239 protein-coding genes, 8 tRNA genes, 1 other RNA gene, 3 pseudogenes, 2 riboswitches and 7 other annotated features are annotated in these 227969 nt (G+C 44.8%); of the genes and pseudogenes, 46 read left to right on the top strand and 205 right to left on the bottom strand.

Annotated elements, in window-relative coordinates; all coding sequences use genetic code 11:
• Positions 1-137: 137 nt before the first annotated feature.
• Positions 138-287, bottom strand: a complete 150-nt coding sequence (gene rpmG / locus BLQ53_RS13590) for a 50S ribosomal protein L33 (RefSeq protein ID WP_038561326.1) — start codon at positions 285-287, stop codon at positions 138-140.
• A 206-nt stretch (positions 288-493) separates the two neighbouring features.
• Here rpmG and BLQ53_RS13585 point away from each other — a divergent pair, with 206 nt between their 5' ends.
• Both BLQ53_RS13585 and BLQ53_RS13580 read left to right on the top strand, forming a co-directional pair.
• Positions 494-844 (top strand): helix-turn-helix domain-containing protein, encoded by a 351-nt coding sequence (locus BLQ53_RS13585; protein WP_093727846.1) that lies wholly within the window; start codon positions 494-496, stop codon positions 842-844.
• Entirely contained in the window at positions 841-1305 is a 465-nt protein-coding gene (locus BLQ53_RS13580; protein ID WP_093727845.1) for an endolytic transglycosylase MltG, read from the top strand. Before BLQ53_RS13585 ends, BLQ53_RS13580 begins: the two co-directional genes overlap by 4 nt.
• Positions 1306-1331: 26 nt before the next feature.
• Here the strand turns inward: BLQ53_RS13580 and phoU are convergent, their stop codons facing one another.
• The 17 genes from phoU to BLQ53_RS13495 all read right to left on the bottom strand — a co-directional run bounded on the left by phoU (position 1332) and on the right by BLQ53_RS13495 (position 14074).
• Positions 1332-1991, bottom strand: a complete 660-nt coding sequence (gene phoU, locus BLQ53_RS13575; RefSeq protein ID WP_093727844.1) for a phosphate signaling complex protein PhoU — start codon at positions 1989-1991, stop codon at positions 1332-1334.
• A 21-nt stretch (positions 1992-2012) separates the two neighbouring features.
• Positions 2013-2786, bottom strand: coding sequence for a phosphate ABC transporter ATP-binding protein PstB (gene pstB, locus BLQ53_RS13570; RefSeq protein WP_093727843.1), 774 nt, complete (start codon positions 2784-2786; stop codon positions 2013-2015).
• Between the two features lie 14 nt (positions 2787-2800).
• Complete coding sequence (gene pstB / locus BLQ53_RS13565; RefSeq protein ID WP_093727857.1) at positions 2801-3610, bottom strand: phosphate ABC transporter ATP-binding protein PstB; 810 nt, start codon at positions 3608-3610, stop codon at positions 2801-2803.
• A gap of 44 nt (positions 3611-3654) precedes the next feature.
• Positions 3655-4542 carry a phosphate ABC transporter permease PstA gene (gene pstA, locus BLQ53_RS13560; protein WP_093727842.1) on the bottom strand — a complete coding sequence of 296 codons (888 nt, stop codon included), beginning with the start codon at positions 4540-4542 and terminating at the stop codon, positions 3655-3657.
• Entirely contained in the window at positions 4542-5468 is a 927-nt protein-coding gene (gene pstC / locus BLQ53_RS13555; protein ID WP_093727841.1) for a phosphate ABC transporter permease subunit PstC, read from the bottom strand. The genes pstA and pstC overlap by 1 nt, the downstream gene beginning before the upstream one ends.
• 138 nt (positions 5469-5606) lie before the next feature.
• Positions 5607-6533: a phosphate ABC transporter substrate-binding protein PstS family protein gene (locus BLQ53_RS13550; RefSeq protein WP_093727840.1), complete on the bottom strand. Its 927-nt coding sequence runs from the start codon at positions 6531-6533 to the stop codon at positions 5607-5609.
• Positions 6534-6708: 175 nt separating this feature from the next.
• Positions 6709-8775 (bottom strand): peptidoglycan D,D-transpeptidase FtsI family protein, encoded by a 2067-nt coding sequence (locus tag BLQ53_RS13545; protein ID WP_093727839.1) that lies wholly within the window; start codon positions 8773-8775, stop codon positions 6709-6711.
• A 70-nt stretch (positions 8776-8845) separates the two neighbouring features.
• On the bottom strand, positions 8846-10108 hold the full coding sequence (locus BLQ53_RS13540; RefSeq protein ID WP_093727838.1) for an MFS transporter: 1263 nt from the start codon (positions 10106-10108) through the stop codon (positions 8846-8848).
• 103 nt (positions 10109-10211) lie between these two features.
• Positions 10212-10823, bottom strand: a complete 612-nt coding sequence (locus BLQ53_RS13535; RefSeq protein WP_093727837.1) for a superoxide dismutase — start codon at positions 10821-10823, stop codon at positions 10212-10214.
• A gap of 174 nt (positions 10824-10997) precedes the next feature.
• Positions 10998-11070, bottom strand: a tRNA-Phe gene (locus BLQ53_RS13530).
• Positions 11071-11076: 6 nt separating this feature from the next.
• Positions 11077-11169 (bottom strand) — tRNA-Ser (locus BLQ53_RS13525).
• A 25-nt stretch (positions 11170-11194) separates the two neighbouring features.
• Positions 11195-11271: transfer RNA gene (locus BLQ53_RS13520), tRNA-Ile, on the bottom strand.
• A gap of 14 nt (positions 11272-11285) precedes the next feature.
• Positions 11286-11358 (bottom strand) — tRNA-His (locus tag BLQ53_RS13515).
• A gap of 18 nt (positions 11359-11376) precedes the next feature.
• Positions 11377-11453: transfer RNA gene (locus BLQ53_RS13510), tRNA-Met, on the bottom strand.
• A 1-nt stretch (position 11454) separates the two neighbouring features.
• Positions 11455-11529 (bottom strand) — tRNA-Asn (locus BLQ53_RS13505).
• 186 nt (positions 11530-11715) lie between these two features.
• A complete protein-coding gene (locus BLQ53_RS13500; protein ID WP_093727836.1) occupies positions 11716-13338 on the bottom strand; it encodes a Na/Pi cotransporter family protein in 1623 nt (540 codons plus the stop codon).
• A 97-nt stretch (positions 13339-13435) separates the two neighbouring features.
• Positions 13436-14074 carry an NfeD family protein gene (locus BLQ53_RS13495; protein ID WP_244499350.1) on the bottom strand — a complete coding sequence of 213 codons (639 nt, stop codon included), beginning with the start codon at positions 14072-14074 and terminating at the stop codon, positions 13436-13438.
• A gap of 122 nt (positions 14075-14196) precedes the next feature.
• Between BLQ53_RS13495 and BLQ53_RS13490 the strand changes: the two genes are divergently transcribed.
• Together BLQ53_RS13490 and ispG are read left to right on the top strand one after the other, a co-directional pair.
• The gene (locus BLQ53_RS13490; RefSeq protein ID WP_093727834.1) at positions 14197-14541 is read left to right on the top strand and encodes a type IV pilus assembly protein FimV; all 345 of its coding nucleotides are present in this window, start codon (positions 14197-14199) and stop codon (positions 14539-14541) included.
• A 116-nt stretch (positions 14542-14657) separates the two neighbouring features.
• Entirely contained in the window at positions 14658-15767 is a 1110-nt protein-coding gene (gene ispG, locus BLQ53_RS13485) for a flavodoxin-dependent (E)-4-hydroxy-3-methylbut-2-enyl-diphosphate synthase (protein WP_093727833.1), read from the top strand.
• A gap of 30 nt (positions 15768-15797) precedes the next feature.
• Here the strand turns inward: ispG and BLQ53_RS13480 are convergent, their stop codons facing one another.
• Positions 15798-16121 carry an MFS transporter gene (locus BLQ53_RS13480; RefSeq protein ID WP_093727832.1) on the bottom strand — a complete coding sequence of 108 codons (324 nt, stop codon included), beginning with the start codon at positions 16119-16121 and terminating at the stop codon, positions 15798-15800.
• A 119-nt stretch (positions 16122-16240) separates the two neighbouring features.
• Here BLQ53_RS13480 and BLQ53_RS13475 point away from each other — a divergent pair, with 119 nt between their 5' ends.
• A complete protein-coding gene (locus tag BLQ53_RS13475; protein ID WP_093727831.1) occupies positions 16241-16516 on the top strand; it encodes a DUF2624 domain-containing protein in 276 nt (91 codons plus the stop codon).
• Positions 16517-16552: 36 nt separating this feature from the next.
• Here BLQ53_RS13475 and BLQ53_RS13470 read toward each other — a convergent pair whose 3' ends face one another.
• Both BLQ53_RS13470 and BLQ53_RS13465 read right to left on the bottom strand, forming a co-directional pair.
• Positions 16553-17440 (bottom strand): deoxyribonuclease IV, encoded by an 888-nt coding sequence (locus BLQ53_RS13470; protein ID WP_093727830.1) that lies wholly within the window; start codon positions 17438-17440, stop codon positions 16553-16555.
• Positions 17441-17455: 15 nt separating this feature from the next.
• Positions 17456-18772, bottom strand: a complete 1317-nt coding sequence (locus tag BLQ53_RS13465) for a DEAD/DEAH box helicase (protein WP_093727829.1) — start codon at positions 18770-18772, stop codon at positions 17456-17458.
• Positions 18773-18946: 174 nt separating this feature from the next.
• Here BLQ53_RS13465 and BLQ53_RS13460 point away from each other — a divergent pair, with 174 nt between their 5' ends.
• Positions 18947-19894 carry a 4-hydroxy-3-methylbut-2-enyl diphosphate reductase gene (locus BLQ53_RS13460; RefSeq protein ID WP_093727828.1) on the top strand — a complete coding sequence of 316 codons (948 nt, stop codon included), beginning with the start codon at positions 18947-18949 and terminating at the stop codon, positions 19892-19894.
• 31 nt (positions 19895-19925) lie between these two features.
• On the opposite strand, the gene BLQ53_RS13455 is transcribed toward BLQ53_RS13460, so the two are convergent.
• From BLQ53_RS13455 to gpr, 37 genes are all read right to left on the bottom strand, one after another.
• Positions 19926-21035, bottom strand: coding sequence for a Nif3-like dinuclear metal center hexameric protein (locus tag BLQ53_RS13455; RefSeq protein ID WP_093727827.1), 1110 nt, complete (start codon positions 21033-21035; stop codon positions 19926-19928).
• Positions 21025-21738: a tRNA (adenine(22)-N(1))-methyltransferase gene (locus BLQ53_RS13450; RefSeq protein ID WP_093727826.1), complete on the bottom strand. Its 714-nt coding sequence runs from the start codon at positions 21736-21738 to the stop codon at positions 21025-21027. The genes BLQ53_RS13455 and BLQ53_RS13450 overlap by 11 nt, the downstream gene beginning before the upstream one ends.
• Before the next feature lie 173 nt (positions 21739-21911).
• Entirely contained in the window at positions 21912-23033 is a 1122-nt protein-coding gene (gene rpoD, locus BLQ53_RS13445) for an RNA polymerase sigma factor RpoD (protein WP_093727825.1), read from the bottom strand.
• A 37-nt stretch (positions 23034-23070) separates the two neighbouring features.
• Complete coding sequence (gene dnaG / locus BLQ53_RS13440) at positions 23071-24894, bottom strand: DNA primase (RefSeq protein ID WP_093727824.1); 1824 nt, start codon at positions 24892-24894, stop codon at positions 23071-23073.
• A 23-nt stretch (positions 24895-24917) separates the two neighbouring features.
• Entirely contained in the window at positions 24918-25388 is a 471-nt protein-coding gene (locus BLQ53_RS13435) for a YaiI/YqxD family protein (RefSeq protein ID WP_093727823.1), read from the bottom strand.
• A 170-nt stretch (positions 25389-25558) separates the two neighbouring features.
• Positions 25559-26662 (bottom strand): acyltransferase, encoded by a 1104-nt coding sequence (locus BLQ53_RS13430; protein WP_244499349.1) that lies wholly within the window; start codon positions 26660-26662, stop codon positions 25559-25561.
• Between the two features lie 151 nt (positions 26663-26813).
• Positions 26814-27623 carry a pyruvate, water dikinase regulatory protein gene (locus tag BLQ53_RS13425; RefSeq protein WP_093727822.1) on the bottom strand — a complete coding sequence of 270 codons (810 nt, stop codon included), beginning with the start codon at positions 27621-27623 and terminating at the stop codon, positions 26814-26816.
• A 21-nt stretch (positions 27624-27644) separates the two neighbouring features.
• Entirely contained in the window at positions 27645-28277 is a 633-nt protein-coding gene (ccpN, locus tag BLQ53_RS13420) for a transcriptional regulator CcpN (RefSeq protein ID WP_093727821.1), read from the bottom strand.
• A 28-nt stretch (positions 28278-28305) separates the two neighbouring features.
• The gene (glyS, locus tag BLQ53_RS13415; RefSeq protein ID WP_093727820.1) at positions 28306-30393 is read right to left on the bottom strand and encodes a glycine--tRNA ligase subunit beta; all 2088 of its coding nucleotides are present in this window, start codon (positions 30391-30393) and stop codon (positions 28306-28308) included.
• Positions 30383-31273: a glycine--tRNA ligase subunit alpha gene (gene glyQ, locus BLQ53_RS13410; protein WP_093727819.1), complete on the bottom strand. Its 891-nt coding sequence runs from the start codon at positions 31271-31273 to the stop codon at positions 30383-30385. Before glyQ ends, glyS begins: the two co-directional genes overlap by 11 nt.
• A 294-nt stretch (positions 31274-31567) precedes the next feature.
• On the bottom strand, positions 31568-32311 hold the full coding sequence (gene recO / locus BLQ53_RS13405) for a DNA repair protein RecO (protein WP_093727818.1): 744 nt from the start codon (positions 32309-32311) through the stop codon (positions 31568-31570).
• Positions 32312-32332: 21 nt separating this feature from the next.
• Positions 32333-32491 carry a YqzL family protein gene (locus BLQ53_RS19380; protein ID WP_093727817.1) on the bottom strand — a complete coding sequence of 53 codons (159 nt, stop codon included), beginning with the start codon at positions 32489-32491 and terminating at the stop codon, positions 32333-32335.
• Between the two features lie 108 nt (positions 32492-32599).
• A complete protein-coding gene (gene era / locus BLQ53_RS13395) occupies positions 32600-33508 on the bottom strand; it encodes a GTPase Era (protein WP_093727816.1) in 909 nt (302 codons plus the stop codon).
• A 715-nt stretch (positions 33509-34223) separates the two neighbouring features.
• Positions 34224-34604 carry a diacylglycerol kinase family protein gene (locus BLQ53_RS13390; protein WP_093727815.1) on the bottom strand — a complete coding sequence of 127 codons (381 nt, stop codon included), beginning with the start codon at positions 34602-34604 and terminating at the stop codon, positions 34224-34226.
• Positions 34573-35046, bottom strand: coding sequence for an rRNA maturation RNase YbeY (ybeY, locus tag BLQ53_RS13385; RefSeq protein WP_093727814.1), 474 nt, complete (start codon positions 35044-35046; stop codon positions 34573-34575). The genes BLQ53_RS13390 and ybeY overlap by 32 nt, the downstream gene beginning before the upstream one ends.
• On the bottom strand, positions 35046-37160 hold the full coding sequence (locus BLQ53_RS13380) for an HD family phosphohydrolase (RefSeq protein ID WP_093727813.1): 2115 nt from the start codon (positions 37158-37160) through the stop codon (positions 35046-35048). Before BLQ53_RS13380 ends, ybeY begins: the two co-directional genes overlap by 1 nt.
• A 55-nt stretch (positions 37161-37215) precedes the next feature.
• Positions 37216-38172 (bottom strand): PhoH family protein, encoded by a 957-nt coding sequence (locus BLQ53_RS13375; RefSeq protein ID WP_093727812.1) that lies wholly within the window; start codon positions 38170-38172, stop codon positions 37216-37218.
• A 2-nt stretch (positions 38173-38174) separates the two neighbouring features.
• Positions 38175-39410, bottom strand: coding sequence for a sporulation protein YqfD (gene yqfD, locus BLQ53_RS13370; protein ID WP_093727811.1), 1236 nt, complete (start codon positions 39408-39410; stop codon positions 38175-38177).
• 24 nt (positions 39411-39434) lie between these two features.
• Positions 39435-39716, bottom strand: a complete 282-nt coding sequence (gene yqfC / locus BLQ53_RS13365; protein ID WP_170829697.1) for a sporulation protein YqfC — start codon at positions 39714-39716, stop codon at positions 39435-39437.
• Positions 39717-39795: 79 nt separating this feature from the next.
• Positions 39796-40236, bottom strand: coding sequence for a hypothetical protein (locus tag BLQ53_RS13360; RefSeq protein ID WP_093727809.1), 441 nt, complete (start codon positions 40234-40236; stop codon positions 39796-39798).
• A gap of 22 nt (positions 40237-40258) precedes the next feature.
• On the bottom strand, positions 40259-41251 hold the full coding sequence (floA, locus tag BLQ53_RS13355; protein ID WP_093727808.1) for a flotillin-like protein FloA: 993 nt from the start codon (positions 41249-41251) through the stop codon (positions 40259-40261).
• Entirely contained in the window at positions 41248-41949 is a 702-nt protein-coding gene (locus BLQ53_RS13350) for an NfeD family protein (RefSeq protein ID WP_093727807.1), read from the bottom strand. Before BLQ53_RS13350 ends, floA begins: the two co-directional genes overlap by 4 nt.
• A gap of 164 nt (positions 41950-42113) precedes the next feature.
• The gene (locus BLQ53_RS13345) at positions 42114-42560 is read right to left on the bottom strand and encodes a GatB/YqeY domain-containing protein (RefSeq protein ID WP_093727806.1); all 447 of its coding nucleotides are present in this window, start codon (positions 42558-42560) and stop codon (positions 42114-42116) included.
• A gap of 21 nt (positions 42561-42581) precedes the next feature.
• Positions 42582-42755, bottom strand: a complete 174-nt coding sequence (gene rpsU / locus BLQ53_RS13340) for a 30S ribosomal protein S21 (protein ID WP_077308578.1) — start codon at positions 42753-42755, stop codon at positions 42582-42584.
• A gap of 139 nt (positions 42756-42894) precedes the next feature.
• Positions 42895-43560 (bottom strand): deoxyribose-phosphate aldolase, encoded by a 666-nt coding sequence (gene deoC / locus BLQ53_RS13335; protein WP_093727805.1) that lies wholly within the window; start codon positions 43558-43560, stop codon positions 42895-42897.
• A gap of 26 nt (positions 43561-43586) precedes the next feature.
• Positions 43587-44933 carry a tRNA (N(6)-L-threonylcarbamoyladenosine(37)-C(2))-methylthiotransferase MtaB gene (gene mtaB / locus BLQ53_RS13330; RefSeq protein ID WP_093727804.1) on the bottom strand — a complete coding sequence of 449 codons (1347 nt, stop codon included), beginning with the start codon at positions 44931-44933 and terminating at the stop codon, positions 43587-43589.
• Between the two features lie 12 nt (positions 44934-44945).
• The gene (locus tag BLQ53_RS13325; RefSeq protein ID WP_093727803.1) at positions 44946-45692 is read right to left on the bottom strand and encodes a 16S rRNA (uracil(1498)-N(3))-methyltransferase; all 747 of its coding nucleotides are present in this window, start codon (positions 45690-45692) and stop codon (positions 44946-44948) included.
• A gap of 15 nt (positions 45693-45707) precedes the next feature.
• The gene (gene prmA, locus BLQ53_RS13320; RefSeq protein WP_093727802.1) at positions 45708-46646 is read right to left on the bottom strand and encodes a 50S ribosomal protein L11 methyltransferase; all 939 of its coding nucleotides are present in this window, start codon (positions 46644-46646) and stop codon (positions 45708-45710) included.
• A gap of 19 nt (positions 46647-46665) precedes the next feature.
• Entirely contained in the window at positions 46666-47790 is a 1125-nt protein-coding gene (dnaJ, locus tag BLQ53_RS13315) for a molecular chaperone DnaJ (protein WP_093727801.1), read from the bottom strand.
• A gap of 150 nt (positions 47791-47940) precedes the next feature.
• A complete protein-coding gene (dnaK, locus tag BLQ53_RS13310; RefSeq protein WP_093727800.1) occupies positions 47941-49758 on the bottom strand; it encodes a molecular chaperone DnaK in 1818 nt (605 codons plus the stop codon).
• Positions 49759-49794: 36 nt separating this feature from the next.
• Complete coding sequence (gene grpE / locus BLQ53_RS13305) at positions 49795-50355, bottom strand: nucleotide exchange factor GrpE (protein WP_093727799.1); 561 nt, start codon at positions 50353-50355, stop codon at positions 49795-49797.
• 67 nt (positions 50356-50422) lie between these two features.
• A complete protein-coding gene (gene hrcA / locus BLQ53_RS13300; protein ID WP_093727798.1) occupies positions 50423-51451 on the bottom strand; it encodes a heat-inducible transcriptional repressor HrcA in 1029 nt (342 codons plus the stop codon).
• 76 nt (positions 51452-51527) lie between these two features.
• Positions 51528-52688, bottom strand: coding sequence for a radical SAM family heme chaperone HemW (hemW, locus tag BLQ53_RS13295; RefSeq protein ID WP_093727797.1), 1161 nt, complete (start codon positions 52686-52688; stop codon positions 51528-51530).
• Positions 52689-52750: 62 nt separating this feature from the next.
• Positions 52751-54571, bottom strand: a complete 1821-nt coding sequence (lepA, locus tag BLQ53_RS13290; protein ID WP_093727796.1) for a translation elongation factor 4 — start codon at positions 54569-54571, stop codon at positions 52751-52753.
• A 114-nt stretch (positions 54572-54685) separates the two neighbouring features.
• Positions 54686-55000, bottom strand: a complete 315-nt coding sequence (locus BLQ53_RS13285; RefSeq protein ID WP_093727795.1) for a hypothetical protein — start codon at positions 54998-55000, stop codon at positions 54686-54688.
• Positions 54997-56193, bottom strand: a complete 1197-nt coding sequence (spoIIP, locus tag BLQ53_RS13280) for a stage II sporulation protein P (RefSeq protein ID WP_244499348.1) — start codon at positions 56191-56193, stop codon at positions 54997-54999. The genes BLQ53_RS13285 and spoIIP overlap by 4 nt, the downstream gene beginning before the upstream one ends.
• Positions 56194-56278: 85 nt before the next feature.
• Positions 56279-57370 carry a GPR endopeptidase gene (gene gpr, locus BLQ53_RS13275; protein WP_093727854.1) on the bottom strand — a complete coding sequence of 364 codons (1092 nt, stop codon included), beginning with the start codon at positions 57368-57370 and terminating at the stop codon, positions 56279-56281.
• A 158-nt stretch (positions 57371-57528) separates the two neighbouring features.
• On the opposite strand from gpr, the gene rpsT reads away from it, so the two are divergent.
• Complete coding sequence (gene rpsT / locus BLQ53_RS13270) at positions 57529-57795, top strand: 30S ribosomal protein S20 (RefSeq protein ID WP_093727794.1); 267 nt, start codon at positions 57529-57531, stop codon at positions 57793-57795.
• Between the two features lie 62 nt (positions 57796-57857).
• Here rpsT and holA read toward each other — a convergent pair whose 3' ends face one another.
• The 4 genes from holA to BLQ53_RS13250 all read right to left on the bottom strand — a co-directional run bounded on the left by holA (position 57858) and on the right by BLQ53_RS13250 (position 62675).
• Positions 57858-58895, bottom strand: coding sequence for a DNA polymerase III subunit delta (holA, locus tag BLQ53_RS13265; RefSeq protein WP_093727793.1), 1038 nt, complete (start codon positions 58893-58895; stop codon positions 57858-57860).
• A gap of 271 nt (positions 58896-59166) precedes the next feature.
• Complete coding sequence (locus BLQ53_RS13260) at positions 59167-61419, bottom strand: DNA internalization-related competence protein ComEC/Rec2 (RefSeq protein ID WP_093727792.1); 2253 nt, start codon at positions 61417-61419, stop codon at positions 59167-59169.
• Complete coding sequence (locus BLQ53_RS13255) at positions 61416-61991, bottom strand: ComE operon protein 2 (protein ID WP_093727791.1); 576 nt, start codon at positions 61989-61991, stop codon at positions 61416-61418. The genes BLQ53_RS13260 and BLQ53_RS13255 overlap by 4 nt, the downstream gene beginning before the upstream one ends.
• A gap of 66 nt (positions 61992-62057) precedes the next feature.
• Positions 62058-62675, bottom strand: a complete 618-nt coding sequence (locus BLQ53_RS13250) for a ComEA family DNA-binding protein (protein WP_093727790.1) — start codon at positions 62673-62675, stop codon at positions 62058-62060.
• A 95-nt stretch (positions 62676-62770) separates the two neighbouring features.
• Between BLQ53_RS13250 and comER the strand changes: the two genes are divergently transcribed.
• Entirely contained in the window at positions 62771-63595 is an 825-nt protein-coding gene (gene comER, locus BLQ53_RS13245) for a late competence protein ComER (protein WP_093727789.1), read from the top strand.
• Between the two features lie 48 nt (positions 63596-63643).
• Here comER and BLQ53_RS13240 read toward each other — a convergent pair whose 3' ends face one another.
• The 8 genes from BLQ53_RS13240 to BLQ53_RS13205 are packed head-to-tail and all read right to left on the bottom strand — an operon-like array spanning position 63644 to position 68662.
• Entirely contained in the window at positions 63644-64402 is a 759-nt protein-coding gene (locus BLQ53_RS13240) for a class I SAM-dependent DNA methyltransferase (protein WP_170829696.1), read from the bottom strand.
• On the bottom strand, positions 64402-64758 hold the full coding sequence (rsfS, locus tag BLQ53_RS13235; protein WP_093727787.1) for a ribosome silencing factor: 357 nt from the start codon (positions 64756-64758) through the stop codon (positions 64402-64404). The genes BLQ53_RS13240 and rsfS overlap by 1 nt, the downstream gene beginning before the upstream one ends.
• Positions 64758-65330 (bottom strand): bis(5'-nucleosyl)-tetraphosphatase (symmetrical) YqeK, encoded by a 573-nt coding sequence (yqeK, locus tag BLQ53_RS13230; protein ID WP_093727786.1) that lies wholly within the window; start codon positions 65328-65330, stop codon positions 64758-64760. Before yqeK ends, rsfS begins: the two co-directional genes overlap by 1 nt.
• A complete protein-coding gene (locus tag BLQ53_RS13225; protein WP_093727785.1) occupies positions 65317-65886 on the bottom strand; it encodes a nicotinate-nucleotide adenylyltransferase in 570 nt (189 codons plus the stop codon). Before BLQ53_RS13225 ends, yqeK begins: the two co-directional genes overlap by 14 nt.
• Before the next feature lie 11 nt (positions 65887-65897).
• Entirely contained in the window at positions 65898-66188 is a 291-nt protein-coding gene (gene yhbY, locus BLQ53_RS13220; RefSeq protein WP_093727784.1) for a ribosome assembly RNA-binding protein YhbY, read from the bottom strand.
• A 1-nt stretch (position 66189) separates the two neighbouring features.
• Positions 66190-67026, bottom strand: coding sequence for a shikimate dehydrogenase (aroE, locus tag BLQ53_RS13215; protein ID WP_093727783.1), 837 nt, complete (start codon positions 67024-67026; stop codon positions 66190-66192).
• 14 nt (positions 67027-67040) lie between these two features.
• The gene (gene yqeH / locus BLQ53_RS13210) at positions 67041-68144 is read right to left on the bottom strand and encodes a ribosome biogenesis GTPase YqeH (RefSeq protein ID WP_093727853.1); all 1104 of its coding nucleotides are present in this window, start codon (positions 68142-68144) and stop codon (positions 67041-67043) included.
• A 2-nt stretch (positions 68145-68146) separates the two neighbouring features.
• Complete coding sequence (locus BLQ53_RS13205; RefSeq protein WP_093727782.1) at positions 68147-68662, bottom strand: YqeG family HAD IIIA-type phosphatase; 516 nt, start codon at positions 68660-68662, stop codon at positions 68147-68149.
• 389 nt (positions 68663-69051) lie between these two features.
• Here BLQ53_RS13205 and sda point away from each other — a divergent pair, with 389 nt between their 5' ends.
• From sda to sigK, 8 genes are all read left to right on the top strand, one after another.
• Positions 69052-69192, top strand: a complete 141-nt coding sequence (gene sda, locus BLQ53_RS13200) for a sporulation histidine kinase inhibitor Sda (RefSeq protein WP_038561505.1) — start codon at positions 69052-69054, stop codon at positions 69190-69192.
• Positions 69193-69361: 169 nt separating this feature from the next.
• Entirely contained in the window at positions 69362-71719 is a 2358-nt protein-coding gene (gene mbhE / locus BLQ53_RS13195) for a hydrogen gas-evolving membrane-bound hydrogenase subunit E (protein WP_093727781.1), read from the top strand.
• Positions 71719-72057 (top strand): Na(+)/H(+) antiporter subunit C, encoded by a 339-nt coding sequence (locus BLQ53_RS13190; RefSeq protein ID WP_093727780.1) that lies wholly within the window; start codon positions 71719-71721, stop codon positions 72055-72057. The genes mbhE and BLQ53_RS13190 overlap by 1 nt, the downstream gene beginning before the upstream one ends.
• Entirely contained in the window at positions 72050-73534 is a 1485-nt protein-coding gene (locus tag BLQ53_RS13185) for a Na+/H+ antiporter subunit D (protein WP_093727779.1), read from the top strand. The genes BLQ53_RS13190 and BLQ53_RS13185 overlap by 8 nt, the downstream gene beginning before the upstream one ends.
• Entirely contained in the window at positions 73535-74011 is a 477-nt protein-coding gene (locus BLQ53_RS13180) for a Na+/H+ antiporter subunit E (RefSeq protein ID WP_093727778.1), read from the top strand. It begins immediately after the preceding gene.
• Complete coding sequence (locus BLQ53_RS13175) at positions 74008-74319, top strand: monovalent cation/H+ antiporter complex subunit F (protein WP_093727777.1); 312 nt, start codon at positions 74008-74010, stop codon at positions 74317-74319. Before BLQ53_RS13180 ends, BLQ53_RS13175 begins: the two co-directional genes overlap by 4 nt.
• Complete coding sequence (mnhG, locus tag BLQ53_RS13170; protein WP_093727776.1) at positions 74300-74692, top strand: monovalent cation/H(+) antiporter subunit G; 393 nt, start codon at positions 74300-74302, stop codon at positions 74690-74692. The genes BLQ53_RS13175 and mnhG overlap by 20 nt, the downstream gene beginning before the upstream one ends.
• A 113-nt stretch (positions 74693-74805) precedes the next feature.
• Positions 74806-75504, top strand: coding sequence for an RNA polymerase sporulation sigma factor SigK (sigK, locus tag BLQ53_RS13165; protein ID WP_093727775.1), 699 nt, complete (start codon positions 74806-74808; stop codon positions 75502-75504).
• Between the two features lie 155 nt (positions 75505-75659).
• Here the strand turns inward: sigK and BLQ53_RS13160 are convergent, their stop codons facing one another.
• The 3 genes from BLQ53_RS13160 to BLQ53_RS13150 form a co-directional block, all read right to left on the bottom strand.
• Positions 75660-75887 carry a YrhC family protein gene (locus BLQ53_RS13160; RefSeq protein WP_093727774.1) on the bottom strand — a complete coding sequence of 76 codons (228 nt, stop codon included), beginning with the start codon at positions 75885-75887 and terminating at the stop codon, positions 75660-75662.
• A gap of 81 nt (positions 75888-75968) precedes the next feature.
• Complete coding sequence (gene mtnN / locus BLQ53_RS13155) at positions 75969-76661, bottom strand: 5'-methylthioadenosine/S-adenosylhomocysteine nucleosidase (protein WP_093727773.1); 693 nt, start codon at positions 76659-76661, stop codon at positions 75969-75971.
• Positions 76662-76674: 13 nt separating this feature from the next.
• Positions 76675-77310, bottom strand: a complete 636-nt coding sequence (locus BLQ53_RS13150; protein WP_170829695.1) for a YrrS family protein — start codon at positions 77308-77310, stop codon at positions 76675-76677.
• 218 nt (positions 77311-77528) lie between these two features.
• Here BLQ53_RS13150 and BLQ53_RS13145 point away from each other — a divergent pair, with 218 nt between their 5' ends.
• Positions 77529-77783 (top strand): hypothetical protein, encoded by a 255-nt coding sequence (locus BLQ53_RS13145; RefSeq protein WP_093727771.1) that lies wholly within the window; start codon positions 77529-77531, stop codon positions 77781-77783.
• A gap of 45 nt (positions 77784-77828) precedes the next feature.
• Here BLQ53_RS13145 and greA read toward each other — a convergent pair whose 3' ends face one another.
• The 15 genes from greA to cymR form a co-directional block, all read right to left on the bottom strand.
• The gene (gene greA / locus BLQ53_RS13140; protein ID WP_093727770.1) at positions 77829-78305 is read right to left on the bottom strand and encodes a transcription elongation factor GreA; all 477 of its coding nucleotides are present in this window, start codon (positions 78303-78305) and stop codon (positions 77829-77831) included.
• 119 nt (positions 78306-78424) lie between these two features.
• Positions 78425-79057: a uridine kinase gene (gene udk, locus BLQ53_RS13135; RefSeq protein ID WP_093727769.1), complete on the bottom strand. Its 633-nt coding sequence runs from the start codon at positions 79055-79057 to the stop codon at positions 78425-78427.
• A 29-nt stretch (positions 79058-79086) separates the two neighbouring features.
• Entirely contained in the window at positions 79087-79722 is a 636-nt protein-coding gene (locus BLQ53_RS13130) for an O-methyltransferase (RefSeq protein WP_093727768.1), read from the bottom strand.
• Between the two features lie 22 nt (positions 79723-79744).
• Entirely contained in the window at positions 79745-80872 is a 1128-nt protein-coding gene (gene mltG / locus BLQ53_RS13125; protein WP_244499347.1) for an endolytic transglycosylase MltG, read from the bottom strand.
• 139 nt (positions 80873-81011) lie between these two features.
• Entirely contained in the window at positions 81012-81299 is a 288-nt protein-coding gene (locus BLQ53_RS13120; RefSeq protein ID WP_093727767.1) for a DUF1292 domain-containing protein, read from the bottom strand.
• Positions 81300-81313: 14 nt separating this feature from the next.
• Positions 81314-81742, bottom strand: coding sequence for a Holliday junction resolvase RuvX (gene ruvX, locus BLQ53_RS13115; RefSeq protein ID WP_093727766.1), 429 nt, complete (start codon positions 81740-81742; stop codon positions 81314-81316).
• Positions 81739-82002, bottom strand: a complete 264-nt coding sequence (locus BLQ53_RS13110; RefSeq protein ID WP_139180880.1) for an IreB family regulatory phosphoprotein — start codon at positions 82000-82002, stop codon at positions 81739-81741. The genes ruvX and BLQ53_RS13110 overlap by 4 nt, the downstream gene beginning before the upstream one ends.
• Positions 82003-82070: 68 nt before the next feature.
• Positions 82071-84707: an alanine--tRNA ligase gene (gene alaS, locus BLQ53_RS13105; RefSeq protein WP_093727765.1), complete on the bottom strand. Its 2637-nt coding sequence runs from the start codon at positions 84705-84707 to the stop codon at positions 82071-82073.
• 54 nt (positions 84708-84761) lie between these two features.
• Positions 84762-84973 (bottom strand) — a binding site (T-box leader).
• A 42-nt stretch (positions 84974-85015) separates the two neighbouring features.
• The gene (locus tag BLQ53_RS13100) at positions 85016-86116 is read right to left on the bottom strand and encodes an AI-2E family transporter (protein ID WP_170829694.1); all 1101 of its coding nucleotides are present in this window, start codon (positions 86114-86116) and stop codon (positions 85016-85018) included.
• Positions 86082-86282, bottom strand: a complete 201-nt coding sequence (locus BLQ53_RS13095) for a hypothetical protein (RefSeq protein WP_093727763.1) — start codon at positions 86280-86282, stop codon at positions 86082-86084. The genes BLQ53_RS13100 and BLQ53_RS13095 overlap by 35 nt, the downstream gene beginning before the upstream one ends.
• Before the next feature lie 59 nt (positions 86283-86341).
• Entirely contained in the window at positions 86342-88681 is a 2340-nt protein-coding gene (gene recD2 / locus BLQ53_RS13090; protein WP_093727762.1) for an SF1B family DNA helicase RecD2, read from the bottom strand.
• A 13-nt stretch (positions 88682-88694) separates the two neighbouring features.
• A complete protein-coding gene (locus tag BLQ53_RS13085; RefSeq protein ID WP_093727761.1) occupies positions 88695-89369 on the bottom strand; it encodes a tetratricopeptide repeat protein in 675 nt (224 codons plus the stop codon).
• A gap of 54 nt (positions 89370-89423) precedes the next feature.
• Positions 89424-90536, bottom strand: coding sequence for a tRNA 2-thiouridine(34) synthase MnmA (gene mnmA / locus BLQ53_RS13080; protein ID WP_093727760.1), 1113 nt, complete (start codon positions 90534-90536; stop codon positions 89424-89426).
• A 5-nt stretch (positions 90537-90541) separates the two neighbouring features.
• Entirely contained in the window at positions 90542-91690 is a 1149-nt protein-coding gene (locus BLQ53_RS13075) for a cysteine desulfurase family protein (protein ID WP_093727759.1), read from the bottom strand.
• 14 nt (positions 91691-91704) lie between these two features.
• The gene (cymR, locus tag BLQ53_RS13070; protein ID WP_093727758.1) at positions 91705-92124 is read right to left on the bottom strand and encodes a cysteine metabolism transcriptional regulator CymR; all 420 of its coding nucleotides are present in this window, start codon (positions 92122-92124) and stop codon (positions 91705-91707) included.
• A gap of 158 nt (positions 92125-92282) precedes the next feature.
• Between cymR and BLQ53_RS13065 the strand changes: the two genes are divergently transcribed.
• Positions 92283-93551, top strand: coding sequence for a replication-associated recombination protein A (locus BLQ53_RS13065; RefSeq protein WP_093727757.1), 1269 nt, complete (start codon positions 92283-92285; stop codon positions 93549-93551).
• 105 nt (positions 93552-93656) lie between these two features.
• The gene (locus BLQ53_RS13060; RefSeq protein ID WP_093727756.1) at positions 93657-94397 is read left to right on the top strand and encodes an RsfA family transcriptional regulator; all 741 of its coding nucleotides are present in this window, start codon (positions 93657-93659) and stop codon (positions 94395-94397) included.
• Positions 94398-94454: 57 nt separating this feature from the next.
• Here BLQ53_RS13060 and ssrS read toward each other — a convergent pair.
• The 11 genes from ssrS to BLQ53_RS13010 all read right to left on the bottom strand — a co-directional run bounded on the left by ssrS (position 94455) and on the right by BLQ53_RS13010 (position 107300).
• A non-coding RNA gene (ssrS, locus tag BLQ53_RS13055) (6S RNA) lies at positions 94455-94633 on the bottom strand.
• Positions 94634-94695: 62 nt separating this feature from the next.
• Positions 94696-96480, bottom strand: coding sequence for an aspartate--tRNA ligase (gene aspS / locus BLQ53_RS13050; RefSeq protein WP_093727755.1), 1785 nt, complete (start codon positions 96478-96480; stop codon positions 94696-94698).
• The gene (hisS, locus tag BLQ53_RS13045) at positions 96473-97765 is read right to left on the bottom strand and encodes a histidine--tRNA ligase (protein ID WP_093727754.1); all 1293 of its coding nucleotides are present in this window, start codon (positions 97763-97765) and stop codon (positions 96473-96475) included. The genes aspS and hisS overlap by 8 nt, the downstream gene beginning before the upstream one ends.
• Positions 97766-97841: 76 nt before the next feature.
• Positions 97842-98060: a binding site (T-box leader), on the bottom strand.
• 46 nt (positions 98061-98106) lie between these two features.
• Positions 98107-98310 carry a hypothetical protein gene (locus BLQ53_RS18770; RefSeq protein WP_139180879.1) on the bottom strand — a complete coding sequence of 68 codons (204 nt, stop codon included), beginning with the start codon at positions 98308-98310 and terminating at the stop codon, positions 98107-98109.
• 48 nt (positions 98311-98358) lie between these two features.
• Positions 98359-98820: a D-aminoacyl-tRNA deacylase gene (dtd, locus tag BLQ53_RS13040; RefSeq protein WP_093727753.1), complete on the bottom strand. Its 462-nt coding sequence runs from the start codon at positions 98818-98820 to the stop codon at positions 98359-98361.
• 15 nt (positions 98821-98835) lie between these two features.
• The gene (locus BLQ53_RS13035) at positions 98836-101052 is read right to left on the bottom strand and encodes a RelA/SpoT family protein (RefSeq protein ID WP_093727752.1); all 2217 of its coding nucleotides are present in this window, start codon (positions 101050-101052) and stop codon (positions 98836-98838) included.
• Between the two features lie 165 nt (positions 101053-101217).
• Positions 101218-101733, bottom strand: a complete 516-nt coding sequence (locus BLQ53_RS13030; protein WP_093727751.1) for an adenine phosphoribosyltransferase — start codon at positions 101731-101733, stop codon at positions 101218-101220.
• Positions 101723-104068 carry a single-stranded-DNA-specific exonuclease RecJ gene (gene recJ / locus BLQ53_RS13025; RefSeq protein ID WP_093727750.1) on the bottom strand — a complete coding sequence of 782 codons (2346 nt, stop codon included), beginning with the start codon at positions 104066-104068 and terminating at the stop codon, positions 101723-101725. The genes BLQ53_RS13030 and recJ overlap by 11 nt, the downstream gene beginning before the upstream one ends.
• 56 nt (positions 104069-104124) lie before the next feature.
• Positions 104125-104508 carry a LapA family protein gene (locus tag BLQ53_RS13020; RefSeq protein ID WP_093727749.1) on the bottom strand — a complete coding sequence of 128 codons (384 nt, stop codon included), beginning with the start codon at positions 104506-104508 and terminating at the stop codon, positions 104125-104127.
• A gap of 86 nt (positions 104509-104594) precedes the next feature.
• The gene (gene secDF, locus BLQ53_RS13015; RefSeq protein ID WP_093727748.1) at positions 104595-106853 is read right to left on the bottom strand and encodes a protein translocase subunit SecDF; all 2259 of its coding nucleotides are present in this window, start codon (positions 106851-106853) and stop codon (positions 104595-104597) included.
• A gap of 150 nt (positions 106854-107003) precedes the next feature.
• Complete coding sequence (locus tag BLQ53_RS13010; RefSeq protein ID WP_093727747.1) at positions 107004-107300, bottom strand: post-transcriptional regulator; 297 nt, start codon at positions 107298-107300, stop codon at positions 107004-107006.
• Positions 107301-107422: 122 nt separating this feature from the next.
• On the opposite strand from BLQ53_RS13010, the gene spoVB reads away from it, so the two are divergent.
• Positions 107423-108970 carry a stage V sporulation protein B gene (gene spoVB, locus BLQ53_RS13005; protein WP_093727746.1) on the top strand — a complete coding sequence of 516 codons (1548 nt, stop codon included), beginning with the start codon at positions 107423-107425 and terminating at the stop codon, positions 108968-108970.
• Here the strand turns inward: spoVB and BLQ53_RS13000 are convergent, their stop codons facing one another.
• Positions 108971-109630, bottom strand: a complete 660-nt coding sequence (locus tag BLQ53_RS13000; RefSeq protein ID WP_093727850.1) for a DUF421 domain-containing protein — start codon at positions 109628-109630, stop codon at positions 108971-108973.
• A 112-nt stretch (positions 109631-109742) separates the two neighbouring features.
• Here BLQ53_RS13000 and BLQ53_RS12995 point away from each other — a divergent pair, with 112 nt between their 5' ends.
• Positions 109743-110114, top strand: a complete 372-nt coding sequence (locus BLQ53_RS12995) for a TIGR04086 family membrane protein (RefSeq protein ID WP_093727745.1) — start codon at positions 109743-109745, stop codon at positions 110112-110114.
• Positions 110115-110146: 32 nt separating this feature from the next.
• Here the strand turns inward: BLQ53_RS12995 and yajC are convergent, their stop codons facing one another.
• The 7 genes from yajC to BLQ53_RS12960 all read right to left on the bottom strand — a co-directional run bounded on the left by yajC (position 110147) and on the right by BLQ53_RS12960 (position 115074).
• Entirely contained in the window at positions 110147-110410 is a 264-nt protein-coding gene (gene yajC / locus BLQ53_RS12990) for a preprotein translocase subunit YajC (protein WP_093727744.1), read from the bottom strand.
• 16 nt (positions 110411-110426) lie between these two features.
• A complete protein-coding gene (gene tgt / locus BLQ53_RS12985; protein WP_093727743.1) occupies positions 110427-111563 on the bottom strand; it encodes a tRNA guanosine(34) transglycosylase Tgt in 1137 nt (378 codons plus the stop codon).
• A 29-nt stretch (positions 111564-111592) separates the two neighbouring features.
• Positions 111593-112621, bottom strand: coding sequence for a tRNA preQ1(34) S-adenosylmethionine ribosyltransferase-isomerase QueA (queA, locus tag BLQ53_RS12980; RefSeq protein WP_093727742.1), 1029 nt, complete (start codon positions 112619-112621; stop codon positions 111593-111595).
• Between the two features lie 22 nt (positions 112622-112643).
• Entirely contained in the window at positions 112644-112844 is a 201-nt protein-coding gene (locus BLQ53_RS12975; RefSeq protein WP_093727741.1) for a DUF2905 domain-containing protein, read from the bottom strand.
• Positions 112841-113842 (bottom strand): Holliday junction branch migration DNA helicase RuvB, encoded by a 1002-nt coding sequence (gene ruvB, locus BLQ53_RS12970; RefSeq protein ID WP_093727740.1) that lies wholly within the window; start codon positions 113840-113842, stop codon positions 112841-112843. The genes BLQ53_RS12975 and ruvB overlap by 4 nt, the downstream gene beginning before the upstream one ends.
• Positions 113843-113854: 12 nt before the next feature.
• The gene (gene ruvA, locus BLQ53_RS12965) at positions 113855-114469 is read right to left on the bottom strand and encodes a Holliday junction branch migration protein RuvA (protein ID WP_093727739.1); all 615 of its coding nucleotides are present in this window, start codon (positions 114467-114469) and stop codon (positions 113855-113857) included.
• Between the two features lie 119 nt (positions 114470-114588).
• Positions 114589-115074 (bottom strand): BofC C-terminal domain-containing protein, encoded by a 486-nt coding sequence (locus tag BLQ53_RS12960; RefSeq protein ID WP_093727738.1) that lies wholly within the window; start codon positions 115072-115074, stop codon positions 114589-114591.
• Between the two features lie 162 nt (positions 115075-115236).
• Here BLQ53_RS12960 and BLQ53_RS12955 point away from each other — a divergent pair, with 162 nt between their 5' ends.
• On the top strand, positions 115237-115446 hold the full coding sequence (locus tag BLQ53_RS12955) for a hypothetical protein (RefSeq protein WP_093727737.1): 210 nt from the start codon (positions 115237-115239) through the stop codon (positions 115444-115446).
• 39 nt (positions 115447-115485) lie between these two features.
• Here the strand turns inward: BLQ53_RS12955 and safA are convergent, their stop codons facing one another.
• From safA to BLQ53_RS12805, 30 genes are all read right to left on the bottom strand, one after another.
• The gene (gene safA, locus BLQ53_RS19070) at positions 115486-116691 is read right to left on the bottom strand and encodes a SafA/ExsA family spore coat assembly protein (protein WP_212733368.1); all 1206 of its coding nucleotides are present in this window, start codon (positions 116689-116691) and stop codon (positions 115486-115488) included.
• Positions 116692-116780: 89 nt separating this feature from the next.
• Positions 116781-117644, bottom strand: a complete 864-nt coding sequence (gene pheA / locus BLQ53_RS12945) for a prephenate dehydratase (protein ID WP_093727736.1) — start codon at positions 117642-117644, stop codon at positions 116781-116783.
• A gap of 18 nt (positions 117645-117662) precedes the next feature.
• Positions 117663-118112: an ACT domain-containing protein gene (locus BLQ53_RS12940; RefSeq protein WP_093727735.1), complete on the bottom strand. Its 450-nt coding sequence runs from the start codon at positions 118110-118112 to the stop codon at positions 117663-117665.
• Positions 118113-118139: 27 nt separating this feature from the next.
• A complete protein-coding gene (gene obgE, locus BLQ53_RS12935) occupies positions 118140-119420 on the bottom strand; it encodes a GTPase ObgE (RefSeq protein ID WP_093727734.1) in 1281 nt (426 codons plus the stop codon).
• Between the two features lie 12 nt (positions 119421-119432).
• Positions 119433-119963 carry a Spo0B domain-containing protein gene (locus BLQ53_RS12930; protein WP_093727733.1) on the bottom strand — a complete coding sequence of 177 codons (531 nt, stop codon included), beginning with the start codon at positions 119961-119963 and terminating at the stop codon, positions 119433-119435.
• A gap of 127 nt (positions 119964-120090) precedes the next feature.
• A complete protein-coding gene (gene rpmA / locus BLQ53_RS12925; RefSeq protein ID WP_038561650.1) occupies positions 120091-120381 on the bottom strand; it encodes a 50S ribosomal protein L27 in 291 nt (96 codons plus the stop codon).
• A gap of 14 nt (positions 120382-120395) precedes the next feature.
• A complete protein-coding gene (locus tag BLQ53_RS12920; protein WP_093727732.1) occupies positions 120396-120725 on the bottom strand; it encodes a ribosomal-processing cysteine protease Prp in 330 nt (109 codons plus the stop codon).
• Positions 120726-120733: 8 nt separating this feature from the next.
• The gene (gene rplU / locus BLQ53_RS12915; protein ID WP_038561656.1) at positions 120734-121042 is read right to left on the bottom strand and encodes a 50S ribosomal protein L21; all 309 of its coding nucleotides are present in this window, start codon (positions 121040-121042) and stop codon (positions 120734-120736) included.
• Between the two features lie 11 nt (positions 121043-121053).
• Positions 121054-121123, bottom strand: a sequence feature (ribosomal protein L21 leader region).
• 36 nt (positions 121124-121159) lie between these two features.
• A complete protein-coding gene (locus tag BLQ53_RS12910) occupies positions 121160-122572 on the bottom strand; it encodes a ribonuclease E/G (protein WP_093727731.1) in 1413 nt (470 codons plus the stop codon).
• Between the two features lie 8 nt (positions 122573-122580).
• A complete protein-coding gene (locus tag BLQ53_RS12905) occupies positions 122581-123435 on the bottom strand; it encodes a site-2 protease family protein (RefSeq protein WP_093727730.1) in 855 nt (284 codons plus the stop codon).
• Positions 123422-124186, bottom strand: a complete 765-nt coding sequence (locus BLQ53_RS12900) for a M23 family metallopeptidase (protein WP_093727729.1) — start codon at positions 124184-124186, stop codon at positions 123422-123424. Before BLQ53_RS12900 ends, BLQ53_RS12905 begins: the two co-directional genes overlap by 14 nt.
• Before the next feature lie 96 nt (positions 124187-124282).
• Positions 124283-125032 carry a class I SAM-dependent methyltransferase gene (locus BLQ53_RS12895; protein ID WP_093727728.1) on the bottom strand — a complete coding sequence of 250 codons (750 nt, stop codon included), beginning with the start codon at positions 125030-125032 and terminating at the stop codon, positions 124283-124285.
• Between the two features lie 154 nt (positions 125033-125186).
• Entirely contained in the window at positions 125187-125792 is a 606-nt protein-coding gene (locus BLQ53_RS12890; protein WP_093727727.1) for a trimeric intracellular cation channel family protein, read from the bottom strand.
• Positions 125793-125864: 72 nt separating this feature from the next.
• Positions 125865-126662 (bottom strand): septum site-determining protein MinD, encoded by a 798-nt coding sequence (gene minD / locus BLQ53_RS12885; protein ID WP_093727726.1) that lies wholly within the window; start codon positions 126660-126662, stop codon positions 125865-125867.
• Positions 126655-127341: a septum site-determining protein MinC gene (minC, locus tag BLQ53_RS12880; protein WP_093727725.1), complete on the bottom strand. Its 687-nt coding sequence runs from the start codon at positions 127339-127341 to the stop codon at positions 126655-126657. The genes minD and minC overlap by 8 nt, the downstream gene beginning before the upstream one ends.
• Before the next feature lie 35 nt (positions 127342-127376).
• The gene (gene mreD, locus BLQ53_RS12875) at positions 127377-127916 is read right to left on the bottom strand and encodes a rod shape-determining protein MreD (RefSeq protein WP_093727724.1); all 540 of its coding nucleotides are present in this window, start codon (positions 127914-127916) and stop codon (positions 127377-127379) included.
• Positions 127916-128812 (bottom strand): rod shape-determining protein MreC, encoded by an 897-nt coding sequence (gene mreC / locus BLQ53_RS12870; RefSeq protein ID WP_093727723.1) that lies wholly within the window; start codon positions 128810-128812, stop codon positions 127916-127918. Before mreC ends, mreD begins: the two co-directional genes overlap by 1 nt.
• A 12-nt stretch (positions 128813-128824) precedes the next feature.
• The gene (locus BLQ53_RS12865) at positions 128825-129865 is read right to left on the bottom strand and encodes a rod shape-determining protein (RefSeq protein ID WP_093727722.1); all 1041 of its coding nucleotides are present in this window, start codon (positions 129863-129865) and stop codon (positions 128825-128827) included.
• Between the two features lie 246 nt (positions 129866-130111).
• Entirely contained in the window at positions 130112-130786 is a 675-nt protein-coding gene (gene radC / locus BLQ53_RS12860; protein ID WP_093727849.1) for a RadC family protein, read from the bottom strand.
• Between the two features lie 192 nt (positions 130787-130978).
• On the bottom strand, positions 130979-131806 hold the full coding sequence (locus BLQ53_RS12855; protein ID WP_093727721.1) for an SPOR domain-containing protein: 828 nt from the start codon (positions 131804-131806) through the stop codon (positions 130979-130981).
• Between the two features lie 128 nt (positions 131807-131934).
• Complete coding sequence (locus BLQ53_RS12850; RefSeq protein WP_093727720.1) at positions 131935-132423, bottom strand: hypothetical protein; 489 nt, start codon at positions 132421-132423, stop codon at positions 131935-131937.
• The gene (locus BLQ53_RS12845) at positions 132420-132923 is read right to left on the bottom strand and encodes a PLP-dependent aminotransferase family protein (RefSeq protein WP_093727719.1); all 504 of its coding nucleotides are present in this window, start codon (positions 132921-132923) and stop codon (positions 132420-132422) included. Before BLQ53_RS12845 ends, BLQ53_RS12850 begins: the two co-directional genes overlap by 4 nt.
• A 14-nt stretch (positions 132924-132937) precedes the next feature.
• Entirely contained in the window at positions 132938-133885 is a 948-nt protein-coding gene (gene pilM / locus BLQ53_RS12840) for a type IV pilus biogenesis protein PilM (protein ID WP_093727718.1), read from the bottom strand.
• 13 nt (positions 133886-133898) lie between these two features.
• On the bottom strand, positions 133899-134654 hold the full coding sequence (locus BLQ53_RS12835; RefSeq protein WP_093727717.1) for a prepilin peptidase: 756 nt from the start codon (positions 134652-134654) through the stop codon (positions 133899-133901).
• Positions 134655-134737: 83 nt separating this feature from the next.
• Positions 134738-135145 (bottom strand): prepilin-type N-terminal cleavage/methylation domain-containing protein, encoded by a 408-nt coding sequence (locus BLQ53_RS19320; RefSeq protein WP_093727716.1) that lies wholly within the window; start codon positions 135143-135145, stop codon positions 134738-134740.
• 53 nt (positions 135146-135198) lie between these two features.
• Positions 135199-135281, bottom strand: a riboswitch (cyclic di-GMP riboswitch).
• A gap of 85 nt (positions 135282-135366) precedes the next feature.
• Entirely contained in the window at positions 135367-136542 is a 1176-nt protein-coding gene (locus tag BLQ53_RS12825; RefSeq protein WP_170829692.1) for a type II secretion system F family protein, read from the bottom strand.
• Between the two features lie 30 nt (positions 136543-136572).
• Positions 136573-137613: a type IV pilus twitching motility protein PilT gene (locus tag BLQ53_RS12820; RefSeq protein WP_093727714.1), complete on the bottom strand. Its 1041-nt coding sequence runs from the start codon at positions 137611-137613 to the stop codon at positions 136573-136575.
• 11 nt (positions 137614-137624) lie between these two features.
• Complete coding sequence (locus BLQ53_RS12815) at positions 137625-139247, bottom strand: GspE/PulE family protein (protein WP_093727713.1); 1623 nt, start codon at positions 139245-139247, stop codon at positions 137625-137627.
• A gap of 137 nt (positions 139248-139384) precedes the next feature.
• Complete coding sequence (locus tag BLQ53_RS12810) at positions 139385-139786, bottom strand: hypothetical protein (protein ID WP_093727712.1); 402 nt, start codon at positions 139784-139786, stop codon at positions 139385-139387.
• On the bottom strand, positions 139767-140210 hold the full coding sequence (locus BLQ53_RS12805; RefSeq protein WP_170829691.1) for a prepilin-type N-terminal cleavage/methylation domain-containing protein: 444 nt from the start codon (positions 140208-140210) through the stop codon (positions 139767-139769). Before BLQ53_RS12805 ends, BLQ53_RS12810 begins: the two co-directional genes overlap by 20 nt.
• Positions 140211-140248: 38 nt before the next feature.
• Between BLQ53_RS12805 and BLQ53_RS12800 the strand changes: the two genes are divergently transcribed.
• The gene (locus BLQ53_RS12800) at positions 140249-141634 is read left to right on the top strand and encodes a prepilin-type N-terminal cleavage/methylation domain-containing protein (RefSeq protein WP_093727710.1); all 1386 of its coding nucleotides are present in this window, start codon (positions 140249-140251) and stop codon (positions 141632-141634) included.
• Between the two features lie 40 nt (positions 141635-141674).
• On the opposite strand, the gene BLQ53_RS12795 is transcribed toward BLQ53_RS12800, so the two are convergent.
• From BLQ53_RS12795 to BLQ53_RS12785, 3 genes are all read right to left on the bottom strand, one after another.
• The gene (locus BLQ53_RS12795) at positions 141675-142202 is read right to left on the bottom strand and encodes a YceI family protein (RefSeq protein WP_093727709.1); all 528 of its coding nucleotides are present in this window, start codon (positions 142200-142202) and stop codon (positions 141675-141677) included.
• Positions 142203-142309: 107 nt separating this feature from the next.
• The gene (locus tag BLQ53_RS12790) at positions 142310-144046 is read right to left on the bottom strand and encodes a sensor domain-containing diguanylate cyclase (protein ID WP_093727708.1); all 1737 of its coding nucleotides are present in this window, start codon (positions 144044-144046) and stop codon (positions 142310-142312) included.
• 50 nt (positions 144047-144096) lie between these two features.
• Positions 144097-145329: a bifunctional folylpolyglutamate synthase/dihydrofolate synthase gene (locus tag BLQ53_RS12785; RefSeq protein ID WP_093727707.1), complete on the bottom strand. Its 1233-nt coding sequence runs from the start codon at positions 145327-145329 to the stop codon at positions 144097-144099.
• A 112-nt stretch (positions 145330-145441) separates the two neighbouring features.
• Between BLQ53_RS12785 and BLQ53_RS12780 the strand changes: the two genes are divergently transcribed.
• From BLQ53_RS12780 to BLQ53_RS12760, 5 genes are all read left to right on the top strand, one after another.
• Positions 145442-146335 (top strand): ATP-grasp domain-containing protein, encoded by an 894-nt coding sequence (locus BLQ53_RS12780; protein ID WP_093727706.1) that lies wholly within the window; start codon positions 145442-145444, stop codon positions 146333-146335.
• Positions 146332-147192 carry an ATP-grasp domain-containing protein gene (locus tag BLQ53_RS12775; protein WP_093727705.1) on the top strand — a complete coding sequence of 287 codons (861 nt, stop codon included), beginning with the start codon at positions 146332-146334 and terminating at the stop codon, positions 147190-147192. Before BLQ53_RS12780 ends, BLQ53_RS12775 begins: the two co-directional genes overlap by 4 nt.
• A 29-nt stretch (positions 147193-147221) precedes the next feature.
• Positions 147222-147692 carry a 2'-5' RNA ligase family protein gene (locus BLQ53_RS12770; RefSeq protein WP_093727704.1) on the top strand — a complete coding sequence of 157 codons (471 nt, stop codon included), beginning with the start codon at positions 147222-147224 and terminating at the stop codon, positions 147690-147692.
• A 109-nt stretch (positions 147693-147801) separates the two neighbouring features.
• Complete coding sequence (locus tag BLQ53_RS12765) at positions 147802-148593, top strand: ABC transporter ATP-binding protein (RefSeq protein ID WP_093727703.1); 792 nt, start codon at positions 147802-147804, stop codon at positions 148591-148593.
• A gap of 339 nt (positions 148594-148932) precedes the next feature.
• A complete protein-coding gene (locus tag BLQ53_RS12760) occupies positions 148933-149202 on the top strand; it encodes a phospholipase (protein ID WP_093727702.1) in 270 nt (89 codons plus the stop codon).
• A gap of 8 nt (positions 149203-149210) precedes the next feature.
• Here BLQ53_RS12760 and BLQ53_RS12755 read toward each other — a convergent pair whose 3' ends face one another.
• From BLQ53_RS12755 to BLQ53_RS12735, 5 genes are all read right to left on the bottom strand, one after another.
• Positions 149211-149501: a DUF3784 domain-containing protein gene (locus BLQ53_RS12755; RefSeq protein ID WP_093727701.1), complete on the bottom strand. Its 291-nt coding sequence runs from the start codon at positions 149499-149501 to the stop codon at positions 149211-149213.
• A 374-nt stretch (positions 149502-149875) separates the two neighbouring features.
• Positions 149876-150508: a response regulator gene (locus tag BLQ53_RS12750; RefSeq protein WP_093727700.1), complete on the bottom strand. Its 633-nt coding sequence runs from the start codon at positions 150506-150508 to the stop codon at positions 149876-149878.
• A 13-nt stretch (positions 150509-150521) separates the two neighbouring features.
• On the bottom strand, positions 150522-151562 hold the full coding sequence (locus BLQ53_RS12745; RefSeq protein WP_093727699.1) for a sensor histidine kinase: 1041 nt from the start codon (positions 151560-151562) through the stop codon (positions 150522-150524).
• A gap of 10 nt (positions 151563-151572) precedes the next feature.
• Entirely contained in the window at positions 151573-152337 is a 765-nt protein-coding gene (gene liaF / locus BLQ53_RS12740; protein WP_093727698.1) for a cell wall-active antibiotics response protein LiaF, read from the bottom strand.
• A gap of 14 nt (positions 152338-152351) precedes the next feature.
• A complete protein-coding gene (locus BLQ53_RS12735; protein WP_093727697.1) occupies positions 152352-153617 on the bottom strand; it encodes an MFS transporter in 1266 nt (421 codons plus the stop codon).
• A 264-nt stretch (positions 153618-153881) separates the two neighbouring features.
• Here BLQ53_RS12735 and BLQ53_RS12730 point away from each other — a divergent pair, with 264 nt between their 5' ends.
• From BLQ53_RS12730 to BLQ53_RS12715, 4 genes are all read left to right on the top strand, one after another.
• Entirely contained in the window at positions 153882-154520 is a 639-nt protein-coding gene (locus BLQ53_RS12730) for an RNA polymerase sigma factor (protein WP_093727696.1), read from the top strand.
• A gap of 81 nt (positions 154521-154601) precedes the next feature.
• Entirely contained in the window at positions 154602-155183 is a 582-nt protein-coding gene (gene clpP, locus BLQ53_RS12725) for an ATP-dependent Clp endopeptidase proteolytic subunit ClpP (protein ID WP_093727695.1), read from the top strand.
• Between the two features lie 315 nt (positions 155184-155498).
• Complete coding sequence (locus BLQ53_RS12720) at positions 155499-156137, top strand: DUF1349 domain-containing protein (RefSeq protein ID WP_093727694.1); 639 nt, start codon at positions 155499-155501, stop codon at positions 156135-156137.
• Positions 156138-156415: 278 nt separating this feature from the next.
• Positions 156416-156979 (top strand): class I SAM-dependent methyltransferase, encoded by a 564-nt coding sequence (locus BLQ53_RS12715; RefSeq protein ID WP_093727693.1) that lies wholly within the window; start codon positions 156416-156418, stop codon positions 156977-156979.
• 187 nt (positions 156980-157166) lie between these two features.
• Here the strand turns inward: BLQ53_RS12715 and BLQ53_RS12710 are convergent, their stop codons facing one another.
• The 6 genes and pseudogenes from BLQ53_RS12710 to BLQ53_RS12685 all read right to left on the bottom strand — a co-directional run.
• The gene (locus BLQ53_RS12710) at positions 157167-157418 is read right to left on the bottom strand and encodes a hypothetical protein (RefSeq protein WP_093727692.1); all 252 of its coding nucleotides are present in this window, start codon (positions 157416-157418) and stop codon (positions 157167-157169) included.
• A gap of 20 nt (positions 157419-157438) precedes the next feature.
• Positions 157439-158782, bottom strand: a complete 1344-nt coding sequence (locus BLQ53_RS12705) for a TRAP transporter large permease subunit (RefSeq protein WP_093727691.1) — start codon at positions 158780-158782, stop codon at positions 157439-157441.
• A 48-nt stretch (positions 158783-158830) separates the two neighbouring features.
• The gene (locus BLQ53_RS12700) at positions 158831-159724 is read right to left on the bottom strand and encodes a DUF1932 domain-containing protein (RefSeq protein WP_093727690.1); all 894 of its coding nucleotides are present in this window, start codon (positions 159722-159724) and stop codon (positions 158831-158833) included.
• Between the two features lie 18 nt (positions 159725-159742).
• Positions 159743-160408 (bottom strand): RraA family protein, encoded by a 666-nt coding sequence (locus BLQ53_RS12695; protein ID WP_093727689.1) that lies wholly within the window; start codon positions 160406-160408, stop codon positions 159743-159745.
• Between the two features lie 146 nt (positions 160409-160554).
• A complete protein-coding gene (locus BLQ53_RS12690) occupies positions 160555-161403 on the bottom strand; it encodes a MurR/RpiR family transcriptional regulator (RefSeq protein WP_093727688.1) in 849 nt (282 codons plus the stop codon).
• A 202-nt stretch (positions 161404-161605) separates the two neighbouring features.
• Positions 161606-162112, bottom strand: a pseudogene (locus BLQ53_RS12685) (histidine phosphatase family protein); the annotation flags it as partial.
• A 228-nt stretch (positions 162113-162340) separates the two neighbouring features.
• On the opposite strand from BLQ53_RS12685, the gene BLQ53_RS12680 reads away from it, so the two are divergent.
• Positions 162341-163321, top strand: coding sequence for an aldo/keto reductase (locus BLQ53_RS12680; protein ID WP_093727687.1), 981 nt, complete (start codon positions 162341-162343; stop codon positions 163319-163321).
• A gap of 268 nt (positions 163322-163589) precedes the next feature.
• On the top strand, positions 163590-164804 hold the full coding sequence (locus BLQ53_RS12675; protein WP_093727686.1) for an MFS transporter: 1215 nt from the start codon (positions 163590-163592) through the stop codon (positions 164802-164804).
• Between the two features lie 125 nt (positions 164805-164929).
• On the opposite strand, the gene BLQ53_RS12670 is transcribed toward BLQ53_RS12675, so the two are convergent.
• Positions 164930-165838: a DMT family transporter gene (locus BLQ53_RS12670; protein ID WP_093727685.1), complete on the bottom strand. Its 909-nt coding sequence runs from the start codon at positions 165836-165838 to the stop codon at positions 164930-164932.
• A 103-nt stretch (positions 165839-165941) separates the two neighbouring features.
• Here BLQ53_RS12670 and BLQ53_RS12665 point away from each other — a divergent pair, with 103 nt between their 5' ends.
• Complete coding sequence (locus BLQ53_RS12665; RefSeq protein WP_093727684.1) at positions 165942-166835, top strand: AraC family transcriptional regulator; 894 nt, start codon at positions 165942-165944, stop codon at positions 166833-166835.
• Positions 166836-167069: 234 nt separating this feature from the next.
• Here BLQ53_RS12665 and BLQ53_RS12660 read toward each other — a convergent pair whose 3' ends face one another.
• The 5 genes from BLQ53_RS12660 to BLQ53_RS12640 form a co-directional block, all read right to left on the bottom strand.
• The gene (locus BLQ53_RS12660; protein WP_093727683.1) at positions 167070-167873 is read right to left on the bottom strand and encodes an ABC transporter ATP-binding protein; all 804 of its coding nucleotides are present in this window, start codon (positions 167871-167873) and stop codon (positions 167070-167072) included.
• Complete coding sequence (locus tag BLQ53_RS12655) at positions 167873-168907, bottom strand: FecCD family ABC transporter permease (RefSeq protein WP_093727682.1); 1035 nt, start codon at positions 168905-168907, stop codon at positions 167873-167875. Before BLQ53_RS12655 ends, BLQ53_RS12660 begins: the two co-directional genes overlap by 1 nt.
• On the bottom strand, positions 168904-169875 hold the full coding sequence (locus BLQ53_RS12650) for a FecCD family ABC transporter permease (protein ID WP_425288306.1): 972 nt from the start codon (positions 169873-169875) through the stop codon (positions 168904-168906). Before BLQ53_RS12650 ends, BLQ53_RS12655 begins: the two co-directional genes overlap by 4 nt.
• A gap of 52 nt (positions 169876-169927) precedes the next feature.
• Complete coding sequence (locus BLQ53_RS12645; RefSeq protein ID WP_093727680.1) at positions 169928-170986, bottom strand: iron-siderophore ABC transporter substrate-binding protein; 1059 nt, start codon at positions 170984-170986, stop codon at positions 169928-169930.
• A gap of 269 nt (positions 170987-171255) precedes the next feature.
• Positions 171256-172620, bottom strand: a complete 1365-nt coding sequence (locus BLQ53_RS12640; protein ID WP_093727679.1) for an amino acid permease — start codon at positions 172618-172620, stop codon at positions 171256-171258.
• Positions 172621-172745: 125 nt separating this feature from the next.
• Positions 172746-172968 (bottom strand) — a binding site (T-box leader).
• 45 nt (positions 172969-173013) lie between these two features.
• Positions 173014-173237 (bottom strand) — a binding site (T-box leader).
• Between the two features lie 43 nt (positions 173238-173280).
• Positions 173281-173504, bottom strand: a binding site (T-box leader).
• Positions 173505-173685: 181 nt separating this feature from the next.
• On the opposite strand from BLQ53_RS12640, the gene BLQ53_RS12635 reads away from it, so the two are divergent.
• Positions 173686-174186 (top strand): CarD family transcriptional regulator, encoded by a 501-nt coding sequence (locus BLQ53_RS12635; RefSeq protein WP_170829690.1) that lies wholly within the window; start codon positions 173686-173688, stop codon positions 174184-174186.
• 171 nt (positions 174187-174357) lie between these two features.
• Here BLQ53_RS12635 and BLQ53_RS12630 read toward each other — a convergent pair whose 3' ends face one another.
• The gene (locus BLQ53_RS12630; protein WP_093727677.1) at positions 174358-174774 is read right to left on the bottom strand and encodes an Lrp/AsnC family transcriptional regulator; all 417 of its coding nucleotides are present in this window, start codon (positions 174772-174774) and stop codon (positions 174358-174360) included.
• Positions 174775-174902: 128 nt separating this feature from the next.
• On the opposite strand from BLQ53_RS12630, the gene BLQ53_RS12625 reads away from it, so the two are divergent.
• Positions 174903-175664 carry an MBL fold metallo-hydrolase gene (locus tag BLQ53_RS12625; protein ID WP_093727676.1) on the top strand — a complete coding sequence of 254 codons (762 nt, stop codon included), beginning with the start codon at positions 174903-174905 and terminating at the stop codon, positions 175662-175664.
• A gap of 161 nt (positions 175665-175825) precedes the next feature.
• Here BLQ53_RS12625 and BLQ53_RS12620 read toward each other — a convergent pair whose 3' ends face one another.
• Positions 175826-176290, bottom strand: coding sequence for a GNAT family N-acetyltransferase (locus BLQ53_RS12620; protein WP_093727675.1), 465 nt, complete (start codon positions 176288-176290; stop codon positions 175826-175828).
• A gap of 221 nt (positions 176291-176511) precedes the next feature.
• Between BLQ53_RS12620 and BLQ53_RS12615 the strand changes: the two genes are divergently transcribed.
• Positions 176512-176721 carry a hypothetical protein gene (locus BLQ53_RS12615; RefSeq protein ID WP_093727674.1) on the top strand — a complete coding sequence of 70 codons (210 nt, stop codon included), beginning with the start codon at positions 176512-176514 and terminating at the stop codon, positions 176719-176721.
• Complete coding sequence (locus tag BLQ53_RS19470) at positions 176718-176861, top strand: GNAT family N-acetyltransferase (protein ID WP_170829689.1); 144 nt, start codon at positions 176718-176720, stop codon at positions 176859-176861. The genes BLQ53_RS12615 and BLQ53_RS19470 overlap by 4 nt, the downstream gene beginning before the upstream one ends.
• A 126-nt stretch (positions 176862-176987) precedes the next feature.
• Here BLQ53_RS19470 and BLQ53_RS19065 read toward each other — a convergent pair.
• The 4 genes and pseudogenes from BLQ53_RS19065 to BLQ53_RS12590 form a co-directional block, all read right to left on the bottom strand.
• Positions 176988-177122: pseudogene (locus BLQ53_RS19065) on the bottom strand (ATP-binding cassette domain-containing protein); the annotation flags it as partial.
• Between the two features lie 128 nt (positions 177123-177250).
• On the bottom strand, positions 177251-177502 hold the full coding sequence (locus BLQ53_RS12600) for a hypothetical protein (RefSeq protein ID WP_093727671.1): 252 nt from the start codon (positions 177500-177502) through the stop codon (positions 177251-177253).
• A gap of 173 nt (positions 177503-177675) precedes the next feature.
• Positions 177676-178236, bottom strand: a complete 561-nt coding sequence (locus BLQ53_RS12595) for a GNAT family N-acetyltransferase (RefSeq protein ID WP_093727670.1) — start codon at positions 178234-178236, stop codon at positions 177676-177678.
• 61 nt (positions 178237-178297) lie between these two features.
• Positions 178298-180952 carry a valine--tRNA ligase gene (locus BLQ53_RS12590; protein WP_093727848.1) on the bottom strand — a complete coding sequence of 885 codons (2655 nt, stop codon included), beginning with the start codon at positions 180950-180952 and terminating at the stop codon, positions 178298-178300.
• 51 nt (positions 180953-181003) lie between these two features.
• Positions 181004-181246: a binding site (T-box leader), on the bottom strand.
• A gap of 122 nt (positions 181247-181368) precedes the next feature.
• On the opposite strand from BLQ53_RS12590, the gene BLQ53_RS12585 reads away from it, so the two are divergent.
• Positions 181369-181557: a hypothetical protein gene (locus tag BLQ53_RS12585; RefSeq protein ID WP_093727669.1), complete on the top strand. Its 189-nt coding sequence runs from the start codon at positions 181369-181371 to the stop codon at positions 181555-181557.
• Here the strand turns inward: BLQ53_RS12585 and BLQ53_RS12580 are convergent.
• From BLQ53_RS12580 to hemA, 8 genes are all read right to left on the bottom strand, one after another.
• Positions 181549-182571 carry a protein kinase family protein gene (locus tag BLQ53_RS12580; RefSeq protein ID WP_093727668.1) on the bottom strand — a complete coding sequence of 341 codons (1023 nt, stop codon included), beginning with the start codon at positions 182569-182571 and terminating at the stop codon, positions 181549-181551. The two genes, BLQ53_RS12585 and BLQ53_RS12580, sit on opposite strands and share 9 nt — an antisense overlap.
• A 23-nt stretch (positions 182572-182594) precedes the next feature.
• Positions 182595-184442, bottom strand: coding sequence for a LysM peptidoglycan-binding domain-containing protein (locus tag BLQ53_RS12575; protein ID WP_093727667.1), 1848 nt, complete (start codon positions 184440-184442; stop codon positions 182595-182597).
• 129 nt (positions 184443-184571) lie between these two features.
• Entirely contained in the window at positions 184572-185864 is a 1293-nt protein-coding gene (gene hemL / locus BLQ53_RS12570) for a glutamate-1-semialdehyde 2,1-aminomutase (protein WP_093727666.1), read from the bottom strand.
• Between the two features lie 15 nt (positions 185865-185879).
• Entirely contained in the window at positions 185880-186863 is a 984-nt protein-coding gene (gene hemB, locus BLQ53_RS12565; RefSeq protein WP_093727665.1) for a porphobilinogen synthase, read from the bottom strand.
• Entirely contained in the window at positions 186860-187645 is a 786-nt protein-coding gene (locus tag BLQ53_RS12560) for a uroporphyrinogen-III synthase (RefSeq protein WP_093727664.1), read from the bottom strand. Before BLQ53_RS12560 ends, hemB begins: the two co-directional genes overlap by 4 nt.
• Positions 187642-188574 carry a hydroxymethylbilane synthase gene (hemC, locus tag BLQ53_RS12555; RefSeq protein WP_093727663.1) on the bottom strand — a complete coding sequence of 311 codons (933 nt, stop codon included), beginning with the start codon at positions 188572-188574 and terminating at the stop codon, positions 187642-187644. Before hemC ends, BLQ53_RS12560 begins: the two co-directional genes overlap by 4 nt.
• Before the next feature lie 27 nt (positions 188575-188601).
• Entirely contained in the window at positions 188602-189426 is an 825-nt protein-coding gene (locus tag BLQ53_RS12550; RefSeq protein ID WP_093727662.1) for a cytochrome C assembly family protein, read from the bottom strand.
• 15 nt (positions 189427-189441) lie between these two features.
• Positions 189442-190797, bottom strand: a complete 1356-nt coding sequence (gene hemA, locus BLQ53_RS12545; protein WP_093727661.1) for a glutamyl-tRNA reductase — start codon at positions 190795-190797, stop codon at positions 189442-189444.
• Positions 190798-191015: 218 nt separating this feature from the next.
• Between hemA and BLQ53_RS12540 the strand changes: the two genes are divergently transcribed.
• The gene (locus BLQ53_RS12540; RefSeq protein ID WP_093727660.1) at positions 191016-191498 is read left to right on the top strand and encodes a LiaI-LiaF-like domain-containing protein; all 483 of its coding nucleotides are present in this window, start codon (positions 191016-191018) and stop codon (positions 191496-191498) included.
• Positions 191499-191529: 31 nt separating this feature from the next.
• Here the strand turns inward: BLQ53_RS12540 and yihA are convergent, their stop codons facing one another.
• The 19 genes and pseudogenes from yihA to BLQ53_RS12445 form a co-directional block, all read right to left on the bottom strand.
• Entirely contained in the window at positions 191530-192111 is a 582-nt protein-coding gene (yihA, locus tag BLQ53_RS12535; protein WP_093727659.1) for a ribosome biogenesis GTP-binding protein YihA/YsxC, read from the bottom strand.
• Complete coding sequence (gene lon / locus BLQ53_RS12530) at positions 192098-194431, bottom strand: endopeptidase La (RefSeq protein WP_093727658.1); 2334 nt, start codon at positions 194429-194431, stop codon at positions 192098-192100. The genes yihA and lon overlap by 14 nt, the downstream gene beginning before the upstream one ends.
• Before the next feature lie 159 nt (positions 194432-194590).
• Positions 194591-195868 (bottom strand): ATP-dependent protease ATP-binding subunit ClpX, encoded by a 1278-nt coding sequence (gene clpX, locus BLQ53_RS12525; RefSeq protein WP_093727657.1) that lies wholly within the window; start codon positions 195866-195868, stop codon positions 194591-194593.
• 402 nt (positions 195869-196270) lie between these two features.
• Positions 196271-197560 carry a trigger factor gene (gene tig, locus BLQ53_RS12520; protein ID WP_093727656.1) on the bottom strand — a complete coding sequence of 430 codons (1290 nt, stop codon included), beginning with the start codon at positions 197558-197560 and terminating at the stop codon, positions 196271-196273.
• Between the two features lie 144 nt (positions 197561-197704).
• Positions 197705-198688, bottom strand: a complete 984-nt coding sequence (locus BLQ53_RS12515; RefSeq protein ID WP_170829688.1) for a tetratricopeptide repeat protein — start codon at positions 198686-198688, stop codon at positions 197705-197707.
• A gap of 140 nt (positions 198689-198828) precedes the next feature.
• Positions 198829-199176 carry a hypothetical protein gene (locus BLQ53_RS12510; protein WP_093727654.1) on the bottom strand — a complete coding sequence of 116 codons (348 nt, stop codon included), beginning with the start codon at positions 199174-199176 and terminating at the stop codon, positions 198829-198831.
• Positions 199177-199524: 348 nt separating this feature from the next.
• A pseudogene (locus BLQ53_RS12505) lies at positions 199525-200262 on the bottom strand (cyclase family protein).
• Positions 200263-200349: 87 nt separating this feature from the next.
• A riboswitch (SAM riboswitch) is annotated at positions 200350-200436 on the bottom strand.
• Between the two features lie 70 nt (positions 200437-200506).
• A complete protein-coding gene (locus BLQ53_RS12500) occupies positions 200507-200707 on the bottom strand; it encodes a hypothetical protein (protein ID WP_093727653.1) in 201 nt (66 codons plus the stop codon).
• A 278-nt stretch (positions 200708-200985) separates the two neighbouring features.
• The gene (locus BLQ53_RS12495) at positions 200986-201426 is read right to left on the bottom strand and encodes a cell wall hydrolase (RefSeq protein WP_093727652.1); all 441 of its coding nucleotides are present in this window, start codon (positions 201424-201426) and stop codon (positions 200986-200988) included.
• Positions 201427-201542: 116 nt separating this feature from the next.
• Positions 201543-202142, bottom strand: coding sequence for an SGNH/GDSL hydrolase family protein (locus BLQ53_RS12490; RefSeq protein ID WP_093727651.1), 600 nt, complete (start codon positions 202140-202142; stop codon positions 201543-201545).
• A gap of 32 nt (positions 202143-202174) precedes the next feature.
• On the bottom strand, positions 202175-202933 hold the full coding sequence (locus tag BLQ53_RS12485; protein WP_093727650.1) for a response regulator transcription factor: 759 nt from the start codon (positions 202931-202933) through the stop codon (positions 202175-202177).
• Positions 202908-204581 (bottom strand): cache domain-containing sensor histidine kinase, encoded by a 1674-nt coding sequence (locus BLQ53_RS12480; RefSeq protein WP_244499346.1) that lies wholly within the window; start codon positions 204579-204581, stop codon positions 202908-202910. The genes BLQ53_RS12485 and BLQ53_RS12480 overlap by 26 nt, the downstream gene beginning before the upstream one ends.
• A 194-nt stretch (positions 204582-204775) precedes the next feature.
• Positions 204776-205603 carry an amidohydrolase family protein gene (locus BLQ53_RS12475; protein WP_093727648.1) on the bottom strand — a complete coding sequence of 276 codons (828 nt, stop codon included), beginning with the start codon at positions 205601-205603 and terminating at the stop codon, positions 204776-204778.
• Between the two features lie 79 nt (positions 205604-205682).
• The gene (locus tag BLQ53_RS12470) at positions 205683-206471 is read right to left on the bottom strand and encodes an SDR family oxidoreductase (protein ID WP_093727647.1); all 789 of its coding nucleotides are present in this window, start codon (positions 206469-206471) and stop codon (positions 205683-205685) included.
• 14 nt (positions 206472-206485) lie between these two features.
• A complete protein-coding gene (locus BLQ53_RS12465; protein WP_093727646.1) occupies positions 206486-207766 on the bottom strand; it encodes a Gfo/Idh/MocA family protein in 1281 nt (426 codons plus the stop codon).
• Between the two features lie 22 nt (positions 207767-207788).
• Entirely contained in the window at positions 207789-208427 is a 639-nt protein-coding gene (locus BLQ53_RS12460) for a YesL family protein (RefSeq protein ID WP_093727645.1), read from the bottom strand.
• 24 nt (positions 208428-208451) lie between these two features.
• Positions 208452-209291, bottom strand: coding sequence for a carbohydrate ABC transporter permease (locus BLQ53_RS12455; protein WP_093727644.1), 840 nt, complete (start codon positions 209289-209291; stop codon positions 208452-208454).
• 1 nt (position 209292) lies between these two features.
• Positions 209293-210195, bottom strand: coding sequence for a carbohydrate ABC transporter permease (locus tag BLQ53_RS12450; RefSeq protein ID WP_425288305.1), 903 nt, complete (start codon positions 210193-210195; stop codon positions 209293-209295).
• Positions 210196-210260: 65 nt separating this feature from the next.
• Positions 210261-211535: an ABC transporter substrate-binding protein gene (locus tag BLQ53_RS12445; RefSeq protein ID WP_093727642.1), complete on the bottom strand. Its 1275-nt coding sequence runs from the start codon at positions 211533-211535 to the stop codon at positions 210261-210263.
• A gap of 508 nt (positions 211536-212043) precedes the next feature.
• On the opposite strand from BLQ53_RS12445, the gene BLQ53_RS12440 reads away from it, so the two are divergent.
• Complete coding sequence (locus BLQ53_RS12440) at positions 212044-213120, top strand: type I restriction endonuclease (protein ID WP_093727641.1); 1077 nt, start codon at positions 212044-212046, stop codon at positions 213118-213120.
• A gap of 435 nt (positions 213121-213555) precedes the next feature.
• On the opposite strand, the gene BLQ53_RS12435 is transcribed toward BLQ53_RS12440, so the two are convergent.
• The 11 genes from BLQ53_RS12435 to BLQ53_RS12385 all read right to left on the bottom strand — a co-directional run bounded on the left by BLQ53_RS12435 (position 213556) and on the right by BLQ53_RS12385 (position 222135).
• Positions 213556-213629, bottom strand: a tRNA-Arg gene (locus tag BLQ53_RS12435).
• 1 nt (position 213630) lies between these two features.
• A tRNA-Gly gene (locus tag BLQ53_RS12430) sits at positions 213631-213704 on the bottom strand.
• 121 nt (positions 213705-213825) lie between these two features.
• Complete coding sequence (locus tag BLQ53_RS12425) at positions 213826-214380, bottom strand: DUF420 domain-containing protein (protein WP_093727640.1); 555 nt, start codon at positions 214378-214380, stop codon at positions 213826-213828.
• Between the two features lie 88 nt (positions 214381-214468).
• Positions 214469-214981: a YfcE family phosphodiesterase gene (locus BLQ53_RS12420; protein WP_093727639.1), complete on the bottom strand. Its 513-nt coding sequence runs from the start codon at positions 214979-214981 to the stop codon at positions 214469-214471.
• 9 nt (positions 214982-214990) lie between these two features.
• Positions 214991-215590: an XTP/dITP diphosphatase gene (locus BLQ53_RS12415; RefSeq protein WP_093727638.1), complete on the bottom strand. Its 600-nt coding sequence runs from the start codon at positions 215588-215590 to the stop codon at positions 214991-214993.
• Between the two features lie 475 nt (positions 215591-216065).
• Positions 216066-217205, bottom strand: coding sequence for a GerMN domain-containing protein (locus BLQ53_RS12410; RefSeq protein WP_093727637.1), 1140 nt, complete (start codon positions 217203-217205; stop codon positions 216066-216068).
• A 72-nt stretch (positions 217206-217277) separates the two neighbouring features.
• Entirely contained in the window at positions 217278-218093 is an 816-nt protein-coding gene (gene racE, locus BLQ53_RS12405; RefSeq protein ID WP_093727636.1) for a glutamate racemase, read from the bottom strand.
• A 2-nt stretch (positions 218094-218095) separates the two neighbouring features.
• Entirely contained in the window at positions 218096-218581 is a 486-nt protein-coding gene (locus BLQ53_RS12400) for a MarR family winged helix-turn-helix transcriptional regulator (protein ID WP_093727635.1), read from the bottom strand.
• Positions 218582-218593: 12 nt separating this feature from the next.
• Entirely contained in the window at positions 218594-220075 is a 1482-nt protein-coding gene (locus BLQ53_RS12395; protein ID WP_093727634.1) for a potassium/proton antiporter, read from the bottom strand.
• Positions 220076-220229: 154 nt separating this feature from the next.
• Entirely contained in the window at positions 220230-220676 is a 447-nt protein-coding gene (locus tag BLQ53_RS12390; protein ID WP_093727633.1) for a hypothetical protein, read from the bottom strand.
• Between the two features lie 73 nt (positions 220677-220749).
• Entirely contained in the window at positions 220750-222135 is a 1386-nt protein-coding gene (locus BLQ53_RS12385) for an MFS transporter (protein ID WP_170829687.1), read from the bottom strand.
• 350 nt (positions 222136-222485) lie between these two features.
• On the opposite strand from BLQ53_RS12385, the gene BLQ53_RS12380 reads away from it, so the two are divergent.
• Entirely contained in the window at positions 222486-223187 is a 702-nt protein-coding gene (locus BLQ53_RS12380; protein WP_139180878.1) for a hypothetical protein, read from the top strand.
• Between the two features lie 208 nt (positions 223188-223395).
• On the opposite strand, the gene BLQ53_RS12375 is transcribed toward BLQ53_RS12380, so the two are convergent.
• Positions 223396-223698, bottom strand: a complete 303-nt coding sequence (locus BLQ53_RS12375) for a hypothetical protein (protein WP_093727630.1) — start codon at positions 223696-223698, stop codon at positions 223396-223398.
• Positions 223699-223802: 104 nt separating this feature from the next.
• Positions 223803-224243, bottom strand: coding sequence for a hypothetical protein (locus tag BLQ53_RS12370; RefSeq protein WP_093727629.1), 441 nt, complete (start codon positions 224241-224243; stop codon positions 223803-223805).
• Positions 224244-224445: 202 nt separating this feature from the next.
• On the opposite strand from BLQ53_RS12370, the gene BLQ53_RS12365 reads away from it, so the two are divergent.
• The gene (locus BLQ53_RS12365; protein ID WP_093727628.1) at positions 224446-225411 is read left to right on the top strand and encodes a S66 family peptidase; all 966 of its coding nucleotides are present in this window, start codon (positions 224446-224448) and stop codon (positions 225409-225411) included.
• 237 nt (positions 225412-225648) lie between these two features.
• Here the strand turns inward: BLQ53_RS12365 and BLQ53_RS12360 are convergent, their stop codons facing one another.
• Positions 225649-225873 carry a helix-turn-helix domain-containing protein gene (locus BLQ53_RS12360; protein WP_038562019.1) on the bottom strand — a complete coding sequence of 75 codons (225 nt, stop codon included), beginning with the start codon at positions 225871-225873 and terminating at the stop codon, positions 225649-225651.
• 470 nt (positions 225874-226343) lie between these two features.
• Between BLQ53_RS12360 and BLQ53_RS12355 the strand changes: the two genes are divergently transcribed.
• Together BLQ53_RS12355 and BLQ53_RS12350 are read left to right on the top strand one after the other, a co-directional pair.
• The gene (locus tag BLQ53_RS12355; protein WP_093727627.1) at positions 226344-226691 is read left to right on the top strand and encodes a DUF4064 domain-containing protein; all 348 of its coding nucleotides are present in this window, start codon (positions 226344-226346) and stop codon (positions 226689-226691) included.
• A 29-nt stretch (positions 226692-226720) separates the two neighbouring features.
• Entirely contained in the window at positions 226721-227254 is a 534-nt protein-coding gene (locus tag BLQ53_RS12350) for a hypothetical protein (protein ID WP_342005199.1), read from the top strand.
• 57 nt (positions 227255-227311) lie between these two features.
• Here the strand turns inward: BLQ53_RS12350 and BLQ53_RS19465 are convergent, their stop codons facing one another.
• Positions 227312-227443, bottom strand: coding sequence for a hypothetical protein (locus BLQ53_RS19465; protein ID WP_413089592.1), 132 nt, complete (start codon positions 227441-227443; stop codon positions 227312-227314).
• Between the last annotated feature and the right edge of the window lie 526 nt (positions 227444-227969).

The raw sequence follows: 227969 nt of genomic DNA, 5'->3' as shown, positions 1-227969 counted from the left end.
CGTGATCACTCCAATGTTTTCTTTGGTCGGAAATACATTTTGAGTGTACCACGAATGGCCTTTTTAATTGTCCAGCTTAATTTTACAATTCACGTAAAAAAACTCCCACCGAAAAAGGGGGAGTTTTTTGGTCAAACTTATTTTGTTTCGCGGTGCAGCGTATACTTTTTCAAGCGTGGGCTATATTTTCTAAGCTCCATGCGTTCTGGGTGTTTACGCTTGTTTTTTGTTGTAATGTAGTTACGATCTCCTGTTTCTGTGCAGGCGAGAGTAATATTTACACGCATGTATAATCCCTCCCAACAATCTTAAATAAAGTGTATGAAAACTTAACGATCTTCAGACCATCTAATAATAGCAGAATTATGATAGGTAATCAACCGTTATCAATAACTATTTCAAAAGAAAAATGAAAATTGTCGAAAACAATATATCCGCAAGCTTCCTGATATGGTATAACTAGGATAGCAATAAGTAGGAGGTTTATACTAACATGTTAATTGCTGCTATCGCCTTCCTTGCAGTTGGTATCATACTATGGATATTCTCGTTTTTCATGCAAGACAAATTCAAACAATTGGATCAGCAAATCGAACAACTGACCCTGTCCAGCATGCAGGAAACATATACGTTGAACAAAAAAGTCAAGATTCTCGAAGAAGAGCTCCTTCCATCACTCCAGCGCGAGCCAAAGCCGAATAAGGACTCTCAAAAGCCAGCTATTTTTCAACAAGTAGTTCGCCTGCACCAGCAAGGCTACTCCATCAGAGAGATAGCCCAGCATACAAATATGCCAGAAGATGACGTATACCGAATTGCCAAACAAGCAGGAGTTCAGCTATGAAGCAAGTGATTCAAGGCTTCGCGACCGCCCTCCTCCTTGCTGGTGCAATTATGATTGTACTCCATTATACGGATACTGCATCTCCCGAAACTGAAAAAACTGCTAAAGCTGCCGTCGAAACAATCAAACCAGATGCTGAAGAGATGAAAAAAGAGCTTGAAGATGTCGGCTATCATGTATTGAAAAATGAAGATTATGAAGAACTAAAACAGAAACAAACAGTCGCTCCTGCGGAAACCGAACAAGAGCAGAAGCCGAAATCGTTCACGTTGAAACTTGAAAGCGGGATGACTAGTGAAGAAGTAGCATCCGAACTTGAGCAAGCGGGAATCATCGAGGATGCGTCCGCATTCCGTACTTACTTGGATGTTACGGAAGCTAGTGAATCGCTCCAAGTTGGTAAATATGATGTGAATTCTGATATGGACTATGATGACATCGTTGAATTAATGACAAAATAAGAAGCAGCGGCAGATGCCGCTGCTTCTTATTTATTTAGATCAACTGCAGTACCTTTAACCAGATAAAGGATACTTTCGCCGATATTTGTAATATGATCTCCTACGCGTTCGACGAAACGCCCAACAAAAACAAGCTGCATCGTCTGTTGATGCTTCCCTGATTGTGCTTTTCGTTCATCCAGCATGTCTCGGAACAACTCACCATACATACTATCCACGACATTATCCAAATCAGCCAGCTTCCGCGCCTTGCTGACATCCTCCTCTTCAAAAGCCTGGACAGCACTGTGTATCATTTTGCTGACAACTTCCTGCATATCCCGGATTGCTGGAGGGATTTCATAGGCACTCAATACATTCAGTCGGTTAACGCTTTTCGCTATATTTTTCGCATGATCACCCATACGTTCCAGATCAGAGGATACACGAAGGAAAGCAACCAACCTGCGCAGATCCGTTGCCACAGGCTGCTGCATTGCAATCAGTTGGATAGTCGCTTCATTAATCTCCTGGTCACGTTCATTCAATAACTCATCATTTTCAATTACTTTATAAGCAAGATCGCTGTCCCGCTCATACAATGCATCGATAGCTTGCTTTAAAGCTGTGTCTACTTCATATGCAAAAGAAATAATAGATTTCTGAATTGATTCCAAATCCGCTGAAAATTGCTCTCTCGCTACCATAGGTTCTCCTCCAATACGTAATTAACCGAAACGTCCGCTAATATAATCTTCTGTCCGCTTATCTTCTGGGTTAGAGAATATCTTACCCGTCTCCGCAGTCTCTACAACACGGCCATGCAAGAAGAAAGCCGTTTTATCAGAAATACGGGAAGCCTGCTGCATATTGTGTGTAACGATCACGATACAATACTTTTTCTTCAGTTCTGTCATAAGCTCTTCTATTTTCAAAGTGGAAATTGGATCCAATGCAGATGTCGGTTCGTCCATCAATACTACATCTGGCTTTGTTGCAAGCGCGCGTGCAATACATAGACGCTGCTGCTGCCCGCCAGAAAGTCCCATGGCAGAGGTCTTGAGACGATCCTTCACTTCATCCCAAAGTGCAACATCTTTCAACGTTGTTTCAACGATTTCATCCAATTCGCTTTTCTTCTTGATACCATGAATTTTCGGACCATATACAATATTATCGTAAATGGATTGTGGGAAAGGATTTCCTTTTTGGAATATCATCCCCACTTTACGGCGCAAATCGACCAAATCCACTCTGGAATCAAGCAGGTTTTTTTCTTTATAATTGATTTCCCCGGTCATGCGAACACCCGGTTCCATATTGATCATCAAATTCAGCGTCTTGATGAAAGTGGATTTACCGCAGCCGGATGGACCGATAATGGCAAATATCTCATTATTCAAAGCCTCTAGATTGACATCCTTCAATGCATGAAAGTCGTCATACCATAGGTTTAGATCATTGATTTTAAAAATTGTTTCTTTCGCTGCTGCCACTTGCATGGTTGCTGTTCCCCCTACCCGAATCGACCGGAAATATATTCTTCTGTTCTCGCTTCCGAAGGATTTGTGAAAATCTTCTTCGTATCATCATATTCCACAATGTCCCCATTCAAGAAGAAGGCTGTCTTATCCGATACACGGGAAGCCTGGGACATATTATGTGTCACGATCACAATGGAATAATCCTCTTTCAGCTGAAGGATAAGTTCCTCTATCTTGGAATTGGATACCGGGTCGAGCGCTGATGCCGGCTCATCCAATAGAAGGATCTGCGGTTCCATTGCCAATGTGCGGGCAATGCATAGACGCTGCTGCTGCCCGCCGGAAAGCGACATGGCAGACTGATGCAAACGATCCTTCACCTCATCCCAAAGTGCTGCTTTACGCAGACTTTCTTCCACGATTTGATCAAGGACTTTTTTATTTTTCTGGCCATTATATTTCAAAGCATGTGTAATATTGTTGTAAATTGATTTAGGGAAAGGATTCGGTTTTTGGAATACCATTCCTATTTCTGAACGCAAAGCCACAACATTGATATCATCACGTAGGATATTGATCCCCTCGTAAATGATTTCTCCTTCCGCTCGGCTGGAAGGTATCAAATCGTTCATCCTGTTGATGGAACGGATAAACGTTGATTTACCGCAGCCAGACGGACCGATAAGTGCTGTCACTGCATTTTTTTCAATCCCCATATTCGCACTTTTAACCGCTTCTTTATTACCATAAAAAATGCTGAGATCCTTCACATCAAGAACGACTTCCCTTTTGGAAGCTTTTCTTTCAGATGGAGCAATTTCTTTTTCGGTTTTCGTTTCCATTGGCCTATCTGCTGTATAGTTCATTTTATGGGCTCCTCTCTTCTTCATTTACCTGCTGTTAATTTCTTGTGAATGACACTGCCCAACCATCTAGCGAGGATATTGAACAAAAGTACAGCAATGACTAGAACCGCTGACGCACCATTGGCTACTTCCCGTACATCCGGAATCAATCCTTGTGTATTGACGGACCAAATGTGTACCGCAAGTGTTTCCGCCGGACGGAAAATGTTCAGCGGGGAATTCTCGGCGAACGGATTCCAGTTTCCGTAATCAAGCGTAGGTGTGGAAAGCCCAGCCGTATAAAGCAGTGCAGCCGCCTCACCAAATACACGGCCGGAAGCTAGAATTGCACCTGTCAAAATACCAGGAAAAGCATATGGAAGCAAAACGGTCTTGATCGTGTGCCATCTTGTAATCCCCAAGGCCAAACTTGCTTCTTTCTGTTCTTTCGGAACGCTTCGGATAGCATCCTCTGTAACACGCACCATAACGGGGATATTAAAGATTGTAAGTGCCAAGGCACCACCGATGATTGTGTAACCCCATCCCGTGATGTTAACGAAGATCAAAAGACCAAATAAACCCACTACGATCGAAGGAAGTGAAGCCAGCATCTCGATACAAGTCCGGATAAAGTTCGTGATTTTGCCCGGTTTTGCATACTCAGCCATGTAAATCCCTCCGCATACTCCAAGCGGGACTGTAATGATCATCGTGATCACCAGGATATACAAGGAGTTGAATAACTGGTCACGGATACCGCCGCCAGCCTGATAGGAACTGGATGGAGACGTTAGGAAGTCCCACGTTACCTGCGGCAATCCATTGGATAAGATAAAATAGAATAGATAAAGCAGCAAAGCAACCATGATTGCTGCGATTGTGTAGAAAACACCTGTTGCGATACGATCTGTGATTCTGCTGTTCATTAGATTTTCCTCCTACCGGACAAGTAACGGACAATGAAGATGAATACAAACGAAATGATTAACAGGATGAGACCCATAGACCAAAGTGTGTTGTTCTCGATACTGCCATAAGTCGTATGTCCGATGTTCAGCGTAACAATAGTAGTCAATGTTGCAGATGTGTCAAATATGCTACCAGGAAGGTCGCGTGTATTACCGATAACCATCTGTACAGCCAATGCTTCCCCGAAAGCACGTGCCATTCCCAATACGATAGCTGTCAGAAGGGAAGGCAAAGCTGCCGGAATCAACACTTTACGGATTGTTTGCCAGCGAGTCGCCCCTAATGCGAGAGAGCCCTGGCGAAGACTGTTCGGTAAAGAACGCATTGCATCTGTTGCTATAGTCGTAACCGTAGGGAGGATCATGACTGTCAGAACGATGACACCTGCGAACAAACTAAAACCGATGCCTGGTAGGTTATCACGTACAAGTGGTACGAGCACCACCAGGCCGATGAAACCATAAACGACGGAAGGAATACCTACTAACAGCTCAATAACTGGCTGCAGAAATTTCTTTCCGAATTTCGGAGCAATCTCAGACATGAAGATTGCTGCACCAATTCCTAAAGGGGCTGCAATCAATGCAGATAGAAACGTTACTGCCAAAGAACCGAAAATGAATGGAAAAATACCGAATGAAGCATTTTCTCCGACTGGATTCCAGTTTGTGCTCGTCAAATACGCAATTGGATTTATATTATTGACAGTGAATGATTGCAAACCTTTTTGTGCAAGGAAGATGGTAACTGCAATAGTTGCCACGATCATAATTATTGCACAGATTGTTACAAGGGAGCGCCCTCGCACTTCATCCCACCGTCGATTTTTCTTCGTCAGAATCAGCCTTTCTTCGGCTGAAGGGGTTACTGATGCTTTTGCCAACTTTGTACAACTCCTCTTGAAAAACAGCGGAAAGGAATACCTTTACAAATAAGGCATCCCGCTGTCTGTAATAGCTATTTTATAACCACAGTAAGGTAAATGCAGTGAAACACCGCATCTACCCTGTGGTATTACGTATTATTTTTCAGTGATGTTGCCTTCCGCGTCGCGTTCAACTTGCATATCAGTCATTGGAACGTAACCTTGTTCAGGTACGATGGAAGTTTGAACTTCGTCGCTCATCATGTAATCAAGGAATTCTTTTGCAAGACCTTCAGGATCTCCGTTTGTGTAAGAGTGCTGATAAGCCCAGATTGGGAATTCGCCAGATCCGATTGTTTCGTTTGTAGCTTCAACACCGTCGATTTTACCTTTCACTACTGTATCATCATCGAAGTAGGAAAGGGCAAGGTAACCGATTGCTCCGTCTGTATCTGCAACGATCTGCTTAACAGTATTGGAGGAATCCTCAGTGATTCCTTCAGCTGGTGTTTCGCCATCAAGCGCGTACTTAACGAATGTAGCACGCGTACCGGAAGAGTCAGGACGGTTAACAAGTGTGATTTCCTGGTCATTTCCGCCTACTTCAGACCAGTTAGTCACTTTACCCGTGAAGATATCGATTAGCTGCTGTTTTGTCAGATCATCTACACCTGCATTCGGGTTGATTGCTGCTGTCATACCGACAACTGCAACTTTGTGATCAACAAGAGCCTCTGCATCGATGCCTTCTTTCTCTTCAGCGAACACGTCGGAGTTACCGATGGCGATCGAACCTTCCTGAACTTGGCTTAGTCCAGCTCCTGAACCACCTGCTTGGACCTGAATGTCTGCATCAGCGTTATCGCCTTTGTACTGTTCAGCTGCTGCTGCTACTAGAGGCTGCATCGCACTGGAACCTGCTACAACGATGGAAGTTTCGGAAGCTTCTCCGCCGCCGCTATTGCTGTTTCCGCTTGTGTTTCCTTCTGTTTCTTCGCCGCCAGCGTTACCGCCACATGCTGCAAGTACACCAATAACCAGTGCGAACATTGCAAGCAATACAGATAGTTTCATCTTCTTCATGTTTGATTTTCCCCCTACGTGATTCTATTAGTTCCTTTGCCTTACAAGTACAATATTAGCTCGTCATCATTAAGGAAAAATAAACAGAATGTAAAGGTTGTGTAAATTGACGTATTAATTTGTTGAAAAAAGAAGAACCACCCCGTATTTTGGGGTGGTTCTTTGGGTCATACTGTTATTCAGATTTATCTTCATCGTCAGGCGCTGTATGTTCGTAATAGTACTCGAGCGCACGATTGGCGATGTTGTATGTGATAGGGTACTGTTGGCCGCCGCTGATGGTTCCTAAGTTAGGTACCATGATAGCGAACGCAATATCCGGGTTATCGGCATCAGCGTAGCCAATCAATGTCCAGTTCTCGAGTTTCGTCTGACCGATTTGCGTCTGGGCCGTTCCGGTTTTACCAGCAATGTTATAGGTTTTCGTTTTCTCGTTCAAATGCCCGTAAGCAGTACCGTTCTTTGTCTGGAATACCATCTTGAAGCCTTGTTTCACACGATTGATCTGTTCATCCGTAGCAGTGATTTTGTTCAATACATCAGGTGACTTTGTTTCAGCAAGCGGTCCCAGCTTGTCCTTCTCATTGGAGGGTTCATGTATTTCGCTGACGAAATGCGGTTTAATCCGGTAACCTCCGTTGGCAATTGTAGAGATGTATTGTGCAAGCTGCATGGTTGTGTATGTGTCAAACTGCCCTATAGAGAAGTCAAGCAAGTTACCTGCCTGGCCGGTAGTGCCGACGTAACCAGTGGATTCAGAAGGAAGGTCTATTCCTGTTTCCACACCCAATCCTACTTGGTTATAATAGTTGCGTAATACTCGGAATGCATCATGGTCAAATGATACACTCTGCCCATACTTGTAGTTATACTCTCCACCTAAACGCAACGCAACATTAAACATGTAAACGTTGGAAGACATCTGCAAGGCTTGCAAATCATTAATAGGGCCCATCGTTTTCCATGATGACTTTTCAGGGGTTCCTTTAATCTTCATTGCCTTATCCACAAATGTCTGGTTCATATCAACGACACCTTCCTGATACCCGGCAAGCAATGTCGCCCCCTTGACAGTTGATCCAACTGCGGCAGCAGTGAAAACCGTATTCATATCGGCAGATTCATACTTATTGTTTTCCCTGTCATAATGCTGTCCGCTGGCAGCGTAAATTTCACCAGTGTTCGGATTGAGCATGACGGCCATCGCATCTTCCAGATAACGGTTAGCACCAGGATGCTTGTTTTTAGCACCTTTCAATTCTTCCCTTACGATTTTATCAAGCTCTTTCTGGAAGTCCATATTAATGGAAAGCTGCAGATCCTGTCCGCGTGATCCTTCAGAAATCACATCCTGGGACACAATATTATTATTATTATCCGTCACATAGCGGACACGTTTTTTATCACCTTTTAGGAGGCTCTCATATTCCTTCTCCAGGCCGCTTGTTCCGATCCTGTCATTCAACTGATAGTTACGGGATTTATAATAATCCTCTTCTCCCTCTGGGATACCAGTCTTGATGCCGCCAAGGATACCGCTTAGAGAACCGTCATACGGATAATATCGTTCCCAGTCGGTTGCGACGTTGATGCCGGACAATTCGCCCATGTTCTCAGCAATCGTCGCATACTCCTCTTCGGTTACGTTCTTGTTCTTGATCACATGCGGAACAAGCTCGGTCGCACTATCCAGCTCTCGCTTGATGGCAATGATCTGTTTTGCTTTATCGTCATTTTCAAGCTCTTTGTAATCATCTTCTGTAATCCGCTCAAGTGTAGTGTCATATATTTCGGTGTCATCTAACGACTCTTTTTCAGAAGCAGTTATTCGGCTGTCTGCCTCTTTAGCATTCAAAAGATACCAGTATTCTTTATACTCCCTCTCGGTGATTTTATCAATGGCTTTATCGTTCATCTTGATGATATCAGCGAGTTTGGTAGCGATCTCCAGCCGTTTATCGGCAGAGTCTCCATTTTTAGGGGGTGTGTATGTGATCGAATATACCGGTTCATTCCCGACGATCACATTCCCTTCACTATCGTATATCATACCGCGCGGAACAGAAATCTCAGCGATATCATTAGTCGTCTCTTCCAAAACCGCCTGGTGTTCTTCCCCATTTATGATCTGCACAACGCCTAGCTGCAGAACCAAGGCAGAGAACAGCAGGAAAACAATCGCAAACAAAACATTGAGACGGAAAGGAAGCAGTGCACGCTTCTTCTTCCTTTTTTTAGACATAATGTTCCCCCATTCTTACATACTGGACCCATTATATCATCAACCACCGTCTGCTTCTACTATATACTTGTCAGCGATTGTCATCTCCTGCAATTTCGTTCTTGGGAAGCTTCTTCACAGAAGCAGCTGGTGCAAAGCTTGTGATATGACGTGTGAAGAAGTAAATGAAAAATGGTCCAGTGCCAAGAATGAACATCAAATATGGAATCGATGCATCTGACCAAATCCAAATTCCAATGAGCAATGCCGCAACAGATATGATTCTCCCTATATTCGTCGCTGCGTCAGTTAGAACGATGTATTCCACTCGAAGATTCGCAGCATCTCTCGCTTTACCGATTACGTCATAGGAGAGGGACAGATATGGCACGTAAAGTATCGGATAAAAAACACCGATGATCGCAGCATAAATCAGCAAAGTAGAAAAGTTGAGCTCGAAAAGCAGAAGCAGCACACTTAGGGAAAGTGCCACTCCGCTAAGGAAGATGGCCATTTTCCGCTGCCGGCTCTTGATGTAACGGGTTGCTATATAATAGAAGATAAACGAAAAAGCAGAATAGACAAGATTGAATGTTCCGAGTGAAAGCTCACTATTGGTGACGATGAAGACCCAGACCGAAATGATGAAGGTATAGATACCTTCCCGCACACCTTGAAACACATGTGCCAACATCGTATTTTTCCATGCTGCATTATGTCTCATTTCTTTCCACGGCTGCATCAAGCCGAATTTGCCTTCTGCTGCTCTTCTTTTGATTCCGGCTGTACAGATGACAGCCATCAGGAAAAGAAAGAATGAAACTGCAAAGATCAATGTATAGCCATGGGAATTATTCATCCTTGTGATGATGTACCCGGCTACGAATGGACCGATCATACCTGTTAGGGATTGCAGCAGCCCCGATACGCCGTTGAAAAAGTCACGAGTCTCCGGTTCCGTCACTTCAAAAGTCAGTACGGAATAAGCCAGCCAGTACATACCATAGCCCACTCCAAGTACTCCACCCAGAAGCAAATTGTAAGAAGCTGCTTTCTCACCTGTAAAAAGTACGAGCAGGAAAAACAGGCTCAGGAAGAATACACCGATTCGGAGTATGATTACCCGATCGATCCGTTTGGCCCAGCCGCCAGATAACGTGAAAAGAATGGTTTGGGCGATGTAGATCGCCAAATTATACATGGCGATATTAATCAAATCATTCGTTTGTTTCCATAAATAAATATTGACAAACGTATTCGACAGAAAGATACCGAGGGAGTAAAGCGCCCCGATCAAAAGCAGCATATGCAGCTCTTTCTTGGCAGAATCCGCGGTAAATAAGTTCGGCTTCATGATGCCGCCTCCTTTTACTGCTACTTAGTATCCGCTTTCGAAAAAGAGATATGCACAAAAAAAGACATCAGCTAAAAAGCTGATGTCTTTATCATATACTGTCTTATTTTGCTTCTCTGTAAAGACGCTCTACTTCATCCCAATTAACAACGTTCCAGAAAGCACTGATGTAATCCGGACGTTTGTTTTGGTATTTCAAGTAGTATGCGTGCTCCCAAACATCAAGGCCAAGAATTGGTGTCTTGCCTTCCATGACAGGATTGTCTTGATTAGGTGTGGAAACGATATCGACTTCACCGTTTTCCACTACCAGCCATGCCCAGCCGGAACCGAAACGGCCAGCTGCTGCAGCTGCAAATTCTTCTTTGAATTTATCAAGTGTACCGTATTTGTTGGCAATGGCACTAGCCACTTCGCCAGTTGGTTCACCGCCGCCGTTTGGAGAAAGAAGCTTCCAGAATAGGCTGTGGTTATAGTGACCGCCACCATTGTTGCGTACAGCTGTCTGTACGTCAGAAGGAAGTTCGTTAACACCAGCAACAAGCTCTTCCAAGGATTTGCTTTCCAAGTCAGCTTTTCCTGCGATTGCGTCGTTAAGCTTTGTCACATAAGTGTTGTGATGTTTTGTGTGGTGGATGTTCATTGTTTCCTTATCGATATGAGGCTCAAGTGCGTCGTATGCGTAAGGCAATTCTGGTAGTTCAAATTTAGCCATGATTATTCCTCCTTGAATGATATGTAGTCCAAAGGTGAGTACCTTTTCGTAAAGCGTACCAAAGCTTGTTAGAAACGGCAAGCATTTTGCTTTGAGCCTTTGTATATTCTATCCGTCCTTCTGTTTTTGAAACATTAAAAAACAGCTATTCTTCTAGAACAGCTGTTTTCGGAGTGGCTCGGGACGGAATCGAACCGCCGACACACGGATTTTCAGTCCGTTGCTCTACCGACTGAGCTACCGAGCCATGTTGTGGCGGAGGAAGAGGGATTCGAACCCCCGCGAGCCGTTAAGCCCCTGTCGGTTTTCAAGACCGATCCCTTCAGCCAAACTTGGGTATTCCTCCGCGTTGCACATATGTTTTTTTCAAATGGTGGACCCTGCAGGACTCGAACCTGCGACCGATCGGTTATGAGCCGATAGCTCTAACCAACTGAGCTAAGGGTCCGGTTATGTTTAAAGGGCGATTGATGGGGATCGAACCCACGAATGCCGGAGCCACAATCCGGTGCGTTAACCACTTCGCCACAACCGCCATGACTAGAAAATATAATGGTAGCGGCGGAGGGGATCGAACCCCCGACCTCACGGGTATGAACCGTACGCTCTAGCCAGCTGAGCTACACCGCCATGGCTCCACAGGCAGGATTCGAACCTGCGACCGATCGGTTAACAGCCGATAGCTCTACCACTGAGCTACTGTGGAATGTTTCAAATAAGTAAGTTATGTATTAGCGACGATATATAATTTATCATGTATTCAATAACTTGTCAATCATTTCACCATAATTTTTTATTATGTTTTTTTGTTCCTGTTAACTGACAGGAATACTATAGCATGACTTCTGACATTTTGGCAAGGAAAAAATAATAGACAGAAGATATCTCCTGTCTATTCCTCCAATATAAGCTGGACAATATTCTTTGCATGATCGCCCACACGCTCCAAATTACTGATAACATCGACGAAAACAATTCCTGCAGAACCGGTACATTTACCTTCATTCATCCGGATAAGATGCGACTTGCGATAAGTACGTTCCATCTTGTCGATTTTATCTTCCTTTTGCAGTACTGCAAGAGCTGTTTCACGATCCTGCTTATCCAAAGTCTCTATCGCCTGTTTCACTGTCATAATCGTCAAATCAAACATACTGTTCAATTCCTGCTGTGCTTCTTTCGTCAGTTTGATATTGCTCGATATTTGAAAATCAATAAACTCGACGATGTTCTCGAAATGATCACCGATTCGCTCGATATCCCTGATGGCATCCAGGAGCGCAGCATGCATCGCACTTTCTTCCTCAGACAGCGTGTTTATTGAGATTTTCGATAAATAATCGGTGATTTCACGGTCCTTGCGATTAACTTCCTTCTCCAACTGCATCGCCAAATCGGCAAATTGTCTTTCATGATTATTCGCATATGTACTGGCTTGTTCCAATCCATCCACTGCCAATCTGCCCATATGGAGAACTTCCAGTTTTGCTTGCTCCAATGCGAGGACCGGTGATTGCTGGATAAATAATGGATCCAAATGGTTGGTCAATGCCATCGACTTTTCTTCATCGCCTGGTATCATTTTTGTAATGATCCAGACAAATGGACCAAGAAACGGCAGCAACATTAGTGTATTGGCAACATTGTAGACTCCGTGTGCACTGGCAATCGTCAGCTTATCATTCAGCTCGAATGTGTGCTGTATCCATACAACGATATCCACAAATAATGGCAAAATCAATAGGAAAGCAACAGCACCAATCGCATTGAACATGACATGGCTGAGCGCTGCCCGTTTCGCCTGCACTGTCGTACCGATTGCCGCAAGCAACGCCGTCAAAGTCGTGCCTAGATTGTCACCAAGCAGAACTGGCACAGCCCCCGTAAGATCAATGCCACTCTGTGCATAAAGTTCTTGTAAGATGGCCACTGTCGCACCGCTGCTTTGCACTACAATCGTTGTGAAAGTCCCGATTGCAACACCGGCTATCGGGTTGCTGTGCATACTCGCCGCCAAAGACTGAAAAGCCTCCATATCCAGAATGGGATGCAGCCCTTCCCCTATCAGGGTAAGTCCATAAAAAATACCGCCAGCTCCGAATAAAACCTTTCCGATTTGCTGCGTCCGCTGGTTAACGAAGAAATAAATCAGGAATGCCCCCAATGCCATGATAGGCAGACCAAATTGGATCAAGTTGATCCCGATAAAGAAAGCAGTTAATGTCGTTCCGATATTCGCTCCCATAATGACAGAAACAGCCTGTCTTAAAGATAAATAACCAGCATTGACCAGTCCGACAACGAGTATGCTTGTTGCGGTGCTGCTTTGAATAAGAACTGTTACGATAAGACCTGACAATACACCGATTAGCGGATGAACTGTGAAGCGATGCATGGCGAGCTGCAGCTGTTTGCCATATGCCCGCTGCAATCCATCCCCTAAATACCGGATGGAAAAGAGAAACAGGCCTAAACCTCCGATAAACTCAAAGATGATAAATTCCCAATTAGACAATGCAAGCCTTCCTTCCCTTCTCTGTGTTCCCTGTTTCAATTATTGATTGTGTCGGGAGGCTTGTAAAGGTCTTGTATAGAAATTTACTATAATTTTATTAGGAATCTTGAACGTCTTCGATTTTCTCTACCATGATGCGCGCTCCGCTTACATTCATCACTTTGATTCGGCTTCCCCGGTCGAGCCACTTCCCATCGGTGATGGCACTCAATTCACGTCCATCCACTCGCACAGTCCCGGACGGGCGCATCGGGGTTACCGTTTCTCCCTCTTGTCCTACTAGCGCAGCGTAAGTCTCATTCATGGAATTGTACCCCTTTTCAGAACTTAATGTATCAAGCAAGGCTATTTTGCCCCACATATCCCTTTTTGGAAATGCCTTTAGGAAAATCAAGGCACCAACCGCTCCGACAATCACTCCGATAATCGCATAAATTCCAGCTGTCCAATTCGGCGCTGTGAATCCGACAGTAAGCAGCATCGTCAATAGACCAATTATGCTGAGCGTCCCATCATTCAGCAATTTCCCGTCAATGATAATCAAAAGCATACCGATGAAATATAGCGGGAGCATATACCAGATAGCCGAGGGCTCTAGATAACTGATAAAGAAAGTACTGATGAATCCTGCCCCTAATAAGAAAAAGACGCCTCTGGCTTTGACAAGGATTTCCCCGATAAGGAACATTGTCCCAAGACCTGTCATGAAGACTGGGATCCAATTGTAATCCAACATGTGCATACTCCTTTCTTCTACTATCTTTATACGAATAAAACGGCTTTTTGTTTCACTATAAAGGTATTTTCCTTCCTCTGCCTAATACTAATCATAAAAGTCCAAGGATCGGGGGAGCGTCTATGTGGAAACGGATCGGAATTTTTCTATTTTGCTGCGCTTTATTCATGAGTATATGGAAGGATCTGACGATCGGAAGCCCGATACCTGCTGCACCAGCCGAAACAAAAAAAGAGGAACAAGTGACCGATGAAAAGCAAGAACTGACCGAGGAGATGTTTCAACCAGTTTTGTTGCAGGTAAAACAAGGGGACACACTACTTTCTATTGCAAATGAGTTGAACAATAACGACTTGCGCGTTACGATGGAACAGGTGATCCGGGATTTCGAGGAACTGAATCCGGGAAAAGATCCATATGCACTCGATGCAGGATCCGCTTACTATTTTCCCCATTATCCTAAATGAAGATTTTATTAAACTTGAGCTTAGTTACTTCTAATTTAGCAGGATTAGCATTATAATGGGAAAATATAAGGATATATCCCTGTTTTCCTCGCGATAATCAAAGGAGCGATATATAAATGGCATTAATACACAGACAAGACACCCGTCAGGTCAAAGTTGGGGACATTACGATCGGCGGTAAAAACGAAGTTGTCATTCAGTCCATGACAACGACAAAGACACATGACGTGGAAGCTACCGTAGCGGAGATCCTGCGTCTTGAGGAAGCAGGCTGCCAGGTCGTGCGGGTTGCATGTCCGGACCAGCGCGCAGCTGAGGCGATTCCCGAAATCAAGAAGCGCATTAACATTCCGTTAGTTGTAGATATACATTTCAACTATAAATTGGCTTTAAAAGCAATCGAAGGCGGAGCGGACAAGATCCGAATCAACCCTGGTAACATTGGTAAACGGGAAAAGGTTGAGGCTGTCGTGAACGCAGCCAAAGCAAAGGGCATTCCGATCCGTATCGGTGTGAACGCCGGTTCATTGGAGCGTCATATCCTTGAAAAATACGGTTACCCTACTGCAGATGGCATGGTAGAGAGTGCATTGCATCATATCAAGATTTTGGAAGAACTTGATTTCCATGATATCATCGTATCCCTGAAAGCATCCGATGTATCCTTGGCTATCGAAGCATATGAAAAAGCAGCAGAAGTAATTCCTTATCCGCTTCACCTTGGTATCACCGAATCAGGAACACTGTTTGCCGGTACGGTGAAGAGTGCTGCCGGTTTGGGTGCCATCCTAAGTAAAGGTATCGGAAGCACAATGCGTATTTCCCTAAGTGCGGATCCGGTGGAAGAAGTAAAAGTGGCACGTGAACTTCTCAAGATCTTCAACTTGTCTTCCAATGCAGCTACGTTAATTTCTTGTCCTACATGCGGACGTATCGAAATTGACTTGATCAGCATTGCCAATGAAGTCGAGGAGTATATCAGCACGATCAAGGCACCTATCAAAGTCGCTGTGCTTGGATGTGCGGTTAACGGTCCTGGCGAGGCGCGTGAAGCAGATATCGGTATCGCTGGTGCCCGCGGGGAAGGCTTGCTGTTCCGCCACGGTGAGATCATCCGGAAGGTACCGGAAGAAACAATGGTCGATGAATTGAAAATCGAAATCGATAAGCTTGCCGAAGAATACTTTGCCGAACAAGCAAAAGAAAAAGAAGCAGCTAAAGCATAAAAAAGCTGACTCCAGATGGAGTCAGCTTTTTTATACATATGGTGCTGTAAATAGGGAAATGACAATTGCTAAAATACTTACGATCAAAGCGATGTTCCCTAGAGTATCTGCGCCTTTTCTCTTCGCCAATACGCCGAAGACAATACCAGCAGCCCCGACAAGGATCGGTGCGAAAAAGAAAGATGCAACAGATAAGATCAAGGCGATATAGCCGAAGACCTTGCCAGTATCAGTTGTCTGCTGTCCGCCTTCCTTTTCAGAACGTCGGTAGCTATCCTGAGCAGGTGATATCTCCGCTGATGTTTCGACATCATGTTTCGTTTTTACATCTTGATCGAATTGCTCCTTATCCATGTGAAACCTCCTTATCTGGGGTAAGGTATGGTTCTAGTTTGTGTCATACACGCATAAACTAACCAGGTAGATAAAGGAATTCCTATGCTTCATCCACATCCTAGAGCTGGAGGTTTCCAATGAATTTCATTGTGCATAAACTGGTCCTGAACAAGCTAAAGCATCTTACTGTAGATGAAATCCTGGAGCAAAGCCAAGCATATCAAGTGCATCTCACTCCCCTGCAGGCATCCCAAATCGTCCAATTCCTGCGGCAAAACAAATTGGATCCATTCAAAGAATCCGATCGACTGCAGATGCTGAAAGCCCTCGCCCAAATCACCGATACGCAAACAGCACAGAAAACCCATCAAATCTTCCTGCAGCTGGCAAAAGAACACGGCATCCAGTTGTAGCAAAACACCCCGAAAGCAATAGCTTCCGGGGTGTTTTCACGCCATGATATGTTCTTTTAAGTTCGGATTGAAGCTGTTTGCCATCAGCATATCGATTTCATGTGCATAAGGGGCTTTTTTGTTTTTCTTATCTTCGCCGACAAATGGTGTTTCCAAAATCTTCGGCAGCTGCTGCAGCTGATCATGATGAACGATATAACGAAGTGCGTCATAGCCGATATGACCGAATCCGATATTTTCATGTCGGTCTTTTCTAGCCCCGCGTTCATTTTTACTGTCATTGACATGGATTACTTTCAGTCTGTCCAGGCCGACGGCTCTATCGAATTGCTCCAGGACACCATCGAAGTCGTTTACGACATCATAGCCTGCATCATGCGTGTGACATGTATCGAAGCAAACGGACAGCTTATCATTATGGGTTACACCATCCATGATACGTGCCAATTCTTCAAAGTTGGACCCTATTTCAGATCCTTTTCCAGCCATGGTTTCCAAGGCTATCTGTACATTCTGGTCTTTAGTCAATACTTCATTCAGACCTTCAATGATTTTCGGGATACCGGCAGCGACTCCTTCTCCGACATGAGCACCTGGATGAAGCACGATCTGTTTTGCCCCGATCGCTTCGGTACGCTCGATTTCACTACGGAGGAAGTTGACGCCGAGCTCAAACGTTTCCGGTTTGATTGTATTACCGATATTGATGATATAAGGAGCGTGTACGACGATGTCGGTTATTCCGTGCTCTTTCATATGAGCCCGGCCTGCTTCGATATTCAGCTCCTCAATCGCCTTTCTCCGTGTGTTCTGGGGTGCACCAGTATAAATCATCATCGCATTGGCACCGTAGGAATAAGCTTCCTCACTGGAACCCAATAACATTTTCTTACCGCTCATACTAACGTGTGATCCGATTATCATATATCTGCTATCTCCTTACTTCCGCTTAAAACGATCTTGTCGGTCCAGCTTTTTCTTGATTTTATCTTTCTGATACTTCATTTTTCGTTTATATCCAGGTTTTACTTTCTTCGGCTTCCGCACTTGCTTCCATGCTTGGGATTCGTTGTCGGATTCCGTCTTTTTCCTTGTTACGCGCTCATTCCATGCTTTCAGTTCTTTCCATTCACCATTGGCAATGTCATAAGTAGTGAACTCGAGGCCTTTTGCATCAAGCTTTTGGATAAGCTCCAAGTCATAATCATGATAAAGGTTGATTGCCGTTCCTTCCATTCCTGCGCGTGCAGTCCTTCCAACACGGTGCACATAGAAAGGCTCCTCTTTCGGTAGCTGCGCATTGATGACATGGCTGACACCCTTGATATCGATTCCCCGAGCTGCCAAATCGGTCGCAACGAGATATTGGAAACGCAATTCCTGAATATCCCGCAGTACACGTTTGCGTTCCCTTGGCGTCAATCCTCCATGCAAAAGACCCACTTCCAGGCCTTTATCCGTCAACTCAGCCGCCAGGACGTTGGCTGCATCTTTTCCGTTAACAAAGATGATCGCCATATAAGGCTGGATGACATCTGCGATTTTCATGATCATTTCTGCTTCATCGCGGTGACGAACCGGGATCAAGCGATGTTCCATCGTTTCAGGGGACAGATGACCGCCTATTTCGAAGTGCTTCGGATTTTCCAAGTATTTTTTCAAGAATGGCTGCAGACGTTCAGGGATTGTCGCCGAGAAGACAAGCAACTGCACATCCTGACGCATTCTTGACAAAATTTGATCCACTTCTTTTATGAATCCAAGATCCAGCATCAAGTCAGCTTCATCGACAACGAAGCTTGTGGCAGGATATAGATCCAAAGCCTGCTCTTCCATCAAATCAAGGATTCGGCCTGGTGTACCAATGACGATTTGCGGCTGCGTTTTCAATTTCTCGATCGATCTCTTTTTGTCTGTACCGCCAATGAACAGCTTTGTATGCCATTCGTTCTCTTTACCGGCAAGTTTGATGAAGTGACGGGCTTCCTCATAAATCTGGATAGCCAACTCCCGTGTAGGGGCAGTGACGACGAACTGTGCGTTCTGCTCGCCTTCTTTTAGCTTGCTGAACAGCGGAATCAAATAAGAATGTGTTTTTCCTGAACCAGTATGTGACTGGCCGATGACACTTTCTCCCCGAAGTACAGCCGGGATGACTTTTTCCTGAATTGGCGTCGGTTTTGCAAAGCCCAGTTTATCAATCGCTTCATTGACTGTCGGCTGAAGCGCGTATTGTTTGAATTGATGATTTTTCATGTATAACTCCTTTTGGTCATTCTCTTACTCATACATTATAGAGGACTTTGTCATATTTTGCACGATTGCGCACAGATAATAAACAATCTTTGTCATATTCCCGAATAGCCTTTATAATGGAGAAGACCCAGAAATAGATGTCCCGTGTAAACGGAGAAGGGGGAAACACAGCGAATGAACGTAATTAAAATAGCGCCTCGAGGTTACTGCTACGGTGTGGTGGATGCCATGGTGATCGCGCAGAATGCCGTACGGGATGAAAATCTGCCCCGACCGATCTACATTCTCGGCATGATCGTGCACAATGCCCATGTGACCAATGCCTTCGAAACGGAAGGCGTCATCACACTCGATGGTTCGAACCGAATGGAGCTTTTAGAACAAATAGACAGCGGTACAGTAGTATTTACCGCACACGGAGTCTCACCGGAAGTAAAACAGCGCGCCCACGATAAAGGGCTGACTGTACTTGATGCAACTTGCCCGGATGTGACACGTACACACGATTTGATCCGTGAAAAAGTCGCTGAGGGCTATGAAGTCGTCTATATCGGCAAAAAAGGACACCCTGAGCCAGAAGGTGCAATTGGTGTTGCTCCCGGCAAGGTTCATCTTGTCCAGACAGAGGAAGACGTACAAGCACTTGAACTGGAAGCATCCAAGCTGATCGTTACAAATCAGACGACGATGAGCCAATGGGATGTCTATGACGTTATGCAGCTTGTAAAAGAGAAATTCCCGCAAACAGAGATGATTCAAGAAATCTGCATGGCGACTCAAGTTCGCCAGGAAGCAGTTGCTGAACAAGCAAAAGATGCCGATTTGACTTTGGTTGTAGGTGATCCACGAAGCAACAACTCCAATCGCCTTGCACAAGTATCCGAAGAAATTGCCGGTACGAAGGCATACCGCATCGAGGACCTTTCCCAGCTGAAACTCGAATGGCTGGAAGGTGTTGAAACAGTGGCCATCACTGCTGGTGCCTCCACCCCTACTCCTGTAACGAAGGAAGTTATCAACTTCATCGAGAAATGCGATCCAGCAAACCTGGAAGATGTGAAGCTGGAATTCAACGTTGATCCGAAGAAAATCCTTCCGAAAGTGAAAGTTAAAAAAGCATAAGGAAACCGAGTCCGTGACGGACTCGGTTTTTTCATATGCCTCGGAACGGATCCGTGTTCACTTGAGATGTAAAAATAGGCACTTCCAGGAATTCTGCCTGTAAATAGTCGGCTACTTTTTGCTTCATGATCTTTTCTGCATAATGGCCCGGATCGATCAGATTCAGACCCGCTTCCATTGCATCCTGTGTTTCATGGAATGTTAAGTCCCCAGTAATATAGACATCAGCCTGCTGGAGGGCCTGGTTGATATAGTCGCGACCGCTTCCTCCGAGGACAGCGACTGTTTCTACCGTAGCAGATGCATCCCCTATAAAACGCACATGCTGGACATCATACCGCTCTTTTACCAGTTCAGCCAGTTCCTGCAATGTCATTGGTACAGGTAATTTGCCAATACGGCCCAACCCATATACCTTCCCTGTTTGTTCCACCGGATAAATATCGTATGCCACTTCTTCATACGGATGGGCCTTCACCATTGCAGTTACCGCTTGGTTTACATTCTCACTAGGTACAAGTACTTCCATGCGGACTTCATCCACTTTTTCTATCTCTCCTGCCTGACCGATGAAAGGCTGTGCATCGGCATTAGGCTGGAAGTACCCGCTGCCTCCTGAAACAAAACTGACTTTCTCATAATTGCCTATGTTGCCAGCCCCACCCGCATGCAAGGCATCCTTTACTTCTTGCTCATGCGTCTTTGGAACGAAGACAATCAGTTTCTTGTAAGTCTGCTTCCCTTCTGGCAAAAAAACTCTTTTTTGATTCAATTCCAAAGCATCCGCCAGCATGTCATTGACACCGCCTTCGATCAGGTCAAGATTCGTATGCGCGGCATAGACAGTTACGTCATGTTTTAAAAGCTTCTGGATGATGCGGCCTTTCGGTGTGTCAGTGTCCAGCTTCCTTGGCGGCGCAAATAACAATGGATGATGGGCAATGATCAAATTCGTGTTGCTGCGAATTGCTTCATCAACAACAGCCTCGGTCACATCCAGTGTTGTCATGACACCTGTTACCTCGCCATCAAGCGTTCCCACCTGCAGTCCGACATTATCCCAATCATATGCGATCGATTGCGGGCACCAAGACTCAAAATGCTTGATCACATCTGCTATACGTATTTGCTTAGCACTCATCCAATTCCTCCTCAAGCCATGCGAGTTCTTTTTTAAAGGATGCAAGCTTCGCTTCGTCGACTTGTTGTGCTTGCTGCATGTTCGCCACGTTTCGTGCAAGTTTCCGCTTGTAATCAAGCCACTTTGTGCGGAAGGCTTCATTTTTATCTTTCAACAAAATCGGACCGAACAAAAGCTCTTTGTCGCGGATGGCTTCATCTCCGTGATAAATATCCTTACCCTGCCGCTCAGCGACTAACACCTCATAAATATGTCCTGCTTCCTCTAGGATCTGCTCTTTTTGCAATACGAATCCATTGTTTAGGAACCATTTCCGCAGAACCCTGGCATCAATATTCGGCTGCACGATAAGCTGTTCGACACGCCCGAGTTTATCCTTACCCTGTTCCAAAATCGAAGCAATCAAAGGTCCACCCATCCCGGCAATGACAACTTGCTTCACCTCATCTGCTTCCACTACCGCTAGACCGTCACCCTTGCGTACATCGATGCGATCTATTAAGCCCTGCAGCTTAACTTGCTTTTGTGCACTGCGGAAAGGTCCTTCATTTATTTCACCAGCTATCGCTTGACTTGTAGTATCTTTCAGACAAACGTAGCAAGGCAGATATGCATGATCTGATCCGACATCTACAAAATGGGCAGCTTTGGGCAAATGAGCAGCTACTGCCGAAAGACGCTCTGATAATGATAAAACGTTCATTATATCCAACTCCTTTGTCAAATATACGTGTTTTTTGTAAGATTTCCTCCCATAATTTTTGGCGGGAGAATTTGCATTCGCCTCTCAGTTTTTGTAAAATGTATGTATTCCCAAAGGCAATAAGAAAGCCCAGCCACATGCGATGAAACGCATGATAGCTGAGCGCAGCCTTCTTATTCTAGGAAATCCTTCAAGCGTTTGCTCCGGCTTGGGTGGCGAAGCTTGCGCAATGCTTTGGCTTCGATTTGACGGATACGCTCTCTGGTTACGCCGAATACACGGCCGACTTCTTCCAGTGTTCTCGTTCTGCCGTCATCAAGTCCAAAACGCAAACGGAGAACATTTTCTTCCCGGTCAGTCAATGTATCCAATACATCCTCCAATTGTTCTTTCAGCAATTCATATGCTGCATGATCAGATGGAGAGGTTGCTTCCTGGTCTTCGATAAAGTCTCCAAGATGGGAATCATCTTCTTCGCCGATTGGCGTTTCAAGGGATACCGGTTCTTGTGCGATCTTCAAGATTTCACGTACTTTTTCCGGCGTGAGATCCATCTCTTCCCCAATCTCTTCCGGAGACGGTTCACGACCTAAATCCTGAAGGAGCTGACGCTGTACGCGGATCAATTTATTGATTGTTTCGACCATGTGCACCGGAATACGGATCGTACGTGCTTGGTCGGCAATTGCACGAGTGATTGCCTGACGGATCCACCAAGTTGCATACGTACTGAATTTGAAACCTTTACGGTAATCGAATTTCTCAACAGCCTTAATGAGTCCCATATTACCTTCCTGGATCAAATCAAGGAATAGCATACCGCGGCCGACATAGCGTTTCGCAATGCTGACAACAAGTCGAAGGTTCGCTTCTGCCAATCTCCGTTTTGCTACTTCGTCCCCGGCTTCGATCCGTTCTGCAAGTTCGATTTCTTCTTTTGCAGACAATAAATCGACACGTCCGATTTCTTTCAAGTACATACGCACAGGGTCATTGATCTTGATGCCGAGCGGCACACTCAAATCATTCAAGTCAAATTCCTCTTCTTTTGCGATTTGCTTCATATTAGGGTCCTGATCGGATTCACCAATCACTTCCACACCTTGTTCGTTCAAGTGCTCGTAGATTTCATCCATTTGATCGGAATCCAATTCGAAATTCGCAAGACGCTCGCTTACTTCTTCATAAGCAAGGACTCCGCGCTTCTTACCCATTTCAACAAGGAGATCTTTTGCTTGCTCCAATGTCATTTCAGTATCATTCACTTTAGAACCTGCTGGCTTATTCTCTGCCATAAGTCCTCCTCCTTCCAAAACATCAAGCTATCTATTGTTACAGAGAACTTTTTAAAGTTCTACGTATTTCCATGATTTTCATGGCTATCTGTGCTGCACGAATAGGATCATTTTCCTGCTCGGCTTGCCGCTGCTCGGCCAGCAGCTGGCTTATGTCCGTCTTGTTCACTTGCTCGCGCTTGATCGTCCGGATGTAATCCCCGATTTCCTGATCACTGATATCCTCGATCACCGGCAGCATTGCAGTTTCTATGACCAGCTGCTGCAACGCTGGATCGGCAAGCGATGATACGAATTGGCTGACATCCGCCTCATGGCCCTCCTCATAAAAGGCATATAGATGGGTGGCAATCACCTGGATCTGCTCGGTTATGAAAGAAGCGCCTATTTCTTCCTGAACTTTATCCGCAATTGCCGCTGTTCTAAGCATATGCGCGAGCAACTGTTTTTCTGCCGTCTGAAAAGCAGTTGGGATTTTTTTTTCATAATGGCGGGAGTGCTGTTTTGGAACCTGCGGTTTAGCCGGATTGCTGACCGCTTTCCTGTTTTCCTTTTTACGCAGTCTGGGCGCAAGATCGGAGGCAAGTGTATCAACGGAAAGATCCATTGCATTCGACAGCTCCCGCAAATAGTGTTCCCTTTCCACGGAGCTTTCAATCTGTGCAATCTCATCCAACACTTTTTCTACATATTGCAGGCGATCTCCTTCAATGGAAAGATTGTAGTCCTGCTTCAAGTACTGCATCATGAAGGACATAGCGGTCAGGGCAGCATCAATGATGGATCGTTTGAACTTTTCAGCCCCATGTTCGCGGATGAAATCGTCTGGATCAAGACCATCTCTCAGCATGGCGACACGTACGTGGTTGCCGGCCTTCTGCAATACTTGCAACGCTCGGTAAGAAGCTTCAAATCCCGCCTTATCGCCATCGTAACAAATGACGACTTGTTCCGCGTAACGCTTCAAAAGCCTCGCCTGTGCATCAGTCAGGGAAGTGCCCAGTGTCGCAACCCCGTTTTTGACCCCAGCCTGATAGGCTGCAATCACATCATTATACCCTTCGAATACGACCACCTGAGCCGTTTTACGGATTTCACTCCTGGCCAGATCGAAATTGAACAGCATCCTTCCTTTCTGGAAAAGCTCGCTTTCGGAACTGTTCAGATACTTCGGTTCCTGACCCCCGCCTAGTGTGCGACCGCCAAATCCGACCGTCTTGCCAAGGTGATTCCGGATTGGAAAGATAACTCGGCCGCGGAAGCGATCTTGTGGCTTATTCTCTTTATCGGCCGAAAACAAACCAGTATGAAGCAGCTCTTGTGGCTTGTACCCTTTTCCTTCGAGGAATTTCACGGTAAAGTCCCTGCTGTTCGGGGCAAACCCCAGCTGGAATGTATCAATCGTCTCCTCGGTCAGGCCGCGGCCAAGGAGATATTCATAACCGGTCTTGCCTTCTTTTGTATTGCGCAGCAGGTTGTGATAAAGCTTCACAACCCATTCATTTGCCTCAAGTGCTGTCTGCTCTTCCTTGGATTGTCCGCGGTCCTGCTGCTCTGTCACATAAGCAGGTATGTCTGTTCCGCTTCTTTCAGCGAGCCGCTGTACAGCCTGGGAGAAGGGAATGCCTTCCAGTTCCATCAGGAAGGAGAATACATTCCCCCCCTTACCACAGCCAAAACAATGAAATATCTGCTTCTCCTGCGTCACAGAGAAAGATGGAGACTTCTCGCCATGGAAAGGGCAAAGTCCAAAATAGTTCCGCCCTTGTTTCTTTAATTGGACATGCTCACCGATGACATCCACAATATCATTCGATTTGCGGACTTCATCGACTACTTCTTCTGGTATTGCACCAGCCATTCCACATCACCAACCTATATAATTCAACAACTTTCGTCTGATTCCTGCATTTTTCGACAAAAAGACGAAAAAATAGTAAGGAATCTACTTCGATCAGCAGCTGTCAGCTTGGAAGGTCCCTTTATTCGTTTGCCCTGTCGTTGATTTTGAATCCGCATGTGCTTTCTTAATAGGATCTCATCTGCATCAGCATCCGTAATCCGTTCTCCGCGTGGTGTAATGACTGTCACGTCCTTTGCTGTAAGCAAAGTTGCCAATGCGAGGTCCTGCGTCACAACGCAATCTCCAGAGCTGATATGATTTAGAATGTACCAATCCACTGCTTGATCAACAGGATCGAGCACTACCCATGAGGCATCAGAATCACTGCTCAAGTGATTGATGGTGGTAATAAACCGGACAGGAACGTGATGCGTTGCACATGCAGAAATAATCTCCTGCTTTACAGGACAGCTATCTGCGTCCACATAGACAATGGGGTTATGTGATTTCATGTCTCACTTATTCTACAATAAAATGCGGAATCCTTCCTTTTTCGTAAAATTTTTATAAAGCTTTTTACCTCAAGGGTTACCATTTATACATAAATCATACTAACAACATTTTTTCACAAAAACCAATTATAATACAAAGTAAATGAAAAAGCCATTATTTTAACCAGTAATCAAGAAGCCTTCGACTGCTTCAGTCTTCCACTGCTCCTCGGTAATTTACCGAATAAAATCGAAGCAAAGGGCACGAAACGATGAAAAAGATAAATGACTGTAAAACAGACGCCCATCACTGCCAGATACCGCAGCATTATCTGGACATGAAACAAATAGTTGCTGTATGCGGGTATTGTCCTTGTCACATAATCCAGGACTAGCGGATGAAGCAGATAATATCCGAATGAATAGCTCGCAATCTGCTGCAGTTTGGCAAGCGTTGAAACGGCTAACTTGTCCGAAACCGATTCAGCGATTCTAAATATTGCATAACAGCCTGTTATAAGGAAGATATAATTTACGCTCTCATAAAGGATGTTATTCCATTCGAAGCTTCCCAGTGTCCCGGCAGCATAATAATACATTGCAATGCCAGATCCCGCCAAGGCACTGATAAGCAGCCAGATCCACGTAGACCAGTGTTTGCTTTTTGCTTTTTCCCTATCATAATGGACGCCAATCCATCCTCCGAGCAGCAGTGTACCCATCAGCTGCAGGAATAACGGGAATGGACTGGGCGGAAAGAAAGTCTGCAATGCAATATAACCCAGCTGAAGCAGCCCTCCGAAAACAAACATGTATCTCCTGAAAAAAGCCCAGCTGTGATCCAGCCATATCAGCAATGGAAGAACCAAATAGACTTGAACAATGAGAAAGATGAAATGCAGCTGATAGTAGCTTTCGCCAAATATAATACGTTTTAAGATTGCTGCTGGCTGCAAATCACCAAAACCAAGCATTGCTTTATGCAGTTCATACACTAGCGCCCATATGATGTAAGGAATCAAAATGAAGCTGACTCTTTTCCTATAATAGTCTTTCCACAAGGTTTTCGTAAGTTTTTTATGTTTATATTGATAAAAGAAAACCAGACCGGTGATGGCAATGAAGATACCGGCTTCTATCCGGATGATCCGGTTAAGGAAGTGGTATTTTTCATACGCGTCGCTCGCAAAAGGCAAAACGGTGGCATAAGCACCCGTTACATGGACGAGTACGACAAGTGACATTGCCAAGAGCCGCATTAGATAAATGGATTGGATCTGCTGTTGTTTTTTCAAGTTTGGCCTCCTCGTCGGATTCGTTTTACGAAACAGAAGAGGCAACAACAGATTGTCTGCTGTCACCTCTTTTTATCTATTCGTAACGATTCCCCCGGAGTACCATTACCAAGCTAGTTGAACAGAAACTTAACACTAACTTTAAATTAAATTAATCCTGTTGATTGCGTACCGTCAGGATACTATTCGCCGTTTCTTCGACTGCTTTATTGGAAACATCGATCACGCGGCAGCCGATTCGTTCGACAATCTTATCAAAGTGTTCCAGTTCATGATTGATCCGGTCGATATTGGCATAGCTCGCCTGATCCCCAAGCCCGAGTGCCTTGAGCCGCTCTTTACGGATATTATTTAGCTTTTCGGGACTGATGCGCAGACCGATGCATTTTGCAGGATCTACTTGGAAAAGCTCCCGGGGCGGTTCGACCTCAGGAACGATCGGGACATTGGCAACCTTCAATCGTTTATGAGCCAAATATTGGGATAATGGCGTTTTCGATGTACGTGATACACCAATGAGTACAATATCCGCCCGGCTAATACCTCGTGGATCCCGGCCGTCATCATAGCGAACCGCGAATTCGATCGCTTCGATTCTACGGAAATAATCTTCATCAAGCCGATGTACAAGTCCTGGCTGTAGCTTCGGCTTCTGATGGAACATATTTTCCATCGCATCCATCAGTGGACCCATCAAGTCGATGCAAGGTATGCCATGTTTCTTGGCTTCGTTTGTCAGGAAAGCCCGGAAATCCGGGTTGACCATCGTAAATGCGATGATCGATGGGCGTTCGTTGGCTTGCTTGATCGTTTCTTCCAATATGGATGTGCTCTCTACATAGGGAACACGCTGCAAAGCGAATGGTGCTTCCAAATTGAACTGGCTGAGCGCAGCTTTCACAACGAGCTCTGCTGTTTCTCCTACAGAATCTGATACAACGAAGACGATTGGTTTCTCCATCGGTTCCCCTCCTGGATTCTTTTACATAAGTTCATTGCGAGCGAGTTCGACGAAAGCTTTTGTGATTGTCGTCTTTGTAATACGCCCAACAACCTTTGCTCCTGCCTCATTCGATCTTTCCAAGACCGGCAGACTGTCGATTTGTTTTTCAATCAGCCGATTGGCTGCTTCAACCAGCAGCTCATCCGGATAACAAACAGCTACGTTTGGCATCCTCGTCATGATGATGTGAACCGGGATATCCTGCAGCACCTGATTACCAATGCTTGCTCGCAGCAGATCCTTTCGGGATACAACGCCAACTAGATTATTGTCTTGATCGACAGCAAAGAGTGTTCCGACATCGCTGAGGAACATTGCACTGATGGCATCATAAGCAGAATCATCTTCCTTGACGACGATAGGCATCGACTGGAAATTCTCCACTTTATATTTCATCAGTTTTTCCGTGATGATTTCCGAACCTGTCTTACCTGTATAAAAGTAGCCAACACGAGGTCTTGCATCAAGGAAACCTACCATTGTAAGGATGGCCAAATCCGGCCTCAATGTCGCACGAGTCAGATGGAGCCGTTCGGCGATCTGTTCACCAGTAATCGGACCCGCCTCTTTTACAATCGCGATAATCTGCTGTTGTCTTTTAGACAAATCCATGTTCATCACCTCTATCCAAGAACTGCCCTCATTGGACCTGCTTCCACTGTACTTTCGTCACATCCGCGTAGCTAAGGATCAGTGCAGCCAATTGGTTCAATAATGATAAGCGGTTCGTTTTTAGTTTTTCATCCTCTGCCATGACCATCGTATGGTCGAAAAATGCATGGATGCTGTCAGCGAATGCAGCCAATGTATCCAAAGCTTCTTTAGCCTGCCGTTTGGAAGCAGCATCCAAGTAGGCAGTTTTGTTTTGCTCAAGCATACGATAAAGCTGTTTTTCCTGTTCATTTTCAAACAATGATTCGTCCACGCCCTGGTCTGTACCTTTTTTGGCTAGGTTGATGACACGGCCCAAAGCTTCTTGTACTGTCTTGAAATTTTCATCGTTGCGCAATGCCTGCAACGTTTTCGCCTTGGCAAGCGTATACGGATAATTACCGATTTGGATAGCAAGAACCGCTTCGACCACGTCATAAGAAATGCCTTCTTCTTTCAGCAATTGAGCAGCACGCTGGTGGAAGAAGCTGCGAACATCCTCTGTGTACACATCTTTTTCGACTGTCGGCAAAGCATTCTTCTCGAACAACGCAGCTGTACGCTCCACGATTTCCTCGACGGTAATCTGCCAATCTGTTTTCGCAAGCATCTGGATGATACCGACTGCTTGACGACGCAAGCCGTACGGATCCTGGGAACCAGTCGGAACATTACCGATGACCATACTTCCAATAATCGTGTCCAATTTGTCGGCGATGCTGACTATTGTACCTTCTACAGACTCTGGAAGCGCCCCATGAGACGATAGCGGCATATATTGTTCGCGAATTGCTTGAGCAACACGTTCATCTTCTCCGAAGTGACGTGCATACTTCTCACCCATGACACCTTGTAATTCTGTGAATTCATTCACCATATTCGTCACGAGGTCGAACTTGGCGATGCTGGCAGCTCGTTCGGCCCGGGATGCTGTTTCTTGATCGACACCTGCAGTTTCACTGATCATCTTCGCAATCTTCGTTACACGATCCACTTTATCCTGCAAAGTGCCAAGCTCCACCTGGTAGATCATTTTAGACAGTTTTTCCATTGCTTTCTCGATCGGCTGCGCTTTATCTTCTGCGTAGAAGAACTCGGCATCCTGCAGTCTCGCGCGCAAGACCTTCTCGTTTCCACGAGCGACATTTTCCAAGTGTTCGCTGTTTCCGTTACGGACACCGATGAAATGTGCCAGCAGCTTACCGGACGCATCTGTCACCGGGAAGTAGCGCTGATGCTCTTTCATGCTGGTGATCAGTACCTCTTCAGGCAGATCTAGAAAGCTATCGGCAAAGTTACCGTGGAATACGGTTGGATATTCGACGAGATACAATACTTCCTCCAGTAATTCCTCGTCGATTGGAATTTGCCATCCGTTTGCCGTCTCCAATTGACGGATGCCATCGATGATCATCTGCTGGCGTTTCTTTTGATCAACGATGACGAATTGCTCTTCAAGCACGGAAACATAGGCACCGGGATTGTCGATAGCCGCTGTGCTGCCCAAGAAGCGATGACCATAAGTAAGGTTGGATGATTCAATTCCGGCTATCTCCAACGGGATGATAGCTTCCCCGTATAATGCAACGATCCATCGGATAGGTCGTGCATACCGGAGGCTGCCGGAACCCCAGCGCATATTTTTAGGGAAATGCAAGCTGAGCAATACTTCTTTAAAGGATGGCAGCAAATCTGCCGCAGGCTGCCCCTTCACGAATTTCTTCACGAAGATATATTCTGTTCCGTCCACATCTTTTGTGAAAATATCCTCAACAGAAGCGCCTTGGCCTCGTGTGAATCCTTGGGCTGCTTTTGACCATTGCCCTGCATCGTCTTTTGCGATCCGCACTGCTGGTCCTTTGACTTCTTCTTCGATATCCGGCTGCTTATCCGAAAGCGACTGGATCGTAACAGCAACACGTCTCGGCGTGCCCTGCACCACTACCTTTTCAAAGGAGAGACCCAACTCATGCAGCCATGCTGCCGTTTTGGTTTCAAGCTGCTCAATCGTGCCGGGCAGAAACCGGGCAGGCATTTCCTCCAAACCGATTTCAAAAAGTACATCTTTATTCTGCATTCTCATCCGCTCCTTCTTTCAGCATCGGGAATCCAAGGCGTTCCCGTTCCGCTACATAGCTCTTCGCAATGGATCTAGCCAGGTTCCGGACTCTTCCGATATAACCAGTACGCTCAGTAACCGAGATGGCGCCTTTTGCATCCAGCAAGTTGAATGTATGGGAACATTTCAGCACGTAATCATAGGCAGGGAAGACAAGCCCTTGATCCATGATACGTTTTGCTTCTTTTTCATACATATCAAACAGCTGGAATAGCATGTCCGTATCCGATTCTTTAAAAGTATAAGTGGAATGCTCGAATTCTGGCTGCTTGAAAATATCAGCTACCGTCACACCATCCGTCCATTCAAGATCAAAGACATTCTCTTTATCTTGAATGTAAGAAGCAAGCCGTTCCAGACCATATGTAATCTCAACAGAAACAGGTTTTGCTTCCAAACCTCCGATTTGCTGGAAATAAGTGAATTGAGTGATTTCCATACCGTCAAGCCACACTTCCCAGCCCAGGCCTGCAGCACCTAGCGTCGGGTTTTCCCAGTTATCTTCGACAAAGCGGATATCATGTTCCAATGGATCGATACCCAATTTGCGCAAGGAGTCCAAGTAAAGCTCTTGGATATTATCAGGTGAAGGTTTCATGATCACTTGGAATTGATGATGCTGGTATAAACGGTTCGGGTTTTCCCCGTAGCGACCATCAGCCGGACGGCGGGATGGCTCCACATAAGCCACATTCCATGGTTCAGGACCAAGGCTGCGCAATAATGTCATCGGGCTCATCGTACCAGCCCCTTTTTCTACGTCATACGCTTGCATCAATAGACATCCCTGGTCTGACCAATGCTTTTGTAACGTCAAAATCATATTTTGGATATTCATCGGATTCCCTCCATCTTCTTTTCATCAACGTCAGGGTGAACAAAGAAAAATCCCGCCCTTATGCTGCATACACAGCATAGGGACGGGATAACCGCGGTTCCACCCTACTTGCTTCCGATCGGAAGCCACTCTTTTCCTTTTTGCTCCGAAGCGCCTTCTCCGTCTGCCTTCATTCTGGCTTCCACTATCCCAGATTCGCTGTGCAAAGGACATGACGGATACTACTCTTCTTCAACGCAAGCCGTCGATTTTCATCTATCATACTAAAATGACATACTAATTGTCAACAAACCTTTATTGAAGTTTGTCCAATTGAGCAAGGAATTTCTTGCTTTTCAGGAAATAACCCCCGTACCGTTCATAATAAGCATCCAGTATCTCGTTCAAAAGCCGTTTTGTTTCCGGTTTTACTGAAATATTGCCGATTCTGGAAAGATCGATGCTGGAAAAAAGCTGCAGGAGCTTTGTGACCTTCTCTGATAACAGATAAGCATCCCGATCCAGATGCATACACCGGCGGCAAAGCATACCACCTTCAGGAACGGAAAATCGAAAAGGCATCTCTGTATTGCCGCAATTGACACATTGGTGAACGGTCGGTGCAAAGCCGCCGCGGCGGAACATCTTCAATTCATAGATGATTCGCAATACATCTGCATCTTTTCCATCATTGATCCATTCCAGCACTTGCAGCAGCTGCCGGAAAAGATCAGGATCGGACTTATTATTATCAGTCAGCTTATCTGTCATTTCCGCAATATAAGATGCATAAGCTGTTTTTACGATGTCTTCACGGATCGATCGGAAGCTTTGCAGCGGTTCCCCCTGCTGCATCGCCCCCATACCGGACCCAAGCTGCACCAGAAATGACCCAAAGATGAATGGCTGCGCGATGGCAGCCATCCGGCTTTTCGGTTTTTTCGCGCCCCTGGCCATGACAGCTATTTTGCCGCGATCCTCGGTGAAAATCGTGATGATTTTATGTGTTTCCCCATAGTCCTGCGTGCGCAGGATGATTCCTTCGACATTTTGGAGCAACGCTCTCCCCACTCCTGTTGCTTACATTTTCGATTGAAGGCGATTATAGTTCGGGAGCTCAATGATGTTATCTTGCTCCGGAGGTATTAGTGAATTGTACATCGTTTCGATTTCTTTCATCAATAAGTAGGTTTCGATACTCCCGGTCTTGCTGAAGATTTTCCAATGGAAATCAATCACAGGAAGTCCACCTTTCTTTGTATTTTAGAAATGAACATACAAAACAATTACTCCTAATTAGGATGACACCTAACCCTCGAATCCATGTGCTTCAAATATTACCAGCTATCAATACTCTTCACGGCTGAAACCGTAATCATTAAGCTGGGCTTGCTTGTTCCGCCAATCGGGCTGTACTTTGACCCAAAGCTCCAAGAATACCTTACTGCCTAGCAGCATCTCTATATCTCTACGTGCCAGTTTCCCGACTTGTTTGAGCATACTGCCCTGTTTGCCGATAATGATCCCTTTTTGGGATTTACGTTCCGTTACGATCGTCGCCTGGATGAATACCTTTTCCGTTGTACTGTGGCGATTCTCAATCGCTTCGATGACAACCGCAATCGAATGCGGGACTTCCTCGCGTGTCAGATGCAATACTTTCTCCCGAATAAGCTCACTGATGACAAATCGTTCCGGATGATCCGTGACTTGATCCTCTGGATAATATTGCGGTCCTTCTGGCAGATAACCTTTTAAAGTTTCAAGTAAATGCGCTGTATTATTACCTTCCAATGCACTGATCGGAACGATTTCAGCAAAGTCCAACTTGTCCTTATAAAGCTCGATTAGTTCCAGCAGCTTATCGGGATGGACTTTATCAATTTTATTCACTACAAGAAAGACCGGATTATCGACCTTCTGCAGTCTTTCCAGGATAAATTGATCGCCTCGGCCATAGCCTTCTTCGGCATTGATCATGAACATGACCGCATCCACTTCATTCATTGTGTTCTCTGCAGTCTTTACCATGAAGTCCCCGAGTTTATGCTTCGGTTTGTGGATACCAGGCGTATCGATAAAGATGAACTGTGCATCATCCTGTGTGAGCACCCCTTGAATCCGATTACGAGTCGTCTGCGGCTTATCACTCATAATAGCGATCTTTTGACCGACAAAACGATTTAATAAAGTTGATTTCCCAACATTCGGTCGCCCGATGATGGAAATGAAACCAGAACGAAATTCTTTCTCCATGCTGTTTTAATCCTCCAAGTACTAGTACGACAAAAACCTCAAGTACTATAAAAATGTTGTATCTCTATCTTACTACAAATCCCCCGCCACTTCACCCATTCGACAAAAGGGGTTAAAAAAAACAAATCAAAAGCGGAAAAGGCCGGTTAGAAACGGAGAAATAAGTGAGAAGGCCCGGAGTAAGGTGCATTTCCTTACGCAGGGACTTATCGCTTATAGCGTAGTTTCTGGCCTTTGCAGCTAGCCGAATCAAAAGCGAAAGAAACCGGTTAGAAACGGAGTGGTAAGTGAGAAGGTCCGGAGGAAGGTGTTCTATCCTTCCGCAGGGATTAATCGCTTACAACGCAGTTTCTGGCCTTCGGAGCTAGACGAAAACCAAAAGCGGAGAAGGCCGGTTAGAAACGGAGTGGTAAGTGAGAAGGCCTGTAGGAAGGTGTTTTTTCCTTCCGGAGGGACTTAACGCTTACAACGAAGTTTCTGGCCTTCGCAGCTAGACGAAAACCAAAAGCGGAGAGAACCGGTCAGGGACGGAGAAGTAAGCGAGAAAGCCCGGAGGAAGGTGTTCTATCCTTCCGTAGGGATTAATCGCTTACGGCGCAGTCCCTGGGTCTCAGTGAAAGGGCCGTTTAACAGCCCCCAACTAATCATTTCCCCGCTTCTAGCTTTATTAACTTTAAAACATACGAAAACCGTCCACTGACATGGACGGTTTTTCTTACAATGCCGAAATGATTTCCGGAACGAAAATGACCAACCCTACAAAAATGGCAGTGATTGCTGCTATGAGGACGGCACCAGCTGCAATATCTTTGATGAGACCGACTGCCTCGCTCTGTTCAGGTGACAGATGATCCATCGCGAGCTCAATGACCGTATTGATCATTTCTGTCGCGATGACAAAGCCGATACTCAAAAGGATGGCGGCCCATTGCGCTGTTCCGATTCGAAAGATGAAACCTGCAAGCAGTGCAATGACCGCTGCAATCGTATGAATTCGAAAATTCCTTTCCTTAAGGAAAGTCCATCGAATCCCATTCCAGGCATAACGGAAACCGATGCCGGATTTAGTTTTCTTCCCGCTTGAGTCCGAAGCCATTCAAAATCTCCTCTTGTCGACCGAACATCTTCTTTTCATCAGCTTCATTCATATGATCATACCCCAACAGATGCAAAAAGCCGTGCAGGGCAAGGAAACCCAATTCCCTTTCCACACTGTGACCATAATCCTCCGCCTGTTCTTTGGCTTTGTCGACCGAGATGATGATATCACCGAATACGATCGGGATTTCTTCGCCGATGATCTGCTGTTCGCCTTCACCTTCTTCTTGCATGGCGAAGGAGATGACATCCGTGGGTGCGTCCTTTTGACGGTAATTGCGATTAATCACCTGTATTTCCGCGTTGTCCACAAATGTGATGGACATCTCCGCCTCTTCCGTTATCTTTTCTGCTTCTGCTGCGTATTGGATCAGCCGATCGATCAGATCAATATAATCTTCTGTCACGGAATTCGTTTTATCATGAAAATCAATATGCACTAGTTTGCCTCCTTCACTTTTTCTTCATCCGGATATTCGATACGGGAATGGAATATTCCAGCCAGCGCCTGACAAATCGCTTCTTTGATCACTTGCAATTCCTGCAATGTCAGCGGCGCACAATCCAGCTGACCATCCATCAGCTTATCCTTGATGATGCTATCAACCAAGCTGTGGATTTTTTCCTGTGTCGGTTCTTTCATCGAACGAACCGCCGCTTCGACGGAGTCACATATTGATAGGACAGCTATCTCTTTGGTCGATGGTTTTGGACCTGGATAGCGATATGTCTCTTCCTTGACGTCCTTATTATATTCCTTTTCCTTGTAATAGAAAAACTTCAATAGTGATGTACCGTGATGCTGCTCAGCCATATCGATGATTTCTTTCGGAAAATGATTGTTTTTTAGCATCTGAGCCCCGTCGTACGGGTGACGGATGATGATTTCTGCGCTTTGCCGCGGCGATAGTTTGTCATGCGGGTTTTTCCGACCCATTTGGTTTTCGATGAAGAGCTGCGGCTGCCGCGTTTTGCCAAGATCGTGGTAATAGGCACCAACCCTGGCAAGCAGACCATCTGCACCGATAGCTTCACAAGCTGCTTCACACAAATTGGCTACCATGATGCTATGGTGGTATGTACCAGGAGCATCAGTCAGAATTTTTTTCAACAATGGGTGATTCGGTTTTGATAATGCCAAAAGCTTGGTCTCCGAAAGCACACCGAACCCTGCTTCGACAAACGGCAGTACTCCTGCCACCAGTATCACTGTCAGGATGGCAGACAGCACCGCAAAGCCGATGTAAAGCAACACGGCTTCCCAAGCATACTTTTCGAATGCAAAGAATAAGAATAACAATACACTGATTACCTGAACAATGACAAGCAAAAGAAATGATTTTATCATCGCTGTCTTATCTTTTACATTCCTGATTGCATAAACAGCTGCGAGCTGTGCGAATAAATAGTAAAGCGCAGCTTCCATATTCAAGGACCCCGGTATCTTATCATTCAAGATGATAGCTGCCAATATACTGTAGACTATCGCATATCCTATAGCGAACCGCTCACTTAGCAGATGACGGAATAAAACTGCAGCAAATGCAGCAGGCAGCAATAGGTAATAATGCTGTTCCGTTGTGCCAAGGACACCGATCGGTTTCAATAACAGCACGGACATACATATAAGCAGGAACGTAAACAATAAGACAGACTTACCCGATCCCGTCCGTTTTTTTAATGTATGTATCGTTTCGTAAGTCAAGATGCCAGTCAGGAGTGCCATGAACAAAGCAAGCCCGACGAGCGGCAGCACATTCCTTGTATTATTCAGCAAGCCGACAAGCTGAAGCTCTTCGTATACATCATTTGTGATCGTCTGGCCTTCCTGTACGATGATTTCACCTGCACGAATAATGACTGGCGCCACATTATGCTGGGCCTCTGTCCTGGCTGAAGCTGTTTCTTGTGCATCAAAGGAAGCATTCTGAACGATGGCAAAGCCTGTGAGTGAACGGAGTGCTTGCTTGGTTTTGCTGGATACATCCGCATAATCGATGCGTTCTCCCATTTCCTCCTGCGTCTGTTGCACCTCGTCACGTTTCACTCCATCTTCCAGGAACCCAGTCATAGCATCCACGAATACTTTTTCACTGATTTCCCTTTCATCGGCAGGTATTGCCAATAGCTGCTCGAGCTGACGGTCCGTCAAATCTTCTTTGACAGATTCCGAAAGCAAGTTCTTGACAATATCCATTCTCTGGTCAATCGGACGATCCTCTTCATCTGCCTGACCAATGGTAGAGAATATCTCTTTGACAGCATCGGTTTTTGCTTTGGTAATTTCGGAAGATACGGTATAACGGTCATCAATCTGCTGACTGGCTTCCTGCCTTTGCCTTTCTGTCTGGGCTTCATTCTCGATTGTAATCGGTGATCGGATCGTTTCACTTGCCACATCGTAAACTTGCACATCATAATCCCTCGTCGTCACGTTGGAGGCTGTCATCATGAAGAAAAAGCAGCCAAGCAACAATGCCCCGATCAGGATGAATGCACGTTCACCAGTTTTTGACTTCTTACTGAACAGCTCCTTGAACTTTTTTCTAGCCACGCTCTGCCCTCCTATCCGCCTGAACCGAAAAAGACCCGTAGCCGGGCCTTTTCTTTTACTCAGACTCGTATGCTTCGATGATCCGCTGAACAAGCGGATGGCGCACGACGTCTGTCTGTTTCAAGTAGGTGAAATAGATACCCTTTACATTGCTTAGCTTTGTTTCAACGGAACGCAGGCCGGAAGCGACACCCTTTGGCAAGTCAATTTGCGTCAAGTCGCCGGTGATGACCATTTTGGAACCAAATCCCAGCCTGGTGAGGAACATCTTCATTTGTGCATTTGTCGTATTCTGTGCTTCATCCAAGATGACGAATGCATCATCAAGTGTACGTCCACGCATGTATGCCAGCGGCGCAATCTCGATCGTTCCGCGTTCAATCAATCGTGTCGTCTGCTCCATACCGAGTACGTCATGCAGAGCATCGTATAACGGTCGGAGATACGGGTCCACTTTTTCCTTCAAGTCACCCGGTAAAAATCCTAGGCTTTCGCCTGCTTCCACTGCAGGTCGTGTCAAGATGATGCGCTTGACGATGCCTTTTTTGAGGGCATTGACTGCCATCACGACGGCCAAATAGGTTTTACCCGTACCAGCAGGGCCAATTCCAAAGACTAAATCATTTGACTTGATGCCGTTAATATAGTTCCGTTGACCAAGTGTTTTGACACGTATGGATTTACCTTTCGCATTTTTTGTTATTTCATCATCAAATAATGTTTCAAATTGATCCAGATTGTCTTTTTTAGCTAACTCTATTGCGTATACCACATCACGCTCCCCGATCGGTATACCGCGTCGGATGACAGAAGCGAGAGCTTGCAGCAGTTCCTCCGCTGTTTGAACTTCTTCTTCTGTACCGGTCACACGGACTTCTTCTCCCCGGGTAACAATGGATACCCGGAATTGCTCTTCAATCTGCTTGAGGTGGCGATCTTCCGTTCCAAACAGAGCCAATGTTTCATTCGTATCTTTTAACTGCAAATTCACACGTTTCACGTCTTCGGGCATAATCAATCTCCTTGAGATATAGGTTGAGATGTTGCGATATCTTCATTTACTTGAAAGTATAAGATTAATTTTACTTTACCATTCTCGACAGTCTCATGTAAAATTTTTTGAGAAATAATGTCAGCCTCTGCGCCGACTTGAAGCTGCAAATCCTGCTTGGCTACCTTCTCAGCTTGTGCCGCTGCTTCATCTTTTGTACGTTTCACTTGTTTTGTCGTGCGCTCATATTCCGAAGTCTTGGTGATACCGATGGGCAGCTCCCAACGAAGAAAACGGAGATGGCGCACTGAAGTCTGTTTCTGTGAGTCCTTGAATTCAGAGTCCCCAAATCCCCATATAGGCAAACGGAAACTGTCACCAAATTGAATAGCGTATTTACTTTCCTGTTTGCCGCTAAGAACGGTGTATGTTTCTTCCAGCGGAACCGCTGCAGACACATTATACCATGTCCGTGCGATGATGCTTCCAGTGGCAGCAACCGGTTTTCTTGTATCTTCCGGCTTTGTCTTGTCTTCTTCCTCTGACACAGGAGGCGGCTCATTGCCGATCATGCCTGATACGAGAATATCCCCAGGCTCGACGTAGTCATGGACATTGACTTGCGGTACTCCTTCTGAGACGAACATGTCGACGATGACACCTTTTTTCTTGGCCACAAGGTGTCGGGGCCCAGGTTGTTCCCCTTCTTCCACGATTGTTTTCGGCACACCTTCCAATGAATAGGTTGTCCCGTTTTCTTGCACTCCTATCCAAAGCAGCTCCGGAATATCCTGTAAAAGACGCTGCTGGATGTCGACGGGAGCACCAAGCGTCAGCTTGAATGCACCTAAGCGAACACCGTATGCATCCAACTTTGTTTCAATTTGGTGTTCCAATTCGGGACTAACGCCTTTTATTTCAATTTTCCAGACAGTATTTGATAGAAAAAAAATAAGAAGTATGCTGAATGCCATACCAAGTATGAGTGGTTTTTTATGCAGCAATGCAGAGAAAAGGAAAGGAAATCCATGCTTACTGCGGAACTGTATTTTGTAGCCTGTCCCTCTTCGCTGCATGCGAAGCCTGCTGATATCCTGTTTCCTAATCTTCGCTTCACATGTTTGACTATCTTTTTTGAAAATGTCCCAGACCAGTATTTTCTCCTGTACGAGCTGATTGAGAAACAGCTCCGGTCTATCCCCTTTTATCAGTACGGTCACATATCCAGTGAAATAAATATCCTGTGTGTGCTTCTTCATACGTACCTCCCCGATCTGCTTGCCTTATGAATCGATGAATTTGAATTCTTTCATTTTGCCCTCAAGCAAGATTTCCTCCGGCAGCATGACTTTCAGCACGAATGACTCGCCTGTGATTCGAAGGAAACCTTTATTCAGCCGCAGCCGAAGTTCGTTATCCGAAAAGAGAACTAATCCTCTATGATTCTCGATATAGGCATGAAAATGACCAATCGTCGTAATACGAGGGAGTTCAAGCACTACATCAGCAGGCATATCCAAATGCTCAGTAAACCAATTTCCAATCCGCTGCTGCCATTTTTTCATTCCCATCAGCTCCCCTCTGCACATTCTATGTGGAAGTGCAGCAAGTAAGAACAGTCCATTGAACGAAAAAAGCGAGCCCTTAATGGACTCGCTTATTACTGAAAATGCGATGCGGTTTTTTCGCGCGTGGTTCTCCAAGTATCTCCGACCATATTACCTGTTCCGCCAATTGTCTGCTTGTCGGTTGTTTTAATGTGATCGGTTTGGAAATTGGTTGGTCTATCTTTTGTTGCCGGTCAGAAGAGGCACTGCGTACTTCCACAACTTGCTCTATGACTTCTTTGGCTTGGTTCCTTAAGTCATTCGCTTTTTGTTCGGCTCTGACCAGCTCCTGAGCCTTCGTCTGCTGTCTTTGCTGAGGTTGTCGGCTATTATGTGACGGCTTCTCTTTCCAGTTCTTGACCGGAGGCTGTGTGCGTCTGGGATCATTTTTGTTCTCGCCTTTTTTTCCAGCTGCATTAATGAGGAAAACAATGGCGGCAACTGCCAACGGTACGAGAAATTGCAGAATGTCAAACATGTTCCTGCCACCTTTCTAAAACTTAAACCTCATCCTCATCTTTATCGCCTTTGGATATACCGCCAATGCTGTCACGCATTGTTGTATCGGCATTGATATTCTGGTAGTTCATATAATCCATCACACCCATATTTCCGGAACGGAGCGCTTGGGCTAGCGCAAGCGGTACATCAGCTTCCGCTTCGACGACTTTTGCACGCATTTCCTGTACGCGAGCCAAGTTTTCCTGCTCTTGGGCGACGGCCATCGCGCGACGTTCTTCGGCTTTTGCTTGTGCGATGTTCTTATCTGCCTCAGCCTGATCCGTTTGAAGTATGGCACCGATGTTCTTACCAATATCAATATCGGCAATATCAATGGACAGTATCTCAAATGCAGTACCGGAATCCAATCCACGCTCTAAGACATTATGAGATATCTTATCCGGATTCTCCAATACATTGCTATGGTTTTCGGAACTACCAATGGTACTGACGATTCCTTCACCGACACGGGCGATGATTGTATCTTCTCCGGCACCACCGACTAGGCGATCGATGTTGGCACGTACTGTAATTCTGGCTTTTGCCTTCACTTCGATACCATCAATGGCCACACCGGAGATGAACGGTGTTTCGATCACTTTCGGGTTAACACTCATTTGAACGGCTTCCAGCACATCACGGCCAGCCAGGTCGATTGCTGCTGCGCGTTCGAATGATAATTCGATGTTTGCACGATGTGCCGCAATAAGTGCATTGACGACACGATCGACATTACCTCCTGCTAGGTAATGACTTTCCAGCTGGTTGGTATCGACTTGGAGACCAGCTTTATGGGCCTTTATCAATGGACTGATGACACGTGATGGAATAACACGTCTCAAGCGCATACCTACTAATGTGAAGATGCTGATACGTACTCCTGCTGCCAGGGCGCTGATCCATAATGCCACTGGTACAAATGTAAATAAGATAATCAATGCGATCAAAATGACCGCAGCAATGATAATCGGTACAAGAATATCTTGACTCATTGTTTTTCCTCCTCGTTCGTCACGGCACTGACGATGATTTTTACGCCTTCTGTACGGATAACAACTATTTTTGATCCCTTGGCAACATACCTGCCCTCCGTGATCACATCCATTTCCCTGCCCTCTATCACTGCTGTTCCAGTCGGACGCAGCGGCGTTTTGGCCGCACCATACTGGCCAATGAGAGCTGTCAAACTCGGAGGCGTATCCGATTTGAGTGTTTCTTGGAGGATCATCGGCTTAAACATGCCTTTTTCGAAGCCGACAATGCGAATCACATAGATGACAGCTACGGTAGTGACCACAAATGCGATACTGACGCTGATCATCATATCGGTCGTGTCCGCTGCAATACGAAATAAAGCCCACAGCAGCCCAATCATACCAAGTATGCCCATTATCCCTCCGGGTACGAATAATTCCAAGACAAGTAAAATGATGGCTGCAGTCAAAAGCAGAATATCCGTACCTGTTGCAAGCCCTCCTGCTATGTGGCCGTATAAAAATATACCACCGGCAGCGATACCTAATAGTCCGCCTGCCCCGAAGCCAGGCGTGAACATCTCGACTGCCAAACCAGCAAAGGCGATAGAAAGCAAAAGGGTCACGACGACCGGAGATGTGATCCACCCTTGCATCGTATCGTTAAAGGTGTGCACCGCCGTTTGAAGGCTCCCAAGCGTGATATCGTGCAACATGTAAATCCTCCTGATCAACTGGTTTCATTTGCAGTTGTTATGTACAGTAACTTATACGCCTTAATGGATAAAAGGTTTCATTTATTATTATATATTCATAAAAGCAAAAATCCCAATCAAATGGCGATTGGGATTTTTGCTTCAGATATTCATATAACTATCAGTTAAGACAAGTGCTTATTCACGATTTTATTAACTAAAGAGCCATCAGTTTTGCCTTTTACTTTCGGCATGACAGCGCTCATCACTGAGCCCATGTCTTTTTTGGAAGTAGCTCCTACTTCCGCGATGGTCTGTTTAATAATGTCTTCAAGTTCTTCTTCCGAAAGCTGTTCTGGCAAGTAATCTTTCAGAACTTGAAGCTCCGCTTCAAGCTTCTGAACAAGATCATCGCGTCCAGCTTCTTGAAATTCTTGGAGGGAATCTTTTCGTTGTTTTACCTCACGAGATAAAACGGTAAGTTCTTCATCTTCTGACAGCGTGTCATTACCAGTACGAATTGCTTCATTCTGCAAGGCAGCTTTCACCATGCGGATAACGCCAAGCGTTTCCTTATCCCTTGCTTTCATCGCGGTTTTCATATCCTGGTTCAGACGTTCTGTTAATGACATATCTCTTTGCACCCTCTTTGCTTACTTACGCTTTCTAGCCGCCTCAGATTTTTTCTTGCGACGTACACTAGGTTTTTCGTAAAATTCACGCTTACGGTATTCAGATAGAGTACCGCTTTTAGAAACAGTGCGCTTAAAGCGACGAAGAGCATCTTCAAGAGACTCGTTTTTGCGAACGCGAGTAGTGTTTGACATGCTAATTTCCCTCCCTCCGAAGCATACAACAATGTGCTATCTCATATGCACTGCTGCATATGTCTTTGCTCATTATAATATAATGCTAAAACATGGTCAATAGAAAGGTGCAGAAACATGCACCTTTCGCAAATACTTATCAATAATCGCTGCTGCCAGCTTCACCTTTGATGATCTGGACACCAGCACTTGCACCGATACGAGTGGCTCCTGCTTCAATCATAGCCAGTGTGGCTTCGCGATCACGCACGCCGCCGGATGCTTTGACACCGATATCCGGCCCCACTGTCGTACGCATGAGTCGAATATCTTCCACTGTAGCCCCGCCGCCAGAAAAACCAGTCGACGTTTTGACATAATCAGCGCCGGCTTTGACAGCAAGCTGACAGGCTGTCACTTTTTCTTCCTCCGTGAGCAAAGATGTTTCGATGATCACTTTTGTCAGTACTCCTGCAGCCGCTTCGACAACAGCACGGATATCCGCCTCCACGGTCACCAAGTCGCCTGACTTCAAGGCGCCGATATTGATGACCATATCGATTTCCCCTGCGCCTTTCTCGATTGCATCCTTTGTTTCCAGCGCTTTGATTGCTGTTGTGGATGCTCCAAGCGGGAATCCGATAACGGTGCAAACCTTCACATCTGTACCATTCAGCTGATTGGCACAATGAGGTACCCAGTACGGATTGACACATACAGAAGCAAACTTATGTGCTGCTGCTTCCTGGACGATCACATCGATCTGTTCCTTTGTAGCATCCGGCTTTAGTAATGTGTGATCAATATATGCTGCGATATTTTCCAAGAGAGATAACTCCTTTTGTAATCAAGTTAGATAGTAACGCTTGCTTCCTCATCATCCATGACGCGGACAAATTGACCTTCGTTGTACGGATAGCCTGCTTTTGTCAGTTTGACACGAACAATTTTACCGATCATATCCGGTGTCGCCTCGAATTTCACCTTCAGGTAGTTATCCGTATATCCTACATACAATGAATCGGATTCGTTTTCATCATACAATTCTTCCGGAATGACTTCGAGTACTTCATTCTCGAACTGTGATGCGTACTCTTTTGCTTGCTGATCAGAAAGCGCAATCAGGCGATGGACACGTTCATTCTTGGTCTCATCATCCACTTGATTCGCCATACGTGCAGCAGGTGTCCCTGTACGCTTGGAATATGGGAACACATGGAGTTCACTATAGCCGATTTCCTGGATGAAGCGGTATGTTTCCATGAATTCCTCTTCCGTCTCCCCTGGGAAGCCTACGATTACATCACTTGTAATGGCGAGATTCGGTAAAGCTTTTTTCACCTTTTCCATCTTGCTGCGGTAAAAATCAGATGAGTATTTACGGCGCATCCGTTTCAAGACGGTATCCGAACCAGATTGGAGCGGTATATGCAGATGGCGGACAATCTTTTCTGATTCATCCAACACTTGGATAACCTCATCTGTTATCTGACTTGCTTCGATGGAAGAAATACGAATCCGTTTCAATCCACGGACGTTCGCTTCCAATTCACGCAGCAATTTTGCGAAATTATAATCCTGCATGTCCTCGCCATAGCCAGCAGTATGGATACCGGTCAGGACGATTTCCTTATAACCGGCATCAACAAGCTGCTGCGCCTGTTTCAAGACATCCTCCGGCTTACGGGAACGCAGCAGTCCGCGGGACCAAGGTATGATACAGAAGGTACAGAAATTATTGCAGCCTTCCTGGATTTTCAAGGACGCTCGAGTGCGGTCTGTGAAAACCGGTACATCCATTTCCTCGAATACGCGGTTCTTCATGATGTTGGAAACACCGTTGATCGGTTCCTTTGTCTTCTTGAATTCCTCGATATGACCGATCATCTTGTCACGACCTTGCGTACCTACAACGATGTCGACTCCCGGAATCTCCATGATTTCACCGGGTGAAGTCTGTGCATAGCATCCTGTGACACAGATGACACCATCAGGATTTTTACGTACTGCCCGGCGGATGACCTGGCGGCTTTTTTTATCTCCTGTATTGGTAACGGTACACGTATTGATGACATAAACATCTGACTGATGATCGAAATCGACCCTTTCATAGCCCTGGGCCTTGAACTTCTGCCAAATACCTTCCGTCTCATAATGGTTCACTTTACAACCTAATGTGTGAAATGCCACTGTAGGCATGGGAAAAACACCTCATTCTTCAAAATGGTACGATAGACTAGCCAACATATACAAGGGTGCGGTTTCCGTGCGCAGGATCCGAGGTCCAAGCCTGACAGGTACAAAACCCGCATCTTGAAGGGAGTCTGCTTCTGCTTCACTGAAGCCGCCCTCCGGCCCGATTACGACAAGTACATTTTCCGAGGGCGAAATGTGCTGAAATACGGAACGGAGCGGTTCCGCCTTCAAGCCTTTTGCCGCTTCTTCATAAGCGAACAATTTATGCTTGTATGTATCGCTGCTGTCAAGCAGCTCTTGGAAGGATCGCACATCATCAACTGCTGGAATAATCAGACGGCTGGACTGTTCTGCTGCCTCTTTGGCAATTTTCTCAAGTCTCACCCGCTTCTTATCCTTCTTTTTCTCATCCCATTTTACAACGGATCTGGCAGCTTGAAAAGGAACGAATCCAGCTGCTCCAAGTTCCGTTCCTTTTTGCACGATCCATTCCAGTTTATCGCCTTTGGGCAGACCTTGGGCAATTGTGACTGCTACCGGCATTTCTGTATCGACGTCGACTTCTTCCGAAACAGATACAGTGACATGATCCGGTAACAGCTCAGTAATCTTGCATTTTGCTGCATATCCTCCCGGGTGGACGCAGATGATCTCGTCACCTGGCTTCATCCGCATGACTCGATTGATATGATGTGCATCCTGTCCGTCCAGCATGATTCGGTCATCCTGCCATTTGGCAGCTTCTACGAAATAGCGCTGCATCCTTTCACCTCTGCCTTAATTCTTCTTTGCAATGATGGCGACCCAGTCTTCCATTTCATTGACTTCGACAATATCAAAACCTGACGCTTTCAAGGCTTCTTTAACCTCGTTTTTCTTCTGACTGATAATGCCGCTTGTAATGAACAGACCGCCTGGTTTGATCAATTTGTATGCATCATCTGTGAATTTCAAGATGATTTCAGCCAGAATGTTCGAGACGATGACATCGGCTTCTACCTCCACGCCTTCAAGCAGGTTATTCGGCCGTGCCGTAATGCGGTCGGCAGCTTGGTTGAGCTCCGCATTTATTTTCGTGCTGTTCACTGCCACATCATCCAGATCGAATGCATGCACATGCCCGGCGCCAAGCAGAACGGCAGCAATGCTCAGGACACCTGAACCGGAGCCTACATCGATGACGATGTCGCCTTTTTTCACAAAACGTTCAATTGCTTGGACACTCAATACCGTCGTCGGATGTGTACCTGTTCCAAAAGCCATCCCCGGATCGAGTTCCATAATCACTTCATCACTGGCAACCGGCGTATACGCTTCCCATGTCGGGATGATGGTGAACTTTTCGGAGATCTTCACGGGCTTGTAATACTTTTTCCAGGCAGTGGACCAATCTTCCTCATCCACTTCGCTGACGGATACTTCATTGGCACCGATGTCGATCTGATATACACTCAGATTGGAGATCGCTGCTTTGATTTCGTTCACCGTTTCATTCAGAAAGCTGTTCAAAGGCAAGTATGCTTTGACAAAAATACCTTCTGCCGGATAATCGTCCGGATTCAATTCATAGATTTCACCGAATGTTGTATCATGATCCTTAACCAAATCCTCTGGGTCCTGGATCACGACACCGCTTGCCCCTGCTTCGTGCAGGATATTCGAAATCGGCTCAATCGCTTCATTTGTCGTATGGATACACAGCTCTGCCCATTTCACGCACACGTCACTCCTTTTATTAAGACTCACCCTTGAACGCACGTTTCATACGTGTAAAGATGTTGTCATGCTGTTCGTCAGTCGGTTCATTCCCGCTGATATCGTTCAGTTCACGCAACAGCTCCTTCTGACGGTCAGTCAAGTTCGTCGGTGTCACGACACGGATTTTGACATGCTGATCTCCTTGACCATATCCGCGTACATTCGGTGAACCTTTGCCTTTAAGGCGGAATGTTCGGCCAGTCTGGGTACCAGCTGGAATTTTCAGATTGACTGCACCATGGACTGTCGGCACTTCCAATTCATCACCGAGTGCGGCTTGGGCGAACGTTATCGGCATTTCGCAAAAAATGTTGTCTCCGTCGCGCTCAAAGAACTCGTGGCTGCGGACTTGGATGACTACATATAAATCTCCTGGAGGTCCGCCGTTGACACCTGCTTCCCCTTTACCTGATACACGGATCTGCTGGCCATCGTCAATACCTGCAGGAATATTGATATGAATTTTATTGCGTTTGCGTACACGACCGGAACCGCCACATGTATTACATTTGTCTGGAATGATTTTACCTGTTCCGTTACATGTATTACACACACGTCGATTCACTACACGGCCGAATGGCGTGTTTTGCTCTACATTAAGCTGGCCGCTTCCATTACAATGCGTACACGTTTTCGGCTGGGTACCTGGCTTTGCCCCTGAACCATGACATGTATCACATTCTTCTTCTTTCGGAATCTCGATATCTGTTTCTTTACCAAAGATCGCTTCTTCGAACTTAAGCGTCATGGTGTATTGCAAATCCGCACCTTGACGAGGCGCATTCGGATCCTGGCGTCGTCCTCCGCCGCCAAAGAACATATCGAAAATGTCGCCAAAACCGCCAAAGTCCTGTGCCCCGGCACCACCGAATCCTTGGCTTTGCGGACCAGCATGGCCAAATTGATCGTACTGGGCACGTTTTTGTTCATTCCCGAGCACTTCATATGCTTCTTTTGCTTCTTTGAACTGATCAGCTGCATCTTCAGCCTTGTTTACATCTGGGTGGTATTTGCGCGCAAGTTTACGATATGCTTTTTTGATTTCTTCCTTGGAGGCGTCTTTTCCAACTCCAAGCACATCGTAGTAATCCCGCTTACTCACTGACAATCACTCTCCCGACTCTCTCTTATACATAAATTTTATCATACCATTAAGCCTCACAGGCATCAAATGCTCCAAACATGTAACAAGTCAAAGCCTGCTCTCTAGCGGCTTTGACTTGTCGGGTGTCACTTGTTATCGCATATACGCTTATTTTTTATCGTCGTCGTTCACTTCGGAGAAATCAGCATCCACGACATCATCATCCGCATTTTCTCCGCCTTGTGCTTGCTGAGCTTGTGCTGCTTGCTCATACAATTTTACAGACAAAGCTTGAACTTGTTCGGAAAGCGCATCTTTCTTCGCTTTGATATCTTCATTATCGGAACCTTCCAATGCTTTTTTCAGTTCCTCTTTTGCTGCTTCTGCTTTTTGTTTATCTTCTTCGGAAACATTTTCACCGAGATCTTTCAACGTCTTATCAGTTTGGAAAACAAGCTGATCCGCTTCGTTGCGAAGATCTACTTCTTCACGGCGTTTTTTATCTTCATCCGCGTTATCTTCTGCTTCTTTTACCATGCGTTCTACTTCTTCATCAGAAAGGCCTGAAGAAGACTTGATGGTGATAGACTGCTCTTTGTTTGTACCAAGATCTTTGGCACGAACATTCACAATACCGTTTGAGTCGATATCGAAGCTCACTTCGATTTGCGGTACACCGCGTGGTGCCGGCGGGATATCGGACAATTGGAAACGGCCAAGCGTTTTATTGTAAGCTGCCATCTCCCGTTCCCCTTGGAGCACATGGATATCCACAGAAGGCTGGTTGTCAGCTGCTGTAGAGAATGTTTGGGATGCGCTAGTCGGAATTGTCGTATTACGTTCGATCAATTTCGTGAACACGCCGCCCATTGTTTCGATACCAAGGGAAAGTGGTGTAACGTCAAGAAGTACAACGTCTTTCACATCACCTTGCAAGACACCACCCTGGATAGCAGCTCCAAGCGCTACTACTTCATCCGGGTTAACGCCTTTGGAAGGGTCTTTGCCAGTTTCTTTCTTGATAGCTTCCACTACTGCTGGAATACGTGTAGATCCGCCAACCAAGATAACTTTGTCAATTTCGCTTGCAGAAAGATCTGCATCACGCAATGCTTGACGAGTAGGTCCCATTGTACGCTCTACCAAGTCAGCAGAAATCTCATCGAATTTCGCACGGGAAAGGGATAGCTCCAAGTGAAGCGGGCCTTCTGCACCGGCAGTGATGAACGGAAGGGAGATCTGGGTCTGTGTTACACCGGAAAGATCTTTCTTCGCTTTTTCAGCCGCATCTTTCAAGCGCTGCATGGCCATTTTATCTTTGGAAAGGTCGATGCCGTTCTCTTTTTTGAATTCCGCAACAAGATGATCGATGATCACTTGGTCGAAATCGTCACCGCCAAGACGGTTGTCACCTGCAGTGGAAACTACTTCGAATGTACCGTCGCCGATATCCAGGATGGAAACGTCGAATGTACCGCCGCCAAGGTCATACACAAGGATGGTCTGATCTTCTTCTGTATTGATACCGTAAGCAAGTGCTGCAGCTGTCGGTTCGTTGATGATACGTTCCACTTCTAGACCGGCAATTTTACCAGCATCTTTTGTTGCTTGACGCTCTGCATCATTGAAGTAAGCAGGCACTGTAACAACAGCTTTATCAACTGTTTCACCTAGATAATCTTCCGCGAAAGATTTGATGTACTGCAAGATGATCGCAGAAATTTCTTGAGGCGTGTAGGACTTGCCTTCGATTTCCACTTTGTAATCCGTACCCATATGACGTTTGATGGATTGGATTGTGTTCGGGTTCGTGATCGCTTGGCGCTTCGCCACTTCACCGATTTGTCTTTCCCCATTTTTGAAAGCCACGACGGATGGAGTTGTGCGGTTGCCTTCCGGGTTCGGGATGACGCGTGCTTCTCCACCTTCCATGACAGACACACAAGAGTTTGTTGTTCCTAAGTCAATACCAATGATTTTACCCATTTTGTATTTTTCCTCCTTCAAAGCATATGTAGTGCTTTATTGATTCACTTGAACCATAGCCGGTCGGATGACACGGTCTTTTAGCTGATAGCCTTTTTGCATTTCCTGTACGACCGTATTCGGTTCGTATTCGTCGTTTTCCACCTGCATGACTGCTTGGTGCAAATGCGGATCAAAAGGCTGTCCGACTGATTCGATAGCTTCGATTCCTTGCTGTTTGAAAGCATCCAACAATTGACGATGTACCATACGGATACCATCGACGAAACCTTTGTTCGATTCTTCTTCCTGGACAGTCTGAAGGGCACGATCCAAGTTGTCTACGACTGGAAGCAAAGCTTCCGCCAAATCTTGGGATCTATATTTGCTGGCAGCTTCTTTTTCCTTCTGTGTACGCTTGCGGAAGTTGTCATACTCAGCCTGCAAGCGAAGCAGACGCTCGTACATGTCGTTTTTCTCCTGTTCGAGCTGGGCTAGCTTTTCACTGCCTTCTTCGTTAGTTTCAGATTCCTCAGCCGGGGCTTGATCGATCACTTCTGCTTCGACAGCTTCCTGCGCTTCGGTTTCATTCATTTTTTCTTTTTCTTCATTTGCCATGATGGTCACCTCCTGAAAAGCATTGCTTATATGAAAGGCTTGCTAAAAAAAGCAAGCCATATTCAACTCATTTCTGCCAATCCTGATAAGCATTGGTCAGTTTTCCCGTTAAGACATGCATCAGCGACATCACACGGGAATATTCCATCCTGGTCGGTCCAAGCAGTGCGACCGTCCCCATATGTGTGCCATCTGCTGTGTAACTAGCAGTGACAAAACTGCAATCCTGCATCGCATCCAGCTTATTTTCCGTGCCGATGGAAACATGCAAACCATTTTGTTCTCCCTTGAGAAGCTGGGCTATCGTTTCGCCCTCTTCTTCTATCATCGTATATAGGGTCCGCAGCTTATTCAAGTCCTGAAAATCAGGCTGCATCAAGATATTCGTCTTGCCGCCGAAATAAAGCTTGAGTGGCTGCTGGGTTTCCATGAAGGAACGCAGATAAGCAAAAATCGTCTCATAATGTGCGGTATGCTGTTTGAGCAGCTCCTGCACTTCCGCTTTCAGCCTGCCGGGCACCATCATTAGCGGCACACCAGCCAAGCGGTCATTCAGGATATTAACTGCCTTTTCCATCTCCGCATGATCCATTCCATCAGGAATACGAAAAGATCTGTGTTCCACATGACCGGTGTCTGTCACAAGGATCATGACAGCACTGAAATCAGATAAATTCAGAATCTGGATGTGCTTAAGCTTCGTCTCCAGCATTTCGGGTCCGAGGATGATGCTTGTATAATTGGTCAGCTCTGATAACAGTGCTGCGGACTGCTGGACGACTTCCTCCATCTCCCGCATATTCGCAGAGAAGGTCTGTTTGATTGCCGACGTATCCTGCCGCGTCAAATGGAATGGTGTCAGTAGATGATCCACGTAGAAACGATAGCCTCTTTCGGAAGGGACCCTTCCAGATGAGGTATGCGTCTTCTCGATCAAGCCAAGCTGTTCCAATTCAGCCATATCATTTCGGATCGTCGCGGCACTGTAAGCAACGTCCTGCTTATTGGAGATAGCACGCGAACCTATCGGCTGCGCCGTTTCAATGAAATCATCGACTATGACCTGAAGGATACGCAGCTGTCTTTCTGTCAGCATGATCATCACCTCGATTAGCACTCTGGTTCATGGAGTGCTAAATATACATATAAGGTAACAAAGGCTATTAAAATTGTCAATTCGAAACGCTTGCTGGTTCTTCTTCCAAAAGGAACTCCTGGAATACATCGTTTCCGAACAAGAAACCGTCTTCTGTCATCGCGACATGATCAGCATCTTCTATCAGCCAGCCCTTGCTAATCAACAAATCGAGAGGCTTTCGGTAAACATCGGTAAGTCCGATACCGAATTTTTCACGGAAAGCTGCTTTACTCACGCCCGTTTTCTTGCGGAGCCCGAGAAATAGCTCTTCTTCGATGCGCTCTTTGCGGCCGATCGATTCCTCATGCAGTACAGGAATGCCATTCTCATTCGCTTGTTTCAGATAAGCTGGAAGCGGCCGGATATTGATGATTCGACGGCCTGGCAAATAGCCATGCGCTCCAGCGCCAAGCCCGTAATAGAAGTCATTATTCCAGTATGCAAGATTGTGCTGGCTTTCCTTGCCAGGCACTGCAAAATTGCTTACCTCGTACTGCTGTCTGCCATGTGCCTTCATTTCGTCACGCAGCAGATTGTACATGCTTGCTTCCAACTCTTCCGGCGCTTTCTTTAATGTTCCCTTTTTATAACGCTGATAAAAGACCGTTTTTGGCTCGATTTGCAGCGAGTAAGAAGAATAATGCTGCAAATCGAACTGCAAAGCCTCTTCCACAGTATGTCCAAACTGTTCCAATGTCTGTCCTGGCAGCGCATAAATCAAATCGATACTGATATTGTCAAAACCAGCCTGTTTCAGCAGATCAAGACTTTGATATACATCCTTCACCCGGTGGAGCCGTCCGATTGCTTCAAGCAGTTTATCATCAAACACTTGCACACCAAGTGAGATGCGGTCCACTCCGTACGTTTTCAAAAGTTTCGCCTTCTCCAATGTCAGATCGCCGGGATTGGCTTCAAACGTATATTCATTGGCTGCATGGACATCGAACGCTTTGTCGACACTTTTCAAAACATGTTCAAGCTGCTGCATATTCAGGGCTGTCGGCGTACCTCCGCCGACGAAAATCGTCTTCATTTGCTGTCTGTTCGGAATATAATGCTCTATTTCCTTCCTTAGTGCTTCTACATATTCATCTGCGCTGTCTTCCCGGTAAAAAAACTTCGTAAAGTCGCAATAGTGACAGAGCTGTTCACAAAATGGTATATGGATATAGGCGGATTTCACTTCGTTCATCATGCTGCCTCCTTCCGCAATGACAAACCCTTGCCGGATAAGGACAAGGGTTGTCTGTTTTTTTATTCGTCGTCCATTTGCAGGATGGCCATGAACGCTTCTTGTGGAACTTCCACGGAACCGACCATCTTCATGCGTTTCTTACCTTCTTTTTGTTTCTCGAGCAATTTACGTTTACGTGAAATGTCGCCGCCATAACATTTGGACAGGACATTCTTACGTATCGCTTTGATATTGGAACGGGCAACGATCTTGTTTCCGATTGCAGCCTGAACCGGAACCTCGAATTGCTGGCGCGGGATCAGCGTCTTCAGCTTCTCAACGATCGATTTACCACGATCGAAAGCAAAATCACGATGCACGATGAAGGACAGCGCATCAATTGTATCCCCGTTCAAGAGGATATCCATCTTCTGCAATTCGCTTGCTTTATAGCCGATCAGTTCATAATCGAAGCTTGCATAGCCTTTTGTCTGGGACTTGAGCTGATCAAAGAAATCATAAACGATTTCAGAAAGCGGAATCTCATAAACGACATTCACTCGGACATCGTCCAGATACTGCATATCCTTGAAATCACCGCGTTTCTTCTGACAAAGCTCCATGACAGTCCCAACATAATCATTCGGCACCATAATCGTCGCTTTAACATACGGTTCCTGCACCTCGGCACGTGATTGTGCATCCGGCATTGCAGCGGGGTTATCAACGCGTACCTCACTGCCGTCATTCAAAATGACATTGTAGATAACGCTCGGTGCAGTGGTGATCAAGTCGATATTGAATTCACGCTCGATTCGCTCTTGGATGATTTCCATATGCAAAAGACCAAGGAAACCGCATCGGAAACCGAATCCCAGCGCTTGTGATGTTTCCGCTTCATATTGCAAGGAGCTATCATTCAATTCCAATCGCTCCAACGCTTCCCGCAAATCATTATAATTGCTCGCATCAACCGGGAATAATCCGCAATATACCATCGGATTCAGGCGGCGGTAGCCCGGCAATGGCTCACTGGCAGGTTTGTTGGCCAATGTAATGGTATCCCCCACCCGCGTGTCACTTACGTTTTTAATGGAGGCTGTCAAGTAGCCAACGTCTCCAACGATCAGCTCGTCCTTTTGTACTGGAGCCGGATTGAAAACACCGACCTCATTGACTTCAAATTCTTTGCCAGTTGCCATCATGCGGATCTTATCGCCTACTTTGACCGAACCTTCTTTGATACAAGTATAAGCCACAACTCCGCGATAGGAATCATACAACGAGTCGAAAATCAATGCTTTCAGCGGTTCTTCCACTTCACCTTTTGGCGGTGGGATGCGATCCACGATCGCCTCAAGGATTTCTTCTATCCCAATTCCAGCTTTGGCCGATGCCAAAATTGCGTCACTGGCATCGATGCCGATGACATCCTCGATTTCCTGTTTGACCCTATCTGGATCAGCACTCGGTAAATCGATCTTATTGATGACAGGGATGATCTCCAAGTCATTGTCCATTGCCAAGTAGACATTGGCCAATGTCTGTGCTTCGATGCCTTGCGCAGCATCCACTACAAGAATTGCCCCCTCGCAGGCTGCCAAGCTCCGGGATACCTCATATGTAAAATCGACATGCCCCGGTGTATCTATCAAATGGAATATATATGTCTCCCCATTTTCCCGCTCATACTGAAGCTGCACGGCGTTCAGCTTGATCGTGATACCACGCTCTCTTTCCAGATCCATCGCATCCAGATACTGCGCCTTCATCTCACGCGAAGTAAGGGCTTTCGTCTTCTCCAGAATACGGTCAGCCAGTGTAGACTTCCCGTGATCGATGTGGGCAATGATCGAGAAATTCCGCACATGCTGCTGATTTCGTCTGTTCTTCTCTACCAATCAAAATCACTCCTAAATTGTCCGAAGCTGCTGTTTAAAAGACAGCCGTAACAATAACTAGCATTGATTATAGCAATTGCGCCTTGTTTATTCAATGTTTTTAGACGCTTAGTTTCAGCCGAACAGTGCATTGGAAAGCTGTTCGATGGCCGTGATGATACCTGAACAGATACCGGTGAAGATACTTCCAAGACCGCTTGCCAGCTGCTGCACAATTGATCCATCCGCATCTTCATCCGTCACAGGTGCCGTCTTCTCGATCACAGTCGCTTCATTTGGTCGATCAAAAGCAGCCGATGCAGTCAGCTGTCCTTCTTGCTGTTCTGCTGCTGGTTGATTCGATTGTTGTACGTCTTCTTTTTCCATACCGATCAGGATGCCCCCGAAAAACAATACCAGCATTGTCAGTGCAATCACCACATATTTCATTCCGCTTGTCCCCCTTGGACTTTTTCTGCTCCCCAGTAATAGTCGGCAAATATTTCCGCAAACAATTCCGCAGTCCGCTGTGCTTCCTCCAATGTATTTTCCACTCCGCCTATTTCCAGGAGAGCTGCATTGTCTGAAACATCTTGATTATAAACCCCATCGACTCCCGCTCCTTGTTTCGTGATGACTCCCCGACTCAAGCCTGGATATTCAGCTTCAATCTTCTTGTGCAAATCCGTCGCCAGCTTCAAGTTTTTTTCATAGTCTTTATTTTCTGCTCCGACAACAAAGACAACTTTTGCGTATGTTTTTCCGTCGATTTCCTTGGTTGTATCCTTTCGCTTCAGACTGTCCCGATGGATATCAAATACAAAAGAAACATCTTTATGCTCTGCAACAGCTGCCTCCACTACTTCTCGTGAAGCTTCATAGGATTGGTGATAAGCCATTCCTCTTTCATTAAGGATAGCTCCTATATCCGTTTGATCCGCGATCGTGCCAATCCCGAGCTCTTCCAGCCTTTTTGCCAATGCCTCCCCAGCATGCGTCACATTGGCATTTTTGTTATAGGCGTTTTCTTGCTGCTGTGCGTCCAGTGAAGGTAAATACGACTCCTGGTTATGCGTATAGTAGATATAAACCACATCTTTTCCATCAGTTGAAGGTGCTGGCTCCGTTTCCTCGCCATCTTCTGCTGATTTTTGTTCCTCATCGACCGGTGTCTCTTTTTCTTGCTCTTGGACTGGTTCTTCTTCGATGACATGCTCTGGCTGTCCGGATTCAATCGGCAAGTTGGTATAGTTTGTCCCTTCTCCGGCAATGACTATCTGATTCTCATATAAAGAAAAACCTGGTATCTCGGAGCCAAGCAGCGTCCGTGGATCGTCCGGTTTGATTGTTGTCAGCATCTGCATGAAAACGTTAGACAGCTGGATAGGCGGAGCTTCTTCGGGCCGGACACTTCGGAAGATCTTACTTTCATTACCTAGTATGTCCAAATAAACAGTGCTGTCCAGTTGCCTTGTCCAATCTGTCAATGCCTGAGACGACAGCCGATATGCAGGTCCGGCAGTAGTGAGTGCTGCTATACCGGTCAACAGGCAAAGGACAGCACTGATGAGGATGAGTGTACGCTTATAGATGAACAGTACGCCTGAACGCTTTCGCTGAAAGCTGTTCCTTTTTTTTCCCACGAAAGAAGCTCCTCTCTTTTTGAATCTAGTTGAACTCTACTAGAATCTATGAGAGAAGAGCTTGAAGTAGAACCTCCGTAATAAATCAGCGGGTGTAGTCCGAAAGATTCGCCGGGTCGACCTTTTCGTGCAGGGCTCCATTGATGCCTGCAGCGATGACATGTGCCATATCGGCAATGAAACCATCCACTTCTTTTGGTGTCACCATCAGATTAGACCCAAGCGGTGTCAGCACTTCATGAATCAGCTGGCGTTTTTCCACTTCCGTAAGTCCTCCTACCATACCGAATATAGCTTGACGCTGTTCTTCACTTGGCAAATCCTCGTCCGTCAGTTCCTTTTTGCCAAATCGCATACCTGCCGGGACAAGTGCTTTTGAAGGTTTATCCTTTTCTTTCCATTCTTTGCCGAAGTGCTTGAAAAGATAATCGATTGTATCACTCGTGATGGTAACTGCATCGACAACTGTAGGGACACCGACGCTGAAAACAGGAATACCCAACGTATCCTTGCTGAGCTCCTTGCGCTTATTTCCCACACCTGAGCCTGGATGGATGCCTGTGTCGGATAGCTGAATCGTACTATTCACACGACTGACAGAACGCGCTGCCAAAGCATCTACCGCTATGACGAAATCCGGCTTCGTTTTTTCGATGATGCCGTGGATGAGCGTGCTCGTCTCGATACCTGTCGTTCCCATGACCCCCGGCGATACAGCAGAAACCGGTCGATATCCATCCGCCACGGATTCCGGCTGCAGTTCGAATAGATGATTGGTGACCATGATTTTCTCGATCACTTCTGGTCCGAGGGCATCCGGCGTTACATTCCAGTTTCCCAGTCCGACGATCAAACCTTTGGCATCTGTCTGAATATCGTTTTCAGCCAGCATTTGTTCAAGCTCTTTGGCAAGAACAAGCGCTGTCTCTTCTTCTTGTTTCGTATCTTGATTCTTGATTGCTTCTGTATGGATTGTAATATAGATGCCAGGTTTCTTCCCGATCTGGTTTGCACCTTCTTCGTTCACTTGTACGTAATTGACGGTGATGCCTTCTGTTTTTTTCTCCGTCACCGAAATGCCTGCTGCCGTTCCTTGTTTCTGTTCACTTGATGTATAAATATCCTTCGCTTCGATAGCTAAATCCGTTCGTACTTGCAGCTGCTTGATCAAAACCATCCCTCCACCTTTCACAAAAGTCAGCATTAGCATAAGCAGATTCTCTGCAATTCATACGAAAAGTGGTAGGTTCAGTGAAAAGAATTGTTGAAAACATCGCTCCGCTTTGGTACAATGGCTTTTGTTGTAAGATGAATTGTGCCGGAGGTGAAACAAACATGGCAAATATTAAATCAGCGATTAAACGCGTTCGTGTAAACAACGATAGCCGTCTAAGAAACCAAGCTTTGAAAAGCGACTTGCGTACTGCAGTGAAACATGTGGAAACTGCTGTTTCCAACAATGATGCTGCAGCTGCTAAAACAGCGCTTCTAACAGCTTCCAGCAAAATTGATAAAGCTGCACAAAGTGGTGTCATCCACCGCAACAAAGCTAACCGTCAGAAGTCTAACTTGACTAAAAGAGTTAACGCTCTTGGCGCATAATATGCTAGAAAAACGATTCCTTTATGGAATCGTTTTTTAATAGGAAAAAGCCCGGTGGTCCATCAGACCATCCGGGCTTTCTTTCGTTTCATCACAATCTGCTGCAGCAGCAGTTCAAAAGCAAGGTTCTTATCCATACGTCCCTGTTTCAAATCAGCATCCGTTTCGGCAGCCAAGAAGAGAATCTGCTTTAATTCTTCTTCCGAAAAATGCGCTTCCCGCTTCAGGGCCAGCTTGACTACGAATGGATGAACCTTCGTCACTTCCGCCATCTTTGCTTGATTGTATCCTTTGTGCTTCAAGAGCTTCACATGCAGTATCGTCCGGAACTGGGAAGCAAGCAGTGCTATCAAGGCAATCGGTTCTTCCTTCAATTTGATCAGATCATGGAAAATATAGATCGCCTTAGCCAAGTCCCCAGCCATCAGCGCATCAACCAGCTTCAAGCCCGAACTCGTTTGCTGATGCGATACCAGTTTTTCTGCCATCTCCAAAGTGATTGTCTTTCCCTCACCTGCATAAAGCGCTAGCTTCTCAATTTCTCCTCGCAGCATGGCAAGATCGGTCCCTGCTTCCTGTATGAGTAAATCCGCTACCGCATCCTCGAGCTCGATTTGATTCTCCTTGCTTAAAGCGCCGATCCATTCCGACAGGTCCCATTCCTTTACTGGCTGACAAGCGACAGCTTGTCCTGTTTTCTTGATGGTCTTGACGATTTTCTTTCGTTCATCCACCTTCTCATATGGAGCAAGCAGGACGAGTGTCGTCCAATCAGCTGGATTTTGTGCATAATGCTCCAGACTTTCCAATCGATGATCAACGGCAGACTTATCCGGCTTTGCTTTCAGGAAGAATGGATGATAAGCGAGAATCAATTTTTGCTCACTGAAGAATGGATATTCTTCTGCATCCGCGATTACTTCCTGAATGGGTGTTTCTTCCAAATCATAAACAGAAACATTCGTACCATCGGAAAGGGCGTATTGTTTCTCTAATTTTTCCTTTATATCCTGCATGAAATAGGACTCAGTGCCATATAGTAAGTATATAGGGGAAAAATCCTTTTTCTTGATTGCTTTTAAAGCGTCAGTATATGACATGTTCTCACTCCTACGTAATCCTATTGTTTATCGTATCGACAAACCGAGAGAAACGCAAGGTGGAAACAGAGGAGAACAAAGCAATGTCCCCCCCCTAATCTATATGAACGCTTTTGTTAGCCAGCTCCGGAGGCTGTAACACGAAGCGGTGTTTTCTTACCTCTAGGTTAACCTGTTAGCCTGCATGTTATAGGTGACAACTCTTGCTAATCGAGGGAAGTACCTGCTGCAAAGAGGTAAGTTCATATGCCTCATTTATAACTACCGTATTCTATGGGAGGAACGGGTTAAATGTGCCTGTCCCTCCAGAGAAGGCATAGACGACAGCCCCATCCGTATCTGTTCGCCAGATACGGATGTTTTTGTTTTTCAATGCCTGCATTACCTCCGGAGAAGGATGTCCATAACGATTGTTCCGGCCAGCCGAAATAAGCGCCGTCTTTGGCTTCACAAAAGCAAGGAAATCCGGGTCGGTCGATGTATCGCTGCCATGGTGGCCGACTTTCAGTACATCCGTGCGCAAAGACGGATAACTCCGGATAAGCTCTTTTTCTTCTTCCTTTCCTATATCCCCAGTAAAAAGCCAGCTCTTGCCACCTAGCTTCGTATACATGACAAGCGAATTTTTGTTTGGATCCTTTTTATCCCTTACAGGCGCCAGCAACTGAACTTCCCAGCCTGGCAGCCTCAGCATCTCTTTCGCTTGCCAAGGAATTATCTTTGTATCTTTATCCCATTCACGTGCTTTGGATTCATCAAAATAGACCGACGTTCTTACCCAATCCACGTGAAATTCCTCTGTCAGCTTGCCGATACTTCCAATATGATCATGATCGGCATGGCTGGCGAAGATGCCATCCACTTTGGCGATTCCCCTCTCATAAAGATAGGGCTTAATCACTTGCTCAAAATTCTTGTCTGTCGGTTTGAATTCCATGCCGACACTGCCCGCTGCATCTATGATATAAACCCCCTTACGATACGGCAATTCAATCACAAATGCATCCCCTTGACCTATATCAAGCATTGTCACGTACCCGGTATTGCTCGTATACGGCTGCAACACCGCTAGAAGCGGTATGACAGTAAGGAAAGCGCCATAACCGATGGCTTTTTTCCGTCTGCCCTTCTCCCAAGCAGAACAGAATAAAACAAGCACAGCAAAATAAAGCAAAGACAGACCTACCGGAAGTTTTCCAGCAACCCAAGGATAAAAAGCAGCCGAGTCCACCCACTCGATGACATGTATCACGAAATCATTCAAAAAACGAAATACCTCTCCCAATAGCGCAGCAGCTTGCGGCCATGGAAAGAGCAGGATACCGATCAGCAGAAGAAGCGGAATAGCTATAAAAGTATAAAAAGGTATAGCGAAAAGATTCATCAAGACAGAAAGCGGATTGAGGAAGTAAAAATGAGAGACCTGGAGAGGCAAGATGACAAGCTGGCTTAATAAACTCGTTTCCAGCAGTGCACTGATGAAAGATCCCGTATAAAGCCGGGCAGACAAAAGCAGTGCCAAGCTGACAAGAAACGAAAACTGGAAGCCGACATGAAACAAATAGTTTGGTTCGAGGACAAGCAAAAGTACAAAAACAATACTGATACTATCGATGATCGGCAGCCGAATTCGAAATCGCATCAGCAGCATAACGAGCATCACCATCAGGGCAGAACGCCAAACAGAAGGTTCTCCGCCGGCAAAGACGGGGTAGACGGCGAGGAAAGCAAATAAAAACCAATACGTCTTCTCCACGGTAAGCAGCTGGAGCTTTGTCAAAACAAAATAAAGAATTGCTGAAAATAATGCAATGTGCATACCGCTTATGGCAAGGATATGCGATAAGCTCCAGCGGTTGAAAAGCTTGATTGTTTCTTCATTCATCTTGCTGTCTTCCCCTGCAATCATTGCTTGCACCCACGCTGCTGTATCGGAATCGAGTTTCTGGTCAGCTTCTTGCAAAAATACAGCACGGGCCTTTAACAAATGGCTCAATGGAGAAGATCCAGTACAACTTATCCCCTCCTTATCTTGAAGCTCCATTTCATAAAAGACCCCTTGCCGCTCCAGATAGTGACGATAGTCGAATTGACCTGGATTGGTGGCGGCATCGGGCTGGACAAGCCTTCCTTCCATCGTGCATGTTGCACCTGTCGTCAAGCCTTGGATCGCCTCATGTTCGTTTTGTTTGAAAAATGTCACTTGAATCGAGGCTGAACCGGAAGGATCATCGGCGATGAAACGGATTAGTTCATTTGTTTCGGAAAGATCTGAAATGGGGGAAGTAAGCTGAATTGTTTCTTCCAGCGGTAGATCAGGAGGAGTTGATTGTCCGAGGATGCTGTTTACGAAGAATAACAGTGCAGCGAATAGAGATAGAAGGAATACGAAAAGAGGAAGACGCTTTGAATGATACAAGAGGAGCAGCCAGGCTATTGCTGCTGGCAATAAAAATAGGGATAGGGAATGCGCCAGCATGCCCCCAAGGGCTGCCAGCGCAACAATATGCCATCTTCCGATCATAGTTGTTCTTTATATGGAAGTTGATAGCGTGACACAGCTTCCTCTGCAAGCTGCAGACTTTCCGTATCACCGGCCTGCTTGAGCTTGTCCACGACCTTTTCCATCAGATCACGGGTTTCTTGCGGCTTTGTATCCACCACCACTGCATCAAGCGCCACTTGCTCTGTCCTGATACCTGCTTCAGCAAAGAGATCTACTGCATAAGGGTGATTTTTATAGTCACTTGCATAATAAACAGTCTTGATACCGGCCTGAATCAAGGCTTTGCAGCATTGCAGACATGGAAAATGTGTGACGTAGATTTCCGAACCTTCTGTTGGCACACCGAATTTTGCACATTGTAAAAGAGCATTCATCTCGGCATGAACTGTCCGTACACAATGGCCATCGATGACATAGCAGCCCTCGTCGACACAATGTTTGCTGCCAGTGACACTGCCATTGTAACCGCCGGCTATGATCCTTTTATCCCGGACAATCGTCGCACCCACCATAAGTCTTTGGCATGTACTGCGCAAGGCCAATAAGTGGCTTTGCGCCATAAAGTATTGATTCCATGCTATTCTTTCCATGACACGTTGCCACCTTTCCTTTACTAGAGTAAGTGTACAACCCGACTCCCCATCCGTCAACCGACCTTACAAGCTGATTTGATCCTTCATATTCTCCAATGATTTCTCCCCGATTCCTGGCACCTCGGTGAGCTGGTCGATGGAAGTGAACGGACCATTTTCCTCACGGAAGGCAATGATAGCTTGAGCTTTTGCTTCTCCCACACCATTGAGTTCAGTCAATTCCTCGGCATCCGCTTGATTGATGTTGATTTTGTCTGGTGAATCGCTTGAACCTGCCGTTTGTACAAGTGTTTCTGCTTCCCCGACGCCAGCGACATAGATTACCTGTTCATCTGTTATGCGCTGGGCAAGATTGATACTTCGCCCTTCAGCCTTCTCCGTCAGTCCACCGGCTGCTTCGATTGCCTGTTCCACCCTGCTGTCAGCAACAAGCTCATATACGCCCGGATCACGGACCTCACCTTTTATATCCACTACTACTTTCGAATTATCTGCTGGATTTTCTCCTGTATTCCCATCGGGTCCTGCATCCTGTTGCAGCAAATCCTCTGCTGGATCCGCATCCTTTTCCAGTGGTCGTATCGCGGTCTCCCCTTCAGGATCCTTGATCCAAATGACAAATACAATGCAAATGATGACCGCTAACAGCAATAGCCAGCTGTATTGCTTGAGTAGGTGCATATTGACCTCCTTTCATATTCCATAAGCCAAAAGCATATAATCGATAACAGCGTAATAAGGAAACAAGCAGCACATGAGCAGAGGAGGAGTTTGGAATGACGAAGTGGGGAATAATCGGAGTTGGCAATATGGGAGGTATGCTATTGGAGACATGGGTGAACTCTGGTGCAATATCTCAGGAAGATATCATGATTCTGAACCGGTCTGCTGAAAGGTCTTTGCAATGGAAAAAGTCTTTTCCATCCATCCATGCGGCAGATTCAATCAGCCAATTGACAGATTATGCCGATATTATATTTCTATGTGTGCGACCGCCGCATCTGTCGGGAGTATGCCACGAGCTCCGTCCTTTCTTAAAGGAAAATCAAGTACTCGTGTCGATTACAAGCCCATTCTCCACACAAGAACTCGAAGCGCTTGTCCCTTGCCAAGTGGCACGTGCAATACCGAGCATCACGAATAGAGCTGCATCCGGTGCTACCTTGCTGACTTTTGGGGCCAGCTTGACCAATCGGAATAAAGCATGCCTAATCGATCTTATCAGCAGCTATTCAGACCCGGTATATATCCCGGAAGACATAACCAGAGTGTCCTCGGATATTGTTTCCTGCGGACCTGCTTTCTTCGGTTACCTTGCACAGCGCTTCATAGACGGAGCAGTGAGTGAAACAGCTATTTCGAAAGAGCAAGCAACACATCTTACTTCCGAAATGCTGATCGGACTTGGGAAGTTATTGGCAGACGGACATTACACGTTGGAAGAATTGATAAGGAAGGTTTGCGTGAAGGGCGGCATCACTGGAGAAGGAATTGCAGTATTGGAAAAAGAAACGACTGATCTGTTCCCGCTGCTGTTCCAGGCAACACATAACAAATTCCACGAAGAAAAGGATGCCATCAGGAGAGGGCTGTACAATTAGGGATTCGACGCGCAATCCGTTTTTCCTGCACAAAAAAACCAGGCAGCATCATGCCTCCTGGTTTTTCAAACATGCAAAAAATAGTCGATCCGCTTCTTCTAAATTCTCCGTTCGTGTTATATCGAAATCACCATATACTCCACAAACTTGGAAACCAACTTCCTCAAGCCAAGATAGATACGAATCAATGGGATATGTACGCTGATGATGATATTCGTCAAATCGATCATATTTATCCGAGTCGATTTCTTTTGTGAAAAAGGTAAGATCATGAAATACTTCTCCCTGCTCTTCTCCTGCTTCACAGAACCAAGTATACGAGAGATCATCATGGATTTCCGCGAAAACCTGATTAGCCAAATCCTCTTCCATATGCCTCATACTGTGAACATCAAACAGGAAAACACCACCAGGAGCAAGCATATCCCAGATATTCGAAAATGCTTGCTTCACATCTGCTGGCGAGGTGATATAGTTAATGACATCAAACATGCTGATAGCAGCATCCGCTTCAATTGTCTCCAATTCCCTCAGATCCTGCTGGATCCAGCGAACTTGCTGATCCGTATCCCTGGAAGCTGCATAGGCGAGCATATTCTCGGATTGATCGATACCCGTCATATCGTAGCCCGTTTTTGCCAGCTGTCTGGTGACAAATCCAGTTCCACAGCCCAAATCCGCTATTTTCTTGATATCGATACGGGCATGTTCCTGGAATATTTGCTGCATGAACCGCTGCCAAGGAGCATAAGGCGCATCCTGCATCAGACGTTCATATACGGCAGCAAGCCGTTCGTAAGCGGCCATCAGCTTTCTTGGGAGAATACCGGTTCGACTTGCGGTGCATCTCCCCATAGGCGTTCCAAGTTATAATATCTGCGTTCATCGATGTGGAATACATGGCAGACAACATCTCCTAGATCGACCAGCACCCATCTGGACTGCTCCAATCCTTCCAGCCGTTTCACTTCTGCGCCATTTTCCTCTGCATTTTCTTTGATTCGTCTGGCGATGGCCTGCACTTGCCGTTCACTCGTACCATGACAAATCATGAAGTAATCAGCAATCAAGGAGACCTCCTTCATTTCCAATAGGACGACATCTTCCCCTCTTACCGCATCTGCGGCATTTGCTGCTAATTGTGCTAATTCAATACTTTCCATTAAGCGTTACCTCCAGTAGAGTTTAATAAATCATTATAAGCATGAAACGTGTCCGGATAGACTTTTCGATTCAGCGAGACGAGCATGTTGATAGTATTGCGCGAAGCCATCCAGCAAGCCTTATCCAAATCTTTCTCACTTACCTTGCGTACTTCATCCACGCCAGGGAAAGCACGTCCTGGTTCGATATAATCCGCAAGAAATACGACTTTATCAAGCACCGACATTCCAACACACCCGGTTGTGTGCACCGAGATGCTATGCAGCACTTCCGGATCGCTGATGCCCACTTCACGTTTAACCATTAGCGCTCCAACCGGTCCATGCCATAGTTCATGATGGTAATCCAATAAATCCTTTGGCAGCTGTTCCGCTATGATCCATCGTTTCATTTCCTCAAGCGGCCGATATTTTGCATAGTCGTGGAAAATGGCAGCAAGCTCCGCCTTCTTCTCATCCGCACCATATTGTTTTGCCAGTTTGATACTTGTATCCATTACACGGATAGTATGTTCATACCGCGGTTTCTTTAATTGTTTCTCAACGATCGCCAATGCTTTATCTCTCTGCATACAGCTTTTGCTCCTTTATGATATCGAACACTGCACCCGAAACAAGATAGTGTACAGGAGCACCCTGTTTAACACGTTCGCGAATCATGCTCGAGGAAATCTCAAGCTCCGGGATATCGACGTAAGTGACCGGATAGGTTGTCATCAGTTCATAGCCCGGCCGACCGACACCTACAAATGTCAGCTTGTCAACCAAGTCATCGATACGATGCCATGTGTGCAGACTCTCCACCAAATCGGCACCGATGATGAAATGAAATGCAGTATCCGGATGCATTTCCTGTAACAGTTCCATTGTATCAAATGTGTAGGATTTGCCTAAACGATCCACCTCAATTGATTCCATGCGGAAATAAGGATTTTCCGCTATTGCTGCCTCCACCATCTCGAGACGTAAAACCGCATCGGTTCGGGACTTCCTTTTATGCGGCGCTTCGTATGCAGGAATGAACCAAACTTCATCCAACTCCAGTTTATACTGGACTTCCTGCGCAATGAATAAATGTCCCAAGTGGGGAGGATCGAATGTCCCCCCCAATATTCCGACTTTTTTCATGACCTACTCCTTCATGGCAGCTTGATCTGTTTATGCTCTTCTGATTCTCTGTATAGGATGATTGTGCTTCCGATGATTTGGACGATAGAAGCACCCGTACCCTCTGCAATGGCTGCGGCTACATCCTCTTTCTCGTCCAAACAGTTTTGCAGAAGACTCACTTTGAGCAATTCCCGTTTTTCCAATGCTTCACCAATTTGGATAAGCATATTATCATTCACACCGATTTTCCCTACCTGGAAAATTGGTTTCAAATGATGCGCTTGTGCGCGAAGATATCTTTTTTGTTTACCTGTTAACATATTATGCCTCCGTTACTCTTTGTTCCAGTTGATTCAATAGGTCACCGACCACGACCTGCCGGCCTGACCAAATTTCAAATGCGTATTGCGCTTGATATAAAAGCATGCTATGGCCATGATGAATAAGTGCTCCCTGCTGCTTGGCCGTATGAAGCAGCTGCGTTTCGATCGGTTTGTAGACGATATCACTGACCACTGCCCCAGGCTTCAAATTGGTTAACGGAATGATTTGTTCCGCTGCATTCGGACTCATCCCGACACTTGTTGTGTGAATGATGACATCATAGTCCGCCAACTGCTGCTGCACTTCCTGGAATGTCAGGATTTCCGAAATTGTTTCCGGCTCCTGCAATTGCAGCAGCTCCTCCGCTTTGGAGGCAGTGCGGTTGGCGATATCAACATGTCGGAATCCATGCGTGACCAGCGCCCGATATATTCCACGGGCTGCCCCTCCTGCGCCAAGCATCAGTACATGCAAACTTTCTTTCGGGGGAATGACCTGTTCCAATGCACGTACATAGCCTGACCCATCCGTATTATACCCGATCCACTTGCCGTTCTTTCGCACAGCTGTATTCACAGCTCCGATTTTGGCAGCATCGGGATCAAGCTCATCCAGGAATGGGATGATACGCTGCTTATAAGGAACCGTAATATTGAAGCCATCTATCCCGCTTTGCATTAATGCTGTGATTTTTTTATCAAAAACATCTGGTTCGATCGGGTATAGCTTGTATTCTCCATCGATACCGGTCTGTTCCATGAATCGTGTATGGATCCATGGTGATAAAGATTGCTCCACCGGATGGCCAATCAGGCCTAACTTCAATATTTTCATTTTCTCGCTCCCCTTTAGATTAATGACCTGCGGATAGTTGCCGGTACGCCCTCTGGTGTATGGACAGTAACCGATGCAGGTTCACCTGACAGTGTAACCCAGCCCAATCCAGGGATGACAATATCCGTTTTCTGTTCTTTTATTTTGAATGTTGTCTTTTGGAAAGACGGAAAATGCTCAAGCTGTTCGTTGTGCGGCGGTGTGAGCAATTCCCCCTTTTGGCGTTCATAAAGTGCATCTGCATTCTCAAGTTTGGTACGATGGATATCGAGTGCATTGGAGAAATAGCACACGAATGGCTGCCTTGTTCCCTTTTCGAAATCGATGCGAGCCAAACCGCCGATGAACAATGTCTGCCCGTCATTCAATTGGTAAATTCGAGCTTTGATTTCTTTATTCGGGGTGATGGTTTTCAAGTCTTTATCAGTAACGTAATGGGCGATTTGCTGGCGATTCACGATACCAGGTGTATCAAACAAAGAACTTCTTTCATCGAGTGGGATGTCGATGAATCCGAGTGTGGTACCAGGATAATAAGAAGTTGTGATTGCATCGTTTATTCCCGTTGAATGTTTGATTAAGGCATTGATGAACGTGGATTTACCTACATTTGTACTGCCGACCACGTATACATCTTTTCCGGCGCGCAATTCCTGGATGCTTTCCTCGAGCTCTGGCATTCCGATTCCTCGCTTAGCTGATATCAAGTGTACATCAGCCACTTTGATGCCATATTCTTTAGCTGCTCCACGCAGCCACTGTTTGAGGCGATCATGATTTGTTGATTTCGGAAGCAAGTCCACTTTGTTACCGACTAATATGATTGGTTTGTCCCCGACAAGCCGTTTGATGCTGCCGATGAAACTGCCGTTGAAATCGAATATATCCACCAGCTTGATGACAATGCCTTCTTTGTTACTGATTTCACTTATCAATGTAAAGAAGTCATCGTCCGTCACTGCGACATCCTGGACCTCATTGTAGTGCTTGAGCCGGAAGCAGCGCTTACAGATGACCTCATCACTTTTCCCTAATGCCGATGCTGGGATATAACCTGGCAAAGATGCGTCTTCTGTCTGAATTGGTGCTCCGCATCCTTGGCAAATCAATTCTTCCACATTCATTCCTCCCATGTGATCTTTCCTTTTCTTCTGAAGTAGTTCAGTATCCGTCGTTCGATCATCCGATTGATTCTGGTAATCTTTCCATCTGTTTTGACGATTGGTACGACAACGATCGTATAAAAGCCAGCCAAATTCCCCCCCAATACATCCGTCAGGAGCTGATCGCCAATCATGACAATCTCATCTTTTTCCAGGTTCATTTGCTTCACAGCTTGCTTGAACGCTCGTCCAAGCGGTTTTCTTGCGCTATAGACAAAAGGTATCTCCAAAGGTTCGGAAAATACTTTCACTCGCTGCTCATTATTATTGGATATAATCGTAATTTTAATATCATGAGCGCGCATTTCCTTGAACCAATCCGTCACTTCCGGTGTAGCATCGGCAACATCCCACGCGACCAGTGTGTTATCCAGATCGGTAATGATACCTTTGATTCCCTGCGCTTTCAATTTCTCTGGCTTTATATCAAAAATGCTCTTTACATGCTCATTGGGCAAAAACTTCTTTAGCATTATGGATTTCCTCCGATCTCATGCACTTCAACAGTTACTTACCCATCATAAGGTATTTTTACGACGGTTTCAAAAAAATCTTTCATCGTTCTGCTTTTTTTCGACTATTCTCTATGTAAAAGACATGAAATTAGAAGTAAAACCTTTCGACAAATCTCTACATATTTCTTATTGTGGATAACTATGTCCACATTATCAACAGCTACAGAAAACAATTTTGCACATTTATAAACACTTTATCTACAGGTTATGAACAGTTTTCTGTAGATAACTATCGTCTTGTCCCTCTATTTCTTTCATGATACATTATTAATAACTTATCAACTCCCCAACCCACGTACAGAAGATCTGCAAGCTAGTAAGTTATCTCCAATCAGGAGGAATGCAAGATGGAACATCTGTCTGATGAATTGCTGATCGAATCTTACCACAAGGCGAACGAACTCCACTTGAGCCAAGAGTTTATTCATCTAATCGAGAAAGAAATCCAATCAAGGGGCTTATCACATAAGATCCGCTACACTAGCTAAAATATCGTCTCCCTTAAACCTTGCCGACTTGGTGAGGTTTTTTTCTTAAACATAGCTATGTCAGTTGCAGTGCAGGCTTGAAGTCCTATAGAATTGGGTATAGATCTTTTTTAGGTTATCATGTATTGATGAAGTAATTACCTAGTTGAAAGAGGAGGACTGCCATAACATGATTATAGCCATACTGATGCCATTTCTTATCGCTTTGTGCATCCCATTCATCGCTAAATTCAAATACCGCATACATACCGGCTATGTGGCATTTGCTGCATCGCTATCGATATTCCTTTATTTTCTCACGCTGCTCATCAGCGGCAAAACCGACATACTATACCATTACAGCTGGATACCGTCACTCGGACTGGACTTGACGTTTTATACAGATGGTCTTGCCTTGTTCTTCGCTTTGCTGATCAGCGGGATAGGCGCCCTCGTAGCTTTCTATTCCATTCATTATCTGGACCTGGAAGAAAGGCTGGGTTCTTTCTATGTCTATCTGCTGTTATTCATGGGTGCCATGCTCGGCATTGTAACGTCGGATAATATCTACGCACTTTATACTTTCTGGGAGCTCACCTCTGTATCTTCATTCTTATTGATCAGTTTCTGGTTCAACAGGAAAGCTTCCACGGATGGCGCCCTCAAATCCATGCTGATCACCTTTCTTGGCGGATTTGCTCTACTCGGGGGATTGGCGCTTCTTCACTTGGTAACAGGGTCAGCAAGCATCCGAGAAATATTGACAAAGGGTGACTTGATCCTTGGCAGTGATTGGTTCCCGCTGATTGTCGTGCTGCTGCTGCTTGCTGCCTGTACGAAATCGGCTCAGTTCCCTTTCCATATCTGGCTGCCGGATGCAATGGAAGCTCCGACGCCTGTCAGCGCATATTTGCATTCGGCCACAATGGTCAAAGCCGGACTCTTCTTACTGCTCCGTTTCACCCCTGTATTCCGGGAAAGTGAAGCATTTTTCATCGCTGTCTCTATCATCGGTCTCCTGACTTTATTCTGGGGCTCTTATATGGCAGTCAGACAGACAGATCTCAAGGGAATTCTGGCTTTTTCCACGGTCAGTCAGCTTGGTATGATCATGGCAATGATCGGCTATGGAACCGAAGCAGCCATCTTTGCTGCCATATTCCATATCCTCAATCATGCGACATTCAAGGGCAGCTTATTTATGGCTGTCGGCATCATCGATCATGAAACAGGCACCCGGGATATCCGTAGACTCGGTGGCCTTTGGAAACTCATGCCGATAACCGGTATCATCAGCGTGCTCGCCGCGTTCTCGATGGCTGGTGTTCCACTGCCGATTTTAAATGGCTTTTACAGTAAAGAAGAATTCTTCGCAAGCTCTTGGGACTTGTCAGCTGACCGCGCATTCGGAACTGGTTTTGCTTCCGTACTGGCCGATATCGTTCCATATGCAGCTGTGGCTGGCAGTATCTTTACATTCGTATACAGCATGTATTTCTATTTCCGCACATTTACGGGGAAATCAGAGACAACTGTTGCAAAAAAAGCTCATGACCCGAAATTCGGCATGCTATTATCACCTGTGTTGCTAGTTTCAGGTGTGATACTGATCAGTATTTTTCCAAATTGGTTCAGCCGTCATTTACTGCTGCCAGCGGCGAATGCGGTTTATGGCGAGACAATGGAAGCGCACAGCATCCATTTCTGGCATGGCCTCGTCCCTGCTTTGCTCATGTCTCTTATCGTTGTCATATCAGGGATCCTATTGTATAGCACAAGAAGCTATTGGACGGGACTTTATAAACTACTGCCTGGCAGGCTTTCCGGCAATAACGTCTATTCGGTCATCCTCAATGCCAGTGAAAAACAGACCAAGAAACTCAATGACCATATCGTGAGCGGATCACTGCGCCAGTATAATGCGATCATTATCAGTTTCATCTCGATCTTGACACTGCTGGTTCTATTCGGGACGAACTCGTTCGATCTTTCGAATATGGATACTTCCCCAGTTTCACTGCCGCAGAGCCTGCCTGAACTGGCAGTGGCAGTCATCATGATCGCTGCTGCTTTTGGAAGCACTGTATCCCAGAAAAAGCTGACAGCTGTCATCATCTTGGGGGTAGTTGGATACGGGCTGTCCATCCTGTTTGTTCTGTTCCGGGCTCCTGACCTTGCCTTGACCCAATTGAGCATTGAAACGATTACCGTTGTCCTGTTCCTGTTGTGCTTCCGACATCTGCCGGAATTCAAAAGGGAAAGAAAAGAAAAGCTTTCCAAGAAGATAACCAATATCATCATCGCCTCACTCTGCGGACTGATGATGATGCTTGTCGGATTGGCTGCCTATAGTCAGCGCCTATTCCCTGCCATTTCCGATTACTTTATCGAGAATTCTTATAAACTTGGCGGCGGTGATAATATTGTCAACGTCATCCTTGTCGATTTCCGGGGACTGGATACATTGTTCGAAATCACGGTATTGGCGATTGCTGCTTTGGGAATCTATTCCCTTATCAAATTGCGTCAAAAAGGAGGGGATCGCTAATGGAGATCATCATGATTGTACTTGCCGGCATCCTCTTCGGATTCGCCGTTTATAACATCTTGCAAAAGCGGCTGCTGCGAATCATCATCGGTACTGCCCTGCTGTCCCATGCAGCGCATTTGTTCATCCTGACAATGGGAAAATTAAAACGTGGCGCATCCCCTGTTTTGACGGAGGGAACAGAAAATTATACTGATCCGCTTCCGCAAGCACTGATCCTGACTTCCATCGTCATCAGCTTCGGTGTCACCAGTCTGCTACTCGTGCTTGCTTACCGGACTGTCAAAACGAATGGAACAGATAATATGGAAGAATTAAGAGGTAATAACCATGACTAATTTTGCTATTTTACCGATACTGATCCCGTTCCTCGCTGGCATCCTGCTCGCGTTTACGCATAAACGCATCCTGCTGACCAGACGTTTGGCAATGATGTTTGCACTAATCAACGTGGCTGCAATGACATTCTTGCTCATCCTTGTCCTTACCGAAGGAAGTATCGTCCTGGAAACCGGGAACTGGATGGCACCATACGGCATCATCCTCGTGCTTGATCCGTTGAGTGCATTACTTATCCTGACTACATCCATCATTCTTCTTGCGGCCGTATGGTATGCACCATCTTCCGTGTCTGAGGAACAAGAAAGTTTCTATTTTTACACATTCATCTTTTTATTGGTGACAGGCGTATCTGGTGCCTTTGTAACCGGAGACTTATTCAACTTGTTCGTGTTCTTCGAAGTCCTGCTGATGGCTTCCTATGCCTTGATCACCCATGGAGGAAAAAAAGTACAGCTTCGTGAATCCATCAAGTATGTACTGATCAACCTGTTTTCTTCGATGCTATTCGTTACAGCCATTTCTTACATCTATGCCGTTTTGGGCACTGTAAATATGGCACAGCTGGCAGAACGGGCAGCGGCTGCTGATCAGCTAGGAATCATCACGACAGTTGCCATCCTGCTCTTTTTCGTCTTTGCAACCAAAGGCGCAGCATTCCCGCTCTATTATTGGCTGCCGCGCTCCTACATTGTCCCGAATCCTGTTGTATCAGCTTTATTCGGTGCACTTTTGACCAAGGTAGGCGTATATTCCTTGATTCGCACCTTCACGCTCATTTTCCACCAGCAGCCTGAAATCATGGATCAACTCTTCATCTGGATCGGCAATCTGACCATGCTATTCGGAGTGATCGGTGCTTTGGCTTCTCGAAATATAAAATTGATTGTTGCTTATAATATCATTCCTGCCATTGGTTTCATGCTTGTCGGAATCGGTATTTTCAATAATGACGGGTTGAGCGGCAGCATTTATTATCTCCTGCAGGACATGATTGTAAAGGCAGCGCTCTTCCTGCTGGCAGGCACAATCGCGACTCTGGCGGGTACTTCGGACATATCCAAAATGGGCGGTATGATTCGATCACATCCTGCGCTTGGCTGGATGTTCTTCCTTGCTGGTCTGGTGCTGGCAGGTGTGCCCCCTTTCAGCGGTTTCATCGGCAAGCTGCTTCTTGTACGAGGGGCGTTTGAAAAAGGAGAAACGGCAACAGTCATCATCATGCTGCTGACGAGCTTGCTCATTTTACTTTCCATCGTAAGAGCTTTCATCCAGGTGTTCTGGGGAGAAGGAGAAACGGGTTCAGAACAAAAGCGAAAACATCTTCGTCATCTGATACCTGCTGGATTCCTGATGCTGTTCACTGTTTTTCTCGGTATTGGCGCGGAAGCCATTCTGCCGACAGTCCAGCATATTGCAGACTATCTGCTCAATCCACAAGCGTATATGGAGCTCGTGTTAAAGGAGGGACGTTAGATGGCTTTTCAAATATGTATCAATTTGCTGGTTGCTTTCATGTGGATGTTCCTCGGCGAAACCTACAGCATCGCTGGATTCGTAACTGGTTATATTGTCGGGATTGCCCTGTTATTCCTGCTGCGCCGCTTCCTGAAAGGTCCATTCTATCTAAGGCGTTTATATAAAATCATCGTTTTATTGCTGATTTTTATCAAAGAGCTCATTCTTTCCAATTTTGCGATCACAAAACTCGTTTACGCAAGACGATTGGATATAAATCCCGGCATCTTTACGCTGGAAACGGAATTAGATTCGGATTGGGAGATTACGTTATTGACAACTCTCATCACATTGACGCCTGGTACAGTCACAGTTGCAGTTTCTCCGGATAAGAAACAGCTTTACATCCATGCCATGGATATCGTTGACATGAAGGAAGCAGTGCATTCTATCAAAGATAGCTTTGAAAAACATATTAAGGAGGTGACACGATGAGCTTATCAGAAAGTGGATTCGCTACCATCATCCAAAATGTATCCATCATTTGCCTGATCGCACTGAGTGTCTCCATCCTCTTGCTGATCATCCGGGTAATGAGAGGACCGACGAATGCCGACCGCGCGGTTGCACTCGATGCTATTGGTGTCAATATCATGGCGTTTGCCGCCTTGCTTGCCATCATCCTGATCACACCTAACTTCAATGATATCGTTTTATTGATAGGTATCCTTTTATTCATCGGGACAGTGGCTATCGCAATCTACTTGGAAAAGGGTGATTTGATTGATACAGAAGACGATTGACATCATCCTCGATGTTTTTGTCATTATATTCCTGGCGGGAGGTACATTCGCTATATTTACTGCTTCTGTAGGCATATTGCGTTTTCCTGATATTTACACCAGGCTTCACGCAGCTAGTAAGGGGTCAACACTAGGTGTAACTGGCATCCTCATCGGCGCTTTTATCTTTCATTACACGCAATATGGAATCGTTAGCGGGAAACTTATCCTTGGCTTCTTGTTTATTATGCTGACTGCCCCAGTAGCCAGTCATCTGATCTCGAGAGCAGCTCATCTTCGCGGTGCAAAACCATATGGAACCTTGAAGGATCAGTACCAAGAAGCAATCGATGCAGAAAAACGAAGACAAAAACAACAACAGAAATCAAAGTGAATGCCTGGCGGCATTCACTTTTTCTTTTTCTGCTGGACAGACACGTTCTAAGATTCCGTCACATAAAGTGAGTGTATAGGCAATCTTTGAGAGTGTACAGGAGGTGCAATGAAATGAGTATTATAGGTGCCATCGGACTTCTAGTGAAAGAAGCGATGTTCTTCGTTTCCTACGTCAAGAACCATGCTTTCCCTCAGCCGCTCCCGTCCGACGAAGAAGCATTGCATATCGAAAGGATGCAGCAAGGGGATGAAGTGAGCCGCAACAAGTTGATTGAACATAATCTGCGACTGGTCGCCCATATCGTGAAGAAGTTTGAAAATACCGGTGAAGACGCAGAGGATCTTATTTCCATCGGGACAATCGGACTGATCAAAGGAATTGAAAGTTATTCGAGTGATAAAGGGACAAAACTTGCTACATATGCAGCTAGATGTATCGAAAATGAAATCCTTATGCATCTGCGCGCCTTGAAGAAAACAAAGAAAGATATTTCACTTCATGATCCGATTGGTCAGGATAAAGAAGGCAACGAAATCAGTCTGATTGATATACTTCAAGCAGACAATGAAGATATCATTGAATATATTCAGCTGAATATGGAAGTGGAGAAAATCAAGGAATATATCGATATCCTGGATGGACGTGAAAAAGAAGTGATCATCAGCCGTTATGGACTTAATAACGAAGAAGATATGACACAGCGTGAAATTGCCAAGAAATTAAACATTTCCCGCAGCTATGTTTCCCGTATCGAAAAGCGTGCCCTGATGAAGATCTTCCATGAATATTACCGGCAGCACCGGACATAGAAGGAAGCTGTATGTTAAGGAAAAGGAGGTGTATGCAATCCTACCTTCTTCCAGACACTATCAGCGGCGTACCAGTACCAGCGTGCTTATTGTAGTGGAAGCCAGCTTTGGAGAATATATGGGATTAAAAAAACTCCGGATCTATGCCGGAGTTTTTAGCTTTCCAATTGTTTTTTCCATCGTTCAATTAAAAACCAGATCAGGATGCTAGTTATAACACATCCGCCGGTCATAGCAAACAGGATATCCGCTTTATCTGAAGGTGTCAAATACACATTGATCACCGATCCAAGGTATAAATAACTGCCGAGAATCAGAAGCGCCAATGCGAAACGACGGTAATCTGTGATTCTATCAAGCAGCTGCTGTTGTCTTTTATTCATCTTGTCGCCTCCTCTTCCAAACTAGCAACATTGTAACATAAAAAAAGACAGCAATTACCTGGTAATTGCTGTCATCAGTATTCAGTAGCGTGCAACCATCTTCATGATCATCGTTGCAGCATTGCGGGCAGCTTGATCAAGAAATGCATCGAAGGATACAGAGGACTCTTTGCCTGCTATATCAGATAACGCCCTTACGATGACAAAAGGTGTTCCATAATGATAGGCAACTTGAGCCACTGCCGCTGCTTCCATCTCTGCTGCAAGCATGGCAGGGAACTTTTCTCTGACAAAAGCAACGCGGGCTGGGTCAGACATGAAACTATCGCCTGTGGCGATAAGACCGATTTCTGCTTTCGTATCCGGGAATTGATCGATCACATCCTTAGCGAGCTCAATCAGCTTGCCGTCCGCTTGGAAAGCTGGCGGCATCTGCGGTACTTGCCCATAAGCATAATCAAACGCAGTCACGTCAACGTCATGATGCACGACGGAATCTGATATGACGACATCCCCGACTTCAAGGTTTGCTGCAAAACCTCCAGCTGAACCTGTATTGATGATTGCCTTCGGTGCGTAACGTTCTATCAGCATGGATGTAGCAAGCGCCGCATTCACCTTGCCAATCCCTGATTTTAACAGGACAACCTGCTTATCGGATAATGTTCCTTCCGTAATTTCATAGCCTGCTACAGTGATTTCCCTTTTGTTTGCCATCGTTTCCTTCAATAATACTACTTCTTCATCCATTGCTCCAATAATGCCGATTGTCATTCTGTCTGCTCCTTTAATTCTTGTCGTTTTCTTTTAGAACTTCTACTTTACTTGCCTGCCAGCCTTCACCATCGATCCAGCTTGCAAATACACGGAATGTCTCTTCTGAATCCGGTGCGGAAACCGTTGCAATTACATCATTGCCACCGCTGCCGTTATTTTCGACCCACCAAACCGTCATCGATGTCGAATCCAAACCTACAGCTCCTCCGACAGCCTGCATCATCTCATTCCAGTCCTGGGTACCTTTTTCAAAGGTCGTCGTATGTGATCCAGACTGTTCAGTGCCTACCGGATCCCAATCCTTCGTATATGCTTCCTTCACATTATCATCGGAAGGTTCGGCATCTTGTTTTCCTTCCTTCTCTTTTTCATCATCTTGCTTTTCTTCGTCACTTTCTTCTGTATCTTGTTCGTCACTGCTGGAGTCATTGTTGCCTTGAACTTGTTCTGCGATTGTTTTTTTGCTCTGTCCATCTTCGGCGTTGGTTTGATCATCCATTGTTGGCTTATCGTTTAAAACTGCTACGAGCAGCACGACGACTAAAGCCACACCCGCGATTGTCAGGACGACACTAAGCCACTTCCTCGGTTTTCTGCGTTTGTTTCTATTATTCAATCTGGAATAATCCTGATTATCATTCGCCATGCTCATCCCTCCTCATTGGTCTCTATTATACTATGAACTGAGTTGAAGCCAAAGTCATATCATTGGCTGTTTTCACTTGATGATTTTGTTGAAGCATATCTAATTTTGACATACCGGAAGGATTATGTGCATATATATCTAACTATATAAACAATAAAAGCAGGTGCAACTGCGTTGGTCAGTCATCATGGTTCCTGTGGAAGGAGAGGAAGATAAACATGATGAAAGTGACAAGAATGGATACGAACCTTTGGGGGCACGAATCGTTCGAGTATGTCGGCTACGACAAGGAAGCCGAGATTTTCTCTATCTTCTTACCGGAAGGATGCTGTCTGTCTTTTACCAGTGTGAAAGAACAAGTCGTCTTTTCATTTCTGCTTGCACTCGACAAAGAAAGTTTTATCCTGCAAAAGCTCATACCCTTTTTTCCTTTTGAGAAATCTTCCGGACAATTGATCAGTCAGGTTCCATAAAACAAGCTGCTTCCATATAATTCGGAAGCAGCTTTTGTTTTATGTCTATTCTACTTTAGTAATTTTGACTTGAATATCGCCACCTGGAGTGGAGACGGTCACTTCTTCACCGACTTCATGCCCAATCAAGCTTTTTGCGATCGGGGAATCGTTTGAGATTTTACCTTCAAATGGATCTGCTTCCGCACTTCCGACGATCGTATAGCTCTCTTCTTCCCCATCCGGCAGTTCTATGAAGGTAACCGTTTTACCCATGCCTACCATATCTGGATTATCTGTATCACTTTCAATGATAACAGCATTGCGGATCATATTTTCTGTGGTAGCGATTTTGGATTCGACGAATGCCTGCTCGTCCTTCGCCGCATCATATTCGGAGTTCTCCGACAAGTCACCAAAGCCGCGCGCAATCTTAATGCGCTCGACAACTTCCTGACGACGAGTCGTTTTCAGATACTCCAACTCCTCTTCAAGTTTCGCCAAACCTTCTTTAGTCATGTAATATTGTTTTTCTGTAGCCAATTCAACCACCCCTTGAGCTCTAAAAGATTCTTTCCCTTTGCCTTACTTCTATAGCGTTTTCATGCATATTCCATACTATGGCAGATTCCTGCTGAAAATTCAATACTTAACTGTACAAGTTACGTCGTGCGGCCAGAAAGGATCGTCTCGATTTTAGCAGACATCAAATCGATGGCTACATGGTTTTCGCCGCCCTCTGGTATGATGATATCCGCATATCGCTTTGTTGGTTCGATGAATTGCAAATGCATCGGACGAACGACGTTCACATATTGCTCGATAACGGAATCGATTGTTCGGCCGCGTTCCTTGATATCGCGCAGCAAACGGCGGATGATACGAAGATCGGCATCCGTGTCGACGAATACTTTGATATCCATCATATCCCGAAGCCGTTCGTCTTCAAGGATAAGGATACCTTCCAGAATGATGACGTCTTTTGGTTCCACTGGTATCGTTTCTTCAGAACGTGTATGGATTTTATAATCATAGATCGGTTTTTCGATTGGCTTTTGTTCGCCAAGTGCCTGCAAATGCTGCATAAGCAGTTCATTATCGAAAGCAAAAGGATGATCATAGTTTGTGTTCAGACGCTTCTCGAACGGAAGATGGGATTGATCCTTGTAATACGAGTCCTGTTCGATCACCAAAATCGTCTTATCCGTAAACCGTTTGTAGATGGATGTTGTGACAGAAGTCTTCCCTGAACCCGATCCTCCTGCAACACCGATGATGATAGGTTTCTTTGCCATTATTTCTGCTCCTCTTCCTACTAGGTCATTCATTTCTTCACACTGACGGCTACTCCATCACCCACTGGCAAAATAGTCGTATGGAATGCTTCATGGTCAAATAACCACTCGTTATACTTACGAATCTTCTTCGCAATATTCGCCTTGCGCGGCGTTGCCTCACTGTCATCCGCAACATAGCCTTTAAACAAAACATTATCGCTGACAATTACCCCGCGCTCACTCAGCATCTCGCTATATGCCTCGAAGAAACGCTGATATTGGCCTTTTGCTGCATCGATGAAAACAAAGTCATACGGAGCATGCGCTCGGATCGTCTCTTCCAAGTCGAATGCATCGCCTTTTAAAATCAGGATATCTTCCTCGGCGCCTTGTTCGCGGATATGCGTGACTGCTTGTTCATAACGATTTTCATCCCGCTCGACGGTCACGATGCGTACATCGGATTTCGCATGGCGCATCATGAGCGCGGAATAACCGATTGCTGTACCGATTTCCAATATCTTGCTCGGCTGCTGTAACCGGATAAGCTGCATCAGGAATTGGATACCGAGCGGCTCCATGATCGGAACGCCATCTTCTGCAGCAAGCTCTTCCAGTTTCCTTGCCCATTCCGGTGAAGGCTCGACATGCTCCTCCAAATATTCCATTATTGCTTGTAACATTTCATTTCCTCACTTTACCTGCTTACTCATCCAAGTGCATATGTTTATCGATCAGTTTCTCATGCTCGTCGAATGTCCGTGCATAATAGATTTCCCCATCATCCCCGGCAAGGAAATACAAGTAATCCGAACTATCCGGGTGCACGACTGCTTCCAGTGCATTTTCGGAGAAGTTGCTGATCGGGCCGACAGGAAGCCCTTTGATTCTGTATGTATTGTAAGGGGAATCCACTTCCAAGTCCTTGTAATACACGCGGGGCTTGTGCTCTCCCAATGCATACAGCACAGTGGGATCTGTCTGCAGTCTCATATCATCCGACAGACGGTTATAGAAAATGCCAGCTATCATCTTGCGTTCATCTTCATTCCTTGCCTCATTTTCGACAAGTGAAGCAAACGTAAGTGCCTCGTGTACAGTCAAATCTTTCTGTTTGAATCCATCCAAATAAGGCATGATGATTTGCTGGGACTTGTCCAGCATCAGACGGACAACCTTATCGACCGAAATTTCATCCTTGGATGTAAAGTTATAAGTAGCCGCAAACAAGTATCCTTCAAGCGGATAACGGATATCTTCATTCAAGATATCCTCCGTAAGGATATCAGGGTATTCGCTGATTAATTGTTTGATATAAGTTTCATCTTTCATCTTCTCCAGGAAAGCCTGCTTGTCCATACCCAATGACTCAGACAGGATCACGCTGATCTCCTCGATATCAGATCCTTCCGGAACAGCAGCAGATGCAGACGGGGTATTCCCCGCCTCCGGGTCGTTCAATTCATCAACGACCTGCTGCATGGACATGGATGGGGAGAGCTCGTAATTCCCCGCGCGGAAGTTGGCTTCACCTGAAAACTTCACATACAGCCTGAAAATGAAAGCATTCTTAATCAGACCTTGCTCCTCCAAGGATTGACCGATCGAAGAAGCAGTAGCTCCCATGGGAACTTCGACAACCTGTGTTGTATCATTGTCTGAATCGACAGCTTTCATACTGGCATTCACGTAAATAAAGGTCCCGAGTGCACCAATTAATAGAAGTACGATTATTACGGATATGATCATCAATACTATTTTCCGCACGACGCTTGCTTCCTCCATTCTTCTGTCCCGATTCTGTTGAAAAAGATCATCATTCGAGGCAGTCAAGCTATCTTTCCTCCTTTATCCGCCTTATTATACAATAAACGTCAAGGGGCTCACCACCCACTCGACAATTTATGCGGATAAAGCTGCAAGAAAAAATCCTCTCTGCCTTATCGGAAAGAGAGGACTGCCTATTCCAAGATTAGATGCCGTCTTCCTCATCAGTAAGTGTATTAAGCATTTCTTCAACCATTTCCCATTCTTCCTCTGTTTCGATCTGGAATAATGTCAAATCCTTGTCATCACCTTGTTCTTCATAACGGAAAGCGAATACTTCCACTTCGTCATCTGCATCCGCTTGTTCAGCCGGTACAACTGCGATATAGGAATGTCCAGTTTCATCGACGTCGAAGTTGAACAAAACTTCGAACAAATGCTCCTCCCCGTTTTCATCCGGTATAACGATACGTTCTTTTTCTTCCAATGCCATAATGGCTACACTCCTTATTGTTTCGAATCCAGATAGCCTTGCAGAATCATGACTGCAGCCATCTTATCGATTACTTTCTTGCGTTTTTTCCGGCTGAGATCTGCTTCAAGCAGCACACGTTCAGCTGCCATCGTTGTCAGACGCTCGTCCCAAAGCACGGTTTCAATATCAAACTCTTCTTTGATCCATTGGGAGAAAGCCTGTGATGCTTCCCCCCTCGGACCGATTGTACCATTCATGTTCTTCGGCATGCCAATGACAGCTCTTCCGACATCATGCTGCTGAATAATTTGCTGCAATTCATCCCTGGCTGTCTCATAATCCGTTTCGTTCCAATGGATCGTTGTCAGACCCTGGGCGGTCCAGCCGAGTCCATCACTGATTGCCACACCGATCGTTTTGGATCCGACATCCAATCCAATCGTCTTTAGTATGTCAGTCATGATTTATTCTGTTCCAAATAAAATTTTACCAGTTGTTCCACAATCTCATCCCGCTCCATCCGACGGATCAGATTTCTGGCATCCTTGTGCCGGGGAATATAAGCTGGATCCCCAGACAGCAGATAGCCGACAATCTGATTGATCGGATTGTATCCTTTTTCCCGCAATGCTTCGTATACGGACATTAGTACTTCCCGGACATTCTCGTCCATCGGTTCTTCATTAAAGTTGAATTTCATCGTTTTATCCATCGAACTCAAGTGAAGCCACCTCGCTTAAATTGCCAGTCTTTTTTTACAGTATATACTTTTCTGTCGGATTTGGAAAATCAAAGCTGTTCTTCGACATAAACTGCCGCGTAAGCGAGTGCTTGTGGCACCTGCTCAGGATTCTTACCGCCAGCTTGCGCCATATCCGGGCGTCCGCCTCCGCCACCTCCGCAGCGTTTCGCAGTTTCTTTGATCAGGTTACCAGCATGCAGGCCGCGATCGATCAAGTCCTTGGATACTCCAGCTGCCAGCTGCACCTTTCCTTCAGCTGTTGCTGCCAGAAGGATAACGCCGCTATCTAGCTTCTGTTTCAAATCATCTACCATACCGCGAAGCTGGTTCATGTCTGCAACATCCACTTGCTCTGCCAGAACTTTTACACCCTTCACATCTTTTACATTATCAAGGATATTACCTGCTTCCAGCTGGGACAGTTTGCCGCGCAGGCTGTCGCGTTCCCGCTGTACTTCCTTCAAATCTGCAAACACTGCCTCGATTCTGGAAGGTACTTGTTCGTTTGTTGATTTCAGTTCTGCTGCAGCTTGAGAAAGAATCTGCTGCTGCTGCTGGGTGAATCGGTATGCTTCTTTGGAAGTGACTGCTTCGATACGGCGCGTACCAGCACCAATGCCGCTTTCGGAAACAATCTTGAATAGACCGATTTGGGAAGTGTTCTTGACATGCACCCCGCCGCAAAGTTCCAAACTGTAATCACCGATTTGGACAACACGGACGACATCGCCGTATTTTTCACCGAACAGCGCCATTGCGCCCATTTCCTTCGCATCATTCAAGCTTTGGTAAGACGTGCTGACAGCAAGCTCATCCCAGACTTTTTCGTTGACGATTTCTTCTATCTTTTCCAATTCTTCTTTTGTTACGGCATTGAAATGAGAGAAGTCAAATCGAAGACGATCTGGAGCAACTAATGATCCAGCCTGGTTTACATGTGTGCCCAATACGTCCTTCAGCGCCTGATGCAGCAGATGCGTGGCTGTATGATTTTTGACAATATGCTGACGTCTGCTTGTATCGACTTTCGCATGGACGTTTTCTTTTACTTGAATTTGTCCTTGTTTCACAACTGCTTGATGCAGATTTTGACCTTTTGGTGCTTTTTTGACTGCTTGAACGAATACGGTTGCTGTGTCCGTTGTCACCCAGCCTTCGTCTGCTACTTGTCCGCCGCTTTCTGCATAAAATGGCGTTTCTTCCAGGATGAAGAAGATTTCATCTCCCTCAACGGCTACATCAGCAAGCTGCTTTTCTTTTACGATCGCAAGGATAGTTGTATCTGTTTCTGTACGGTCATAGCCGATAAAGGTACTTTCTGCTTCCACTTCCTGCAGGACACTGTCCTGTACGTGCATACTGTTCACTTTTTGGCGAGCTTCACGGGCACGTTCCCGCTGCTGTTGCATTTCTTCCTCGAAACCTGCTTCATCGATCGTGAAGCCTTCTTCACTGATATATTCCTCTGTCAGCTCTTTCGGGAAGCCATACGTGTCATACAAACGGAATACTTCTGTACCTGGGAAGACATTGCTGCCCTTTTCCTTTTCTTCTGCTACGATTCGATTAAGGATTGTCAGACCATCGGCAAGTGTTTCGTGGAAACGCTCTTCCTCTGTCTGAATGACTGTCTCGATGAACTCACGTTTTTCAAGGATTTGCGGGTAAAAAGCATCCATGATGTCACCAACGACAGGAACGAGTTCCTTCATGAAGGCTTCTTCGATGCCGATATTCTTCGCATAGCGCACAGCCCGGCGGATCAAGCGACGAAGGACATAGCCGCGCCCTTCGTTGGATGGAAGCGCCCCATCACTGATAGCGAAGGAAACAGTTCGGATATGATCGGCAATAACTTTGAATGCCGTATCATCTGCTGCAGTCTCCCCATACGCTTTTTTCGCAAACGTAGCCGTCTTTTCGATGATCGGCATGAAAAGATCTGTTTCGAAGTTCGTTTTTGTATCCTGGATGACACATACCATACGTTCCAGACCCATCCCGGTATCGATGTTCTGTTTCGGAAGTGGTGTGTATGTGTGATCTGGATTATGGTTGAACTGACTGAATACAAGGTTCCAAATTTCCAAGTAGCGTTCGTTCTCACCGCCCGGATAAAGCTCCGGATCAGATGGATCATTGCCGTATTCCTCTCCGCGATCATAGAAAATCTCAGAGTTTGGACCACTTGGACCTTCGCCGATATCCCAGAAGTTTTCTTCTGTACGGATGATCCGCTCCTCTGGCAAACCGACTAGATCACGCCACATCTGATACGCTTCCTCGTCTTCTGGATGAACCGTCACAGATAGACGTTCCGGATCAAATCCAATCCATTTCTTATCAGTCAGGAACTCCCATGCCCATAGGATTGCTTCTTTTTTGAAATAGTCCCCGATCGAGAAGTTCCCGAGCATTTCAAAAAATGTATGATGGCGTGCAGTGAAGCCGACATTCTCAATATCATTTGTCCTGATGCTCTTCTGTGCATTCACGATGCGCGGGTTCTCCGGCACGACCCGTCCATCAAAATATTTCTTCAGTGTTGCAACCCCGCTGTTGATCCATAGCAAGGAAGGATCATCGACCGGGACCAATGAAGCACTTGGCTCGACGCTATGTCCTTTCTCCTTGAAAAAATCGAGGAACTTCTGTCTAACTTCAGCAGACGTTAATTTTTCCATAAAAAAAGCCTCCTTTATTATGTAAACACACAAAAAACTCCCGTGCCTGCCATTTGCAGGGACGAGAGTATGATCGCGGTACCACCCTGATTATAAGCCAAAAACGGCCTATCACCTTTAAGCGCAGATAACGGTGCGCAGCCGATAAGGATTAACTCAGAGCTCCGGTATAGCTTTCCATCACACTTTTATGGAGATTCTTTCAGCCAAGGAATCCCCTCTCTTGATAAAAGGACGTCATGTACTTGTACCTTCATCGCTTTTCGCTATAAATCTAAGCGTTAGTATAGAGAAAAAAGCGGATTTTGTCAAACATCCGTCTCCTTTGCTGTATCCACGCAGGCTTTCAAGATTGTCAGGAGCGGGACAGCAACGATCATACCAATAATACCCCCAAGTTCACCGCCTACGAGCAAGGCGAAAATAATCAGCAGCGGATGGATATGAATGCTTTTGCCGACGATGAAGGGAGAAAGCAGGTTTCCCTCGATCAATTGGATGATAAAAACCGTGATGCCAGCAATCAAGGCTGTTTTCGGACTGATTGTAAGCCCTACTAATATGGCCGGGATCACACCGATGATCGGTCCGAAATAAGGGATGATGTTAGTTGCCCCAACCAATAAAGCAAGTATCAAGGAATACGGCAGCTTAATCATTGTGAATGCAGTCCAAGTCAAAAGGCTGACGATACAGCTGACAAGCAGCACCCCTCGGATGTAGTAACCAAGATTATTATCGATTCGCAGCACCAAGCTTTTCACCTTGGCACGGTAACGGCGCGGAAGGAGCATGAGACCTGCATGGCCGATTTTGTCGGTATCTTTCAGCATGTAAAAAACAATTACAGGTGTAACCACCAAAAAGATGACCACCTGCGGAAGCTTGTTCCATGTTCGGAGTAAATTCTTTAAAAATGCTTCTGCTCGATGTTCCAATCCATGCAGTACTGCATCCATTTGATCATGGACAGTCTCCGGAAGGAATGCGGTCCGCTCATACATGAATTCAACATAATGATCATAACGCTCCATCAGTGCCGGCAGATTATGGCTGAATTCTTTCACCTGATTGATCAGCACCGGGAATCCTTTATACACCAAGAAGCCGGACAGACCAAAGAATAGCGTATATATAATCAAGATCGACAGCCACCTCGGCAGACGCCACTCAGCAAGAAAATCAATCACCGGATGAAGCAAATAGGCAATCAAAGCCGCGATGATGAAGGGCAGGAACAAACCGCCTAGAAATAGCAGGAACGAACGGTAAAATGGGTATAGCTTGATCAGCAGGAAACAGAGCAGCAAGGCGACAACAATCGTCACCATCCATAAGAGGACACGGTAAAGACGGGATGCCTCTTTCATTTCCCTAAAATGATGCGCCGTCGCATTTCCGCTCTTCATCCGTGAACAGATCATCAAGGGAACTCAATGAGCCATCTTCTTCTACTTGGTGCAGGGAAAGCATCTCATCTTTATAAGACAATTCGATAAAACAACCCCAGCAATAATACTGCTCCGGTCCGATCTTTCCGATATCTTTGCTGCTGCAATTCGGACATTTCAACATGTCGGATCACTCCAAATCCTTTTTACATGTTAGAATGTCCAATTATTTCCTCGTATATACTACATGAAATCGTAAGGGGAAATCTCCTCCTCTTCGGCTCGGGCCTCCCGAAGCATCCGATCGATGTCATCTCCTTCTTCTTCATGGAAACCAAGATGCTCCACTAGGGAAGTGTAGCGCTGGTTCGTATCCTCTGTTTGGATGCCTTGCAGAAACGCTTGTTTTTCCCCGACAAGAATCAAGGAACGCTGTGCCCTCGTTATACCGGTATACAGCAGATTCTTACGGAGCATCCGGCGGTAGCCTGGCACGACGGGCAGGATGACGATCGGAAATTCACTTCCTTGGGATTTATGGATCGAGATGCAGTATGCATGCATCAAATTCGACAAATCCTTGCTTTCATAGACGACTTCTTTTTCATCGAAAGCAACGACAAGCTGCTCCTTTTGTTCGACATTCTCTTCTTCCCGGAACAAAGCAACCACCTCACCGATGTCGCCATTGAAGACACCTTCTTCTGGGTCATTGACAAGCTGGATGACTTTATCTCCTTTGCGGAAGATGACATCTTTTGCTGCCATTTCCCGCTTTTGCTTATCCTTTGGATTGACGAGCTGCTGCAGCTGCCTGTTCAACTCGTGGATACCAGCCTGCGAGCGATACATTGGCGCAAGCAGCTGCACATCGCGCAGATCCCAGCCTTTTTCAACAGCGCGGCCTACTATCTGGGTGATGACCTCGACTACTTGATGCTCCCGGCAAGGGATGAAATTGAAATCTTTGTCCTTTTCCAGTTCATGCTGTGACAACGTCCCATTTTTGATGGCATGAGCAATTGTGATGATTTTCGACCCTTCCTTTTGGCGATAAACATCTTTCAGCATCACTTGCGGAACGGTTTCGGAACGAAGCAAATCGGATAACACTTGTCCGGGACCGACCGATGGCAATTGATCCTCATCTCCAACAAGCAGCACTTGCATATCATCCGGAATGGCTTTGAATAATCGGTTTGCCAGCCAAATATCGACCATGGAAAATTCATCAACGATAAGCAGTTTACCAGCAAGCGGATTATCCTCGTCACGCTCGAAGGATTCGGTTCCATCCCATCCCAATAGCCGATGGATGGTGCTGGCAGGGATGCCTGTTGATTCATTCATTCGCTTGGCGGCTCTTCCGGTTGGTGCCGTCAAGACGAAAGGATAGCTTTCATCCTTATCTTTATAATCCTTCGGGTCGAGGGATAGCTCATGTATTTCGGCGTACGCTTTGATGAAACCTTTGATGACCGTCGTTTTACCGGTTCCCGGTCCTCCGGTAAGGATCATCACCTTCGATTGCAATGCTTGCTCGATTGCCTCGAATTGTTCTTTTCCGTAGCTGATCGTCTCCGCTTCCTCGAGCTTCCCGATGATCTTGAGCAGTTCTGCTTGGACGATTTCCGTTTCGGTTCCTTGTTCGTTCAAACGCTGCAAGTGACTGCAGAATCCTGTTTCAGCGAAGTAAAGCATCGGATGATAGACACGATCCTCTTGTTTGACAACTTTTTTCTGTGCATGCAGCACACCTAGCTGTTCTTCGATCTGTTCTGCACTTATACCGAATTGAGTACTGCGCAAAAGCACAGATGCTTGTTTCAGCACTTCTTCGTTCGGCAAATAGACATGACCTGCTTGCATGCTGTCTTGCAGCACCATCAAGCATGCTGCCTGCAGCCTGCTGTCGTGATCCATGGCTAGGTTATTCTGGCGGGCAGCTTCATCAGCACGATGGAAACCAAACCCTTCAATATCAAATACATATTGGTACGGATCCTTCTCCAATACTTGGATTGCTTCATCCCGGTACACTTTATAGATTTTCTGTGCAAGCTTCAGCCCGATACCGTACTTCGACAGATGCACCATCACGTGATCGAAGCCCTGATGCGTACGGAGGTCGTGAAGGAACCGTTCTTTCTTCTCATCGTTTAATCCTTGAATACCATCCAGCAATTCTGCATTCGATAGCACATCCGCTATCGCATTCTCGCCCAGCTTCGCTACAATTCTTTCCGCAATCCGTTTTCCGATACCATAGAACAGATCACTGGAAAGATACTGAATGAGCCCATCCTTCGTTTCTGGTACGTACCGCTTGTATTCCGTTACTTCATACTGTTCACCGAATCGTTTATGATTGACCATCGAACCATAAAACAGATAAGGTTCGCCTTGGTCCAGTTCCCCGATATACCCTTTGATGACGATATCTTTTTCCTCGATCGTCTCATTGGTTTCCAATACCTTGATACGGACGATGGAAAACTGTTCTTCTTCTTTCCGGAAAATCGTATGCAATAATTCACCTTTCACAAAGCCTTTTGGGCTTTCGGCAGTCTCCCCATATTCCATACGCCTGTGCTCCTTACTCTTCGTTCTCGATTTGCTCCATGATTAGTTCAATTTGCGCCTTTCCGTGCATGGCCATTTCATGATCAGGCTGTGCTTCAAGCGCTTTATCCATATAGACGAGCGCTTTTTCAAACTGCTGCTGGTACAGGTAAGCGACGCCTATATTATAAAGAGCATCACTATGCTTCGGACTCCATTCCAGAAGGTCAAGCAGCACCTGCTGCGCTGTATCGACTTCTCCTGCGTTCGCTAATGCCAAACCATATTGGAAAACGATAGCTGCATCGCGGTCCTCAAGCTCCGCAGCACGCTGCAAATAAGGAAGTGCAAGCTTTTCTTGTCCAGTCTGCTGTAACGACATACCTAGCAGGTAGTGGACGTCTCCTTCATCCAAACCAAGTTTAACTGCTTCCATCAGCTGCTGAATGGATTTCTCATACATCTCTCCCGTGTAATACATACTTCCGAGACCGTAATAAGCTGTCGCAGCTTTCTCATCAAGCGCGATGGCACGCTGGAAGAAGCGCTCTGCTTTTTCCAATTCATTCATCCGCATCAGCAGATTGCCGAAATTGACATATCCAACTGGATCGTTTGGATTTTCTTCGATAGCTATATTAAAATGCTTGGCAGCTTCCTCAAGATCCTGTTTCTGCAATGCTTCTATTCCTGATTTAATATGATCCATCTTTCCACTCCTCTATGTAAGGGAAACCCTTGCCATAAGACAAGGGTTTCTGTTTTAACCGACGTATTCAAGCTGTTGTTCGTTCTTGATGATATCATCGATTGTACCGCCGCCAAGACATACATCATCGTCATAGAAGACGACAGCTTGTCCTGGTGTTATCGCACGCTGCGGTTCATGGAAATCGACACGTACTTTGTTATCACCGATTGGTGTCACCGTTACTTTGCTGTCTTTTTGACGGTAACGGAATTTAGCAGTTACCGTAATCGGTTCAGTCAGTTCTTTTTCGGAAACCCAACTCATATCCGTTGCGATCAGCGCATCGGAGTACAAACTATCATGATCGAAGCCTTGTTCGACATATAGGATGTTCTCTTTCAAGTTTTTCCCGACAACGAACCATGGTTCGCCTTCTCCGCCAATGCCAAGACCTTGTCGCTGTCCGATTGTATAATACATAAGTCCGTCATGTTTTCCTTTTACTACGCCGTCCAAAGTGGACATGACGCCAGGCTGTGCTGGCAGGTACTCGCTTAGGAAGCTCTTGAAGTTGCGTTCCCCGATGAAGCAAATACCAGTGGAATCCTTTTTCGTTGCCGTAGCAAGATTGTTTTCTGCCGCTATACGGCGTACTTCTTTCTTGTCCATTCCGCCTAGCGGGAACATAACTTTAGAAAGCGTTGATTCTGTCAGCTGGTTAAGGAAATAGGTTTGATCCTTGTTTTCATCCAGACCGCGCAGCATGATCGTTTTGCCGTCACGCTCTTCGACTTGTGCATAATGCCCCGTTGCCAAATAGTCGGCTCCAAGAGACATGGCATGGTCCATGAACGCTTTGAATTTGATTTCTTTGTTGCACATGACATCCGGGTTCGGCGTGCGTCCAGCTTTGTATTCGTCCAAGAAGTACGTGAATACTTTATCCCAATACTGCTTTTCGAAGTTCACCCCGTAATATGGAATACCGATTTGGTTGGCAACTTTTTTAACATCTTCGAAATCTTCTGTAGCGGTACAGAAGCCATTTTCGTCCGTATCATCCCAGTTTTTCATGAAGATGCCGACCACGTCGTACCCTTGCTGTTTCAGCAGCAGCGCGGCCACGGAAGAATCGACACCGCCGCTCATACCGACGACGACACGAATATCTTTGTTTTCTTTCATTTCTGTCACTCCTTTCCTTTTGTTAGACGTTTTATAATAGCAGCGACTGTCTGGGCAGCCTCTGCGACGGATTCAGCTGTGTTGCCATATCCGAAACTGAAACGGATACTGTTTGTAACACGGTCATCTTCACCGTACATCGTTTTCAGTACATGCGACGGATCGACGGAGCCCGCTGTACACGCACTGCCGCTGGATACAGTAACACCGGATAAATCGAAGTTCATCAGCAGAGATTCTACATTCGTCCCCGGAAAACTGATATTGACTATCCCAGCGGAACGCTGACCTGACTCTCCATTAATGAAAAAGTCAATTCCTGAAAGCTTCAATTCAGAAATGAACGTATCTTGAAGCAGCTGATACGCTGCTTTACGTTCCGTTCTTTTTTGCATTGCCAACTCTGCTGCTTTGCCAAAGCCCACAATGGAAGCAACATTCTCTGTGCCTGCTCGGCGTTTGCGCTCCTGCTCACCGCCGAAGGTGATCGGTTTGATGGGGACACCATCCCTCACATACAAAGCACCAATCCCTTTTGGTCCGTTGATTTTATGGGCAGATACACTTAAAAGATCTACACCTAGTGTATCAACATCGATTTCCTCTGTCCCATAGGCTTGAACAGCATCTGTATGGAAATAAGCAGGATGGGTTTGCAACAGATCGCCAATCGCTTGAATCGGCTGCATGATTCCTGTTTCATTATTGATCATCATCACGGATACAAGTACCGTGTCCGGACGAAGTGCTGCCTGCAGGTCGGCCAGCTTGATCGCTCCTGACTCATCTACAGGCAAGTACGTAACCTCAAAGCCTTGGCTTTCCAGATAGTTGGCTGCATGTAGTGTAGCATGATGCTCAATTGCAGTCGTAATAATATGCTTGCCTTGTTCACTGCGGGCGTTCGCCACACCGATGAGCGCCATATTATCCGCCTCGGTGCCTCCGCTTGTGTAAATGATCTGTTTATCATTTGCACCAATGCTTGCTGCAACCTTCTCACGTGCTACATCCACGATGTGGCGTGCTTCCCTTCCGAATGCATGGACACTGGAAGGGTTGCCGAATGTGCTCTCCATCACCGGGATCATCGCTTGGATGACGTCCGGATGCATCGGTGACGTTGCCGCGTGATCAAGATAGATTGGTTTCATTTTGCTTGCCTCCATTAAATATAGAACATATACGGATCTTGGCTCTGGTCATCTCCATGACGGCAAAGATCCTCTAAGGTAGTCGTATCCAATACGTCCCTCACCGCATCACGGATACGCAGCCAAAGCTGCTGCTTAGCCGGCTCCTCCTCTTCGATCCCTTCGACAGGTGTAATCGGGCCTTCGAGTGTGCGGATGATATCGCCAGCCGTGATCTCTGCTGGCGGGGAAGCGAGCATATAGCCGCCTTTAGCACCTCGGATACTCTTAACCAGACAAGCATTCCTTAGCGGCGCAGCGAGCTGCTCCAAATAATGCTCGGACAATTTATTTTCTGTCGCAATGGTCTTCAAAGAGACTGGTCCTTCTCCATAATGCTTTCCTAATGCGATCATGATAGTCAATCCATATCGTCCTTTAGTCGATATCTTCATCTCTTAAAACTCCTCATAACTGCCTCTGTAATATTCGGTTTCCAAAACAATAACGATTATTATAACAGAAAATATTATATCATGGATAGCAAGTGGCTTGCATTTTCCCTGATGGCTGGATACGCTAAGACAAGCAGAAACAGGATGGAGGAATTATTATGGCCAGACAACCATTAGCATACCGTATGCGGCCGAAGGATATCAGCCAGATCATCGGCCAAAAACATCTCGTCGGAGAAGGAAAAATGATTCGCCGGATGGTGGAGGCAGACAGATTGAGCTCGATGATCCTTTATGGACCGCCGGGAACAGGCAAAACGTCGATGGCCACAGCACTTGCCTCCAGCGTCCAGATTCGGTATAAGCTTTTGAATGCAGTGGTGGATAAGAAAAAAGATATGGAGATTGCTGTGGAAGAAGCGAAGATGAGCGGCCAGCTTGTCCTTATATTGGATGAAGTCCACCGCCTCGACAAAGCAAAACAGGACTTCCTCCTGCCTCATGTCGAGAGTAATTTGATTACCTTGATCGGCTGTACGACAAGCAATCCCTATCATTCTATAAATCCGGCAATCCGGAGCAGATGTCATTTGTTCGAACTTCACAGTCTGGAACCATCGGATGTAAAAGAAGCACTGCAGCGTGCTGTGCACGATCCCGAGCAAGGGTTGGGCAGCATGCAGCTTGACATCGTGAAAGAGGCATTGGATCATTTCGCTAGTGCATCAGGCGGAGATTTGCGGGCGGCGTTGAACGGTTTGGAACTTGCCGCTTACTCTACCCCTGCACAGGAAGATATCGTCAAAATTGATTTGAAAGTAGCGGAAGCTTGCATGCAGAAAAAGAGCTTTTCCCACGATAAGGATGGAGATGCCCATTATGATGTGCTCAGTGCATTCCAGAAGTCGATACGCGGCAGCGACGTAAATGCAGCGCTTCATTACCTGGCACGTCTGATCGAAGCCGGTGACCTTGACAGCATCGGCCGCCGGATGATCGTCTGCGCCTATGAAGATATCGGACTAGCTAACCCGCAAGCTGGGCCGCGGACATTGGCTGCTGTGGAAGCTGCTGAACGAGTCGGTTTCCCGGAAGCACGCATCCCTTTGGCCAATGCCATCGTCGAGCTGTGCTTATCGCCGAAATCGAACAGCGCATATAAAGGAATCAATGCTGCACTGTCGGATATTCGTTCCGGCAAGGTCGGTGAAGTACCCGCCCATTTGAAGGATGCCCATTATCAAGGTGCAAAGCATCTGGGCCGAGGTGTCGGCTATCAATACCCACACGATTATCCGGGCGGGTGGGTGAAACAGCAATACTTGCCCGACTTATTGAAGAACAGACAGTATTATGAACCGGTCGACACTGGCAAATTTGAACAAGCACTCAAACAAGTCTATGAACGAGTAACGAAAAGAAAATAAGTTTACATGTATAGACGCAACATTCCACGGCAACAATGGGGCTAACAGTTTTTATCACTTTCTATGTTTGTAGATTAACAGATAAGAAATGGAGTGTTAGTCCAAATGGTTAAAGTAAGACAAGACGCATGGAGTCATGAAGATGACTTATTGCTGGCTGAGACCGTTCTCCGGCATATACGGGAAGGTAGTACACAGCTGAAAGCTTTTGATGAAGTCGGTGACAAATTGAACCGCACATCAGCAGCTTGCGGCTTCCGTTGGAATGCTGAAATCCGCAGCCGTTACGAACAAGCTGTCGCGATTGCCAAACGCCAGCGCAAAGAGAAAAAGCGGGCAGAACAAAGAGCTCAAAAACCGGTTGCTGCACAAGTACAGCTTTCTGCACCAGTAAGGAACGTCACAGAAAGACAACAGGCTTTTCCAATTACTATGGATGAAGAAACCGCTCGATTCGAAGCAGAAATCGCACAGGAAACCTTCATTGTTGGTGAACATACCAAAACAGAAACAGACACAAGCAAGCAAGCAGATGAACTGAACCTATCTCAAGTAATCAACTACTTGCAAGCATTGGAACAAGGTTATCAAACTAGTGAAACAAGCCGGCAAACCATTCATCACCTGGAAGCCGAGAGCCATAATCTTCGTCAAGAAAATGAGCAGCTCCAGGATGAATGCGAGAGCTTGAAAAATCAGCTGCAGACAATGAAAGAAGATTATCAAGTGCTCATCCAAATCATGGACCGGGCACGGAAGATGGTTATTTTTGACGATAAAGATGGCTTTGCATCCCCTGCATTCCGAATGGACAAAAACGGCAACTTGGAACAAGTCGCCAAATAAAAAGCAGCACATACCCTTTTGGGGTGTGTGCTGCTTTGTTGTTGTTGACGTAAAAATAGCAATCCCGATCATGCCGTCCTATTGAAGTTTTGAACCCGCTCTCGGCAGGTGGGTGCCCTGATTCACGCTTTATGCGTCCACTCCATGGAGGCTTGCATGCTGCGTAAAGACGTTCGGGCTCCCGTACTTCATCGCGTTCGGTCAAAACATATGAAGAACGTACACATCAGGATTGCTATTTGATTATGGAACTATATTAGCATGGATAGATTGAGTTTTCAACTGGAAAGTCTGTCTATTATGCTTCTTGGTTTGCTGTTTTTTTCTGGATATCCAAATAAAGCTCGTCAAGCTGCTTCTTACTCACTGGATCTGGCGCATCTGTCAGTGGATCGGTCGCGGACGCTGTTTTCGGGAACAGGATAGTGTCCCGAAGATTTGTGCTGCCGGATAGAAGCATGATGAAACGATCGTAACCCAGTGCGATTCCGCCATGCGGAGGTGCTCCGGATTCCAATGCATCCAAGAGGAAGCCGAATTGCTCCTGCGCTTCTTCCTTAGTGAAACCTAGAACTTCGAACATCCTGTTTTGCAGATCCATCTGGTAAATACGCTGCGAACCGCCGCCAAGTTCATAACCATTCAGGACGATATCATAGGCTTCTGCTTTGACAGATGCAGGATCTGTTTCAAGTTTATCGATATCCGCTGCTGCCGGCATCGTGAATGGATGGTGGGCAGCGTAATAGCGTCCCTCTTCTTCGTCATATTCGAATAATGGCCACTCTGTCACCCAAAGGAAGTTGAACAGAGATTCATCGATAAGGCCAAGGTCACGGCCGAGCTTGCTTCTCAATGCCCCCAAGCTATCAAATACCACTTTCGTCTTATCAGCAACAAATACAAGCAAGTCACCAGCATCTGCGGAAAGCACGTCTTTCAACTGACCTTGGATGGACTCATCAAGGAATTTGGCGATTGGTCCTTTCAAAGAACCATCTTCCTCAACTTTGACCCAAGCAAGACCTTTTGCACCATAAATTTTGACAAATTCAGTCAAGGCATCGATATCCTTGCGAGAGAAGTTTGCCGCCTGGCCTTTGACGTTGATTGCACTCACACGGCCGCCACTTTGGATGGCATCCTGGAACACTTTGAATTCAGCAGATTTAACTGCTTCCCTCACATCGACAAGTTCCAGACCGAAACGTGTATCCGGCTTATCGGAGCCGAATCGTTCCATTGCCTCTGCATAAGGCAGGCGTGGGAATGGCACTTGAACGTCTACGTCTTTCACTTCTTTCATGACACGCTTCATCATGCGCTCTGTCATGCCGATGATATCCTCTGTGGACATGAACGACGTCTCGATATCGATTTGAGTGAATTCTGGCTGCCGGTCAGCGCGCAAATCCTCATCACGGAAACAGCGGGCAATCTGATAATATTTCTCGAATCCTGAAATCATCAGCAGCTGTTTGAAGAGCTGTGGTGACTGCGGAAGCGCATAGAACTCCCCTGGATGCACACGGCTCGGAACTAGATAGTCACGCGCTCCTTCCGGCGTGCTTTTCGTCAGCATCGGCGTTTCCATCTCGTAAAATTCCTCTTCATTGAGGAAATTGCGGATTGCCTGTGTCGCCTGGTGACGAAGGCGGAATGTTTCCTGCAGAGGCTTTCTGCGCAAATCAAGATAACGGTACTTCAAGCGGACATCCTCGGATGCATCCACATCATCTTCGATTTGGAAAGCCGGACTTTTCGCCTTGTTCAAGATGATAATCTCTTGGGCAGTTATTTCAATATCACCAGTCGCCATGTTCGGATTCTTGGTTGCTTCTTCCCTTTCCACAACTTGACCTGTCACACTGACAACGAATTCGGAACGGATTTGTTCGGCAATTGCCAATGCTTCTTTTGAAACATCGGGATTGAAAACGACTTGTACGATACCGGAACGATCACGGATATCAGCAAAGATCAATCCGCCTAAATCACGTCGCTTCTGTACCCATCCTTTGATTGTCACTGTCTCGCCTGCATGGCTCGTTCGCAGCAGACCCGCCTTTTGTCTTTCACTCATCCGCTTTTCCTCCATCCAACTGTTCTTTGATTGCCTCGACAGCTTCCGTGATTGCCACTTCGGTCTGCTGTCCATTTTGCATATTGCGCAAGGAGATGACGCCTTTTTCCAGCTCATCTTCACCAAGTACCACGACGAATTTCGCTTGCTGGCGATCGGCAGCTTTGAATTGGCCCTTCATTTTCTTTCCAAGATAATCCTTATCGGCAATCAGCCCAGCCAAGCGCAGCTGATACGTCAGCTTGGCAGCTTCTTTTTGGACAGCTCCTTCTCCAAGTGCAACGACATAAACATCCGTACCTGTTTTCACTGGCAGTTCGATGCCTTCAGCTTCCAAAGCAAACAATAGACGTTCAATACTTAGTGCATAGCCGATACCCGGAGTGGATGGACCGCCCACTTCTTCGACCAGACCGTTGTAACGGCCACCGCCAGTAAGTGTTGTCAGTGCTCCGAAGCCTTCTGCATTACTCATGATTTCGAATGCCGTGTGATTGTAATAATCCAAGCCCCTTACCAGGTTCGGATCCACTTCATACGCAATTCCGATTGCATCCAGATTTTCTTTGACAGCGTCAAAATACGCTTTGGACTCTTCGTTAAGATAATCATGAATGGATGGTGCACTTTTCACTTTCGGGTGTTCCCGGTCTTTTTTACAATCAAGAATACGCAATGGGTTCTTTTCCAGGCGATTCTGACAGTCGCTGCATAGTTCATCTTTGACAGGAGTGAAGTGCTCGATCAAAGCTGTCCGGTGTGCATCACGGCTTTCTTTATCGCCAAGCGTGTTGATGATCAGTTTCAAAGACTTCAAGCCAAGCTGCTGATAGCCGCTCATTGCCAGGCTGATCACTTCTGCATCGATGGCAGGGTCTTCACTTCCCAAAGCTTCGACACCGAATTGAACAAACTGACGCATCCGGCCTTGCTGCGGTCGCTCATAGCGGAACATCGGTCCATAATAGAATAGCTTCGTCGGCTGCTCCGGAAGACCATACAGCTTATTCTGCACGTATGCGCGGACGACCGAAGCCGTTCCTTCCGGTCTGAGCGTCAGGCTGCGGTCACCTTTATCCTTGAATGTATACATTTCCTTCTGTACGATATCCGTTGTTTCCCCTACACCGCGAAGGAACAACTCCGTATGTTCAAAAATCGGCACCCTGATTTCTTTGTAGTTGAATCTGCTTGCCAGATCCGTAAGCACTTGTTCAGCGTACTGCCACTTTTCAGATGTACCAGGCAAAATATCCTGCGTACCTCTTGGCGCTTTCATCTCCATTTCATAACCTCCTCGACTATTGACCCAATCCCCGGATTCCTAAAAATAACGACAAAAAACCCCCGTCCCTTCCTACACAAGGGACGGGAGTCTTTCCCGCGTTGCCACCCTAGTTGGATACAGCTGTATCCCACCTTGGTCAGTTAACGCCTGCTACGTCACTGTCTACTGTGTTGTTCGACAGTGCTCCTAAGGAATGTCTTTCAGTTCGAAGCTGTGCTGGGCGCTTACAGCCTAAGGCGCCTGGTCTCTGTCCACAGTGATTTCGACTTACTCTTTCCCTCGATGGATTTCCGGTTTCTTTAGATTGTAATAATAGTACCTGTTTGTAAGAAAGATTGTCAAGATTGTTTTAGTCGTTCTTGTAATTTTTTTCGCTCCGTGCCTTCTGGTGATATACCTATGTCCGGAATAAACGAATCTTCCACAAGTGAAGCAGGTTCACCTCTGAGCCGGATAGCATCCAGCCGAGATGTAGCGAATACATGCTGCTGTGCGTCACTGCCGCGCATGCCCATCACACCTTTTTTCGTATTTTTTCTCAACTAGTATTCACAATCCGCACGTTTTCTAAACAAAAGAACAAGCAAGCATCACGCTTCCTTGTTCGGTCGATCCGAGCTGTCCAGAATGATGGTAATCGGACCTTCATTGATAAGCTGCACATCCATATGTGCGCCGAATTCCCCGGTCTCTACATGGATGCCGGCTTCGATAAGTTTTTGGTTGAATCTTTCATAGAGCTTTTTGGCCACCTCAGGTTTTGCTGCACCAGTGAAACTAGGCCGGCGCCCCTTACGCGTGTCAGCATACAAAGTGAACTGCGAAATGGATAGGATCTCCCCTCCGATTTGCAAAAGAGATTCATTCATTTTCCCGTCTGCATCCTCGAACACGCGAAGATGAATCAGCTTATTCACGATGTAGTCCAGATCTGCATCTGTATCTTCGTGTGTGATACCGACCAACAGCATGAATCCTTTGCCGATGCTCCCGATAACCTCTTCACGGACAGTGACAGAAGCTTCTTTGGCAAGCTGTGCTATTACTTTCATCTCCATGCCCCATTTCTATTGCAGCATTCTCGTAACAGTATAAATATCTTTTATTTGTTTGATCCGTTCCACTATTTTCCGAAGATGACCGATGTTGTGGATCAAGATTGTCAGATGGATTGTCGCAAGCTTATTTCTATCCGATTTTCCATCGACAGCGGTGATCTGGGTACGTGTCTCATTAACAGCCTGCAGCACTTCATTCACCAAGCCATGTCTGTCAAAAGCAGTGATTTCAAGATCGACATGGTACTGCTTGGCGCTTGTTACTCTGTTCTCCCAGTCAACATGCAGCCTACGTGTCTGGGCTTCTTCTGTCTGCATATTCGGGCAGTCGGTACGATGGACGGAAACGCCTCTTCCTTTTGTGATGTAGCCGACAATTTCGTCACCTGGAACTGGATTACAGCATTTCGAAAGCCGGACGAGCATGTTATCTACACCTTCGACCCGTACACCGGAATCACGTTTGCGGCTGGTAGCTGCGGACTTGGACGCATTGGCCATTTTTGCCGTTTCAATCGTCTTTTCCATCACTTCTTCTTTTTCATGCTGCCGGCGCAGACTGTCTGTCAGCCTGGTCGTGATCTGAGCAGCCGTGATACCCTGATAACCGACCGCCGCATACATATCTTCTTCAGTGGTAAAATTGAATTTCTCGACGGCCTTGCGAAGGTTCTCCGGAGTGAACACGAGTTTCGGATCGAAGCCGGATTGTTTCACTTCTTCCTCCACAAGCTCTTTACCTTTGGCAACATTTTCCTCACGCCGCTGTTTCTTGAAGAACTGTTTGATTTTATTCCGGGCATGGGTGGTCTGAGCCAGCTTGACCCAGTCCTGAGAAGGACCATAGGAATGCTTGGACGTCATCATTTCCACGATATCGCCATTTTTCAGCTTATACTCCAGCGGCTCCATTTTACCGTTTATCTTCGCTCCGACTGTATGATTTCCCACTTCGGTGTGAACACGATAAGCAAAATCAATCGGTACGGAACCAGAAGGCAGTTCGATGACATCCCCTTTTGGCGTGAATACATAAACCATATCACTGAACAAGTCCAGTTTCAGTGATTCCATGAATTCTTCCGCGTTCTCGGATTCGTTCTGGAAATCGAGGATTTCACGGAACCAAGTAAGTTTTTCCTCGAAAGACTTCTTCTGAGTGCTAGCGTTTAGCTGTTTGCCTTCTTTATACGCCCAATGCGCTGCGATACCGTATTCGGCAATCTCATGCATCTCCTCCGTCCGGATCTGCACCTCGAGCGGATCACCCTTCGGTCCGATGACGGTCGTATGCAAAGATTGATACAGATTGAGTTTCGGCATGGCAATATAGTCCTTGAAACGTCCGGGCATCGGCTTCCAGCATGTATGGATCACACCAAGGACTGCATAACAGTCTTTGATGCTTTTTACGATCACACGAACTGCAAGCAAGTCATATATTTCATTGAATTGCTTATGCTGGTGCTCCATTTTGCGGTAAATACTGTATAAGTGCTTCGGACGACCGAATATATCCGCATCAATATTGATTTCCCCAAGCTGACTGCGGATTTGATCCATGACGTCGCCAATGTAGCTTTCCCGTTCTTCACGCTTTTGCTTCATCAAGTGAACGATCCGGTAGTACTGCTGCGGATTCATATAACGGAGTGCTGTATCCTCGAGCTCCCATTTGATCGTACTGATCCCGAGTCTGTGCGCAAGCGGTGCGAATATTTCCAATGTCTCATTGGAAATACGTCGCTGCTTCTCAGGGGAAAGATGTTTCAGCGTACGCATATTATGAAGACGGTCAGCCAGTTTAATCAAGATGACCCGGATATCCTTTGCCATTGCAACGAACATTTTTCGGTGATTTTCAGCCTGCTGCGCCTGCTTTGATTTGTATTTGATTTTACCGAGCTTGGATACTCCATCAACGAGCATAGCCACTTCGGCATTGAAAGCATCTTCCAATTCCTCGACCGTCACAGGCGTATCCTCGACAACATCGTGCAAAAAGCCACCTGCAATCGTCTCCGCATCGAGTTCCAAGTGGACAAGGATCCCAGCTACTTGGACAGGGTGGATGATGTAGGCTTCACCGGAACGACGGAATTGTCCTTCATGCGCTTTTTCGGCGAACTCATACGCTTTCCGGATAAAAGCAACATGCTCGTCCGATAGATATCGGGCTGCTTCTTGAATGACCTCTTCGGCCGTTAGAACTTTTTCCTTTGGCATCTCTTTAGCTAAACTCCTTCTCATCGTCTGCATAAGCGACGAGGGTTCTAAACTGTCACATGTTATTTTTATTAGCTTAACAAATATCCAATCTATTCGACAAGTATCTGTTTTTAAAATGAAACAAAGAGTGCCCCGAATGAGGCACTCTGATTCCGTCAGATATTATTCGTAGCTTGTAAGTGTCAGTACTTCATAGCCATCCAGCTTTTCTCTGCCATCGAGATAAGCCAGTTCGACAAAGAACGCACAGCCGACTACGATACCGCCCAGCTGTTCAACAAGCTTGATTGTCGCTTCGATTGTACCGCCAGTTGCGAGCAGGTCATCCGTAATAAGGACACGCTGGCCTGGTTTGATTGCATCTTTATGGATTGTCAGTACATTCTCGCCGTATTCAAGTCCGTAAGCCACCTTGATGACTTCACGAGGCAGCTTGCCTTCTTTGCGGACAGGGGCAAAGCCGATATCCAGTGCATAGGATACAGGGCATCCTACGATGAAGCCGCGCGCTTCGGGACCGACGATCAAATCCACATCTTTATCTTTAGCGAATTCCACGATTTCATTTACTGCAGATTTATAAGCCGGACCATTATCCATTAATGTAGTGATATCCTTGAATTTGATACCTGGTTTCGGCCAGTCCTCAACGACTGTAATATATTGTTTATAATCCATTTACTGCTTCCTCCTCGATAACTTCCCCGCGTTCCAGTACGCGTTCCAGCCACGCTTTCAATTCCTTATAGCCGGAATAATATAAGATCTTCTCGACTTCTATCGCTTCCTTCAATCCCTGGTAGACTTCAGAGTCAGCCAAATCACGTTTGGAAGGATTTGGGTTGATTGAAATTTGATCCTTATCTAGTTTAACAAATTCGAGCTCAAAAAACACGTCGGAAATAAACTTCGTCCTTTCCGGACTCCAGCCCCGGCTGTTTTTTAAATAATCTTCAAGCTGACGGTAGGCAATCGATTTTTGCTTCAGCAGGATTGCATAAAATAGCTTAAATTGCTCACGATCCGGAAATCCCTGGAGATAGGCATTCTCCTTCACATCGTAGCAGGCATAAATGAGATCCGGCTGCAAATTCTGGAGTACAAAAGAAATATCCTCCAACTTGCGAGGAAGATCGGCTAATATGACTGCCTTTATATTGCCGGTTGCATTTGTCAGGCCTTCTGTTTCGTAATCCAGGATTCGAATATGCTCAGATAGCCAGCCAAGGTCCGTATTCGGATGAAAACGTACGACAGCAGTCTCCTCTTCCGCCTTTATCCGGAACCCTTTTTGCAGCTGCTTGCTTCCTCTGTGATCAAGCAGCTGCCAGCTTCGTATTGCTACATCTTCAATTAATATCTGCGGTTTTTGTCTGCCGTTCCATTCATTGATCGATAATTCCCCGACCGCTTCCAATTCATCCATCGGTGTCAGGAACGGATAAAGATCGCCTTGCCCGAAGCATACGCCATCCAACTGGATCGCGTCCTCAGCAAAAACGAATTTCAAATGATTTTTATTCGCTCCGATGAGCTTCACTTCCCGCATCGGGGCAGTAAGTTTGACGAGTGGCTTTGGATTTTGCATCCCGAATGGCGATAACTGGGCGATGTCGCGGATCAAATCGACCGACACATCCCCGACATTTACCGATAAATCGATAGCCAGTGTTTGCTTGAAATCTTCCTCGGTAAGTGATTCTGCTGCCATTTGATTCAATTGCTTCCGCAGCTTGTCCACTTGTCCAAGCTCCAAAGTCATTCCGGCCGCCTGTGCATGCCCGCCAAAAGCAATAAAGTGATCACGTACCTGCATGCAGTGGTGGAATAAATCAAAAGCATCGATACTGCGAGCGGAGCCTTTTGCTGTTTCTTTATCCGGATGGATGGCCAGCACGATCGCCGGCCGGTCAAATGTCCTGACCAATTTAGAGGCTACAATTCCCAGAACCCCTTCATTCCAGCCTTCCTTTGCTACAATGATGACATGGCTGCTCTCTTCTTCCGGCTGTTCCTTTACCATCGCTTCTGCTTCTTTCGCAATTTTAGCCACGATATTCTGCCGCTCCGTGTTCAGTGACTGGATTTCTTCCGCCATTTCCGCCGCTTCTTCATACGAAGCAGCCAGGAGCAGTTCAACAGCAAGGTCAGCATCTTGCAAGCGGCCGACAGCATTGATGCGCGGTCCGATTTTGAAGCCGATATCTTCCTCGGTTACGATACCATCCAGCCCACAGCTATCCTTCAAAGCTCGTATGCCTGGTCGCATGGAAGATGCAATCGCCTTTAAGCCCTCGGCAGCCAGCACCCTGTTTTCATCAACAAGCGGAACCAAATCAGCAATCGTCCCGATGACGACGAGATCAAGCAGCTGCTTCGGGAAGTAACCAAGCAAATGATGCGCCAGCTTGAAAGCGACACCTACCCCTGCCAATTCATGGAAAGGATAGTCCGGAGAGCATTTCGGATGCACAACTGCCAAGCAATCCGGAACTGTTTCCTGCACTTCATGGTGATCGGTGATGATAAGATCGATTCCAATCTCCTTCGCGATTTGTGCTTCGTGGTGGGCAGCAATGCCTGTATCCACAGTCACGATCAAATGATAGCCATTCTCCTTTGCGGCTCTAAAAGCAGCCTCATTCGGTCCATAACCTTCTGTAAATCGGTTCGGTATATAATAATCGCAGTCAGCTCCCAGTTCCCGCAATGCTTCCAATAAAACGACAGTGGAAGAAACTCCATCTGCATCATAATCTCCGAATACCAGGATTTTTTCATCCTGATTCACAGCAGCATGTATCCGTTCAGCTGCAGCATCTATATCATGTAACCGTTCCGGGCTATGTAGGTCCTCCAGAGACGGATGAAGGAACCGATTTGCAGCCTCTGCCGTTGTTATTCCGCGCTGTATGAGCAGCTGCTCCACAAGCGGAGAAACACCGAAGCCCGCCGGCGTGTGAGCTGAAGGGCTGCTGCTATTATCCTTCCATCTCATTCTGCTTTCCAACATAAAAAAGACCCCCTAACCAAGCTATTATACTAGAGCCTGGTCATGGGGGCAATCGATTATTGCCTGTATTCATCTCTCATTCTTTCGGATGTAGGATACGTATTCGTTGTCGGATCGGATATATTCGATGTAATCCGCTCCGGCTCCTCATGTCCCTGCTCCGCACGTTTTTCTTGCATTTCCGTTATCTCAGCAGCTTTTTTATCATTATCCTTACGTAAAGCGCGTACCTCCCTATTTAGCTTGAACATACGCAACCCTCCTACAGATGCTGTAATCAAGACGCCCATCAAAACGGAGAACAGAATGATCAGGATTAGCGGAGCTGAACCTGTACCAAATAAATAGTCCACCTGCACGCTGTCTACGTTGATAACTGCGAATATTGCAATAAGTACTGCAAAGATGACTGCTAGAATGATATACCATTGTGCTTTCATGTGCTGACTCCTTTCCAATGCGGCTATTCTATACATTCCCCATTTCAAAAAAAATAACCCTCGTATTTGCTACGAGGGTCAGCCTATCAGACTTGCGGTCCTTCGACTTTCTTTTTCTCTTCATGGATGATTGGATTTCTTTCGATATTTCTGCCGCGCCAAACGAGCCACAGCTGGGAAGCAATGAATAGGGATGAGTATGTCCCTGCTGCCAAACCAATTACAAGCGCGATCGAGAAGTTGGCGATTGATGCCGCCCCGAAGATCCAAAGAATGATCGCTGCGACGATTACTGTCAGTACCGTGTTCACACTTCGCACAAGTGTCTGCAGTAAACTGTCATTAACGATTTTGGCCAATTCGTCGAACGTTTTGACTTTCCGTTTGATCCGGATATTCTCTTTGATCCGGTCAAAGGTGACTATCGTATCGTTGATCGAATACCCGATGATAGTCAGGATTGCGGCAATGATCGTAATGTCGAATTCCAGTCTGGTGATACTGAATATCGCCAGAATGAAGAATGCGTCATGCAGTAAGGCCAGGATGGCTGTGACGGCAAATTTGAATTCGAATCGGATCGTCGCATACAGGACAATACCAATCGAAGCAAAAATGACTGCATACAATGCATTTTTCGCTAGTTCCTTTCCGATTACAGGCGATACGGTACTGATGCTCGGCGCATCTCCATATTCATCCTGGATACTGCTCTTCAATTCGTTCTCTTCATTTTTTGTAAGTGTATCTTCAAGTCGGACGGAAGCGTGTTTGCCATCAGCCGAAAGCTGCGTTTCTCTCGATTCGAAGCCAAAGTCATCCATCTTCTGCTCTACTTGTTCTGTCGTCAGAGCTTGGTTCGAATCGAATTCCACACGTGATCCGCTCGTAAAGTCGATACCAAGATTCAGCTTAAAGACACTCAAGCAGATGATCCCGGCAATCGTCAGCGCGATGGAGAAAGCGAAATAAGCTTTTCTGTGCTTGACCAGGTTCAGCTTCAAACCATAGAAAGTGACGTCACGTTCTTCTTTGTCATTCAGTTTGCGGATATTCTTCTTCGATACCCCGAACCAGCCCGGTTTCTTATCGAATGCACGGCTTTTCACCATCAAACTAAGCAAGGCACGTGATCCATAAACAGCTGTGATGAAGCTTAACAAAATACTGATGATCAACGTCGTTGCAAAACCTTTGATGGAGCTCGTACCGAAAATGAACAGGACGATACCCGCAATCATCGTAGTCACATTGGCATCGGTAATGGTTGCCAATGAGTTTTTGTTACCAGCTTTGTAGGCAGCTTTCAGTGATTTGCCGGTTTTCAGTTCATCTTTTATCCGTTCGTATGTGATGATGTTGGCATCAACTGCCATCCCCACACCCAGAATTAATGCTGCAATACCTGGAAGTGTCAGAACGACACCGAGCTTATCAAATACAAGTATGTTTAAATAAGCAAAAACCGCCAAAGTGATGGATGCAATCAAACCTGGAAGTCTGTAATAGACGATCATGAACAGTAAAATAAGAGCGAAGGCAATATATCCTGCCAGCAGCGTCTGATCCAGTGCTTCCTGACCGAATTGCGCTCCGACTGAGTTGGAGTAAACTTCTTCCATTTTCACCGGCAATGACCCAGCGTTCAAGAGATCGGCAAGCTCCTGTGCACTTTCAACGGTGAAATTACCTTCAATCTGGACTGATTTACTATTGATGGTCTGCGAAACTGCTGGAGCCGAAATGAACTTTTGTTCATCCTCGGGTTTTTGAGCTTCCTCTTCATAGGAATCCCCATCTTCATAATCCAGCCAAATGACCAGCCTGTTCTCTGGGTACGCGCGCTGTGAGAGTTCACTTGTCACTTCACCGAATTTGGAAGCATCTTTCATCTCCACTGTGACTAGCGGCTGATTCGTTTGCGGATCGAATGCCTGCTTCGCACTGCCTGCCTGGATATCCGTACCATTCAGATACTCTTTATTTTCCGTATCACGGAATGATAGATTGGCAGTCGTCGACAGCATTTCACGAGCCTGGTCCTGATCCTTCACCCCAGCCAGCTGCACGCGGATCCGGTTCGGCTGCTCGATGTCAATGCTTGTCTCACTGACTCCCAGGGAATCGACACGCTCGTTTAACGCCTGCGCTGTGGCATTTAGCGTTGCCGTATCCACTTTGTCTCCTTCTTCCAGCGGACTAACTTCATAAAGTACCTCGAATCCGCCCTGCAGATCGAGTCCTAAATTCAAATCATTTGCGATTCCTTTAACCGTCGTTCCCATTGCTCCCAAAAGTAATAAGACGATCAAAAAGAAGGCAACGATTCTGCCTCTTTTCACCATGATGCAACTGCCTCCCATGTTCCGTCAAAACGAAACCTAAAATACTGCAGATAACCATCTGCAAAATAGCATGTATGTACTGCTGTACGCATCCGCCAAATACTCACATAGTATAGAGAAGACAAGCCAGCACTGTCAACTTTTCCTATATCAGGACTGACCATTGATGGCAGCGATTGACGCCATCAGATCCTCATCTTCCTCATACACCGACATCGTCAAGTATCCCATATACACCGATACACTCAGCTGCATGATATCAGCTACCACTTCATATATACGTTTCGGTTTGTCTGCCTCTTTCTTCCAAACTTTTTTCTCCATGCAGCTCCAAATATCCGCAGCAGACGCTTTATCATAACCGAGCAGATGAAATTCTTCCTTTTTACTGATCACGGCTGGCATCACTTCCGACTTCCATTCGTTCACTGTCTTCGATTCGAACACAAATTTCTACCTCCTAAAACAACTTGCCTCAGTTCTGTTCAGGCTAGTCATGCTTGACCATATCTCATGCATATATTTAATTGTAGCCGAAAAACAATTATTTGAGAAGGCAGGTTGTCGATGTGACGAAGCAGACTTTCCTAAAAGGGGCACTCATCCTGATTGCTGCCAGCTTGATCACTCGCTTCCTTGGATTCGTGAACCGGATTGTCGTTGCACGTGTCATGGGAGAAGAGGGGGTCGGTTTATACATGATGGCGATGCCGACATTGTTCCTGGCAATTGCCATCACCCAGTTCGGTCTGCCTACCGCTATCTCAAAAAGGGTGGCAGAAGCAGATGTTCGAGGGGATAACGAGCAAATCAAAAAAATCGTTGTCGTTTCCTTGGCTGTTACACTCAGCATCAGCATTGCATTTGTCGGCCTTCTTTACTTTGCAGCGCCGTATCTTGCGGACAAGCTGCTCAAGGATGTACGAGTCATTTACCCGATGCTGGCAATCGGTCCTATCATACCGATATTGGCAGTTGCTTCTGTACTGCGAGGATATTTTCAAGGCAAGCAGAACATGAAGCCACAGAGCTTTTCACAAGTGATCGAACAGATTATCCGAATCAGCTGTACGGTTTTCCTCGTGAAATTCTTTCTGCCTTACGGTGTTGAATTTGCAGCTTTGGGTGCGATGATAGCTGTCATTATCGGGGAGTTCGTTTCATTGCTGTATATGCTGCACCAATTCAAACGGAAGAAGACCGTCAAAATAAGGTCTCAATTCATCACAGCCCTGAAAGGGGGAAAGCAGACATTAGACCGTTTGTTTTCCATTGCATTGCCTGCAACAGGCAGCAGACTCATTGCCAGCGGCACCCATTTCCTAGAACCGATACTCACCGCTCAAAGCCTGGCTTTAGCCGGCGTTGGAACGGCATTGGCAACAAGGCAATATGGAGAACTGACAGGCTATGCACTGCCTCTGTTGTTCCTGCCGACATTCATTACGAACTCGTTGGCTACTGCACTGCTGCCGTCCATCAGCGAGGCAAACGAACAGAACCGACACCAATTCGTCCATTACCGGATTCATCAAGCCATTCGGCTCAGCTTCGCCTCAGGCGCAATTGCAACGGTAATCTTGACAGTGTTCGCCGGACCGATCCTGCATTACATGTATGGGAGTGAAAGTGCCGAGCGTTTCATCCTGCTGATGGCACCTTTTTATATCATGATGTACATCCAGATGCCGTTAAGCACCGCCCTGCAAGCCTTGGATGCGGCCAAAGCGGCGATGTGGAATACGATCATCGGCGCAGGTGCCAAAATTGTCCTGCTTGTCTCCTTGGCTTCCAATGCTAAATTTGGCATCATCGGTGTCGCAATCAGTATGATAGTCACAGTGGTTTTGATCACTTTATTGCATTTGCTCTCATTAGCACGCGTTGCCGGCTTCCGTCTGACGCTGAAGGAAATCGCTCAAATGCTCGGTCTGTTGGCATTGACAACTTTTACTGCACAACTGTTGAAGGGTATATTCCTTGATTCCCTTTATGAGCTGCCAGCATTCCTATTATTACTGCTTATCCTTCTTTTTCTCTATCTCTTGTTTATGCTCAGTTTCGGGTTCATTACAAAAGCGGAAATAGAGCAATTTCTATCGAAAAGAAAAAAATGATCAGCGCTCATCTTTACGATCGATATACCAATCATGATTTTTATCCAGTGTACAATACGAAATAGAATGGATATCAGGATGGCCATGACGTTTCATCTGACTGCGGAGCCAAGGCTCGGACTTGCCGAGTTCATCCAATACGTCCTGCTGAATTTCCCCATCGATGATCAGTGGTGGCACAAAACCGCTGCTTCCGTCAGCAGTATCTTTTTTCTCGAACACAGAAAGTTCGCCAGATGTTTCCAGAATCGCAAAATCCACATCCTGTACACTTTTTGTACCATTTTCGCGCAGCTGCTGCTGCAAGTCGGAAAAACTGTAACGCTGTCTGCGCATCTGATGCTCGTCTATCCGTCCTCTATTGATGATGATGGAAGGCTTTCCTTCCATCAAATTACGCAATTTAGGAAATTTAAGAGATAGAAATGCAGTACTTCGCTGGATGATTAAAAGAATGACCATTGGAACGATAAAATGAAGCAGATGACTGCTTGGATCCTCAATGGAGAATACAGCTATTTCTGCCAGCATTAAATAAACGACTAAATCAATGATGCTCAGCTCGCCAATTTCCCGTTTCCCCATGAGACGGAAAATGATGACGATGACAATGTAGGAAAGGAGCGTCCTTCCAATAATCGACCATTCCAATGTATCCAGCAAAACTTCCGCCTCCTTTTTGATTATTTTGGGCAATGCATCCGGTTCTATACGTTCTGAATCTAAATGGACATGCATACAGTAGCCATATAGACATGCTGGAGGGATCTTTGTGAAAAAAAATGTACAGGCAATCTTGTATGGATGGATTACCGTTTTCGCGCTTTTGTTATTCATCAGCTTTACATTAGCATTATTACTGCGTTTCACGGAGTTTGGGGAAGGGATGCTGGACTGGACAACACTTGGGGCAGGTATCCTTAGTCTATTCATCGGCGGGTTGATTGCTGGGGTCAAAGGGGAAGATAAGGGCTGGCTGCTTGGCGGCATGACCGCGATAGGCTTTTCCCTTTTCATCCTTCTCTATCAATACCTCGGCTATCAGGTAGGCTTTTCGGGAACACAGCTGCTCACGCATGGCGGGTTTTTAGTGGCATCCCTGGCCGGGGGCATGATCGGTGTCAATATTAAAACGAGCACATAAAAAGACAGGAGAAAAATCTCCTGTCTTTGTTTTTACGCTTCTGAAGGTTTGACGTCGCGGATCGCGTTACGGTCGAACGTCAACTTACTGCCGTCATCCGTAGTAAGGACTACAGATGCCTCGTCTATCGCATGCACCTGCCCATGTAAACCACCAATGGTAACGATGCTGTCTCCCTTTTTCAAGTTAGCCTGCATTTCTCTAACCTGCTTTTGACGCTTCTGCTGCGGACGAATCAACAGGAAGTAGAAAATAACAAACATTAATACAATAAGTATTAAACTTTGAACATTCATTCACTGCTCCCCCTTTCTAGAAATTCTTCGCATTCGGTTTGTTAAAACCATAACTCTCGAAGAATTCATCTCGAAAATCGCCAAGCCGATCTTCTTTAATCGCCTCTCGTACTTTCCTCATCAATTCTATCAGAAAATGCAAGTTATGGTAAGTAGTAAGCCTAAATCCGAAAGTTTCATTACATTTGATCAGATGGCGAATGTAAGCGCGTGAATAATTCTTGCACACCTTACAGTCGCAGTTCTCATCAATCGGGCCAAAATCACGGGCATATTGTGCATTGCGGACAACAAGACGGCCATTGGATGTCATACATGTTCCATTACGGGCAATCCGGGTCGGAAGCACACAATCAAACATATCGATACCGCGGATCGCACCATCAATCAAGGAATCTGGTGAACCCACACCCATTAAGTAACGCGGCTTATCCTGCGGCAGCCATGGCGTGGTGAATTCCAACACACGGTTCATGACGTCCTTCGGTTCGCCGACCGACAGACCGCCCACCGCGTAGCCAGGGAAGTCCATGCTGACAAGATCCTGCGCACTCTGCTTGCGAAGATCTTCAAACTCTCCGCCTTGCACGATCCCGAAGAGACCTTGCACATCTGGACGGGCATGCGCAGTCAAGCAGCGTTCCGCCCATCGGCTTGTCCGTTCCACTGATGCCTTCATATAATCATAAGTGGCCGGATACGGCGGACATTCATCGAATGCCATCATGATATCACTGCCTAGCGCGTTCTGGATTTCCATCGCTTTCTCCGGAGAAAGGAATAGCTTTTCACCACTGATGTGATTACGGAAATGCACACCTTCTTCCTGGATATCACGGAGATCACTCAGACTGAAAACTTGGAAGCCGCCGGAATCGGTCAGGATAGCACCATCCCAGTTCATGAATTTGTGCAAGCCGCCTGCTTCACGGATGATTTCATGTCCTGGACGGAGCCAAAGATGATAGGTGTTTGATAGTATAATATTCGCGTTAAGTTCCGTTAATTCCTCCGGACTCATTGTCTTTACCGTTGCCAGTGTCCCGACCGGCATGAAAGTAGGCGTCTCGAAGCTGCCATGCGGCGTATGTACGATACCGAGCCGTGCGCCTGTTTGCTTATCTTGTTTGATGAATTCATAACGAATTGCCATATTATAGTAGTTCCCTTTCTATTCTCAATCTATACGAGCAGCATTGCATCACCGAAGCTGAAGAAACGATATCGTTCTTTTACAGCTGTCCGGTAAGCATCCAGGATGAAGTCCCGGCCTGCAAATGCACTGACAAGCATGATCAATGTTGATTTCGGCAAATGGAAGTTGGTGATCAAGCCATCGATGGCACGATACGTAAATCCAGGATAGATAAAAATATCCGTCCATCCGCTTGCTGCGACGAATTTTCCATTATGGTCGCGCGCGATCGTTTCCAATGTACGTGTGGAGGTCGTCCCGACAGAAATGATCCGTCCTCCGGCTTCACGGATCCGCGTCAGCTGATCTGCTGTTTCCTGCGACATCTGATAAAACTCGGAATGCATTTCATGTTCTTCAATCGATTCCACACTGACGGGGCGGAAAGTTCCCAATCCAACGTGAAGTGTGATGAATGCAATCTCCACACCTTTTTCCTGAAGATCCGCAAGCAATTCCTTCGTGAAATGCAATCCAGCTGTCGGCGCGGCTGCGGAGCCTTTTTCCTTGGCATAAACTGTCTGATAACGCTCTTGGTCGGGAAGCTGTTCTTTGATATATGGAGGCAGCGGCATTTCACCAAGCTGCTCTAACACCTCGTAGAAAATACCATCATAATGGAACTCGATGATTCGACCGCCATGCTCCAGCAGTTCCTTGCATACAGCAGTCAGTTTGCCATCACCGAAGGAAAGCTCCGTACCGACTTTGACTTTCTTGGCCGGCTTGACCAAAACCTCCCAGCTATCCCCTTCCACTTGCTTCAACAAGAGTATCTCCACTTTGGCCTGCGTGTCCTTTTTGATGCCATACAGTCGCGCGGGCAGGACACGCGTATCGTTGAGGACAAGACAGTCCCCAGCGTTGAGATAGTCTCCGATATCGGCAAAATGACGGTGCTCCATAGTACCCGCTTCCTTATTTAATACAAGCAGCCTTGACGCTGTCCGATCTTGAAGCGGCGTCTGGGCGATCAGTTCTTCTGGTAAATGAAAATCATAATCCTGTATATCCATACCTGTTAACTCCTAGTCTCTATCAGCGAAATTTGTTGAATAGGAACATGATGAGCGACAGTACGATACTTACCACAATCGACGTGACGATCGGAAAGTAGACTGTCGTGTTCCCTTTCTTAAAGACGATATCTCCTGGCAGTCTGCCAATGAACGACATGATGATGCCGATCGCGATACATACAACGCCTATAAGAATAAAGATTTTTCCAATGCCGGTCAAGTGCTTGGCACCTCCCGGTTAAAATGGGCATAAGCGAGCGGGGTGACGATCCGGCCGCGCGGTGTCCGCTGAATGAACCCGATCTGCAGGAGATATGGTTCATACACATCCTCGATCGTCTGGGATTCCTCCCCGATTGTCGCACTGATCGTATCGAGCCCGACCGGTCCGCCTCGGAACTGGTCCATGATGGTCGTCAAGAGTTTATGATCGATGTGATCAAGACCTTTTTCATCTACTTGCAGCTGATTGAGTGCTGCATGGGTTGTTTCCTGTGTGATGCGGTCTTCTCCTTTGACCTGGGATATATCACGCACTCTTTTCAAAAGCCGATTGGCAATCCGCGGAGTCCCCCTTGAACGCAATGCCACCTCATTGGCAGCAGACGGTTCGATTTCGACATCGAAAATAAGAGCTGTCCGTTCCACGATGCTTGCCAAGTCTTCCGTATTATAAAATTCAAGGCGGCTCAACACGCCAAAACGGTCCCTTAAGGGAGCAGATAATAAGCCAGCGCGCGTTGTGGCGCCAACCAATGTGAACGGTGGTAAATCCAAACGGACACTGCGGGCACTGGGTCCGGTCCCGATGACAATGTCCAGGCAGAAATCCTCCATGGCCGGGTACAGTATTTCTTCGACCGCACGCGGCAGACGATGGATTTCATCGATGAACAGCACATCTCCTGCTTCCAAAGAACTCAGTATAGCTGCCAGATCCCCGGCTTTCTCAATCGCTGGTCCGCTCGTTGCCCGGAACTGCACCCCCATCTCATTGGCGATGATCGATGCCATCGTCGTCTTTCCCAAACCAGGAGGTCCGTAAAGCAATACATGGTCAAGCGGTTCATCGCGCATCTTCGCCGCCTCGATGAAGATCGCCAGGTTCTCCTTTGCCTTATGCTGGCCGATGTATTGTTTCAATGTGCTCGGGCGCAAACTGAGCTCGATCACTTCGTCTTCCTGCTTCAATTCGTTCGTAATCATGCGATCTTCCATCTTCGCACTCCTTTATTTCTTTTGACTTAACAAAGCCAAGCCTTTCTTGATCAAGTAGTCAGCACTGTCACTGTCTTCCTTTTTAAGCTGCGGCAAAATAGCCTTGATCTCGCGCTCCTGATAACCAAGCGCTCGCATCGCATCTTCTGCATCCTCCAGCGCAATGCGTTTCTTTGCTGTATTGCTTTGGGTTCCTGCAGAAGCCTCGATGGCTGTGAGCGAAACCATATAGACGAGCTTGCCCTTCAGATCGAGTATCATTTGACGCGCCGTCTTCTTACCGACACCTTGGAAGCTTGTCAGGAATTTATCATCTTCTCGTTCGATGGCAGCCACGAATTCCTCGACATTGACACCAGCAAGAATCTGCAAGGCATTCTTAGGTCCTATACCTGATACTCCAAGCAGTTTTTGAAATAAGAATTTATCCTCTGTATTTTTAAACCCGAATAAAGTCTGGGCGTCTTCCCGTACATAATGATATGTATGGACAAGCGCCTCCTTTCCTTCTTCCATTTGGAATTGAAAAGGATTCGGGCAAATGACTTCATATCCTACACCATGTGCTTCCACAAGCACTGCTTCATCTGTAATTCCAGTAATCTTGCCTTTGACATACGCTATCATGCTGCTTCTCTCCTACCTGAATCAATAACTTCTTCCTAGTTTACCACACAAGCGTATGTTCGTATAAGATTATAGGCGAAAAACAAAAAAAGGACCCCTCCTTCTCAGGAAAGATCCTATTAGCTTGGCAGTGCTTCTATGTCTTTTTTGGAACGGAATGTTTCCAGGACATCTTCATAGACTTCTTTGGATTGAATCCTGATCCCTTCTCTCAGTTGTTTGGCTTGATGGCTTTCCAATTTGCCCTTATTTATCTGGTAGAAAGACTGGACGGCCTGCTGATCAATCGGACGCCCTTCGAAAATCGTCAGCTTTCCTTTATAAATTCCGAAATAGCCATTCTTCTTTAAAGCTGGTGAGATATCCATCACTTCCTGTTTAAACACAACTTGTCCTTCTGTCTGTGAAACAAGCTGCCAGTCATGATAGGTGGACCAGAAATCTTCCATCGCATAGATTTTTTCTCGATGGGTCACCACAGTCTGCTTGCCATCGATATATTGACGCTGCAATACAACCTTCACTTCTACGGGATCCGCTGCTTGTACTGTCATAATTGGAACGATTAAAAGGAAAAGCATGCAAAAGACTAAGAAACGCCTCATGACCTTCCACTCCTATTCCATTTCTTTTCCTTCATTTTTTCCTATTGACAGTTCTTTATCCGATTTTTTTCAAAAAAATTCATTTGACCCACACTTTTTAGGTTTTGTTTTCGATTATATGTGGTAATGGATTAGAAAGTTATAGACAAAGGCGGGATAAAAGTGAGGAACGATGCGCAGCAAAAGTACCTCCACTATGTGGAAGCGAAAAGCGAAGCAAATATGGCGAGCGTTTTCTCAGAAGAAAAAGCGACCCTGATACTTAGAAATCACATACAGCACGCCGGATTGTCCAAAGCAGAAGTACTTGCAATGGAAGATAAGTATCGCCAGGATATGCATCGTATTTTTGAGGAACATGGTATATTATAAATGAAAGCCCCTTCAACGGAAAAAGGGGCTTTTTTTATGTCATTTATTATCCTGTTCATCTCCCGGCAGATCTTGGGCAGGGGAAGGCTCATAGAAATCGGAAAGCGGTGGCTGTACACCGTAAGGGTCTCTGTATTCCGGCTGTACGTCCGGATACTGCGACACTGCAAAAGGTATATCCGGGCCGCAACAGGAGCGCATTGGTGTTTGCGGATAAGGATATGGCACTGCTTGGTCTGGCAGCATAGCAGGATCTTGGTAATTGCCGTCGTAGCGAGAACCATAAGGTGCCCCCATCTGCTGACCTGGCTGGCCTGGCTGGCTTCCTTGCATCCAGTCTCCTTGATGCTGCTGCCCTGGCTGGCTTCCTTGCATCCAGTTTCCTTGATGCTGCTGCCCTGGCTGGCCTCCTTGCATCCAGTCTCCTTGATACTGCTGCCCTGGTTGGCTTCCTTGCATCCAGTCTCCTTGATACTGCTGCCCTGGCTGGCCTCCTTGCATCCAGTTTCCTTGATGCTGCTGCCCTGGCTGGCTTCCTTGCATCCAATCTCCTTGATACTGCTGCCCTGGCTGGCCTCCTTGCATCCAGTTTCCTTGATGCTGCTGCCCTGGCTGGCCTCCTTGCATCCAGTCTCCTTGATACTGCTGCCCTGGCTGGCCTCCTTGTATCCAGTTTCCTTGATGCTGCTGCCCTGGCTGGCCTCCTTGCATATTTCCACCACTTTGCATCGGCATGCTTCCATATGGTGACTGCGGTATTAGCCAGCTTCCATTCATCGGCTGCTGAAAAGATGGATTGCCTTGCATTTGCTGACCTTGATCCCATCCCATGTTTAGCTGTGTCAACGGCTGCATAGGAAGCGCTCCTGCATAACCTTGATTTTGCTGCGAAGCCGGATTTGACCCGCCACCTTGACCCGGCATGGAAATCTGCGGCATCTGAGGCATGATTGGATATGGAGCAGCAGACATATCATCCTCCTGGATGTCTGGTGTATCATGGAATGTTTGAGCTGGTGTTTGCTGCCCTGTGTTTCCTTGAGTCCCAGCTCCTGCTTCTGAGCGGATAACCACTTCTTTTTCTGTTGCTTTGGTTGTTGTCGGTATTTTCAGCTTCATACCTGGCACTGCCAATTCCGGCTCACGAATATGTCTGTTCATTTCCCGCAATTCATCAAAACTGACACCATATTTACTTGCGATACTCCACATCGTGTCGCCTTTTTGCACAATATGAATCTTCAAATCTGAAACTCCCCTTTCATGAACTCAGGCATTACTCCATCATCTTATGCACCAAATTCAAAAAGGTTGAAATAGAAAAAGCCGGCACGTCATAAATTCGCGCCGGCTTTTTCCTTATATGCGTGAATCGGATAGCTTCCGAGCACCGTTAGATTGCAGCCTAATGCTGCAAGTTCCTTCTGAACTCCTTGGAACAAAATATCTTCTGCTTCACAAGACACATCCATGATGAAGAAATAATTACCCAGCCCTGTTTTCATCGGTCTGGATTCGATCTTCGACATATTGATCTTCCGCCAAGCAAAAGCTGCCAATACTTGATGCAGCGCTCCAGCATAGTCGTGCGGAAGGGTGACGTATAATGACGTTTTTCTCTGGTCCCCAGAACCGATTGTCGCCGGGACATTGGTCTCTTGTTTTGCCAAGACGAAAAAGCGTGTATGATTGTTCGCATAATCATGGATATCTTCTCGCAAAATCGTCAGACCGAATTCTTTGGCAGCCAGTTCATTGCCGATTGCTGCAGCAGGCTCCTCCATACCAGCAACCATCTCCGCTGCGGTACCAGTGGAAGAAGTCGCATGGGTAGCTGCTTGCGGGAGCTGTGTATGCAAGAATTGATGACATTGCGCAATTGCATGACTATGGGAATACACCGCTTCTATGTCATGTAACGCAAGCTTTCTATTCGTCAATAAGTGCTGCCGGATCGGAATGACAATTTCCCCGATAATCGGCAGTTTTACTTGATGAATCAAATAGTCCATCGTAATAGGGACTGTACCTTCGATTGTATTTTCGACTGGAACGACACAATAATCCATTTCCCCATTTGCGACAGCATCCATGCATTGCGGGATTGTCGCATAGCTGTATGCTTTTTCATCAGGGAACAAAGCATCAACTGCCATTTTCGTAAACGTTCCCTTTGGTCCTAGATAACTGATCTTCATCTTCCTCTGCTCCCTTGCCTAAGCTTCCGAACTCAAAATCTCCACTTTATCTACATATTCCAATGCACGAAGTTCATCCAGCAATGACTGGATATCGGTGTGCATGCCAGACGTATTCAATGATATGGTCACATTGGCTCTTCCTTGCAAGGGAATCGTCTGGTGAATCGTCAGGATATTCCCCCCGGATCTGGCTACGATGGCCAATAACTCCGAAAGGGTACCTGTTCGGTCCTCCAAATGGAAGAAGAGCGTGATCATCCGCTGCTTCACCATGGCCCGAAACGGAAACACTGCATCCCTATATTTATAGAACACACTGCGGGAAAGGTCGACCTGCTGCACGGCATCGAAAACTGAAGCAACCTTATTGCGCTCCAGCAGTTCCTTCGCCTGCAGTGTCTTTTTCATCGATTCCGGCAGTACATCACTGCGTACGAGATAAAATTGTTCTTCCTTCTCTGCCATGCTCTCCCCACCTTGGCTTACACTGAATCAATCGATAAATTCGAACTCATATTCCAATAGACGGATTACATCGCCATCTTTGGCGCCGCGCTTGCGCAATGCTTCATCCACGCCCATAGCACGCATCTGTCTGGCAAAACGTCTTGCCGCTTCATCTCGATTGAAGTCCGTCATCTTGAACAGTTTCTCGATCGGTTCTCCATACAAGACATACGCTCCATCCGGATCTCGTGTGATTTCGAATGGCTTCTCCGATTCCTCGAAACGATAGACGACACGTTCTGTCTGATCCTCTACCGGTTTTTCGATTTTCGGAATCTCGTCCAGCTTGTCTGCGATGGCATACAGGACATCCTGGAGTCCGTCACGGGTAATGGCGGATATCGGGAACACTTCGATGCCTTCGGGGATTTTCTCCTTGAAGACAACCAAATTCTCCTCCGCTTCCGGAATATCCATCTTGTTGGCGATGATGATCTGCGGGCGTGATGGCAGATCATCATTATATTCCTCGAGTTCTTTATTGATGGTCACATAATCATCATACGGATCCCGGCCTTCTGTCGATGCCATGTCAATCACATGAACAATGACACGCGTCCGCTCGACGTGACGCAGGAACTGGTGACCAAGGCCGATTCCTTCATGTGCGCCTTCGATCAATCCTGGTAAGTCAGCCAATACAAAGCTGCGCTGATCTTTCGTTTCCACAACGCCCAAATTCGGCGCAAGTGTCGTAAAGTGATAATCAGCGATTTTTGGCTTAGCTGCACTCACGACGGATATAAAGGTGGATTTCCCTACACTCGGGAAGCCGACCAGCCCGACATCGGCAATCAATTTCAGCTCGATCTGCAAATTACGCTCCACACCTGGTTCACCATTTTCCGCAAAGTCAGGAGCAGGGTTGCGCGGCGTGGCAAAGCGTGAATTCCCACGGCCTCCGCGACCTCCTTTTGCGATGACGGCTTCCTGTCCCTGTTTCGTCAAATCTGCGATCAATTCCCCGCTATCCTCATCACGAACGAGCGTTCCCGGTGGTACAGGCAGGATGAGCGGTTCCGCGTTTTTGCCATGCTGGCCTTTACTCATCCCGTTTTCACCGCGTTTTGCTTTAAAATGACGCTGATAACGGAAGTCCATCAACGTGTTCAATCCTTCGTCGACCTTGAAAATGACATCTCCGCCATTACCACCGTCCCCTCCGGCTGGACCTCCGAGTGGAACATACTTCTCTCTACGATAAGCAACTAGGCCATTGCCGCCGTCGCCTGCTTTTACAAATACCTTGACCTGATCTACAAACATAGTTTCACCTCATCAATTACACGTCAGTACGATGGTACAGCGTGATTTCTTCTCTGGTAATGATTCGATCTTCACTTCCAGGACATCGTCTTTCTGGCCGATCATCTGCAGATTATCCCAGCCTGTGAATGCTCCCGAAAACGTCAGTTCGATGATTGGTTCGCCTTCCCTTGTCCGGATATGAAGCAGACCTTCATATAATTCCATTTCCTGTGCGCTATCACTTAATGCATCCACTACTGCTTCTAATTTTTCTCGGATCTTCTTGTCATATTCCCATATTTTCGGTATGGAATCATCCACTTGGAATTTAATCCGGAACTGGGTATAAGTCCAATTGAAAGAAAGGACCCAGATTAAAGTCTCTGGAATGTTCAAATTGGAGAGCTTACGTTCCTCATCCGCCAATCGGATCGATTCCTCGATTTTTTCTTGTACCTTTTCATCCTTGCCTAATTTGGAATAGCTATGTAGGAGTTGGAGCCGATTCATCCATTCATGGCGTGTGTATCCTAACAGCGTCATCACTTCATGGTATTCCAACTGTATTCCTCCTTTACGAAGAAGTCGTCGAGAGGGCAACGCTTCTTCATCAACAATATGTGGTGCAATTAGATGTGGATTAGAAAAAAAGACCCTAACCCGAAGGCTAGAGTCTCTCTCGCAAACATTAAGCTTCTTGAGCTACCGGATATACGCTGACCTTCTTGCGGTTACGGCCGTAGCGTTCGAATTTGACAACACCGTCGATTTTAGAGAACAAAGTGTCGTCGCCTCCTTTTCCAACGTTTGTACCTGGATAGATTTTTGTACCGCGTTGACGGTAAAGGATAGATCCGCCAGTTACAAACTGACCGTCAGCGCGTTTAGCGCCTAGGCGTTTGGATTCAGAGTCACGTCCGTTTTTGGAGCTACCAACACCCTTTTTGGATGCGAAAAACTGTAAATCTAGACGTAGCATAGTGGTGCACCTCCTTATTGTTCGATGATTCTTATATGCTTCCCATAGTCCTGTTCAATCGTTTGGAGCGAGACGAGCATACCTTCCAGTAAAAGAGACGCTTTATCAAGCTGCTCCTCGGACAAGTGATCGGGAAGTACTACTCGTAGATACCCACCGTCGCCGCCCTGCTCTACTTCTGGCTCAAACTCACCGAGAACGAAAAGGCTGTTCGCTGCCCCGAAGCTGACTGCCGAAACAGCTGCACACACAAGATCATAGCCATAAGGGCCGCTCTCCGCATGTCCACTAAGCTCAAAGCTGTGAATATCCTCGTCAACACGGTTTATTGTAACAGTTATCATGGTTCGCCTTACGCGTTGATTTTGCCGATTGTCAATTTAGTATAAGGTTGACGATGGCCTTGTTTGCGTTTGTAGTTTTTCTTCGCTTTAAACTTGATCACGTTGATCTTTTTAGCGCGGCCTTGCTTCTCAACAGTTGCAGTAACCGTCGCACCTTCAACGAATGGAGCACCGATTTTAACATCGTCGCCACCAACTACCAATACTTTGTCAAAAGTAACTTCCGCACCGTTCTCTCCGTCCAATTTCTCAACGTAGATAGTTTGTCCTTCTGTTACTTTAACTTGTTTTCCACCAGTTTCAATAATTGCGTACATAACGCACCTCCTCTTAAACTCAGACTCGCCATCACAGGCGCTCGTAAGCTTGAAACCTGATCTGCGCGGTTGTAGCACGGGTGCTAACCTCGTGTAACATATTGATGTTATCATATATCAAAAAAGATTGTCAAGACTCTCCAGACCATCTCTTTTCACAGTATCCCAATCTGTCTCTGTCAATGCTAGTTCATCAGTCTCCACAAATCTTGCAAACACAGCTGCATGAACAGGACTGGTGTTTGTCAGGCGCAGGAAGTGCTTGATATGTTCCTTCTTGCCCGACAGAATATATGTCCTGTCTGCTGACAAATTGCTGATTTCCCGCTCCAGCTGGAAGCATGTCGTCTCAAAGGAAAGATTTCTGCTGATCGGGGCTTGGAGCTGCTCCATTAAGGACGGCCGCTCCCGCTTACGCGACATTTCCAAGATGCCTAGCTTCGTGAAACCATATACTTCCGTCCGCCGGGAATCCTGCTGGAGTGCTTGACGAAATGTTTGCAGAACAGCTCGCTTTTGCTCCTGACTCTTCATGGATACAAAATCGATGAGGATGATCCCAGACAAATTGCGCATTCGAATTTCCCGGGCAATTGCTTTTGCAGCCAGCTGATTGACCATTACGGCTGTTTGATGCTTATCTGAGTGTCCTGTATAACCAGCACTGTTCACATCGATGATTGTCATCGCTTCCGTTTGTTCGATATGCAAAGTGATGCCTCTGTCGATGCTTACAACCGGTGAAATAAGCTGCTCCCAAAGGACCGGCAGCGGCTGGGGAAGAAGCGCATCCGCATCCCGCTCCCATCTGACTTTCTCTGCGTACTCGGGAAATTGTCCGCGAAGCTGTCTCGCTTGGAAACCATCATCCACTACGATTTCACCTAAAGTACCGGCTGACATGCGGCGGAGCAGCTGATCCGGAATGAGAGCATCCCGGAAGATTTCAGCTGGAGCTGCAGAATCATCTTCCGATAACGCATACCACTTCGTCCGAAGCCGCTCCAATTCTTCCAATAACGCTTCATCCGTTGATTTATTTGCTTCAGTCCGTACGATGACACCTTCACCCGGCTTTAGCAATTCGGTCATTTGTGCCTTCCATTTCCCTGCTTGCTCTTCCGGCAATTTCTTGGAAACAGCTACATAGTTTCCATTCGGTAAATAAACGAGTGCCTTACCTGGGATGGTTATAATCGCAGATAGCTTTGCTCCTTTGGTTCCGTATGCATCTTTTTGAACCTGGACAAAAAGTGTTTGCCCTTCACGAATTGCCTGCTCGATGCGGAGCGACGGATCCTGCTTACATGCCGGTATTTCCTGTCGCTGCAAAAAACCTTGCCGCTTGTCCCCGAAGTCGACAAACGCCGCCTGCAGGCCATGATCCACATGGCGGACGACTCCTTTAAAAATGCTTCCGACTTTCGAATTCATTCCAGGACGCTCAAGAAAGACCTCTTGTACTTGTCCGCGTTTCACCGTCAGCGCTACTTTTTCTGTTCCTTTATAAAGTATATATAATGATAGCATCGTTTTCCTCACTGTCTATTTTGTCGCAGAATATCCCCCACCGTACAACGTACTTGTTTCCTTTTGAAATACATATCACTGCATTGCTGCTCATCCAGTACAGCATTTTTTTCCTTCACCACGATCATATGCCGTCTATTTCTTCTGTATTGGGAAAGCACATCCAGAAGAGCTGTCTTTGAAGTAGCAAAAATCGGGGTGCTGATTCCGCCAATCGGTCCGTATGTAGCACGCTGCAGCAAGAAACGTAAAAACACATAATAACGTCGTTTCCATTCTAGCCGATTTTCCCACATTAGAAAACAAAGAAGACTGACTGTACTTAATGTGAATGGCATCGCCATGCATACATAAAGAAGTGCAGCTGCCCCGATCACCCAACTGGTGAGAATAAGGAGTGTATGAGCTTTCCGGTAGGGCAGCTGCAAAGACAGGATCAGTCCGATCAGTTTGCCTCCATCAAGCGGCCAGATCGGCAGCAAGTTGAAGAGAAGGATGTTTGTATTGTACATCAAAGCAGTTTCCAGCACAGCCTCTGGTACAGATGTGGCAGTGAGTCCATATATAACACCATACAACACAAGATGAACGGATGGCCCAGCCAGGATGACTATCGCCTCTTCCAGCCCCCTCCGGTTTCCATGCTCATCTGTTTCCATCACACCGCCGAACACCCATAGCATGATCCGGCGGATGCGCCAGCGGAAATGACGTGCCGCCAGGAAATGCCCCAGCTCATGCAGGAGAACGATGACGAACAACAGAAGCACTTCCATGAGCATCCCAGTCAGTATTGCAAGGAGCAAAAATCCCCAGAATACCGGGTGAAGGTGAATAGGCGGGAGCCAGTTATGGCGCGTCAACCGGCGTCTCCTGGATTGGGTTCAAATACCTGTTCCCCTGCTGCAGGGCGAAATAGACAGATTGGGCATTCTCCTCATTCGGCACGAATTCCCCGATCTTTTCATTGACCCCGATCCGCTGGTATTGATTCACTTCAAGGGCATGCAGATGGCCATAAATACTCTTGCTCTTATCCGCATGCTGAAGGATGATAGTCTTCCCTGTTTCTTTGTCATTTCCTGCAAAAATAACGATTCCTTCGTCTACTGCCACTACATCACTCTGCTGATCCGACTCGATCAGGATGCCTTCATTTGATTCCTCGAACGGCTGCACGACAGTCCCATTCACCGGCATTGCCTGTCCCTCGACAGGAACGTCGCTATCAGCCCCAGGATTAATCGCCACCGGATCACCAAATCGTTCCTGATACCAGCTATTGACGGTGGCAAAAGGGAACTCTTCGGTCAGGGCAGTGAGCACTGTCCCCTTTGTCTTCTCGATTATTGGATGGTCCGCCTGTAAATAAAGCGCAGTACCAAAAAACAAACTGGCAGAGATGATCAGCCTGAACATGAAGCGGGAAGCAAACTTCGAGTTATCCTGTGAACTTGGAGGGTCATATTTTGGAGTAGGCGGGAACCCATGTGATTCCTCCTCATCAACAGTAAAAGACCTTACTGTATCCGCCATGCCTTTTTGGATTTGTTCCCCTTTCCGACGTTTACGCTCAGCAATCCCTTTTCGTACCGCATGCAGATTCTTTCCCATAACAAACCCCTCTCTCACTCTTTGTACAAGTCTATGAAGAAAGCGGACAAGTTATTAAAACAAGCGAAAAAAGCCTCCCAATGAGGGAGGCATCAATCACTTAGGCATAGCTGCCAACAGGAAACGATGCTGTCTGACATCCAGAAAACCGTTCTTTTCAATAAAGAGATGCAAGTCATATAAGGCATCTCGATATGTATTTACAGCGAAATACGGCACTTGCCAAGGAATGGCTTTCAAGTAGTAGACGATCGCTCCGATATCGTAAAAACGCAAAACTGGAAATGCTTCTTCTTGCTCCACTAACGTAAAATGACTTGTAAGATCCTCCGCAGCAGTCCGCAGACTCCAATCCTGATAGCTTGGATTTATGGGTGCACCCAACAGCTGATTAAGCTCAGTACAATCGGTACCTCCTACCTGCTGGGTGAGAAAGATGCCGTTGTGTTTCAGCACTCGGTTCACTTCCACTGCAGCATAAGATTCATGCTTGTTCAAAACAACATCGAATGTATCAGATTGTAATGGCAGTTGATCGTCTGCTTCTATTTGGAAAACTTCCACTCCAGATGGTCCAAGCTTTTTTTTAGCTATTGGCACATTGGGCAGGTACCCTTCTGTTGCCGCTGTGTAGGCAGGTAACGGGAGCAATTTGGACAGGAATTCTCCGCCTCCCGTACCCATATCGAGCAAACTTTCCGCCCCAAACAGATATTTCCGCGCTTTACTTCCATATGACCAGGGCAATAACTCGTATTGGATACGGCCGGTATCTTCAATGAAAGAAAAATCCCACCCCGTAAAGGCTTTAGCAGCATCTTCTAATAATCGATCAAACAATTCCATTATTTCTCCTCCCTTTTACTTGTAAATTAGCATACAAACAAGCGAGGAGGAGAACGTATTTTGTGATCACGACGTTGTTATGGCTGATGCTCCTTGTCCATAACACCCTCCTTTTTCCTGATTATAACAAAAAAGACCAGCAATATGCTGACCTTTATTGATAATGCATCTTTGGAATCGGAAGCTGCCATTTCCGGTGGAAGGAATAAATCCGCAGAAAAATGATGACTGCAAACAATCCATAAAGCAAGAAAGGATGATCAGCAGCTCCAAGCCCGATGACAAGCCCTGCCAAAGCAGCCCAGCTTCCATAGATCTCCACTTTGAATACATACGGTTTCCTGCCTGCCAGTACATCACGCAAAATACCGCCCCCGCTCCCGGTCAGAAAAGCTGCAACCATGATTGCAAGCAGACTATGATTCAAACTGGCAGCGTGCAGCGCACCCTGAATGGCAAATGCCGCCAAGCCGATCGCATCGGCATACAAACCAGCCTTTTTCCATGAATAACTGACCCATTTAGGAAAAATGAGAATCACGGTAATCGAAAGGAAAGATATATAGAATAATGTCGTTTGGGACCACAAATAGGAGACCGGCAAGCCAATAAGCAGATTACGGATGGCCCCTCCGCCAAAAGCAGTCACAAAACCTAAAATATATACGCCGAACACATCATATTTCTCGTCCATGGCGACGAGGGCACCACTGATGGCAAAAGCAGCAGTACCGATGATACTAAAAATATCCCATGTCATGTTGTACATTCCCCTTGTTCGTAATAGCAAAAAACTCGCAACTCAAACGAGAGCTACGAGTTCATTATAAGTTCATTTACTCTTGGAAAAAAGCTTTTTCAAGCGGCTGAACATGCCTTTTTCACTTTCAAAGTTCATAAGCGGCACGGACTCTCCCAGAATACGCCGTGCAATGTTGCGATATGCAATACTCGCTTTTGTATTCGGATGGAAAGCGACCGGTTCACCGTGATTGGAAGCTTTGATCACCTCATCGTCATCCGCCACAATACCCAGCAAGTCGATCGACAGCACCTGGACTATTTCATCCACTTCCAGCATGTCGCCTTCTTGTACCATATGATTGCGGATCCGGTTGACGATCAGTTTAGGCGACTCGATATCCTCTTGCTCCAGCAAGCCGATAATGCGATCTGCATCACGTACACTCGGTTTCTCCGGTGTGGTCACGACAATTGCTTTATCTGCTCCCGCTACAGCATTCTTATAACCCTGCTCGATACCGGCTGGACAGTCGATAAGAATGTAATCGAATTCCGGCTTCAGCTCGGCTACGATTTTCTCCATCCCATCTGGTGTCAAATCCGATTTATCGCTTGTTTGGGCAGCTGGCAGTAAGTATAGATGATCGAAACGCTTGTCTTTGATCAATGCTTGCTTCAGCGAGCATCTGCCGACAATAACATCGATGATGTCATAAATGATGCGATTTTCAAGACCCATCACAACATCCAGATTCCGAAGACCGATATCCGTATCAATCAAACAAACTTTTTTCTCCATCAGTGCAAGCGCTGTTCCCAGATTGGCCGAAGTAGTCGTCTTTCCTACTCCTCCCTTACCGGATGTAATAACGATTGCTTCACCCATTTAACATTCTCCTCTCGAAACTGCTGATGCCTGGACGTTTGCGGATCACTGCCTGCAAACGATCGATGATGATTTTTTTCTCTTCCTCATCGACGTGTCCGCATTCCATATAAACACCATCCGACTCATGATCAGGCGCACGGCTGATATAATTCGCTATACGAAGCTGCGTCGGATTCATATAAGAAGCAGCGATGACAGCATCAGCGTTGCCATCCTTTCCAGCATGCGCAATTCCAAGCAGATTCCCCATGACAAATATATTCCCGGTAGCCGTCACACAGCCACCTGGATTTACATCGCCAAGAAGGAGCAAATCACCCTTTACTTCCAGCACTTGACCAGAACGGACGACGCGGCTGACAGCCTTTACCTCAGCCTCTTCTTTCCATTCATTGGCCGCTTGCTTCGTAATGACATCAGAATGGATCGATTCGATCCGCAGGCGCTGCTTGCTCGTAATCATCCGACGAAGGGTTTCCTCCTGCTCTTCGTACAAATACCTGTTGCCTAATTGAATATGTACTCCGACAAGATGATCAGCAGAATCGATGCGATTGGCTTCAAGCTTCTCTTCCAATTCCTTCAGCAATTCCTCAAAAGAACAGGCATCATCCATATGCAAGGTCAGCCCTTCCCGGGTACCTTTGATCGTGATGATTTGTTTGTTTCCAATCAAGATGGTCACCTCCGTTCGTCGTCTGATTTTCTTCTCTATAAGCTAGTCGTTCTTCTAAGCTGCGAATCGGACCATTTCTGCAGAGGCTTTTGGAAAATCAGATACAAGATTACAAGCATGATAAGGTTGGCGCCAAGCGTCGGCAAGAGACGCTGCAATAAATAAGCGCCGAATCCGATCGGCGTGATGCCGATAAGATGATAAATAAGATATCCGATGATATCGGCAAAAACGATCGACAGCATCCCAAGCAGCGCAGCCACAAAAATATTGCCATGCAGCACTCTGCGAAGTTCCAGTATCAAATAGATGCTCATGCCATAGGTGAACATATAAACGCCCAGCATATCGGTATAGACAATATCTTTCAGCAGCCCGAATATAAGCGCGTATAACAGGCTGTAATACGAATTATCCAAATCATACAGCATGGCGACCAATACAAGGAATAGAAGACTCCAGTGCGGAATCAGCCATGTGTCACCGCCGATGAACTGCTCCGGCAGCATGGCGGTGGCCACACCCTCCAGTGACACGATCAAAAGCATGATGAGAGGCAGATACAATTTCTTCATTACAGCCCCTCATCTCCGTTAGCAGAAGAAGCATCTTCTGAAGCCGCATCTACGACGATCACCTTATCGATGTCATATAAATCGGCAGTCGGTTTTACACGAACAGTCTGCGACAGGCCATATTGGTCAAGTTCGACGGAATCGACTTCCCCAATTTGAAGACCTTCAGGGAAGACACCACCCTTACCGGATGATGTTACAAGAGAGCCTTCTTTTACCTCCAGTTCCGGCTTCACGCCTGTGAACAACAGCATACCGTCCTTTTCATCATAGCCTTCGATCAACCCGAAGATGGTATCTTGCTTTTCGCCATCCTCGTTTTCTTCACCAGTGATTTGGGCAGAAATACGGTTTGTCTCACTGAAACCGCTCAGCAATTGAACGGAAGCTGTGCTGCGGCTGACATCCTCAATCTTGCCGACCATCCCGCTGGAAGTCATGACAGCCATATTCGCCTCGATACCATCATCTGAACCTTTATCAATCGTAAGCTGGTCAAACCATGCTTCGGGACTGCGTACGATCACATCGGCTGGAATCGGATCATAATCCATCGACGTGTACTGATTAAAGGCTTCATTGGATTCTTTCAGCTCGTCATACTGCTTCTCGAGTTCCTGATAACGAAATAGCAAGCCCTTATAATCGTCCACTTTCGATTTCAGCACCTGGTTTTCTTCGTAGGTGTTCTTCAAATCTTTAATATTCGTCAGTACCGTCGAAGTGAATTGTGCAGGCTTGGAGAAGATATTCTGCACAAAACCGACAGTATCACTAATTATTTGTTCTGGTAATGTCTGGCTGCTCCGATCCCTGGTTGAAAAGCCGATCAAGCCAACTAAAATGATGATCGCAATCAGGAAGAGGAACATCCGTTTTTTCTTAAAGAAATTCATAACTCACCCAACTCAATTTTTAGTAGCTTTGGAAAATACATGTGGATGGGAACGGAAATGCTCGATGAATTCCAGTGACTTACCAGTACCGATGGCCACACTATCAAGCGGGTTTTCCGCTACAAAAACCGGCATTTTCGTCTCTTCACTGATGACGCTGTCCAAATTGCGAAGCAGTGCACCTCCACCAGAGAGAACAATACCGCGATCCATGATATCGGCTGCCAATTCTGGCGGTGTTTTTTCCAATGTCAGCTTCACAGCATCCACAATCGCGCTCACTGTATCCGCCAATGCCCCGGAAATTTCCTTCGCGCTCACGCTGATCGTCTTCGGCAGACCTGTCAGCAAATCACGGCCGCGAATTTCCGTTTCTTCGTCTGTTTCCGGTACCCCTGCGTGACCAAGATCCATCTTCAACTGTTCCGCAGAACGTTCCCCGATCATCAAGTTATATGTTTTACGGATGTACTGGGTGATCGCTTCGTCCATATCATCCCCAGCTGTACGGATTGATTCGCTCGTTACGATACCACCCAAGCTGATGATGGCAACTTCCGTCGTACCGCCGCCGATATCAACGATCATACTTCCTGTCGGTTCCCATACCGGCAGTCCAGCCCCGATAGCCGCTGCAAAAGGCTCAGCGATAGGGAAAGCATCCTTTGCACCTGCTTGTTTCGTCGCGTCTATAACAGCGCGCTCCTCAACCATCGTGATACCGGATGGCACACACACCATGACATTCGGCTTTTTAGCAAAGGAAGAACGATTGCGCTGTGCTTGCTTGATGTAATATTTCATCATTGTAGCTGTTGTATCATAATCCGCGATGACACCATCTTTCATCGGTCGGATAACACGGATATTTCCCGGTGTTCTGCCAATCATATTACGGGCATCGCCGCCTACTGCTTCCACCTGACCAGTTTCCACATTCGTCGCCACCACAGAAGGCTCACGGACGACTACGCCTTTTCCTTTTACAAAAACCAATGTATTTGCTGTACCTAGGTCGATCCCTAAGTCTTGTGAAAAACTGAATTTCGCCACAATTAATTTCTCCTTTTCCGAGTCCGTTCGTGTTTCAGCAAAGCTGCTTGTCAGCTATGCGCACTTTTCATATATTGTCTCATTATGTTGTACTTTATCATATCAGATATCCATCCAATAGACATAGTTGCAAGGCACTAATACGTACCATCAGAAGAAGCGCCAGCTAGTAAGGTGTACCATGCTAGGCGCTTATCTACAAAGCTAGTATCAATTATACGAGAAAACTAAAAAAATAGATAGTGATTACAGGTATCCTTTTTCCTTTAGGGAAATAAACTTACGGTCACCAATGACCAGATGGTCCAAAAGCTCGATACCGATCATCTTGCCGCACTCTTGCAGGCGTTTGGTGACATGAATATCTTCTTGTGAAGGAGAAGGATCACCTGAAGGATGGTTATGTGCACAAATGATGCTAGCAGCGGAGCGGCGGACCGCTTCACGGAAGATTTCGCGGGGATGGACGATGGAGGCATTAAGACTGCCAATGAAGATTGTCTGACGGTGAATGATATGATTCTTCGTATTAAGGAATAGTACGACAAAATGCTCCTGAGACAGATTACGCATTTCTTCCATTACATAATCCGCTCCATCTTTAGGGCTCCGAACAGTATATCGTTCGGCCGGTTTGTATCGATGCAGCCGCTGCCCGAGTTCGATGGCAGCCAAGATAAGCACTCCTTTGGCCGTGCCGATTCCTTTTATGGCAGTCAGCTCTTCGATTGTCGCATCCCGCAAGAGCTGCAGCCCTTCAAAATGCATCAAAAGCCGCTGAGCAAGCAAAGTGACAGACTCATCCCTTGTCCCGCTCCCAAGCAAAATCGCAAATAGCTCCGCATTGGACAAATGAGCAGGCCCTAGCTCCAGCAGTCTTTCCCGCGGACGATCTTCCTTTGGCACCGATTTTATCGTCATTTCTGTTTGCAGCAAAAAACCGCCTTCCTTCTGACTCGGATTCCTGTGTGGCGACAGGTTACAAAAAGTTTAAGGGAAGACGGCCCGCTATTCAAATTGGTAAATAGAAATTTTATTAATTCTCACTTTCAAATAATGGAGAAATCAGACTATATAATAGAAGTTCCTTACCAATAGTAATATAGATAGCTTTCATTGCCCCTCAGCAGCAAGGGTGGCGGCTTCATGCCAAACTGGCAGCAGCATGCTAGTGGTAAAATTGCCTTGCTCCATCGCAGTTACTGCTTCATCTGATGCTGTTTTGACTGTTGCGGCATCCGCCGGAATTTTCTCCTGCCAAGCTTTCCAAAGAGCCGGATCCTGATTATCGCCTGCTGCAAGCAACACTGCGAGCTCGTCCAGCCAAGCACTGCTGCCTGTCTCAACGGCAGGGTCCCATTGCTTCACATAGCTCTCATAGCCTTGGGCCTGCAGTTGGGAGCCAAGTGTTTGGGCCTCTTCTTTTGATCCAGCCATCCCTGTCAGCAGGAAAAATTGACCTCCCTTTTCCCACAGCACAGCTGGAATTCCGGCATCCACGTATTTCTGAACAACGTCCTGCCCAATGTCTTCCTGATTATAAACGCCACCCTGCACGACATAGGCAGTCAAATCATTAAACGCTCCTGCATTAGCAGCCGCCTCCTTCGTTGCTGCCGGAGCCGCCACGCCACTTGTTTCCGATTCCATACCGGCTGTATAACGTAGCAATAAGAAACCCAGCACGACTCCAATCAAGGCAGCACCAAGGGCAGCTGCCGCCAGCTTCTTCGCCATTGGAGACAATGTTACACCGCTTTTCTCTGATTTTTTCTTATTCAACTGGTCCAGTACCGGCACATCCTTCTCGACAGTGGCAGCTGCTTCTTCGTCATAAAGTGTGTAGCTTCCCTCACCGATCATCTCTTCTTTTGACTGTTGCTGTTGCTCCTTCTGCTTCTTACCGCCAATCTTGACAGAAAATCGCTTTTTCTCTTCCATCCTGGCACCTCTTTTATCATTGATAGGGCTAACTCTAGCACAGCTAAAAATAGAAGTAAGAGAAATGCTGTCGAGACAAAAAAAGAGTGTTCGACAGGATGAACCTATCAAACACGCTTTTCTACGAATTAAGATGCAGGATTATAAGATACCCGTAAAGATATCGTTGCAATATAGCTATTTTCCGAAGCATTTGTCACGTCGATCTGTTCTATTTCGGCTTTACGTTTCATACCATCGACTTCAGTTAGGAATTGGTGCAATGCTTTGTAATCAGAAGAAGTCGTACTTAGTTGATACACATACGCCCCCTCAACATCTGTTTCTGAATCGTTATAGATGGACGTAATCGTCGTATCATTTGCGTTTGCTATTTTGGCTAATTCTTTCAGCAGTTCATTTTCAAGCGGTGCTTCTGGTACTTCCTCTTGTTCGGCAGGAGCTGTTGATGCTTCCAGTAGTCTCTCTTGGTTAGCGACTGCTGTCTCTACTATGTTTGTTTCGGTCTTCATAGGCATGACATAGAGTACAAAACACATCACTGTGAGCAGGATGACAAGCAAAAAGGAAAATAGCATAATTTTACGCCTTTGGGATTCATCCGACCAGTTGATCATTCTGCATTCACCTCACTTGTCCAAGCTGCTTGATCCACTGTGATCGTAAAGACGGCTTGAAAACTGTCTGCTCCTTGTGGCGACAGAGATTGCAAGGAAGCTCGAGATACATAGCCTGTGTCTTGGACCTGTTTAATATAATCCGCAGCCGTATCGGTGCTATTAACCAGTAGTGTAACCGTAATAGGCTCATTGCCAGGGCTGGTGTAGCTGACCAAGTCCGTTTCTTTTGGTGCCAGGGCCTGTAAGCGGTCCATCAATTCAACGCTATATGGAAGTGCTGTTCCGTTATTGCCTGCTAAGGCAGCCGTCTGTTCGTCCAGCAAAGTTTGATTAGAAGCTTGCTTTGCTTGCAGATCGGAAAGCTCCCCTTTTGCAGTCATCAACTGCCACGTGAATAGCACAGCACAAATGAGGATCAGTCCGCCTAGAATACTAAGGAACAGAATCGGAGAGCGCTGCGTATCTGATTGTTTTCGAAGTAAATTGATTTCGAGCATTTCTTCTGTCCCCTTTACAGCTTCTTCATGGATAGTCCAAGCACATCAGCATAAGCCAAAGGCAGTTCGTCCATTATCTCTTGCCGAAATGTGACCGCCTCAATCTGCAGCCGCTGCCGAAGTTCGTTCATCACGTCGCCCAAGTTTTCATAATCTCCGGACACAAGCAGCTTTGTAATACCAGCTTCGCCATTCATCACTGAATAACGGTAAAAGTCCATGAACCGTTCAATTTCTGTAAGCTGTTCTTCCAAATACGCGCCAGCCCGATCTGCTTCCTCTTGATAAAACAAATCCTGCTCCATATGATCTTGCAAATTACCAAAGCTCGTCTGCGGCTGGCGAATGAATAACGGCATTTCCTTGTGGAAAGCAGTAAGAATCAAGCCGCTATGATTCCATTGCAAAAGAAGCAAATGATCCTCAGATGTTTCCTTGTTCTGTTCTATATATAAACGATAAAGAGATAACGAAGCCAAATCTGCAGCAACAGGCTGCAGCCCCGCTTCCTTAAAAGCCTGTTGATAAGCTTCCACACGCTGTCCTGGGTATGCTACCAGCAAAATTGTGTTGCTTTCTTCGCCTTCCTCCAAAACCTCGAAATCCAAGATAGGATCTTCAAATGGCAGCTGAATCATGTGATGTATTTCCGTATAAAGGAACGGTTTGATTTCTTCCAACTTCAATTGTTTCGGAACTTGGTGCTGGCGAAGTGTCACAGCTTGATCCGGCAGCGTGAATAACAGTTCACGCCCCTTCCAGCCCTTCTCTTCCACCAATTTACGGACAGCCTTTATCAGCTGCCCCGCATCCTCCAGTTTTCCCTGGCGGATTGTTCCCTGTGGCAGTTCAATACTGCCGTAAGCATTTCCATTACGGAATCCAACAGGTTCCCCTGTCATAAAACGCAAAACCTTTTCCTGTAAGATAATGTACACTTGTTTTCCTTGCTTCTTGAACATGTTCTTCCCTCATTTAAAAGAATGAATTGATGTACCAATTAATCATTTCATCACCATGGAAATAGGTGATAAGCGCGCCCAATAGAATATACGGACCAAACGGAATAGCTTGCTTCCGATTCAGTACCTTTGCTGAAAGCAGCACAAGACTGATAACCGCTCCTATCACAGAGGATAGGAAAAAAGTAAGCAATACACCCTTCCATCCAAGTACCACACCGAGCAACACAAACAATTTCAAATCTCCGCCGCCCATACCTCCCCGGCTGAATAAAATGACGAGGAAAAGCAGGATAAATGCTACGGCCGCCCCAATAATCGAGTCCCACCATGGATTCAATGGAGTGATGGTACGGAGAATAATGAATAGAGGAAGAAAGAAGATTAATATCTTATTTGGAATTAGCATGAACCGCATATCTGTTACAAAAAGAATCGCAGCCAATGATACTAATACAAATGCTGTAACCAATTCCCACTGCAGTCCGATCATATAATAGCTATAACCGAACAATAGACCAGTCGCTAGCTCAGTGAAAGGATAAAGTGGGGAAATCTTCTGTTTGCAGTTGCGGCATTTCCCTCGCAGTACTATGTAAGAGATTACTGGAATTAGATCATAAGATTTAATCTGATGCTTACAATTTGGGCAGTGTGAACGTTCTGAGTGGAACATTTTCTTTTCTGGTACGCGCATTCCGACAACGTTATAGAATGATCCGAGGACGGCGCCTAGGACAATGAAGTAGAGTAGTAGAAAAATTGACATAATAACTCTCCCAGCTTATGCAAAGACAGAAATCTCTCACTGGGAGAGATTTCTGTCTACTATATTTATTCATTGATCAGAGATTATTCTGATCCCTCTTCGGAACCAGCAGTTCCAGCTGGTGTACTAGAGTTGCCTACAAATATCTCCGCACTCCATTGTCCGCCTTCTAATGTTACTTTACTAGTTTCTCTATTATACTCTGCTCCGCCATCTTCGGGATTTGAAGGTGCGCTTAAGTATTCATTCGATATTAAGAAATCAAGGGTATACGACGTTTGATCCACACCCTGTGCTTGAGCTAATCGAGCTGCTTCGATCATTTGCTGTGCGTTGGAATTATGCGCATCTTGTCTGCTGTCTCCAATAAGATTTGCAATTACAGGGATAGCAATCGCAGCTAAGATACCTAGAATAATAATAACTGCTAGCAACTCAACAAGCGTAAAACCTTTTTCTGATTTCAGTTTCTTACTCAAAAACTTCTTCATTGTGGACACTCCTCCGTTATGTAGTTGTTTCCGGCCAAGTGGAAACAAAATCTGATCAATATGGCCGGTTGCACTACTAGCTCCAAAATAACCAAGTGCCCACATACGGTTATTTTATCATCGCTTCCTACTAATCTAGTAAAATTATATCAAATACCAGATGAAAATCTACCCATATCATGAAACATTTACACTTAATTTGTCATTTTTTTAGTTCTTTATTACTGCATGTTTTCATACATGGAAAACATCGGGATAACTACTGCTGTGACGATGCTACCTACCATTGCAGATAGGATGAGAATAAGAACTGGCTCAATCATTGCTTTTAATCTTTCAGCAGCATAATCCAGCTCTTGCTCGTAAAAATTGGCTGCACGGTGAAGTAAATCGTCCAGAGAACCGGACTTTTCTCCTACCCGAATCATTTGCGTGATCATGGGTGGAAAAGCCCAGTGAGCCTCCATTGGTCCAGCCAACGAATCCCCTTTTTGAATTGTTTCGTAGCAGTCTTGCATTACTTGCTCCATAACTTTATTTTGCAAGATTCGACTTGAAATCTGTAATGTATCTAAAATCGGTACAGAGCTTTCCAATAGCGAACTCATTGTCCTTGTCATTCGGGCTAGTATGGCTTTTTGATAGAAGCTTCCTAGTACTGGAATCCTCAATTTTACTGTGTCCATAATTAGTTTCCCCTGCGGCTTGGATACAATAATTCTGTATAAGATAACAATAAGCAGCAAGCACAAAACTCCTAAATACCAGTATTTTTGCATTCCTTCAGATAAGCTAAGAACAAATTGTGTATATGCTGGCAGTTCGGTATCCATATTGGCAAACATACCTGTAAATTGAGGGAAGACAACAACTAGAAGCGAGATGCATATTCCCACTGCAACTAATGCTACAAAAAATGGATAACTCATAGCTGTAATGACTTTCTGCCGCATATCATATTGCTTCTCGAAATAGACTGCCATCTTATTCAGAACATCATCCAGTTCCCCGCTCGCTTCTCCGGCTCGTATCATATTCACAAAAAGCTCTGGAAATATCTTAGGATGCTTTTCTACAGCATCTGAGAAACGAACACCTTCAACTAGTTCAGTCCGTACATTCTTGAGGGTTTCTTTTAAAAACTTATCCTTTGTTTGTTCCTGCAATAAAGAAGTCGCTTCTACCAAAGGTACTCCTGACTCTATCAATGTGGATAATTGGCGCAGGAAAATGATAAACTCTTTCTTTTTCACTCGTTTACCGAATGACAATTCTTTATTCAAGGTACGGTTTAACTCTCGCAGCTCAAAAACAATCAATTGCTGCGCTTGAAGTTTTTCTATAGCTTCAGCTTTATTTTCAGCTTGGATTTTCCCTCGCTTTGGTTTGCCGAGCATGTCCCTGGCATTGTATTGATAATAAAGCATTTATACACCTCGTTCTTCCAAGAATGGTGCCACTTGATCCATCATCACTGTTCCTGATGAAATCATTTTGCGTATACTCATATCCATCGTATGCATGCCTTGATCACGAGAGGTTTGCATGATACTAGGTATTTGATGCATCTTTCCGTTTCTGATCAGGTTTTTTATAGCGGATGTGTTTACGAGTAATTCCGTTAAGGCTTTCCGCCCTTTGCCATCTGCCCGCCGTACAAGCCGCTGGGACAAGACTGCTGTCAGCACGCTAGCCAATTGGATACGAATTTGCGGCTGCTGTTCAGCAGGAAACACGTCTATGATTCTATCGATTGTTTGTGAAGCAGAACTTGTATGTAACGTTGCTAATACAAGATGACCTGTTTCTGCCGCAGTGATTGCTGTAGAGATTGTTTCCAAATCGCGCAATTCTCCAACCAGAATTACATCTGGGTCTTGCCGCAAACATGCACGCAGTCCATTAGCGAAATTTTCTGTATCAAGACCTACTTCCCGCTGGTCGATGATACATTGATTATGCTTGTGCAGATACTCAATTGGATCTTCAAGCGTGATAATGTGGCGCTGCATGCTTATATTCATGTGATGAATCATCGCAGCTAACGTTGTGCTTTTCCCGCTTCCAGTCGGTCCTGTAACTAACAGCAAGCCTTGGGGTTTTCCAGACAGCATTTTCAACACATCAGGCAAATCAAGGTCCCCAAGAGTTGGTACATTTGTCGGGACTACCCGCACTGCCAATGAAACACAACCTCGCTGATGGTATGCATTTATACGAAATCGGGATATACCGGGTATGCTATAAGAAAGATCCACTTCACCTACTTCTTTAAAGCGATTCCATAACTTATCACTTAGAATGGCTTTGGCCATTTCTTCGGTGTCCAAAGGTTTGAGGTTTTCTCCCTGATGCCGCCTTAACACACCATGAACACGAAATATTGGAGGAACTGCAACAGTTAAGTGAATATCTGATGCTTTCATTTCCATTGCTGTCATCAATAATTGATCAAATGTCTCTTTCATCTTGCCTCTCCTTAACTATCAACCGTTATTCGCAGAACCTCATCCACAGTTGTCATTCCTTGCACCGCTTTTTCCAATCCATCATCAACAAGCATTTTCATACCATTTTCTAGAGCTGTTTGTTTTATTGCATCTACTGAACTCTGCTGAATGAGCAATTCTCGAATTTTATCATCCACAACAAGCATTTCATGAACAGCCATCCGTCCTTTATAACCTGTTTGCTTACAGCTGTTGCAGCCTCGACCACGGTACAACGTATCACTTTCTAACCCATGTTTCTCCAGTAGATCGGCTTCTACGTTAGTCGGTGTGTAAGTTTCTTTACAATCTCGGCAAATCCTTTTAACAAGTCGCTGAGCTATAACACCTGTCACGGAAGACACAACTAAATACGGTTCTATGTTCATGTCCATCAAACGGGGAATCGAGGCTATGGCATTGTTTGTATGCAATGTACTAAAAACAAGGTGACCAGTAAGTGAAGCACGAATTGCAATCTCCGCCGTTTCACTGTCACGTATTTCACCGACCATGATGATATTGGGATCTTGACGAAGAATCGAACGTAAACCTGTTGCGAAAGTAAGTCCAATACTGCTGTTCACTTGCATCTGGTTCACACCCTGCAGCTCAAATTCGACAGGATCCTCGACTGTTATAATATTAAATTGCTCCCTATTTAAATGATTAATAGAAGCATATAATCCAGAAGATTTACCTGATCCTGTAGGACCGGTAAACAAAATCAATCCAGATGGTTGTTCAATTAACCGACTATACTTTTGATAATTTTCCTCACTAAAATCTAGTTCATCTAATCCTTTAATAACATTGCTTAGGTCAAGAATACGAATAACCACTTTTTCACCAAACACTGTTGGTAGGACACTTATTCGAAGATCAACATGTATATTCTCCATTTTAAGCTTTATCCGTCCATCCTGCGGAAGACGTGTTTCGGTGATGTTCATATTAGCTAGTATTTTGACACGAGCAACGACAGCTGCCTGTATCGATTTGGGCAATGTTCTTTCTCGACGAAGATCACCATCGATTCTATACCGCACCTGGACTTCTGTTTCATATGGGTCCATATGTATATCACTAGCTTTCAACTGCACCCCAGAACTAATAAGTTGCTCCACAATTCGTATAGCCGGTGCAGCTTCTGCCGCTGTTTCTAAGCGAGATTCACCCGTTTCAGCCTCTTTGTAAACATTTGTTATAGCTTCCAAGATATCTGCTTTGGCTGCAATGACGGGCTTAATTGAAAATCCGGTATACATCTCCATGTCATCAATAGCGTAGTAATCCATTGGATCGTACATTGCAACAGATAGAATATTATTCTCCCTGCTTAAAGGAATGACGATATGCTTTCTTGCAAACTGAATTGGCAGAAGCTTAACTAAATCAAATTGGAAGGGATAGCGGAAAAGCGAAACATGGGGAATGCCAAGCTGAAATTCCAGTACTTCTATTAACTGCTGTTCCGTTATATATCCTTTTTCAAGCAGTAAGTCCCCTAATTTCTGACCCGATCTTTGTTCTTTAATGGCCTCGACAATCTGCTCTTCTGTAACAAGACCTGCTCGTGTAAGCAATTCTCCCAGCTTCTTCTTTTGTGCCATACTTCCACTTCCTATCTTAAGTTTCTACAAAAATCAATTCTGTCTCTTGTCATTAGATTACTATTAATATAGTCTTAGATTAAATTCAAAAGCAATACCAAAGTAACAATTATAGGTAACTATATGAATCATTAGAACTACTTCGAGACCGAAATGTATTTTACTTCTGTACTTTCACTATCATTTATCTCAACTGTGACAGTTAGCTCTATCTGGCTCTTGTCTTCTTGAAGTTCAGGTTTTAGTTCAGCTTTATAGTTGTCTATTTCAATATCAGTTGGCACTTTAGCAATAATGTCAGGTAATGCTTCTTCATTTAAGCCATCTGTACCGCCATTCTGCTTAATATATGTGCTTACATATATTGTTGCCATATTTATAATATCTGTTTTAATTGCTGATTCTTCCTGTCTTTTCATTTGTTTAGTGGTTGTCAGTAATTGGGCAGACAAAATCGTCCCTAATAATACTAAAAGAACAATAATCCAGAGAACCATTACTAGAGCGGCGCCTCTTTCATCAATTCTTATTTTGTTCATTCGCACTCACCTCTGGAATAAATTTCCTTGCTTCACCTTCTTGTACAGGATTACTAAGGGACCGGGTAATAAAAGTAGCTTGAATTAGATTTTCAACGCCACCTGTTTCATATTTACATAAAGTAACGGCTGTTTTGTATTTAGTATCACCTATTAATTCCTCTCTAACTAGAGGAATTTCTTTTTCAGAGTTATCACAGCTAGGCAGTTGCCCAGTTAGGCCCTGAATATCAGCCAAATTTTCATATTTAGAAGCGACCAGATGAGCAGCTTCATTTGTTTTCAATATGTTTCCATTGATTTTGTTGTGTATAGCTGCTTGGGTGAAAATCGGAACAAATGCAATAATGATTATTGCTAAGATTGTTAAGCTTACAAGTATCTCTACTAAGGTAAAGCCTTGCTCTCTTTGAATAAATTTCAAGCTTTTCACCTCTATTATATCTTCAGGAGTGTTGTAAAATGTCGAATGAAAAAGGCTTCACATTAGTTGAACTGCTGGCTGGACTGCTTTTATTTAGCATCGTTACAATAGCCGCAGTATCCTTAGTAGTTCAATCGATGCACAATAGTGCAAATGCAGAAGCAACGAATAGTTTGCGAAATGATGCAACTTATGTAACACAAGTATTGCGCAGTGCATATGAGAATGGAACACTAGACGGTATGTGTTTAGAAGAAGATCAAGTAAGCCATAACAGTAAAACCTATAAACTTGTGTCAGGAGAAAAAGAAATAGATCTGCTTTTGTCAGATCGGAACGGGATAAAGGACCTTCAATTCACTTCTGATGAATCAGAAAATACTAGGTCTGAATGCTTTAATTCTCAATCAGAAACGCAAACTTTGCAAGTAAAATTCACTACATTCAATGACAGGGACGAGACTTTTGTCTTAGATACTGCTTTTTATAAGCCTACAGAAGAAGAATTAAATTTATCAATAGCAGATCCAGGGCCGCCTATCCCCCCTGAAATTCCATCACCACCATCACAATGTAAAGAAAATCCTGGATTGAAGGGTGATTACTATGGAGATACAAAAATTAATGACTCTGTGTATGCACCTTGGACCTATTGCAGTCCATTCACTGTACATAACGGCAGTTTATGGGTTACGAACTCGGTAAACTTAAATAGTAATGGTAATAAAGATTTGTTCGAGTTTAATGTAGAAGGTTTTTTATTTGTGGATAATGATTTTCGTACAGATAATTCTACTAGAATTAACGTGCAGAAGGATACAGATATTAAAGGTAGTATTACTTTAGTTAGTAACACAATTATGAATACTAGAGCACTCAAAGCGAATAGCCTTACATTCGAACATGTTAGTATACTTAATGTAATGGAGAATCTGAACATTTTACAATCTGCTATTTTCAAGACTAATTCAATACTAAATGTTGGTTCTAGTATGTCTTTGGGATCCACTACAGTACAAAATAGTGCGGTAGTAAACGTAAAAGAAAACATGACAATAAACGGCAATATGTTACTGACGGGGACTCCTAAGGTACTTACTGGAGGCAATGCGTTATTTAAGGGGGAGTACCTTTCCGAAAACAATAGCCAAGTTGAAGCTGCTAAGGACGTCACTGTGGAAAAGAAATTAAATCTTAAAGGAAATTCTAAGTTATACGCAAAAGGTAACATATCCATTAACAGCGATATTAATATTCAAGATGAAGCGCTACTTGTATCAGACGGAGACATTCACATAAAAGGAAATATAACACCTAATAATGGCGGTGGAACGATTTGTGCAAAAGGTTCTATAACCATGGACAATCCAAACAAATCAAGCGACATAAAAATCCTCCCAAACGACCAAAAATGCCAAAAATAAAGACCTATCCCACCCGGGATAGGTCTTTCCTATACACTTCTTATTCCACAACAAACTCAAAATCAGCAGTGAACTTAACATCTTTCCCGATCAATACGCCGCCTGTTTCAAGTGCTGCATTGTAAGTCAGACCGTATGCTTCACGGTTGATTTTGCCTTCTACTTCGAAACCGGCGATTGTGCTGCCGTCCATTGGGTTTTTGGATGTGCCGTTGTATTCCACTTTGAATGTTTCTTCATTTGTTACGTCTTTGATTGTGAAGTCTCCAGTGATTTCAAATTCATCATCGGATACTTTCTTGACGGATTTGCTTTTGAAAGTCATGGCAGGATGGTTCGCTGCATCGAAGAAGTCTCCGGATTGCAGGTGACCGTCGCGATCCGCATTGCCTGTGTTGATTGTCGCCGATTGGATTGTTGCTGTAACGGATGCGTTATCCAAATCATTCAAATCCCCGCTAAACTGCACATCGAAGTCTTCGAATTTCCCCTTTGCTTTGGAAACCATCATATGTTTTACCGTGAATGAAATACTGCTGTGTGCTTTATCCAATTTCAAAACTGCCATGTTCGTTCCTCCTCAGTGCTGTTTCTTCATTAAGTTACTTTACGTAAGTAACTATATATTAATCACCCCTCTACGTCAAGCATTTCTTTAATAAAAAAACATTCCTTTTACAAAGGAATGTTCTCTGTCGTCTGCTGCAATTCGTGATAGATACTCACACGGTTCCGGCCTTTCTGTTTGGCGCCGACATACATGGCGCGATAGGCATGCCGTACCAGTTCCAGAGCGTCTTCACTGTTTTCCGGATAAGTGGCTACACCAATGCTTGCTGTTACATTCAGTGCTACTTTTTGTCCCTTATCCAGTGTATGTTTCGTAACAAATGGTTGAGCTGTGATGCTTCTTTGTATAGAATCAGCAATCTCAGCAGCTTGACATGACCCTCGATGAGGTAGGATGACCGCAAATTCTTCTCCTCCATATCGAGCCAGTATTGCTTCCTTGCCCACTGTCTCGCGCAATCTCTCAGCTACTTCCCGCAGGACATCATTCCCTGCTTCATGTCCATACGTGTCATTCACCTTTTTGAAATGGTCCAAATCTATCATGATTAATGATACTGTATGTTCTGACATGTCTTGGAAAAGCTCGTTGAGTGCATTTTCAAAGTAACGATAGTTATATAAGCCTGTCAATGGACACCGCTCACTGATCTGTTTCGTTTGCTCATAGTGGTATGCATTCAGCAAGCTTACAGCCATGAAGTTTGCCAGTAAGTCGACCAGCATGAATTGGTATTTTTCATATATGTTGCGCTGCTCTGAAAGAAGGACAAGGATGCCGATTATCTGATTATCCCGTTCTATGGGCAAGCACATGAGACTCTCACTGTGAGAGGGGGCTGTTTCTTTCCATTTGCCTATCCACTGCTTCCGTTTCCCGTAACGGACACCAGTCCCGCTCCTCCAAACAGAACCTGCGATACCTTCTTCTTTTTTCTTTCTATCTCCTTGCTGGTAAAAGGAACGCTCTTTCGGATCATAAAGCCGAATCAGCTTAAGATCCTTCCTATTAGTAACGTCATACAAATAAGCTTGATCGACCGGAACAAGCGAGACAATCCGCTCCATGAAAAGATCCAATGTTTCTTTTACGTTCAGCCGAGCAGTCAAATCATGCCCTATCTCACTGACAAGGCGAAGATGTTCATTCATACTGCGGCTTCTATAATAGAGACGCAATATATAAGAAGTACTTGCAATCGAAAAACCGATGAATACAACTGCGATAGGACCGATTTTATGATAAAGCAAATGCAATAGGAGCGCAGCCGGGAGGATGTAAAAAGTCGTCATGAATTCCCAGAAAAAGCTTCGCTCGAAAATCTTATCCCGCATGCCATAAATATATATTCTCGTCAACGTAATCAAAAGGTGATTCATCAAAAAAAGTGTCAATGAGTATGCAAGGATGCCAACAATATGCATCGGGGTCTCCAAAGCTTGTGCAGCATTTCCAGGAAGGTCGAACAAACTGTAGATTCCAGCTGCTGAGACACTCATCAGTAAGAACATCACATAATTCAAAGGAATGCGAAACAAATCTTCCCTTGTCATCCGGACTTGCAGCAATACGATGGTAACACTTACTGTAGTGATGATTAACTCCACAAATAAACCGAAATTCAAATAGATGACAAGCGTGATACCATTCAGGAAAAAGACAGGTATCTGGTTGACCATGATCGGAAACAGCGCCACAATGATTGCCAGTGCGGTGAAAGCACCGAGGTCAAGCCATTTCAGATCATCCAGATTCGTTTGTTGATAGATGCTATATAAGGAAGCCGGCCAAATGATAGCCCAAGCTGCCCATATCCATCGCTTCTCGCTGCTGTTCACCATCTAGCTTCTTCCTTCCTAACAGCACACAAATAAAATTCAGATAATTTAAACTACCACAACTTTCTATTCCCCACAATATACTTTCTGACTTGGTAGATGAAATGCAGGGAGCCTGTAACAAAATAGATCGTATCGTATTGGTCAAGTCGGTATAAATGCTCAACCCATTCCTGCCAATCAGGAACGATATTTACTGTAGGAGAGACCTTCTTCAAGCTCTCTAAGTCGATGGCTCTCGCATGCTCAAAAGTTGTCAGGGATATATTTGTCGTTAACTCACTCAGCTGCCCGATCATTTGTTCAAAAGGCTTGTCCTGGAAAGCACTGAATAAAACCTGAATCTTGGCATGTGGGTAGTTTTCTTTAACAGTTTGAATGAATGTTGCCATTCCTTCTGCATTATGAGCGCCATCCAGGATGATTTTTGGTTCTTCTTCCACCAGCTCGAACCTTCCCGGTAACTGCGCCTGGCTGATTGCTTTTTTCACTTTTTCGTTGTCAAGTGTTATCCCCATCTCCTGCAGCACGCGGCAAGCTTCTGCTACAACTGCTGCATTTATCTTTTGATGGGCTCCTTTCATCTTCGGATTGATCTGCAAACGTTCAGCGTCTTGTGCCTCCACCCAGGTAATCGATACAGCTGCCGCTTTTGCCTGCTGTTCCAATACTGTTCGTGCTTCACTTTGGGTTACAGCACTGATCACCGGCGCCCCTGGTTTAATAATGCCAGCCTTTTCTTTTGCAATAGCGGAAATCGTATCTCCTAAAAAGCGCTGGTGGTCAAGCCCGATATTGGTAATAATACTAAGGATAGGTTCCAGGACATTGGTGGCATCACCACGCCCTCCCATGCCCGCTTCAATCACACAAATATCTGCCTGCTCAGCAAGATAGGAATATGCAATACAAACATGAATTTCGAATTCGCTCGGATAATCTTCCGCTTTGTCCATTTCTTCTATAACAGGCAAAAGCCGATTGCAAGCAGCGATGAACTCCTCTTCCGTTATCCATTTTCCATCCACTTGGATGCTTTCCAAAAATCCGCCGGGTGTAGGAGAAATAAAACAGCCTGTTTTCCAACCGTTATATGTCAATGCCTGGGCAAGATAGGCGGATGTCGACCCTTTTCCATTCGTCCCGGCTATATGTATGCTTTTCATCCGACGTTCGGGGCTGCCTGATGCTTGCAGCAGTTGCTGCACCCGATGCAGTCCCGGCTTGATGCCGAGATGTCTGCGGTTTGCCAAAAAAGCTTCTGCTTGTGCTAGGTTTGCAAACATAAAACATCTCCTTCCATGTATAATGGATAATTATATCAAACTAGTTTGTGCTGCCACTATAGAAATAATTTCTTCATTTGTTGTGCATCACCCAAAGAAAGGAAATTCAGTTATGGCTACACCGAAACTTGGCTGGGTCATTTATAACGGCCATCTTGGCGGCAAGAAATTCCTCGATTTCGCTGAATGGATTCAGCGTGCCGCCCATGCCAATGGAATGGAAATGAAAATCATCAAGAATAATGCGCTGCTTGCAATTGTTGGAACTGACAGCAGCATCCTGATTAAAGAAAAGGAACTGCCTGACTTTGTCGTATTCAGCGACAAAGATATCCCGCTTGCCCAGCAGCTCGAAGCAATGGGAGTTCCACTTTTTAATTCCAGCAAATCGATTGCTGTCTGTGACAATAAGATCCTTATGTACCAAGCTTTATCAGAAGCAGGTATCAGGATACCCAAGACGATAATCGCACCGAAAATATTCCCAGGCACACTTCCGATTCAATTGGAGACGTTTGCCCCTGCAATATCGGAGCTTGGTTTCCCCGTGATCATCAAGGAAGCTTTCGGATCATTCGGCGAACAAGTGTATCTGGTACATAATAAAGCACAGTTGCATCAGAAAATCACCGAAATAGGAACCGAACCATTCGTCCTGCAGGAATATATCCAGTCAAGCCACGGCAGGGATATTCGGATAAATGTTGTCGGCGGCAAAGTCGTCGCCTCCATGATTCGCACCTCGGAAACTGATTTTCGAGCGAATGTGTCGCGCGGAGGCAGTATGCAGCAGTATACCCCGAACGCAAAGGAGGCCCAACTGGCTATTGCAGCTGCTGCAGCCGTTGGAACCGACTTTGCAGGAGTAGATCTTTTATTCGGACCAGAGGGAGAACCGCTTGTATGTGAAGTGAATTCGAACGCACATATTCGCTCTATCTATGACTGCACCGGAGTGGATGTTTCTGTACCCATCATCTCCTATATAAAAGAGGTGCTGTCATGAAAGGCTGGCTGATATATAATCGAGCGGATGCGAAGCGCAATGTTGCTTTCATCAATTGGTTCTTGGAAGAAAGTAACCGTCTGTCGATAGACTTGCAGCTCACCTACACAGATGAGTTGCAAGTGACGCTTCAAAACGGACAAGTATACCTACAAACGAAAGAAAACGCCATACCTGACTTTGCCATTGTAAGAACAATCGATCCTATGTTAACTGCGCAGCTGGAACAGGCTGGCGTTGCTTGTTTTAATAACGCTGAAACTAGTTCATTGACAAACGACAAGATCAAGACACATATGGAACTAGCCAAACTGGATATCCCAATGGTGGACATGTATTTTCAAATAAATACCCCTATCCCAAAGCCCCCGCTTGCATTCCCATTTGTATGGAAATCAGCACATGGCCGCGGCGGCAAGGATGTGCATTTGGTGGAAACAGAAACGCAGTATCAGGAGTTACAAAAACTGTACACCGATCACCCGATCGTTATGCAGAAGCTGGCTCCAACTTCAGGTAAAGATGTGCGGGTTTTTGTGATCGGCAAGAAAGTCATTGCAGCTGTCCTGCGCAGCAGCACTCAGGATTTTCGAGCTAATTATTCACTGGGCGGCAATGCAACACTTTATTCTTTAAATACAGAGGAACTTAAACTCGTTCAACGTATCATCGATTATTATCATTTCGACTTTGTTGGCATCGATTTTCTTTTCGATGAGAACGGCTGCCTCCTCTTCAATGAGATAGAAGATGTAGTGGGCAGCAGAACGCTGAGCAGCGTCAGTGATATCAATATCGTAAAGCTTTATTTGGAATATATAAATCAGTTCTTGGAGGGATATGATTGTAAGCTGTAGCAGGATTTTTTGATGAGCATACCGAAAGAATGATCGCGGCATTATGGACAGAGCTGCAAGAGAAAGAAATCACCGATTACCCTTTTCGACGGAAGGGACACAGGCCTCATCTCACTTTTGCTTCCATCACTGAAGTCGAGCCTGTTCTATTACATGGACTGCAACAAATTTCAGCTAAGTTTAAGCCTCTTCCATTGAGCTTCCACCTGTTCGGAAGTTTTATAAAGAGCGATACATTTCTGCTTATCCCGAATTTTAATGGTGCATTAACCGAACTTCACCGAAAGATAAACGCCCTGCATTCGGCTGCTCCATTCTTTACTCCAGATAATTGGATTCCGCATATCACGATAGCCAATTATCTGAGTCAAACTCAATTTGCGGCCGTTCAGCAGGTGGCTAAACAAAGACTGGATCCGTTTATGGCAACGATGATAAATCTTGCAATCATCCAAGTCAGGGAAAGTGATGTAGCAGAATTGCAGACATATTCTTTTTAGGATTATTCGCGTCTCCTTCGGCCAGAAATTGTTGAAATGTTTTGAAAATAATTCGTGCGTCTAATTAAATTATCTTCATAGGAAAACGAAATATTGGAGGGTGATGGAAATGATAGCTGAATTAAAAAATGTGTCTTTAAAAAGAGACGGGAATTGGATTTTACAAGACCTGAATTGGCAAGTGGAAAAAGGACAGAATTGGATATTATTTGGATTGAATGGCTCCGGCAAAACTTCATTGCTGAATCTATTGAATGCCTACGCCTTCCCAACAACAGGGACGATGAGTGTTTTAGGTATGGAATTCGGCCGTACATATTTAGCTGAAAAACTGCGGATTCAAATCGGTTATGTCTCTTCATCCTTACAGCAAAAGATCGAATCAAGTGATAATGCATTCGAAGTCGTACTCAGCGGCGCTTATGCTTCCATCGGTCTTTATGAAACCCCTACAGATGAAATAAGGGAAAGGGCTGCACAACTGCTTTATGATCTTGGCTGTTTTGATTACGCGAACCGCCGCTATGAGACGCTGTCGCTCGGAGAAAGGCAGCGAGTATTGATTGCACGTGCACTGATGGCCGATCCGCCGCTGCTTATACTGGACGAGCCCGCCAATGGACTGGACTTCTTGGCACGAGAAGCATTGCTTGAATCCATTGAAAGAATCAGCAATAAACCAGATGCCCCTACTATCATCTTTGTTACCCATCATATCGAAGAAATTTTACCTATGTTCGATAAAACACTACTGCTCAAGGAAGGAAAAGTGTTTGCATCTGGAGACACGATTCGTATGATATCAAGTGACCGTCTTTCCGAATTCTTCGGCATTCCGGTGAGCGTATTGTGGGAGAATGATCGCCCCCTGCTTTCCCGAATACAGATGGCAAGTAAGTGAGGTGTTTCTGTTTTCTGGTTGCGTTAAAGTCCAGAATACGAAAGCTAGATTGCTTCGATTAAAGAGGATGAAATGATGGCGAAGCGTTTCAAAATTTCTCTACTGAAGCAGACGGGAAGGTTCAAATCCCCGGTAAAAGAAAGCGGATAAAAAACAGACGGTCAGAGGCATAAGCCACTGACCGTTTTTATGTTTTGAAAACATCCCGTTATTGATAAATCCTGCAAATTCTCCTATCAATAAAAATGGTCATTCTGACATGATAACAGCATATACGCAATGAGTGGATTGTGAATAGTCTGGACTATGAGTACTTTTTGAACTAGAAGGAGGGATAATATGCCGCGATTTTGTATTTTCCCTGGCTATAACTGGTGCGGACCGGGCTGCAGCGGGCCAGGTGCTCCCGTCAATAGAGTTGATGCTGCATGTAAGCAGCATGATATCTGCTACAAAAGAAATGGAAATCGCTGTGAATGTGATCAAGCATTTATGAACCGACTTCGTCCACTAATCAATCCGCATACGCAAGAAGGCCGACATGCAAAGCTGATGTATAATTATATGAAACTTCAAACCAGAATAACTTGCAGTAGATTTAGAAAGTAGGGGCGAAATTACTTGTCTACCATCTTTACATTCACATAGATCAACAGAATCAAATTAGCCATGATGACTAATTGCATGGCAACTATACTCCATTCTGACGAGAAAATAAAAGGCACTAAAATCAAGATAGTTCCGCTAATTAAATAAAACGGGCTGACAAGATCAATAAATTTTTGTTTGTACCGGATTCGCTGCTGATTATAGCCTCTCAGAATGCTGACCATCTTTTTGACATTTACCAAATAAGCCAGCACGATGAACACAACGCCTAAGAAAACAGAAAAAATTTCGTGTTCCATGATCTGCCTCCTTGGAAAGAATTCTAGGTTTACAATGCTCACAGAGGTTTAACAATCAAAGAAAAAAAGACTGTCACATAGCATTATTATCCATTATATTAAATAAATCAAACCTCGGGTATTCTTTTCTCATTCTGCGCCTCTTTATGCAATATCTCTGTTCTTTAACCAATCAATATATCAGAAATCAAATTCACTTTTGGCGGCTCATTTTTGTTTTCTATATCCCCTCTTATAGGCTATCGACAATATTCAATTTTGTATCGATAGATTTAATCCAATCCAACAATAAGTTGTAGTCGCTCTGCACATTTCAAAATCCCGAAACAGGGTTAAGAGTTAACGAAAAAAGAGCTTCAACGGAACCCTTCCATTCATGACTCCAGCAGCTTGTTTTGATGCACATATACCGCAGCCTGGGTCCGATCATTCACCTGCAGCTTTGCCAATATATTGCTGACATGTGTTTTAACGGTTTTAATCCCGATAAACAGTTTATCTGCAATTTCCTGATTCGTCATTCCCTGGCCGATACAACAGAGCACCTCAAATTCTCTTTCTGTCAATTGATCATGGGGCAGCTGTTTTTTCTGGCGAAAGCTGTTCATAACTTTTGCAGCTACGGCAGCCTCCATAACTGTCTCCCCAATGGCAGCTTTTCTAATAGCTTCAGCAATTTGTTCTGCTGTTGATGTTTTCAGCATATAGCTGAATGCTCCTGCCTCCAAAGCCGGGAAAACTTGTTCGTCGTCGTAGAAGCTTGTTAGAATGATAATTTTAGCAGCTGAACCCGTCGCCATGATTTCCTTAGTCGCTTCTATCCCATTGCCATCGTCCATGATCAAATCCATGAGTACGACATCTGGATTTTCCTGCTGAACTAATCGAATGCCTTCTCGGCCGCTGCTGGCTTGACCGACGATGTCAAACTCATCTTCTGTTTCCAAATAGGCTATCAGCCCTTTCCTTACAATATCGTGATCATCTATTACTACAATCCGTATCATCAAATCAAGCCCCTTATTTTGTCGGTATTCGAAGACCAATCTGCGTACCAATGCCTGCACTGGCCCTAACTGTAAACGTACCGCCCAATTCTTCACAGCGTTCCTGCATGGTTTTTAATCCAAGGGATGTTTTTCTCTGCTGTACAACTTTTGTATCGAAGCCTTTGCCGTTGTCCTGTATGTTAACTGCTACATCCATACCTTTTGTAAACAATTCAATCGTTACTTCACTTGCTTCAGCATGACGCAATGTATTTGAAAGAGCTTCTTGTATAATACGAAACAGATGTTCTTCCATCGATTTAGATAATTGCTTCGTTTCTTCAATATGTACATTGAATACAAGTTGCGTGCGAGATTTCAACTCTTCTATCAGCTTTTCGACTCCGCTGCCAAGGGACTCTCCTGAAAGATGTACAGGTCGCAAATGCAACAGCAGTGCCCGCATTTCGGTCTGCGCCTGTTGTGCTATTTGCGAAACTTCTACGATCTTGTCTCTGGCAACTTCTGGTTTCTTATCAAACATCTTTACGCCAGCTTTCGACATCATTGTCAATGCAAATAATTGCTGGCTGACCGCATCATGCAAATCCCTTGCCAGGCGTTGACGTTCTTCCATTGCAGCTGCTCTGCTGGATCCTTCTGCAAGTTCTGCCTTCTCATCCGCCATACGTTGAAGCGATTTTACTTGCGCATACATTTTATCTGTCAACTCATTCAAATCTTTACCTATTCGAGCTATCTCATCGTTGCTGTTGTCCACAATCTTCGCTTTATAGTTTCCATTGGCAACCATCGTAATAAACAATGACAAATAATCCATGCGATCCTTTATTTCTTTGCTATCTTGAAAGCCAACAAAAATGGATGTAATAAGATGAAGAATAATATATATCAGCAAAAACATGAAAATCGCTTGTACACTTAGCCATATCGGTTCAAGTAAAACATGGACAGACAGTAGAATACCGAGTAACAGAATTGCGTTTAGGAACAACGTGCGTACATTAGTTTTGATATACGAGTATCGAATACTATTAAGTTTCTTTAACATCTATATCACCTCAAATCCGATCCACTCGTATTTGACCTGCCTTATAGTCGATGTAGATATCGAGCTTACGGATCGCATCTGCATATCCGGGAGTTTCATAATAGGTCCTGCGGTTGATACCCTCGGAAGTTTCTCCAAAGACATTTATTTCCCCCGCCTTAATCAATGCTTCCAAACGGAACTCTAGGTTATCAGGAAGGATAATTCGTACTTCTCCGGCCCATCCCTTTAAATGAAAAGGTATTTCCTCATTTGGAATGAAAGCTTTCGTAAAGTCCACATAATACTCTCCTACAGCATTCTTCACCTGAGTAGGTTCCACTGTCCACCCTTCACTATCAAAACGATGATCACCCACTGCATAATTTTGATATTTTTTGTATTCTTTCTTGTTCTTACGGTCATTCCATTCTATGTTCACAGCAGCTTTGTGCTTTTTACCCTTTTTGCCAAAACGAAGCAAACTGACTCCCATAAATATGATAAGCAGCGGCCAAAGCTTAAACACATCCGAGAATTCAAAAGTCAGTATTTCAAAGCGATCAAGGACAAGCAGTCCGCCGAACAGAAGACAGAATATGCCAAACCAAAAGCCTCCGTCGCCTCGTAAAAAATCTATTAAGGCTTTCAATCCGAGTAATACAATGAATACTGGATACAGATAATGCCAGATTTCGCTGTAATTCCAATCAATTACGCCTATATTCGACAATACTAGTACTAACCCGATCACAATAATTGCGATAGCAAATAAATTACTCCACATTCGTTTCATATTATCCCACCTGCTTATACCATTTCTTGATGCTTTTCCTTATTATAACTGTTAAATGAAGTAAGTTGTTTATTTCGAAGGCACAAAATTCCGGTAACCATGACTGATATTCCTCCAGTAATACAAAGAACCTGGATACTAACACCAATTCCCAGCAATGCCGATGTAACCATATAGGACACTGGAATAAGGCCGGTCGAAGCAAGAGCCATGATACTCATCACCCTGCCGATCATCCGTCGATCTGTTGTCTGCTGCAGCATAGTCGAGATTGGTATATTGGTTAATTGAAGACAGATACCAATAGCAAAAATCGCTGCTGCAGAGGACCAAAAATGAATTGCTGCACCGTACAAAATAAAGAATGCACTCATTGTGATCAAACTGAATATTACTGTATGTCCTGGATTCTTTAAGTTTTTGAGCAGCACCAGGCTAAGCGCTGCAGCAAGAGATCCAATCCCTAATGTACCTTCTAAGATCGTCAAACCTAACGCATTCGTTTCAAAGACATCCTTTGCCAGCAATGCGACCGATAAAGAAACCGGACCAGTCAGGAAAAAGTTGATGAAGAAGCTCACTATCATTATGGTACGAATCAAAGGATTATGTTTTACATAGTTGAAACCTGCTTTCACATCTTCTAGTGGTGATTGTTTTATCTCAGCTAGTTCTTTCTGCGTTGAGATTGTCCGCAGCAAGGAAATAGAGAAAGTTGCTGCACATAACATGACAATAGCAAGAGTAAATACTGCAGGAAATCCACCCAGCACAATGAGACTTCCTCCGATAGCCGGTCCCACAATAGGACTGACCATATTCGTCATTTGCACCATCGCATTACCTTGCTGCAAGTTCTCTGGTTTAAGTACTTCTGGCAATAATGAACTTGCTGCCGGATAAGAAAATGCATCCGACACTCCAAAAAGCGCAGACAATACAAGTAAGTGCCAAGGCTGTAACATATCCGTAAGCAAGAGTACAATTACGATACCAACCAATATTGCCCTAGAGGCGTCAGACGTAAGTAAAATTAATTTTTTCGATATACGGTCTGCTGTTATGCCGCCAATAATAATAAATAATAGCCTTGGAACCGAAGCTGCAAAGAAGAGCATCCCAAAATAAAACCGATTTTCAGTGATGGACAACATTAGCCATTCCGCACCCATTAAGTAAACATAATAACCTGGAGCAGAAAATAACATACTGATAAATACCAGCCTAAAATTACGATTGCGAAACAGCTGCCATTTGCTTACCATTACTTCTTCTGCCATTTCTCCGACCTTCTTTCCGTTTGTTACCTTTAGTGTAACCGGGCAGAAATACACAGAAAACGAACTTTGGATTGGAATTGTCTCCGCCTTAAGACGGAGACAATTCTCGGACCATTCAGTACAGCAATAACTCGATCCATCTACAAGTGATCTTTAAGTTTACGATCTGCTTTGATATAAAGAAGTGAAATGGTATTGTAAAAATAATGAACACCCATACCTTTTTAAAATTGAAGAACGTATAAACAATAAAGGGGTGAAAAAATGGAGCGGCCAAAGCAAGTTGATCGTCAGTCTCAAATAGAGGAAACAATGGATAAGCTGTCACATTACTGTCTATATCTTACGAAGAATAAATGGGATAGCGAAGAAATAACACAAGAGGCAGTCTTAAAGACACTGACAAAATATAAGGAAGACACGTTTCCTCCGCCAGTCAGCCTGTTGAAAAAGATTGCTTATCATGCCTGGATAGATCGGATACGCAAGCGGAAAAAAGAAGAGCTTGTATCTGAAATTCATGACTTAGCGACAGCAGATAAGAAAGAGTCAGAGCAGCAGATGGATCATCTACGAAAACTTACACCAAAGCAACTGGTCGTTTTTGTCTTAAAGGAAGCTTTTCATTTTCAATCTACAGAAATTGCAGCGTTACTCGGTATAAACGAATCGGCTGTTAAAGCGCTTCTACACAGAGGACGCATGAATATTTCAAACGACACTATACACCCACTCGTCCGGAGCTCTTGGGAAAACTTGCAGCAGGAGGAAATCTTGGAACTTGTGGAAGTCACACTGAACAAAGACGATCCTGCAGAGCTTATTCGCTTACTACCTAATATGCTTCATGCTTCAAAGTCTTCCCTTCAAACAAACTCAAATGTTTATATGGCTGCAGCCTAAAGCTGCAGTTATTTTTTTGCCCATATCTTATAACATTTTCATTTCGTTCTAATTAAGAAGAATGAAAGGAGAGTGTTAACAATGACTGCAATACCTTATGTAGTGGAGCAATCGAATATGGGCGAACGATCCTATGACATCTATTCAAGATTGTTAAAAGATCGAATCATAATGGTGAGTGAAGAAATCAACGATAGCATGGCCAATGCAATTGTGGCGCAGCTGTTATTCCTAGCTGCAGACGACCCGGATAAGGATATTTCACTATACATCAATAGCCCAGGAGGTTCGATATCAGCAGGTTTTTCAATTCTCGATACAATGCAGTATATAAAACCTGATGTACAGACGATTTGCACAGGCATGGCTGCTTCTTTTGGTGCAATGCTGCTTCTTGCCGGAACGCCGGGAAAAAGATATGCTCTGCCAAATAGTGAAATTATGATTCATCAGCCGCTTGGAGGAGCCAGAGGTCAGGCAGCCGATATTGAGATTACTGCTAAAAGGATTATTAAACAAAGGCAGCATATTAACCAAATAATAGCGGATTTTACCGGACAGCCGATCGAAAAAGTAGCTGCCGATACTGATCGTGATTATTTTATGAGTGCTATGGAGGCGAAGGATTATGGGATTATTGACGCCGTTTTGATCCGCAAATGAGAACTGCATACGTATAAATATGCTCTTAAGGAATTTCAGGTACTCGGCGAGACCTAGAAACAGAAAAATTAACGCAAACAAATTTTGTAATTTCCTGCTATAAGCTCCCCTGACTGCACAAATGATATTATTTATGAAAAATCCCCCCAACCTGAGATACACCTCAAATTAGGGGGGGATTTTTTTGAGACTAATTTCGATCCCACAGCTGCTCCTAAAACCATAGCAATAAACAATATTCTTTTCCTATCCTAGGTACAGGAAAAGTATAATGGTAATGAATTACTATTGATTGCAGAAATTGGAGGGATTCAAGTGGCAAAACCAGTGCTTTTAGAAGAGAAATTTGAAAGTAAAGAATTAAATAGCTTACTCCAATGGCGTTATGAACCTAAGAAATGGTTTATTGACACAGCTAGTTCTCAGTTAGTTTTAGTAACCGATCCGGAAACAGATTTCTGGCAAAAAACACATTATGGCTTTGAAAATGACAATGGGCATTTTCTTTATACAAAAACAGATAAGAACTTTAGGATGACCACAAAGGTTAAAGCATTGCCAAATGCAAAGTATGACCATGCAGGGTTGATGATTCGCCATTCAAAGAATACCTGGGTAAAAACATCCTTAGAATATATAACAACTAGTTTAAGCAAATTGGGCGCAGTAGTTACAAATCAAGGGTACTCCGATTGGTCAACACAGTATGTAAAGGATAAAGAGATTGACTTATACTTCCGGATATCCAGAATTGCTTCTAATTGTTATATTGATTTTTCCTGGGATGGCGAAGAATGGATGCAAATGCGGATAGCACATTTGGACATTCCCGATGATGTTCCAATTTCTGCTGGATTATTTGCATGCAGCCCTCAAGGAAAGGATCAGTCTGTGCGTTTTGATTTTCTTACCATAGAAGAACTTTCATCTGATCCAAAGGAAGCTTACTTGTAAGTTTCCTGCTCATGGTATCTGGACTGCGCGCCAAAAGTTAGAGTGACACATAACTTTTGGCGTGCATTTTTATGGTGAAATATAGCGAAGGTTTCAAACTAAAAATTGTAAAATATTATAAAATGGACTTAGGGGTTATGACTTTCTAGCCGACAAGAATGATGATGAAATATACAAATTCTATACGATAATCGTAAAGAATTACTATTTACAAAAAGATGAATATCCATTATAGTCATTGAAGAGTCATCATATCTTCAATTAAAGGAGCTATTCATATGAATCCCAAATTACAAAAGAAAATCAACAACTTAGAAAATGGCGATAGATTTCCTGCAGATAAATTATTTGAGTTTTTACCTATCAAAAAAGATGACCTTGTATTAGATCTTGGAGCTGGTACTGGTTACATTTCCCTTGCTATTGCTGAACTCGTTAAAACTGTCTATGCATTCGATTATGATGAAGATATCCTTAAATACTTGGATACAGTAGCAAAGGAAAGAGACATCACAAACATTAATACTGTTGCAGGTAACTTTAAAGATATTCCGTTAGATAACCATTTTTTTGATATAGCTATTGCTTCAATAGCTTTGCACGAAGTTCAGCCCCTTTCAATAGCTTTGAAAGAAATCAACAGAATCTTGAAAGACAAAGGCTTGTTCTTATGTATTGAATTTGAGAAGAATGAAACTTCTACTGGACCAAGAGTTTCTTCTAAAGATATGGAAGCTGAAATCCTTAATGCTGGCTTTTCAATTGTAGATAAGATTTATCCATCAGAAAAAGTTGCGAACCAGTCTATCTATATTATCCTAGCTCAGAAGAATGATTTGTAGAGTTGTCGCCAGTGTTAGAATGTATAAAAGTGGGTAGGAACGAATGTACAAAAAGACTGAACATTATTGATGTGCATCCTAAAGGTTAGAGTTCAATGTTAAATAGCCAGTTGGCTGGTGTGAAGACGGTATTGTACCGGACTCATGCCAGCCAATAAACTTACTTACAAAGCAATTAGTATTTGTATTAACCTCCATACATACTATTATCTTGTTCATTCACTTCTTTCTTTTCTGGCAAGTAATTCAAGGAAAAGCCCACAAGACTGAATAATGCACTCAGAATAATGGTGGGATTTTTAAACCATTCAGCACTTTGGATGATAAGATCTCCCTTTTGCAGTATTATGCCTATCATCTGGCCCACCACGAGTAAAGTGCCGCAAGTCAGGAAAGCTACAAGCAATACTTTAAACAAAATCTCCGCGATTTTCCGCATAAATATCGACTCCCCTTCATTTATACAGGTAGTATCTCCATTCCAATCAACCAGCCGATCGCTACGATTGGAAGCATATAATAAGCAATAAGCGGCATGAACGTTTTTTCCGGTCTTGCTCCTGCCAATCCGGAAGCAATGAATATTGAACCCGATGCAGGTGGTGAAGCTCCTTCGGTTGACGAGAATGCCAGTATTGCCACCACAGCTACGATTGGGTCTACACCAGCAGAGGTTAAGGCCGAGAAGGATACCAAACCAACTGCTGTGAGTGTCGCCGTGGACGATAGCGGTCCAGCTACCAATGTCACCAATATTCCAACCATCAGTACCATCAGCCATTTGGGGACATCAAGTGAAGAAGTAATATGGCTAAGATCATCTGCAAGCCCTAATTGTGAAAGTACTTCGCTCGCAGCCACAGCAAACAACATTAGCGCACCGATAGTTGTAAACTGCGGGATGGCAGATGACAGCATCTTAGACCAATGCGCCAGGGATCCAGGTGTTCTTTTCCAGCCGATAATCAAACTGATGATCATAATCAGGATAGGTATCCAAGTAATCAATGAAATTGCGTCCATTGCTTCTGGTCCGATATTAGGATTATTCGTCAAAGCTTCTGCAACCGGTCCTACTGTGACAAGAATCGGAATCAAGGCACCGGCGAATATGAAGATGGACTTCCAGCCCTGCTTAACAGCTTCCCTGAAACCGACCAGATCCTCTGATGGAAGGGCTTTGATACCGTTCTTCTTAACAAGCATGAATACCAATATAAGCCGGTACAAGACCTGGTAAGCTCCACCAATCAAAAGAGCGATGTAAAGGTCACCCTCTGCAACTACAGCCCCGACCGGTGCAAATCCAAGCATGATGAACATGGAGGAGTTCGGTGGCAATGCGGCCCCCAAACCACCATTTCCAGCCAGGATTGTCGCTGTTGTTTCACGGCTCCAGCCAGATTTGATCATCCACTGGGCTGTGATCGATCCAGTGGTGGCTGTATTGGCTGAATTAGAACCAGATAGGGCTCCAAGAATAGCTGAGCCAACCGTACTCATGTAGGCTGCACCACCTGGCAGCTTTCCGATAAGTGAATTGAGTATACGCAGAAGGGCTTGGATCAAATTGAGCTTATCCACTAAAAAAGCCATGAAAACAAAGGCAACGGCCGCATATAATACTTCATAAGTGGAAGCAAAAACCAAACCTTCCCAAAATAATCTCGGGGCTTCCGTTCCACCAAATAATACCGTGGCAACGAAACCAAGCAACATTGCTTCTCCCATATTCCGCTTCACTACTACATTCCAGATAATAATGACCGCTATAAACACTACAAGCGCGATAAAACCAGTCATTCAATCTCCCTCCACTTCAGCTCGGCCTTTAAATAAAACGCTTACAAATCAGGTGCGAGATACTTCTTTTTCTTCCATCAGCAGTTCGAGGACCTCTTCCCACGTATCTGGCTTGCTTCCTTTAAATTTTTCCGAGATATTCAATTCGGCAAGACGTTCCAATTTTTCCTTTGCAGCAATCGAAATACTTGCATCCAGATTGGATTCTTGCAGCATCTCTATGGAACCTCCCAATTCCACCGCACGCCTGTTGGCGTGAAGTGCACTTCCCGTCACTAACCGGTTCATTGTTTCCACAAAGGTCTTGCTGTTCATCGTCTCATCGATTGAACGGATGGCTTCTTCTTCCACTCCATACTTCTTGGCAGCTTCCAAAAACTCAACCATTAAACCAACGACACCTTTCATATAAATACTTCTGATCAGCTTGAGTGCTGACGCATCGCCAGGATTGTCGCTTATTTTGGTGATTTGCATGCCGTAATCCGCTACGTTTTTCATAAATCCATCCGTTCCACTTCCACTTGCAGAAATCGGTACCTTGTGCTGATAAACAGGTAATGGTCCCAGCATTGCCGCATCGACAAACAAAGCTCCCCCATCCTCTACTACACTGGCAGCTTGTTTCTTTATTTTTGGAGTAGCGGCTGATACATCCACATAAACCAAATCTTTCTCTAAGCTGCCTGCTAGTGATTGTGCAACTTCCAAGGTCTTATTGGCAGGAACTGCAGCGATAACAACACTGCAAACCGCTGCAACTTCACCAGCACTTTCCAATAATTCAACATTTGCTTTGTTTGCTCTCTCTCTTATACGATCAGAGAAGTTTGGATCATCTAAAAGAGCATCAAATGCATAAATTTGATCAACACCTTCTGCATTCAATCCAAAGGCCATCTCATACGCTGCTTCTCCAAACCCGATAAACCCTAATTTCATATCGTTCACCCCCTATTCTTAGTACTGTTTCATTTTGCTTTCCAACCATTTTGGCGCCAAGGACATTGGATCAGGACTTTCCTGAGATGAGTATTGCGCAATTGTTTCCAATCTCTTTTCTTCATACTTCAATTTTTCCAAAGCTTTATGGAGTACTTCGTCTATTTGGTCAATCGGAACGACAACTACACCATCATCATCAGCTACAACTAAATCACCAGGCGCAACACGAACACCACCGCAAGAGATGATTTCATTCACTTCACCCGGACCATCTTTAAAAGGTCCATTCGGATTAAAACCCTTACTGTAAATGGGGAATTTTAATTCTTCCAGTGCTTTTTTATCCCTGACAAGACCATCAATCACTATACCTTCCACACCAATTGCTTGAGCCGAACCGGCCATCAGCTCTCCTAAGTAGGCATTATTTGTGTGTCCCTTTCCATCAACTACAAGTACATGGCCTTTCTTGGCTGAATAGATGGCTTGGTGGAGAATTAAATTATCTCCCGGCCTCAGACTCACTGTCATAGCTGTACCTACGATTTCCATCCCGGAGCTTACAGGTTTGATCCGGTAATCCATCGCACCCGTGCATCCCATTACATCGGCAAGCAGCGTAGAACTTAAATTTTTGGCCATTTCGATTACTTCATTAGGCAGCAACGAAACTTCCTTCATGTTGTGACTCACCCCTTATAAGTAATGAATATTACAACGATACTACATATAGGTAATAAATATAACCTCGTTGAGGAGATGATACCATTGCTTCATAACGTTGTAAAGCGCTTTCATTGATAAATTAAAAAATGAGCCATCACATTTTATTTCGTGTGATAGCTCATCTCCGTAAGAATGGAGTTAATTTTATCTAATCGAGGTTTGGTACGCTCCGGATAATTAATTGCCAAGGCGCTTAAAATGTAGTCAGCAATCAAGATTGCCGACACAATGGAATTATGTGATCCGATACTTGGTGAAGGGCAAGGCAATATGTAATCTGCATATTTTGATACTGGTGATGTGTAGCTGTCCGTTATCAGGATTATCTTCGTTTCAGCTGCTTTTGCTACTTGTAAAAGCTGACTGATACGTTTGGCATATCTCGGATAACTGACTGCAATGACCAAATCGGATGCATGAAATGTAACGGCATCCTCTACCCAATCCGTCGTATCGGCATTGAAATAACGGCTGTTTCCCAAAATCCGATTTATCCCCAGTGAAAGATATTCCCCTACAGGTCTACCGCTCCGTACACTCGTACATAGTATCTGATCTGATTCAGCGATTAATTTTATTATTTCTTGTAAAGTCTCGGCCGAGATGCTATCCAATGATGACTGAATATTATTGTACTGCTGCTCCACATGCTGATGCATGAGTTCACTTTTAGTTGTGCTTTTTAAGTTTGCTTCCAGTCTTGTTTGCGGTGCTGCCTTGTGCTTCATGGACGCTTGGAGCTCTTTTTGCAGCTCCGAAAATCCCGAATAACCTACAGCTGCAGAAAACCTCATGATCGTTGCTGTACTTGTCCCTACCATTGTAGCAAGTTTATCCACTGTCAGAAACGCAACATCCATAGGGTTCTGAATGACATATTCTGCAATTCTCCGTTGCGCATCCGTCAAATTGAATGCATTTGATTGAAGTTTTTGAACGAGATCAGCCAATGTTTTCCACCTACTTAAATCAATTTGGATACAATCATTTTAACAGTAAACGAATACTTTATCTCCTCTAATAAACGAAAAAGACACTCATAAGAGTGCCCGGAGTTTGTTGGCATAATCTAAGAAACTACTGAAACTCCATCCCTTAACTCATTGAATCATGATTAACTATATCAACCAGCTTAAATTCTTTGTTCTCCTATTCAAATTTCAGGATGCAGCAATTTCCAATGCGTTCCTGCTGTTCGATGGAACTTGTATGCTCCCAATACCTAAAGTTTCTACAAGCTGCCCCATGAGATACAGCTAAGACGACTTTGTTATCTCCATCCATGATTTTTTGTACGTAGCTGCCATTCTTTCTTGTAATGCTTCCTGATCTTCACCACCATATTTAACAAAGAAATCATCATAAGGAAGTGGTGGATTCTCTTTCAAAAGTACCGAAATTCCATTCTTTTAATCCTTTCAATCTCGTGTATGGCATATCAGTCACAATTTCCAAAGTGTCACTCGCTCTTTCCGAAGTCGAACTAAAGGCTTAATCAAACACAATATTATGTTCCTTGTTGGCGGCAGCTTTGGCTTGTTTGATACCTAATGCTGTCAGTGGTGAATCACACCAGCCTTGAACTTTTTTTCTTTTGTTGAATAATGTTTGTCCATGTCTCATTAAATACAGTGTTTTTTCATTATGCAGCTCCTTCATTTTTAATAAACAATCCCATATCAAGGAAGTAGATTTAATTTCCTGCCGTATATCACTATTTAGGAAAAGAATTAAATATGCAGTTCTATTAAACAAATTTTATTAGTTAAAAGAGCTTTGAGAGGATTAGGCACAAACTTGATATGATTGTGTTTATGGTTAATCAAAAGTTTGTGACATAATGAAAGGGGTTACATGAGCAGCTTTGCTAAGAGGAGGACTATATAAATGGAATATACAAAACTAGGGAATACAGGTTTGGATGTATCCAGATTCAGTCTTGGATGCATGAGTTTTGGTGATGCTGAAAAATGGATACATCAATGGGTACTTGACGAGGAACAAAGTCGTTCCATCATAAAAAAAGCACTGGATCTCGGAATCAATTTTTTTGATACGGCAAATGTGTATTCAATGGGAACCAGTGAAGAATTCCTTGGGCGCGCCTTAAAGGATTATGCAAATCGTGACGAAATAGTGCTGGCGACCAAAATCCATGGGCGCATGCATGAAGGCCCAAATGGTGCAGGTCTTTCTCGCAAAGCCATCATGAGTGAGATTGATAAAAGCCTGAAGAGACTGGGTACAGATTATATCGACCTATATATCATCCATCGCTGGGATTATAACACCCCGATCGAAGAGACGATGGAAGCATTGCACGATGTGGTGAAAGCCGGAAAAGCTAGATATATCGGGGCCTCTGCCATGTACGCTTGGCAATTCCAAAAAGCATTGCATGTAGCAGAGAAACATAACTGGACACGCTTTGTATCGATGCAGAATCATTACAACCTCATTTACCGCGAAGAAGAGCGGGAAATGCTTCCTCTTTGCAAAGAAGAAAAAATCGGTGTGACTCCGTACAGTCCCCTTGCTTCTGGAAGACTAACACGTGATTGGTCCGAAACAACTCTGCGTTCCAAAACAGATCAAATTCAAAAATCCAAATACGATAAAACTGCTGATGCCGACCGCTTTGTTGTCGAACGGGTAGCCGAAATTGCAGAAAAACGTGGAATACCACATATCCATATTGCACTTGCCTGGCTGCTGGCGAAAGAAACAGTTACATCTCCCATCATAGGAGCGACAAAGATTTCTCATCTGGAAGATGCCGTAGGTTCTTTATCCGTAAAGCTGACAGATGAAGAAATGACATATCTGGAAGAACCGTACGTTCCTCATGGTGTAGTCGGACCAAACTAAAAACAACATTACCAAAAAGCTACTCTCTTACGGAGTAGCTTTTATTATAAGCTGAGTACAAAATAGTATGTTCACCTAAATTATCCCTATAACAGAATCGGTTTAAAAAACAGACTTTGCCTTTTACTAAACAGAAAGAATACACAAATTCTTTTCAGGTTAGATAAGAAAAAATTAGTCGTTGACAGAGGTTATATTCCGTAAAATCTTGAACTCTATTTAGACGTCATGTAAAAAGTGTTGGTTTATCAGATAGGAGGAGGATATTTTGGATAATTCTTTATCATTTCATGATTTACGAAAGTGGAAATATGCTCTTTTTGTTCTTTTTAGTCTGCCTGGGCTATCTTTTTCTACATGGATTTCAAGAACTCCGGATATTCGCAATACACTTGAGGCATCTACCTCTTTAATGGGTTGGATTATATTTGGTTTGGCATGTGGTTCCATTGTTGGACTACTGATCGCAAATAAGGTAATTGCCAAACTGGGGACCCGTCCTGTTATATTGATTTGCTTGATCTTCATCATACTTGGCCTTTCTTTAATAGGCATTAACGCTTCGTTTTTCCCGGTACCCTTTTTAATCTTTCTATCATTGGTCCTATTCGGTCTGGGGTACGGAATGGGAGAAGTCGCCATAAATGTTGATGGTGCATTGTTAGAGCAAGCCGCCTCAAAAACCCTCTTACCCGCATTGCATGGTTGTTTCAGTGCAGGAACGTTGATTGGTGCAGGTTTGGGTTATCTGACACTAGGACTTGGTATTTCCACTTTATATCATTTAATCGGTATTGTATTCATATCACTCATTTTAATAGGTGCTTTTATCAATAAAATCCCCAACGGAAACGGAAAAGCCATAAAAGAGACGGAAAAAGCTGATGGGGAATATAAATCAAATGTGTGGAAAGAAAAGCGTACTATTTTAATTGGATTGATAGTGTTAGGCATGGCTTTTGCAGAAGGATCGGCCAATGAGTGGCTGCCGCTTGCTATAGTTGATGGGTTCGCTGTGGGGGCTCAATCTGGTACGCTTGTCTATGTCGTTTTTCTAAGTGCTATGCTGGTTGCCAGGATAAGTGCCGGATTTTTCTTGGATCGGTTCGGGCGTGTTACAGTTCTGAGGTACGCTGCAATTTTTGCTGCAATTGGTGTTGGCGTATTGATCTTTGCACCTAATTTACCTATAGGAGTGTTAGGTGTGTTTTTATGGGGTATTGGCGCTTCCATTGGATTCCCTCTCGGCTTATCAGCAGCTGGTGATGACCCTATTGACTCCGCACAAAGAGTCGGAGCTGTTTCCATCATCGGCTATTTGGCCTTTTTAGTTGGTCCCCCGCTACTAGGTATGTTAGGAGATGCAATTGGACTGCTGAATGCAATGAGTACGGTGCTTCTTGTAGTGGTCGCTGTATATTTCTTAGCTCCAATTGTTAAACATCGTATTCCTCCAAACACGAAGAAAGCATCCCATTCTTAACATATCATGTGTAATCCGATAGATTTCACGAGATCGAGCCTTGTTCGCAAGCCTTGTATAAAATCATCAATAAAAAAGACGCTGACTAGCGTCTTTTTAGCTTCCATATTATTCGATTCTTCGATTCAAAGTCTTCCTTTCCCCTTCTCTTTCACTGCCGTAAGGATTGTAATGGTACCAATAATAAAAATGGTGCCTACCCATTCTGCCAAACCATACGGAATATGGAACCATATAATAGAGAGAAATGTTGCAGATAACGGCTCAACTGAAGCTAACAGACTCACTTTGGAGGCTTCAATATATTTCGTACTTTCTAAATAAAAATAAAAAGCAATGACGGTACCAAAAATAATGACAAAAATGACCGCTGCTATTGAGGATATTGTCCACTCTCCCTGTATCGCCCAAGGGGGATTGATGAAACTGAAACTGACACCGCCGATCAGCATCCCCCATCCTACTACTATTCTAGCACCCCAGTTAGCAAGCAGCTTTAGAGGCTGCAACGTATAAAAACTTAAAGCAAAAGCCGAAGCAACCCCCCAGAAAACGGCCCAGCCAGAGATGGAAAGAGATTGTATGTTACCGCCTGTGACAAGAAGGAATGTCCCTATAATCGCAATGACAACAGATAGAACAATTGTGAATGATGGTAAATGCCTTGACCTTACAGCCAAATAACAAGTAATGATTGCTGGCGCCAAATATTGGAGTATGGTCGCTGTCGCTGCATTTCCGTGTTCAATTGCGGCAAAGTATGTATATTGGACTGCGAGCATTCCCAGGATCCCAAAAAGGATAAGACTGATTGCTTCGTGCTTATTTTTCCACACCCCCCATACTTTTCGGCCATCTTTCACAAAAGCAATTGACAATAAGACAACTCCGGCAGCAAGCAATCTTACTACTGTAAGCCACTCCGTGCTGAATCCTTTTGTTTGAAACAAAAATTGGGCAACCGTCCCTGAAACACCCCAAAAGATAGCTCCAATTAGTACTAATGCAGTACCAATCAGTTGATTATTTTTCACTTTACATTCCCCCTGCTCTGTTACAATAGTGTCATGATAATGAAAGATACATCTATTTGATACTAAAATCGTATATAAAAATATAAGTATATTGAGGTAAGAGATGCAAAACAAAGAATTTCTAATCAATCAGGATTTAGAAGAATTAACCCAGCATAGAACAGTTGAATTACCTGTGGCATGCTACGAAACAACAATCAAGGAAAATATACACGGACATATTCCGCTGCATTGGCATAATGAAGTCCAGTTTGTCCAGATTCTGAATGGTAGTGCTGTATTTCAAATCAATGAAGAGAAAGTGATGGTTAACAAAGGCGAAGGTATTTTTATCAATAGCGGCTGTTTGCATAAAGCTGATGACTATAACAATTCAGATTGCATTTATATATGTTTAAACGCTTCTCCTTACACTTTTCTGTCAAAGGAACTGCACACAAAGTATGTAAGCCCATATATTCAAGCGACTAATTTGACGCACTTGCATATAGGAAAGAAGGAAGAATGGGAGAGAAACATCCTTAAAGCAATATTGGAAATTCATCAACTGATTGAGCAAAAGAATCCATTTTATGAGATAGTCGTAGTAAATCACCTTAATCTTATATGGCAAAACTTGATCATGCATGGCATGCAGCTGGAATATAGCGAATCAGAAATGCAAAGAAGTCAGCGGATGAAACACATGCTCAATTGGATCCATCTGCATTCCGATGATAAAATCAATTTGGCCGACATCGCAAAAGCCGGCAAGCTAAGTCGGGCCGAGTGCTGCCGTTATTTTAAACGCATAGTCAAACAATCTCCTATGAACTATGTAATGGAATATCGGATAAATAGAAGCCTGTCCTTGCTTCAAGACCCAAGTTCCAATGTCACAGAAGTGGCCTATCAAGTAGGATTCAACAGCAGCAGTTATTTTATTGCCAAGTTTCGTGAATCTATCGGAATGACACCATTAGCTTATAAAAAACAGCAGCAGGCAAAGCTCCAATAAAATTTAGATCAAACATTCCGCCTCATTTACCCAGTCATCCCAGCTTTGTATATGTTAGTTGCTTCCACCGAAACGAACTTTATTCCAGAAGAAATCTGTCATGTATGCCTGGCCAATCAATTTTATTTATCTAGGTACCTATGTTTTGACTGGGGCATTGCCGCTTTAAATTTCTCCATGAATTAAAAGCGACAGGACGGCTCCCTGTCGCTTTTAACTTTTTCATATATTCACTTAGCTAAAGACATGATGACGCCCTCTTGGTACTATCATCGGGGTATTGGACACTGGATCTTGAATAACAGTACAATCAAGCCCGAATATTTCTTTGATCAATTCATCCGTGATGATGTCAGATGGCTGTCCTTCTGCTATCAGTTCTCCTTTGCGAAGCGCAAAGATATAATCTGCATAGCGAGCTGCAAGATTGATGTCATGAAGAACCATGACAATCGTCGTGCCATACTTATTATTAAGATCTGTCAGTAAGTCGAGGATCTCAACTTGATACGTGATATCCAAAAATGTCGTTGGCTCATCAAGGAATAATATATCCGTCTGCTGAGCCAGTGCCATTGCGATCCAGACACGCTGTCTCTGTCCTCCTGATAATTCATCCAGATGCCTATTGGCAAGATCTGTGATCCCCATCATATCCATTGCTTCTTCGACCGCTTCGTAGTCCTTTTCCGACCATCCACTCAGCAAGGATTGATGCGGGAATCTGCCTCTGCCAACCAAATCAGCCACTGATATTCCATCAGGAGCGACCGGCGACTGCGGCAACACCCCTAATACTTTAGCCAGTTTCTTTGGCGGCATCTTGTGGATTGCTCTTCCATCCAGAATGACTTCTCCTGATATCGGCTTGATCAGTCTTGCCATTGTTTTGAGCAAGGTAGATTTACCGCAGGCATTAGGACCAATAATGACGTTGATCTGGTTATTTGGAATACCAGCATCGATTCCGTGAAGGATTTTCTTATTATCATAGCCAGCAACAATTTGCTCTGCTTGAAGATTGTGAGTCGATTTCATCATAGATATCCCTTTCGATTCATCCGTATGAGTAAATAAAGCAGATAAGGTGCACCGACCAACCCTGTTATGATGCCTACAGGATACCTGACTTCGAAGGCGAATTGCCCGATCAAGTCTGCACCGAGCACTAAATTGATGCCTACAAGACCTGCTGTCAGCACATTTGAATAGCCAGTCCCTACCAATCTCTTTGCGATCGGACCCGAGAGGAATGCGACAAATGCGATCGGGCCGGTGGTTGCAGTTGCAAAAGCGATCATGAATACAGCACTTAGTATAAGAATCAATCTTATCTTATTGGTGCTTAATCCGAGTGATAAAGCCGATTCTTCCCCTAATTCAAGTATGTCTAAATGCTTTCCTAAAACAAGAAGTAACGGTGCGCAAATCAGCACTGTACAGATAAGCGGTAATAAAGTTTCCATTTTAGCGCCATTTAGGCTTCCACTCAGCCACCGCAGCGCTGCTGGCATATCTTCTTGACTGCCGATCATCAGCAAATAGGAGATCACGGCGCTAAGCGCTGCTTGAAAACCTATTCCAATCAAGATAAGCCGTCCAATTGAAAAGTGGCTGCCTGATGACAAAAGATAAATAAGCAAAACGGTAACAAGTCCGGCTATTACCGATGCTAACGAAACAGCTGTATTGCTCGTTTGAAAGATAAGTATACTGAACAAAGCCGCGGCACTGGAACCTGTCGTGATACCGAGTACATCCGGATTGGCAAGTGGATTGCGCAGCATCGTTTGGAAAATATGGCCTGCCATTCCAAAAGCCAAGCCTGCAAAAACACCGGCTAACATCCTAGGGAGCCTTATCGTGTTGACAGCAAAATATGCTCCCGGAACTCTCTCCCCCATCAATACTTGAAACACTTCAGAGATAGGATAAATTGTATTCCCCAGTAAAAGCATGGCAATACAAAGACCGATAGCAAGCAGCGCCAGCATTCCGTTGATTACCAGCCATTTTCTGAAACGACGCTGTCTGCCTTGTTTAATCAATCTGATGGTAGAGGTGGTATTCATAATGACTTCACCTTCAGTCTGGTTGCGAGTATTATCAATACCGGAGCACCGATGAAAGCTGTGATGATGCCGGCTTCCACTTCGCCAGGGCTGCCTATCAATCTGCCAAGTACATCGGCTATAGTCAATATAGCAGCACCCGAAATAGCCGACATCGGGATAATGAAACGTAAATCAGGACCAAACATGAGCCGCATGAGATGTGTCGCCAGCAGACCGATGAATCCGATCGGACCAGCCAATGCTGTAACAGCTCCGCACAAGATGACACCAGTGAAAGCAGCTGCAAATGTCAGCAAACCTGTTCGAACGCCTTGACCGGTTGCAATCTCATCTCCCAGCAGTAAAGCATTTAGCGATGGTGCCATTATAATGGCCAGCAATATTCCAGCTGCCAAAAAAGGTAAAAAGATCAATATGTAATCCCAGTTTGCAGCACCGACACTGCCCACTTGCCAAAACCTGAACTGATCCATAACAAAAGAGCGGGGCAGCATGATAGCACTGATCAAGGAAGATAAGATAGCACTCGTAGCCGCCCCTGCCAGTACAAGCTTAAGAGGCGTATTGCCTGTACGCCCCATTGAACCGATTCCGTATACGATGACAGCCGTTAGAATCGCTCCCAAAATCGAAAGCCAAATATAGTGACCAGCCGCGCTAATATTAAAATATGCTATTCCAATAACCACAAACAAGGAAGCACCTGTGTTGACTCCCAATATACTGGGATCAGCTAGCGGATTTCGCGTTACAGCTTGCATGAGAGCGCCGGAAACACCCAGTGCCCCTCCGCATAATAAACTGAATAGCGTACGCGGAATCCTTTCATGAACGACAGCTGCCGTATAAGAATCGGAGCTGTAAGCAAACAATCCAGCCATTAAATCTTCCAACGTTACAGACCTTGAACCAAAAGCCAGGGATGCCACGATACTGATGCCTAGCAAAAGGAAGAAAACCAGCATAATGCCTGCGTAGTAGCTTCGTTTATGCCCCACTGGCCTTTTTGTTGTTACATTACTCTCCATTGTTACTTAACGCTTCATCAATCTTTGTTACATAATTATCAATCGTATACTCAATCGCAAGCGGATTAGGCGTACCAGCTGCCGCCAAATCAGAATTATTAGCGATAAAAACGACAGCTCCATTTTGGATAGCTTTAATCTGTCCCAATCGTGAATCGTTTTTCACAGCTTCATATGTGCTGTCATCGCCATACCCGATGATCAAGTCTACATCATTAAGGACATCTGCATTTTCTGCACTTAAGTTCAGTGAATAAGCAGCTTCGTCCTCGATTAAATCAGAGATGCTTTCGGGGAATTCCATCCCCATTTCTTCTAAGAAGGTAACCCGTGAATCTGCTGGTGTATATAAATGAAACTCAGATAGATCATTTGCCGAGAAGTTGACCCAAGCTACTTTCTTCCCTTTGATTTCAGGATGTTCGTTCACTTTTTCAGCTATCAAGCTTTCTGTGTCCTCGATCAACTGCTCCCCTACTTGTTCCATACCCATACCTTTTGCGTTCATGGTAACTTGATCACGCCAAGAAGTCGTCCATGGAGATGTCGGATAAGCAACAACAGGTGCGATTTCACTAAGTGTATTATAATCTTCTTCCGTTATCCCGGAGTACGCAGCCAGAATGACATCTGGCTGCGAATCTGAGATAGCCTCGAAATCAAGCCCATCTGTATCCTGGTAAACATTCGGATTATCTTCACCTAACGCTTCCAATTTTTCAGCTGTCCACGGAAGCAAACCGCTATCATCCTGGACACCGAAGTTAGCTGCCGAGAAACCTACCGGCACGACGCCAAGTGCAAGTGCAACATCTTGGTTGCCCCATTGGATTGTTGCTACCCGCTCAGGTTTGGAATCTAAAACAGTTTCTCCGAATGCATGCTCAATCGTGATAGGATAACCTGCAGAACTTGATTCCCCACCTGAAGAATTACTTCCTTCTGTATTCTCTTCCGTACTAGATGAACTGGAACACGCAGACAAAACCAATAGGAACAGTACCGCAAAAATTGCCGCTTTAAAAAACGATTTATGTTTTTTGACCACTTTTTATTTCTCCCCTTTTATATGATACTGCTATTCGTGCAACATACTCGATGACTCATTTGTTATAACTCTATGTAAAATTTCCAATTGATACTGGTTCTCATTATCAATGATACAATTAATGGTATTCTTTAATCAAGGCTTTTTTACTACTTTTTAGACTATTCGGAGAAAATTGAGGTTTCTTGTATCCTATCAGGTAAAAGTGTCTTCGTAATCCAAAAAAAAGAGCCACAGTTGATGTGACTCTTTCAGTCGAAAATTATATATCATTGGACATTTCTTATTTCTGTTTCTTCTTCTTTTTTATTCCGCCCCAAAATAAAAGCAAGTACGAACAATACTGTTAAAGCGGTAAAACAAACTACGGTTCCAACGGATATACCTTTGCTGAACGATGACCCGATCAAAATGGTGACAAGACCTGCCAGTCCAACAAGCGTTGTCGCCGGGAACAGCTTCATTCGAAAGTGTGGCATTTCTGCATAATCAGGGCGCAGCTTTAGCTGTGCTGCACATATTCCGATCCAAAGCAGCAGCATGGTGAACCCTGGGATCGTCATCATCGTGCCGATAATGCTTTCCGGAGCAAAGTAAGCCAATCCTGCACCTATCAGTAACAACACTGCATTCAAAGTAATCGCATTGATTGGTGCACCTGATTTCGTGGTCTTCGTTAAGCGTTTCGGGGCTTCTCCTTTTTCAGCCAGTGAAAACATAGTTCGGGAAGTGGCAAACATTCCTGAATTTGCGGCCGACAAAACGGCAGTCAGTAAAATGAAATTCATCACATGGGCAACTCCCGGAATACCGATGGCGTCCATCACTTGAATGAACGGGCTCTCTGTCCCGGCAACTTCATTCCAAGGAATGAGTCCAGCAATGATTGTGATAGGTAAAATGTAAAACAACAGTACCCTCCAGACGACGCCTTTGATTACTTTCGGCAAAACCTTTTTCACATCTTTCGTTTCCGAAATCGCCACCCCGATAAGTTCAGATCCTCCGAACGAGAACATGACGATCAAGCAGGCAGCGAATACACCCTGTATACCATTCGGGAAGAATCCACCATGTCCGAGCAAATGCTGTGTTGGTGTGTCAGGGGCAAAATCCGTCAATCCTAGCAGAACTGCACCGCCTAGCAGGATAAATAAAACTAGCGCGATGATTTTAATACTAGCGAACCAAAATTCCATCTCTCCGTAAAATTTCACTTGCAAACTGTTTATTCCGATGATAAGTGCTGCACAAATGGCGCTTAACAGCCAAAGTGGCGTATCGGTGAACCAAAACTGTAAAAACGAACCTGCTGCTAGGATTTCTACAACCGTGACAAGTGTCCAGTTGATCCAGTACAGCCAGCCTACGATGAAGGAAATATGAAATCCAAACGCCTTATGAACCAAATGCTGCACATTATGATTCGGATACACTACAGCCATTTCTGCCAAAGCAACCATGACAATCAGCAATAATGCACCGCCAAGCAAGTAGGAAACAACCACACCAGGTCCGGCAATCCCCAATGTTTCCCCACTTCCTTTGAAAATACCAGTACCGATCATACCCGCTAACGCCAAAAACTGAACATGCCTAGGTAAAAGCTCTTTGCGCAAACCATTTTGACTCATCTTCTTCTCCTCTTTCTATATCAATTCCTGTAATGTTTCGTTTTGTATAGTAATAGTCATCATCCACGGACAACCACCTCCTTTAAGGATTTTCAGAAAACAAAAAATCCCTGCTGAACTTATTCAGCAGGGACGAAATCATCGCGGTACCACCCTAATTATTGACATGAACATGCCAATCTCTCATTCCTCATAACGGCTATCAACCGTCTTCCCCTCACCAACTGGCTTCGAGAAAGAAAGCTCCCAAATCGTAATTCATGCCGTTCTTTGTACTGACTCGCACCATCCGTCAGCTCTCTGTCTCAGGGAGAACATGCACTACTTCAATCCATTCATCGCTCATCTGTTATTATATTTTTTGGAAATAAAAAATCCCTGCTGAAATAATCCAGCAGGGACGACGATATCGCGGTACCACCCTGATTATTGACATACGACATGTCAATCTCTCATTCCACATAACGGCTGTTCACCGTCTTCCCCTCACCAGACGGGTTCGGAAAAGAAAGCTCCGAGATCGTAATTCATGCTGTTCTTTGTACTGACTCGCACCATCCGTCAGCTCTCTGTCTCAGGGAGAACATGCACTACTTTAATCCAATCATCACTTATCCTTATTTAGCTTATCAAAACAAAAAGTCCCTGCTGAAATAATCCAGCAGGGACGACGATATCGCGGTACCACCCTGATTATTGACATACGACATGTCAATCTCTCATTCCACATAACGGCTGTTCACCGTCTTCCCCTCACCAGTCGGTTTCGGAAAAGAAAGCTCCAGGATCGTAATTCATGCTGTTCTCTGCACTGACTTGCACCATCCGTCAGCTCTCTTTGGCAGGGAGAACACACACTACTGTAACCCATTCAACGCTCATTTATTAATATATTGAGTATCCTACAGGAAACAGGATAAAAGGTCAATATTTTTTTGATATTATATTTTGTTTTGCATCATATAGTTTAAAAGGAAATACATAAAACAAGACTGTTTAAGTATCCGAAAAGTACACATATCCATTGTGGTATAATAGAAGTATCTTTGAAGGGAGATTGTTAATTTGCTAAAAGGCGGAGATAGTGTATTCTATCCATTTCACGGAACAGGAACCATTGAATCGAAGGAATATATAAGGGAAAAAGAGTATCTCAAGATCTTCTTTCCTTACAAGAATTTGCATGTGTTTATACCAAGCCAGAACGAAAATCAGAATGGTCTTCGTCCAATCATTTCAGTAGAACAACTTGAATTGGTGAAACAGGATTTTTATGAAAATGGTGTTCCTTTGCCTTCTTCAGTAAGTGAACGGTCAAAAGTGCTGGACATTAAGATGAAATCAGGTACCACATTAGAAATTTGTCAAATACTAAGGGATTTGCTGAACTTCCATACTTCGGAAGGCCGTCTATCCCAACAAGACAAAAAAATATATAAGTATGCAGAAGAGTTCCTAATTGGAGAGATACAAGCAGCAAAGAATATCTCCTACGATCAAGCATTATCTGATGTGAAAGCGTTGGTTGAGAATCGTTTTAAGATAGATGCGCCTACTTTCAGATAAGAATAAGACTGCGTGGTTTGTTTCTCACTGAGTGATTAGCCCTGCAGGTCAAGTTCATAGTTAAGCTCAGGAGGTAATCCCATTTGGATTACCTCTTTTTGCAGTCTTCCAGGTGCAAGTTACTGAACTCTTCTGCCCCAAAAATCACCATACATAGCAGCCCTTTTCTTATCACTCCATCTTATTAATGACAGTGGTCAATTTATAATTCGCATACTTGTTCAATTGTGTTAAGAACTGATCCAAATGCTCATTTGAAGGAAATCTGCACTCCAGGAGATAACATCCATCTCCGCTGATTTTAAAATTATTAATTGTATATTCACCTTGGCTTTTTATAAATGACAGATAAGGCCGATGGTTTAAACTTTGGGTGAAGATTGTGATGAAAGCATGTATATGACAACCTAATTTTGCTTGGTTAACTTTGATTGTGTATCCCTCAATAACACCATTATCCTCTAGTTTCGCCACTCTGGCAGAAGTAGCCTGCCCGGTCATATGGACCTTCTCGCCCAATTCTTTCATCGTTACGCGACTGTTATGGGATAGTTCCTCCAAAATACGAATATCCGTGTTATCCAGCATGTTATAAGTCCTTTCATTAATCAAGTAAATCCCTCGGAACACTTGATTTAAGTTATGTATTTCCCATTACAGCAAGTATAGACTATACATAGATCAAAGAAAACTTTTTAAAAAAGGAGTTAATGAATATGAAAATACAGCAAATCCGTAACGCAACCATCGTTGTTAACTATGCAGGCAAAAAAATCCTTGTCGACCCGATGCTGGCTGAGAAAGGCACTTATCCCCCCTTCCCAAACTCTGCGCGGCAGGATCAAAATAACCCCATCGTTGACTTGCCGACTTCCATAGAAAATATCCTTAAAGATGTTGATGCAGTAATCGTTACACATTTGCATCTAGATCATTGGGACGACACTGCAAAAGACGCACTCCCAAAGGATATTAAACTATTTGCTCAAAATGAAGAAGATGCAGCTCTAATAAGAGATGCAGGATTCCACAATGTCGAGGTATTAAAAGAGGACACAACTTTTGCTGACATTCAATTAACCAAAACCAAAGGTGAACACGGCAGAGGTCCGATATTGGAAGTTGCCGGCCATGTATGCGGCGTTGTCTTCGAACACCCTAGCGAGAAAACACTTTACGTGGCAGGGGATACCGTTTGGTATGACGGTGTCAAAGAGGAAATCAATAAACATGACCCAGAAGTTATCATCGTCAACGGCGGAGACAATCAGTTCCTGGAAGGCGGTTCTCTTGTCATGAATACAGACGATATTTATGAAGTGCATAAAGCCGCTCCTAAAGCAAAGATAATCTCTGTTCATATGGAAGCAGTAAATCATTGGGGATTATCAAGAGAAGAGTTAAAAGGTTATATTCGTGATAAAGGTATCCTATCCAATGTACTCGTTCCGAATGACGGTGATGCCTACAACTTTTAATACACGACAAAAAATTCCTCATAACTCAAGGTACTAGCTTTACCAAAAGGGCATCCTAAAAATAGGATGTCCTTTAATCAAGTCATTGAAAATAGTTTTTCCATTTAGCACCCAACATACTATAGTAGATAAAATATAAACATAAGCTTGAAAAAAGATAATCATTCCAATTTCATTTTTAATCCTTCATGCGTTGCCTTAAAGCCTAAACGTTCATAAAAATGTAAAGCATCAACCCTTATTTTATCTGTTGTGAGTTGGATTAAGTGGCAGCCACGATTTTTTGCACGTTGAATTGCCCAATTTATAAGTTCGGTTCCTACTCCTTTACCGCGTACATATGCGGTCGTTCTGACACCTTCAATTGTAGCTCTCCACCCTCCCTGGTGTGTAATATATGGAGTAAATGTAATTTGCACCACACCAATCACTTCGTTATCTTGATTAGCTACTATCAACTCATTATTAGGATCAGATGTTATAGCTTGAAAAGCTTTTTTGTAACTTTCCGGAAGTGGTTGTTCATAACGCTCGCGCTTTCTGCCCAATTCATCATCAGCCAGCATTTCCACAATCCTATCTAAATCTCGTTCAGTAGCTATCCTGAAATTGATTTTCTTTTGCAACAAATCTCCTCCTTCATGACTGAATTAGATAACGGCCGCCCCCATCCACTTTGATCGTTTCTCCCGAATCTAACCGCTCATTTCCGATGCAAGGAAAAGAATCACTCCAACCTATTTATTATAAAATACGAATGGATGAATTGCTTTAAAGGCTTTGCGTATTACTGCTTCCTTTATAATAAGTTAGAAGCTTTTTCTAACTTCAAAGAGGGTTAGTAGGTATGAACGCTGATATCAAACAAATAACAAAAGAAATGACTTGGGAAATACGACATCTTGTTTTATGGACAGATAAGGAATTTGATTATGTCGTATTGGAAAATGACGACGCAGGCAAACATTATGGACTGTTTATCGGTGATAAATTAGTTTCCGTAATTATCTATTCATTGAGAAAGGTGAAGCTCCATTCAGGAAGTTTGCCACTTTGAAGGAAGAACAAGGGAAAGGGTACGGCAGTTTACTGTTACATTATACATTAAACCAATGTCTGAGATTAGGAGTTCGCAAAGTATGGTGCAATGCTCGTGAGGATAAAGTCAAGTTCTATAAAAAAAAGAATGCTAGTTAATCTTAGCATTCTTTTTTATTATACTAAATTAAGTCCAATTTATTCTTTTAAGGCTTAATTTACTTCCTCAATTAAAAGTTTAACGGCCATTTCTCTATCAATCCCTATCAATTGAAAATAGTGATGACTTGCGCTCAAAGCCATTGCTATTACCACTCGCTGAAGCATTCCGCCTGAAAACTCATAAGGATACTGTTTTAATTTTGTTTTTGCATCAGGTATGCCGACCTTCCCAAGCAATTCGATAGCTCGCTGTTCCGCTGGCAGCAGCTTATTTTACCATCCATCTGCTTGGGGGTGATTGGGTCCGGACTGCTTGCCAGGATTCAAGCCAATATGAGCATACAAAAAAAGAAAATCATCAACAAATGATGATCTTCTTTGTCTCTTCACATATGTGCAAAACCAAAACCTAATGCAAACACCATAAACACTAATATTATTGTGCCGTACACGCTAAGTAAGGCTATTCTCCAGCGCTTTGTGCTAAATATGCCTGTTATTAAGGTAAAGGAGACACTTAATAAGAAGAAAGGCAATATAACATATGCTGGTGTTTCACCAAAATCGAATAGTATAATGAAGACACTTACGACAAACAAAGCTACAGAGATAACACCTAGATATTTTTGTATTTGCAATCTGAATTCCCCTTTAAATTCCTTTTTTGACATTTTGCTATAAGCGTTTCTTCTCGTAAATCGTATCTTCGACTACTTATCCCTTTTTTCCACCTAAGGAAATCGCTCGTACCAGCTGCAGTACTTTGCCTATATCCTGCTTCATTGTACACTTCCAATGTTTAAGAAAATCTCTATTTTCTTTTGCCTGCTTCCTCCCATTCCTCTCGCAGGAGCGCATACACATTCGCATCATAGGCTTTCCCGCCATGATAATAATAACTGTGTAATAATCCTTCCCTTATAAATCCGTGTTTCTCCAGCAGGGCAGCTGATGCCTTATTTTTCGGATAAACCATCGCCCCGATCCGAAGCAAATCCAGTTCATTGAAACAATACGCCAGAACAGCTTTCATTGCTTCAGTCGCGAACCCTTTTTTCCAATGGTCCGGATGCAGCTCATACCCGATTTCAGCTCGGCGATTGCTGCGGTTAACTTGATGCAAACCGATTGTTCCGAGGAAATGTCCTTCTTCCTTGCAGAACATCCCCCAGCGGATGACTCGGCCCTCCTGCAGGCCGCAGCGGAAGGAGGAAATGACTCGCTCTGCTTCTTCAATCGACTGGAGTGGCTCCATGCCATAGAACTGCGTGACACTGTGGTCGGACAGTGCAGCAAATACGTATGGTGCATCGTTCATTTTCACTTCATCCAAAACGATTCGTTCCGTCTCTAGCTTTTGGAATGTCAGCATCTAATCGCTCCTTATGTAAAAAAGACGCACTAGCATAATTCTAGTGCGTCTTGTTGTGTGTTTAGCCTTTTAATTCATTGATACGCTGCTGTACGCGTGCTCGTTTGTCTTCATAATCTGCTTGCTTGGCGCGCTCTTCCTCAACGATTTTCGCTGGTGCATTGCTGATGAAGCCTTGATTGGAAAGCTTCTTCTCGACACGTTCTACTTCTTTTGTCCATTTATCAAGTTCTTTTTCCAGGCGTTCGATTTCCTTGGAGATATCGATCAACCCTTCAAGCGGCAAGTAAAGCTCAACGCCAGTGAGAACTGCAGACATTGCTTTATCTGGTGCTTGGATGCTTGTGGCAATTGTAAGCTCACTTGGGTTACAGAAGCGTTCGATATAGTGCTGCTGCGCTTTAAGCTCTGCTTCGATTGTGCTGTCTTCTGCCTGGATTAGAAGCTGGATTTGCTTGGACATTGGTGTATCCACTTCTGAACGGATGTTGCGGACAGAACGGATGATGCTTACCAAGCGTTTCATTTCTTCCGCTGCTTTTTCATCATGCAAGTCTTTGTTGACTGTCGGCCATGCCGCAATCGTGATGGACTCGCCTTCATGCGGCAGCTGCTGCCAGATTTCCTCGGTGATGAATGGCATGAATGGATGCAGCATGCGCATCGTCTGATCGAGAACATGAGCAAGCACGGAGCGTGTTATTTGCTTTGCAGCTTCGTCTTCGCCGTATAGCGGTAGCTTCGCCATTTCGATATACCAGTCACACACATCATCCCAGATGAAGTTGTACAGATGACGACCAGCTTCACCGAATTCATATTTCTCAGCATTGTATGTTACAGCTTCGATTGTTTCGTTCAAACGAGTCAAGATCCATTTATCTGCCAGACTCTTCTCTTTGGACAAATCGATGTCTTCATATTTCAAGCCTTCCATGTTCATCAATGCGAAACGAGATGCGTTCCAGATCTTATTGGCAAAGTTCCAAGTGGATTCGACTTTCTCCCACTGGAAGCGCAGATCCTGACCTGGTGATGAGCCAGTGGATAGGAAGTAACGCAAGGAATCGGCACCATACTTCTCGATGACATCCATCGGATCCACACCGTTACCGAGTGATTTACTCATCTTACGTCCTTCCCCATCGCGTACAAGACCGTGAATCAATACATCTTTGAATGGGCGCTCGCCTGTGAATTCTTTGGATTGGAAGATCATCCGGCTCACCCAGAAAGCGATGATGTCATATCCTGTTACGAGTACATCTGTCGGGAAGTAGCGTTTGAAATCGGCTGCTTCCGTGTTCGGCCAATCCATTGTAGAGAACGGCCATAGAGCGGAAGAGAACCATGTATCCAGTACGTCTTGATCTTGTTCCCAGTTCTCGATGTCGGCTGGCGCTTCTTTGCCGACATACACCTCGCCTGTTTCTTTATGATACCAAGCCGGGATACGGTGGCCCCACCATAGCTGACGGGAAACACACCAGTCGCGGATGTTTTCCATCCAGTACGAATAAGTTCTTTCGAATCGTTCCGGAACGAAGTTGATTTTGTCTTCGCCCGCTTGCAATTCCAAAGCTTGTTTCGCTAATGGTTCCATGTTTACGAACCATTGTGTGGATAGATACGGCTCTACTACAGCACCGCTTCGCTCGGAATGTCCGACACTGTGCATATGCTCCTCAATTTTGAACAAGATGCCTTGCTCTTGTAGATCCTTAACGATTTGCTTACGCGCTTCGAAACGATCCAATCCGTTATATTTACCGGCATTTTCGTTCATCGTGCCGTCTTCATGCATGACAAGGATGCGTTCCAGATCATGACGGTTACCTACTTCAAAGTCATTCGGGTCGTGCGCAGGGGTGATTTTCACTGCGCCGGATCCGAACTCCATGTCTACATAATCATCCGCTACGATCGGGATTTCACGATTCACTTCCGGCAGGATGACCGTTTTACCGATTAAATGCTGGTAGCGCTCATCATCCGGGTGTACAGCTACCGCCGTATCCCCTAGGAATGTTTCCGGACGAGTTGTCGCGATTTCGATATGTCCGGTTCCGTCTGCCAATGGGTAGCGCATATGATAGAAATGTCCCTGTACATCCTTATGAATTACTTCGATATCGGAAAGGGCCGTTTTAGCTGCCGGATCCCAGTTGATGATATACTCGCCGCGATACAGCAAGCCTTTTTCATACAAAGTGACGAATACTTCTTTTACTGCCTCGGAGAGTCCTTCATCCAATGTGAAGCGCTCACGGGAATAGTCCAAACCAAGTCCCAACTTAGACCATTGCTTGCGGATGAAGCTTGCATATTCTTCTTTCCACTCCCAGCTCTTCTCTAAGAAGCCTTCGCGGCCAAGGTCGTAGCGGCTGATGCCTTGCTCGCGCAGCTTTGCATCTACTTTCGCCTGTGTTGCGATACCGGCATGGTCCATTCCAGGCAGCCAAAGTACATCATAGCCTTGCATCCGTTTCATACGTGTCAGGATATCCTGTAATGTTGTATCCCAAGCGTGCCCTAAGTGCAGCTTACCTGTTACGTTTGGCGGTGGGATGACGATGGAATATGGCTGTTTGCTTTCATCTCCGGTTGCTTCGAAGTATTTGCCATCCAGCCAGAACTGGTAGCGGCCTGCTTCGATGCTGGCCGGATCGTATTTGGATGGCAGTGAGTTCGTTTCTTGTGATTTGTCTGTTGTCATGCCTGGTTCCTCCTTCAATGCTTTTGGTGACATATAAAAACCCTTCTCATCCAAAAGGACGAAAAGGGTTAGTTTCCGTGGTACCACCTTCATTTGCGAACACAAAATATACGCGTCGCACACTCGAGGGAGATAACGGCTCTTCACCGGCTCCCCCTACTGACTAACAAGTCACATTCGGGGTCGCTGCATACAGGGCGACCTTCTACTGCAGGTATCCAGGAAACTTCCACCAATTGCTTCCCTCTCTAGCATGGACCCTTGCACTATACTCTTCCCTGTCAAAGCATTTATATCATGTATAGACTATTGTATCCACTTGACAGTAAAAAAGTCAATGCAGTCGCATATTTTTTTCAAAAAAGGGTAAACGCCCAGCCTTTCCCTTTCATATACTACCTATAGGAGGGATGACAATGAGTAAAATCAACCGCAACAACATGCCGGGCTTTCTCCGGTATTGGATCAATGTCACCGAAAAGGCGATGATTCCGCTGATCATCTTCCAGTTCATCCGGACACTGCTGTTTCCATCGATATTGGATATTCTATTACTTGGCGGTTTGATTGCGCTTTACTTCAGTTTCCAGGCGAAATCAATCTGATCCACCTTCTCCATCTTCCTGTTCTTCCTGATCCCGAAGTTCCTGGAAATAAGCTTGCGCATGGAGAGCCTGCGCCAGCTGCCTATGTGTCTGGGTCAATTCCTGGACAACAGCCGGAGTATCCGCTTTTAGCGGTGCATCTACATACTGTCTGATCTGCTTCAGATATCGGCCCGGATGCAGCAGATGCAGCATGAACAGGCTCTCTTCATTTTTCTTCATTTGGCGATGTTCCTCATATGAATGCAAATAATAAGGCGGATTTGTCATGTTGCTGTCAGCATATCGCCATTCTTCTTTAAAATAAGCAGCCAGATCCAAGCTAGGATTGCCGAGCTTGGTCTTTTCCCAATTGAGCAGATGCAGCGGGGCGCCCTCTTGCACATGGGAAGGACGTAAATTGCCGTGCAGCACACTGTGCTCCATCTCCGGATCTTCCTTCAAATCTGCCTCATAATGGTCATACCATCTATCCAGCATGGCAGACACGTGCTCCAGATCCTTATAATGCGTGCAGACGAGCAGCGGCACAACACCCATGTACGTCTGGGATTCAAATCGCTCCACCAAACCCAGCAGCTCTTCCCTATCCTGCTGGAGCTTTTCTTTTTGCTTTCGGATGGCCAATGCGTATGCTTCATAGTCAATTGGATAGCGTTTGCTCGAGGACGCATGGATTTTTCCGAGTGTGGTGAAGAGCATCTCATAAGGATGATCCGGTTCATCTGTGCGATGCCGTTCGAGCCATGGCATCAAATAATACACTTCCCCTTCATCCACTACATAGAAATTTTCCTGCAATGTCTGATAGACAGGCGGAACTCCTTCGCGATAAAAATTATGCTTGCCTTGAACGACCATCAGCCAGCGGTCGAGCCGCTCCGGATGGAGGGATGACCTTTTTAAAGCAAAAGCCGCCTGGTGCGTTTGCACTTTAGACAGGCGGCTGGTAATGGCTTGAACCGAGGCTGGCGTGATGCCATAGGCAGCTAGTATTCGATCGACGTTTTCCATCAATCACACCCCGTTCGTTATAATCAGTTCTTCTTTGAACGCCGCTGCGGTATCACGAGCAGCTGGCCTTCCGATACCGTCTCCTCCTCCAAATTATTGGAGCTGGCAATCGAGCTTACCGGCACATCATATCGAGTGGCGATCTTCTCCAGCGTATCCCGTTCCTGAACGATACAGACACGGACCTTCGTAAACGTCTCTTCCCTTGCTCCGAACATATGGACGAGGAAATTGCTGCTGTCCTTCCGTTCTGCTGCCGCTTGTGCTTCCTCTGTCACCGATTCTTCTTCTTCCAGAAGATCCTCTGGCTGGAGCTCTTGATTGACTGGGACTGCCTGCAAGGAAACATCTTCATACACGTCTTCTGTCTCCAGTTCATCGTCAGTTAAATCTGCTTGCGGCACCTCTGACGGTTCCACGGGCTTACTGCCGAAGAATTCACTCAATGTCTTCGTCTCTTTATATTTCCACCGATCGTCTTCTTCTGGTGTCAAAAGCGGCGGAGTCTCGAATGTAACCTGCTCAGAGTCCCGCGGAGCTTCGTCTGTTTGCTTCGCCTGATAAGTAAAAGTGAAATCCGGTGACTCGGCAGGCTCTTCATGCGGCAGCTCCCGGTCCAAATAATGAAGCTCTTCTTCCTGTTCGTGAACTTGACGGAAATCAGCTGCCTGAAACGCATCCTCCAGTTCATCAGGAAGGACAAACAACTCTTCTGGATACTGATCAGCTTCAGGAATTAGCGTGTCGCTTTGTGATGCTGCAGTATCATCGTCTTCTTTGGCAAGAGGTTTCGATGACCTCGCTGATTGTTCTGCTTCTTCTTGTTCTTTTTCATAGACAGCCAGTTCGTCCAGATTAACTGCTGTGACAGCTGCTTCTTCCAGTTCTGCCTCTGCCGTTTCAGCATATTCCTCAACAGTTGGATAATCTGATTCCTCGATAGTCTGATCATCACGTGTTTCTAGTTCGGTTTGAGGCAGGTCTGTATATTCTTTTGTGACTGGATTGCCAGAATCTGTGTTCGCTTGATCATCCAGTGCTAGTTCTTCTGGTTCTTCCTCAGCTTCTGCAGGCTCTGCAAATTCCTCAACAAATGAATACGATTGCTCCTCTGGCTGCTGATCATCGCGCGCTTCATCAGCTTGTTCCTCCTGATTTGCTTCTATCCCTGCAGATTTTGCATATTCCTCTTGAGAGAACTGATAAGCTTCGATTTCTTGATCATCCCCTGCATTTGCAAAGGATTCATTAGCTTTGGCTTCTGCATGTTCCTCTTTGAAGAATTGATAGCTTTGCGGATTGTGTTGATATCCCTCTCTTGCTTCTGCTTCGATTTGGTCTGCAATTTCATCTGTATAAGATTGGGCCGACTCTGCTTGCTGGAAAGATGTATCCGGGTAATAAGGCTGTTTAGGTACATCCTGTTTTGCTTGCCTTCTTTCTTCCTGCACACCATAGATTGCAACTGTTGCATGCAGTTCAAGTACATTGCTTCCAGGAATATCATAATCGAAATTATCAATTGCTACATACACATCTTTTAGCTGCTTGATCCGATATTTTGGAACTGAAATTTCGACAGGGAAGCGATGGTAAAATGTATTCGTTCCGCCCTCCAGCTTCTCGACGTTTTCTATTTCCCTGGTCCCAGGGCTTACAGCGACTGCAGTTCCCTCAATGACATCCTGCACAGGATGATATTCACCGGTAAGTTCGATGATACCCCGGACTGAAATTTCATGCTCAAACTCCTGGATACTGATATCCGGCTCCAAAGCAATTCCGATCAAATCCTGCAGATGGTCGTCGGCACGGAAACTGAGTGATTCTTGTATATCAAACGTGAATGGTGTTGTCTCATTCGTAGACAAGTGGAATCCTCCTTCCAAGATTTAAGCGTTCCTAATCACTAAAACCTATGCGAACGTCAAGTCACATATGTAAGGAAAATCCCTTTGTCCCCATGAAAAAAAGCCCAAGCGTCAGCTTGGACTTTTTGATCAGGATGCTGCGATTTTCTTGAATGCTTGTCTTGCTGCTTCGATGGTCGCTTCAATATCCTCATCTGTGTGGGCAGCTGATAGGAACAGCCCTTCAAATTGAGAAGGAGGCAGGAAGATGCCCGCTTCAATCATTTCCCGGTAATACATGGAAAAGTGATCCAGATTGGATGTTTGCGCCGTCTCGAAGTTAATGACCGGGGTATCTGTGAAGAAGACACCGACCATGGACCCAGCACGGTTCACTTGCAATGGAATATCGAATTCCGCTGCTGCTGCTTTGTAGCCTTCCGCAAGGCGATCTGCATGGGCATTGATGCGTTCATACGCTGCCTTATCCATTGCAGTCAACGTTTCATAACCGGCAGTCATGGCAAGCGGATTTCCTGAAAGCGTGCCTGCCTGATAGATATCACCGGCTGGAGCAACGCGTTCCATGATTTCCTTACGACCTCCATAAGCACCGACAGGAAGCCCTCCGCCGATGATTTTACCAAGGCAAGTCAAATCAGGTTCCACATCGAAGTGTCCTTGTGCAGAATGATAACCGACACGGAAGCCTGTCATCACTTCATCAAAAATGAGCAATGCGCCATGCTGCTTCGTCATGTCGCGGAGTCCTTCCAAGAAACCTGGCTGAGGCGGTACGACACCCATATTGCCGCATACTGGCTCCGCGATGACTGCTGCGATATCGTTTCCGAACTGTTCAAATGCATATTTCACGCTTTCCAAATCATTGTACGGTACCGTGATCGTATTGCGTGCAATCGTTTCTGGCACCCCTGGGCTGTCCGGCAAACCAAGTGTCGCCACACCTGAACCTGCTTTAATCAAAAGCGAATCCCCATGGCCGTGATAGCTGCCGACGAATTTAAGGATTTTATCGCGTCCGGTGAAACCGCGTGCCAGACGAAGCGCACTCATGGTCGCCTCTGTCCCGGAGTTGACCATGCGGACGATGTCCATGGATGGAATACGCTCTTTCACCAAGGCAGCCATCTTATTCTCAATCACAGTCGGCGCACCGAAGCTTGTCCCTTTCTCGGTGATTTTTTTCAACCCTTCCACGACACGATCATCAGCATGCCCCAGAATGAGCGGTCCCCAGCTCAATACATAGTCGATGTACGTATTGCCATCGATATCCGTTATCTTCGAGCCCTTACCGCTATCCATGAAAATCGGATCCATTCCTACAGAACGGAACGCACGGACAGGGGAGTTAACGCCGCCTGGCATATGCTGTTTCGCTTCTTCGAATGCTGCTATCGATTTTTCAAAGCTTTTCATCAGATTTCCTCCTAGTCAGTTGTCTTCTTTCAGCCATCTTGCCACATCTTTTGCAAAGTAAGTCATGATCAAGTCAGCACCAGCACGTTTCATGCCGATCATTTTCTCCATGACGATTGCTTTTTCATCAATCCAGCCGTTCAATGCTGCTGCTTTTACCATGCTGTATTCCCCGCTCACATTGTATGCAACGATCGGAGCATTGAATTGATTGCGCACATCACGGATGATGTCCAAGTAAGCAAGCGCTGGTTTTACGATGAGGAAGTCTGCATCCTCTTCGATATCGGAAGTTGCTTCCCGCAGTGCTTCTCTTCTGTTGGAAGGATCCATCTGATATGTTTTTCGGTCCCCGAATTGCGGAGCACCATCAGCTGCTTCGCGGAATGGCCCGTAAAAGGCAGAAGCGTATTTGACAGAATAAGCCATAATCGGAATGTTCGTAAAACCGGCTTCATCCAGTCCTTTGCGGATTGCTTGTACATAGCCGTCCATCATGTTGGATGGGGCAATGATATCAGCTCCTGCTTTTGCCTGGCTGACTGCAGTATCTACCAAATAGCCCAATGATTCATCATTATCGATTATTCCGTCATGCACGATGCCGCAATGGCCATGGGATGTATATTCACAAAGGCAAGTATCTGCAATCAAAAGAAGCTCAGGAAATTCCTCTTTCGTCTGGCTGATCGCTCGCTGTACGATGCCATGGTCATGGAAAGCACCGGTTCCGACTTCGTCCTTCTCAGCTGGTATACCGAAAAACAGCACCGATTTGATGCCTAGTTCGCTTACTTCCTTCATTTCAGCTGACAAATTATCCAAAGACAGCTGGAATACACCTGGCATGGAGGAAACTTCATTACGTACATTTTCGCCTTCTACAACGAAAACTGGGTAAATCAAGTCATCCACTGTTACTTCTGTTTCTCTTACTAAAGCCCGCATGTTTGCTGATGTGCGCAAACGGCGGTGGCGTTTGAATTCTGCCATTGTCATTCACCTGTCCTTTGTTCATAAAAATGTACTAATATATCAATCATTGCATCTGCCGTGTACTGTGCAGGCAGCAGGATATTGCGGAAGCCATGCCGTTTGGCCGCTTCCTCGGTTGTCGGTCCGATGACAAGACATAGTTTATCAAGCTGTTTTTGTTCCAGTTCGGCATCGTCTATAAAAGCAAGAAAGGCCTCGATGGATGACGGGCTCGTAAACGTCAAAACCTCCGGCTGTTCCTTTTTCAGGACATCATTAAGCAGTTCTTGCTCGCTTATCTCCTCTACCGTATCATAGACAACCATTTTCTCAAATACAAAGCCATTCCGTTTCAAACCATTTGCCAATGCCGGGCGTGATAAATTACCTTGAATCAGCAAAATCCGGCTGGCTGAGTCATGTGCCTGAGCAAATGTTGCAGCCAAGGCATCCGCTGTATAATCATCGGGTACCAAATCCGCTTCCCTGCCGAAAAGTCTTTCTATCTCCTCAGCCGTTTTCTGTCCAACCGCAGCAATATGGCAATGACTCCAGGCCTCCAAGCTTGAATACGCACTCAACAACGCATGGAAATGCTCCACTCCATTCGTACTTGAGAAAAAGAGCCAATCAAATCTTTCTCCCTCCTGACAGAGCTTCGCGTTTCCATCATCAATCCTTGTGTGAAAAGTCAAAAGGGGCACGATGATCGGTTTGGCCCCAGCTTCAGCCAGCTCCTCTGCCAAGTGGACTGCCTTCAGTTTCGGGCGCGTTACAAGCACCTTCACGGCCGGCAGCCGGCTCATTTGGACTCCGACTCCTCGATCGCTTTGTCGACGATATCCTGTGCACCTTGTTCCTGCATTCTTTCTGCAGCAAGTTTACCAACTTCCTGCGGATCGGCGCCACGGATTTCTTCCTTAAATACTTGTTTACCGTCAGCCGAGGCAATCAATGCAGTCAGGACGACATCATCATCTTCCATATGGGCAACACCAGCAATCGGCACTTGGCAGCTACCGTTCATCAAATATAAGAATGTCCGTTCAGCAGCGACTGTCTGCTGGGTGTAGGAATCATTGATTTTTGTCAAAAGCTCGATCAATTCCATATCGGTATCGCGGCACTCGATCGCCAGCGCTCCTTGCCCGATAGCTGGCAAGCAGAGATCTGTTTCAAGGAATTCGGTAACGATATCATCGCTCCAACCCATGCGCTTCAAGCCTGCAGCCGCCAATACGATGGCATCAAAATCTTCATTTTCCAATTTCTTTAGACGCGTGTCGATGTTTCCGCGAATCGGCTTGATTTCGATATCGGGACGGACAGCAAGAATCTGCGCTGCACGGCGGAGGCTGCTCGTCCCGACGACAGCTCCTTCGGGAAGCTCTCTCAAGGAGATGTTGTCCTTGGAAATAAATGCATCCCGGTAATCCTCCCTAACCGGCACAGAGGCAATCGTCAGGCCGGCAGGAAGTTCCGATGGCATATCCTTCATACTATGTACAGCCATATCGATTTCCTCGTCGTACATAGCCTGCTCGATTTCCTTTACGAACAATCCTTTTCCGCCGACTTTTGAAAGTGTGACGTCCAGGATTTTGTCACCCTTTGTCTCTATTTTTTTGATTTCGAACTCATATGGCGCTCCAGCTCGTTTCAACTGGTCGATAACCCACTTTGTCTGTGTGAGCGCCAGATTGCTTTTTCTTGAACCAACGATAATTTTACGCATTGCTCTACCTCCTGAAAAACTAGGGATTTACCCAGTAAAATGAAATGATGAGTACGTGCTAAGTAAGAAGAAATTGATGATCAGGATCAAGAAAGCAGCAATGGCATAGATTGCCAAGCCTTTTCCTCTCACCCCTCTTGCCAGACGCAAGAACAGGTAGACTGCATAGACTGCCAATACCGTCAGCGAACCGATTGTCTTCCAATCGAACCAATAGAATGCCGCAGCTGTCGTATAAGCCCATACAATCCCCAACACGATAGATAACAGCAGCAAAGGCGTCCCGATCGTAATGGAGGTGAATGTATATGTTTCTAGCTTGCCCAAATCACCAAGCCTTGTCCACCATCTATACCCTTTTTTTTGCTTCAGCAGCTGGAATTGCAGCAAATACATGACAGCAAAGACAAAAGATAGCGTGAAAAAACCATAAGCCAGTATTGCCAGTGTGATGTGCGCGATCAATACTTCATCCATGAATGGAATCGTCTGTGTCCATTGCCGTTCGTAAGCCGAGCTTGCAATATATAACAACATCATAAAAAAGCCGACCACATTCAGGAAGAAGGTGAGAAAATCGACTTTGTAGATACGGTTGATGAACAAAGATAGCGATACGATGATCCAGGCATAAAAATATAAGCCTTCATAGACATCCTTTACCGGCAGTCCGGCATGCGCAATCATTTCCTGCAATAAAAAAAGGCTCTGGAAGAACCAAACCAATGTAAGCAAACGGAAGGCGAAAATATTCGCCTTCCGATTCTTTTGTATAAAATCGATAAAATAGCTGAAAATGCTGGCTGCATAAAGTAACAAAATGATTTCATAAAGATAAGCTGGTACCTGCATGATTAGCCCTTCTTTTTATCTGGTTGAGGATGCATTTGGCACAGACTGAAGCTCTTGTGACTCGGAGCGTTCCAGTTTGACAATATTATTTTGTTTGTCCAGTACCGCCTTTTCGATTCCGAAAATCTCTGCGAACTGCTGGATGAGTTCTTCGCTGTTTTCACGGCCTGCAAGCTCTTTTGCCTGCGTGATCGGTTGTTTGAGCAGCTGGTTGATGATGCTTTTCGTATGCTTGTTCAACACCCGTATATCACGTTCACTAAGATCCGGCAGCTTGCGTTCCAAACTTTTCATCGTTTCAGCTTGGATTGCAGCCGCTTTACGACGAAGCTCGGTGATGACTGGCACGACACCCAATGTCTGCAGCCACACTTTGAAGTCGACGATACCGCCTTCGATCATGATTTCGATTTTTTCCACTGCTTCCTGACGGGCAGCCAAATTCGCATCGACAACATCTTGCAAGTCATCGATGTCATATAGGAAGGTGCTGTCCAAATCATCCACATCTGGATTGATATCGCGCGGCACCGCAATATCGACCAAGAATAACGGCTGGCCTTTGCGTTCTCTCAGAACCGGCTGAAGCATTTGTTTGTCCAGCACATATCCTGGGGCCCCTGTGGAACTGATGACGATATCCGCATTTTGCAATGCTGTATCGAGTTCATCCCATCCGGCTGCTTTACCATTGAACAAAGCGGCCAGCTGTTCTGCTTTTTCTTTCGTCCTATTGACAACCGTTACATCCGTGACGCCTGAACCGTGCAGATTCCTTGCTGCCAGTTCCCCCATTTTACCAGCGCCCAGGATGACGATGCGTTTGGAAGAAATATCACCGAATATTTTCTTGGACAATTCCACCGCAGCGTAGCTGACAGACACAGCATTCTCACCGATTCCAGTCTCTGTATGCGCCCGCTTCGCCAACGTCACAGCTTGTTTGAACAATTCATTATAAATCGTTCCGGATGTATGAAGCTCCTGTGCTTTTTGGAACGAGCGTTTCAGCTGCCCAAGGATCTGTGTTTCCCCTACGACCATGGAATCCAATCCGCTTGCTACCCGGAACAAATGCTCCATGGCTCTTTCATCCTCATGAAATGTAAGATAAGATGCAATCTCGTCTTTTTCGATTCCAAACCATTCAGACAAGAATTTTTTTATATAATAGCGGCCGGTGTGCATTTGATCGACCACAGCATAAATCTCCGTACGGTTACAAGTCGAGATGATGACGTTCTCGAGCATGCTTTTCTGGTTGGAGAGTGCTTGCATCGCTAAGCCAAGCTCTTCTTCCTTGAAACTTAGTCTTTCTCTTATTTCAATCGGGGCTGTGCGATAATTGATTCCTGCAACTAACATGTACATTCCCTATTTCCCCCTTGAAAACCTTTCGCTCATACCAGTATAACACTGTGGTATTTATGTCCTAAGCAAATTTGTGAACAGAATCGTAAACAATTGTGTTAGGATAGAGTGTGTGTTTGTGAATAATTTCATAAGTACATATAACAAATTAACACAGATAGTCATGATAATCAACGATTTAATCTTATTTAATAATAATTATTATGTGGAGAGATGTTATGACGAAGAAAAATGCTTTTGTCGGTTTCCTTTTACTAGGAATCGGAGCGTATTTCCTGTTGCGACAGTTACGTGTACCCTTGTTTGTGGATTTTTACTCTTGGCCCACTTTGTTGATCATCATTGGCGCGGCTCTACTATTGCATGCTTATCTTACGAAAGATCATAAAAACTTATTCGCTGGGTATTTAATTTTAGGCTTGGGGCTCCATTTCCATGGACTGAAGCATTACAGCTTCTGGACCGACAGCTGGGGAGCTTACCCATTGCTCACTGGTGCTGCTTTATTCATATCAGCACTAAAAACCAAAAAGGGCTATGTATGGGCAATTTTGCTGCTGGCTCTTGGTATCTTTGCGATTGCTGCACCAAAGCAGCCTGCCTGGTTCGGCTGGCTTGATAGAACAGCCGGCATCATCAGTGATTTTTGGCCTGTATTGCTAATATTGGCAGGCGCTTATCTTCTTTTCCGAAAAAAATAACCGTACAGGCCTAAGCTTGTACGGTTATTTTTCATAGGAATTGTTTTAATACTCCCCATGCTTCCTCTTTTCCTTCTCCCGTTTCCGAGGAAAATGGAAGGATGATATCCTCTTGTTCAAGCTGCAATTTATCTGCAGCCCGCTTGATATGCTGAACGCGTTTCCCTTTTGGAATCTTGTCCAGTTTGGTTGCCACCACGACAACAGGCAGCTCATAATGTTTCAGGAAGTCATACATGGTTACGTCGTCCTTCGTCGGTTCATGACGGATATCGACAAGCAGCACGACTGCCTTCAGATTTTCACGCTCCGTGAAATACTCCTCCAGCATTTTGCCCCACGCATTACGTTCCTTCTTTGAAACCTTGGCATAGCCATAGCCCGGCACATCCACGAAATGGAAGCGGTCATTGATCTTATAAAAGTTCAATGTCTGCGTCTTCCCGGGCTTTTGAGATGTGCGGACCAAGTTCTTGCGATTGATCATCTTATTGATAAAAGATGATTTCCCTACATTCGAGCGCCCCGCCAAAGCAATCTCCGGCATATGTGTTTCCGGATATTGCTTTTTCGATACGGCGCTGATTACGATTTCTGCTTCAGTTACTTTCATGTTTATCTTCCACCAATGCGTATTTTAATACCTCATCAAGATGGCTGACTTTGATAAACGTCATGTCTTGCTTGATTGTATCGGGTATATCCTCCAGATCACGGTCATTATCAGCCGGGAATAAGATTGTCGTGATACCTGCCCGGTGAGCACTCAAACTCTTCTCCTTCAGTCCACCGATCGGCAATACACGGCCGCGAAGGGTGATCTCCCCTGTCATCCCGACATCCTTGCGCACCGGCCTTCTTGTAAGTGCACTCGTCAAAGCTGTGGCAATCGTGATACCGGCGGAAGGACCGTCCTTCGGTGTCGCTCCTTCCGGCACATGGATATGGATATCATATTGTTCATGGAAGGATGGATCGACGCCAAGCTCTTCGGCATTTGAACGGATATAGCTGAAGGCAGCCTGTGCTGATTCCTTCATCACATCCCCGAGTTTTCCGGTAAGCGTAAGTTTCCCTTTACCGGGAGACAAAGAAACTTCAATGGATAATGTATCTCCGCCGGCAGTCGTATAAGCAAGACCTGTCGCTGCGCCAACTTGATTCTCCTCTTCCATTAAACCATAACGGAAGTGCGGGCGTCCAAGCAATTCTTCCACTTTCTTCGCCGATACCGTAACCCGCTTCTTATCTTCAGATACGATGATCCGTGCTACTTTACGGCAAACCGCTGCCAGCTGCCGCTCAAATCCGCGCACACCTGCTTCCCTTGTATAACGGCGGACGATATGCTCAAGGGCTTCATCTTTCATGACGATATTGCCTTTTTTCAAACCGTTTTCCTTGATTTGCTTTGGCAATAGATGTTCCTTGGCAATATGCAGTTTCTCCACTTCGGTATAACCAGCAATGCTGATGATCTCCATCCGATCAAGCAAAGGTCCTGGAATGGATCCCAAATTATTTGCCGTCGCAATGAACATCACATTGGAAAGATCGTAGTTCTCTTCAATGAAATGATCACTGAACGTACTGTTTTGTTCCGGATCAAGCACTTCGAGCATAGCCGAAGATGGATCGCCGCGGAAGTCATTGCTCATCTTATCGATTTCATCAAGCAAAAAGATTGGATTCGTTGTACCGGCACGTCTCATACCTTGCATGATCCGTCCAGGCATCGCTCCCACATAAGTACGGCGATGACCGCGAATTTCCGCTTCATCTCTTACACCGCCCAATGAAATACGGACAAATTTACGATTGATTGCTTTGGAAATGCTTGTCGCCAGGGAAGTTTTCCCGACCCCTGGAGGTCCAGCCAGACAAAGGATCGGACCTTTCAACGAATTGGTCAGTTTCTGAACGGCCAAGTATTCCAAAATTCTTTCTTTTACCTTTTCCAGACCATAATGATCCTCATCCAAAGTAGCTTCGGCATGGGGAATATCCAGATTATCTTCTGTTTGATTCTTCCAAGGCAGGGCAATCAGCCACTCCAAGTAATTGCGTATGACAGAGCTTTCTGCAGAACTCTGCGGAACACGCTCATACCGTTTCAGCTCTTTTTCGGCGACTTCCTTCATGTGATCCGTCATATCAGATGCTTCGATATCCGCTTTGAACTGTTCGATTTCCCCGGACTTGCCATCCCGGTCACCGAGCTCCTTCTGGATTGCTTTCATCTGTTCACGCAAGTAATATTCCTTTTGTGTCTTCTCGACGGATTGTTTGACGCGCTGACCGATTTTCTTTTCCAGATCAAGGACTTCCCGCTCATTTGTAATGATCATGATGATATGACGCAAGCGTTCCTTGACATCCTGCATCTCCAGGATTTCCTGCTTGTCATCGAGCCGTAAGGACAAATGAGAGGTAATCAAATCTGCCATGCGCCCCGGTTCCTTGATATCAGTCAAGGTTGCCAACGTCTCTTGGCCAATTTTCTTTGAAACCTTTATGTATTGCTCAAACTGCTCCAGGAGCGCTCGCATCAGGGCTTCTTCTTCATTTTTCGTTCCATGCTTGTCTGGTCTTTCCTCGATTTCGACCATGAATTGCTTGTCATCCTCCAGGAAGCGGATGATTTCAGCCCGGTATAATCCTTCAACCAATACACGCATCGTACCATTGGGCAGCTTCATCATTTGATTGACTTTTGCTACCGTACCTATATGATGGATCTCGTCTTCTGTCGGTTCATCCAAATCCACTTCTTTCTGCGCAGCCAGAAAGATTGTTTCCCCTTCCATCATCGCTCGTTCCAGTGCATGGACGGATTTTTCCCTGCCCACATCTAAATGCAAGACCATCGTCGGAAAAATTAGCAGCCCCCTCAAGGGCAGGAGAGGCGTTACCAGTGTCTTCTCTTTTTCCATCGTGACACCTCCAAATGTCTGTCTTCATCAGTTCTTTTTAAAGTATATACACAACCACTGTACTGTACCCATACTTTGTGAAAATCAAGAAAAAAATCCCTTGCCACCAACAGTAACAAGGGATTTGCTGTACATGATCATCTGCCTGTCAGATGGAGATTACGCACTCTCTTTCGGAGATTGCTTGTTCTCATCAGTTACGGTACCATCATGCAGTACAAACTTCGGACGGCCATTCTCAAGCAGTACTGTATCTTTTGTTATGATGCATTGCTTGATATCGTCACGTGAAGGCAGTTCATACATGATATCAAGCATGATACCTTCTATGATGGAACGCAAGCCACGTGCACCAGTTTTACGCTCGATTGCCAATTTAGCGATCTCACGCAGTGCATCTTCCTCGATTTCCAATTCTACTTGGTCCATTTGGAAGAGCTTCTGGTATTGTTTCACCAATGCATTTTTAGGTTTTGTCAAAATCTCAACCAAAGCTTCCTCATCAAGCGGCTCCAGGCTGCCAATAACCGGAAGACGGCCGATGAACTCCGGAATCAAACCGAATTTCAATAGATCCTCTGGCAATACTTTGGAAAGGTATTCGCCTTTATCAAGTGTTTGATTGCCCTCACCTGCACCGAAACCGATAACTTTGTTACCAAGGCGGCGCTTGATGATCTGCTCGATTCCGTCAAAGGCACCGCCACAGATGAACAGGACATTCGTCGTATCAATCTGGATGAATTCCTGATGCGGATGCTTGCGGCCGCCTTGTGGCGGAACGCTTGCTACTGTGCCTTCCAAAATCTTAAGCAATGCTTGCTGAACACCTTCACCGGATACATCGCGTGTGATGGATGGGTTTTCGGATTTACGTGCCACTTTATCGATTTCATCGATGTAAATGATTCCTTTTTCCGCTTTCTCCACATCGTAGTCAGCAGCTTGGATCAACTTAAGCAAAATGTTTTCTACGTCTTCCCCGACGTAACCCGCTTCTGTCAAAGAAGTCGCATCCGCAATGGCGAATGGTACGTTCAGGATACGTGCCAATGTCTGTGCGAGTAATGTTTTACCGCTACCAGTCGGTCCGATCATAGCAATATTACTCTTGGATAATTCCACATCATCCGATCCCTTGCTGGAATTGATACGTTTGTAGTGGTTATATACCGCTACCGCAAGGTTTTTCTTCGCTTTATCCTGTCCGATGACATAATCATTCAGGATGTCGCGGATTTCCTGTGGCTTTGGAATTTCCTTGAATTCTACTTCTTCTTCGTTTCCAAGTTCCTCTTCCACGATTTCCGTGCACAAATCGATGCACTCATCACATATATAGACGCCTGGTCCGGCTACTAATTTACGTACTTGATCTTGGCTTTTGCCGCAGAAAGAGCATTTAAGCTGCCCTTTTTCTTCATTAAATTTAAACATCATTTCACCCCTCGAATGTAATATCTATATATGATATCTCGAAAGATCAAACACATTCTGGATGCGCCCAGCCTTCCTTTAGCCAATCATATCAGATAACAGCAGTATTAAAAAGCAAAACACTTTTTCCATCAGTATTAGCCAAAAGACCGCAGGTAAACCCTGCCAAGGAAGATTTCTGCTACCGCCAAATTGGCAAATCCTGCATATGCGAAAAAGAGGTACGTTTTATTATGGAGTTTTTTTAAAAAAAGTCAAATCATATGTATGTAGTATATGTAAACGAAAAAGCCGTTCATGCACGTAATTCCACAGAGAGGATAATAATCCCTCTCTTGAAAATACGTTTATTTTTTAGAAAAACAAGGCACAGTGATTGCTGCCTTGTTTTTCTGTTATGTCTTATGCAGTTTTGCTGTTATCCACCAAAACATCGATTGCTTTTTGGAACTTCAGATCATCTTTGATAGCGTCTGTGTTGCCGCCAAGCATTTGAGTCAATTGCTCTTTGTCTGTTTGGTACATTTCAGCCATTTTATCAAGCTCTGCGTTAACGTCCTCATCCGTCACTTCCACGTTTTCCGCTTTCGCGATCGCTTCAAGTGTCAAGTTCGTTTTCACACGTTTGCCAGCATCTTCTTTCATTTGCTCGCGAAGTGCAGCTTCGTCCTGACCGGAGAACTGAGCGTACATTTCAAGCGTCATACCTTGCATTTGCAGGCGCTGTTCGAATTCACGAACCATGCGGTCAAGCTCTGTATCTACCATTGCCTCTGGAACATCCACTTTCGCGTTGTCTGTAGCAAGGTTGATCAACTGCTCACGTTTGTTGTTTTCAGCTGCGTTCGTTTTTTCTTCTTGCAGACGATTTTTCGTTTTTTCACGAAGCGCATCCAAAGATTCTACTTCTTCGTCTACGTCTTTTGCGAATTCATCATCAAGCTCTGGAAGTTCCTTTGCTTTGATTTCGTGAATTTTCACTTTGAAGACTGCTTCTTTACCAGCAAGTTCAGCAGCATGATATTCTTCAGGGAATGTTACGCTGATGTCGGACTCACTGCCGGATTCTTTGCCGATCAGCTGTTCTTCGAATCCAGGGATGAAGCTGCCGGAACCGATTTCCAAAGAATGGTTCTCTGCTTTACCGCCTTCGAATGCTTCCCCATCTGTGAAACCTTCGAAATCGATGACGACTGTGTCGCCTTCAGCTACAGCACCGTCTTCTTTGACAACCAATTCAGCTTGTCTGTTGCGAAGTGCTTCGATTTCACTTTCCACATCTTCGTCGGTTACTGTTGTATCTTCTGCTTCTACTTCAAGACCTTTGTAATCACCAAGCTCTACTTCAGGCTTGACAGTTACAGTAGCTTTGAAGATTAGCTCTTTGCCTTGCTCGATCTGCTCAAGATCTACATCCGGCTGTGCAACAGGCTCGATGCCAGTTTCTTCTACTGCGTTCATGTAAGCCCCTGGAAGCACGATATCGATCGCATCCTGGTAAAGGGATTCCACACCAAAGCGCTGTTCGAAGATTTTACGAGGTACTCTTCCTTTACGGAAACCTGGTACCTGAACTTGTTTCACAACTTTTTGGAACGCTTGGTCAAGCGCTGCATCCAATTCCTCAGGAGATAGGGTGATCGTTAGGACACCCTCATTCTTGCCTTCTGTTCTTTCGAATTTTGCTGACATAATATTCCCTCCAACATCTATCGTTTCTTACCTGTTAATCGTTCTCAATTCTAGCATAAAAGAAGTTATTAACTAGTACTGGTTTACAACCATCTCATTATAACATATTCATAGTCGCTTTCAACACTTACAATGCGAACTCTGTCATTCCTCGGCAACAGTCAGATATTTTGCTTCAAATGTGATGATCTCCTCCATCATCGAGGCGATTTTCTGAGCTTCTTCCTCGGTGACGGCCGGCTGTTCGATTTGCAGATAACTGCTTGCCAGCTTCTGCAGGGCAGCTGCCAGTACAGCCGCTTCTTCCACTGTGGACATCAACGGATATCTTACATACATGTAACGGTACAATAGCTTATACACCAGGTCGTAAAGTGATGGATTCTGTTGCTCGAGCAGATGCAAATGTCCCAGAACCTGTTCCATCCCTTCCGATTTTTCCACCATCGTCAGATTCTCCGGAATTACGGTAATTGTTTCCTTCATTTTATGTATGGTTACCGGAAACTGGATTTCCTGTTTGATGAGCCATTCCAGTACGGCTGTCTGCACGACTGGGTCGGCTTCCTCGTCCATCAGGAAAGCCTCCATCTTTTGTACATGCGGACTGATATCCAGTGAATGGCATTTCTGGATGAGCTGCCATTGCTGGGCAGCATCTTGATTCTTTCTAGCTTTGTCGAAATTATGTATCAGCTGATCGGCTGTCGTCTGACTTTTATCTTCCGCCATTTTACGGCTTACTTTTTGCAGCTGGTCGAATGAAGTTTTAAGCGGCGCCGGAATCTTCTCGTTCGCATATACCCCATCCAGCATCTCTACCACTTCCTCGTAGCGCCCAAGCTGAAACAGCAAAGTCAAATGAATATGTAAGTATTGCAAATAATCCTTATCCTTGGCTGCAAGCAGCTGCAAGGACATCTCTTCTGCCTCTTCATGCCTGCCCAGCTCCATCAGGCAGATCAGTCTTCCAGTCAAAATTTCCGGCTGACGATAGCCATAATCCAAAAGCTGTTCAAACTTATCTATCGCGTCCGTGTAATTCTTCTCCTGGAGCTCCTTCATCCCTTCCTGCTCCAGCCGCGTCTTCAGACCCGGGAACAGGACTACATTATTCTCTTTATCCATCGGCAACATCCTTATTAGATTTTCAGTTAGAGACCTGGTAACAGCTATACCCTTAAATTTAACAAAGAAAACGCAGAATGCAAACTTTTAGATGGCAAAAAGCTGTGAATCCGTCTATTCACAGCCTCCATAAAGTCCCGCTACTTTTTTGGCCTATCCTCAGGTCCCCGCCTTCTGAAAGGGATGACATTTTCCATACTAGGAGCTAATTCTTCTTCTTGATCTTCTTCATCCAGAAAATCAAGCAGCCGCTGCTGCATATCGCCCATTTCCGATGTCAGCGTTCTTTCCTCATGATTCAGTGCGTAAATATCACGCTTGATCTGAAGATAGAATTCCTTCAATGGCTTATCCGTATACTGGCTGAGAAGCCTATCGGATAACGTATATTCCTCCTGCAGCTCCAAATCATAGATTCGCACCATGAAATATTTCCCGAAAGGAATAGATCCAATGAATCGATAACGTTTCGTCTCATCTAAATACATAGGCCACCTCCAAGAAAAGTGTAGCATGTCCCGGCAGCGATATTGCATATTCTCCCCATAATATACAGAAAACTTACATTTAGTCGTGGAAACCCGATTTCCATTTATCCCATTTTACACGTACAGTATTGCATCTGTCACCACTATTCCTTTTCCGGGACAGGATTCGACAGCATTTGATTGTAAATGCGCTCGTCTTATTGCCGAACAATAATTCGCCCGCCCTTATGCATAAGGAGGGTATTCCTGATCGGTCGACAGTTCGGGTGGATGTCGACCCCACCACCGCACAATTCCATTCGATTATTATAGAGAACAGGGACTCGTACAGCTCGGATCACCATTGCTTCATGGAAGAACGGCAAAGGAACGAACCGGGAATCCTGACGCTTTCCCTGCTTTTGGTACGATATTAAAAATGAAAGCTCCTTTAGCTGGCAGCTGATCGAGATTCGTCAGCAGTTCCACTTGATATGAATCCTGCTCCAGCACATAATATTCACCAAGCAAAGCACCGTTCTTTTGGAAATCGACTGCTGCATCCGTATCAAACGTCTCATGTCCTACCGCCTTCACATGCCGTTCTTCATAAAGGAACTTTAACGCTTCCAGTTACCAGCCAGGAGAATGACTGTTTCCCTGTTCATCTTTGTTATCCATCTGTTCCTGGTTTGGCCAGCGCTTACTCCAGTCCGTTCGCAATGCCACAAATGTAGTCGGTTCGATTTTGCCGTGTTCCTCCTCAAATGCAAGTATATCTTCCACAGACAGTGCGTAATCATGATCAGCAGCCGCTTCCTTTGATTTATCGATCACGACGAGCGGCAGTACCAATTCTTTTAACTCGAGTTCTTCCAAATATCTTGTATCCCGCACAAAGTGGATCGGCGCATCCAGATGTGTTCCGTATTGCCCGGGGAATGTAAAGCTCTGGGCAAAGAAGCCATCATCATGGGAAAAAAGCGTTTCGAAATTCGCCGGGGTGAAAGCTGAGAAATGCGGCGACTCCGGTCCAAATGTATGTGTCAGATCCACCCATTTCTTCTTTCTCAATACTTCCAATGCTTTACTCAACTCGCTTGACATAAACAATCACCTCAAATAAATAGTTTGGAAGAACGCAAAAAAACCTCTTCTAAATAAGAAGGGGTTCGCTGCTTTTATGTAGTCCGATTCTTATCTAGTCTGGAATTAGCACAGTACACACAGTCTGTTGCTGAAGCTTCATAGGGCCAGTCCCTCCACTTCTCTGGATAAGAGAATATTCTGTTAAATTATATGATATTCTAAGTAATAGGATTGGTCAATAAGATAACGCAATTGTTTCACGTTAAGATACATTAGCAAACGCCGCATAAACGAACGCTAGCACCCAAAATCCAAAGAAATAATAAAGCAGAGCCAAAGTGACATGCGATAATGCTAGAACAACTTTACTGCTGGTTTCATAGGCAAAAAAAGCTGTAAAAAATCCTGCTGCAGGGAATATACCAATTATCATCATCAAGGTCATACCTATTTTTGCAATCATACCTCCAGCTAAAGGGGTACTCGATAGTAAGAATGGAAAACAATCAATGCGATAAAACTTAATATGAACATAACTAATAGAGTCAACGACATGCGCTCAAGTTTGAAATATTGCATAGAAAAACCCTTTCATCTTAATCATCCAGTATACAATAACGGATGAAGTTCTATCACAATTCATTCAGTCATGCTCCTGCATAAAGTAAATTACTCGCGTAAAATAAGCATCCTGCCTTTGGCGGCAAGATGCTGATGCATACCTTTATTTGACACAAGTCTTTACCCCATATAAACGCTGTCGCACGTGCCAGCCTGCGGCTCATAAAAGCAATGATCCTTAAACTGACCGGAAAAAGGCTGGCCATACCATGTCGGAGGGCATGGTGCGTATGGATTAAAATACCAAAGCGCGTACGCAGCAGGGTGTTGTCTCCAAGACTTCAAATTCTTTTCTGCCAATCTTCTTTCCTGTTCACGCGCTCGTTGATAAAAAACATTTCCCTTTTGAACAGCCTCAAAGGAGTAATTACCGCCCTGTACATGAAAGATGACATCATCGATTGATCTCAGATCTGCAAAATCCAAACAGTCCGCTACAGCTCGGTTTACAATGACATTCCCTACAAAGAGCATTCCAAGCTGCCCTTCTCCTTCGGCTTCTGCCCGCATCATTCTTGCCATCAAGTCAACATCTGAACTATTGTATCGGACTCTCGCCATATGATCACCCCACTCACAGTATGAAAAAAGCTCACCTTGTTGTTAGTGTATTATAGAAGGGCTTAGACATATGTCAGTTACATTCACCAATCCCTTCCATACTCCAATGAAAAAAGTCACTTTCCATGACCAGCACAATATGCTTTTAGCCAAGTGTCAGCCATCAAGCGATTGCCGGCGTTGGTCATATGTACACCATCTGTTGTCAGATTCGTTTTCGTCGTTTGCAAAAAAGCTGTATGAGTTTGCACGAGTATCGCATCATACTTGTCAGCTAGTTCCCGGACGATCTCTACATAAGGAATCAGCATCTGATTTCCTTTTGAATCGTTATTTTCTTCTATGATTGTCGGTTCCATGAGGTAGAGCGCAGCTCCGGTTCGTTTTGTTTCAGACAGGAGCTTATCATAAATATCCCTGTACGCATCCGGATAAACCTGCTGCATCTGCGGCTGATCCAATTGCCGCCATACGTCATTGATTCCGATGGAAATCGACACTAAATCAGGAGCTATCGAAAGCACATCTTCTTCCCACCTATCGGCCAAATCGGTGACACGGTTGCCTCCCACTCCCTTATTTATAATTTCCACTTCTTTTATCTTGGCGAATTCATCTTCAATCATTTTCACATAACCGTCCCCGATATCCCGATGATCCTCGAATCTGCCGCATTCCGTGATACTGTCTCCGATAAAAACCCACTTTTCACGCATTTAGATTCCTCCTATATAATCAATTGTATTACTTACCTTTTCTTTATCCACTCCGTCGGGCTGCACCCTGTTTGTTTCTTGAAAATATTACTGAAATATTGCGGGTTATTTCCATATCCTAATTTCTCAGCCAGTTCAAAAACCTTGATATCTTTCTGTTTACTGATGATCTCTACCGCTTTATCAATCTTACGTTTCATCACATAAGCAGAAAATTTCTCCCCCACTTCCTTTTTGAATAATTTGCCTACATAATCGGTGTTCATATATAACACTTCATTTGCAATCCATTGCAATGACAAGTTTGGATTTTCAATATTTTCCTTTATCGCAGCAATCATCTTATTGACAACAGACGAGTAGTTAGTCATTTCACTCGTGTATCCATTTGCCGTATTGGCTTGCTGTTTATTTTCTACCGATAGTTCTTGTACTACTTCTGTCAAGGCTTCATGAATGTCTTCTTCACTGGATGGTTTGAGCAGATAATGCTTCACACCGAAGCGCATGGCTTTTTGTGCATATTCGAATTCATTGTAGCCGGATAGAAGTATCCATTTGATTAGCGGAGAGACTTTTCTTCCTTGTTCAATCAATCCCATCCCATCAAGCCCGGGCATAGTAATGTCTGTAATGACGATGTCAGGTGCATGCTTCTTGATGAACTCCAAAGCTTCGAGTCCATTTTCGGCAATGCCATGCAAGACAGTTCCTTGCTGCTCCCATTCCACGATAGAAGATATTCCCTCAAGCAGCATCGGTTCATCATCTACCAGCAGAACTTTGAACAATATCAGTCCCTCCTTCAAAAGGAATCACCAGCACTACCTTCGTTCCAGCTCCTGGCTCACTTATCACCCGAATACCATAAGCCGGACCGAATAATATTTTCAATCGATTATCGATATTCCGAATCCCCAAGCCCGTGCCTTTGGGCCGATAATTCCCACTTGATAATTTATGGATGAATTCCTGTTCCATACCTGGTCCGTCATCGTTAACCGAGATGATCGTGTTTCTCCCCTCCTGCACCGCCACGATGCTTATCGTACACACGCCGACAATCTCCTGCACACCATACTTAATCGCATTTTCCACCAAGGGCTGCAAGCTGAATTTGGGCACCTTGCAGGAAAGAAGGTGGTCAGGGATATCACTATGGAAACGCAAACGTTCCTGAAAACGGTAAGATTGAATCGTGATATAATGCTTCACTATTTCCAGTTCTTCCGCAAGCGGAATCAGAGCGTCCTTCGTTTCCAGGGAGGAACGTAAAATAAACCCAAGTGACGTTGTCATACGTGATGTTTCCTTTATTTTGCCAAGCTTTGCCGACCAATTGATGGATTCCAATGTGTTATAGAGGAAATGAGGATTGATTTGTGCCTGGAGTGTTTTGAATTCAGCATCTTTGATCACCAGCTGCTTCTTATAGTTCTCTTCAATCAGCGAAAGGATCTGGTTCATCATTTTATTGAAGTTTTCATGCATTTGGCCTGCTTCGTCCTTGGAAAACACGATATGACTCTCTTCCTTAAATTCCTTGACTCCTCCTTTTTGCACTTTTTTCATCTTTCTATTCAATGCTTCGATCGGATTGGTGATTCCCTTGATAAAACGGATACCCAGGAACAATAGCACCACAAATAATAAAAGGTAGATGCTCAATACGGTTCTTTGTACCAAAGTCACAGCTTGGAATAATTGGCTGTATGGAGAAGCTATCATATAAGTCCAATTCGTATAATCCGCAGAGGCATACGTTACAAAGTATCGGTCGGCCCCATGATTCACAAGTTGATAGCCTTCTGTCCCCTGCGTACTGGCAATCAAGTAAGAATCCTTCTCCGTGATCTCCTTCGGGAAGATGATCTCCTTATTTGAATTGGCAATCAGCAGCCGCATCTCTTTTTTGTCCAAACTGTTTTCAAACGAAGAGACGATATCTGCCATATCAAATCGCACAACGATCATACCCAACCTCTCAAAGGAAAGATCAGGGTACGCATTCACTTCACGAGAAACTACAAACGATTCATCCTGATCACCAGGAGCAAACCATGCTGCTCCTCCATCTCTTTGATTCGTTTCTTGCTTATATTGCAGCAAGCGCTCGTTATCGATTGTGATCACGCGGTTTCCCGTACTATAGCCTCTATCAGCTGTGTCGTATACCTGGATGGAATCTACTGATTCTTCAAAAGCACCCAAGTCGATGAGCCTTTTTTTAATGGTGACTCCGATAAGGTATGCCTCATAATCATCGTCGGTTTCTCTTAAATCGTATAAATAGGACTGCAAATAAGGATCCGTAGACAATCTATATGAGAACCCTTTCATTTTTTCAATTTCGTTTTCTATCAAAGCGGATGATACCTTCAATGACTGTGCAGACTGACGGTGAATCTCATCATTGTACGCTACAAGTGCATATTGCAAAAGGACTAATCCACCTATGCTGAAGGATAAGAGGACAAGAGAGAGTAAACAAAACAATTTATATTTCAATTTTAAATTGGAGAAAAAGTTTTTCAGTCTTCTCATGATGCCACTCCCCTCACAGCCAAGCTATTAATCTAAGCAACATGTATAGTCTTTTACTTCTACAAAATGGAAATAATATCCTCTATGATTTATGATTCATTGTTCAATTTGTAAAAACAGCATGCATTATTACGATAAACATCTTCCCTCTCGGCCTCGGACAAACGATATACCACTGTATCCTCAAAGAGCTGGATAATATCCGGATAGGAAGCAGACTTCAAACATACTGGCCAGTCGCTGCCGAACATGACTCGTTTTGGACCAAAAACTTCGAGAACGTGTTCTACGTAAGGAAAGATAGCTGCCATCTTCCAGCTGGCCCCGACTTTTTCTGGAACCAAGCCGGAAATCTTGCACATGATATTAGGATATTCCGCGATTTCACGCATATGACTTGCCCATGGCTCCATATGCCCTGTATCCATAGGAGGCTTCGCAAGATGGTCAATGACACCATGCAGATGTGGAATCTTCTTTAACAATTCGATGATTGCAGGCAGGTGTCTAGGGTTTGCTTGTAAATCAACCGGGAATGCATCGTTTGCTAACTTGTTGAGGTTATGAAGAACTACACGCTGTAGCAGCCACCCCGAGGGCAGGTCTTGCAACATCGGCCGGATCCCAACAAAATGAGGCTCCTCCTTAAACTCTGCCAATTGCTGCAAGGCATCGGGTTCTTCCAATTCCACCCAACCGACAACACCGATTACTTCTTCTCGCTTATTAGCCATTTCCAAAAGAAAACGATTTTCTACTAAAGTCGGCGACGCTTGCACAGCAATCGTTTTGTCTATCGTGTGCGATTGGAGGATAGGTCCTAAATGATGTGGCAAGTAAGATCGGCTTCTGCTGCCTGGACCTTGTTCAGCTCCTTGAACTTTGTGCCAAAAATGCTGGTGCGCATCAATGATCATTTATCTGCTCCTTCCCTCCCAAAGGCTAGACAAACACCATGACTCTCCTCATGGTGTTTGTTCATAAAAAGACGATGGCCTACCCGATCAGTAATGACTCCGCTCCATCTATATAGATTTCCGTGCCCGTAATATGACTGGATTCATCAGTGGCCAAGAACTTAACTAAATTCGCCACTTCCTCTGGTTTCCCTGAACGTTTATCCAATGGCTTGCTTCCTTCAGGGAATGCAACAGGTACTTTGATTTCTTCCAAATCCTGTGATCGTTTGATTGACTTGCTAAAATCCGTTTCTATTCCGCCAGGGCAGATGACATTCACGCGGATATGGTATTTTGCCAGCTCCAATGCTGCCATCTTAGCGAATGCTGCTTGTGCTGCCTTGGAAGTGGAATAGGCGGTGAAGCCGGCTTGGGAAAAGACTCTGTTTCCGCTGACCGAACTGGTAATGATGATGCTTCCGCCTTGTTTTTTCACATGGGGGATGCTTGCCTTCACAAGGAAAAACGTTCCGTTCAGATTGATATTGTGAACGTTTATCCAATTTTCAATGCTCATGGATTCAATGGATGCAGTCTGTCCGACAATTCCGGCATTTGCAAACACCACATCGATTCTGCCCCACTGCTCCATCATTTTTTTAGCGGCCATTTTAACTTGATCATAATCAGAGATATCACAAGGTATGGTCATGACTTTGTACGCTTTATCTTCCATCTCCTTTTTTACTTCAGTCAATTTCGTATCATTCACATCCAGCAGGCAAACTCGGAATCCCGCACCGGCTAACTTAAGCGCAGCAGCCTTACCGATCCCGGAAGCTCCGCCGGAAATGATGGCCGTTTTCTCCACCGAAACATCCTCCATTCTCCTACTTGGTTTTATAGGTTGATTAATTCACTGATATTGACGGCATTACCCGACCTCAAAGAATGGTTTCCTGCAATGCCAGTCATGATGGACATTGCACCATCTATGTGAGTAGCTGCCCGGCTATACACGTCAGGCTCGGGCATACCGAATAAATCTTGCAGCATCACCGTATCGCCCCCGCCGTGGCCTCCTTTTTCCGTATTCACTTCGACCTCATAAGGCGCGTCGAACATAGGACTCACAACGATGGACAATTGTTCAAGCTGGCCTTCCTCAGCTTTTTCACCGCCGGAATTCACATAGGACTTCTCAATGATCCGCGCATCGATTCTGCCTTTGGTACCATTAAAAGAAACGATAAAACCTTCCCATGGCAAATAAGCATTCAAGCTGTACGTAAGGATAGCTTTACTTTTATAGTTCACCAGCACTCCCAAAGTATCCTCAATACTGATGCCATCCCCGAAAACACTTTGATCCCTTTGATAGCCATCTTCTTTTTCTGCATCCAAGTACATAGCTTTCAAGTGTGGATTTCCCTCCAAATCAAGGGCGAAAGGATCGCGCTTTGCCTGTTCACTTTGATAAGCACGCTGGTAAAATGTCGTTTCTCCTCTTTGTTCAGCGTTTTCCCTGCCATAGAATAAAAGATCACCTGACGCATATACTCGCTGGGGCGCCGTATCGAGCCAGAAGTTCACCAAGTCAAAGTGATGGGTGGACTTATGCACGAGCAAGCCTCCGCTATTTCGTTTATCTCGATGCCATCTGCGGAAATAGTCCGCTCCGTGCTTTGTATCCAAGGCCCATTCAAAATGCACAGCGTTCACTTTTCCGATTACACCTGAACGGATCAATTCCTTTATTTTCGTATTATGCGGGGCATATCGATAATTGAATGTAACCCGGACTTCCTTCCCCGTCCTTTGAATAGCATCCAAGATTTCCTGACACTTCACTTCATCCGTTGTCATCGGTTTCTCCGTAATCACATCACAGCCGAGCTCCAATGCCCTGATGATATAGGAATGATGCGTTCGGTCAATTGTCGTGACAATGACAATATCCGGCTTTTCCTTTTGAATCATCAAATCAAAGTCAGCCGCATGGTAAGTTGGTATGGCAGGATGCTGATACTTTTCCTCCAGCAGCTGATTGGCATAACCCATCCTTGTTTGGTTAATGTCACAAAAAGCAGCAAGTGTACAGGTGTCCTTGAAATCCCGTGCCATTGCCCCATAATAAAATTCCGCCCGGCCGCCTGTTCCGACTAGCACATATTTTTTCATAACGCAAACCTCCCTTTCGTTTTCAATTCGCCGGGACTGATTTGATTTCCTCGGCCTGAAGTTTTGCTGATTTTTTCTCTATTCTTTCAAATGCTTTAACAGCCGGCATCATCACGATCAAAGCAAGGATACTGAAGCTGAAAAACAACGCCAATCCTTGAAAATACCATAAAACGGAACCAACTCCTATCGTTCCGATCAACATGAGCATCGTTTGACCTGGATTCAGCATCATGATAAAGAAAGCTCGTTTCACGATTTGGAAAGGCTTCATCTCATAATGCACAAGCATCGGGAACGCATATAAACTCGCTGAAAACGCAATGGAGGTGATAATAAGGAATGGAATCGTGAAGTACAAGGCGGCCTCCGCCGCAGAAATCAGGAATAAGAAGTCCAAATAAAGGATATATCCTAACAAAACGAAGATATATCCCAGCTTGTTGCTGTTTATGAACTCCTTTTTATACGTTTCCAAAAAGGTTCCAAAGATCGGGATGTCCGTTTTTCCTTGCAGCCATTGGTGAATGATAGCCAACAGGGCAGTGGTAGCCGGGAATACCCCGAATATCACCAGCCCCGGCAGCAGGAAAATAAGCCAGAGGATGTTGACATACGCCATCCTGGTGATCCATTCCAGCCCTTTATTGATAGCAGCCATACATATGTCCCCTTTCTAAAAAATCTATCCTTTCAGTCCAGTCGTGCTGATTCCTTCCACAACGTAGCGCTGGAAGATGAAGAAAATGACAAACACCGGCACAAGCGTGACAATCGACATGGCGAACATCGCGCCCCAGTTCGAAACTGTTTCGTTACTCAAAAACATATTCAGCGCCATCGAGACAGTATATTTTTCAGGACTGTTCAAATATAAAACCGGTCCGAGCAAATTATCCCAAGTCCAATAGAATGTGAAAATCGCTGTTGTCGCCAAGGCTGGGACGACGAGCGGCAGAATCACCTTATAAAAAATCTGGAACGTATTGGCCCCATCGATTGTCGCCGCTTCATCCAACTCCCTCGGAATGGTACGGATGAATTGCACGAGCAAAAAGATGAAGAACGGGTGGCCAAAAAAGGCTGGGACGACCAACGGCTTCAAGGAATTCAGCCAGCCAAGCTCAGAGAAAATGATGTATTGCGGAATCATGACGACCTCATACGGCAGCATCAAAGTGATGAGCATGATCATGAACCAAAATCCTCGTCCGACGAACTTCAGCCGCGCGAAACCAAAGGCAATCAAGGAACAGGAAATCAAGTGACCGAGCAGCATCCAAATGACGAAAACAACCGTATTTTTGATGAACGTCCCGAATCCATATCCGCCAAAACCTTCCCATCCTTGTGCATAATTCAATAAGGTGAAGGGATTGGGAATGAGCGAGCCAGCTGTAACAAAAATATCGCCACTTTCTTTGAACGAACTGACGAACAGCCAAATGACCGGATAAAGCAATAGAACGGCAAAGCCGCCGACAAGAATGTGGTAAAGATAATATTGAGGTCTTTTTTTAGTCATGCTACTTCCCCTCCGACTCATAGTGCACCCAATACTTGGACGTCCAGAAGATGATTCCTGTCAATATGGCCACGATGAGCAGCATGACCCATGCCATAGCGGATGCGTAACCCATATTGAAGTACTCAAATCCTTGTTTGAACAAATACAGCGAGTATAGAAGCGTACCATCAAGCGGACCACCAGTCCCTTTGGAAATGATGAAAGCAGGTACGAAAGTCATAAAAGCAGAGATCGTCTGCATGATGATATTGAACAATAAAACCGGGCTTAACATCGGCAATGTGATACGGAAGAATTTCTGGAAGAAGTTCGCACCATCGACACTGGCCGCTTCATAAAAGCTGGACGGAATGGATTTCAATCCAGCTAGGAAAATCAGCATGGAAGATCCAAACTGCCAGATGGATAAGAAAATCAGCATCCATAATGCCGCTGTCGGTTCACCAAACCAGCGAATCGCATCCAGACCGACACTATTCAGCGCTAAGTTCACAATGCCATCATCACCGAAAATATTCCGCCACATGATTGCAACTGCAACACTGCCTCCAATCAGCGAGGGCAGATAATACAGTGTCCGATACCAGCCAACAGCTCTTGACCCCGCATTCAGCAGCATGGCCACGAGCAAAGCAAATGCCAGCCTAAGCGGTACACCCCCCAATACATAAATGAAAGTAACCTTCAATGATTGGAGATAGCGAGGATCTTCGGTGAACATTTTGATATAGTTTTCAAACCCGATCCATTTAGGTGAATCGAATAATCCGTAACTGGTAAACGAGAAATATAAGGAAGCTAGCATCGGTACGATCGTAAAGGCTAAAAAGCCGATAATGAACGGCCCAATGAAAAAGTATCCCCATAAATTGTTTCTTAAACGTGCGTTCACAGACTTCACTCCTCTCTTTATGCAGGTGTAATCAAGACGACAGCTAATCAGCTGTCGTCTTGGTCACATCCTCCCTATTGTCCAAGCATGCCTTCCGCTTGGCTTCGGAAACTTTCTGCTGCTTCCTCAGGCGTAAGCTGGCCATAGCTGATTTGTTCGGCTAATGTATCCAGTAATTCGATGACTTCCCCTGCACCTGCTGGATCTGGAGCCCCCATTGGCGAGCTGTTTGTTTCCGCCCATTCCACATATTCAAATACTTGCTGCTGTGCCTCGGAAACTTCATTTTTCAATGCATCTTTCACTTCTGAAGATCCAGGAACACCACGGTCACCAAGAATCAATTTATTCGCTTCGACATCATTCATGAAGAAATCCAAGAAATCAGCAGCAGCTTCTTTATGCTTGGAGTTTTGGGATACAGAGAAGAACATACTTGGCTTCAAATAAAGCCCATCAGATGTTCCCGGTCCAGGCATCGGCGCAATCTCCAGCGGTTTCTCGGCCACCTGCTTCAATCCCACGAATTGATTGGACCATTGGAAAATCCCGACACCTTCTCCTTTGACAACCGGATCGTCCTCAATCCCCGTCACTTGGGCGAGCACATCAGGCGTCGGCGTCGCTCCTTTTTCCACTTGCTCTGCGACCATTCCAAAGAAATCCACGAATAACTGATCATCCTTATAACCTAATCCGCTTCCATCCTCCGCATACAAACGGGAACCATTGGAACGAAGATAATAGTCAAAGAAGACATCCGGCTTTAAATGTGTGTCAAAATAAACGCCTTCTGCAGCGGCTTTGTCAGACATGCTCTGATAATCATCCCATGTCCACCCCTCTGGAATTTCACCAAGGCCTAACTCCTCCAGCAATTCTGGATTGTAGTGGAATCCGACCGCATTCACCCCAGTGTTCATTCCATAAATACCATCATTTATCTTTCCACCATTGACATAGTCCTCGGTCATATTGCTCGTGTCGATCTGTTCTCCTAGAAACGGCGTCAAATCCGCCAATTTATTCCCTTGGGCATATTGCGCCAAATAGGACACATCCATCTGCACGATATCCGGCAGCTCATTTGCAGCCGCTTGCGGCGAAAGCTTCTGCCAATAATCATCCCAGCTCGCATACTCCGCCTCAATCTGTACATCCGGATTTTGTTCCTCATACATCTCGATAACTTTCGTTGTATAATCATTTCGCGGCTGATCGCCCCACCACGCAATCCGCAGCTTCACCTTGCCATCATCCGAACCCGAACTGCTTCCCTCACTGCTGCAAGCAGCAAGCAATAAAACCAACATCATCCCAAAAACCAACAGAAGCGATTTTCCTTTCATATCCAATCCCCCCAGGCTTAATGTAAGCGATTACATTTATGATTTTACCAAAAGGATAGGAATGGAGGGTATATAGAAAACAGGGGTAAATGTTTAAAAAGGAGAGGTAAATCAAACAAAATAAAATTACGTTGCAGATACTCCAATACAGAAATTCATCACTTTGGAGTATATAATAATTCATGTTCTAGCCAAAACTCATATATACTTCTAAAACATACATAACAGGCGGAGTAGATACTACAATCGATTCCACGTATATGGACCCCCGAGAATATATTACTGAATTAAGAGAGGGAAAGTTTTCAATCCCTTGCATTTCGGCATCTGACCCTCTTTGTCAATGTGCCTGTCTTTAAGGTTATGTCAGGGTATCGGAATTGTATTGTTTCCTTGTAGTATCATAACAACTGCCATTAATAGACTCTAAAGCTTTTATTTCATTTCAAGTTATTTAGTGCAATAAGTCTGAAATACTATTAATTTCCAATCTAGGGGGGGTATATTTATGGAAGAGTTTGCGGACAAAATAAAAGCATTATCTAAAAGAGTTTCAAATATTGTTGATACCATAGAAACGGAAGAGGCCACTAAAACTAGTATTATCATGCCTTTTTTTCAATTATTAGGATACGATGTCTTTAATCCGAATGAATTTTTACCCGAATTTACTGCCGATGTTGGAATTAAAAAAGGCGAAAAAGTAGATTACGCAATTATGAAAGATAGTTTACCGTTAATACTTATAGAGGCGAAGCCAGTAACACAGGATTTAGGGAGACATGATTCCCAGCTATTTAGATATTTTGGCACTACGAGCGCTAAATTCGCCATACTAACTAATGGAAAAGAATATAAGTTTTATACTGATTTAGATGAGACTAATAAAATGGATCAGAAACCATTCTTTATTTTTGATTTATTCGATATAAAAGAGAGTAAAATTACGGAATTACATAAGTTTGCTAAAAGTAACTTCGACGTTGATGACATTCTTAATACTGCTTCTGAGTTAAGATATACAAATGAAATTAAAGAGCTACTTTCTAAAGAGATTAAGTCACCATCTGATGAATTTATTCATTTCTTTCTGAAAGATATTTATCCAGGTAAAAAAACTAGAAATGTTCTTGATAGCTTTAAAGGTGTAGTAGCTAAATCCGTTAATCAGTTTATAAATGAAAAGGTTAATGACAAGCTTCAAGCTGCTTTAAATAATACAAGCGTTCAAGCAGATGCTGCTACAAAAGAGGAAATTAATATCTCAGCAGACATTAAAGAGGAAAGCGGAGAACAGCCCATTGTAACGACTGAGGAAGAAATTGAAGGTTATGTACATGTTAAAATGGTACTTAATTCAGTTATTGAACCTGAAAGAGTATTTTATCGCGATAATAAGAGCTACTTTAATATCCTAATTGACGACAACATTCGTAAATGGGTTTGTAGATTAGGGTTGAATGGTTCCAATAAATGGATACAACTTAATGATGATGCTAAGACCATTATTAAAATCAACCACGTCCAAGAAATAAACAAGCATGTTGAAGAAATTAGAGCTGTTGCAGACAAGTTTATTCATTAATTAATTTAAGTAGCTGGGTAATTCTCAGCTACTTGTTTTTTTATTATTAAGTTTAGAGACATTTAGATTAAGTCACTATTTTAAAGACCACAACAAATAGCACGAACATAGCTTAAGAAAGTCAGACTATGATTCAATGTTCGATAAGAAGCAGGAAAATGGGGACATAAAACGCTAAGCCACTGAAAAAATATCTATGTTTAAATAAAGCGGAAGGCAACTTACTACATATAAGCGCCTTCCGCTTTTCGCTTTCTATTAGATTGATATTTCCTGGCGGATTTCTTGAAAGCCAACAGTTTTTCAGCAACCTCCTAAAATCCCCCCTTTTCTGCCCCATCCCTATAAAAATTCCCTACTGCCCCGTTGGGTTTAAGCAAAAGAAAAAGCGCCAAAACCTCTATAATAAAAGGTTTTTAGCGCTTTTCTCATTAGCGTCCCAGGAGAGATTCGAACTCCCGACCCACAGCTTAGAAGGCTGTTGCTCTATCCAGCTGAGCTACTGGGACATGGAGCGGGTGAAGGGAATCGAACCCTCGACATCAGCTTGGAAGGCTGAGGTTTTACCACTAAACTACACCCGCGTGTTGCTTTTATGTATGTTGTCCTCTCTTAAGGACAAGATTTATTCTACATGATATTCAAAGTATAGTCAACAGTTTTTTTGAAATTAATAAATTGCTCCGGTTTCCCGGAGCAATCGTATTAATAATACGGGCGGATCATTAAGTAGACGATGACGCCTGTCAGGCTGACATACAGCCATAGTGGCATTGTCCAGCGGGCAATCTTGCGGTGACGGGGCACGTCCATGTTCCAGGCACGGGTGATCGATGCGAGAGCGAGCGGTACGATGACTGCTGCAAGCACGATGTGCGTGATCAGGATAAAGAAATAAATCGGACGGATGATACCTTCGCCTCCGAATGATGTATCTCCTGCCAAGTAGTGGTAAGCCACATAAGAAATCAGGAACAATGTTGTTGTGACAAATGCCGAATAGATGAATCGCTTATGCCAGATGATATTCTTCTTCATGATGAAGATCAGGGCCAACAGCAAGAATATGAACGTAAAGCTGTTGAAAATAGCGTTCAGCATTGGCAGGATGTGTACGTCAAACAGATCAAAATTTTCGACAGGCGGTAAGCCGCTCAATACGACAACCAATCCATCGATGATGATGGTCAGCCAAATAACAAGCGGTCGATAATTGCGTTTTTTATGATTTGGTTTGTAACCGAAATCGGCTTCATTCATACAGAATCACCTCAATTCATTCAAACACTAGTATAACGTAAGTGTGAGGTGATTCGGCAATAAAAAGGTTACAATTTTTTGTCCGGGCTTACTTGAATGTAACGGATTTCTCCAGTTCCGGCACTTCTTTTCCGTCCAATGTATAAAAACGAACCGTTGCAATCTTGTCTTCGTAGGACAGGATAGAATAAGTCGGATGCGGCGACTGTTTCGGCAGACGGATGCTGCCTGGGTTGATATAAAGCCTGCCATCGATCACATCTGCTTTTGCCACATGCGAATGACCGTAGCAGATGACTTTGGCGTCTCTTTCTTTTGCCAGCTTTTCCAATGGACGCAGGCTCGATTTCACCCCGTACAGATGACCATGCGTAATGAGGATTGGCAGCTCGGCTACTGTAAGCTCTTCTACGTCCGGATAGGCTCTGTCATAATCGCAGTTTCCGGCAACCCGATAATAGTCATTCATTTCGGAAGCATCGAATGGCAGCTCGGAATCGCCGCAATGTATCCTCGCTATCACATCATCTTCATGACGCTGCTTCAGCATGGCCACTTCGTTCGTCAGCCCATGACTGTCACTCGTTATCAGTATTTTCATCCGTATCCCTCACTTTGCCTGGACATTCAGCCATTTTTCCAGATGGACCATTGCCTGTTTCCGGTGGCTGATTTGGTTCTTCTCTTCCGGTTTCAGCTCTGCCATTGTCTTTTCGTAGCCATCCGCCTGAAAAACAGGGTCATAGCCAAAGCCATGTTCGCCGCGCGGTGCTTCTGTGATGGTACCTTCCACATGGCCTCTGGCATAAAATGTTTCCTTATTAGGCTGTGAAACTGCCAGCACACAAACAAAACGGGCAGTGCGCTCCTCTTCCGGCACATCCTGCAGTTCTTCTAGCACCTTATCCATATTTGCCTGGTCACTTTTCGCTTCCCCAGCATAACGGGCAGAGTAGACGCCTGGGCGGCCTTCGAGTGCATCAATTTCCAACCCTGAATCATCCGCTAGTACAGGGACTTGCAGATGACCTGCCATTGTTTCTGCCTTCAGCGCAGCGTTTTCCTCGAATGTCGTACCTGTTTCTTCGATATCGTCGAATTGCTCTGCCAAATCGTCGAGACCATAAGCTGTTATATCATAGTCCGCGAAAAAGGCTTTGAATTCCTTCAGTTTTCCAGCATTTTTTGTTGCGATGATGATTTTATCCATGTCAATCCCTCCAATGAACGTTTGTTTCTGCCTATCTGTACCCTTGTTTGAAACAAAATAAAAACTATGTAAGCAAAAGCTACTATCCAGTATAGCGTTCCACAATTGCTCTTGGCAAAAATATTCGAGGTGTCTTTGTTCATTTACTTGGTTAAATTCGTAATTGCTAAGGATTTTGTTTATGCATTTTTATCTCTATCAATTAGTCTTAATAAAACGATACAAATAAACATAAGAGAAATAAAAGTTCCAGTTGATTCAGGTGGAGATGAAAAGAACCATCTGTTTATTGGATAGTTGATAATTAGAATAATAATTGCAAGCATGATCAACGCACGATCAATATTTTTCATTTTATCCCCTGCTCTCTTCTTTGCTTTTGTTTACAATCTTTTCCTAAATCCAATATAACATCAAAACCATCTTATTTAGACTGGTAACACAAAAAAGCCCGGTCACATGACCAGGCTTAATGTTAAAGTTTTTCAGCCGGAACGTACTGTTCTCTTGTCACAGGCTCTGCGTACGCTTCCCCATGCTCATTGAACACTTCTTCGACGCCCTCCACCGTGACGGAGACAGCTTCGACTTCCTCAAGTTCTGTCAAGCTCATGACGAGTGTTTCCATCAATTGGTCTGTGATAGCAGCTTCATCGACATTACTCAATACTTCCTTGTTGAATTCCAAGCTGAGTACGCCATCTTTCAATGTAGGCTCGGAAGCAAGGGAGGAGCCTGTATTGAAGACGTTAGACAGATTGCTGTCCATGGCTGGTCCGTCAATCAGTGCATTGACGATTTCTTCATAGCCGTTTTCGGCATTGCTGTTCATTCGTTCTGTCACTGGTACTTCATAAGGCGTGCCATCGACGGCTTCAGCTGGGAAGTATAGTGTGACAGATTCGCTGTCCACGGTTGTGATGCCATTGTCCATCAAGTTGATGCCATCTGCACGAGAGTAGCTTTTGCCGATTGGCGTACCATCAACAGGCATTTTCGCCAACTCTTGTCCTTCTACACGAAGCGAAACATTGTTCACATTCTCAAACTGTGTCAGTGTGTACGTAATGGACTCGAGGATCTTCTTCTCGTTTGCTGCTTCGTATTCATTGAATTCTTTCGAGAAGTCGACGATCAATGTACCATCTTCCTGTGCATCGATTCCATTGATTGTCGTTCCTGCCGGTAATACTGCCTCAAAGCCATTCGGAAGCATGTCCGTCACTGGACCGTCTTTTACGAGGTATTCCAATGTTTCTTTCGCCACTTCATTCGTCTGCGGCAGTTCGAATGTCATCGGTACGACCATTCCGTTGGCATCCATTAGGAACAGCTGCCGTTTTGCAGTGGCGGATTCGCCTTCCTTGGCACCATCTTCTGGCTGCTGTTCTTCCTCGCCTTCTGCTGGTGCTTCTCCTTCAGCCGGTGTTTCTCCATCTGCCGGCGCTTCTGCGGCACCTGGATCAAGCGCATTTTCTTCAAGCTCGTCCACATACGTCGTATCCTGCGGCACGTCCACTTCGTCGACAGCCTGCTCTCCTTTCAAGGAGCATCCGGCCAGTAAAATGGAAAGGCCTATTACGCTAGTGAAAAGACCTGCAATTTTTTTATTCATACGCACTTCTTCCCCCTTGATGGTTTGTACTATCATGTATACGAGCCATCAAAGGTTTTAGACCATCTTTATTTAAATCGACTGCGGGCTGCCGAGTTGAATCCTTCCCACTTCCGTGACTGGCTGCTTCAGCCACATATTTGCGATCTTCATGAAGAGATGCGTATCGCCGGTTGCATAGAACTGGTGAGAAACTGGACGATCCCCTTCATATAGCTGCCGTTTGAAGCCTAAGATAGCACTCACTTCACGCGCTGTTTCATCACCGGAGCTGATCACATCGACCGATTCCCCGATCACTTCCTCGATTACCGGTTTGATGATCGGATAATGCGTGCATCCGAGAATCAGTGTGTCCATTTCTTTCCAATCCTTCAATGGTGTTAGTGCTTCTTCAATGACTTGGCGTGCCAATGGACCTGAGACAACACCTTTTTCCACCATCGGGGCAAATGCAGGACAGGCAAGTCCTTCGATTTGCAGTTCATTATTGATATTTTTCAACGCTTTCCGGTACGCGTGACTGCGTATCGTCCCTTCCGTACCGAGCACACCGATATGATTCGTTTTCGTTGTTTTGATTGCTGCACGAGCACCTGGCTCGATGACACCGACAACCGGTATATCAAGCTTTTGCTTCAGCTCTTCCAAAGTGAAAGCTGTCGCAGTGTTGCAGGCGATGACGAGCATTTTGATGTTCTTTTCCAGGAGGAAATTCACCATGTCCCATGTAAATTCCACCACTTCCGCCTCCGGTCTTGGACCGTATGGACAGCGCAGTGTATCTCCGACATAAATGAGATTTTCTTTCGGCAGCTGACGCATCAGCTCCCTGGCAACGGTCAAGCCGCCTACTCCTGAATCAATGACACCAATCGGATAATCCACGTTTATCTCCTCTTTTTCTTCTCTGTTTTAGCCTCTAGCTGTTCGTAATCATTCATTTTACCGTGTAATTTATGTAAGAGCAACTGCAGCTGGTCGGCCTCTTGGTGAGAAAAAGTTTCCAGAAGCTCTTTCAGATAAGCTTGGCGCTTTTCGATCACTTCTGTGATGATATGCTCTCCTTTTTTTAGGATATGCACCCGGACGATGCGCCGGTCCTTCTCGTCACGTACACGTTTCACAAGCTCATTTTTCTCCAGCCTGTCGACGATATCGGTTGTCGTACTGATTGCGAGCCTGATTGTCTGGGAAAGCTCGCCGGTTGTCATATCCCCTTTATCCGCCAGCCACTGCAACGCGACAAACTGCGGCGCCGTAATCGGGTACTGCAGGAGGATTTCACGCCCTTTTTGCTTGATGATTGCGGCAATATGTCGCAGCTCCTTCTCGATTGCTGCAATTCTTTCAGCTGTCAGTATGTCGTGCACCATTCATTCCTCCTGCTATTTTTGCGTTAGTTTATTCCTGCGTAAGTATTTTGCAAGTTGTTTCTTATATTGCATGGAGACCATGATATATAGTGTATCGCCTGCTTTGATGACTGTCTGACCGTTCGGCGAGATGATCTCCCCGCTCCGGAGGATGGCATTGATCAAAGTCGTATCTGGAAATTCAAGATCTTCCAAGCGTTTTCCGGATATTTCATTCAGTTCCGTTGGTTTATATTCTACCATCTCAAGATTGTTCCGTCCCATACTGATCAACTCAAGCGTTTCGATTTCATTCGTTGTCGGCGGCTCCACCAATTTCAGCTTCGTTGCAAGCGTGGTTACTGTCGAGCCTTGCAGTACCGTTGATAAGAGGACGACGAAGAAGACAGCGTTGAAGATAAGTTGGCTGTTCTCAATACTGGCAATGAGAGGAAAGAGCGCGAGTACGATTGGTACGGCACCTTTCAGACCTGCCCATGAAATGAACAGCTTTTCTTTTGCGGTATATTTGAAGCGTATCAAGGTAAGGAAGGTTGCCAGCGGCCGTGCCAGGAATATCAACACCAGCGAAAGTAAAAAGCCTTTAATCATAAGACTTGGTGTAAATAACTCCTTAGGGAAGACAAACAAGCCCAGCAAGACGAACATACATATTTGCATAAGCCAGCCGAACCCCTCATTGAAACGAATGATCGAACGGCGGTACGTAATTTCCGCATTTCCGATATACAAGGCGCTCACATAAACAGCCAATAATCCAGAAGCATGGATAACGGATGTCAATCCGTAGCTTACCAATGCAAATGCAAGCGCGAACAACGGATAAAGGCCACTCGTATCCAAGTTGATTCGATTGATCGCTGTGACAGCTATGAAGCCGATAAGCAGCCCCATTGCCGCACCTGCTCCCATTTCCCAGATAAAGCTGCCGATCATGCTGACAACACTAGAGCCCTGACCGCTGATCAATTCGATACAAGTGATCGTCAAAAACATCGCCATCGGATCGTTCGTGCCGGATTCCGCTTCCAACGTGGCAGCAAGCTTTTCTTTGACGTTTTGCCCCTTTAAAACAGAAAAGACCGCAGCGGCATCCGTCGAGCCGACGATCGACCCGATCAGAACAGATTCCAGCCACGTCAAATCGAAAATATAGTGAGCAGCAACAGCGACGATTGCTGCCGTCAGCAACACTCCTATTGTCGCCATCGTGATCGCCGGAGCAAGCGCTGGCTTCATCGAGTGCCAGTTTGCATGGAGCCCCCCTTCAAACAGGATGACAATCAGTGCGAAAATACCGACCGCCTCCGCCAAATGAACATTATCGAAATAAACAAGACCAAAACCGTCGCTGCCGACGATCATTCCGACCGCAATGAACAAGACGAGCGCCGGGACCCCGAGCCTCGTCGAAAACTTCGTCACCACTACACTCACAATGAGCAGCAATGCGAAGAGAAAAATGAATTGATTAGTTACCATATAATCATGCATGTAAATCCCCCTACAAGGTGTCGAGCAATATCTGACTTTTCTATCCTATCCTTAATGATACCGTTAAAAACGCATATCTGCATGTAATTCGTCCTCAAAAAATACGGAATACATAAAAAAACCGACACCTCGGGGCCGGCTATTTACAAGCTATTCACTTGAACATAGAACTGAATGTATAGGAACGAAACAATTCCGAGAAAGAAGAAACCGGTAATTCTTGATAAGGTATCGCTTTACACCCATTGATGCTGACCATTATGCAATCCTTCCCATCATCATACCGGCTGACCACGGTATTTCCTTTTTTCATTGCCCACTTTTCAAAATCCGCCGGCGGAGAGCTTCCCAGCTGGGCTGCCTGGAACTGCGCGATGCTGCATTCCACTTCACTGTAATACGAAGCTACTTGCGAAAGCGTTAAGTGATGCATACGGGCAATCGGTGTCATGACCAGAACATCATCTTCATCGGCCATATAATATTCTCCCGCTTCCGTGACACGAACAAATGCGTCTCGGACATCTCGGTAAAGCTGCTGCTGCAAACTAGACAGCGAGGCGACGACAGGTGCGACAGACGGACTTTTCACAATTTCCATAGAAAACCCTCCTTTTCTGTACAGTTTCGACAGAATCGGAGGGATACCTGCTGTCCTTAGGGTAAAAACTGGATTAGCTTAAAACTTGATCTTCGCTTGTCTGGACTGTTTTCTTTTGCCGCAGCTCCTCCAGCACTTCCGTGTATTTGTGGTCAAGTTTATAAAAGGCCAATAAAACGATTTGAATGACTGCCAGTATAGCTGGGAAGTACAAAAAGAAGAACATGGTTGTATTTCGGATGATTCCCGTTTGTAAACCTCCAGGTTGATATCCAATCATATAATATAGCCAGCTGACTCCCATTGTGCCTAGTCCGATCGCCATACTTACAGCAAAGCTCCCCACGCCAAATATCATTCCCGGTATACGCAAGCCGGATATCAACTCGCCATACTCTACCGTATCCGCCAGCATCGCAAATATGGAAGCTCCAAGCGGCAGCCATCCAAGTGCTTTTAAAACAAAGCCAACAATGAAAATAGCTGGATATTCAGATCCAACCATCAATACCACTGTTCCTAATAAGGAGATAACAGTACCAATGATAATGGAATTTCTTTTCCCGTATTTCCTGATAAGCGGAGCAGTAAAGAGGAGACTGCCAATAAGCATCACCATTGAAACGATCCCAAATGTTGCTTGTCCTGCTCGCTGATTATCCATGAAAATATCCCCGTAGAAAATACTCGAATGCAACTGGATTGCTACTTGCAGTACAGAAATAAAAATGATCATTACCGCAAAAACCGCCTGCTTATTAGTGAAAAAAGCACGGATGACTTTCTCTAATGATAATGTTGAATGCTTTGTTACCGGATTCCTCTCCGTCGTATTCCGATAGGTACGCCCGTACAGAAAAAGCACAAATACAGCAAAGATCAGAAATGCAATGAACCATCCCAAATCCGACCTCGACAATCGATAATCCAATGTATTTAATATCCTTGTCGCCACATACACAGCGCCAGCTGTATAACCCATGCGAAAAACATTGAAGCTCTCCCGCTCCTCTTGATCCTGTGTCAAAGTTGACTGCATCGCAGCATATGGCACATAGTAAGCAGCACACAACACAGCAAAGATACTACCCACAGCCAGGAGATAGATTATTTGCAGTGATGCACCAACAGCCGGAAGGAAACTCATTAATATAGCGAATATGACTAACGGGATTGCAGACCAGCGGAGCCATTTCTTCTGATTGCTGAATGCATGCCCTCCTGCATCCATCAATCCGCCCATCACCAATACTGCTGTTGCATGAAGCAGCCAACCAATTGTCAAAATAGCTCGTAATGCACTTTCTTCTAAATCAAATTTGAAAGGATAGTAATTGTATAACCCAAGCGTGATCATGGTAATTAAAAAGCAACCTGCAAACGCTGCTGCACCATAACTATTTTTCTCGCCCGCTGTGATTCTGTTTTGGTAACTTACCTTACGCTCATCATTTTGCATCCCTTTCCCCCATTTATATAACATCGTATTTATAAGAACAAAAAAATTATTACATAATATTCCACATAGTTATACCCATTTGGAATAAATTAGTAAATTGGATAGATGATTTATTTCTCTTCACCCGACTCTTAAACTAACAACAAGAAAATAATTCCATATTGTAATGTCGTTAAACCTATAGGAAAAAGACGAAAAACAAGGAAGTTTTGGACCTTTTGTCATAAACACGCTTAATTGATTTTGGAACGGATGCCCCATACTCCAATTATCGTTTATTTGTTACGATAGAAATGTTCGCATGGTAAAAAATTCAAATAAGAGAACAAAAACAAAAGGGAGCAATGAATTTGAAGAAATTATATAGTTTCATTTTATTATTGGGATTAGTTCTCCTACTGGCTGCTTGCGGCAGCGATCAAGCTTCAGATACGACCGCCCAAAACTCTGAAGATACCAATGAGTTGCAGGAACAGACAAACGAAAAAACAGAGGATTCAGAAACGAGCCATCTGACAACAGAACAAAAAATGGAGGTATATGAACATACAGAGGATGAATTCGGGGACTATTTCTTGCTCGGCGCTTACACCAATAAAGCCGGAGACGGCGAATATGAACCGATATCCGCAACATTTGATAATTTTATAATCACCGCAGCACCTTATCTAGTCGAAATAGATCTTAATGAAGAAGCAAAGGAACTGGAGCAGTTCTCCGGCAAGGATACTGTTCGCGCCATCATGCTGGAGACGGAGTCTGAAAACGAAAATGATTATAATTTCACCTATTATGGTAAAGCAACCGCAGTAACGGATACAGGTGAAGAACTAACAGGACTAATTGGACCTGATAGTGAATTGGTTAAAGATTACACAACTGATGAATATGGAGAATACGGCTACATTTACTTTATACTGGAAGATGCCGGTTCCAAACCAAAACAGCTGGAAATTACATTCGAACCTCCTGTACGAGATGGAGAACCAGTTGGAGAAGCTCAGACTGTAACACCTGGTGAATTGATTTCCGAAGAAAATCTTGATATCTAGTCATAGGAAAGCGTGTGACGCATGACGTCGCACGCTTTTGATTCTCTTCCCACGATTGCTTTTATCTGGAAAAATTAAAAGTGACTGTCATAGGCCTCGCTAGATTCATTAGCCCTTATTGCCATTCCAATTACCAGAACACACCTACAACCAACCATAAAAAAACAGCTTGTAAGCCGGTTTTAACAGATGGAGTGACAGTAAGCAGTTACTCTCCTCCGCCTCCCCCTCCGCCATCTGATCCACCGCCGTCGTAGGAAGGGCTGCTCGGACCGGCATCATAAGATTGAGAGCTAAGATCTGTATCATGATATCGCTTATGACCGCCATCATTTTCAGTGTCCACCATCATCATTGGCGTATATATGGAAACATCACCGTCTTTATCAGATTTGTTATGATGATTATTTTCTTGTCTGGATGAATCGGCATTCTTCCCTTTTTTCTTTGGAAACTGCGCTAATACAATTATCACGAGTACTACGAGTGGGGCAATGATCCATAGAAACACGCAAATCAACTCCTAATCTAAATAATTCCAGCCTCACTATCTAACTTATTAAAAATAAGAATATCATAAATCCAATTCTTCGTTCACACATGTCCACCCGAGTACTATTTATTAGTAAAATAGCTCTTGGCAGCTTCATTATATGGATCCAATTCTAAAATTCTATTAGCTGTAGCAAATGCTTCTTGTTTACTGATTACTTTATCAGGTACCTCATGCAAAAATAATAAATAGGATAAATAATCCGCTAATTCCTCTTGATCTGCTAATACGATACAGCGCCTTGCATGATGAAGCGCAGAAAAATAAGCGCCTTGTATATGGCAAAGAGGATGGACAAGCAACTCAAAAGCGATTTCGTGAAGCCGAGCTTTTTCATCTCGGCACAATAAATGCAAGATAAAAGTATAACTAGCAATACTCGGTTCACTGAATGTTATTTCCGTCAGGATTGCATCCAGCTCTTCATATGACAGCTTATCAGTCATTTTTTGAGCCTTTACACATTCCCCAGTTAATATCAACTTTTTCAACTGTCTATTCATGCAATCTTATTCACCTTTTTCTATCGCATTATACTCCGCAATAATCATATACCCTTTTCTTCTTTAAATTTTACCACACAAACAGTTAATTACTGGTAAATACTCATGGGATTATAGTAGATACTCTTACCTCATTCACTTTTAAGCGTTTCATTACTCGTGTATAATTGGGTAAATTTAGTGAAAAGCGAGGATGTAGTTGATGATCATTCCGAATAAGCTTAAAAAAGGCGACGAAGTTCGAATCATTGCTCCAAGCCGCAGTATGAAAATATTGTCTGGGAATGGCATTCTGGCAGCAAAAAAGCGTCTTCAAGACCTCTGCCTTCATGTCACATTCGGCAGAAATGTTGAAGTTTGTGACATACAAGATTCATCCTCCATTGAACAGCGTATTGAGGATTTGCACGACGCCTTTACAGACAAAAATGTGAAAGCTATTCTGACGGTGATAGGCGGCTTTAATAGCAATGAGTTACTGCCTTATCTAGATTATGAATTACTGCAGGATAATCCAAAAATATTATGTGGTTATAGTAATATAACAGCATTGACTAATGCAATAAATGAAAAATGCAAATTCATTACATATTCCGGACCGCACTTTTCAAGTTTCCAAATGGACGGATTACAAGATTATCAAACAGCCTACTTTAAGAAGTGTCTGATGGAAGAGAAACCCTTTGAACTGCAGCCTTCAAATAAATGGAGTGATGATTCGTGGTTTATAGATCAGAACAATCGTATTTATAAGGGAACGGAATGGAAGGTTTATTCAAATGGGAGTGCAGAAGGAACATTGATTGGAGGAAGCCTTTGTACCCTCAATCTGTTACAAGGAACGGAATATATGCCCGATACCAATGAATGTATCTTATTCATAGAGGACGATGAGTTAACTACTCCTGAAACATTCGCAAGAGACTTAACGTCTTTACTGCAAATAAGCAAAAGTATAAAAGCTTTATTAATAGGACGTTTTCAAAAGAGATCAGAAGTATCCGAAAAACAACTTCACTTTATCCTGAACAAACATCCGCAGCTAAAAAACATACCTGTTATTTACGATATGGATTTCGGTCATACACAACCAATAATGACTTTACCTATTGGCGGGAAAATACGCGTTAATACAAAGGATATGAGATTAGAACTCATTGAATTTTGATGATAAGAAGAACTGTAATGTCTTTTGACCCGGTTACAGGAAAACCTGCAATAACATAGGTTCTTCTGTTTTTATTATTTCAATGAACTTTTTCATTTCACTTTTTTTTCAAAAGCATTTTGAAACCGAACAAAAAACCGACCACTACAGTCGGTTTTAAATAGCCGTCACAGCAAGCGAGTATTCTCTATTCGCTTACAAACAGCTTTATCATTCGACAGGCAGAGCTCATGCCTGTCAGAGCTTCAGTTCCCCCATGCGAAGGAGCTCCACTACAGCCTGAGACCGTCCCTTTACTCCCAGTTTCTGCATCGTATTCGATATGTGGTTCCGCACTGTTTTTTCTGAGATAAACAGCTCTTGGGCGATTTCCTTGGTTGTCTTATCCTGAACCAATAGTTCAAAGACTTCTTTTTCTCGTTTGGTGAGTAATTGTTTTGGCCTGTAGTCATTATCCTTCAAAAGTTAACCCCTCCTTGCTCTCTTCAGGGTTGCTGCGTCAGGTATTTATTTAGTCCATGTAGCTTATGTAAACTAACGCTGGAGGGTGAACGGATTTCGCGAATTGTTAATGATTGTTGACGGATGGGTTCTGGAAAGCGAGTTGTTATACATCTTATGAGTACTTTGATGTTTGTGAACACGCCGCAAATAAGGCATTAGCTAGTACCACCTTTGAATGAATGTGCTCATTCATTTTCAACCATGATTGAAACACATGGCGTTCCTACCTATTCCATATTAAAGATAAATGTACAAATATTTGTTATACATAGTGCATTTTATCTATTAATAGTATATAATGCACTTTGGTAAGTATATATAACTATCATTTTCATTTAGTTAACCAACTACCCGCATATATAGTACCATACTATTTCTATTCGGTTAGTTATATTGACTTACATACAATTCAAGAAAGGAGTAATTTTATGAGCAGAACTACAGAATTCGTATTAGGCCTTATCGGAGGTATACTAGGTTTCTTCGGGGCAGTTTTTGCTTTATTTATCGGTAGCGTCGATGCTGCTATTAGCGAAACCGGTACAAGCTCACTTACAGGATTGGGATGGTTTGCCTTTTTATTCTCAACTCTCGCTATCATTGGTTCAATCGTTGTTAAATCCAAACCAAAATTTGGCGGTATTTTACTTTTAATTTCGGCAGTCGGAGGACTTATCAGCATCTCTTTCTTCTATCTAATTTCTGCCGTGTTAATCGCTATTGCAGGTTTCATGGGCGTATTCAGAAAGAACAAAAACGTAAATAAAGCCGCATAAATTATCTACATACAAAAGGGGTTTCTATATTGAAAAAGTTATTAGGTCTTAGTCTACTTTTAGTACTGATGTTTGCTCTTGCAGCTTGTGGTTCTACTGAGGATGTATCTACAGGATCTGACACCTCTAAAGCTGAATCGTCTGAAAAAGAGAAAGCAACTGAATCCGAGGATACTTCTAAGAAAATCGATGCCTCTGATCAATCTATGACTGCTGCCGGATTAAAGGTTGGCCTAGGTGATATCAAAATTCTTGAAGATAAAATTCAAGTTGGTATCAATGTAGAAAACACTAATTCTGACGCAGTTAGTTTTTATCCAGATATGGGTTCTGCCGTTATTGGTGATATGCAAGTTGATGCCAATATGTTTATGACAGACGGCAACATCAGTGGTGATATTCAAGGCGGCGTTAAACAGGAGGCTGTGTTGGAATTCTTAGCACCAGAAGGAAAATCAATTGACCCAGCTTCTGTTAAAGAAATCAAGTTAGTGCTTGGAGATGTAACATCTGCAGACTATATGACAACAGAACCTGTTGAATTTACTGTTACTGTAGAGTAAGAGAGATCCTACTTGAAGTACTCTCTGTCAAGTAGACAGTGAAATTGATAAAAGATGTTAGAAGGCTTTAGCCCTTTCAAGTGGGCTAAAGCCTTTTCTTTTTTCTTGTAATCTTAAATGAATATACTCGTCGATAGCTTCGTCCAGCTCGTCAAATGCAAAAAATCCCTTCAAATAAATACATTTCACTTTTCAGCGCACCCCAAAAAGACTCTATTGGTCACTATCTGCTGCACATATCCTAATGCACCATCTGGATTCAAAAAGATCACTCTTTAGGGTGTAGTTTCGGCCTTTCAGGACAGAAAATTAAAGCTGAAAACTCCTCTGAATTACGAGAGATTTTTAGTATCGCTACCGCGTTACTTTTCCCCAAGCCTGCGGGGGATTGTTATTCTCGTATCATCAGTTATGAAGCTGAAGCCGATGTTGATGAAATGAAGGATTACTACGACTATTCGGACGAGAAAGTGCCATAATGTTACCCTGGACTATGAATCATAAACAAGTAAATGGCTGCGATATGACGTAACGTTTCATTACTCATCCCTCTCTTGGAATTCCCTTTAAAACATATTATGTTTTCTTTTACCTTAATCAAGCGAAAAGGTAATAAGTAATCTCAATTGTCAATATAAGCTAGACAAAACAGCATCATCCAGGTGACTCAAAAATACTTCCAATGGTGTTTGATAGTTCAACGACTTTCTCGGAA

Source organism: Terribacillus halophilus, assembly GCF_900101385.1.
GTDB lineage: Bacteria > Bacillota > Bacilli > Bacillales > Amphibacillaceae > Terribacillus > Terribacillus halophilus.
This window is presented reverse-complemented; position numbering and strand designations above follow the sequence as displayed.

Coding starts and splice junctions, on each gene's coding strand:
- BLQ53_RS13205 (WP_093727782.1), bottom strand. CDS start 68,662: ATGCTAAAGAAGTTTTTGCCCAATGAGCATGTAAAGAGCATTTTTGAT.
- rsfS (WP_093727787.1), bottom strand. CDS start 64,758: ATGGAAAGTATTGAATTAGCACAATTAGCAGCAAATGCCGCAGATGCG.
- BLQ53_RS13375 (WP_093727812.1), bottom strand. CDS start 38,172: ATGCCCGAAGACGTGAAACGTGTGAATTTGCAGTTAAAAGATACGAAT.
- mreD (WP_093727724.1), bottom strand. CDS start 127,916: ATGAAGAAATTGTATCTGCCTCTCATCATGCTTTTGATCGTGTCACTG.
- BLQ53_RS12445 (WP_093727642.1), bottom strand. CDS start 211,535: ATGAAAGGAAAATCGCTTCTGTTGGTTTTTGGGATGATGTTGGTTTTA.
- BLQ53_RS13465 (WP_093727829.1), bottom strand. CDS start 18,772: ATGAAAAATCATCAATTCAAACAATACGCGCTTCAGCCGACAGTCAAT.
- alaS (WP_093727765.1), bottom strand. CDS start 84,707: ATGGAAAAATTAACGTCTGCTGAAGTTAGACAGAAGTTCCTCGATTTT.
- floA (WP_093727808.1), bottom strand. CDS start 41,251: ATGAGTCAAGATATTCTTGTACCGATTATCATTGCTGCGGTCATTTTG.
- BLQ53_RS13085 (WP_093727761.1), bottom strand. CDS start 89,369: ATGGATCATATTAAATCAGGAATAGAAGCATTGCAGAAACAGGATCTT.
- hemC (WP_093727663.1), bottom strand. CDS start 188,574: ATGCGTAAAATTATCGTTGGTTCAAGAAAAAGCAATCTGGCGCTCACA.
- BLQ53_RS12735 (WP_093727697.1), bottom strand. CDS start 153,617: ATGGCAGAAGAAGTAATGGTAAGCAAATGGCAGCTGTTTCGCAATCGT.
- BLQ53_RS13065 (WP_093727757.1), top strand. CDS start 92,283: ATGGCCAGACAACCATTAGCATACCGTATGCGGCCGAAGGATATCAGC.
- BLQ53_RS13225 (WP_093727785.1), bottom strand. CDS start 65,886: ATGAAAAAAGTCGGAATATTGGGGGGGACATTCGATCCTCCCCACTTG.
- BLQ53_RS12780 (WP_093727706.1), top strand. CDS start 145,442: ATGGCTACACCGAAACTTGGCTGGGTCATTTATAACGGCCATCTTGGC.
- BLQ53_RS13020 (WP_093727749.1), bottom strand. CDS start 104,508: ATGAAAGCACAATGGTATATCATTCTAGCAGTCATCTTTGCAGTACTT.
- BLQ53_RS12395 (WP_093727634.1), bottom strand. CDS start 220,075: ATGCATGATTATATGGTAACTAATCAATTCATTTTTCTCTTCGCATTG.
- BLQ53_RS12550 (WP_093727662.1), bottom strand. CDS start 189,426: ATGCAGGTACCAGCTTATCTTTATGAAATCATTTTGTTACTTTATGCA.
- mbhE (WP_093727781.1), top strand. CDS start 69,362: ATGATTATAGCCATACTGATGCCATTTCTTATCGCTTTGTGCATCCCA.
- BLQ53_RS12895 (WP_093727728.1), bottom strand. CDS start 125,032: ATGGAATTGTTTGATCGATTATTAGAAGATGCTGCTAAAGCCTTTACG.
- BLQ53_RS13035 (WP_093727752.1), bottom strand. CDS start 101,052: ATGCCAAAGGAAAAAGTTCTAACGGCCGAAGAGGTCATTCAAGAAGCA.
- BLQ53_RS12820 (WP_093727714.1), bottom strand. CDS start 137,613: ATGAAAGAGACATTTGATCAATTATTGATGACAGCAATGGAAATGAAA.
- BLQ53_RS13535 (WP_093727837.1), bottom strand. CDS start 10,823: ATGGCTAAATTTGAACTACCAGAATTGCCTTACGCATACGACGCACTT.
- minD (WP_093727726.1), bottom strand. CDS start 126,662: ATGGGTGAAGCAATCGTTATTACATCCGGTAAGGGAGGAGTAGGAAAG.
- lon (WP_093727658.1), bottom strand. CDS start 194,431: ATGGAAAAAGAGAAGACACTGGTAACGCCTCTCCTGCCCTTGAGGGGG.
- BLQ53_RS19320 (WP_093727716.1), bottom strand. CDS start 135,145: ATGAAGAAGTTTTTGAGTAAGAAACTGAAATCAGAAAAAGGTTTTACG.
- BLQ53_RS13390 (WP_093727815.1), bottom strand. CDS start 34,604: ATGGCTTCGGACTCAAGCGGGAAGAAAACTAAATCCGGCATCGGTTTC.
- BLQ53_RS12745 (WP_093727699.1), bottom strand. CDS start 151,562: ATGTTAAAGAAACTTAATAGTATTCGATACTCGTATATCAAAACTAAT.
- BLQ53_RS13540 (WP_093727838.1), bottom strand. CDS start 10,108: ATGAAGCCGAACTTATTTACCGCGGATTCTGCCAAGAAAGAGCTGCAT.
- BLQ53_RS13060 (WP_093727756.1), top strand. CDS start 93,657: ATGGTTAAAGTAAGACAAGACGCATGGAGTCATGAAGATGACTTATTG.
- BLQ53_RS13495 (WP_244499350.1), bottom strand. CDS start 14,074: ATGTTGGATTACAATTGGATCCCAGTCTTCATGACAGGTCTTGGGACA.
- sigK (WP_093727775.1), top strand. CDS start 74,806: ATGAGTATTATAGGTGCCATCGGACTTCTAGTGAAAGAAGCGATGTTC.
- BLQ53_RS12795 (WP_093727709.1), bottom strand. CDS start 142,202: ATGGCAGTTTTGAAATTGGATAAAGCACACAGCAGTATTTCATTCACG.
- BLQ53_RS12425 (WP_093727640.1), bottom strand. CDS start 214,380: ATGAATGAAGCCGATTTCGGTTACAAACCAAATCATAAAAAACGCAAT.
- BLQ53_RS12420 (WP_093727639.1), bottom strand. CDS start 214,981: ATGAAAATACTGATAACGAGTGACAGTCATGGGCTGACGAACGAAGTG.
- BLQ53_RS12775 (WP_093727705.1), top strand. CDS start 146,332: ATGAAAGGCTGGCTGATATATAATCGAGCGGATGCGAAGCGCAATGTT.
- BLQ53_RS12440 (WP_093727641.1), top strand. CDS start 212,044: ATGGAAGAGTTTGCGGACAAAATAAAAGCATTATCTAAAAGAGTTTCA.
- BLQ53_RS12515 (WP_170829688.1), bottom strand. CDS start 198,688: ATGGATAAAGAGAATAATGTAGTCCTGTTCCCGGGTCTGAAGACGCGG.
- yihA (WP_093727659.1), bottom strand. CDS start 192,111: ATGAAAGTAACTGAAGCAGAAATCGTAATCAGCGCCGTATCGAAAAAG.
- BLQ53_RS12680 (WP_093727687.1), top strand. CDS start 162,341: ATGGAATATACAAAACTAGGGAATACAGGTTTGGATGTATCCAGATTC.
- BLQ53_RS13545 (WP_093727839.1), bottom strand. CDS start 8,775: ATGTCTAAAAAAAGGAAGAAGAAGCGTGCACTGCTTCCTTTCCGTCTC.
- BLQ53_RS12470 (WP_093727647.1), bottom strand. CDS start 206,471: ATGGAGGATGTTTCGGTGGAGAAAACGGCCATCATTTCCGGCGGAGCT.
- BLQ53_RS12490 (WP_093727651.1), bottom strand. CDS start 202,142: ATGCGTGAAAAGTGGGTTTTTATCGGAGACAGTATCACGGAATGCGGC.
- BLQ53_RS13350 (WP_093727807.1), bottom strand. CDS start 41,949: ATGTTGCACGATATCACGCTTGGGAGCCTTCAAACGGCGGTGCACACC.
- rpsT (WP_093727794.1), top strand. CDS start 57,529: ATGGCAAATATTAAATCAGCGATTAAACGCGTTCGTGTAAACAACGAT.
- yajC (WP_093727744.1), bottom strand. CDS start 110,410: ATGAATGTTCAAAGTTTAATACTTATTGTATTAATGTTTGTTATTTTC.
- BLQ53_RS12835 (WP_093727717.1), bottom strand. CDS start 134,654: ATGTCAATTTTTCTACTACTCTACTTCATTGTCCTAGGCGCCGTCCTC.
- BLQ53_RS12825 (WP_170829692.1), bottom strand. CDS start 136,542: ATGCTCGGCAAACCAAAGCGAGGGAAAATCCAAGCTGAAAATAAAGCT.
- BLQ53_RS13145 (WP_093727771.1), top strand. CDS start 77,529: ATGATGAAAGTGACAAGAATGGATACGAACCTTTGGGGGCACGAATCG.
- pstB (WP_093727843.1), bottom strand. CDS start 2,786: ATGCAAGTGGCAGCAGCGAAAGAAACAATTTTTAAAATCAATGATCTA.
- grpE (WP_093727799.1), bottom strand. CDS start 50,355: ATGGCAAATGAAGAAAAAGAAAAAATGAATGAAACCGAAGCGCAGGAA.
- dnaG (WP_093727824.1), bottom strand. CDS start 24,894: ATGGCTGGTGCAATACCAGAAGAAGTAGTCGATGAAGTCCGCAAATCG.
- ispG (WP_093727833.1), top strand. CDS start 14,658: ATGGCATTAATACACAGACAAGACACCCGTCAGGTCAAAGTTGGGGAC.
- BLQ53_RS13160 (WP_093727774.1), bottom strand. CDS start 75,887: ATGAATAAAAGACAACAGCAGCTGCTTGATAGAATCACAGATTACCGT.
- BLQ53_RS13250 (WP_093727790.1), bottom strand. CDS start 62,675: ATGCACCTACTCAAGCAATACAGCTGGCTATTGCTGTTAGCGGTCATC.
- BLQ53_RS12750 (WP_093727700.1), bottom strand. CDS start 150,508: ATGATACGGATTGTAGTAATAGATGATCACGATATTGTAAGGAAAGGG.
- BLQ53_RS12500 (WP_093727653.1), bottom strand. CDS start 200,707: ATGATTGCAAAAATAGGTATGACCTTGATGATGATAATTGGTATATTC.
- BLQ53_RS13030 (WP_093727751.1), bottom strand. CDS start 101,733: ATGGATTATAAACAATATATTACAGTCGTTGAGGACTGGCCGAAACCA.
- BLQ53_RS13240 (WP_170829696.1), bottom strand. CDS start 64,402: ATGGCCGCTTACGAACGGCTTGCTGCCGTATATGAACGTCTGATGCAG.
- BLQ53_RS12815 (WP_093727713.1), bottom strand. CDS start 139,247: ATGGCACAAAAGAAGAAGCTGGGAGAATTGCTTACACGAGCAGGTCTT.
- BLQ53_RS12400 (WP_093727635.1), bottom strand. CDS start 218,581: ATGGTGCACGACATACTGACAGCTGAAAGAATTGCAGCAATCGAGAAG.
- BLQ53_RS12900 (WP_093727729.1), bottom strand. CDS start 124,186: ATGGGAAAGAATCTGCATGCGGTACGAAAAGGGATTGCTGAGCGTAAA.
- hemA (WP_093727661.1), bottom strand. CDS start 190,797: ATGTACATGTTAGTTGCAGGAATCAATTATCGCACAGCCCCGATTGAA.
- BLQ53_RS12700 (WP_093727690.1), bottom strand. CDS start 159,724: ATGAAATTAGGGTTTATCGGGTTTGGAGAAGCAGCGTATGAGATGGCC.
- BLQ53_RS13585 (WP_093727846.1), top strand. CDS start 494: ATGTTAATTGCTGCTATCGCCTTCCTTGCAGTTGGTATCATACTATGG.
- tig (WP_093727656.1), bottom strand. CDS start 197,560: ATGTCAGCAAAATTCGAAAGAACAGAAGGCAAGAATGAGGGTGTCCTA.
- hrcA (WP_093727798.1), bottom strand. CDS start 51,451: ATGCTGACAGAAAGACAGCTGCGTATCCTTCAGGTCATAGTCGATGAT.
- mreC (WP_093727723.1), bottom strand. CDS start 128,812: ATGAATTTCTTTAAGAAAAAACGGATGTTCCTCTTCCTGATTGCGATC.
- BLQ53_RS12650 (WP_425288306.1), bottom strand. CDS start 169,875: ATGCTGGTTTTCTTCCTTTTGCTAGGCATCAGTATCGTGGCATCCCTG.
- sda (WP_038561505.1), top strand. CDS start 69,052: ATGGAACATCTGTCTGATGAATTGCTGATCGAATCTTACCACAAGGCG.
- yqeK (WP_093727786.1), bottom strand. CDS start 65,330: ATGCAGAGAGATAAAGCATTGGCGATCGTTGAGAAACAATTAAAGAAA.
- BLQ53_RS13470 (WP_093727830.1), bottom strand. CDS start 17,440: ATGATAATCGGATCACACGTTAGTATGAGCGGTAAGAAAATGTTATTG.
- BLQ53_RS12465 (WP_093727646.1), bottom strand. CDS start 207,766: ATGAAAAAATATGTGCTAGTCGGAACAGGCGGCCGGGCGGAATTTTAT.
- BLQ53_RS13120 (WP_093727767.1), bottom strand. CDS start 81,299: ATGGCATTGGAAGAAAAAGAACGTATCGTTATACCGGATGAAAACGGG.
- BLQ53_RS12640 (WP_093727679.1), bottom strand. CDS start 172,620: ATGAGTCAAAATGGTTTGCGCAAAGAGCTTTTACCTAGGCATGTTCAG.
- aspS (WP_093727755.1), bottom strand. CDS start 96,480: ATGAGTGAAAGACAAAAGGCGGGTCTGCTGCGAACGAGCCATGCAGGC.
- BLQ53_RS12910 (WP_093727731.1), bottom strand. CDS start 122,572: ATGCTATCATTATATATACTTTATAAAGGAACAGAAAAAGTAGCGCTG.
- BLQ53_RS12760 (WP_093727702.1), top strand. CDS start 148,933: ATGCCGCGATTTTGTATTTTCCCTGGCTATAACTGGTGCGGACCGGGC.
- radC (WP_093727849.1), bottom strand. CDS start 130,786: ATGACGATAAAATCGGTGCCAAAGGAAGATCGTCCGCGGGAAAGACTG.
- BLQ53_RS12785 (WP_093727707.1), bottom strand. CDS start 145,329: ATGTTTGCAAACCTAGCACAAGCAGAAGCTTTTTTGGCAAACCGCAGA.
- BLQ53_RS12730 (WP_093727696.1), top strand. CDS start 153,882: ATGGAGCGGCCAAAGCAAGTTGATCGTCAGTCTCAAATAGAGGAAACA.
- rplU (WP_038561656.1), bottom strand. CDS start 121,042: ATGTACGCAATTATTGAAACTGGTGGAAAACAAGTTAAAGTAACAGAA.
- ruvB (WP_093727740.1), bottom strand. CDS start 113,842: ATGGAAGATCGCATGATTACGAACGAATTGAAGCAGGAAGACGAAGTG.
- BLQ53_RS12615 (WP_093727674.1), top strand. CDS start 176,512: ATGAACGCTGATATCAAACAAATAACAAAAGAAATGACTTGGGAAATA.
- BLQ53_RS12390 (WP_093727633.1), bottom strand. CDS start 220,676: ATGGAAATTGTGAAAAGTCCGTCTGTCGCACCTGTCGTCGCCTCGCTG.
- BLQ53_RS12355 (WP_093727627.1), top strand. CDS start 226,344: ATGAGCAGAACTACAGAATTCGTATTAGGCCTTATCGGAGGTATACTA.
- BLQ53_RS13580 (WP_093727845.1), top strand. CDS start 841: ATGAAGCAAGTGATTCAAGGCTTCGCGACCGCCCTCCTCCTTGCTGGT.
- yqfD (WP_093727811.1), bottom strand. CDS start 39,410: ATGAAGAAGCACACACAGGATATTTATTTCACTGGATATGTGACCGTA.
- BLQ53_RS13550 (WP_093727840.1), bottom strand. CDS start 6,533: ATGAAGAAGATGAAACTATCTGTATTGCTTGCAATGTTCGCACTGGTT.
- gpr (WP_093727854.1), bottom strand. CDS start 57,370: ATGGTTTTGATCAAGCAGCTGCAAGTACGAACGGATTTAGCTATCGAA.
- rpmG (WP_038561326.1), bottom strand. CDS start 287: ATGCGTGTAAATATTACTCTCGCCTGCACAGAAACAGGAGATCGTAAC.
- BLQ53_RS12590 (WP_093727848.1), bottom strand. CDS start 180,952: ATGACAACAGACAAATCACAAGAAACGAACTCACTGCCATCCAAATAC.
- BLQ53_RS13255 (WP_093727791.1), bottom strand. CDS start 61,991: ATGGAAAGAATAGCATGGAATCAATACTTTATGGCGCAAAGCCACTTA.
- clpP (WP_093727695.1), top strand. CDS start 154,602: ATGACTGCAATACCTTATGTAGTGGAGCAATCGAATATGGGCGAACGA.
- ruvA (WP_093727739.1), bottom strand. CDS start 114,469: ATGATAGCGTATGTCAAAGGCAAGATTACTGGAATTACAGATGAAGCA.
- BLQ53_RS12560 (WP_093727664.1), bottom strand. CDS start 187,645: ATGAGCCGGCTGCCGGCCGTGAAGGTGCTTGTAACGCGCCCGAAACTG.
- BLQ53_RS13450 (WP_093727826.1), bottom strand. CDS start 21,738: ATGAACGTTTTATCATTATCAGAGCGTCTTTCGGCAGTAGCTGCTCAT.
- BLQ53_RS13475 (WP_093727831.1), top strand. CDS start 16,241: ATGAATTTCATTGTGCATAAACTGGTCCTGAACAAGCTAAAGCATCTT.
- rpmA (WP_038561650.1), bottom strand. CDS start 120,381: ATGCTACGTCTAGATTTACAGTTTTTCGCATCCAAAAAGGGTGTTGGT.
- BLQ53_RS12695 (WP_093727689.1), bottom strand. CDS start 160,408: ATGAAGGAAGTTTCGTTGCTGCCTAATGAAGTAATCGAAATGGCCAAA.
- glyS (WP_093727820.1), bottom strand. CDS start 30,393: ATGCAGAATAAAGATGTACTTTTTGAAATCGGTTTGGAGGAAATGCCT.
- phoU (WP_093727844.1), bottom strand. CDS start 1,991: ATGGTAGCGAGAGAGCAATTTTCAGCGGATTTGGAATCAATTCAGAAA.
- BLQ53_RS13180 (WP_093727778.1), top strand. CDS start 73,535: ATGGCTTTTCAAATATGTATCAATTTGCTGGTTGCTTTCATGTGGATG.
- udk (WP_093727769.1), bottom strand. CDS start 79,057: ATGGCAAAGAAACCTATCATCATCGGTGTTGCAGGAGGATCGGGTTCA.
- secDF (WP_093727748.1), bottom strand. CDS start 106,853: ATGGTGAAAAGAGGCAGAATCGTTGCCTTCTTTTTGATCGTCTTATTA.
- queA (WP_093727742.1), bottom strand. CDS start 112,621: ATGGATATACAGGATTATGATTTTCATTTACCAGAAGAACTGATCGCC.
- BLQ53_RS12660 (WP_093727683.1), bottom strand. CDS start 167,873: ATGAAATCGACTCACAATCTTCAAGCAGAGCAAATTGTTGCTGGCTAT.
- BLQ53_RS12595 (WP_093727670.1), bottom strand. CDS start 178,236: ATGCTGACATTCCAAAAGCTAGAGACGGAACGAATCGTTTTGGATGAA.
- recJ (WP_093727750.1), bottom strand. CDS start 104,068: ATGTTGGAAAGCAGAATGAGATGGAAGGATAATAGCAGCAGCCCTTCA.
- BLQ53_RS12705 (WP_093727691.1), bottom strand. CDS start 158,782: ATGACTGGTTTTATCGCGCTTGTAGTGTTTATAGCGGTCATTATTATC.
- BLQ53_RS12960 (WP_093727738.1), bottom strand. CDS start 115,074: ATGAGGCGTTTCTTAGTCTTTTGCATGCTTTTCCTTTTAATCGTTCCA.
- BLQ53_RS12580 (WP_093727668.1), bottom strand. CDS start 182,571: ATGGAAAACGTCGATCGAATACTAGCTGCCTATGGCATCACGCCAGCC.
- BLQ53_RS13260 (WP_093727792.1), bottom strand. CDS start 61,419: ATGATCGGAAGATGGCATATTGTTGCGCTGGCAGCCCTTGGGGGCATG.
- BLQ53_RS12790 (WP_093727708.1), bottom strand. CDS start 144,046: ATGGTGAACAGCAGCGAGAAGCGATGGATATGGGCAGCTTGGGCTATC.
- BLQ53_RS13460 (WP_093727828.1), top strand. CDS start 18,947: ATGAACGTAATTAAAATAGCGCCTCGAGGTTACTGCTACGGTGTGGTG.
- BLQ53_RS13130 (WP_093727768.1), bottom strand. CDS start 79,722: ATGTTACAAGCAATAATGGAATATTTGGAGGAGCATGTCGAGCCTTCA.
- yqfC (WP_170829697.1), bottom strand. CDS start 39,716: ATGAAAAAATGGCAGCAGCGGATTGGAAATTGGTTTACTGAGCATTTG.
- BLQ53_RS12365 (WP_093727628.1), top strand. CDS start 224,446: ATGATCATTCCGAATAAGCTTAAAAAAGGCGACGAAGTTCGAATCATT.
- pheA (WP_093727736.1), bottom strand. CDS start 117,644: ATGAAGATCAGTTATCTAGGACCAAAGGGAACGTTTACGAAAATGGCA.
- comER (WP_093727789.1), top strand. CDS start 62,771: ATGACGAAGTGGGGAATAATCGGAGTTGGCAATATGGGAGGTATGCTA.
- pilM (WP_093727718.1), bottom strand. CDS start 133,885: ATGTTCAAGAAGCAAGGAAAACAAGTGTACATTATCTTACAGGAAAAG.
- BLQ53_RS13425 (WP_093727822.1), bottom strand. CDS start 27,623: ATGGAGAAACCAATCGTCTTCGTTGTATCAGATTCTGTAGGAGAAACA.
- BLQ53_RS12765 (WP_093727703.1), top strand. CDS start 147,802: ATGATAGCTGAATTAAAAAATGTGTCTTTAAAAAGAGACGGGAATTGG.
- pstA (WP_093727842.1), bottom strand. CDS start 4,542: ATGAACAGCAGAATCACAGATCGTATCGCAACAGGTGTTTTCTACACA.
- BLQ53_RS13185 (WP_093727779.1), top strand. CDS start 72,050: ATGACTAATTTTGCTATTTTACCGATACTGATCCCGTTCCTCGCTGGC.
- BLQ53_RS13150 (WP_170829695.1), bottom strand. CDS start 77,310: ATGGCGAATGATAATCAGGATTATTCCAGATTGAATAATAGAAACAAA.
- rpoD (WP_093727825.1), bottom strand. CDS start 23,033: ATGGCAGAGAATAAGCCAGCAGGTTCTAAAGTGAATGATACTGAAATG.
- BLQ53_RS13360 (WP_093727809.1), bottom strand. CDS start 40,236: ATGTTTGACATTCTGCAATTTCTCGTACCGTTGGCAGTTGCCGCCATT.
- BLQ53_RS12810 (WP_093727712.1), bottom strand. CDS start 139,786: ATGAACAAAATAAGAATTGATGAAAGAGGCGCCGCTCTAGTAATGGTT.
- dtd (WP_093727753.1), bottom strand. CDS start 98,820: ATGAAAGTAATAGCACAGCTTGCCAAAGAAGCTTCTGTCACTGTCCGT.
- BLQ53_RS13480 (WP_093727832.1), bottom strand. CDS start 16,121: ATGGATAAGGAGCAATTCGATCAAGATGTAAAAACGAAACATGATGTC.
- BLQ53_RS12855 (WP_093727721.1), bottom strand. CDS start 131,806: ATGGAAGAGAAAAAGCGATTTTCTGTCAAGATTGGCGGTAAGAAGCAG.
- BLQ53_RS12625 (WP_093727676.1), top strand. CDS start 174,903: ATGAAAATACAGCAAATCCGTAACGCAACCATCGTTGTTAACTATGCA.
- holA (WP_093727793.1), bottom strand. CDS start 58,895: ATGTCATATACTGACGCTTTAAAAGCAATCAAGAAAAAGGATTTTTCC.
- BLQ53_RS13175 (WP_093727777.1), top strand. CDS start 74,008: ATGAGCTTATCAGAAAGTGGATTCGCTACCATCATCCAAAATGTATCC.
- BLQ53_RS12800 (WP_093727710.1), top strand. CDS start 140,249: ATGTCGAATGAAAAAGGCTTCACATTAGTTGAACTGCTGGCTGGACTG.
- BLQ53_RS13100 (WP_170829694.1), bottom strand. CDS start 86,116: ATGAAGAGCGGAAATGCGACGGCGCATCATTTTAGGGAAATGAAAGAG.
- BLQ53_RS12665 (WP_093727684.1), top strand. CDS start 165,942: ATGCAAAACAAAGAATTTCTAATCAATCAGGATTTAGAAGAATTAACC.
- BLQ53_RS12370 (WP_093727629.1), bottom strand. CDS start 224,243: ATGAATAGACAGTTGAAAAAGTTGATATTAACTGGGGAATGTGTAAAG.
- BLQ53_RS12455 (WP_093727644.1), bottom strand. CDS start 209,291: ATGACTAAAAAAAGACCTCAATATTATCTTTACCACATTCTTGTCGGC.
- mnmA (WP_093727760.1), bottom strand. CDS start 90,536: ATGAAAGAAAACAAAGATATTCGTGTCGTCGTCGGTATGAGCGGCGGT.
- BLQ53_RS13490 (WP_093727834.1), top strand. CDS start 14,197: ATGTGGAAACGGATCGGAATTTTTCTATTTTGCTGCGCTTTATTCATG.
- hemW (WP_093727797.1), bottom strand. CDS start 52,688: ATGAACGAAGTGAAATCCGCCTATATCCATATACCATTTTGTGAACAG.
- BLQ53_RS12920 (WP_093727732.1), bottom strand. CDS start 120,725: ATGATAACTGTTACAATAAACCGTGTTGACGAGGATATTCACAGCTTT.
- BLQ53_RS13190 (WP_093727780.1), top strand. CDS start 71,719: ATGGAGATCATCATGATTGTACTTGCCGGCATCCTCTTCGGATTCGCC.
- BLQ53_RS13345 (WP_093727806.1), bottom strand. CDS start 42,560: ATGTCATTAACAGAACGTCTGAACCAGGATATGAAAACCGCGATGAAA.
- tgt (WP_093727743.1), bottom strand. CDS start 111,563: ATGGCAATTCGTTATGAATTCATCAAACAAGATAAGCAAACAGGCGCA.
- BLQ53_RS12770 (WP_093727704.1), top strand. CDS start 147,222: ATGATCGCGGCATTATGGACAGAGCTGCAAGAGAAAGAAATCACCGAT.
- BLQ53_RS12415 (WP_093727638.1), bottom strand. CDS start 215,590: ATGGATAAAATCATCATCGCAACAAAAAATGCTGGAAAACTGAAGGAA.
- clpX (WP_093727657.1), bottom strand. CDS start 195,868: ATGTTTAAATTTAATGAAGAAAAAGGGCAGCTTAAATGCTCTTTCTGC.
- BLQ53_RS13435 (WP_093727823.1), bottom strand. CDS start 25,388: ATGAAATCACATAACCCCATTGTCTATGTGGACGCAGATAGCTGTCCT.
- yhbY (WP_093727784.1), bottom strand. CDS start 66,188: ATGTTAACAGGTAAACAAAAAAGATATCTTCGCGCACAAGCGCATCAT.
- BLQ53_RS12710 (WP_093727692.1), bottom strand. CDS start 157,418: ATGCGGAAAATCGCGGAGATTTTGTTTAAAGTATTGCTTGTAGCTTTC.
- BLQ53_RS12510 (WP_093727654.1), bottom strand. CDS start 199,176: ATGTATTTAGATGAGACGAAACGTTATCGATTCATTGGATCTATTCCT.
- hisS (WP_093727754.1), bottom strand. CDS start 97,765: ATGGAGATGAAAGCGCCAAGAGGTACGCAGGATATTTTGCCTGGTACA.
- hemL (WP_093727666.1), bottom strand. CDS start 185,864: ATGAAAAGCTTTGAAAAATCGATAGCAGCATTCGAAGAAGCGAAACAG.
- BLQ53_RS12460 (WP_093727645.1), bottom strand. CDS start 208,427: ATGGCTGCTATCAATAAAGGGCTGGAATGGATCACCAGGATGGCGTAT.
- BLQ53_RS13285 (WP_093727795.1), bottom strand. CDS start 55,000: ATGAAATATGTGGTGATTGCACTGACAATGCTGGTATTGTTTTTCGGG.
- BLQ53_RS12655 (WP_093727682.1), bottom strand. CDS start 168,907: ATGAATACCACCTCTACCATCAGATTGATTAAACAAGGCAGACAGCGT.
- BLQ53_RS12890 (WP_093727727.1), bottom strand. CDS start 125,792: ATGACATGGGATATTTTTAGTATCATCGGTACTGCTGCTTTTGCCATC.
- mtnN (WP_093727773.1), bottom strand. CDS start 76,661: ATGACAATCGGCATTATTGGAGCAATGGATGAAGAAGTAGTATTATTG.
- recD2 (WP_093727762.1), bottom strand. CDS start 88,681: ATGGAATATGGGGAGACTGCCGAAAGCCCAAAAGGCTTTGTGAAAGGT.
- BLQ53_RS13325 (WP_093727803.1), bottom strand. CDS start 45,692: ATGCAGCGCTATTTCGTAGAAGCTGCCAAATGGCAGGATGACCGAATC.
- BLQ53_RS12385 (WP_170829687.1), bottom strand. CDS start 222,135: ATGCAAAATGATGAGCGTAAGGTAAGTTACCAAAACAGAATCACAGCG.
- BLQ53_RS12475 (WP_093727648.1), bottom strand. CDS start 205,603: ATGATCATTGATGCGCACCAGCATTTTTGGCACAAAGTTCAAGGAGCT.
- BLQ53_RS13075 (WP_093727759.1), bottom strand. CDS start 91,690: ATGAAACCAATCTATCTTGATCACGCGGCAACGTCACCGATGCATCCG.
- BLQ53_RS12585 (WP_093727669.1), top strand. CDS start 181,369: ATGAGTAAAATCAACCGCAACAACATGCCGGGCTTTCTCCGGTATTGG.
- hemB (WP_093727665.1), bottom strand. CDS start 186,863: ATGACAATGGCAGAATTCAAACGCCACCGCCGTTTGCGCACATCAGCA.
- rpsU (WP_077308578.1), bottom strand. CDS start 42,755: ATGTCAAACACTACTCGCGTTCGCAAAAACGAGTCTCTTGAAGATGCT.
- BLQ53_RS12715 (WP_093727693.1), top strand. CDS start 156,416: ATGAATCCCAAATTACAAAAGAAAATCAACAACTTAGAAAATGGCGAT.
- ruvX (WP_093727766.1), bottom strand. CDS start 81,742: ATGACTGACATACTAAAGACGATTGGATTGGATGTCGGATCCAAAACG.
- BLQ53_RS12845 (WP_093727719.1), bottom strand. CDS start 132,923: ATGCTCGAAATCAATTTACTTCGAAAACAATCAGATACGCAGCGCTCT.
- BLQ53_RS13455 (WP_093727827.1), bottom strand. CDS start 21,035: ATGAGTGCTAAGCAAATACGTATAGCAGATGTGATCAAGCATTTTGAG.
- BLQ53_RS12755 (WP_093727701.1), bottom strand. CDS start 149,501: ATGGAACACGAAATTTTTTCTGTTTTCTTAGGCGTTGTGTTCATCGTG.
- glyQ (WP_093727819.1), bottom strand. CDS start 31,273: ATGAATATCCAAAATATGATTTTGACGTTACAAAAGCATTGGTCAGAC.
- BLQ53_RS12850 (WP_093727720.1), bottom strand. CDS start 132,423: ATGATCAACTGGTCGGATGAATCCCAAAGGCGTAAAATTATGCTATTT.
- BLQ53_RS13095 (WP_093727763.1), bottom strand. CDS start 86,282: ATGTTGAAATGTCCGAATTGCAGCAGCAAAGATATCGGAAAGATCGGA.
- liaF (WP_093727698.1), bottom strand. CDS start 152,337: ATGAAACGAATGTGGAGTAATTTATTTGCTATCGCAATTATTGTGATC.
- cymR (WP_093727758.1), bottom strand. CDS start 92,124: ATGAAGATATCGACTAAAGGACGATATGGATTGACTATCATGATCGCA.
- BLQ53_RS12940 (WP_093727735.1), bottom strand. CDS start 118,112: ATGGCAGAGAAGGAAGAACAATTTTATCTCGTACGCAGTGATGTACTG.
- mtaB (WP_093727804.1), bottom strand. CDS start 44,933: ATGCCTACAGTGGCATTTCACACATTAGGTTGTAAAGTGAACCATTAT.
- BLQ53_RS12630 (WP_093727677.1), bottom strand. CDS start 174,774: ATGCTGGATAACACGGATATTCGTATTTTGGAGGAACTATCCCATAAC.
- BLQ53_RS12410 (WP_093727637.1), bottom strand. CDS start 217,205: ATGAATAAAAAAATTGCAGGTCTTTTCACTAGCGTAATAGGCCTTTCC.
- pstB (WP_093727857.1), bottom strand. CDS start 3,610: ATGGAAACGAAAACCGAAAAAGAAATTGCTCCATCTGAAAGAAAAGCT.
- era (WP_093727816.1), bottom strand. CDS start 33,508: ATGGAGAAAGAATTTCGTTCTGGTTTCATTTCCATCATCGGGCGACCG.
- obgE (WP_093727734.1), bottom strand. CDS start 119,420: ATGTTTGTAGATCAGGTCAAGGTATTTGTAAAAGCAGGCGACGGCGGC.
- aroE (WP_093727783.1), bottom strand. CDS start 67,026: ATGAAAATATTGAAGTTAGGCCTGATTGGCCATCCGGTGGAGCAATCT.
- dnaK (WP_093727800.1), bottom strand. CDS start 49,758: ATGGGTAAAATCATTGGTATTGACTTAGGAACAACAAACTCTTGTGTG.
- ccpN (WP_093727821.1), bottom strand. CDS start 28,277: ATGGATTTGTCTAAAAGACAACAGCAGATTATCGCGATTGTAAAAGAG.
- BLQ53_RS12540 (WP_093727660.1), top strand. CDS start 191,016: ATGACGAAGAAAAATGCTTTTGTCGGTTTCCTTTTACTAGGAATCGGA.
- BLQ53_RS12495 (WP_093727652.1), bottom strand. CDS start 201,426: ATGGCGAGAGTCCGATACAATAGTTCAGATGTTGACTTGATGGCAAGA.